At 61.3% G+C, this 228,678-nt stretch carries 207 protein-coding genes and 4 tRNA genes (1 of these 211 running past the window's edge); 132 read left to right on the top strand and 79 right to left on the bottom strand.

The features are described 5' to 3' along the window. Nucleotides 1-1,602, top strand: the 3' portion of a protein-coding gene (locus tag Q5Y75_RS00315) for a ribonuclease J (protein WP_306193356.1). Its footprint begins 66 nt before the window's first position; the window shows 1,602 of its 1,668 coding nt (coding positions 67-1,668); the start codon falls outside the window, past its left edge; its stop codon occupies nt 1,600-1,602. Between the two features lie 2 nt (nt 1,603-1,604). Here the strand turns inward: Q5Y75_RS00315 and Q5Y75_RS00320 are convergent, their stop codons facing one another. Both Q5Y75_RS00320 and Q5Y75_RS00325 read right to left on the bottom strand, forming a co-directional pair. After that, nucleotides 1,605-2,303: an NUDIX hydrolase gene (locus Q5Y75_RS00320; protein ID WP_306193357.1), complete on the bottom strand. Its 699-nt coding sequence runs from the start codon at nt 2,301-2,303 to the stop codon at nt 1,605-1,607. Between the two features lie 22 nt (nt 2,304-2,325). Next, complete coding sequence (locus tag Q5Y75_RS00325) at nt 2,326-2,727, bottom strand: DUF983 domain-containing protein (protein ID WP_306193358.1); 402 nt, start codon at nt 2,725-2,727, stop codon at nt 2,326-2,328. Between the two features lie 232 nt (nt 2,728-2,959). Between Q5Y75_RS00325 and Q5Y75_RS00330 the strand changes: the two genes are divergently transcribed. Genes Q5Y75_RS00330 through Q5Y75_RS00345 form a run of 4 tightly spaced genes read left to right on the top strand, consistent with a single transcriptional unit; the run spans nt 2,960 to nt 4,963 of the window. After that, nucleotides 2,960-3,517, top strand: a complete 558-nt coding sequence (locus tag Q5Y75_RS00330) for an EF-hand domain-containing protein (RefSeq protein WP_306193359.1) — start codon at nt 2,960-2,962, stop codon at nt 3,515-3,517. A gap of 14 nt (nt 3,518-3,531) precedes the next feature. Continuing rightward, nucleotides 3,532-4,137, top strand: coding sequence for an RNA polymerase sigma factor (locus Q5Y75_RS00335; protein WP_371933229.1), 606 nt, complete (start codon nt 3,532-3,534; stop codon nt 4,135-4,137). After that, on the top strand, nt 4,130-4,489 hold the full coding sequence (locus Q5Y75_RS00340) for a hypothetical protein (protein ID WP_306193360.1): 360 nt from the start codon (nt 4,130-4,132) through the stop codon (nt 4,487-4,489). The genes Q5Y75_RS00335 and Q5Y75_RS00340 overlap by 8 nt, the downstream gene beginning before the upstream one ends. Further along, nucleotides 4,490-4,963 (top strand): periplasmic heavy metal sensor, encoded by a 474-nt coding sequence (locus Q5Y75_RS00345; RefSeq protein ID WP_306193361.1) that lies wholly within the window; start codon nt 4,490-4,492, stop codon nt 4,961-4,963. A 2-nt stretch (nt 4,964-4,965) separates the two neighbouring features. Here Q5Y75_RS00345 and Q5Y75_RS00350 read toward each other — a convergent pair whose 3' ends face one another. Then, nucleotides 4,966-6,351 carry a diguanylate cyclase gene (locus tag Q5Y75_RS00350; RefSeq protein ID WP_306193362.1) on the bottom strand — a complete coding sequence of 462 codons (1,386 nt, stop codon included), beginning with the start codon at nt 6,349-6,351 and terminating at the stop codon, nt 4,966-4,968. Between the two features lie 96 nt (nt 6,352-6,447). Here Q5Y75_RS00350 and Q5Y75_RS00355 point away from each other — a divergent pair, with 96 nt between their 5' ends. The 16 genes from Q5Y75_RS00355 (at nt 6,448) to Q5Y75_RS00430 (ending at nt 27,842) form a co-directional block, all read left to right on the top strand. After that, nucleotides 6,448-6,732 (top strand): DUF3572 domain-containing protein, encoded by a 285-nt coding sequence (locus Q5Y75_RS00355; protein ID WP_306193363.1) that lies wholly within the window; start codon nt 6,448-6,450, stop codon nt 6,730-6,732. A 24-nt stretch (nt 6,733-6,756) separates the two neighbouring features. Continuing rightward, on the top strand, nt 6,757-7,446 hold the full coding sequence (locus Q5Y75_RS00360) for an HAD family hydrolase (protein ID WP_306193364.1): 690 nt from the start codon (nt 6,757-6,759) through the stop codon (nt 7,444-7,446). Between the two features lie 120 nt (nt 7,447-7,566). Further along, a complete protein-coding gene (locus tag Q5Y75_RS00365) occupies nt 7,567-9,126 on the top strand; it encodes a trimethylamine methyltransferase family protein (RefSeq protein ID WP_306193365.1) in 1,560 nt (519 codons plus the stop codon). A gap of 90 nt (nt 9,127-9,216) precedes the next feature. Further along, a complete protein-coding gene (locus Q5Y75_RS00370; protein ID WP_306193366.1) occupies nt 9,217-9,804 on the top strand; it encodes a heme NO-binding domain-containing protein in 588 nt (195 codons plus the stop codon). Beyond that, the gene (locus Q5Y75_RS00375; protein ID WP_306193367.1) at nt 9,801-10,820 is read left to right on the top strand and encodes a diguanylate cyclase domain-containing protein; all 1,020 of its coding nucleotides are present in this window, start codon (nt 9,801-9,803) and stop codon (nt 10,818-10,820) included. The genes Q5Y75_RS00370 and Q5Y75_RS00375 overlap by 4 nt, the downstream gene beginning before the upstream one ends. A 156-nt stretch (nt 10,821-10,976) precedes the next feature. Then, on the top strand, nt 10,977-11,684 hold the full coding sequence (locus Q5Y75_RS00380; protein WP_306193368.1) for a hypothetical protein: 708 nt from the start codon (nt 10,977-10,979) through the stop codon (nt 11,682-11,684). Between the two features lie 4 nt (nt 11,685-11,688). Continuing rightward, nucleotides 11,689-13,362, top strand: coding sequence for a trypsin-like peptidase domain-containing protein (locus Q5Y75_RS00385; RefSeq protein WP_306193369.1), 1,674 nt, complete (start codon nt 11,689-11,691; stop codon nt 13,360-13,362). A gap of 6 nt (nt 13,363-13,368) precedes the next feature. Then, nucleotides 13,369-14,289, top strand: a complete 921-nt coding sequence (locus Q5Y75_RS00390) for a hypothetical protein (RefSeq protein ID WP_306193370.1) — start codon at nt 13,369-13,371, stop codon at nt 14,287-14,289. A gap of 21 nt (nt 14,290-14,310) precedes the next feature. After that, the gene (locus Q5Y75_RS00395; RefSeq protein ID WP_306193371.1) at nt 14,311-17,385 is read left to right on the top strand and encodes a virulence factor SrfB; all 3,075 of its coding nucleotides are present in this window, start codon (nt 14,311-14,313) and stop codon (nt 17,383-17,385) included. 9 nt (nt 17,386-17,394) lie between these two features. Further along, nucleotides 17,395-19,998: a virulence factor SrfC family protein gene (locus tag Q5Y75_RS00400; protein WP_306193372.1), complete on the top strand. Its 2,604-nt coding sequence runs from the start codon at nt 17,395-17,397 to the stop codon at nt 19,996-19,998. Next, the gene (locus Q5Y75_RS00405) at nt 19,995-20,981 is read left to right on the top strand and encodes an SEL1-like repeat protein (protein WP_306193373.1); all 987 of its coding nucleotides are present in this window, start codon (nt 19,995-19,997) and stop codon (nt 20,979-20,981) included. Before Q5Y75_RS00400 ends, Q5Y75_RS00405 begins: the two co-directional genes overlap by 4 nt. Then, complete coding sequence (locus Q5Y75_RS00410; protein ID WP_306193374.1) at nt 20,965-22,878, top strand: vWA domain-containing protein; 1,914 nt, start codon at nt 20,965-20,967, stop codon at nt 22,876-22,878. Before Q5Y75_RS00405 ends, Q5Y75_RS00410 begins: the two co-directional genes overlap by 17 nt. After that, the gene (locus tag Q5Y75_RS00415; protein WP_306193375.1) at nt 22,875-23,594 is read left to right on the top strand and encodes an ABC transporter ATP-binding protein; all 720 of its coding nucleotides are present in this window, start codon (nt 22,875-22,877) and stop codon (nt 23,592-23,594) included. The genes Q5Y75_RS00410 and Q5Y75_RS00415 overlap by 4 nt, the downstream gene beginning before the upstream one ends. After that, nucleotides 23,588-24,784, top strand: coding sequence for an FtsX-like permease family protein (locus Q5Y75_RS00420; protein WP_306193376.1), 1,197 nt, complete (start codon nt 23,588-23,590; stop codon nt 24,782-24,784). The genes Q5Y75_RS00415 and Q5Y75_RS00420 overlap by 7 nt, the downstream gene beginning before the upstream one ends. After that, the gene (locus Q5Y75_RS00425) at nt 24,781-26,349 is read left to right on the top strand and encodes an SUMF1/EgtB/PvdO family nonheme iron enzyme (protein ID WP_306193377.1); all 1,569 of its coding nucleotides are present in this window, start codon (nt 24,781-24,783) and stop codon (nt 26,347-26,349) included. Before Q5Y75_RS00420 ends, Q5Y75_RS00425 begins: the two co-directional genes overlap by 4 nt. A 197-nt stretch (nt 26,350-26,546) precedes the next feature. Then, the gene (locus tag Q5Y75_RS00430) at nt 26,547-27,842 is read left to right on the top strand and encodes a peptidoglycan-binding domain-containing protein (protein ID WP_306193378.1); all 1,296 of its coding nucleotides are present in this window, start codon (nt 26,547-26,549) and stop codon (nt 27,840-27,842) included. 201 nt (nt 27,843-28,043) lie between these two features. Here the strand turns inward: Q5Y75_RS00430 and Q5Y75_RS00435 are convergent, their stop codons facing one another. The 8 genes from Q5Y75_RS00435 to Q5Y75_RS00470 form a co-directional block, all read right to left on the bottom strand. Next, nucleotides 28,044-28,745 (bottom strand): CbiX/SirB N-terminal domain-containing protein, encoded by a 702-nt coding sequence (locus Q5Y75_RS00435; protein WP_306193379.1) that lies wholly within the window; start codon nt 28,743-28,745, stop codon nt 28,044-28,046. A 67-nt stretch (nt 28,746-28,812) separates the two neighbouring features. Continuing rightward, complete coding sequence (locus Q5Y75_RS00440) at nt 28,813-29,745, bottom strand: AEC family transporter (protein ID WP_306193380.1); 933 nt, start codon at nt 29,743-29,745, stop codon at nt 28,813-28,815. A gap of 27 nt (nt 29,746-29,772) precedes the next feature. Beyond that, complete coding sequence (locus Q5Y75_RS00445; protein ID WP_306193381.1) at nt 29,773-30,573, bottom strand: MBL fold metallo-hydrolase; 801 nt, start codon at nt 30,571-30,573, stop codon at nt 29,773-29,775. Then, nucleotides 30,570-31,382, bottom strand: coding sequence for a TatD family hydrolase (locus Q5Y75_RS00450; protein ID WP_306193382.1), 813 nt, complete (start codon nt 31,380-31,382; stop codon nt 30,570-30,572). The genes Q5Y75_RS00445 and Q5Y75_RS00450 overlap by 4 nt, the downstream gene beginning before the upstream one ends. Then, nucleotides 31,379-32,500 (bottom strand): DNA polymerase III subunit delta', encoded by a 1,122-nt coding sequence (locus Q5Y75_RS00455; protein ID WP_306193383.1) that lies wholly within the window; start codon nt 32,498-32,500, stop codon nt 31,379-31,381. Before Q5Y75_RS00455 ends, Q5Y75_RS00450 begins: the two co-directional genes overlap by 4 nt. A 10-nt stretch (nt 32,501-32,510) precedes the next feature. Then, nucleotides 32,511-33,134 carry a dTMP kinase gene (gene tmk, locus Q5Y75_RS00460; RefSeq protein WP_306193384.1) on the bottom strand — a complete coding sequence of 208 codons (624 nt, stop codon included), beginning with the start codon at nt 33,132-33,134 and terminating at the stop codon, nt 32,511-32,513. Continuing rightward, the gene (locus Q5Y75_RS00465; RefSeq protein ID WP_306193385.1) at nt 33,131-34,297 is read right to left on the bottom strand and encodes a D-alanyl-D-alanine carboxypeptidase family protein; all 1,167 of its coding nucleotides are present in this window, start codon (nt 34,295-34,297) and stop codon (nt 33,131-33,133) included. Before Q5Y75_RS00465 ends, tmk begins: the two co-directional genes overlap by 4 nt. Before the next feature lie 14 nt (nt 34,298-34,311). Further along, nucleotides 34,312-35,160 (bottom strand): SPOR domain-containing protein, encoded by an 849-nt coding sequence (locus Q5Y75_RS00470; protein ID WP_306193386.1) that lies wholly within the window; start codon nt 35,158-35,160, stop codon nt 34,312-34,314. Between the two features lie 202 nt (nt 35,161-35,362). Here Q5Y75_RS00470 and Q5Y75_RS00475 point away from each other — a divergent pair. After that, a tRNA-Ser gene (locus Q5Y75_RS00475) sits at nt 35,363-35,452 on the top strand. Nucleotides 35,453-35,965: 513 nt separating this feature from the next. Here the strand turns inward: Q5Y75_RS00475 and Q5Y75_RS00480 are convergent. Together Q5Y75_RS00480 and Q5Y75_RS00485 are read right to left on the bottom strand one after the other, a co-directional pair. Then, nucleotides 35,966-36,706 (bottom strand): NAD(P)-binding domain-containing protein, encoded by a 741-nt coding sequence (locus Q5Y75_RS00480; protein WP_306193387.1) that lies wholly within the window; start codon nt 36,704-36,706, stop codon nt 35,966-35,968. A 38-nt stretch (nt 36,707-36,744) separates the two neighbouring features. Next, nucleotides 36,745-38,685 carry a CocE/NonD family hydrolase gene (locus tag Q5Y75_RS00485; RefSeq protein WP_306193388.1) on the bottom strand — a complete coding sequence of 647 codons (1,941 nt, stop codon included), beginning with the start codon at nt 38,683-38,685 and terminating at the stop codon, nt 36,745-36,747. 222 nt (nt 38,686-38,907) lie between these two features. Between Q5Y75_RS00485 and Q5Y75_RS00490 the strand changes: the two genes are divergently transcribed. From Q5Y75_RS00490 to Q5Y75_RS00555, 14 genes are all read left to right on the top strand, one after another. Then, nucleotides 38,908-39,576: a helix-turn-helix domain-containing protein gene (locus tag Q5Y75_RS00490; protein ID WP_306193389.1), complete on the top strand. Its 669-nt coding sequence runs from the start codon at nt 38,908-38,910 to the stop codon at nt 39,574-39,576. Then, complete coding sequence (locus Q5Y75_RS00495; RefSeq protein WP_306193390.1) at nt 39,573-41,612, top strand: NADH:flavin oxidoreductase; 2,040 nt, start codon at nt 39,573-39,575, stop codon at nt 41,610-41,612. Before Q5Y75_RS00490 ends, Q5Y75_RS00495 begins: the two co-directional genes overlap by 4 nt. A 112-nt stretch (nt 41,613-41,724) precedes the next feature. Beyond that, on the top strand, nt 41,725-42,432 hold the full coding sequence (locus Q5Y75_RS00500) for a helix-turn-helix domain-containing protein (protein WP_306193391.1): 708 nt from the start codon (nt 41,725-41,727) through the stop codon (nt 42,430-42,432). A 31-nt stretch (nt 42,433-42,463) separates the two neighbouring features. Continuing rightward, nucleotides 42,464-44,023 (top strand): ABC transporter substrate-binding protein, encoded by a 1,560-nt coding sequence (locus Q5Y75_RS00505; RefSeq protein ID WP_306193392.1) that lies wholly within the window; start codon nt 42,464-42,466, stop codon nt 44,021-44,023. Between the two features lie 56 nt (nt 44,024-44,079). After that, the gene (locus Q5Y75_RS00510; protein WP_306193393.1) at nt 44,080-45,024 is read left to right on the top strand and encodes an ABC transporter permease; all 945 of its coding nucleotides are present in this window, start codon (nt 44,080-44,082) and stop codon (nt 45,022-45,024) included. Further along, nucleotides 45,005-45,883: an ABC transporter permease gene (locus Q5Y75_RS00515; protein WP_306193394.1), complete on the top strand. Its 879-nt coding sequence runs from the start codon at nt 45,005-45,007 to the stop codon at nt 45,881-45,883. Before Q5Y75_RS00510 ends, Q5Y75_RS00515 begins: the two co-directional genes overlap by 20 nt. Further along, nucleotides 45,883-46,869, top strand: coding sequence for an ABC transporter ATP-binding protein (locus tag Q5Y75_RS00520; protein WP_306193395.1), 987 nt, complete (start codon nt 45,883-45,885; stop codon nt 46,867-46,869). Before Q5Y75_RS00515 ends, Q5Y75_RS00520 begins: the two co-directional genes overlap by 1 nt. After that, nucleotides 46,866-47,846, top strand: coding sequence for an ABC transporter ATP-binding protein (locus Q5Y75_RS00525; RefSeq protein ID WP_306193396.1), 981 nt, complete (start codon nt 46,866-46,868; stop codon nt 47,844-47,846). The genes Q5Y75_RS00520 and Q5Y75_RS00525 overlap by 4 nt, the downstream gene beginning before the upstream one ends. Continuing rightward, nucleotides 47,843-49,846 (top strand): CocE/NonD family hydrolase, encoded by a 2,004-nt coding sequence (locus tag Q5Y75_RS00530; protein WP_306193397.1) that lies wholly within the window; start codon nt 47,843-47,845, stop codon nt 49,844-49,846. The genes Q5Y75_RS00525 and Q5Y75_RS00530 overlap by 4 nt, the downstream gene beginning before the upstream one ends. After that, nucleotides 49,846-51,861 (top strand): CocE/NonD family hydrolase, encoded by a 2,016-nt coding sequence (locus tag Q5Y75_RS00535; RefSeq protein ID WP_306193398.1) that lies wholly within the window; start codon nt 49,846-49,848, stop codon nt 51,859-51,861. The genes Q5Y75_RS00530 and Q5Y75_RS00535 overlap by 1 nt, the downstream gene beginning before the upstream one ends. 11 nt (nt 51,862-51,872) lie before the next feature. Beyond that, complete coding sequence (locus Q5Y75_RS00540; RefSeq protein ID WP_306193399.1) at nt 51,873-52,730, top strand: alpha/beta fold hydrolase; 858 nt, start codon at nt 51,873-51,875, stop codon at nt 52,728-52,730. A 6-nt stretch (nt 52,731-52,736) separates the two neighbouring features. Then, nucleotides 52,737-54,215: a M81 family metallopeptidase gene (locus Q5Y75_RS00545; protein WP_306193400.1), complete on the top strand. Its 1,479-nt coding sequence runs from the start codon at nt 52,737-52,739 to the stop codon at nt 54,213-54,215. A gap of 454 nt (nt 54,216-54,669) precedes the next feature. Beyond that, nucleotides 54,670-57,195 carry a peptidoglycan-binding protein gene (locus tag Q5Y75_RS00550; RefSeq protein ID WP_306193401.1) on the top strand — a complete coding sequence of 842 codons (2,526 nt, stop codon included), beginning with the start codon at nt 54,670-54,672 and terminating at the stop codon, nt 57,193-57,195. Between the two features lie 9 nt (nt 57,196-57,204). Beyond that, complete coding sequence (locus Q5Y75_RS00555) at nt 57,205-58,851, top strand: S1 family peptidase (protein WP_306193402.1); 1,647 nt, start codon at nt 57,205-57,207, stop codon at nt 58,849-58,851. 15 nt (nt 58,852-58,866) lie between these two features. Here the strand turns inward: Q5Y75_RS00555 and Q5Y75_RS00560 are convergent, their stop codons facing one another. Both Q5Y75_RS00560 and Q5Y75_RS00565 read right to left on the bottom strand, forming a co-directional pair. Next, nucleotides 58,867-59,637, bottom strand: a complete 771-nt coding sequence (locus Q5Y75_RS00560) for a hypothetical protein (protein ID WP_306193403.1) — start codon at nt 59,635-59,637, stop codon at nt 58,867-58,869. 17 nt (nt 59,638-59,654) lie between these two features. Further along, the gene (locus tag Q5Y75_RS00565) at nt 59,655-62,441 is read right to left on the bottom strand and encodes a S8 family serine peptidase (RefSeq protein ID WP_306193405.1); all 2,787 of its coding nucleotides are present in this window, start codon (nt 62,439-62,441) and stop codon (nt 59,655-59,657) included. A 622-nt stretch (nt 62,442-63,063) separates the two neighbouring features. Between Q5Y75_RS00565 and Q5Y75_RS00570 the strand changes: the two genes are divergently transcribed. After that, on the top strand, nt 63,064-64,668 hold the full coding sequence (locus Q5Y75_RS00570) for a toll/interleukin-1 receptor domain-containing protein (RefSeq protein ID WP_306193406.1): 1,605 nt from the start codon (nt 63,064-63,066) through the stop codon (nt 64,666-64,668). Beyond that, the gene (locus tag Q5Y75_RS00575; RefSeq protein ID WP_306193407.1) at nt 64,661-67,873 is read left to right on the top strand and encodes an nSTAND1 domain-containing NTPase; all 3,213 of its coding nucleotides are present in this window, start codon (nt 64,661-64,663) and stop codon (nt 67,871-67,873) included. Before Q5Y75_RS00570 ends, Q5Y75_RS00575 begins: the two co-directional genes overlap by 8 nt. 110 nt (nt 67,874-67,983) lie before the next feature. Here the strand turns inward: Q5Y75_RS00575 and Q5Y75_RS00580 are convergent, their stop codons facing one another. Further along, a complete protein-coding gene (locus Q5Y75_RS00580) occupies nt 67,984-68,826 on the bottom strand; it encodes an amidohydrolase family protein (RefSeq protein WP_306193409.1) in 843 nt (280 codons plus the stop codon). After that, a complete protein-coding gene (locus Q5Y75_RS00585) occupies nt 68,823-69,851 on the bottom strand; it encodes an aldo/keto reductase (RefSeq protein WP_306193411.1) in 1,029 nt (342 codons plus the stop codon). Before Q5Y75_RS00585 ends, Q5Y75_RS00580 begins: the two co-directional genes overlap by 4 nt. Before the next feature lie 88 nt (nt 69,852-69,939). Here Q5Y75_RS00585 and Q5Y75_RS00590 point away from each other — a divergent pair, with 88 nt between their 5' ends. The 3 genes from Q5Y75_RS00590 to Q5Y75_RS00600 are packed head-to-tail and all read left to right on the top strand — an operon-like array spanning nt 69,940 to nt 73,324. Beyond that, a complete protein-coding gene (locus Q5Y75_RS00590; protein ID WP_306193413.1) occupies nt 69,940-70,740 on the top strand; it encodes a BtpA/SgcQ family protein in 801 nt (266 codons plus the stop codon). Then, nucleotides 70,737-71,831 (top strand): M42 family metallopeptidase, encoded by a 1,095-nt coding sequence (locus Q5Y75_RS00595; protein ID WP_306193414.1) that lies wholly within the window; start codon nt 70,737-70,739, stop codon nt 71,829-71,831. Before Q5Y75_RS00590 ends, Q5Y75_RS00595 begins: the two co-directional genes overlap by 4 nt. Beyond that, nucleotides 71,831-73,324, top strand: coding sequence for an FGGY-family carbohydrate kinase (locus Q5Y75_RS00600; protein ID WP_306193415.1), 1,494 nt, complete (start codon nt 71,831-71,833; stop codon nt 73,322-73,324). The genes Q5Y75_RS00595 and Q5Y75_RS00600 overlap by 1 nt, the downstream gene beginning before the upstream one ends. Nucleotides 73,325-73,340: 16 nt before the next feature. Here Q5Y75_RS00600 and Q5Y75_RS00605 read toward each other — a convergent pair whose 3' ends face one another. From Q5Y75_RS00605 to Q5Y75_RS00615, 3 genes are all read right to left on the bottom strand, one after another. After that, nucleotides 73,341-74,258 (bottom strand): carbohydrate ABC transporter permease, encoded by a 918-nt coding sequence (locus Q5Y75_RS00605; RefSeq protein ID WP_306193417.1) that lies wholly within the window; start codon nt 74,256-74,258, stop codon nt 73,341-73,343. Continuing rightward, complete coding sequence (locus Q5Y75_RS00610) at nt 74,255-75,358, bottom strand: carbohydrate ABC transporter permease (RefSeq protein WP_306193419.1); 1,104 nt, start codon at nt 75,356-75,358, stop codon at nt 74,255-74,257. Before Q5Y75_RS00610 ends, Q5Y75_RS00605 begins: the two co-directional genes overlap by 4 nt. 124 nt (nt 75,359-75,482) lie before the next feature. After that, a complete protein-coding gene (locus Q5Y75_RS00615) occupies nt 75,483-77,108 on the bottom strand; it encodes an extracellular solute-binding protein (protein WP_306193420.1) in 1,626 nt (541 codons plus the stop codon). 216 nt (nt 77,109-77,324) lie between these two features. On the opposite strand from Q5Y75_RS00615, the gene Q5Y75_RS00620 reads away from it, so the two are divergent. Genes Q5Y75_RS00620 through Q5Y75_RS00630 form a run of 3 tightly spaced genes read left to right on the top strand, consistent with a single transcriptional unit; the run spans nt 77,325 to nt 79,747 of the window. Beyond that, nucleotides 77,325-78,359: an ABC transporter ATP-binding protein gene (locus tag Q5Y75_RS00620; RefSeq protein WP_306193422.1), complete on the top strand. Its 1,035-nt coding sequence runs from the start codon at nt 77,325-77,327 to the stop codon at nt 78,357-78,359. 23 nt (nt 78,360-78,382) lie between these two features. After that, nucleotides 78,383-78,829 carry an RbsD/FucU family protein gene (locus tag Q5Y75_RS00625; RefSeq protein WP_306193423.1) on the top strand — a complete coding sequence of 149 codons (447 nt, stop codon included), beginning with the start codon at nt 78,383-78,385 and terminating at the stop codon, nt 78,827-78,829. Between the two features lie 3 nt (nt 78,830-78,832). Beyond that, a complete protein-coding gene (locus Q5Y75_RS00630; RefSeq protein WP_306193424.1) occupies nt 78,833-79,747 on the top strand; it encodes a ribokinase in 915 nt (304 codons plus the stop codon). A gap of 122 nt (nt 79,748-79,869) precedes the next feature. On the opposite strand, the gene Q5Y75_RS00635 is transcribed toward Q5Y75_RS00630, so the two are convergent. Together Q5Y75_RS00635 and Q5Y75_RS00640 are read right to left on the bottom strand one after the other, a co-directional pair. Next, nucleotides 79,870-83,022, bottom strand: a complete 3,153-nt coding sequence (locus Q5Y75_RS00635) for an efflux RND transporter permease subunit (RefSeq protein ID WP_306193425.1) — start codon at nt 83,020-83,022, stop codon at nt 79,870-79,872. A gap of 3 nt (nt 83,023-83,025) precedes the next feature. Next, a complete protein-coding gene (locus tag Q5Y75_RS00640; protein WP_306193426.1) occupies nt 83,026-84,204 on the bottom strand; it encodes an efflux RND transporter periplasmic adaptor subunit in 1,179 nt (392 codons plus the stop codon). Between the two features lie 198 nt (nt 84,205-84,402). Here Q5Y75_RS00640 and Q5Y75_RS00645 point away from each other — a divergent pair, with 198 nt between their 5' ends. The 3 genes from Q5Y75_RS00645 to Q5Y75_RS00655 all read left to right on the top strand — a co-directional run bounded on the left by Q5Y75_RS00645 (nt 84,403) and on the right by Q5Y75_RS00655 (nt 87,535). Further along, a complete protein-coding gene (locus tag Q5Y75_RS00645) occupies nt 84,403-85,377 on the top strand; it encodes a GlxA family transcriptional regulator (protein WP_306193427.1) in 975 nt (324 codons plus the stop codon). 80 nt (nt 85,378-85,457) lie between these two features. Further along, entirely contained in the window at nt 85,458-86,213 is a 756-nt protein-coding gene (locus Q5Y75_RS00650; protein WP_306193428.1) for a beta-keto acid cleavage family enzyme, read from the top strand. Then, complete coding sequence (locus Q5Y75_RS00655; RefSeq protein WP_306193430.1) at nt 86,210-87,535, top strand: aspartate aminotransferase family protein; 1,326 nt, start codon at nt 86,210-86,212, stop codon at nt 87,533-87,535. The genes Q5Y75_RS00650 and Q5Y75_RS00655 overlap by 4 nt, the downstream gene beginning before the upstream one ends. 99 nt (nt 87,536-87,634) lie before the next feature. Here the strand turns inward: Q5Y75_RS00655 and metG are convergent, their stop codons facing one another. Continuing rightward, on the bottom strand, nt 87,635-89,353 hold the full coding sequence (metG, locus tag Q5Y75_RS00660) for a methionine--tRNA ligase (protein WP_306193431.1): 1,719 nt from the start codon (nt 89,351-89,353) through the stop codon (nt 87,635-87,637). A gap of 256 nt (nt 89,354-89,609) precedes the next feature. Between metG and Q5Y75_RS00665 the strand changes: the two genes are divergently transcribed. After that, nucleotides 89,610-90,332: an OB-fold-containig protein gene (locus Q5Y75_RS00665; protein WP_306193433.1), complete on the top strand. Its 723-nt coding sequence runs from the start codon at nt 89,610-89,612 to the stop codon at nt 90,330-90,332. Nucleotides 90,333-90,364: 32 nt separating this feature from the next. Then, the gene (locus Q5Y75_RS00670) at nt 90,365-92,038 is read left to right on the top strand and encodes a flotillin family protein (protein ID WP_306193434.1); all 1,674 of its coding nucleotides are present in this window, start codon (nt 90,365-90,367) and stop codon (nt 92,036-92,038) included. Between the two features lie 45 nt (nt 92,039-92,083). Here the strand turns inward: Q5Y75_RS00670 and Q5Y75_RS00675 are convergent, their stop codons facing one another. The 6 genes from Q5Y75_RS00675 to Q5Y75_RS00700 form a co-directional block, all read right to left on the bottom strand. Then, on the bottom strand, nt 92,084-92,455 hold the full coding sequence (locus tag Q5Y75_RS00675; RefSeq protein ID WP_306193436.1) for a cupin domain-containing protein: 372 nt from the start codon (nt 92,453-92,455) through the stop codon (nt 92,084-92,086). 31 nt (nt 92,456-92,486) lie between these two features. Next, nucleotides 92,487-93,764, bottom strand: coding sequence for an MFS transporter (locus Q5Y75_RS00680; protein WP_306193438.1), 1,278 nt, complete (start codon nt 93,762-93,764; stop codon nt 92,487-92,489). Nucleotides 93,765-93,844: 80 nt separating this feature from the next. Beyond that, nucleotides 93,845-94,441: a YceI family protein gene (locus Q5Y75_RS00685; RefSeq protein WP_306193439.1), complete on the bottom strand. Its 597-nt coding sequence runs from the start codon at nt 94,439-94,441 to the stop codon at nt 93,845-93,847. A 100-nt stretch (nt 94,442-94,541) separates the two neighbouring features. After that, complete coding sequence (locus Q5Y75_RS00690; RefSeq protein WP_306193442.1) at nt 94,542-95,750, bottom strand: MFS transporter; 1,209 nt, start codon at nt 95,748-95,750, stop codon at nt 94,542-94,544. 90 nt (nt 95,751-95,840) lie between these two features. Continuing rightward, on the bottom strand, nt 95,841-96,302 hold the full coding sequence (locus tag Q5Y75_RS00695) for a GNAT family N-acetyltransferase (protein ID WP_306193443.1): 462 nt from the start codon (nt 96,300-96,302) through the stop codon (nt 95,841-95,843). A gap of 255 nt (nt 96,303-96,557) precedes the next feature. Then, a complete protein-coding gene (locus Q5Y75_RS00700; RefSeq protein WP_306193444.1) occupies nt 96,558-97,520 on the bottom strand; it encodes a DUF3179 domain-containing protein in 963 nt (320 codons plus the stop codon). A 194-nt stretch (nt 97,521-97,714) separates the two neighbouring features. On the opposite strand from Q5Y75_RS00700, the gene Q5Y75_RS00705 reads away from it, so the two are divergent. The 6 genes from Q5Y75_RS00705 (at nt 97,715) to Q5Y75_RS00730 (ending at nt 100,049) form a co-directional block, all read left to right on the top strand. Further along, nucleotides 97,715-98,056 (top strand): nitrile hydratase subunit alpha, encoded by a 342-nt coding sequence (locus Q5Y75_RS00705; RefSeq protein WP_306193446.1) that lies wholly within the window; start codon nt 97,715-97,717, stop codon nt 98,054-98,056. Between the two features lie 78 nt (nt 98,057-98,134). After that, complete coding sequence (locus Q5Y75_RS00710) at nt 98,135-98,476, top strand: nitrile hydratase subunit alpha (protein ID WP_306193448.1); 342 nt, start codon at nt 98,135-98,137, stop codon at nt 98,474-98,476. A 24-nt stretch (nt 98,477-98,500) separates the two neighbouring features. Beyond that, complete coding sequence (locus Q5Y75_RS00715; protein ID WP_306193450.1) at nt 98,501-98,824, top strand: nitrile hydratase subunit alpha; 324 nt, start codon at nt 98,501-98,503, stop codon at nt 98,822-98,824. Between the two features lie 17 nt (nt 98,825-98,841). Next, nucleotides 98,842-99,171, top strand: a complete 330-nt coding sequence (locus Q5Y75_RS00720) for a nitrile hydratase subunit alpha (protein WP_306193452.1) — start codon at nt 98,842-98,844, stop codon at nt 99,169-99,171. A 106-nt stretch (nt 99,172-99,277) separates the two neighbouring features. Next, nucleotides 99,278-99,613: a nitrile hydratase subunit alpha gene (locus Q5Y75_RS00725; RefSeq protein ID WP_306193454.1), complete on the top strand. Its 336-nt coding sequence runs from the start codon at nt 99,278-99,280 to the stop codon at nt 99,611-99,613. 106 nt (nt 99,614-99,719) lie between these two features. Further along, nucleotides 99,720-100,049, top strand: a complete 330-nt coding sequence (locus tag Q5Y75_RS00730) for a nitrile hydratase subunit alpha (protein ID WP_306193456.1) — start codon at nt 99,720-99,722, stop codon at nt 100,047-100,049. 130 nt (nt 100,050-100,179) lie between these two features. On the opposite strand, the gene Q5Y75_RS00735 is transcribed toward Q5Y75_RS00730, so the two are convergent. Both Q5Y75_RS00735 and Q5Y75_RS00740 read right to left on the bottom strand, forming a co-directional pair. Then, nucleotides 100,180-100,728 carry a peptidylprolyl isomerase gene (locus Q5Y75_RS00735; RefSeq protein WP_306193457.1) on the bottom strand — a complete coding sequence of 183 codons (549 nt, stop codon included), beginning with the start codon at nt 100,726-100,728 and terminating at the stop codon, nt 100,180-100,182. Next, nucleotides 100,721-101,227, bottom strand: coding sequence for a peptidylprolyl isomerase (locus Q5Y75_RS00740; RefSeq protein ID WP_306193459.1), 507 nt, complete (start codon nt 101,225-101,227; stop codon nt 100,721-100,723). Before Q5Y75_RS00740 ends, Q5Y75_RS00735 begins: the two co-directional genes overlap by 8 nt. Before the next feature lie 133 nt (nt 101,228-101,360). Between Q5Y75_RS00740 and Q5Y75_RS00745 the strand changes: the two genes are divergently transcribed. Continuing rightward, on the top strand, nt 101,361-102,554 hold the full coding sequence (locus Q5Y75_RS00745; RefSeq protein ID WP_306193461.1) for a phosphoglycerate kinase: 1,194 nt from the start codon (nt 101,361-101,363) through the stop codon (nt 102,552-102,554). Between the two features lie 132 nt (nt 102,555-102,686). Here Q5Y75_RS00745 and Q5Y75_RS00750 read toward each other — a convergent pair whose 3' ends face one another. Next, complete coding sequence (locus tag Q5Y75_RS00750) at nt 102,687-102,875, bottom strand: hypothetical protein (RefSeq protein WP_306193463.1); 189 nt, start codon at nt 102,873-102,875, stop codon at nt 102,687-102,689. 16 nt (nt 102,876-102,891) lie between these two features. Continuing rightward, nucleotides 102,892-103,137: a YdcH family protein gene (locus Q5Y75_RS00755; RefSeq protein WP_306193464.1), complete on the bottom strand. Its 246-nt coding sequence runs from the start codon at nt 103,135-103,137 to the stop codon at nt 102,892-102,894. 138 nt (nt 103,138-103,275) lie between these two features. Between Q5Y75_RS00755 and Q5Y75_RS00760 the strand changes: the two genes are divergently transcribed. The 3 genes from Q5Y75_RS00760 to Q5Y75_RS00770 all read left to right on the top strand — a co-directional run bounded on the left by Q5Y75_RS00760 (nt 103,276) and on the right by Q5Y75_RS00770 (nt 106,383). Beyond that, nucleotides 103,276-104,208 carry a hydrogen peroxide-inducible genes activator gene (locus Q5Y75_RS00760; protein WP_306193465.1) on the top strand — a complete coding sequence of 311 codons (933 nt, stop codon included), beginning with the start codon at nt 103,276-103,278 and terminating at the stop codon, nt 104,206-104,208. Between the two features lie 205 nt (nt 104,209-104,413). Further along, nucleotides 104,414-105,268, top strand: coding sequence for an EamA family transporter (locus tag Q5Y75_RS00765; RefSeq protein ID WP_306193467.1), 855 nt, complete (start codon nt 104,414-104,416; stop codon nt 105,266-105,268). A 68-nt stretch (nt 105,269-105,336) separates the two neighbouring features. Then, a complete protein-coding gene (locus tag Q5Y75_RS00770; RefSeq protein WP_306193469.1) occupies nt 105,337-106,383 on the top strand; it encodes an aldo/keto reductase in 1,047 nt (348 codons plus the stop codon). Between the two features lie 47 nt (nt 106,384-106,430). Here Q5Y75_RS00770 and Q5Y75_RS00775 read toward each other — a convergent pair whose 3' ends face one another. Next, nucleotides 106,431-107,411, bottom strand: a complete 981-nt coding sequence (locus Q5Y75_RS00775; protein ID WP_306193470.1) for a GlxA family transcriptional regulator — start codon at nt 107,409-107,411, stop codon at nt 106,431-106,433. Between the two features lie 135 nt (nt 107,412-107,546). On the opposite strand from Q5Y75_RS00775, the gene bcoG reads away from it, so the two are divergent. The 4 genes from bcoG (at nt 107,547) to Q5Y75_RS00795 (ending at nt 111,720) form a co-directional block, all read left to right on the top strand. Next, complete coding sequence (gene bcoG, locus Q5Y75_RS00780) at nt 107,547-108,458, top strand: 3-dehydrocarnitine:acetyl-CoA trimethylamine transferase BcoG (RefSeq protein WP_306193471.1); 912 nt, start codon at nt 107,547-107,549, stop codon at nt 108,456-108,458. Between the two features lie 81 nt (nt 108,459-108,539). Then, nucleotides 108,540-110,006, top strand: coding sequence for a carnitine 3-dehydrogenase (locus Q5Y75_RS00785; RefSeq protein WP_306193472.1), 1,467 nt, complete (start codon nt 108,540-108,542; stop codon nt 110,004-110,006). Further along, nucleotides 110,003-110,764 carry an SDR family oxidoreductase gene (locus Q5Y75_RS00790; protein WP_306193474.1) on the top strand — a complete coding sequence of 254 codons (762 nt, stop codon included), beginning with the start codon at nt 110,003-110,005 and terminating at the stop codon, nt 110,762-110,764. The genes Q5Y75_RS00785 and Q5Y75_RS00790 overlap by 4 nt, the downstream gene beginning before the upstream one ends. A gap of 203 nt (nt 110,765-110,967) precedes the next feature. Continuing rightward, nucleotides 110,968-111,720, top strand: a complete 753-nt coding sequence (locus tag Q5Y75_RS00795) for an SDR family NAD(P)-dependent oxidoreductase (protein ID WP_306193475.1) — start codon at nt 110,968-110,970, stop codon at nt 111,718-111,720. A gap of 76 nt (nt 111,721-111,796) precedes the next feature. On the opposite strand, the gene Q5Y75_RS00800 is transcribed toward Q5Y75_RS00795, so the two are convergent. After that, nucleotides 111,797-112,660 carry a helix-turn-helix domain-containing protein gene (locus Q5Y75_RS00800; protein ID WP_306193477.1) on the bottom strand — a complete coding sequence of 288 codons (864 nt, stop codon included), beginning with the start codon at nt 112,658-112,660 and terminating at the stop codon, nt 111,797-111,799. Nucleotides 112,661-112,774: 114 nt separating this feature from the next. On the opposite strand from Q5Y75_RS00800, the gene Q5Y75_RS00805 reads away from it, so the two are divergent. Genes Q5Y75_RS00805 through Q5Y75_RS00815 form a run of 3 tightly spaced genes read left to right on the top strand, consistent with a single transcriptional unit; the run spans nt 112,775 to nt 114,797 of the window. Next, complete coding sequence (locus tag Q5Y75_RS00805; RefSeq protein ID WP_306193478.1) at nt 112,775-112,978, top strand: DUF2061 domain-containing protein; 204 nt, start codon at nt 112,775-112,777, stop codon at nt 112,976-112,978. Then, on the top strand, nt 112,971-113,873 hold the full coding sequence (locus tag Q5Y75_RS00810) for a fatty acid desaturase (RefSeq protein WP_306193480.1): 903 nt from the start codon (nt 112,971-112,973) through the stop codon (nt 113,871-113,873). The genes Q5Y75_RS00805 and Q5Y75_RS00810 overlap by 8 nt, the downstream gene beginning before the upstream one ends. Before the next feature lie 21 nt (nt 113,874-113,894). After that, nucleotides 113,895-114,797, top strand: coding sequence for an EamA family transporter (locus tag Q5Y75_RS00815; RefSeq protein ID WP_306193481.1), 903 nt, complete (start codon nt 113,895-113,897; stop codon nt 114,795-114,797). Nucleotides 114,798-114,804: 7 nt separating this feature from the next. Here Q5Y75_RS00815 and Q5Y75_RS00820 read toward each other — a convergent pair whose 3' ends face one another. The 4 genes from Q5Y75_RS00820 to Q5Y75_RS00835 form a co-directional block, all read right to left on the bottom strand. Then, nucleotides 114,805-116,175, bottom strand: coding sequence for a DEAD/DEAH box helicase (locus Q5Y75_RS00820; RefSeq protein WP_306193482.1), 1,371 nt, complete (start codon nt 116,173-116,175; stop codon nt 114,805-114,807). A gap of 191 nt (nt 116,176-116,366) precedes the next feature. After that, nucleotides 116,367-117,311: a glycosyltransferase family 2 protein gene (locus tag Q5Y75_RS00825; protein ID WP_306193484.1), complete on the bottom strand. Its 945-nt coding sequence runs from the start codon at nt 117,309-117,311 to the stop codon at nt 116,367-116,369. A gap of 116 nt (nt 117,312-117,427) precedes the next feature. Continuing rightward, complete coding sequence (locus tag Q5Y75_RS00830) at nt 117,428-119,110, bottom strand: glycosyltransferase family 2 protein (protein WP_306193486.1); 1,683 nt, start codon at nt 119,108-119,110, stop codon at nt 117,428-117,430. A 27-nt stretch (nt 119,111-119,137) separates the two neighbouring features. Then, nucleotides 119,138-120,745 carry a peptide chain release factor 3 gene (locus Q5Y75_RS00835; protein ID WP_306193487.1) on the bottom strand — a complete coding sequence of 536 codons (1,608 nt, stop codon included), beginning with the start codon at nt 120,743-120,745 and terminating at the stop codon, nt 119,138-119,140. Nucleotides 120,746-120,895: 150 nt separating this feature from the next. Here Q5Y75_RS00835 and Q5Y75_RS00840 point away from each other — a divergent pair, with 150 nt between their 5' ends. Further along, nucleotides 120,896-121,258, top strand: coding sequence for a SnoaL-like domain-containing protein (locus Q5Y75_RS00840; protein ID WP_306193489.1), 363 nt, complete (start codon nt 120,896-120,898; stop codon nt 121,256-121,258). 35 nt (nt 121,259-121,293) lie between these two features. Here Q5Y75_RS00840 and Q5Y75_RS00845 read toward each other — a convergent pair whose 3' ends face one another. Next, on the bottom strand, nt 121,294-122,283 hold the full coding sequence (locus tag Q5Y75_RS00845; RefSeq protein ID WP_306193491.1) for a Hint domain-containing protein: 990 nt from the start codon (nt 122,281-122,283) through the stop codon (nt 121,294-121,296). Nucleotides 122,284-122,442: 159 nt separating this feature from the next. Between Q5Y75_RS00845 and Q5Y75_RS00850 the strand changes: the two genes are divergently transcribed. The 7 genes from Q5Y75_RS00850 to Q5Y75_RS00880 all read left to right on the top strand — a co-directional run bounded on the left by Q5Y75_RS00850 (nt 122,443) and on the right by Q5Y75_RS00880 (nt 130,626). Beyond that, nucleotides 122,443-123,222 carry an SDR family oxidoreductase gene (locus Q5Y75_RS00850; protein ID WP_306193493.1) on the top strand — a complete coding sequence of 260 codons (780 nt, stop codon included), beginning with the start codon at nt 122,443-122,445 and terminating at the stop codon, nt 123,220-123,222. A 3-nt stretch (nt 123,223-123,225) separates the two neighbouring features. Next, nucleotides 123,226-124,344, top strand: a complete 1,119-nt coding sequence (locus Q5Y75_RS00855; RefSeq protein ID WP_306193494.1) for a YhaZ family DNA alkylation repair protein — start codon at nt 123,226-123,228, stop codon at nt 124,342-124,344. A 1,011-nt stretch (nt 124,345-125,355) separates the two neighbouring features. Beyond that, entirely contained in the window at nt 125,356-126,459 is a 1,104-nt protein-coding gene (leuB, locus tag Q5Y75_RS00860; RefSeq protein ID WP_306193496.1) for a 3-isopropylmalate dehydrogenase, read from the top strand. A gap of 138 nt (nt 126,460-126,597) precedes the next feature. Beyond that, on the top strand, nt 126,598-127,572 hold the full coding sequence (locus tag Q5Y75_RS00865) for a DMT family transporter (RefSeq protein WP_306195653.1): 975 nt from the start codon (nt 126,598-126,600) through the stop codon (nt 127,570-127,572). 100 nt (nt 127,573-127,672) lie between these two features. Then, nucleotides 127,673-127,749: transfer RNA gene (locus tag Q5Y75_RS00870), tRNA-Pro, on the top strand. Nucleotides 127,750-128,076: 327 nt separating this feature from the next. Beyond that, the gene (locus Q5Y75_RS00875; RefSeq protein ID WP_306193497.1) at nt 128,077-129,465 is read left to right on the top strand and encodes an SLC5/6 family protein; all 1,389 of its coding nucleotides are present in this window, start codon (nt 128,077-128,079) and stop codon (nt 129,463-129,465) included. Nucleotides 129,466-129,582: 117 nt separating this feature from the next. Further along, a complete protein-coding gene (locus Q5Y75_RS00880; RefSeq protein ID WP_306195655.1) occupies nt 129,583-130,626 on the top strand; it encodes an ABC transporter ATP-binding protein in 1,044 nt (347 codons plus the stop codon). 33 nt (nt 130,627-130,659) lie between these two features. On the opposite strand, the gene Q5Y75_RS00885 is transcribed toward Q5Y75_RS00880, so the two are convergent. Then, nucleotides 130,660-131,745, bottom strand: a complete 1,086-nt coding sequence (locus Q5Y75_RS00885) for a phosphatase PAP2 family protein (protein WP_306193499.1) — start codon at nt 131,743-131,745, stop codon at nt 130,660-130,662. A gap of 210 nt (nt 131,746-131,955) precedes the next feature. On the opposite strand from Q5Y75_RS00885, the gene ribB reads away from it, so the two are divergent. Genes ribB through nusB form a run of 3 tightly spaced genes read left to right on the top strand, consistent with a single transcriptional unit; the run spans nt 131,956 to nt 134,109 of the window. Beyond that, nucleotides 131,956-133,077, top strand: coding sequence for a 3,4-dihydroxy-2-butanone-4-phosphate synthase (ribB, locus tag Q5Y75_RS00890; protein ID WP_306193501.1), 1,122 nt, complete (start codon nt 131,956-131,958; stop codon nt 133,075-133,077). Nucleotide 133,078: 1 nt separating this feature from the next. After that, on the top strand, nt 133,079-133,630 hold the full coding sequence (locus Q5Y75_RS00895; protein WP_306193502.1) for a 6,7-dimethyl-8-ribityllumazine synthase: 552 nt from the start codon (nt 133,079-133,081) through the stop codon (nt 133,628-133,630). Next, a complete protein-coding gene (gene nusB, locus Q5Y75_RS00900; RefSeq protein WP_306193503.1) occupies nt 133,627-134,109 on the top strand; it encodes a transcription antitermination factor NusB in 483 nt (160 codons plus the stop codon). The genes Q5Y75_RS00895 and nusB overlap by 4 nt, the downstream gene beginning before the upstream one ends. A 189-nt stretch (nt 134,110-134,298) precedes the next feature. On the opposite strand, the gene Q5Y75_RS00905 is transcribed toward nusB, so the two are convergent. After that, entirely contained in the window at nt 134,299-135,057 is a 759-nt protein-coding gene (locus tag Q5Y75_RS00905; RefSeq protein WP_306193504.1) for a helix-turn-helix transcriptional regulator, read from the bottom strand. 92 nt (nt 135,058-135,149) lie between these two features. Here Q5Y75_RS00905 and Q5Y75_RS00910 point away from each other — a divergent pair, with 92 nt between their 5' ends. Next, nucleotides 135,150-135,458 carry a hypothetical protein gene (locus Q5Y75_RS00910; RefSeq protein ID WP_306193506.1) on the top strand — a complete coding sequence of 103 codons (309 nt, stop codon included), beginning with the start codon at nt 135,150-135,152 and terminating at the stop codon, nt 135,456-135,458. Between the two features lie 238 nt (nt 135,459-135,696). Here Q5Y75_RS00910 and Q5Y75_RS00915 read toward each other — a convergent pair whose 3' ends face one another. Then, entirely contained in the window at nt 135,697-136,137 is a 441-nt protein-coding gene (locus Q5Y75_RS00915; RefSeq protein WP_306193508.1) for an SRPBCC family protein, read from the bottom strand. Beyond that, a complete protein-coding gene (locus Q5Y75_RS00920; protein ID WP_306193510.1) occupies nt 136,134-136,454 on the bottom strand; it encodes an ArsR/SmtB family transcription factor in 321 nt (106 codons plus the stop codon). Before Q5Y75_RS00920 ends, Q5Y75_RS00915 begins: the two co-directional genes overlap by 4 nt. Nucleotides 136,455-136,568: 114 nt before the next feature. Between Q5Y75_RS00920 and Q5Y75_RS00925 the strand changes: the two genes are divergently transcribed. After that, complete coding sequence (locus Q5Y75_RS00925) at nt 136,569-137,006, top strand: MmcB family DNA repair protein (RefSeq protein WP_306195657.1); 438 nt, start codon at nt 136,569-136,571, stop codon at nt 137,004-137,006. 3 nt (nt 137,007-137,009) lie between these two features. Here Q5Y75_RS00925 and Q5Y75_RS00930 read toward each other — a convergent pair whose 3' ends face one another. Next, a complete protein-coding gene (locus tag Q5Y75_RS00930) occupies nt 137,010-137,198 on the bottom strand; it encodes a DUF6324 family protein (RefSeq protein WP_306193511.1) in 189 nt (62 codons plus the stop codon). 77 nt (nt 137,199-137,275) lie between these two features. Between Q5Y75_RS00930 and Q5Y75_RS00935 the strand changes: the two genes are divergently transcribed. The 3 genes from Q5Y75_RS00935 (at nt 137,276) to Q5Y75_RS00945 (ending at nt 138,116) form a co-directional block, all read left to right on the top strand. Further along, nucleotides 137,276-137,758 carry a GNAT family N-acetyltransferase gene (locus Q5Y75_RS00935; protein ID WP_306193513.1) on the top strand — a complete coding sequence of 161 codons (483 nt, stop codon included), beginning with the start codon at nt 137,276-137,278 and terminating at the stop codon, nt 137,756-137,758. Between the two features lie 47 nt (nt 137,759-137,805). Continuing rightward, a tRNA-His gene (locus Q5Y75_RS00940) sits at nt 137,806-137,882 on the top strand. Between the two features lie 156 nt (nt 137,883-138,038). Then, nucleotides 138,039-138,116, top strand: a tRNA-Arg gene (locus tag Q5Y75_RS00945). Between the two features lie 212 nt (nt 138,117-138,328). Here Q5Y75_RS00945 and Q5Y75_RS00950 read toward each other — a convergent pair. The 3 genes from Q5Y75_RS00950 to Q5Y75_RS00960 all read right to left on the bottom strand — a co-directional run bounded on the left by Q5Y75_RS00950 (nt 138,329) and on the right by Q5Y75_RS00960 (nt 144,320). Next, a complete protein-coding gene (locus tag Q5Y75_RS00950) occupies nt 138,329-141,859 on the bottom strand; it encodes a hypothetical protein (RefSeq protein WP_306193514.1) in 3,531 nt (1,176 codons plus the stop codon). A gap of 99 nt (nt 141,860-141,958) precedes the next feature. Beyond that, nucleotides 141,959-143,890: a sensor histidine kinase gene (locus Q5Y75_RS00955; RefSeq protein WP_306193515.1), complete on the bottom strand. Its 1,932-nt coding sequence runs from the start codon at nt 143,888-143,890 to the stop codon at nt 141,959-141,961. Nucleotides 143,891-143,975: 85 nt separating this feature from the next. Then, the gene (locus Q5Y75_RS00960) at nt 143,976-144,320 is read right to left on the bottom strand and encodes an EF-hand domain-containing protein (protein WP_306193517.1); all 345 of its coding nucleotides are present in this window, start codon (nt 144,318-144,320) and stop codon (nt 143,976-143,978) included. 102 nt (nt 144,321-144,422) lie between these two features. Between Q5Y75_RS00960 and Q5Y75_RS00965 the strand changes: the two genes are divergently transcribed. Beyond that, complete coding sequence (locus tag Q5Y75_RS00965) at nt 144,423-145,070, top strand: LuxR C-terminal-related transcriptional regulator (RefSeq protein WP_306193519.1); 648 nt, start codon at nt 144,423-144,425, stop codon at nt 145,068-145,070. 90 nt (nt 145,071-145,160) lie between these two features. Here the strand turns inward: Q5Y75_RS00965 and Q5Y75_RS00970 are convergent, their stop codons facing one another. Beyond that, a complete protein-coding gene (locus Q5Y75_RS00970; RefSeq protein ID WP_306193520.1) occupies nt 145,161-145,463 on the bottom strand; it encodes a DUF6476 family protein in 303 nt (100 codons plus the stop codon). Here Q5Y75_RS00970 and Q5Y75_RS00975 point away from each other — a divergent pair. Both Q5Y75_RS00975 and rpoH read left to right on the top strand, forming a co-directional pair. Next, a complete protein-coding gene (locus tag Q5Y75_RS00975; RefSeq protein ID WP_306193522.1) occupies nt 145,462-146,496 on the top strand; it encodes an RluA family pseudouridine synthase in 1,035 nt (344 codons plus the stop codon). The genes Q5Y75_RS00970 and Q5Y75_RS00975 overlap by 2 nt on opposite strands. Before the next feature lie 145 nt (nt 146,497-146,641). Next, a complete protein-coding gene (gene rpoH, locus Q5Y75_RS00980) occupies nt 146,642-147,538 on the top strand; it encodes an RNA polymerase sigma factor RpoH (RefSeq protein WP_306193524.1) in 897 nt (298 codons plus the stop codon). 66 nt (nt 147,539-147,604) lie between these two features. Here rpoH and Q5Y75_RS00985 read toward each other — a convergent pair whose 3' ends face one another. Next, the gene (locus Q5Y75_RS00985; RefSeq protein ID WP_306193526.1) at nt 147,605-148,672 is read right to left on the bottom strand and encodes a fasciclin domain-containing protein; all 1,068 of its coding nucleotides are present in this window, start codon (nt 148,670-148,672) and stop codon (nt 147,605-147,607) included. Nucleotides 148,673-148,849: 177 nt separating this feature from the next. Next, entirely contained in the window at nt 148,850-149,965 is a 1,116-nt protein-coding gene (locus Q5Y75_RS00990; RefSeq protein WP_306193528.1) for a THUMP domain-containing class I SAM-dependent RNA methyltransferase, read from the bottom strand. A 97-nt stretch (nt 149,966-150,062) separates the two neighbouring features. Between Q5Y75_RS00990 and Q5Y75_RS00995 the strand changes: the two genes are divergently transcribed. Continuing rightward, complete coding sequence (locus Q5Y75_RS00995) at nt 150,063-150,332, top strand: DksA/TraR family C4-type zinc finger protein (protein ID WP_306193529.1); 270 nt, start codon at nt 150,063-150,065, stop codon at nt 150,330-150,332. Nucleotides 150,333-150,484: 152 nt separating this feature from the next. On the opposite strand, the gene Q5Y75_RS01000 is transcribed toward Q5Y75_RS00995, so the two are convergent. The 4 genes from Q5Y75_RS01000 to Q5Y75_RS01015 all read right to left on the bottom strand — a co-directional run bounded on the left by Q5Y75_RS01000 (nt 150,485) and on the right by Q5Y75_RS01015 (nt 154,669). After that, complete coding sequence (locus Q5Y75_RS01000) at nt 150,485-151,477, bottom strand: hypothetical protein (RefSeq protein ID WP_306193531.1); 993 nt, start codon at nt 151,475-151,477, stop codon at nt 150,485-150,487. 19 nt (nt 151,478-151,496) lie between these two features. After that, on the bottom strand, nt 151,497-153,317 hold the full coding sequence (locus Q5Y75_RS01005) for a M3 family oligoendopeptidase (RefSeq protein ID WP_306193532.1): 1,821 nt from the start codon (nt 153,315-153,317) through the stop codon (nt 151,497-151,499). Nucleotides 153,318-153,413: 96 nt separating this feature from the next. Beyond that, the gene (locus Q5Y75_RS01010; RefSeq protein WP_306193534.1) at nt 153,414-154,379 is read right to left on the bottom strand and encodes an alpha/beta hydrolase; all 966 of its coding nucleotides are present in this window, start codon (nt 154,377-154,379) and stop codon (nt 153,414-153,416) included. Beyond that, the gene (locus Q5Y75_RS01015; RefSeq protein WP_306193536.1) at nt 154,379-154,669 is read right to left on the bottom strand and encodes an SCP2 sterol-binding domain-containing protein; all 291 of its coding nucleotides are present in this window, start codon (nt 154,667-154,669) and stop codon (nt 154,379-154,381) included. Before Q5Y75_RS01015 ends, Q5Y75_RS01010 begins: the two co-directional genes overlap by 1 nt. Before the next feature lie 70 nt (nt 154,670-154,739). Here Q5Y75_RS01015 and Q5Y75_RS01020 point away from each other — a divergent pair, with 70 nt between their 5' ends. The 5 genes from Q5Y75_RS01020 (at nt 154,740) to Q5Y75_RS01040 (ending at nt 159,808) form a co-directional block, all read left to right on the top strand. Continuing rightward, entirely contained in the window at nt 154,740-155,309 is a 570-nt protein-coding gene (locus Q5Y75_RS01020) for a tetratricopeptide repeat protein (protein WP_306193537.1), read from the top strand. Between the two features lie 28 nt (nt 155,310-155,337). Next, on the top strand, nt 155,338-158,202 hold the full coding sequence (locus tag Q5Y75_RS01025; protein WP_306193538.1) for a helicase-related protein: 2,865 nt from the start codon (nt 155,338-155,340) through the stop codon (nt 158,200-158,202). Nucleotides 158,203-158,208: 6 nt separating this feature from the next. Beyond that, the gene (locus tag Q5Y75_RS01030; RefSeq protein WP_306193540.1) at nt 158,209-158,580 is read left to right on the top strand and encodes an Hsp15 family ribosome-associated heat shock protein; all 372 of its coding nucleotides are present in this window, start codon (nt 158,209-158,211) and stop codon (nt 158,578-158,580) included. Nucleotides 158,581-158,646: 66 nt separating this feature from the next. Next, nucleotides 158,647-158,985: a ferredoxin FdxA gene (fdxA, locus tag Q5Y75_RS01035; protein WP_249706270.1), complete on the top strand. Its 339-nt coding sequence runs from the start codon at nt 158,647-158,649 to the stop codon at nt 158,983-158,985. A gap of 307 nt (nt 158,986-159,292) precedes the next feature. Continuing rightward, entirely contained in the window at nt 159,293-159,808 is a 516-nt protein-coding gene (locus Q5Y75_RS01040; RefSeq protein ID WP_306193542.1) for a CarD family transcriptional regulator, read from the top strand. 80 nt (nt 159,809-159,888) lie between these two features. Here the strand turns inward: Q5Y75_RS01040 and cobS are convergent, their stop codons facing one another. Then, nucleotides 159,889-160,653: an adenosylcobinamide-GDP ribazoletransferase gene (gene cobS, locus Q5Y75_RS01045; protein ID WP_306193544.1), complete on the bottom strand. Its 765-nt coding sequence runs from the start codon at nt 160,651-160,653 to the stop codon at nt 159,889-159,891. A gap of 79 nt (nt 160,654-160,732) precedes the next feature. Between cobS and cobT the strand changes: the two genes are divergently transcribed. Then, the gene (gene cobT / locus Q5Y75_RS01050; RefSeq protein ID WP_306193545.1) at nt 160,733-161,746 is read left to right on the top strand and encodes a nicotinate-nucleotide--dimethylbenzimidazole phosphoribosyltransferase; all 1,014 of its coding nucleotides are present in this window, start codon (nt 160,733-160,735) and stop codon (nt 161,744-161,746) included. A 10-nt stretch (nt 161,747-161,756) separates the two neighbouring features. Here the strand turns inward: cobT and Q5Y75_RS01055 are convergent, their stop codons facing one another. After that, nucleotides 161,757-163,637, bottom strand: a complete 1,881-nt coding sequence (locus Q5Y75_RS01055; protein WP_306193546.1) for a monovalent cation:proton antiporter-2 (CPA2) family protein — start codon at nt 163,635-163,637, stop codon at nt 161,757-161,759. A 16-nt stretch (nt 163,638-163,653) separates the two neighbouring features. Next, entirely contained in the window at nt 163,654-164,109 is a 456-nt protein-coding gene (locus Q5Y75_RS01060) for an Lrp/AsnC family transcriptional regulator (protein ID WP_306193548.1), read from the bottom strand. Between the two features lie 148 nt (nt 164,110-164,257). Here Q5Y75_RS01060 and hppD point away from each other — a divergent pair, with 148 nt between their 5' ends. Further along, on the top strand, nt 164,258-165,352 hold the full coding sequence (gene hppD / locus Q5Y75_RS01065; protein ID WP_306193550.1) for a 4-hydroxyphenylpyruvate dioxygenase: 1,095 nt from the start codon (nt 164,258-164,260) through the stop codon (nt 165,350-165,352). A gap of 86 nt (nt 165,353-165,438) precedes the next feature. Here hppD and Q5Y75_RS01070 read toward each other — a convergent pair whose 3' ends face one another. Both Q5Y75_RS01070 and Q5Y75_RS01075 read right to left on the bottom strand, forming a co-directional pair. Further along, complete coding sequence (locus Q5Y75_RS01070; protein WP_306193552.1) at nt 165,439-165,756, bottom strand: hypothetical protein; 318 nt, start codon at nt 165,754-165,756, stop codon at nt 165,439-165,441. 279 nt (nt 165,757-166,035) lie between these two features. After that, nucleotides 166,036-168,195: a hypothetical protein gene (locus Q5Y75_RS01075; RefSeq protein WP_306193553.1), complete on the bottom strand. Its 2,160-nt coding sequence runs from the start codon at nt 168,193-168,195 to the stop codon at nt 166,036-166,038. A 164-nt stretch (nt 168,196-168,359) separates the two neighbouring features. Here Q5Y75_RS01075 and Q5Y75_RS01080 point away from each other — a divergent pair, with 164 nt between their 5' ends. Next, the gene (locus Q5Y75_RS01080) at nt 168,360-169,058 is read left to right on the top strand and encodes an SIMPL domain-containing protein (protein WP_306193554.1); all 699 of its coding nucleotides are present in this window, start codon (nt 168,360-168,362) and stop codon (nt 169,056-169,058) included. A 62-nt stretch (nt 169,059-169,120) separates the two neighbouring features. On the opposite strand, the gene Q5Y75_RS01085 is transcribed toward Q5Y75_RS01080, so the two are convergent. The 3 genes from Q5Y75_RS01085 to Q5Y75_RS01095 form a co-directional block, all read right to left on the bottom strand. Beyond that, complete coding sequence (locus tag Q5Y75_RS01085) at nt 169,121-170,413, bottom strand: O-acetylhomoserine aminocarboxypropyltransferase/cysteine synthase family protein (protein ID WP_306193556.1); 1,293 nt, start codon at nt 170,411-170,413, stop codon at nt 169,121-169,123. 96 nt (nt 170,414-170,509) lie between these two features. After that, the gene (locus tag Q5Y75_RS01090; RefSeq protein WP_306193557.1) at nt 170,510-171,517 is read right to left on the bottom strand and encodes a GT-B fold glycosyltransferase domain-containing protein; all 1,008 of its coding nucleotides are present in this window, start codon (nt 171,515-171,517) and stop codon (nt 170,510-170,512) included. A gap of 160 nt (nt 171,518-171,677) precedes the next feature. Next, on the bottom strand, nt 171,678-171,812 hold the full coding sequence (locus Q5Y75_RS01095; protein ID WP_306193559.1) for a hypothetical protein: 135 nt from the start codon (nt 171,810-171,812) through the stop codon (nt 171,678-171,680). On the opposite strand from Q5Y75_RS01095, the gene Q5Y75_RS01100 reads away from it, so the two are divergent. The 6 genes from Q5Y75_RS01100 to Q5Y75_RS01125 all read left to right on the top strand — a co-directional run bounded on the left by Q5Y75_RS01100 (nt 171,811) and on the right by Q5Y75_RS01125 (nt 177,028). Then, nucleotides 171,811-173,148, top strand: coding sequence for an NAD(P)-dependent oxidoreductase (locus tag Q5Y75_RS01100; RefSeq protein WP_306193560.1), 1,338 nt, complete (start codon nt 171,811-171,813; stop codon nt 173,146-173,148). The genes Q5Y75_RS01095 and Q5Y75_RS01100 overlap by 2 nt on opposite strands. A 62-nt stretch (nt 173,149-173,210) precedes the next feature. Next, entirely contained in the window at nt 173,211-174,047 is an 837-nt protein-coding gene (locus Q5Y75_RS01105; RefSeq protein WP_306193561.1) for a class I SAM-dependent methyltransferase, read from the top strand. Nucleotides 174,048-174,062: 15 nt separating this feature from the next. Further along, nucleotides 174,063-175,367, top strand: coding sequence for an NAD-dependent dihydropyrimidine dehydrogenase subunit PreA (gene preA / locus Q5Y75_RS01110; protein ID WP_306193563.1), 1,305 nt, complete (start codon nt 174,063-174,065; stop codon nt 175,365-175,367). Between the two features lie 119 nt (nt 175,368-175,486). Further along, nucleotides 175,487-175,978, top strand: coding sequence for an RrF2 family transcriptional regulator (locus tag Q5Y75_RS01115; protein ID WP_306193564.1), 492 nt, complete (start codon nt 175,487-175,489; stop codon nt 175,976-175,978). 31 nt (nt 175,979-176,009) lie between these two features. Then, a complete protein-coding gene (locus Q5Y75_RS01120) occupies nt 176,010-176,468 on the top strand; it encodes a carboxymuconolactone decarboxylase family protein (RefSeq protein WP_306193565.1) in 459 nt (152 codons plus the stop codon). A 179-nt stretch (nt 176,469-176,647) separates the two neighbouring features. Then, complete coding sequence (locus tag Q5Y75_RS01125) at nt 176,648-177,028, top strand: VOC family protein (protein ID WP_306193566.1); 381 nt, start codon at nt 176,648-176,650, stop codon at nt 177,026-177,028. A gap of 70 nt (nt 177,029-177,098) precedes the next feature. On the opposite strand, the gene Q5Y75_RS01130 is transcribed toward Q5Y75_RS01125, so the two are convergent. Next, on the bottom strand, nt 177,099-177,707 hold the full coding sequence (locus Q5Y75_RS01130; protein WP_306193567.1) for a TetR family transcriptional regulator C-terminal domain-containing protein: 609 nt from the start codon (nt 177,705-177,707) through the stop codon (nt 177,099-177,101). Nucleotides 177,708-177,870: 163 nt separating this feature from the next. Here Q5Y75_RS01130 and Q5Y75_RS01135 point away from each other — a divergent pair, with 163 nt between their 5' ends. The 12 genes from Q5Y75_RS01135 to Q5Y75_RS01190 all read left to right on the top strand — a co-directional run bounded on the left by Q5Y75_RS01135 (nt 177,871) and on the right by Q5Y75_RS01190 (nt 187,821). After that, nucleotides 177,871-179,121, top strand: coding sequence for a Zn-dependent hydrolase (locus Q5Y75_RS01135; protein WP_306193568.1), 1,251 nt, complete (start codon nt 177,871-177,873; stop codon nt 179,119-179,121). Beyond that, complete coding sequence (locus Q5Y75_RS01140; RefSeq protein WP_306193570.1) at nt 179,118-179,483, top strand: hypothetical protein; 366 nt, start codon at nt 179,118-179,120, stop codon at nt 179,481-179,483. Before Q5Y75_RS01135 ends, Q5Y75_RS01140 begins: the two co-directional genes overlap by 4 nt. Continuing rightward, the gene (gene hydA / locus Q5Y75_RS01145) at nt 179,480-180,934 is read left to right on the top strand and encodes a dihydropyrimidinase (protein ID WP_306193572.1); all 1,455 of its coding nucleotides are present in this window, start codon (nt 179,480-179,482) and stop codon (nt 180,932-180,934) included. Before Q5Y75_RS01140 ends, hydA begins: the two co-directional genes overlap by 4 nt. Before the next feature lie 14 nt (nt 180,935-180,948). Beyond that, nucleotides 180,949-181,743: an ABC transporter ATP-binding protein gene (locus tag Q5Y75_RS01150; RefSeq protein ID WP_306193573.1), complete on the top strand. Its 795-nt coding sequence runs from the start codon at nt 180,949-180,951 to the stop codon at nt 181,741-181,743. A 334-nt stretch (nt 181,744-182,077) separates the two neighbouring features. Continuing rightward, the gene (locus Q5Y75_RS01155; protein WP_306193575.1) at nt 182,078-182,992 is read left to right on the top strand and encodes an ABC transporter permease; all 915 of its coding nucleotides are present in this window, start codon (nt 182,078-182,080) and stop codon (nt 182,990-182,992) included. Next, complete coding sequence (locus Q5Y75_RS01160) at nt 182,989-183,834, top strand: ABC transporter permease (RefSeq protein WP_306193576.1); 846 nt, start codon at nt 182,989-182,991, stop codon at nt 183,832-183,834. The genes Q5Y75_RS01155 and Q5Y75_RS01160 overlap by 4 nt, the downstream gene beginning before the upstream one ends. Nucleotides 183,835-183,894: 60 nt before the next feature. After that, entirely contained in the window at nt 183,895-184,881 is a 987-nt protein-coding gene (locus tag Q5Y75_RS01165; RefSeq protein ID WP_306193577.1) for an ABC transporter substrate-binding protein, read from the top strand. Nucleotides 184,882-184,979: 98 nt separating this feature from the next. Continuing rightward, a complete protein-coding gene (locus tag Q5Y75_RS01170; protein WP_306193578.1) occupies nt 184,980-185,747 on the top strand; it encodes an inositol monophosphatase family protein in 768 nt (255 codons plus the stop codon). Between the two features lie 142 nt (nt 185,748-185,889). Continuing rightward, complete coding sequence (locus Q5Y75_RS01175; protein WP_306193579.1) at nt 185,890-186,087, top strand: DUF6494 family protein; 198 nt, start codon at nt 185,890-185,892, stop codon at nt 186,085-186,087. Beyond that, entirely contained in the window at nt 186,084-187,145 is a 1,062-nt protein-coding gene (locus Q5Y75_RS01180; protein ID WP_306193580.1) for an Mrp/NBP35 family ATP-binding protein, read from the top strand. The genes Q5Y75_RS01175 and Q5Y75_RS01180 overlap by 4 nt, the downstream gene beginning before the upstream one ends. A 112-nt stretch (nt 187,146-187,257) precedes the next feature. After that, on the top strand, nt 187,258-187,461 hold the full coding sequence (locus Q5Y75_RS01185; RefSeq protein ID WP_306193581.1) for a hypothetical protein: 204 nt from the start codon (nt 187,258-187,260) through the stop codon (nt 187,459-187,461). Between the two features lie 6 nt (nt 187,462-187,467). Continuing rightward, entirely contained in the window at nt 187,468-187,821 is a 354-nt protein-coding gene (locus Q5Y75_RS01190; RefSeq protein WP_306193582.1) for a hypothetical protein, read from the top strand. A gap of 132 nt (nt 187,822-187,953) precedes the next feature. On the opposite strand, the gene Q5Y75_RS01195 is transcribed toward Q5Y75_RS01190, so the two are convergent. The 7 genes from Q5Y75_RS01195 to acs all read right to left on the bottom strand — a co-directional run bounded on the left by Q5Y75_RS01195 (nt 187,954) and on the right by acs (nt 196,759). Beyond that, a complete protein-coding gene (locus Q5Y75_RS01195; protein WP_306193583.1) occupies nt 187,954-189,366 on the bottom strand; it encodes a 3'-5' exonuclease in 1,413 nt (470 codons plus the stop codon). Continuing rightward, nucleotides 189,366-189,887 (bottom strand): hypothetical protein, encoded by a 522-nt coding sequence (locus tag Q5Y75_RS01200; RefSeq protein WP_306193584.1) that lies wholly within the window; start codon nt 189,885-189,887, stop codon nt 189,366-189,368. Before Q5Y75_RS01200 ends, Q5Y75_RS01195 begins: the two co-directional genes overlap by 1 nt. 33 nt (nt 189,888-189,920) lie before the next feature. Further along, nucleotides 189,921-191,744 carry a DUF294 nucleotidyltransferase-like domain-containing protein gene (locus Q5Y75_RS01205; RefSeq protein WP_306193585.1) on the bottom strand — a complete coding sequence of 608 codons (1,824 nt, stop codon included), beginning with the start codon at nt 191,742-191,744 and terminating at the stop codon, nt 189,921-189,923. Between the two features lie 109 nt (nt 191,745-191,853). Further along, nucleotides 191,854-193,638, bottom strand: a complete 1,785-nt coding sequence (locus Q5Y75_RS01210; protein WP_306193587.1) for a sodium:solute symporter family protein — start codon at nt 193,636-193,638, stop codon at nt 191,854-191,856. Between the two features lie 14 nt (nt 193,639-193,652). Continuing rightward, on the bottom strand, nt 193,653-193,937 hold the full coding sequence (locus Q5Y75_RS01215; RefSeq protein ID WP_306193589.1) for a DUF4212 domain-containing protein: 285 nt from the start codon (nt 193,935-193,937) through the stop codon (nt 193,653-193,655). A 174-nt stretch (nt 193,938-194,111) separates the two neighbouring features. Beyond that, entirely contained in the window at nt 194,112-194,795 is a 684-nt protein-coding gene (locus tag Q5Y75_RS01220) for an adenylate kinase (protein ID WP_306193590.1), read from the bottom strand. Further along, entirely contained in the window at nt 194,795-196,759 is a 1,965-nt protein-coding gene (gene acs / locus Q5Y75_RS01225; protein ID WP_306193591.1) for an acetate--CoA ligase, read from the bottom strand. Before acs ends, Q5Y75_RS01220 begins: the two co-directional genes overlap by 1 nt. Nucleotides 196,760-197,226: 467 nt before the next feature. Between acs and dctP the strand changes: the two genes are divergently transcribed. Continuing rightward, a complete protein-coding gene (dctP, locus tag Q5Y75_RS01230) occupies nt 197,227-198,243 on the top strand; it encodes a TRAP transporter substrate-binding protein DctP (RefSeq protein ID WP_306193592.1) in 1,017 nt (338 codons plus the stop codon). An 18-nt stretch (nt 198,244-198,261) separates the two neighbouring features. Here the strand turns inward: dctP and Q5Y75_RS01235 are convergent, their stop codons facing one another. Together Q5Y75_RS01235 and Q5Y75_RS01240 are read right to left on the bottom strand one after the other, a co-directional pair. After that, complete coding sequence (locus Q5Y75_RS01235) at nt 198,262-198,846, bottom strand: exonuclease domain-containing protein (RefSeq protein ID WP_306193593.1); 585 nt, start codon at nt 198,844-198,846, stop codon at nt 198,262-198,264. Continuing rightward, complete coding sequence (locus Q5Y75_RS01240; protein WP_371933218.1) at nt 198,843-199,526, bottom strand: TetR/AcrR family transcriptional regulator; 684 nt, start codon at nt 199,524-199,526, stop codon at nt 198,843-198,845. The genes Q5Y75_RS01235 and Q5Y75_RS01240 overlap by 4 nt, the downstream gene beginning before the upstream one ends. Between Q5Y75_RS01240 and Q5Y75_RS01245 the strand changes: the two genes are divergently transcribed. The 8 genes from Q5Y75_RS01245 to Q5Y75_RS01280 all read left to right on the top strand — a co-directional run bounded on the left by Q5Y75_RS01245 (nt 199,525) and on the right by Q5Y75_RS01280 (nt 208,138). Continuing rightward, a complete protein-coding gene (locus Q5Y75_RS01245; RefSeq protein WP_306193597.1) occupies nt 199,525-200,403 on the top strand; it encodes a haloalkane dehalogenase in 879 nt (292 codons plus the stop codon). The genes Q5Y75_RS01240 and Q5Y75_RS01245 overlap by 2 nt on opposite strands. Before the next feature lie 173 nt (nt 200,404-200,576). Next, nucleotides 200,577-201,608 (top strand): LacI family DNA-binding transcriptional regulator, encoded by a 1,032-nt coding sequence (locus Q5Y75_RS01250; RefSeq protein ID WP_306193598.1) that lies wholly within the window; start codon nt 200,577-200,579, stop codon nt 201,606-201,608. A 95-nt stretch (nt 201,609-201,703) separates the two neighbouring features. Further along, a complete protein-coding gene (locus Q5Y75_RS01255) occupies nt 201,704-203,008 on the top strand; it encodes an ABC transporter substrate-binding protein (protein WP_306193599.1) in 1,305 nt (434 codons plus the stop codon). A 127-nt stretch (nt 203,009-203,135) separates the two neighbouring features. Continuing rightward, the gene (locus Q5Y75_RS01260; protein WP_306193601.1) at nt 203,136-204,014 is read left to right on the top strand and encodes a carbohydrate ABC transporter permease; all 879 of its coding nucleotides are present in this window, start codon (nt 203,136-203,138) and stop codon (nt 204,012-204,014) included. A 10-nt stretch (nt 204,015-204,024) separates the two neighbouring features. Then, entirely contained in the window at nt 204,025-204,855 is an 831-nt protein-coding gene (locus Q5Y75_RS01265; protein WP_306193602.1) for a carbohydrate ABC transporter permease, read from the top strand. Nucleotides 204,856-204,867: 12 nt separating this feature from the next. Further along, nucleotides 204,868-205,872, top strand: coding sequence for an ABC transporter ATP-binding protein (locus Q5Y75_RS01270; RefSeq protein WP_306193604.1), 1,005 nt, complete (start codon nt 204,868-204,870; stop codon nt 205,870-205,872). Continuing rightward, nucleotides 205,869-206,636: an L-iditol 2-dehydrogenase gene (locus Q5Y75_RS01275; protein ID WP_306193606.1), complete on the top strand. Its 768-nt coding sequence runs from the start codon at nt 205,869-205,871 to the stop codon at nt 206,634-206,636. The genes Q5Y75_RS01270 and Q5Y75_RS01275 overlap by 4 nt, the downstream gene beginning before the upstream one ends. Then, nucleotides 206,624-208,138 carry a mannitol dehydrogenase family protein gene (locus tag Q5Y75_RS01280; RefSeq protein WP_306193607.1) on the top strand — a complete coding sequence of 505 codons (1,515 nt, stop codon included), beginning with the start codon at nt 206,624-206,626 and terminating at the stop codon, nt 208,136-208,138. The genes Q5Y75_RS01275 and Q5Y75_RS01280 overlap by 13 nt, the downstream gene beginning before the upstream one ends. 9 nt (nt 208,139-208,147) lie before the next feature. Here Q5Y75_RS01280 and Q5Y75_RS01285 read toward each other — a convergent pair whose 3' ends face one another. After that, nucleotides 208,148-209,353: an MFS transporter gene (locus Q5Y75_RS01285; protein ID WP_306193608.1), complete on the bottom strand. Its 1,206-nt coding sequence runs from the start codon at nt 209,351-209,353 to the stop codon at nt 208,148-208,150. Between the two features lie 181 nt (nt 209,354-209,534). Between Q5Y75_RS01285 and Q5Y75_RS01290 the strand changes: the two genes are divergently transcribed. Further along, the gene (locus tag Q5Y75_RS01290; protein WP_306193609.1) at nt 209,535-209,873 is read left to right on the top strand and encodes a hypothetical protein; all 339 of its coding nucleotides are present in this window, start codon (nt 209,535-209,537) and stop codon (nt 209,871-209,873) included. 24 nt (nt 209,874-209,897) lie between these two features. Here Q5Y75_RS01290 and Q5Y75_RS01295 read toward each other — a convergent pair whose 3' ends face one another. Then, nucleotides 209,898-210,449 carry an LOG family protein gene (locus Q5Y75_RS01295; RefSeq protein WP_306193611.1) on the bottom strand — a complete coding sequence of 184 codons (552 nt, stop codon included), beginning with the start codon at nt 210,447-210,449 and terminating at the stop codon, nt 209,898-209,900. A gap of 131 nt (nt 210,450-210,580) precedes the next feature. Here Q5Y75_RS01295 and Q5Y75_RS01300 point away from each other — a divergent pair, with 131 nt between their 5' ends. From Q5Y75_RS01300 to Q5Y75_RS01315, 4 genes are all read left to right on the top strand, one after another. Then, nucleotides 210,581-212,050 carry a LysM peptidoglycan-binding domain-containing protein gene (locus Q5Y75_RS01300; RefSeq protein WP_306193613.1) on the top strand — a complete coding sequence of 490 codons (1,470 nt, stop codon included), beginning with the start codon at nt 210,581-210,583 and terminating at the stop codon, nt 212,048-212,050. A gap of 24 nt (nt 212,051-212,074) precedes the next feature. Beyond that, a complete protein-coding gene (locus Q5Y75_RS01305; protein WP_306193615.1) occupies nt 212,075-213,901 on the top strand; it encodes an ABCB family ABC transporter ATP-binding protein/permease in 1,827 nt (608 codons plus the stop codon). A gap of 141 nt (nt 213,902-214,042) precedes the next feature. Further along, on the top strand, nt 214,043-214,369 hold the full coding sequence (locus Q5Y75_RS01310) for a hypothetical protein (RefSeq protein ID WP_306193617.1): 327 nt from the start codon (nt 214,043-214,045) through the stop codon (nt 214,367-214,369). 143 nt (nt 214,370-214,512) lie between these two features. Further along, complete coding sequence (locus tag Q5Y75_RS01315; RefSeq protein ID WP_306193618.1) at nt 214,513-214,920, top strand: DUF2147 domain-containing protein; 408 nt, start codon at nt 214,513-214,515, stop codon at nt 214,918-214,920. 99 nt (nt 214,921-215,019) lie between these two features. Here Q5Y75_RS01315 and Q5Y75_RS01320 read toward each other — a convergent pair whose 3' ends face one another. Beyond that, nucleotides 215,020-215,415, bottom strand: a complete 396-nt coding sequence (locus tag Q5Y75_RS01320) for a RidA family protein (protein WP_306193620.1) — start codon at nt 215,413-215,415, stop codon at nt 215,020-215,022. Between the two features lie 88 nt (nt 215,416-215,503). Here Q5Y75_RS01320 and Q5Y75_RS01325 point away from each other — a divergent pair, with 88 nt between their 5' ends. Further along, the gene (locus tag Q5Y75_RS01325; protein WP_306193622.1) at nt 215,504-216,223 is read left to right on the top strand and encodes a helix-turn-helix transcriptional regulator; all 720 of its coding nucleotides are present in this window, start codon (nt 215,504-215,506) and stop codon (nt 216,221-216,223) included. A gap of 87 nt (nt 216,224-216,310) precedes the next feature. Here the strand turns inward: Q5Y75_RS01325 and Q5Y75_RS01330 are convergent, their stop codons facing one another. Continuing rightward, the gene (locus Q5Y75_RS01330; RefSeq protein ID WP_306193624.1) at nt 216,311-220,138 is read right to left on the bottom strand and encodes an efflux RND transporter permease subunit; all 3,828 of its coding nucleotides are present in this window, start codon (nt 220,136-220,138) and stop codon (nt 216,311-216,313) included. Continuing rightward, nucleotides 220,135-221,367 (bottom strand): efflux RND transporter periplasmic adaptor subunit, encoded by a 1,233-nt coding sequence (locus Q5Y75_RS01335; protein ID WP_306193626.1) that lies wholly within the window; start codon nt 221,365-221,367, stop codon nt 220,135-220,137. Before Q5Y75_RS01335 ends, Q5Y75_RS01330 begins: the two co-directional genes overlap by 4 nt. A 243-nt stretch (nt 221,368-221,610) precedes the next feature. Here Q5Y75_RS01335 and Q5Y75_RS01340 point away from each other — a divergent pair, with 243 nt between their 5' ends. The 5 genes from Q5Y75_RS01340 to Q5Y75_RS01360 all read left to right on the top strand — a co-directional run bounded on the left by Q5Y75_RS01340 (nt 221,611) and on the right by Q5Y75_RS01360 (nt 227,213). Next, on the top strand, nt 221,611-222,282 hold the full coding sequence (locus Q5Y75_RS01340) for a tetratricopeptide repeat protein (RefSeq protein ID WP_306193627.1): 672 nt from the start codon (nt 221,611-221,613) through the stop codon (nt 222,280-222,282). A 50-nt stretch (nt 222,283-222,332) separates the two neighbouring features. Next, nucleotides 222,333-223,649 (top strand): PQQ-like beta-propeller repeat protein, encoded by a 1,317-nt coding sequence (locus Q5Y75_RS01345; protein WP_306193628.1) that lies wholly within the window; start codon nt 222,333-222,335, stop codon nt 223,647-223,649. Nucleotides 223,650-223,697: 48 nt separating this feature from the next. Next, nucleotides 223,698-225,149 carry a ribosome biogenesis GTPase Der gene (der, locus tag Q5Y75_RS01350; protein ID WP_306193629.1) on the top strand — a complete coding sequence of 484 codons (1,452 nt, stop codon included), beginning with the start codon at nt 223,698-223,700 and terminating at the stop codon, nt 225,147-225,149. 161 nt (nt 225,150-225,310) lie between these two features. Continuing rightward, entirely contained in the window at nt 225,311-226,297 is a 987-nt protein-coding gene (locus tag Q5Y75_RS01355; protein WP_306193631.1) for a fatty acid desaturase, read from the top strand. A gap of 97 nt (nt 226,298-226,394) precedes the next feature. Then, on the top strand, nt 226,395-227,213 hold the full coding sequence (locus Q5Y75_RS01360; protein ID WP_306193633.1) for a helix-hairpin-helix domain-containing protein: 819 nt from the start codon (nt 226,395-226,397) through the stop codon (nt 227,211-227,213). 30 nt (nt 227,214-227,243) lie between these two features. Here Q5Y75_RS01360 and serS read toward each other — a convergent pair whose 3' ends face one another. Further along, the gene (serS, locus tag Q5Y75_RS01365; protein ID WP_306193634.1) at nt 227,244-228,536 is read right to left on the bottom strand and encodes a serine--tRNA ligase; all 1,293 of its coding nucleotides are present in this window, start codon (nt 228,534-228,536) and stop codon (nt 227,244-227,246) included. Nucleotides 228,537-228,678 lie beyond the last annotated feature (142 nt).

Below are 228,678 nucleotides of genomic sequence, written 5' to 3' on the forward strand. Positions count from 1 at the left end.
GTGTATGGCTACGGAAAACCTGGCGAGGAACGGCTGATCCTGGTCGATCTGGGCGTGGCCTTTCCCGATATGGATACGACGCCGGGCGTTGATCTGATCTTTGCCGATCTCACCTGGCTGAAGGAGCGCGCCGACCAGTTGGAGGCGATTTTCGTCACCCACGCGCATGAAGACCATGTGGGCGCGGTCTCGCTCAACTATGCATCGCTGAACGTGCCGGTCTATGCCCGTGCTTTCACGGCCAATATCGCCCGACGCAAGATGGAGGAGCGCGGCCACGCGCCGGAAGCCGTGCGCACCGCCTCTCCCTGGCCCGAACAGATCGAGGCTGGACCGTTCAAGGTGGGCTTCCTGCCGGTGTCGCACTCGATCCCGGAAAGTGCGGGGCTGGTGATCGACACGCCCGGCGGCCGGATCGTGCATTCGGGTGACTTCAAGCTGGACACCGATCCGGTGGTGGGTGAGGCGTTTGACGCTGATCTGTGGGCCGATGTGGCGAAACCCGGGGTCAAGGCGCTGGTTTGCGACAGCACCAATGTGTTTTCATCCCATCCGGGCCGCTCCGAATCCGAGGTCGGGCCAGAGATCACCAAGCTGGTGGCCGGGGCCGAGGGTATGGTGGTTGCCACCACCTTCGCCTCGAACGTGGCACGGGTGAAGACGCTGGCCGAGGCGGGCGCGCGGGCAGGGCGGTCGGTCGTTCTGCTGGGCCGTGCCATGCGGCGGATGATCGAGGCGGCGGTCGAGACCGGCGTGCTCAGCGATTTTCCCAAGGTGATCAGCCCCGAAGAGGCACAGGATGTGCCGCGCGGCAACCTGATGTTGATCGTGACCGGCAGCCAGGGCGAGCGCCGCGCCGCCAGCGCGCAGCTGGCCCGCGGCAAGTATCGCGGGCTGTCACTGGCCGAGGGCGATCTGTTCCTGTTCTCGTCCAAGACCATTCCGGGCAACGAAAAAGGCGTGATCCGCATTATCAACCAGCTCAGCGAAATGGGTGTGGATGTGGTGGATGACAGTTCAGGCCTCTATCACGTTTCGGGCCATGCCAATCGCCCTGATCTTGAGCGGGTGCATCAGATCGTCGATCCGCAGATGGTGATCCCGATGCATGGCGAACACCGCCACCTGCGCGAACATGCCAAACTGGCCGAGCTCGGTGGCCGCGCCGGGATTGTCGCGGTCAACGGCATGATGCTGGACCTCAGCGGCAATGCGCCCAAGGTCGCCGATTATATCGAGACGGGCCGCACCTATCTGGATGGCAGCGTCCAGATTGGGGCGCTGGACGGTGTGGTGCGCGACCGTATCCGCATGGCGCTGAACGGCCATGTGATCGTGACCGCCATTCTCGACGAAGAGGATGAGCCGCTGGGCGAACCCTGGTGTGATACCAAGGGCCTGCCGGAAACCGGAAGCTCTCGCGCGGCGCTGATCGAGGTGCTGGAAGAGGATTTGAACCAGTTCCTGATGCGCGCCGACAAGAAGACTTTGCGCGACGATGACAAGCTGGAAGAGTCGTTGCGACGGATCACGCGCCAGTCCGCCCTGAACGAGATCGGTCGCAAACCCGAAGTGACGGTAGTGGTCAGCAGGATGCGCTGACCTTAATCACCGGTCATGGGGTGGCCGCGCAGGCGCAGGAACAGGCTCTGCTCGTCATCATTGCGGAAAAACGGGACCGAGGCTGGCGGGTTCAGATCCTGCGCCCGCTCGGTGATCTCGGCCAGCACCACCTCGGTGATGAAAGGCAGGTCGAAGGTTCGCACCTCGCTCAGCGGAATCCATTGCAGATGCGACAGCTCGTCCGAGGCGCGCGAGAAATCGTCGGGGTCGCCCATGATATGGGCCGCATCGATCAGAAAGAAGCGCGCGTCGAAGCGGCGCGGACGGCCCGGTGGGGTAATGGCGCGAAAGACAAATTGAAGGTTCTGCGCCTCGGGCAGATGCCCGGTTGCGGCGTACCCCTGCCAATCCTCGGGCACCGGTCCGTTCCAAGTGCCGGGCTGGCCCAGGATCAGTCCGGTTTCCTCCCACAGTTCCCGGATCGCAGCGACGGCAAGCGCGCTGCTGATATCTTCGGAAACGTCTTCGGCGAGCCGGTCCCGACACAGCGCGGGCAGCGGCGCGGCCAGCGCGATCTCACGATCGGCGGCATCCACGGCACCCCCGGGAAAAACGAACTTGTTGGGCATGAAGGCCGCCTTGGCCCCGCGTTGTCCCATCAATACCGATGGCACCGTTTCACGATCCCGCAAAACGATGACCGTCGCGGCGTTCCGGATTGCTGTCTTGTCTTCGCTCATGCCCCAGCCTGTTTCGAGGGGCTCAATCCGCCCGCCCGAAACCGTGCATGCGCCGCGCCCATTGATAGGCGACAACCGCGCCCTTCAGTCTGGGCAGAAGGTAAAGCGAGAGCGCTAGGCAACCAACCGCAAAAATCAGAAACAGGGTCAGAGGCTCGGGCCGCCAGTGCACAAAGGCCACGTGCAGCGTCGGAGCCATCAGGTGGCCGACCAGAAGAATCGTCAGATAGGCAGGGCCATCATCGGCACGGTGATGAAAGAACTCCTGACCACATTCTCCGCACGCGTCATTCACCTTGAGATAGTTGAACAGCAGAGGCCCCTTGCCACAGCGCGGACATTTGCGCCGGAACCCCCTGGCCAGCGCAGGCCAGGTCGGGCGGTCTGAGATGGGTTGGGTCGCTTCAATGGCTTGATCGGTCATGGTGCCCTCAATGCAAATCACCCGCTCTTTTGCCCTGAATCGGCGCGGCAGAATAGGGCGCGCATTGCTCTTGCGTCCCCATGTCGCAAAAGGTGACAGGTGCAGGCATCTTAGCATGTTCGCATGGACTTTGAAAAAACTTTGCCCCTATCGCGACGGATTCCTGATTGGCCCGCGTTTGACCTGCATGATCGGCGGCAGGGGGCCGCCGCACAAGAAAAGGAAGACCAAGATGAAACATGCAGGCTTTATCGGCGGAGTTGTGGTTCTGGCGACGGCAATTGCAGCAGGCAGTGCGATGGCCAAGGGGCCGGGCAAGGGCGTCGCCTTCGAGGTGCTGGATGCTGACGGCGACGGTCAGGTCACTATCGAAGAAGTGCAGGCCTGGCAGGAGCAGCGTTTCACTTCCGTCGACACCGATGGCAGCGGCACGCTGAGCCTGGAAGAGCTGCAGGCGTCTGGTCAGGCGCGTGCCACCGAAAAGGCGAGCAGCCGGATCGAGAAATACGACGCCAATAGCGACGGCTCGATCAGCCTCGAAGAAATGCAGGCAGCCGGTCACGCCAAAGCCAATGAAAAAGCGGCAAAGATGCTTGAACGTCGCGACGCCAACGGTGATGGTCAGCTGAGCCAGGACGAAATGCCCAAACGGCGCGATCCGTCCAAGATGTTCGATCGGATGGACGCCAATGATGACGGTTCCATCTCGCAACAGGAATTTGCGGATGCGAGCCAGAAGATGGGCAAGAAACGCGGCAAGCACAAGCACGGTGACGCGCAACAGAACTGATCCGTGTGAAAGACCTGCCGGTGATATCTTCGGCCAGGCCCGGTGACAGTGCGAGTGTGACCGGGCTCAGCGACGATACCCTGCTTGTCATGTTCGCCCGGGGCGACAGGCAGGCTGCGGCCGAGCTGACCGACCGGCTCGGCCCCCGGACCTATGCGGTGGCTTTGCGGGTGCTGGGCAACCGGGCCGAGGCGGAGGATGTCGCGCAAGAGGCGATGATCCGTCTCTGGCGTTTGTCCCCGGACTGGCAGCGGGGGCAGGCCAAGGTTTCGACCTGGCTCTACCGGGTGACGCTGAACCTGTGCTTCGACATCAAACGGCGCAAGAAACCGCTGGATATCGACGCGGTGCCGGAACCCGAAGACAGCGCACCGGGCCCGGCGGAGCGGTTGCAGGATGCGGCGCGTCATGACGCCTTGCAGGGCGCGCTGATGCAACTGCCCGACCGCCAGCGCGAGGCGGTGGTGCTGCGCCACATTGAAGAACTGTCAAACCCCGAGATTGCGGGGATCTTGGACATCAGCGTCGAAGCGGTCGAAAGTCTGACCGCCCGGGGCAAAAGAGCACTAGCCAAGGCCTTGGCCGACCGGCGTGCGGAATTGGGATATGGCGATGACTGAGACTGACAAGGATCTGGAGGCACTGTTCGCCGCAGCGCGCGACACGCGGGATGACATGCCCGAGGGTCTGGCCGCGCGGATGATGGCGGATGCCGACCGCATTCAGCAGGACCAACTGACGCTGGTCGCACCGGTCCGGTCGCGCCCTGGTCTCTGGGATCAGTTGCAATCCCTGCTTGGCGGTTGGGCCGGGATGGGGGGGCTTGTTGCGGCAAGCGCGGCTGGGGTCTGGATCGGTCTGGCGCCGCCGGAGTTTCTGCCGGACCCTGCCGGGCTGGTGTTCCAGCAGGAAGAGGATCTGGAGCTGTTCCAGAGCTTCGCCTTCAATGATGTCACGCTGGAGGAAGGGTAAATGGCGGAAACCGTTTACAGAACCCGGACCTGGGTCAAACTGCTGCTGGGGGTCTCGCTGGCGCTGAACCTGGCGGTTGCGGGGCTGGCCGTGGGGGCGATGCTGCGCTTTGGTGGCGATGATCACAAACGGCCGATGCCGAAAACGGTGGGCTCCACGCTCTACCGCGCCTTGCCGGATGAGGACCGCAAGGCGCTGCGCACGCAGACCCGCGATATTCATAAGGCCCGGCGCGGCGCGAAAGAGGGTGATCTCAAGGCGGTGATCGCCGTGCTGGACGCAGAGCCCTTTGACCCCCAGGCGCTAAGGGATGTGATCGGCAAACAGGCCAAAGCCCGTAACGCGGTTTTCATGGAAATGCAGACCGCCTGGATCGAGCAGGTTCTGACAATGGATGACGTCGAGCGTCAGGCCTACGCCGACAGGCTGGAAGAGCTGGCACAGCGCAAACGCAACAAGGGCGGCAAGAAGTAACCTCAGGCCGCTTGCTGTAGCATGTAGCAGTTGCGGCCGGCATGTTTGGCGTCATAAAGCGCCTTGTCGGCCTGCGCGATCAGGTGTTCGATATCGCTCTGACCCGATGCCGCGTTTTCCGGCTCGCCGACCACAACACCGATGCTGGCCGTGACATGGATGGGGGTGGTCCCCGCACCCAGTTTAAAGGGCTGCCCGTTGATTTCCCGGCACAGGCGCGCTGCCACCCGGTCCGCATCTTCGCGCGGCGTATTGGGCAGGGCGACCATGAACTCTTCACCACCGATCCGGGCGATCAGGTCCTGCGCGCGCAGGTTGCCGCGCAGGCGGCGTGCGGTTTCGATCAGCACCGCATCCCCCGCCGCATGCCCATAGGTGTCGTTGATCGACTTGAAGTGATCGAGATCGACCATCATCACCGCAAATCCTGCATCCGGCGTCTTGGGCCCGCGCAGCAACCGGCCTAGAGCGGGCAGGGCATAGCGCCGGTTATACAGCCCGGTCATCGAATCGCGGGTTGCTGCCCTTAGCCCCGCTTGCACGCTGTCGCGGTAGCGGTCGGCTCGGGCCTTGCGCCGCAACAGGGTTTCAAGCCGCAGCGCAACCTCTCGGGCGCAGAACCCGCCCACCACCACGTCATCGGCCCCCAGATCGAGCGCCGTTGCCGCACGCTGGGTGCTGGGCAGTTTGGGTACCGCGATCACGGCGGCGTTGCGGGTCAACCCGCGGGCGCGCAGATCGGCCAGCAGTCGCAGGCCCGCCGCGCCTTCGGACAATTCCACGATCAGCGCATCCGGCGCGCCCTGATCGGGCAGGCCGTGCAGCCCATTGCAGGTGGCCAGATCCAGCCGGTGGCCCACCTGCTCGCGCAGTTGCGTGCGCCAGACCGCGCCGGTGCCGCAGCTCTGCGCGATCACAGCAACCGATGCGGTCCGCTCTGCCGGGGCAAAGGGGCTGGACGCCTCGTCAAACCCCACCGCTTGCGAGGCGGATTGACGCTGCAGCTCACCCAGATTGCCGTGGATGCGGATTAGGCTGCGGATACGCGCCAGCAGAATCACGTCATTGCAGGGCTGGCACAGCACGTCGTGAATGCCTGCCGCCAGCGCCCGCAGCTTTGCGCCGCGATCGTTTTGGCGCGCGATGGCGATCATCGGGATATTGGCCGTCGCGGTTTCGCCCTGCAGCATCCGGTGTAGCCCTAGCGCGTCGCCATCGGGCAGATCCATCGCCGAGATGATCAGATCGGGGCGGGTGCGGTGGATCAGCGCCATCACCCCCTCAAGGGTTGCTGCTTGCACCACATGATACCAAGCGGCCGACAGCTGAACCTTCAGCATGATCCTGTTGGTGGACACGCCATCCAGTATCAAAATCGTTCCCTGCATCGAAGCATCCTATCGACTAGTGCTTTTCATTCCTCCCGATATGTTTAAGAAACTGGTTAAGAATCCCTTTCCGCCGCTGCAAAGACCCGAGGTTTCATGTCCTTTTCCTCCGCTACCGCTGAAACGCTGGCCCTGCGCGCGTTGGCCTGGCTGGTCGGAAATGATGAATTGCTGCCGGTCTTTCTGGGCTCGACCGGCGCGGATGAGGCGCAACTGCGCGCACATGCTGGCGACCCGGAGTTTCTGCTCTCGGTGCTGGATTTCCTGATGATGGATGACGCCTGGATCGTCGCCTTCTGTGATGCCTGCGCCGTGCCTTATGACCAGCCTATGCAGGCCCGCGCCGCCCTTGCGGGCGAGGCCGGAATGCACTGGACCTGACTGCCAAACCAAACGGAGTTCTTCATGCAGATCGATGCCATCCTGTTTGACAAGGACGGAACCCTGTTCGACTTCGCTGCCACCTGGGAGGCATTCGCCCGCGCTCTCATGATGAAACTGGCAGAGGGGGACATCACGCGCGCAGCGCAGCTGGGCGAGGTGATCGGGTTCGATTTGCATGCTGGTCGCTATCACCCCGACAGTATCGTGATCGCCGGAACGCCCGCCGAGATTGTCGAGGTTCTCGCGCCCTGGGTGCCCGGCATGACCAAGCCAGCCCTGATCGACATGCTGAACCACGAGGCATCGCAGGCCCCACAGGCCGAGGCGGTGCCGTTGGGCCCATTTCTGGATCATCTGCGTGGCCATGGCTTGAAGCTGGGTGTCGCCACCAACGACGCCGAGGCCCCCGCGCGCGTGCATCTGGGCGGAGCCGGGGTGCAGGACAGGTTTGATTTCATTGCCGGGTCCGACAGCGGCCACGGGGCCAAGCCCGGCCCCGGTCAGTTGCTGGCCTTTGCCGCCCATGTTGGGGTCGCGCCCGAACATGTCGCCATGGTGGGCGACAGCACCCATGACCTGTTGGCTGGCCGTGCCGCCGGGATGCGAACCGTGGCTGTGCTGACCGGCATGGCCCCTGCAGATGAGCTCGCCCCCCATGCCGATGTGGTTCTGGCGCATATTGGCGAGATTCCGGCTTGGCTGGGGCTATAGCCCATTCAAACTCACGAAACCGCCTGTCGAGGATTGAAAAGCGACGTTTCAGGTCGCGGATAGAGCGGCGGCGCGCGGCGCATCTGAGGCTTCCTCGAAGGAAGCGAAGGGAGATGTGCCATGAACCAGAGCGCCACACGCAGGAAAAGAGGCGGCGGGCGCGCCGGAGCCGCCGCACGGCGGGGATCGGCGGTCATCGATCAGATGCCCTGGCGCATCCCCGTCAATATCGACCGCCCCATCGAACCGCTGAGCCCCGAGGGCGTGCAGGCTATTCACGAAGGCGCGATGCGCATCCTCGAAGAGATCGGCATCGTGTTCCTCAACGAAGAGGCGCTGGGCATTCTGCGCGAGGCCGGATGCTCGGTCGAGGGCGAGGTGGTGCGGATGGGGCGCGATTTCGTCATGGAGATGATCGGCAAAGCCCCCAGTCAGTTCACCCTCACGCCGCGTAACCCCGACCATCAATTGACGGTGGGAGGCAACAATATCCTGTTCGGCAATGTGTCATCGCCGCCGAATTACTGGGATATGGAGATCGGCAAGAAGGTCTCGGGCAATCGCGAACAATGCCGGAACCTGCTGAAACTGACGCAATATTTCAATTGTATCCATTTTGCGGGCGGCTATCCGGTGGAACCGGTCGATATCCACGCCTCAGTGCGGCATCTGGATGTGCTCTATGACAAGCTGACGCTCAGCGACAAGGTGATGCACGCCTATTCCCTGGGCAAGGAGCGCGTCGAGGACGTGATGGAGTTGGTACGTATCGCGGGCGGGTTGAGCCACGAGGAATTCGAAGCCACGCCGCGGATGTACACCAATATCAACTCCACCTCGCCGCTCAAGCACGACCACCCGATGATCGACGGCTGCCTGCGGCTGGCGCGCAGGGGCCAGGTGATTGTGGTGACACCCTTCACGCTGGCCGGGGCGATGGCACCGGTGACCATGGCGGGCGCGGTGGCGCAATCGCTGGCCGAGGCGCTTTGTGCGATCGCGCTCTTCCAATATGTGAAGCCGGGAATTCCCTGTGTTATCGGGACCTTCACGTCCAATGTTGACATGAAGTCGGGAGCGCCCGCCTTTGGCACGCCGGAATATATGCGCTCGACCCAGATGACCGGGCAGATGGCGCGTTTCTATGGCTTGCCGATGCGCTCCTCGGGCGTGTGCGCGGCGAATGTGCCCGATGGTCAGGCGATGTGGGAAACCTCGAATTCGCTCTGGGCGGCGGTGCAGTCGGGGACCAACATGGTCTACCACGCGGCCGGATGGCTGGAAGGCGGGTTGATCGCCAGCCCCGAGAAATTCATCATGGACTGCGAGATTTTGCAGCATATTCAGCGGTATATGGAGCCTTCTGTTACTGCAACAACGCCCCAGGATATCGCGCTGGATGCGATCAGCGAGGTTGGCAATGACGGCCACTTCTTTGGCATCCAGCACACGCAAGACCGCTATACGACAGCCTTTTACCAGCCTTATCTGAGCGACTGGCGCAATTTCGAAGCTTGGGAAGAGGCGGGCGGCATCTGGACGGCGGAACGAGCCCATCACATGTTCAAAGAAATCATCGGCGCGTTCGAGGCCCCGCCGATGGATGCGGGCATCCGCGACGAATTGGCGGATTTTGTTGCGCGCCGAAAGGCCGAAGGTGGTGCGCCCACGGACTTCTGATCCGGATATTTTTCCTCCGCACCCTGTCGCGTTGGCACTTTCTTAATCCTTTCGGCGCGACACTGTGTTGACGCAGATTAGGGTGAGGTCATGCATGGGCTGATAAATAGGGCGATCCAGTCTTTCGTTTGCCACAATTACGGTCGTGAATGCTGGCTCCGGGTGACCGAAGCCGCCGAGCTTGGGTTCGTCGAATTCGAACCGATGCTGGTTTATGAAAACGAGACCACCGACAGGGTGCTGGTCGAAATTGTGCGCGATCTTGGCCGCAACCGGCGCGATCTGCTGGAGGATCTGGGGACCTATCTGGTCTCGAACCCCAATACCGAATCCCTGCGGCGGCTGTTGCGATTCGGAGGGGTGACCTATGTGGAATTCCTGCACTCGCTGGATGATCTGCCCGATCGGGCCCGCATGGCGGTGTCCGACCTGACCTTGCCCGCGCTGGAATTGCGGGAATATGCCCATGGCCATTACACGCTGACCTGCCAGCCGGGCTTGCCGGGCTATGCCGATGTGATGACCGGTGTGTTGCGGGCCATGGCGGATGATTACGGCGCGCTGGCGATTCTCGACCACAAGGGCGCCACCGGCAGTGCCGAAATCATCGAGATCACCCTGATCGAAAGCTCCTTCGCCGAAGGGCGCAGTTTCGAATTGGGGGCGCGCGCGGGATGACCGGGGAAGAGCTTGCAGACATGCTGGACCGGCTATGCCCCATGCATTTGATGCTGAACGCCACGGGCCATGTGGTCGAGGCTGGCGGCACAATCCGCAAGCTGCGCCCGGATCGCGGCGTGGTAGGTGCGCGCTTTCTGGACCTGTTCGAGGTTTTGCGCCCACGCCGCATCATGTCGATGGAGGAGTTGCTAGAGGCGCCTGACGGGCGGCTGCACCTGCGCTTTCGCGACAGCCCGCAAACCTCGTTCAAGGCAAGCCTCGCGCCCCTGGGGGACGGGGCGGTGGTGAACATGTCCTTTGGTATTTCGCTGTTGGATGCGGTGGGACAATACGGGCTCAGCGCCGCCGATTTCGCGCATACGGACCTGGCGATCGAACTACTCTATCTGATTGAGGCCAAATCCGCCGCGATGAAGGCATCACGCAATCTCAATGTCCGGCTTCAGGGGGCCAAGATCGCAGCCGAGGAACAGGCGTTCACCGATACGCTCACCGGGTTGAAGAATCGCCGCGCGCTGGACCTGATCCTGCAGCGCTATCTGGCCGCGTCCGTGCCCTTTGCGCTGATGCATGTGGATCTGGATCATTTCAAGGCCGTGAACGATACGCTGGGCCATGCAGCGGGCGACCACGTATTGCAAGAAGTTGCGCGCATCATGGTAGATGTGACCCGCAGCGACGATACGGTGGCGCGGGTCGGGGGGGATGAGTTCGTGATCGTCTTTCCCAAGCTGCGCGACCGCAAACAACTGGACGCGATTGCCAAGCGGTTGATTGAACGTCTGGAAACCCCGATCGGCTATAACGGCGAGGAATGCCGCATCTCTGGTAGCATGGGCACCGTGCTGTCCGATCAGCAGGCGGGGGGTGAGGCGGGCGAGCTGCTGCATGCGGCCGATCTTGCGCTTTATGCCGCCAAACATGGGGGCCGTGCGGGGCATCGCTTCTTTGATCCCTCCATGACTGCACCGCCTGCCATCACCAGCGCCGATCCGAGGGGCCGGATGAACTGAGCCTGCATGAAGCCGCCGCCGGACCGGCGGAAACCCACAACCCCACGGAGACGTGCAAAGACTGGGGCTTGCGGCCCGCAAAGCCTGCGTCATAAACTCGCCCAAAGTGGTTAGGAGGCGGAGCCGATCAGACAAGGGACGGACGCCTGGGTGATTATGCGGTTTCTCGTTGCGGCTTTCGCAGTAGTGCTTGTCGCCCTGATCGGTGCCTCTGCCGCGTTGCTTTTGCAATCCTGTGGCGTGCGCCTGCCGTTCACGGATCGCGTCCTTTCATTCTGCGAAGACCCCAAGGCCGAGCGGCTGCGGGCCGATCTGGCCCAGAGCGATGTCACCAATGCCGATCTGGTGGCGCGGATGAATCAGCTGGAAAGCGAGCTGGCGCTTTATCACTGCAAGGCTGATCCGCCGCCGCCCCCTCCGCCACCACCACCCCCTCCGCCACCGCCGCCGCCGAAACCTCAGACCCCCAGCGGGCTGGACCCGGATGCGTTCGACGATGATGATATCTCGGTGATGGAAGGCTGCTGGGAACTGTCCTCGGATTATGCCGTGCGTGAAATCAACACCGGCAAGATCGAGCGATTCCGCTACTGGCGCATCTGTTTCGATCGCAATGGCAATGGCACGCAGGTGATGCGCTCGACCGGGGGCATTCGCTGCGAGGGGCGCCTGTCGGGGCAGTTGCCGGGCAATGGCCGCCTGACCATGCGCGAACCGGGCAACCTGCAATGTGACAATGGCTCGTCCATTTTCCGCCGCGATATCAATTGCAGTATCGACAATCGCGGCAACGCCAATTGCGACACGTATCAACCGGAAACCAACGGCCGCAGTTCCGCGACACTGCGGCGGGCGCGGAGGTAACCTCATGGCCAATCAGTTCCTGTCCAAGATCCGCGTGGCCCCGGATGATTTCGTGCACGCCGCTGATGCACCGGTGCTGGAGCGTCATGCCGAGTTGCAGGCTTTGCTGTCAGAACGGGCCGGGCCCGAAGTGGCCGCGCTGTTTGCCGAGCCGCTGATCAGTCGCGGCAATGATGAAGCCGCCCCAACCGTGGCCTGGTATGCCGATGCGGTCGGTGAGGCGCAGCCGCTCAGCCGGTTGAGCCCTGCCGAGCAGGACCGGATCTCGGCCTATCTGTCCGATCATTTGCGCCCCTTGCGGACCCTCGCCGAAGATTCGGCGCAGAGCGATCTGGCCTGGGGCGCGCTGACCACGTATGGGGCGGACGATGTGATGGTGGCGGATGGCCGTCCCTTCATCGTGAACTGGGGCCTGATGCCGGACGGGCGCGGGGCCAGCGCGGCGGCGCGGCCTGCACATTTCGAGGCCACGCTGGGCCGCTTCATGCGCCAGCCCACCGCCGCCGCGACGCCCTCGGTCGCACCTGCGGTTGCGGCAACGCCGGTGACGACCCCACCTCCGGCTGAAGAACCCGCCCCTCGCGCGCGCCTGTCGCCGCTGGCCTGGGTGCCGCTGCTGGTGTTGCTGCTGATCGCGGCGGCGGTGCTGTTCTGGCTCTTGCAGCCGGGCACGCGGCTTTTGCCGAAACAGCCGCCGCGCATCACCGAGGCCGGGACGCTCGATGCGCAAAACGCGCTCAACGCCAGCCTGCGTGAGCGCATCGCTTCTCTGGAAACCGCGCTGGACGGGGCGGTCTGTCGCGCTGACGGCGTGTTGATCCTGCCCGACGGCACGACGCCAGAAGGGTTGCTGCCGCCCGCAGAGGGCACCGCGTTCCCCGAACAGGCCGCCGCCGCGCCTGACGCGCTGCTGCCCAACAAGGCGGATCGCGTTCTGGTGCCGAATCCGGATGCGCCAGATCAGCCAGAGGACCTGGTCAGCCATCTCGACAACCGCACGGTTCTGGTGTTGGCCGAAGGACCCTCCGGCGTTGCGGCAGGGTCGGGCTTTTCCATCGGCAATGGCCATATCCTGACCAACCAGCATGTCATTGACCTCGGCGCGGACACCCGTGTCGTGGTAATCGGCAAGGCCTTGCCCGAGCCTCTGGCGGCCAATGTTCTCAAGGCCTCCGGCCCACTGGCTGAGACCGGCGATGATTTCGCGCTATTGCAGATCGAGGCGGGTGATCTGCCCGGATTCACCCTGCATCAACCGCCTGCCTCGCTGCGTCTGACCAATGTGATCGCAGCGGGCTTTCCCGGAGATGTTTTGGAGCTGGACCTTGACTTCGCCGGGCTGATGCGTGGCGATGCTGGCGCTGTACCCGCACTGACGGTGACCGATGGCATCGTGAACACCGAACAGCAACTGGCGCCGGATACCAATGTGCTGATGCATTCCGCACCGCTCAGCACCGGCAATTCTGGCGGTCCGCTGGTAGATATGTGCGGTCGGGTCGTAGGGATCAACAGCTTCGTGCGCAAGGGGCCGTTGCAGAACCGCAGTTATGCTCTTGCGATGCCGGATGTACTAGAATTCCTGCAGGGTACGCCCGCAAGCCCGGCGCTAACCGAAGAGGTCTGCGCGCCGCAGGTCCGTCCGCAAGTCGCCCAATCGGTCCCAGCTGAGGAGTGATGTCGGGTGTTTGAGGCGCTGCTCACAACCACCACCTCGGAAGGGCTGCAACCGCTGGGCACGGCGGCGCAGCGGTCTTATGAGCTGGTGACCGGGGCGTTGCGACAAAGGCTTGGGGCTGACTGTGCCAATCTTCTGGCCGAACCGGTCAGCACACCCCATGGTGACCGCATCGACTGGCACGCGCCGATGGCCGGGCGACCCATGCGCCTGTCCGATCTCGCGCCCGAGGAACAGGACGCGGTGAAGGCGCGGCTGGGCGAGAAGATCGCGGCGATTCTGGCCGAGGCGGACGTGCTGGATGCGGGGCCGGGATCGGACGATCACCGTTTGGGCGAGGCGCTGCGCAACGCGGTCGAGATCCCGTCCGAAGACATGATCCACGTGATCCGCAGCGCTGATGGCGATCACCCGGTGCTGGTGCATTGGGCCTGGGTCAGTGGCGAACGCATGGCGGTGCGCGGCGTGCTGACCAAGATGGTGCCACGCGCGCAGCCGCTGAGTGCGGTGCAATCCGGCCCGGTGGCCAGCGTTTGGACCAGCCCGGTCTGGTGGTGGCTGATCCTGCTCGGTTGGCTGCTGCTGGCGGCGCTGCTGGGGTTGATCCTCTATCTGATGATCCATCCCTGCGGGCTGAGCCCGTTTGGGCCTGATCATTGCCATGAAGATACGGCGGAGCTGTCGGCGGCTTATTCCGAATATCAGGTGCTGAATGACCGCGTCGCGCGCCTGCAGCATGAGATCGCGCTGACCGATCGCGCCTGTAGACCGGTGGTGCCGATTGCGCCCGCCGAAGCAGCGCCCGCAGAACCGCCAGCGCCGCAGCCTGAGAAAGAAGGCGGGCTGTTGCCGAATCTCATCCAGAAAATCAAGCGCTTGGCAGGGCTGGAGGATGCGTCCTACACTGTGCCCCAAGCGCCGAACTGAGGCCCGAATTGAGAGACGTGAATGCAAAGCAGTGAACATCTTGCCCGGTTGGCCGATTGGCGCGACGAGGTGACGCTTGTGCCCTATTCGGGCGTGCAGATACTCGATTTCGGGTTCCGTCTGGATCAGATCGAGGTCAAGAACGCCCGGTTCATCGAACGGCAGGTTGGTGGCGATGACGCCAATGAAGAATGGGCGCTGATGCCGCTCACCGGCGATGCCGAGACCGATGAGGCGATCGAGGATGCCGCGCGTGATGATGACGATCCCTATTCGGTGCGTCCCGTCGCCGCGCTGGAGCCGTTCCTGTCGAAATGGGTGCCCGTGCCGGTGCTGCGCATCAAGACGGATCGCGGTCCGGGGGGCGAGGAACGGTTTGATCCCGGCCCCTCGACCTGGGCGCGGATGCGGGTGGTGGAACTGGACAGCCCCGAGGATGAAGACGGCAATACCCATCGCGTGCAAATGGCGATCGACACCGCGCTGATCGAGGCCGCGCAGGCGGACCGCTATCTGGCACCTGAGCGCGCGGATGCAGAAAAGTCCCGCGAATTCCGTTTCGTATCTGATCCCGCGCATATGGACTGGTTCCTGCGCCGGTTGGACAGCGATGGGGACGGGCAGGCACTCGATCTGCAGAAATGGGTGTCGGACTGGCTGGAGGAGGCTTTCATCGCCTTCAAGCGTGCCGAACGGCCCGGCAGGCGGATCACGTCTGAAACGCTGCCGCACAAGTTCGAGCATTGGGCGCGTTACCTGGCCTATCTGCGGCTGGTCAATCACGCGGTTTCTGTGCCGCGGCTGCGGCTGGCCAATACGGATTCCCAGCGCGACGGGCTGACGCCGGTGGATGTGGAACTGGTGCTGGATGTGGGCAATTCGCGCACCTGTGGTATTTTGATCGAGCGGTTCCCTGGCGAAACGCGGCTGGATCTGGCGCGGTCTTATCCGCTGGAAATCCGCGATCTGTCTCAGCCCGAGCGAACCTATTCGGGCCTGTTCGAAAGCCGGGTGGAATTTTCCGAGTTCCGCATGGGTGACGAACGTTTCGCCAGCCGCTCGGGTCGGCGCAACGCCTTCATCTGGCCCAGCTTCGTGCGCACTGGCCCCGAGGCGCTGCGGCTTGTCGCGGGCGAAGAGGGGACCGAGACCGCCTCGGGGCTGTCCAGCCCCAAGCGCTATCTCTGGGATGATACGCCCTTGCAGCAGGACTGGCGGTTTCATCACCATTCCGATCCCAACAACCTGCCGAAATCGCTGCGCGCGGGGATGCGGTTCCTCAATGAAAACGGCGATGTGCTGGAACAGATTGCGGCGGATGAAAAGGCCCGCCTGCGCCCGCGTGGCAAATCCCGGACCAACCCGGCGATCCGGCCCCGCTTTGCGCGCGCCTCTCTCTTTGGGTTCATGCTGGCCGAGATCATCGCCCATGCGCTGATCCAGGTGAACGCGCCCGCCAGCCGGGCCCGGCGGGCGCAATCGGAACTGCCGCGCCGCCTTGACCGGATCATCCTGACCCTGCCCACCGCGACTACCGCGCAAGAGCAGGCGATCATCCGCTCCAAGGCCAAGGGCGCGCTGGCACTGGTCTGGTCGCTGATGGGGCTGAGCACGGGCGAAAGCGCGATCTCGCAGCCGCCCGAGTTGATCGTGGAATGGGACGAGGCCAGTTGCACCCAGCTTGTCTATCTTTATTCGGAACTGACCCAGAAATTCGATGGTCGCATCGACCGGTTTCTGGACCTCAAGGGTCGCCCGCGTGCACGTTCCGAGGGTGCCGATCCCACGCCATCGCTGCGTCTGGCCTCTATCGACATTGGTGGCGGCACCACCGATCTGATGGTCACCACCTATTGGGGCGAGGCGGGCCGCGTGCTGCACCCGCGCCAGACCTTCCGCGAAGGGTTCCGCGTGGCCGGTGACGAGCTGTTGCAGCGCGTCATCGCCTCGATCATCCTGCCGGGTCTGCAATCGGCGATTGAGGCCGGTGGTGGGCGCTATGCCGCCGAGAAGATTCGCGAGCTTTTTGCAGGCGATACCGGGGGCCTTGATCAGCAGAGCATCCAGAAACGGCGGCAATTTGCGTTGCGCGTGCTGATGCCGCTGGCGGTGGCCATTCTGGAGGCCTGCGAGACCGCCGATGAGTTTGCCCCGCTCGATCTGACAATTGCCGATATCCTGCCGCTATCGGATAGCGGTGATGCCAGCCTGCCGGATGTGCTGACCGACTATATCGAACAGCCCGCCCGCACGCTGGGTGCCGAAGAATTCCATCTGCGCGATGTGGTCCTGTCCTTCAGCCGCGACGAAGTGGATGCTATCGCCCGCGAGGTGCTGCAAAAGGCGCTGGGCAATATGGGCGAGGTGATCGCGCATCTGGGCGTTGACGTGGTACTGATCACCGGGCGCCCCTCGCGCCTGCCTGCAGTGCGCGCGATCCTGCAAGAGATGATGGTGGTGCCGCCGCACCGGCTGATCCCGATGCACAGCTATAAGACCGGGCGCTGGTATCCGTTCCGCGATCCGGTGACCCAGCGCATCGGCGATCCCAAATCGACCGTTGCGGTGGGCGGTATGCTGATCGCATTGAGCGAGGCGCGCATCCCTAACTTCAAAGTGATGACCGGTGCGTTCCGCATGCAGTCTACAGCACGCTATATCGGCGAGATGGATACTTCGGGCCAAATCCTGACGGACCGCATTCTGTTTTCTGATGTCGACCTGGACGACCGAAAGTCGGCCAGCGATCTGGAAGCCAGCGTGAAGATGTATACGCCGATCCATCTGGGTGCGCGGCAATTGCCGTTGGAACGCTGGACCACCACGCCACTCTATCGGCTGGATTTCGCGACCCAGTCGGCGCAGGGCCGGGCGCCCTTGAATGTCACGTTTGAGCGCACAGAGTTTGACGGGGACCCGGACGTGGAAACCTCTGACACCGTGTTGCGCCGCGAAGCCATGCGCGAGGCGTTTTCAGTCACTGAGGTCGAGGATGCCGAGGGCGACAGCATGAAACCGGCCGAGGTGCAGCTGCGCCTGCATACGCTTGGCTTCGAGGATGAATATTGGATCGATACCGGACTTTTCCGGCTGTAGGTTGAGGCGATGAGTATAGAGGCACAGGAACAGCTTGCACAGGAATGCGCCCGCATCGCCTCGGTCTGCGGCGAGGCGCTGACCTGGGTGCAGGACCCCGGCAATGGCGATCTGCTGGGCGCAGAGGCCCGGTCGCTGGTCCGCCTGATGCGGCAATCGGCGCGGCGTTCGCTTCGGCTCAGCCGCTCGGCGCGGACTCGCATGTCGGTCAGCGTGTTCGGTCCCAGCCAGGCGGGTAAGTCCTTTCTGGTCTCGGTGCTGGCGCGGCCCGAGAACGGGCGTTTGGTGGCGGATTTCGACGGGCCGGACGGGCAGCTGGATTACATCCGGCAGATCAACCCCGAGGGCGAGGGGGAAAGCACCGGTCTGGTGACGCGCTTTACCATGGAGCGTGCGCCGAGCCCGGCAGGCTTTCCGATCCGGCTGAACCTGCTGTCAGAGGCGGATATCGCCCGCACCTTGATCAACTCTTTCTTCATGGATGGTGATCGGTCCGAGCCGGTGCCGGAACCGGGCGATATCGCCGCGCATCTCGACCAGTTCAAACCGCGCGCCGGGATGGCGCAGCCGGGGCTGGACGAGGACGATGTGCATGAGATCGCCGAATATGTCGATAGCCATTTCGGGCGCGAGGCCTATGCCGCCGCCCTGCGCCCGCTCTGGGAAGAGGCCGCGCAGATCCTGCCGGGACTGTCGCGCGGGGATCGCGCCGCGTTCCTGTCGCTGCTTTGGGGCGGGCACGTGCCGTTTTGCGACCTCTATCTGACACTCGCCGATGCGCTGGCGCAGCTCGATCATGCGGCACAGGTCTATGCGGGGCTCGATGCGCTGGTGCCGCGCGAAAGCTCGATCATTGATGTCAAAACGCTGAGCGGCGCGGCGGATGGCACGCCGCTGACCGTGACCACCGAACAGGGACGGCAGGCGACGCTGCCGCGCTCTGTCATCTGCGGGCTGGCGGCTGAACTGGTGCTACCGATGTGCGATCTGCCCGCGCAGATGTTTGCCGAGACCGACCTGCTGGACTTTCCCGGCGCACGCAACCGGTTTGAGCAGGACCTGTCGAAAGCCTTTGAAAGCCCGGACAAATTGCTGCCGGAACTGCTGTTGCGCGGCAAGGTGGCCTATCTCTTTGATCGTTACGTCGAGGATCAGGAAATCACCTCGATGCTGCTCTGCATCCCGGACAGCAATATGGAAACGGTGGACCTGCCAGGTCTTGTGCAGAACTGGATCGCCAAGACCCATGGCCCGACGCCCGAGGCGCGGCGTGCCGCTGATTGCGTGTTGTTCATGGTGCTGACCAAGTTCGACAAGCACCTGTCAGACAGTGCCGCCGAAGGCGGGGATGAGACCCGATTCGACCGGCGCATGCAGGCGTCTCTGCTAGAGAAATTCGGCAAGGGCAGCGATCCCTGGGTCACTGAATGGCAGCCGGGCCAGAGCTTTGACAACTGCTTCTGGCTGCGTAACCCGAACTATTATGTCGACGGGCTGATCGACTATGACGAAGACCGCCGCGAATTGCGCCTGCGCCCCGAGAAAGAGGCGCGGCTGGCCGAGTTACGCGCGGGCTGCGTACAGGCCCCGGCGGTGCGGCGGCATTTCGCGTCCCCCGAGGCGGCATGGGACGCGGCGCTGGCGCTCAATGACGGCGGGGTGAGCTACCTCGCACAACATATTGAAAAAGTGTGTAAACCCGATAGCAAGCTGATGCAGATCGGGGCGCAGTTGCAGCAGGTCAAAGACGAACTTGCGCGCGCGATGGCGCCGTTCCATGTCTCGGATGATGTGGAAAAGCGCATTGCCGAGAAACAGGAATCAGCCGCGCGGGTCATCGACGATCTGGAGCAGGTTCTGGCCCGGCACCGTTTTGGGGCGCTGGTCTCGGCCCTGATGGTCGATCAGGAAGAGATCGAAGGCCGGATCAGCCGGGTGCCCAGCTCGATCCGTATCACCAATGCGGTGAATGCGGCCGAAGGGGGCAGCGCAGGTCTGAAACGTCCCGGCCGCCCGGCGCAGCGGGCCGAAAATGCCGAGGATGGCATCCGCACCATGACGCTGGAACAGTTTCAGGCCGAAACCGCGATGGAGGCCTGGATCGAGGGTATGAAAACCCTGCGCAGCGATGCGATGCTGCTGCGCGCCTATGGGATAGGTGAGGGCACATCGGGCGATCTGGTTGCTGAGTTGATCCAGGCGGCGCGGCGCACCGATCTGAGCGACCGCACGGCAGCGTTGCTGCGTGAGGTGAATTTTGGCCTCACGGTCGAAAAACAGGCGCAACCAGCCTCGATTCTGGGGGCCGAGGTGATCAATGGCTTTGTCTCGACCCTGGGCATGCAGGATGTGACCGAAGCCGACCGGCCCAAGGTGCAGGGTGGTGATGGGAGCGAGCGCGCGATCTTTGTGACGCCGACACCATCAGACAGCGCCGACGATCTGCCCCAACAGCCGCGCCCGACGGCGCAAAGTTTTTGGACCGATTGGGTCTTTGGGCTGGATGCGATGTTTGTGGCCAATGCCAAGGACGGTCTGGGCGGGCAGGTCGATGTGGATCAGAACCTGGCGCTGGGCCGTATTCTTGGTGCGTTGAACGGGCAGGGCGGATGAGGATCAAAGTCCATCCGGACCCCCAACACCCCTCGGGCGGGTATGCCTTTCTGGAACTGCCCGGCGACTCGATGCCGGATCGCGTGGCCATGGCCGTGCAGGATTCCTATTCCGGGCGCTGGCTGCATCCGGATGCACGCGCCGGGGATGAGCCGAACTGGCAAGCCCAGATGCAGAAGCTGGGTCCGTTTGACATCTTCCGCCATGAGGGGGCCGACTGGCTGCGGCTGGGACCCGAGGTGGTGAACCGGCTGGAAGAATATACCGCGCTGCACTTCCAGATCGACGGCAAGTCCTATGAGGCGATCTGGCCCGACACGATTGCGCCGCGCGTGGAAAAGGCGGTGCCGGGCGCGTTGCGGGTCACCGCGCGCGCGCAACCGATCGTGGAACCGGTTGAGGTGAAGTTGCCGCCGGAACCTGTTGAACAGGAAGTGGAAATTGTTGAACCTGAACCGGAGCGGGCACCGCCAAAACGACGTGGCCATGCGCTCTGGCTGGCTGCGGTGTTGCTGCTTTGCGCGGCGGGCGCAGCGGCGTGGTACATGCTGTCTGATGAGACTGCCTCAACCGGTCCGGAAAGCCTGACGCCGGTTGCCGAGACCAGCGGCTCGCCCTGTGCCTTGCCCGCGCTTCAGGCGTTGGGTGGGTTCGATGCACAGATCGCTGCTGTGCGTGACTGCGGTTCGGACGTGTCGCCGGATGCGGCGCTGACCCTGATCGAGGCCGCCGCCAAACAGGGAAACCCGCAAGCGCTGACGCTGTTCGGAACGCTTTATGACGGCGACGAACTGGCCCCGCGAATCGAGAACCTGACTGGGCTCACCTTTGCCGACGACCCGGCGCAGGCGGCGGAATACTACGCCGGTGCGGTTGCGGCGGGCTCGGATGAGGCTCAGGCGCGGCTTGATGCGACTTGTGCGCGGCTCGACGGGTCGTCGCTGACGTTGGAAAAGGGGGCATTTGATGATTTCTGCCGTTAAATCCGCCGCAATTGTCCTTGGCCTTGCGATGATGCTGACGACCCCGTCCAGTGCACTAGCCGCAGACAGACCCTTGCTGGCCGAGGGGCGAAAGACAGTCTATCAGCGGGTTCTGACCCGTCCGGGCGCGCTGGAGTTCTCGGAACCGGATGGCGGCGTCCTCCGCCAATATCCGGCCTTTCAGCCGCTTTATGTCTATGCAACCCAACCCGGATGGTATCAGGTTGGATCATCCATCTCGAAAGGCCCCGAAGGCTGGCTGCGCGCCGATCAGGCGGTGGAATGGAAGCAGAATATCGTCGCCGCCTTCACCAATGCCGCCGGTCGGCAACGCCAGGTGATGTTTGACAGCGAAGAGGCGCTGCGCGGGCTGATGGAAAGCGAGGCGCTGCAGGCCGAACAGGCAGAGATTCTGGATGAGGTTGCCAAGGACACCCTTGCCCCCGAACGTGGTGTGGTGGCGGCGGAGCCCGAGGAATATATCAACATCGTCGAACGGCTCTACCTGATGCCGATCCTCGATTTCACCCAGGACCTGCACCCGCTGAATTACGAGGATAACCTGCTGATGCAGGTGGCCTCGGTGCCGCTGCGCGAAGATGGCGCGCAGGCGGGCATGATTGCCGACAATTTTGACGCAGGCATCGTGTTTGTCCTTGATACCACCAGTTCGATGGACCCTTACATCCAGCGCACGCAGGCGGCGGTGGAAAAGATCATCGGTGACATTCAGGGCACCGAGGTCGGCTCGCGCGTGCATTTCGGTGTCGTAGCCTTCCGCGACAATGAGGCGGCGGCGCCGGGCCTTGAATACCGCACCAGGACGCTGCTGCCGTTGGAACGGCGCGAGGATCAGGGGCAGGTGGTCTCGACCATCCGCGCGGCGGCCAATGTGGCGCTCGCCAACTCACCCGGGTTCAACGAGGACAGTCTCGCCGGGGTCGAGGATGCGCTGGAGGGCACCGACTGGTCTGGCGGTGACGGCGATCCGTTCGATGCGCGGATCGTGGTGCTGATCACCGATGCCGGGCCCAAGGACGCCCGCGACCCCGATGCCCGTTCCGAGATCGGGCCTGCCGAGTTGCAGCGGGTGGCGCAGGACAAGGGGGTTGCGGTGATGACGCTGCATCTGCAGACGCCCGCCGGGGGAGCGGCGCAACATGCCTATGCCGAAAACCAGTATCGGCAACTGTCGCGGTTCAATGACGAGACCTTCTACTACGGAATCGCCGACGGGTCCGAGGCCGCGTTCGAGCAGGAGGTAACGCAGCTTGTCACCGCCCTGACCGATGTGATCCGCGTGGCGCGGGATGAAAAACCGCTGCTCAGCCCCGACGAGGCGGGCAAAGTTGCCAATCTGGGGCTGGCGATGCAACTGGCCTATCTGGGGCGGCTGACTGACCGGCAGGCCCCGGATGTGATCGAAGGCTGGGTCTCGGAAAAAGCGGTCGAGGACCCGACGCGGCTGGCCATCGAGCCCCGGCTGCTGGTCACCAAGAACGAGATGGCGACCATGGCCGACCTGCTGGAACAGCTTCTTGAACTGGGCGAGCAGAGCCGCAATGCCGAGGATGCTGATACCTTCTTTGCGCAGGTGCGCGATGTGGTGGCGCGCATGGCGCGCAACCCGGACCGGCTGGTGAACCCCGACGCGGAAACCCTTGGCGGGGCTTTGGAATTCCTCGAAGACCTGCCGTATGAAAGCCAGCTGATGCTGACCACGCCGGCGCGCTGGCAGCAAAGCGCGATGATCCGGCGGCAGATTCTGGACGGGATGCGGCAAAAGCTGACGCAATACCGCAAATGGCTGCTGGACCCGGCGGTCTGGACCGCGCTTTCCGATGATGCCCCGGATGGCGAGCATGTCTTTGCCATGCCGTTTGATGTTCTGCCATGACAGCGCAGGGCGGGCTGACCGTTCGCAATGGTGTCATCGAGGTTGCGGATGTCGACCGCGTGTTCCGGGTCGAGATCGACGCGCTTGATCTGCCATCCGGCGGGTTGATCGCTCTGTCCGGGGCCAGCGGGTCCGGCAAGACGCTGATCCTTGAGGTTCTGGGCCTGCTGCGCCCGCCTGCACGCGGTACGCTCTATGCGGCGGCGGGCAATGATCTGGCCGCGCTCTGGTCGCACGGGGCGGCTGGGGATGAGTTGGCGCATATGCGGGCGACGCTGTTTGGCTTCGTACCGCAGACCGGTGGCTTGCTGCCGTTTCTGGATGTGGCTGACAATATTGCCCTGCCGCAGCGGATATGTGACCGGACCGATGCCGCCTGGTGTGCGGAGCTGATGGAGCGGTTGGGCCTCGCCGAGTTGCGCGCGCTTCTGCCGGATGCGCTGTCCATCGGTCAACGCCAGCGGGTCGCGATCGCGCGCGCGCTGGCCCATCGCCCGGCCTTCGTGATCGCGGATGAGCCCACCGCCGCACTGGATGCCCAAAGCGCCGATCAGGTGATGGCGCTGTTGCTGGAGGTCGCCCGCGACACCGGCGCGGGGCTGCTTCTGTCCTCGCATGATACCGAGCGGGTCGCACGCTTCGGGATCGAGATGCGGCGGCTTGCCCCGCTCGACGACAAGCCCTTCGCCACACGGTTGGAGGCCGCCCCATGCTGATCACCTGGCTGGCCCTCAAGGATCTCTGGCGCGAGCGGTTCTACCTGTTCTGCAATTGCGCCCTGCTGGTGGGTATTCTGGTGCCGCTTCTGGTGCTGTTTGGGGTCAAGAACGGCGTCTACTCCGCCCTGATCGGCGAGATGATGGAAAACCCGGCCTATCTGCAGATCGATACGGCGGGTAATGTGACGCTTAGCGAAGACGATCTTGCACCGCTGCGCGGCTGGACCGAGATCGCCTTTATGACGCCCAAGGTGCGCACCCAGTTCGACTATATGAATGTCCGTCAGAGCAGTGGTCGGCGCATCCGGCAGGCGGTCATCGTGCCCTCGGGCACGGGCGACCCGACGCTGCCAGATGGGGCGCGGCTCGACAACAGCAACGTCGCGGTCAGCGCTCTGCTGGCGCGGCAGTTGGAGCTTGCGCCCGGTGCCTCCGTTCAACTGATCAGTCAGGCCGAGGGGCGGCCGCGGCAATTGGTGCTGGATATGCGGGTTGGTCTGGTGCTGGAGGACCGGGCGCTGGGTGGTCGTGCGGTCTTGGTTCCGTTCGAGACGCTGGACCTGATCGAGGCTTTCTATGACGCTTATGCCTTGCCCGATCACGGGATCGACGCAGGCAAGGACATCGCGGGGCGGGTTCCGGCCTATTCCGGCGCGCGCATCTATGCCCGCGACCTTGAGGGTCTGCCGGGGCTGCAGACCCGGATCGAGGATCAGCTTGGCGTGACCACCCATGCCCGCACCGCCGATGTCACCTCGCTATTGGAACTGGGGCGAAACCTGACCCTCGCGCTGAGCCTGACGGCGGCGATTGCGACGCTGGGGCTTGCTGCCGCGCTGACGCTCAGCTTCTGGTCCGAAGTGGCGCGCAAGCGACGGGTGCTGGCCAGACTTGCGATGCTGGGGCTGACGCGCCGCCAACTGGCGCTGTTTCCAGTGGTGCAGGCGCTGGTAGCCGCAGCGCTTGGCCTGCTGCTGTCCTTCCTGCTATATGGGATCGCTGGCCGTATGGCGCAGCATTGGTTTGGGCAGGGGCTGCCGGGCGGTCGCAGCCTGTCGGTAATCTCGATGGGGCAGGCCGTGATGATCTCGCTTGCGGTAATTATCGTCGTGGCGCTGGCCGCCGCAATCGCGGCCTGGCGCGCGCAGCGCTCTGACCCGGCGCTGGTTCTGCGGGAGGTGTCATGATCAGGCGCATTCTGGCAGTGACCCTGTTCGCCGCAACACCGGCCCAGGCGCAGACCACGCCACATACCACACCCGAGACAGAGGCTTGGCAGGTCGATCTCTATGACCCCGGCGCGGAAGAGGCCCCGGCTGACCTGCTATTGCCAATGCCCTGCGGCGGGTCGAAGGCCTTTCAGAAAGTGGTGGTGCCGCTGGATGCCGCTGATCCGCTGGCGGACCGGCGGGTGCGGCTGGGGCAATCCTCTGACCGGGCCGGCTATTCCGATTATCTGCGCACGGCGTTCCTGCGCGGCCCCTTCAGCGATGACCCGTCCAGCACGCATTACTACATCTCGCGCTATGAGCTGACACAGGGCCAGTTTCGCGCGCTGCAGGGCGATTGCGGCGAGCGGACGCGCGCCGACCGGATCGCGCGCGGCGGGTTCAGCTGGTTCGACGCGGTGACGCTGGCGCAGAACTATACCGCGTGGCTCTACCGGAACGCCCCTGACGCGTTGCCCCGAAGCGGCGATGCGCCCGGCTTTCTGCGCCTGCCGACCGAGGCCGAATGGGAATATGCCACGCGGGGTGGTGCCAAAGCGGACCCCAGCGCCTTTTCCCATCCGCGCTACTTCTCCGACGAGGATCCGCGCGAACATGCCTTCTATCAGGGCGGTGGCGCGCGCGGGCGGCTGGGGCCGGTGGGATTGCGACAACCAAACCCGCTGGGGCTTTACGATGTCTATGGTAATGCCGAGGAGCTGATGCTGGAGCCCTACCGGATGAATGCCGCCGGTCGCGCCCATGGTCAGGTGGGCGGTGTTGTGACGCGCGGCGGCTCGGTGCTGTCCTCTGAGGGCGATCTTTATTCGGCGCAGCGGACCGAGTATCCGCCTCATGACACCCGCACCGGGCGTCCCTTGCGGGGCGAGACCTTTGGCCTGCGGCTGGTGATCGGCGCGCATGTCTCGACATCTCAGGCCCGGCTGGGCGAGATCGAGGACAGCTGGCGTGCGCTGGCTGCAGAGGGCGGGGATGCGCAGGGTGATCCCGACCGCACCCTGTCGGACCTGATCCGGGCGGAGCCGGATACGAGGCGTCAGCAGGAACTGGATGCACTGCAGCTTGAGCTGCGCCAGAACCGCGACCGGATTCAGACCGCTCTGGACCAGTCGGCACGCGCCGCGCTGCTCTCGGGAGCGGTGTTTGTCGAAGCTCTGCGCGACAGCGCCGCCCAGATCGATGCCAAGGCGGCGAGTATCCGGATGTTGGTCGAGCTGCAGCGCACCGGCGGTGGCAGCGGCTTGATGGAACGGCAATTGCGCGGTCATGTGGACGAGATCGAGCAGATGCGGCGACAGCGTCAGTTCTATCTGCTGTCCTATCAGACCGCGCTGGACACATTGGCGACGGATTATGCGCCGGAAGAAACAGAGCGGCTGCGCATGGTGCTGAAGCAGGATCTGACACAGGCCGGACAGACCCGTCTGGCGGCTTCACTGGACAGATTCTCTCAAGATCTGGGCATCTACGCACAAACACCCGATATGAGCGGGCAGGCCCTGATGAACCTCGCGCTGCAATGAAACAATCCGCCCTGTCTGTCACGATCCGTAACCGAAGTTCACTTTTAGGGGCATATGAGCAGCGAAAAGGCGCTGAAACTTGACAAGTGAGTGCTGGTTTGGTGGGCTGTCGGGGTCTGTTCATTTAGTCTCGACAAGAAATCTGTCGATCCGGGTTCTGTTTGTTATGGACCCGCAGCTTCAACGAGGTTGTTGAAATGTATACCAAACATATCTGCATGGCGGTGCTGGCCTCCAGTGTCGCACTGATTCCCGCAAAAGAGGCCCCCGCGGACGAGGCGGCGGCCCTGATCGGTGGTGCGCTTCTGGGGGGCATCATCGTCAACGAGGTTCACAAGAATAAGCAGCGCCAAAGGGCAGCCACCCAGCGCCAGCGCTCCAGCGCGCCCCGGTATTCGGGCATCTCTTCTGCGCAGCGTCAGCAAAACCGCGATGTGCAAGCCGCCCTGAACTATTTCGGCTATAATGTCGGGGCCGTTGATGGCTCGCTTGGTCGTAACAGCCGCGCCGGTATTTCGCGCTATCAGGCCGATATGGGCTATCCGATTGACGGCTACCTCAATGATTACGAGCGCAGTTTCCTGCTGAACTCGCAACAGCGCGCGCTGGCAAGCTCGCATGTAGCGCCTTATAACCAGATCCTTGCGACGCAGGGACGTGGCGGGCTGCTGCGTACCTATCGCAACGAGCAACTGGGTATTCAGACCCCGCAGGTACAGCCTGCAACGGTTCCGGCTCCTGTGGCACCCGCCCCAACGCCGGCCCCAACCCCTGCGCCCGCTCCGGCGCCGACACCGGTCAAGACCGAAGACGCGGCATTGCCGGACTTCACTTTTGGTCAGACCGCACGCTCGCCCAATGAGCATTGCAACGAGGTCAATGTGCTAACCGCGGCCAATGGCGGTCTGACGCAATCCGGTCAGGTGACCGATGCGGAATTTGCGCTGAACGAACAGTTCTGCGTGGCCCGGACTCAGGCGATGGCGCAAAGCTCGCGTCTTGAGGCGACCATTCCCAACATGACCAGCGCCCAGATTCAGGCGCAGTGTGATGGTCTGGCACAGGCGGTTGCGCCGCAGATCAAAGGTCTGGACAGCGAACCGCCCGCGCGGGTGATCGCCAAGACCAAGACCTTCCTGGAAAGCTCGGGCCGCTCGATGGATCAGCTGCAATCAGCGGGTGAGGTCTGCCTTGGCATCGGCTATCGCACGGATGAGCCCAAGCTGGCGCTGGCCTCTGCCGTGTTGCTGACTGCAACGGGCGAGCTTGGCTATGGTGAGCTGGTCAGCCACCAGTTGCGCGAAGGCTTCGGCGTTGCCAAACCCACCGGCCCGCAAGCGGCTGAATGGATGAAGCTGGCGGTGAGCGCGGCGCAGAACGGCAATGCGGTTCTGGGGCAGAATCCGGATCGGCTGGCGATTCTGAGTGCTGCGAGCAATGGCGCGGGAACTGGAACGGCAGCATTGCCGATCTTCCCGACCACCGAAAACTGATCGCCGCAAGGCAACTAGACAAAAAGAAAACGCCCGTCCGTTCTACGCGGATGGGCGTTCCTTTTGTCCCTCGGTCAGACCTTGCGATCCGGATATCAAACCCGGCCTGTCCTATTTATGACCCCTTAGTTCGGCTATTCAGCGCGCCCGGTCAATCCGCGACGGCGGTCAGGCTTTTGGGTGTGGCGGGAAAGCCTCAGATCAGTTCGCGTTGGCCAGTTGCGCTGTCAGCTGTTCGGCGATGCGGGCCTTGATGGGCGGCAACTCACCAAGAACCGGCAGCAGCAGGCCCTGAAACCCGACCGCCTCCAGCGCTTGTGGCACGTCTTCATTTGCGTGGCCGCCCTGACAAGCGAAGAAGGGCAGGCAGATTGACTGCGCATCCACCCCGCGTGCGGCGTCTTCGATCGAGGGCGGCTCTTCGACAAAACCGGTGCGAATCTCAGGCCCGCCGATCCGGCTCTGCAACGCCTCGGCAAAGGCGGTGGCAACGGCAGCGGGATTGCGGCTGCGCCCGGAACCATGCGCGGCCAGTACGATCGTGGTGTCCTGCGCCGCCCATCCGCGGTTCGCCATGGCCTCTGTCAGGGCTTGGGCGGCGAGGCCGGGCAGTTCGGGGTCAACGCCCAGCGGGTCGAGAATACTCAACTGCTGCGAGCCCAGCCTGCGGGGCAAAACATCGGTCACGAACCACCCCCGCGCCATGAAGAGCGGATAGACCGGGGCATGATCCGGTAACGTTTGCAGGGCTGCGTCCAACTCTCCGGGCGCGGCCAGCGTGGCGCTCGCCAACGACAGGCCCGGCGCGTGGCTTTCCACATCGCGCGCGAAAGCGGCCAGCGCTGCCGAGGCCGGTTCTGGGTCGGAGGGTTGTCCGTGGGCGACGATCAGGGCATCGGGCATGGCGTATCCTATTGCGGCTAAGACCATAAATGTCGCGGCAACGGGCGAAGTCAATCCAACCCGCAGGTCAGCCCAGTAATGTCAGCCACATCCAGATGCTGAGCACCGACGCCCCGGTTGCCAGCAACACCGACGAGGCCGCCACCCGTTTGGCGCGCCCATAGAGATCGGCGAAGATATAGGCGTTGATGCCCGGCGCCATGGCCGCGGTCAGCACGCCAGAGCGGAACAGGTCCTGCGGCAAAGACAGGGCGGTGCCGAAACTCCAGACGAGAGCCGGATGCAATAGCAGCGAGATGGCGCAGACAAGGGCGATGGTGCGCATGTCGCCTTCGGGCCGGTATTGGACCAGCACGCCGCCCATCGCAAACAGCGCCACCGGAAGGGCGGCGCGGATGATCAGTTGCAGCGCGTCCTCGGCCACATCGGGCATGCTGATCCCGGTGAAGTTGAACGCAAAGCCAAGCCCAATGGCGATGATCAGCGCGTTGCGGAACATCGCGCGCAGAACCGCCGTCACGGTTTTTCGCCCGCCATTGCCGCGATTTCGGATGACCTCCATCACCGTGATACCGAGCCCATAGCAGAAAGGCGCATGGATCGAGACGATGGCATAGTTGCCCGCCAGACCTTCGGGTCCATAGGCGCGCTCGGTGATCGGGATACCCAGCATCAGCGAGTTCGAGAAGAGGCAGCAGAACCCGATGGCGACGCAATCCTCCCATGGTCTTTGAAAGAGAATACGGGCCCCCAGAAAGCCGGCTGTGAAACACAACGCGGCCGCCATGTAGAAGCTGACCATCAGATTGGGGTTGAAACTGCTTTGCAGATCCAGCGTGGCGATAGCGTGAAACAGCAGGCAGGGGATTGCAAATCCGGTTGCAAAGCGCATCAGCGCATCGTTATGGGCTTGCTTGATATAGCCCACGCCGGTGGCGACATATCCCGCGCCGATAACCAGAAAAACCGGCAGGATAACGGTGCCCAATGTGTTCAGCATGACGGGTCTGCCGACATGCAGGCCATGTCAGAGCGCCATTTCGATCACCATCCCGTCATAGGCGGGGGTGATATGATCAGGGGTTTCAGCATCGACGGTGTCATAGTCCAGGTCGATATGCATGTTGGTCAGGATGGCGCGTTTGGGCTCAGCCCGCGCGATCCATTCCAGCGAGCGTTCCAGATGGGCATGGGTCGGGTGCGGGTTACGGCGCAGGGCGTCCAGCACCCAGATATCCAGATCACGCACCGCGTCCCAGGCCTCCTCCGTCATCTCCGAGACATCGGGCAGGTAGGCGAGCCCATTGATGCGGAACCCCAGCGCGTCGATACTGCCATGGCCAACCTGAAAGGGCTGGAAAGGGATCGGGCCGCCGGGGCCGTTAATCTCGAACGCGCCATCGATGGTCTTGAGGTCAAGGATCGGCGGATAGGGGGAGCCTTCGGGCTGCACGAACGCATAGCCAAAGCGGCCGAGCAGGGCGTTCTGTGTATCGCCATCCGCCCAGACTGGCACCCGCACGCGCATGTTGAACACGATCATGCGCAGATCGTCGATCCCGTGCACATGATCGGCATGGGAATGGGTATAGACCACCGCGTCCAGTCGACCGGTGCCGCTGGTCAGCAATTGGTTACGCATATCCGGGGCAGTGTCGATCAGGACGGTCGTGGTGCCCTCGGCCCCGACACGCTCCACCAGCATCGAACAGCGTTGCCGCCTGTTGCGCGGGTTTTCCGGGTCGCAATCCCCCCAGAGGCCGCCCAGCCGCGGCACACCTCCCGACGAACCGCAGCCGAGGATCGTGAAACGCAGCGTGTCACTCATGCAGCGGCCTTGAATTGCGCGGCTTTGGAGAACAAGCGGTCGAAATTTTGCTGCGTCTGCGCGGCGAACGTGGCATAGTCCAGCCCGAACAGTTCAGCCCCGACCCGGGCGGTATGGGCCGTAAAGGCGGGCTCATTGCGTTTGCCGCGATGGGGCGGCGGGGCAAGATAGGGCGCGTCGGTTTCGACAAGGATACGCTCGACCGGGGCGGCGGCGAAAATGTCGCGCAACTCCTGACTTTTGGGAAAGGCGGCGATGCCCGACATCGACAGATAGAAGCCCAGATCCAGCGCTGCGCGTGCCAGTTCTGCAGTAGAGGAAAAGCAATGCATCACGCAGGTATAGGGCGCGTTACGATCTTCTTCGGCCAGAATGCGGGCCATATCGTCATCGGCGGCGCGGGCATGGATGATCAGCGGCAGGCCGGTGCGCTGCGCGGCCTCGATATGGAGGCGCAGCGACTGTTTCTGAAGCTCTGCCGAGTCTGAGGTATAGTGATAATCCAGCCCGGTCTCGCCAATGCCCACGAATTTCGGATGCCCCGAGAGCGCAACCAGTTGGTCAACCGTGACCATCGGTTCCTCGGCGACGCTCATCGGATGGGTGCCTGCGGCGTAGAAAACCGGCGCATGGGCCTCGGCAATGGCGCGCGCATTGGGCTCGTTGCGCAGCTTGGTGCAGATCGTCACCATACGCGTCACGCCCGCCTCGGCGGCGCGGGCGACAAATTCGGGCAGCTTGCCCTCGAAATCGGGAAAATCGAGGTGGCAATGGCTGTCGGTAATCTGAGGGATTGTGCTGTCGTTCATCCGGTCTGGCCAACGGTTTCCTGCATCTTGAAAACCGTATCTAGGACAAGCGCGGCGGGGTCAAGGTTGACCGCCTGACCATGTCGTGCGCGGGCGGAAACCGTTGCCGCCGTTTGGGCCCAGGCGCGCCCAGCGTGCGGCGAGGCGGCAAGCCGGGCCAGCACCTGTGCCTCGCCAGTGGCGGCCTCGGGCGCGGGCGGCTGACCGCTGGCGCCGGTGCGGGCCAGACGGTTGAGCGCGATATCGATCAGGTTCAGCAGCAGCTCGAACCGCTCTGCCGCGCCGCGCTGCGCGCTGGCCTCGGCCAGTGCAAGGGCGCGCTGACGGTCGAGACGGGGCAGGGTGCCCAGAATGGCGATCAACTCCTCGTAAATGCGCAGCCCATCGAGATTGATCAGTCTCAGCGCCGCACCGACCGAGCCTGCCGCCAGCGCTGCAAGGTGGCCGGCGTCAGAGGGCGCGTCGGCCCCGGCCTGCGTCAATGCGGCCTGCATGTCTTCGGGCGAAAGCGGGTGCAGCCGCAGGGTCCGGCAACGCGAACGGATCGTCGGCAACAGCCGCGAGGGCTGGTGCGAGATAAGCAGCAATGTGGTGCGCGCGGGGGGTTCCTCAAGCATTTTCAGCAGCGCATTGGCGGCGCTGGTGTTCATCTCGTCAGCGCTGTCGACCAACACCACGCGATGCCCGCCATCGGCCGAGGAAAGGCCAAAGAACTTGCCCAGCCTGCGGATGTCATCCACCACGATCTCGCCCCGCAGGCGTTTGTTGTCATTGACCGACCGGTTCACCGAGGCCAGACCAGGTTCCGCCCCGGCCAGAATGCGCCGCGCTACCGGGTGTTCGGGATCAACGGCCAGCGAGGTGGGCGGGAGCGGTGCGCCGAACAGCCCGTCCTCTTCGGCGGGCGGCGTGGCCAAAAGGAACCGCGCGATCTGCCAGGCGAGCGTGGCCTTGCCGACGCCATTTGGTCCGGTCATCAGCCAGGCGTGGTGCAGGCGGGCTGAGTTGAACGCCTCCAGAAACGCCTGCTCGGCCTGCGCATGACCAAAAAGCACCTGCGTCTCGCGCGGATGTGGCGCGCCGGGGGCCTGATCAGGGGAGGGGAGATCGTCGCTCATGGGATGATCTTTACAGGGCTTTCAGCACGATGTCCGCCACATCCTGTGCCACCGCATCCAGATCGCGATTGCCATCGACCACCCGGAAGCGGTCGATATATTCCTGCGACAAATCGAGAAAGCCCTGCCGCATGCGTTTTTGCAGCTCGGGACCGAAATCCTCGAACCGCTCTTCGCTGCCCTGCCGCCCCTTGGCGCGGGCCAGTCCGGTTTCGGGGTCCATGTCGATCAGCAAGGTCAGGTCCGGTTCGCGCCCGATCATCAGGTCATGCAATTGATCCACCAGCGCCCGCAAATCGCCGCGCGAGAGGCCCTGATACATGCGGGTGCTGTCGGCAAAGCGGTCGCAGATCACGATCTGGCCCGCTTCCAGCGCGGGCAGGATGGTGCGTTCCATATGGTCGCGCCGCGCAGCGGTGAACAGCAGGATTTCGGTCTCGGCTGACCATCGGTCGGGATCGCCTTCCAGCACCAGACGGCGGATTTCCTCGGCCCCGGCTGACCCGCCCGGTTCGCGCGTCAGCACCACCTCGCGGCCCTGCACCCGCAGCACATCGGCCAGCCGCCGCGCCTGCGTCGATTTTCCGGAACCGTCGATGCCTTCGAAGGTCAGGAACAGGCCCCGCGCCGTCACGAAGACCCCGCGGGTGCGTTGACAAACTGATCAAACAGCATCAGCCCGGCCGTTTTCAGGCGGACAACGAACCCGCCCAAAGGCACGTCCTGCGCGGCCACGAGCGGGCGGCGAATCTCGGGCAGTTCCTCGGGTTTGATGATCAGTTCCGCCAATTGCTGGCCTTTCTTGATCGGCGCGTTGATTGGCCCGTCATAGACCACCTCGGCGGTGATTTCCTTGTCGCCCAGCACCGGGATCAGCAGGCTCAGATCCTCGCCGGGCACCAGATCTACGGATCCCTGAGCGCCCATCCAGACTTGTGCTTGGGCAACGGCTTCGTCGCCTTCGGCGAGGGTTTTTTCAACGAAGTGGCGAAACGACCAGTTAACGATGGCCTCGGCCTCCTCTGCGCGCTTGGCGGTCGAATCGAGGCCGGTGATGACAAAGATCACCCGGCGATCGCCCTGTTTGGCCGACCCGACCAGACCATAGCCCGCCTCTTGTGTGTGACCCGTTTTCAATCCATCCGCACCGATCCCGAGCTTGAGCAGCGGGTTGCGGTTGTTCTTGTTCGAGGGCGCGCGCCCGTCGAATTCGAACTCCTCCTCAGCAAAGAGCGGGTAATATTCCGGGAAGTCTGTGATCAGCCGGTTTGCCAGCACCGCCAGATCATGTACCGACATCCGGTGCCCGGCGGCGGGCCAGCCGTTGGAATTGGCGAAGTTGGAATTGTCCATGCCGATCTGTTCAGCCCGCCTGTTCATGTAACGGGCAAACCCGGCCTCGGTCCCGTCGGGGCTGAGCGCCTCCGCGATCACCACGCAGGCATCATTGCCCGACAGCACGATGATGCCGCGCAGCAGATCCTCGACCCGGACCCGGTCCTGAGTGTTGAGGAACATGGTCGAGCCGCCATAGCTCATCGCATGTTCGGAGACGGGCAGTCTTTCGTCCAGCGTCAGCCGCCCGTCGCGCAGCGCCTCGAATGCCACATAAAGCGTCATCAGCTTCGACATCGAGGCGGGCGGCAGCGGCTCATCCGCGTTTTTGGACAACAGTACCGTACCGGTGCCCTGATCCAGCACGTAAGCCGCATTGGCAGAGGTGTCGAACGCGCTTGCGGGCAGACCGGCAAGCGCGAGAGTCAGGGCGATGGCAGTGGATCGAAGATGGGCCAGCACGGGTCTGATCTCCTTTATCTTGTCACGATATAGGCGTCTGAAAAGCCGGTCTTCTTGACCTTGTTCAAGAGCGCCGTGCGTTCTGATTTGGTGTCAGCAGGTCCTACGACAACCCGCCAGAATGTCTTGTCGCTTGCGTTTTCTTCAAGAACCGAAGGGGTCATGCCAGCGCTGCGCATCTGGTTGGCGGCGCGGTTGGCATTGGCCTCGACGCTGAAGATCCCGATTTGCACATAAGACGCCCCGGGATTTGCGGCAGGTGCGGCTGCGGCAGCTGTTTCCGGGGCCGCATCGATTGCAGCGGCGGCGCCTGCGATCGGGTCCAGCTCGGTTGCGGTGATCTCTTCGGTGACCTCGACGGTCTCGGCCTCGGTGATGTCTTCTTCGACCACAGGCTCAGGCTCGACCACTTCCTTGCGCAACGCGATCACACTCAGCTCGACCGGAGCGCCAGCCAGCATGCCCAGCGTTTCGGCTGCATCCGAGGAGACCTGCAGGCGCGGGCCGGGAATGTCGCGTTCGCGCCGGAACAGCGCCCCGACAACGGATTTGCCATTGGCGGTGTTGGTGATGACTACCCGTTCCGGGTCGGTTGCATCCGGATGCGCAACCCAGACCCCGCCCAGCGACGGCCGCCCGTCCCAGAGCCCGGCCTCTGAGGCCTCAAATACCTCGGGCGCCTCGACGTCGCGTTCGATGGCTTCGGAACTGCCTCTGGAGGTGGTGGCGCCTGTTTCGGTCTTGTCCTTGGGTTGCAGGAAAGCGGGGCCTTGGCCCTCTTCGCACCCGGCCAGAGCGGCCAGCGACAGCACAAGCAGAGCCGGACCAAAAAGAGGTCTGCGTTTCACGATGGCTCGAACCATGGTCATATTCCTTGCCTGAGTCCGGCCGCCTGAGCGGCCCGGTGCCGGTTATCCGGTCATTCTATGGTCAGGGCACAATCCCCGTTGCGGCGGATCATAGCCTGCGGGTTTGCCCAATGAAAGACCGCAGACCCGACCTCGGCAAGTTTTCCCGCTTTTTGCTTGCGCGTTCTGTCGCGACAATCTAGATCACCAGCCCAGCGGGGAGGTGGCAGAGTGGTCGAATGCGGCGGTCTTGAAAACCGTTGGGCGTGAGAGCGTCCCCAGGGTTCGAATCCCTGTCTCCCCGCCACGATATCAAGCGCTTACGTGTATCTTTCTGATATCCTGCCACCCCATCGAAATTGCGATTTCCGACAATGCTTCCCAGAGTCATGTTCTGATCCCGGAGATTCTGGGCTTGCTTGGCAAGGCGTTCTTGGCTGGCAGCCTTCGAATACTTTTGAACCATTGTTAGGCTTTTGTGACCGGTGATGGCTGCGATTTTCTGGTCCGTGCATCCGGCCTCGGCCAGTTCGCTTGCTGCGCTTCTGGGATACCATTGGATCGTCCAAACGGTGTTGCCCTTGAGGGGCCACTGACGCTCTTCATCTGACACCCACTGAATGTGGTCGTCATCTCGACCGCCGCCATAAAAACCCACTCGTCATGCCAAGCTTGGGCAGTACATAGCCTCCGGACATAAGCTGACATATATGCTCAAACCGCCGAAGTCGGCTTTGTGCGCATTGCGCTCATGGCAAATAGCACCGAGGGCATTGGGCCGAGCTTCGAATAGACCTCCGAACTCTGTAACAAAAGCTCCCTAGTCCTCCAGGTCCGTTAGGACCGTCCGCAAAATCTCAGGAAAATCGCTGTCGCGCAGGTGGTCAACCATGACCATGTTCAACGTTCCGGGTGTGGCGAGGCTGTCGCGGAGCCGTGCAAATCTCTCTTTTTCTTCTGCGTGAATGTCCAGCATACCGGTTACCACACGCCCCACAAATAGCTGCGCCGCCTCCGGGCCGATCCGCTGGCCAAGCCATTCCGTTCCGACGTCGAGGGTTTCGGAAATGGCCGAAACAAGTGTTGTGGCGGCAAAGCAGGCCGAGAGGTCACCCTCGTTGTTGGCTGCAATGATCGTGTTTTCTGGTTCAAAAAGCGCCTTGATATTGCCGTCCTTGGGCCAGACGACAATCGGGCATCCGCCACGTTCGATCAGCTCCATTGGCAACATCAGGGTAATCTGCTCGGATGGTGCACACCAACTGGCCAACTTGTCTCTCGAAATGCCAGCCATGACCGAGATGATCCGATTGTCTTTGCGAAAAGGAAGGCCTTGCACTGCCTCCTTTGCAACGCTCGGCCTAAGGCAAAGAAAAACAGTGTCGGACGCGGCAACCACCTGATCGGCGTCACAGATATGAACATGAGAAAACTCGGATGCCAGTTGTTGCGCAACTTTCTCGTTTCGGAGCGTGACGCTGATCTCGTGGCCCTTGGGGGCAAGATGCCGGACCATAGTGCGGGTCATGTGTCCTGTTCCGATAAAGCCAAGTTTGGCCATGCTGCAATCTCCTGCATGAACGTGATGGTTGGACCTTTTTAGCCGAATTGCCGAGAGATCGTCGCTGTCCAGGTCTTTTCCCCGATCTTTTCGTCTTGCCAGTCTGCGGTGAATGTCCCGGTCAGAACGAAGGAATCTCGATCGCAGTTCACCGACAGGGCCGACGTTATTTCAGCGACGCCATCGGGGCGGGTGTAGCGCGCGCGGTGGAAATACGAGGACTTTGCCGACAGAGGATCGCCGGGCGTGATGCTGTGTTCCGCGCGCGTTTCATAACCGAAGGCAGTTTGCGTTTCGCTACAAAATGTCTCTGCAAAAGGTTGCTCCCAGCTGTTGATCAGGCGACCGTCCTTTGTTGTTTGCTGAGATCGTCGGAGTGGCGGGTCCGAAACGGCGTAATGTGTCTTGACCGCTGGCAGACCAAGAGCGGGGGGCAACTCCTTGGCCAGAGGTTGAGGCTGCCCTTGATAAACAGGCATAATCAGCTTACCGCTGATCAGGATCACATCGTTATCGCTCGCAGCGGGCCAGATCATCGGCCAATAGCATGCAGCAATTGACAGCCGTATCCGGTGCCCCCTTCGAAACGTATATGCCTTGGTGTGAAACGGGATGTTCAAAACTCTTTCGGTCTCTTGCTCGCATGCCTCTGGCGCGTCGAGTTGATCGTTCAACGCCAAGTTTCTGACGCACAGACCGACGCGTGCAGATGTGCCGTCCGGGGCGACATCGTTGACACGCAAAGACACCTGTCCTTGCTTCGAGACTGTTTCGACCAGCAGTTGGGTTGACATTGCGCCGTAGAGCACGAGGTCTGTTTCCAGTGGAGCGGTCTCGAATGTGAGGGACAGCGTGTCATCCTCGTTTTGATCGAGAGGCAGTCCACCATGTCGGCCAAAATACCCCGTATCGCCGGATGCGCGTCCAATGCGCAGGTCCGCCGGTATCGGCAATGCTAGAGAGTTGGGCCCTTCAGTTCGCGCCAAGAGACCATCTGTCAGATACAACATCAGCGGTTGTGTCACCGTGTCCGGTGGGCCTGACTCGATCCACCCTCCACTCCGATAGTCGATGGCGTTGGCGGGCGGATCGTATTCGCGCAACCAGACGCGTAAGCGGGGCCAATCGGGCACGGCTTGGCCAGGTTTCAGCCAGTGATCCCACCACTCCAGCGCAACCTGCTGGAACCCCATAGCCGGACCGGGTTGACCGTGATCCGGGTAGTGATGCCCCCAGGGCCCGACCAATCCCCAGACCAGATCTGGTCGGGCCGAGACAAGCGACATGACTGAATTTGAATACCGATCTGACCAACCGCCTACAGCTAGGATCGGGCGGGACAGATGATCTGCCTGATGGATGACCGACCCGTGCCGCCAGTATCGGCCCCGCGCCTCTTCGCGCACCCAGTGCTCTACCGAGAAACTTAGGTTATCCAGCCTGTCCTGCCATCGTTCTCTCCAATCCTCACCGACATGTGGGGTGGGAGGCGCCCCAAGGATTGCCGGCAGGGTCGCGCCCCATTCAACGGTATCCGTTAACAGGCACCCGCCCTTGTGATGGATGTCGTCTTCGTATCGGTCGTGGGTTGCGCAAACCGCGATAATGGCCTTGAGAGCAGAAGGGGCGTCGATATTGGCTTGCAACGACGCCGTACCGCCCCAGGAGGTGCCAAACATTCCGACATTGCCGTTGCACCATGGCTGAACGGCAATCCACTCGATTACATGTCTCGCGTCGGTAAGCTCGTGCTCCGAGTACATATCAGGCATGTGGCCCTCGCTGTCGCCGGACCCACGCATATCCACCCGCAGGCAGGCATAGCCATGGGATGCGAAATAGGGGTGGTTCCGCTCGTCGCGCGCGCGGACCATGTCGGCCTTGCGATAGGGGATGTATTCGAAGATCGCGGGCACTGCTGCGCCATCGGCCCCCTCCGGCAACCAAAGCCGCGCCGCCAAACGAACATCGTCAGGCATGTCGATCCACAAATGCTCGATTGCGGCGACCGCACATGGTCCTGCTGTTCTGGCATTCTGCAACACATCACCTCGGGCATTTGTGGGTGTGACTGTCTGACGGGCATTCGAACAAATGCCAGGCGGAAAACTCACAATATTTCGATAAAAAAAGAATTTGACTTAAAAATTCTCATAAGGAAAGACTAGAGGCGATCTTTTCTCTCATCTGTGGTGCGTAATATGGCCAACTCAGATACAGTTGTTGCGTTGGACTACAGCCTGTCGTCCCTCGGTGCTGAACTACGCGAGTTGCGCAAGGCACGAGATCTGACGCTGAAGCAACTCAGTCAGATGGCAGGGATGTCGCTTAGCCATCTGTCCGCGATTGAACGTGGCGCTGCAAAGCCTTCGATCGACGTCCTCGATGCCTTGTCCAAGGCCCTTGATGTGACACCCAGCTGGTTCTTTGCCCGCCGCAACGGACGGGGGCCGCTGGAGAAAGCCTATGTGGTGCGTCGCCAGAACCGGCGCGATTTGAACGCGCTCTATGATGAGGAAACAGCGCAGCTGGGCTATCAGGACAGTCTTTTGTCCAGCTCTATCGGAGGCGCGTTCTATATGGGGTTGGCCGTCTATCCGCCGAATTCCGAGACACCAAGCGACCGGATGCAGACCCATGCAGGCGAGACTCACGGGTTTGTTCTGGAAGGGGAGCTTGAGATGCGCCTTGGCGATGAAACAGTGTATCTCAAGACCGGCGACAGCTATAGTTTCGATGCGCGCATTCCGCACCACGCGAGAAACCCTTCTGATCAGGTCTGCAAACTGGTCTGGGCGGTGTCGCCCGTGGTTATCCCCAAAATAGCTGCGACGCGCATCTCCGCGCAAGCGGAGCGGAACGAGAGATGAGCGGCGATCCGCTTCTACAGCCGTATCGGCTGAAGCACCTGACCTTGAAAAATCGGGTCATGACCACGGCGCATGAACCGGCCTATCCCGAAGACGGGATGCCCAAGGATCGCTACCGCATTTATCACGAAACGCGGGCCAAGGCGGGCGTGGCACTGACCATGACCGCCGGATCCGCGACGGTCAGCCGGGACAGCCCGCCGGTCTTCAACAACATCCTTGCCTACAAAGACGAGGTTGTGCCTTGGATGGCGCAATTGGCCGAAGCCTGTCATGCGCATAATTGCGCGGTGATGATCCAGCTCACCCATCTGGGGCGTCGCACCGGCTGGAACAAGGGCGACTGGCTGCCGTCCGTCGCGCCGTCACATAGGCGGGAGCCGGCCCACCGGGCCTTTCCAAAGCAGCTTGAAGATTTCGATATCGCGCGGATCATGGAGGACTATGCCGATGCGGCCGAAAGGATGCAGGCCGCTGGTCTCGACGGGATCGAGCTACAGGCCTACGGTCATCTGATTGACCAGTTCTGGTCTCCGTTCACAAACACGATGGCGCCACCCTATGGCGGCAATCTCGACAACCGTCTGCGCTTCGGCTTCGAGGTCATTGAGGCGATCCGTAAACGGGTCGGCCCGGATTTCATCATGGGAGTGCGCTATACAGCAGACGAAGTGGAACAGGGCGGGATCACAGAGGCCGAAGGGCTGGAGATTGCCCAACGCCTGAAGGCCAGCGGTCAGGTCGATTTTCTCAACGTGATCCGGGGGCGCATTCACACGGATCCGGCGATGACGGATGTGATCCCGGTCCAAGGCATGAAAAGTGCACCTCATCTGGACTTTGCCGGGAAGATTAGGGCGGAAAGCGGCCTTCCGACCTTTCATGCGGCGCGCATTCCCGACGTGGCCACGGCGCGCCATGCCATTTCCGCCGGCCTGCTCGACATGGTCGGGATGACTCGAGCTCATATGGCGGACCCGATGATTGTGAAGAAGATCATCGAAGGTCGCGAGGACGATATCCGCCCCTGCGTCGGCGCGACATACTGTCTGGATCGGATCTATCAGGCGGGCGAAGCGCTCTGCATTCATAACCCCGCCACGGGGCGCGAATTGTCCTTGCCGCATGAGATCCCGAAGGCCGATACATCGGCGCGCGTCGTCGTCGTGGGTGCTGGCCCCGCCGGGTTGGAAGCTGCACGCGTGGCTGCCGAGCGGGGGCATCAGGTGACCGTTTTCGAGGCCGCCTCCGATCCCGGTGGTCAGGTGCGACTGACGGCACAGTCTAAGCGCCGCGCCGAAATGATCGGCATCATCGACTGGCGCATAGCGCAATGTGCCGCGCGGGGCGTCGAGTTCCGCTTCAATGTATTCGCCGAGGTCGATGACGTCGCCTCACTGTCACCCGACGTTGTTATCATCGCGACGGGCGGCCTGCCCGAAGCGACGATCCTTGACCATGGAAACGATCTGGTCATTTCCGCCTGGGACCTGATCTCGGGCGATGTGAAGCCCGCTGCGCGGGTTCTGATCTATGACGATGCAGGCGACCATCCGGCCCTGATGGCGGCAGAGGTGGTGGCGCAGGCGGGCAATCATGTGGAGGTGATGACACGGGACCGCAGTTTTGCGCCCGAGGTTATGGGGATGAACCTGGTGCCCTACATGCGCGCGCTGCAACACAAGGATGTCGTGTTTACGGTCGCCCGGACGCTGCAGCGCGTGACACGGAACGGCAATCGGCTGATGGCGGTGATCGGCACGGATTATTCTGCACATGAGGACAGCCGCGAGTTTGACCAGATCGTCGTCAATCAAGGCACATTACCGCTGGACGATCTCTATTTTGCGCTCAAGCCTCTGTCCTCCAACGGCGGGGATATCGACCAAGCCGCGCTGCTGTCTGGGTCTGGCAAATTGTTTCCAGACAGAAACCCCGATGGTGCGTTCCGTCTTTATCGCATCGGTGACGCCGTCTCGTCACGCAACATTCACGCAGCTATTCACGACGCGCTCCGGCTTGGGCTGCGCTGGTAATGGGTGAGAAAACAGAGGAAAATTTTCTGTTTATAGGAATTTTTCTGATTTTTTCTTTTATTGACTCGATTTGCCGGTAAACTTCCGCAACCCCACATCGAAAGAGGGATTCGTGGAACAGCCAGAGGATCAGGCCCTGCCAAGGGTTTCGCCTGAGGAAAGCATGGAGAGCTTCGGCGCCGAAGTGCGCGAATTGCGCCGTGCCCGGCAAATGACACTTGCGGATCTGGCGCGGGCCAGCGGAGTGTCGGTCAGCCATCTCAGCGCCATAGAGCGCGGCAGCGCGAGCCCCACGTTGAAAAAGATCTCAAAGATCGCTGTTGGCCTTGGCGTACCCGAAGAGTGGTTCTTCAGTCGCAGGCAAGGCAAAGGCCCACTGGAGCGGACTTACGTCGTAAGGCGGGAAAACCGTCGAAACCTCAATTTGCTTTACGGCGAACCTGCGGCCGTTTCAGGCTACTCCGATGCGCTGCTGTCGTCCTCGCTGGGCGGAGCCTTCCACATGGGTGTTTCCGAATACCCTCCGCACAGCGAGAATGTCGCGGATGAGATTTACAGCCGCGACGGCGAACAGCACGGACTTGTTCTTGAGGGCGAACTTGTTCTGACCCTCGAAGACGAGGTGATCACCGTGCGCGCGGGCGACAGCTTTAGTTTTCCGGGCGAGATTTTACATGCGACGCGCAACATGAGCGACAAGCCCGCCCGACTGATCTGGGTGAACTCGCCCGTGATCATTCCGAAATACGCGGTCCACGAAAACAAAGAAGCCCAGCCGGTCAAGGCGCGGACCGCGAACAAAGACCGCACCGGCACATGACATGGCTTCAATCGACATCAGGGAGTTCAAAGTGACATCACCAACCAAAAACGGCCTAAATCGCCGAAGCTTCCTTGCTGCGACCGGTGCCTTTGGCGCGGCGAGCATGGCGTTCCCGCATATGGCCATCAGCCAGGACGGGCGTGTGTTGACCGTGCGGTCCTATTCCGATCTGCAATTGCTGGACCCGGCCTTCCGCCTGTCGCTCCCCGAGGACGACATCATCCGCGAGATCTATGCGCCGCTCATCGAACCGGTGGCAGGAGATGAGTGGGATTGGCGTCCGGTCGCGGTGTCCTCGATCGAGCAGATCGACGATACAACTATCAATTTCACCTTGCTGGAAGGCATGCAGTTCTCGGACGACTATGGAGAAGTCACGGCAGAGGACGTGAAATTCTCTATCGAGCGGATCGCTGACCCGGCCAATGAAAGCCCCTATGCGGGCGATTGGGCCGCGCTCGATTCTGTCGAAGTCACTGGCACCCATACCGGCACGATCAAGCTTAAGAACGCCTTTGTGCCGCTTTGGTCTACGACCTTGCCCACCCCTGCATCCTGCATCGTGTCGAAAAAGGCCGTTGAAGGGGCGGGCGGCAAGCTCGGCACAGAGCCGGTGGCGCAATTTGGCCGCTATATGCTGACCGAATGGGTGCCAAAACAGCGCACGGTTCTGAAACGCAATCCCGACTGGCCAGGCGAACCCGGGCAATTCGATGAGATTCACATCATCCCGATTGAAGATCCAGCCACGGCGGAACGGGGGTTTGAAGCCGGTGATCTGGACTATACGTGGACATCGGTTTCGTCCCTGCCCAGACTTAAGGAAAACCCACCCGTTGGCTCCGTCGTCCTCGAAAAGCCGTCTCTCGCCTATGTCTGGCTTGGTATCAATCAGGACAACGAGGCGCTGCAGGATCCGCGCATCCGGCGTGCGATCCAGCATGCGATCGATCGCGAGATTGTGGTGGACGCCGCCTATTTTGGCGCCGCGTCGGTGGGCAATGGTATTGTGGCCCCCGGCCTTCCCGGGTCACGGGATAGTGTGACCTACGACTACGACCCCGATAAGGCGCGGGCCCTTCTGGCAGAGGCTGGCGCCGAGGGTTTGAGCGTGACGCTCGACATCTTGAACCAGACCGAGCGTCTTACGGCGGCACAGGTCATCCAGGCCAATCTGGCCGATGTCGGTATTACCTGCGAAATCAAACAAAATGACAGCGGCACCTTCTGGTCGCTCGGGTCCAAGGAAGGTGATTATTTCATGGACCTGCAGCTGGTGCTCAGCCGTTTCTCAATGCAGCCCGACCCGTCCTGGGCCACCGTCTGGTTCACGCCGGAACAGGTGGGCGTCTGGAACTGGGAACGCTTTAACAGCGCCGAATACAAGGCCTTGCATGACGAAGGCCTTGTGACCTCGGACCCGGCTGAACGCGACCGCATTTACAAAGAGATGCAGCGCCTAATGGATGAGAGCGGATCTTACGTCTTCCTGACCCATGAAGTGATCGGCGCGATCCACAAGGACGATGTCGAGCCAGGATTGAAACCCAACGGCGAGTCTCTTTTCGCGCAGTTCAAACCGGCCTGATCGGTCGACCGGCGGGCCCATTCGGGCCCGCCTTTTCACGTGCAAGGGTCAGCAACATGCTGAATTACGCCGTCAAACGACTAGGATTGTCCATCGCGATCGTGTCGCTCGCGATGTTCCTGCTTTTCTGCATGATCTATCTCGTCCCGGGTGATCCGGCCTCGGTCGCGCTGGGGCCGCGCGCCACCGATGCGATGAAAGAGGCGCTTCGGGTCAAAATGGGGCTCGACCAGCCCATCTGGGTACAGTTCTGGAATTTCTTCTCGGGCGCCTGGACCGGCGATCTGGGCGAAGAGGTCCTCTCGGGCCGTCCCGTACTCGATGTGGTTTTTGAACAGTTGCCATATACGCTGATCCTGATTGCAGGCGGCATCACTTGGTCGGTGGCTCTGGGCATCCCACTAGGGTGCTGGGCGGCAATCAACCGCGGTAGCTTCGCCGACCGGCTCGTCGGCATCCTGTCGGTGGCAGTGATTGCCGTGCCGTCCTTCGTGGTCGCGATTTATGCGCTTTTGATCTTTGCGGTGACCCTGCAGTGGCTCCCGGCCATCGGCGCGGGCGAACCGGGGGATATCGGTGACCAACTCGTCCACCTGATCTTGCCATCGCTCGCCGTGGGGCTTGGCTGGGTGGGTTATATCGCAAGGATGGTGCGGGCCTCTATGCTCGAAGTGCTGGAAGCAAGCCATATTCGCACTGCACGCGCCTTTGGGTTGCCGGACCGGACAATCACTTACCGTTATGCGCTGACCATTGCCATCCTACCCACCATCACGCTTTTGGGCGTGGGCATTGGGCAGATGCTCTCCTCGGCAGTCTTTGCCGAGATCGTCTTTGCCCGACCGGGTGTGGGCAAGCTTGTCTACGACGCCATCCTGACGCGCAACTTCCCGGTGGTTACGGGGGCCGTGCTGGTCACAACCGTCATCTTCGTTCTGCTCAACCTCGTGGCAGACCTCATCGTAGGAGCATTGGACCCTCGTGTCAGAAGCAGCTTCTAACGCCCCCGTCCCGCAAAGCTCCGAGTGGATGCGCTCGCTCAAGCGGCTTTTGCGCGAACCGCTTGGTGTCTTTGGACTCGCGCTCGTTCTCTTGGTGATCTTTGGTGCGGTATTCGCAGACTTCCTAACTCAATGGGACCCAACCCGGATCAATCCGCGCGTGCGTTTCGAAGGCCCGTCTGGTGAGCATTTGCTGGGCACCGATCAATTGGGCCGCGACCTCTTAGCCCGTGTGCTGCATGGTGGGCGGATCGCGTTATACGTAGCCCTCGTTTCCACCGCAATCTCATTGGCCGTTGGTATCGTGTTGGGGCTTATCGCCGGTTACGGGCCGCGTTGGCTCGACAACCTGATGATCCTCGTTTTCGATGCCATGAAGAGCTTTCCGACCGTGATGCTGGCACTGGCGCTTGTCACGATCACCGGGCCATCGCTGACGGCGGTGATATTGGTCGTGATCCTTGTCAACGTGCCGGGATATGCCCGCATCGTGCGGACACAAACCATTGCAATCAAGACATCTGAATTCGTTACTGCGGCGCAAAGCGCGGGTGCCTCGACCGCGCGCATCTTGCGGGTTCACATTATGCCGAACGTGATTGGGCCGCTGGTTATCCTCGCCTCAATGGATATCCCCGTGGTGATCGCCATTGAGGCGGGCATGAGTTTTCTGGGCCTTGGGGTCCGGCCGCCCACGCCTAGCTGGGGATCGATCCTTAATGACGGGTTTGCGCAAATCCGCGAAACACCCTGGATCGCTATTGCAGGCGGTATCCCGATCATCGTCACCACCCTTGGCTTCACTTTCCTTGGCGAAACACTGCGCGATGTCTTTGACCCACGGCTGAAAGGACGCTGATGAGCACGCTCTCCATTTCTGGCCTGAATGTCTTTTTCTCGACCGAAGACGGCCCCCTGCACGCGTTGAAGGACGTCGCCTTTGAGGTTCCGGAGCGTAAGATCGTCGGGATAGTGGGCGAGAGCGGTTGCGGCAAGTCTACGTTGATCAACGCGATCCTTGGGCTTCTGGCCGACAATGGCGAGGTGCGCAGCGGGCAGATCCTGTTCGAAGGCTCACACGAGCTGACGCAACTCTCCAAGGTCGAGATGCAAAACCTCCGCGGCCCGCGCATTTCGACGGTGTTCCAAGACCCGATGGGGGCACTCAACCCGGTGCTTTCGGTGGGGCAGCAGATGGTGAACATCCAGTACCGCGACGACGCGTCCAAGGCCCAGAAAGCCGCGCGGGCGGTAGAGATGCTGCAACTTGTACGCATCCCGGATGCCGAAAGCGCGCTGGGACGTTACCCGCACCAGTTCTCGGGTGGCATGAAACAACGCATCGCCATTGCCATGGCACTGATGATGGAGCCTGCGCTGCTCATTGCGGACGAGCCGACCACGGCGCTTGACGCTACGCTTGAGGTGACCACCATCGAACTGCTCAAGGATTTGCAAAAAAAGATCGGCTGCTCGGTCATGTTCATCTCGCACCACCTCGGCGTGATCGCCGAACTGTGCGACGACGTGGTGGTGATGTATGCAGGCGAAGTTGTCGAACGCGGCACCGTCCGTGACGTTTTCCATGCGCCCGGGCACCCTTATACGCGCCGTCTTCTGGAATGCGATCCGGCGCGACAGACGGAACGGACCCGCATCCTGCCGACGATACCGGGTGAAATCCCGGATCTGCGCGCGCGGCCCCAAGGGTGCGTCTTCGCAGCCCGCTGTTTGCAACAACACCTGGGCTGTGATCAGCCTCAGGTGGAGCAAAACCTGGGCCACGATCACGCCGCGCGGTGCAACCTTGCCGACGAGGTTTCGAACCAGGAGGTCAGCGCATGACCGATGCCCCGATCCTTTCGGTCGATGACGTGCAGGTCGCCTTTCCGGTCGGGGGGCTTATGAAACGCAGCGCCATTCTGGGCGTGGCCGGTGTCAGCTTTTCCGTGCGTCCGGGCGAGACCTTTGCCCTTGTCGGCGAAAGCGGGTCGGGCAAAACCACGCTGGCGCGGGCGATCAACGGGCTGCAGGCCATCTCCAGAGGGACAATTACATTTGACGGTGACCGCATAGACAATCTCAACAAGGCCCAGATGAAAGCTGTACGCAAGCGGATGTCGATGATGTTTCAGGATCCTGTTGGCTCCCTCTCGCCCCGCATGACCGTTGGCGACTTGGTGACGGAGCCCTTCCGGATCCACGGCGCGGAGGGTCGAGATTTGCGCGCCGAGGCCGCCAGGTTGTTGACCCTTGTGGGTCTGCCGGCAGATTTTGCAACGCGATATCCGCATCAGCTTTCAGGGGGCCAGGCACGCCGGGTCGGTGTTGCACGGGCCATTGCGCTTGACCCTGCGTTGATCATTGCAGATGAGCCAACGGCGGGGCTTGATGTGTCGGTGCAGGGTGAGGTTCTCAACCTTTTGAACGACCTGCGCGAGCGCTTGGGGCTGGCGATGGTGATCATTACTCACAACCTTCATGTGGTGCATCACGTCGCGGACCGGACGGCGGTGATGTATCTTGGCCGCTTTGTCGAGATCGGTGAGACGGAAGAGATGTTCGCCAACCCGCACCATCCCTATACCGCAGCCCTCCTTTCGGCCAATCCCGAACCAGACCCGGACAAGGTGCATGATCGTATCACGCTGCCCGCCGAAGTGCCGTCGCTGCTGGCGCGCCCTGAGGGCTGCGAGTTTCACACGCGCTGCCCCTGGGGAAAGGAGAAATGCCGCGTCGAGGCGCCACCGCCGGGCGATGTTGCCTGCCATTTCCCGCTGGAACCCGGAGCCGATCCGCCGATCACGGAACCTGCCCTATGACCGAGATTATCGAAACCATCTGGATACCGATGCCGGACGGAACAAAGCTTGCCGCCCGACTCTGGCTGCCCGACGGCGCGCGGGGCACGCCTGTGCCGTGCATCCTCGAATACATCCCATATCGCCGCCGCGACCGGACGCGCATGCGCGACGAAAGCATGCACCCGCTCTTTGCCGATGCGGGCTACGCCTCGATCCGCGTCGACATCCGCGGCTATGGCGACAGCGATGGCCTGGCCGAGGACGAGTATTCGCATCAGGAGATGCAGGACGGCGTTGACGTCATCGCCTGGATTGCCGAGCAGGTTTGGTGCGATGGCAATGTGGGGATGTTCGGCAAGAGCTGGGGTGCGTATAATTCTTTTCAGGTGGCATCGCTGCGCCCGCCCGCCTTGAAAGCGATCATCCCTGTCATGGGCTGCGATGACCGCTGGCGCGAAGACATCCATTTCTACGGCGGTTGCCTGGCCAATGATAATTTCTGGTGGGGCTCGATCATGCAGCTCTACAACGCCATGCCCCCCGATCCCCAGATCGTAGGAGAGGACCGCTGGCTGGAGATGTGGAAAGAACGACTGGAAGGCGCGCAATTCTGGCCCGCCATGTGGCTCGAACACCAGACCCATGACGAGATGTGGCGTCGCGGCTCGATTTGCGAAAACTATGACGACGTGCAGGTGCCAGTCTATTTCTTTGGCGGCTGGGCGGATCTGTTCCGGGACACGCCATTCCGCATCGCAGAGCACCTCAACGGCCCCGTCAAGATCATGATGGGCCCTTGGGCGCATCTTTATCCGCATGAGGGCATCCCCGGCCCTCGCGCCGATTTCGTGGGCGAGGCAATCCGGTTCTGGGATCACTGGCTGAAAGGCATCGATACGGGGCTGATGGATGAGCCCCCGTTGCGGTTTTTCATGCAAGAAAGCGTGCGGCCCTCGGGCAGCCATTCGCAACGCGAAGGACGGTGGATCGAGGAGGCCGGCTGGCCCTCGTCGAATGTGAACCTTCAGAGGCTGTGGCTGAACGAGGGGGTTCTGGGCCACGAACCGCTTGAAGGCGCTGAGATGTCGGTGTGTTCGCCGCAGACATTCGGAGCGGCCGGAGGCGACATGTGTTCTTTCGCGATCCCCGGTGACATGCCTGTGGACTGCCGCATAGATGCAGGCGGCGCGCTTTCGTTCCGTGGACCCGCGCTAGATGTACCTCTCGACATTCTGGGCCAGCCCAGCATCTCTTTGCAGATCAGCGCGGATCAGAAACAGGGTTTTGTGGCGGTGCTGCTGGTGGACGAGGCCCCGGATGGGGCGCAGACACTGATCACCCGAGGGTTCGCCAATCTGACCCACCGCATCGGCGACACAACCCCCGAACCGGTCATCCCCGGCGAGATCATGGAGGTGACCGTCCCGCTGCACGGTATCGGATACCGGGTGCTAAAAGGCCACCGGCTGGTCGTACAGGTGGGCTCCACCTATTGGCCTATCCTGTGGCCCGCACCCGCACCAGTAAGATTGACACTTCGCGCCGGCACCTCCGCGCTGCATCTGCCGCTGCGAGAAAACACTGCTGAGGCACCCGCCCCCCACGCGCCGCCGATCCGCGAGATCAAGCGCCCCGTCACTCGCGTCCGCGACGGGTCGATGGAACGCTCCGTCCATACTGACCTGACGACCGGAGAGGTGATGCATCGATTTTACCTTGATGGTGGTGTCTTTGGACCTATCGGCGACATGCGGCTCGATGATATTGGCACGGTGCTGAGCGACGTCTCTGATCGTCGCTATTCCATCCATGCCGATGACCCGCTGTCGGCGCGCGCCACGATGGAACAGACAGCGAGCTTTTCACGAGAGGACTGGCATGCGAAAATCCACTGCTTTGCGGAACAGACCGCGACGGAGACAGAGTTCCACCTGCTCTCGCGTATCTCTTGTTGGTCGGGCGATGCGCTGATCTTTGAGCGTGAAGAGACCCACGCAATTCCTAGAAACGGCATGTGATGGAACCCATCGCGGTTAAGACAGACTTTCCACGCAAAGTGCGCGAGATCGAGAACACCTGGATTCCGATGCCCGAGGGAACGCGCCTTGCTGCCCGCATCTGGTTGCCGGAGGATGCCGAAGACGATCCGGTGCCCGCGATCCTCGAATACCTGCCGTATCGCAAACGCGACGGGACGGTCGAGCGCGATCATCTGACCCATCCTTATTTTGCCGGTCACGGTTATGCCGGAGTGCGCGTCGATATGCGCGGCACGGGTGATAGCGAAGGGATTTGTCTGGGCGAGTATCTGCGTCAAGAGCAGGACGATGCGCTGGCGGTGATCGACTGGTTGGCGGCCCAGCCCTGGTGTTCGGGCAAGGTCGGCATGATCGGCATTAGTTGGGGCGGGTTCAACGGGCTGCAGGTGGCCGCCCGCCAACCGAAGGCGCTCGGTGCAGTGATCTCGCTGTGTTCCACAGATGACCGCTATGCCGATGACATTCACTTCATGGGCGGCGCGATGCTAACCGACAAGCTTGCTTGGGGCGCCACAGCTTTTTCCATCTGTAACACGCCCCCTGATCCAGCGCTTGTTGGCGATCGCTGGCGTGATCTGTGGCTGGAGCGGCTGAACAATAACGGGCTGTGGTTCCTTGACTGGATGCGCCACCAGCGCCGCGACGCGCTCTACACGCATGGGTCGATCTGCGAAGACTACGCCGCGGTGCAGGTGCCGGTCTATGCCGTTGGTGGCTATGCAGACGGATACACCAACCCGATCTTTCGCATGATGCAGAACCTGTCATGCCCGCGTAAGGCGCTTGTGGGTCCTTGGGCGCACAAGTACCCGCATTTCGCCACACCGGGGCCCCGCATCGGCTTCCTTCAGGAATGCCTGCGCTGGTGGGATCAGCACCTGAAAGGCATCGAGACGGGCATAATGGACGAACCGATGATCCGCGCCTGGATGCAGGAGCCGGTGCCGCCCAACCCTGCCTCGACAGAACGACCGGGGCGCTGGATTTCCGCGCCCGGTTGGCCATCGCCCGTGTCGCGGGAGTATGTGCTGCATGTCTCGCCCGATGGGCTCGGCGGTACGCCTTCCGACGATCCAATCACAATCGCCTGCGACGAAACCGCCGGCCGCGCGGCGCCCAGCTGGTGCATGTATGGCACCGATCCCGATGGCCCGCTGGATCAGAACCGCGAAGCAGGGCACATGGTCTTTTTCGAGACCGAGCCGTTGCGCGAAGATCTGGAGATCTTTGGCTTCCCCATGATGCATGTCCGCGCAGCCAGCGACGTGCCGCAGGCGAACCTTGCGTCGGTTCTTTCGCTGGTGGCGCCGGACGGGCCTGCGACGCTGATCAGTTTCGGCGTGCTGAACCTTACACATCGGGACAGCCACGCACATCCGGAGGCCTTGCCGATCGGGGAGCCCATAGACGCCACCGTGCAACTCAATGTCATCGGTCAGCGCATTCCGGCGGGGTATCGCCTCCGGCTTGCCTTGTCGCAGGCTTACTGGCCGATGATTTTCCCCTCTCAAAACAAGGCGCGGCTCGTCCTGACAAAGGCGAGCCTGGTGTTGCCAACGCATGATCCGACGCAAGATGGCCCGACCCTGGCCGATTTTGGCCCGCCGGAAGGTGCCACCCCGTTGCAAACGGAAGTTCTGAGCGACGGCGAAAGCTACCGTTTGAGCAAGCTCGATTATGCAAGCGGTATTGAAACCTATATGCGTGGCGGTGACACCGGCGTGCTTAGGCATCTGCATACGGGCATTCAGGTGCAGTCCCGGAATGAAGACAGGTTCGACATTCATCCCGACGATCCAAATACAGCGAAAGCCAATGGCAATTGGCACGTGAGCTATCATCGCGGTGACTGGCACGCCGAGGTTGAAAGTTACGTCTCGGTCGAAGCGCTTTGCGATGTCTGGCGCATCACTGCGCAATTGATCGCGAAAGATGCAACTGGCGAGGTCGTGACCCGCGAGTGGCAAGAAGACATCCCTCGCGACCACGTTTAAGGAGTTAAAACATGGCCATATTTCCGGGATTTAGCGACAAGGCGGAATTCAGGACACTGACAACCGCTGACGGCGTCACGATGCGTGTTGTTATCGAGGGCACAGGGCCGAACGTCGTTTTTGTTCCCGGCGGGGACCAGGTGGCCGACGCCTATTCCCAGCAATTCGCGCATCTTTCGGATCGCTTCCGCTGCATCTCCTACGATCCGCGCGGGGCAGGTGCAACAACAGCGCCTTCTCCGCCCTGGTCGATGGAGGACTATGCCCGCGATTGCGCGGCCGTCATTGATGCGTTCTGCGAGGGGCGTGCCGTGGTCACGGGTTTGTCGCTTGGTGGGTTGGTCACGCAGGCGACAGCCATCGACTTCCCGGAAAAGGTACAATTGGCCATCCCCATGGGCACCGCTGCTTATATCGACGGGTTCACCCGGGATTGGATGCAGGCCGAGATTGACCTGCGCAAACAGGGGATTGTCCTGCCGGACTACTTCCTTGCGCCACATTACGCCGCCTATGCCTTCCCCGGTAAGGCCCTCCACGACCCCGAGCTTTGGGCACAGATCAAGGAAAGCTACACCGAGCGCTTTCGCGAACGGGACCCGCAGGACACGATTGATCAGTGGCAGGCTTGCCTTGATTTCGATTGCCGCGACGCGCTCAAGACCTGTCCCGTTCCTTTCCATGTTATCGCATTCTCCGAGGACGTGCAGACCGCGCCGTCGATGTGCAAAGTGGTGTCGGATCTGGCGCCCAACGGCACGTTCCACGAAATCCCCGGCCTCGGGCATGTCTCTCTTGTGCGGCACAAACCCGCGGTAGTGGCGAGCAAGCTGCGCGATATCCTCATTCAGGCACTATCGACGGCCTGACATCTTATGCCACGAATTGCCACTGCCGGGTTTCAGCATGAAACCAACAGTTTCGGTACCGGACGTGCCGGGCTTGCCGAATTCGAGACGGCCGATAGCTGGCCCGCTCTTCTGACGGGATCAGAGGTTACATCAGGCACACGAGGCATGAACCTGCCTATCGCCGGATTCACTGCGGTGGCAGAGGCAGCAGGGGCGGAATTGTTCCCGATCCTGTGGTGTGCCGCAGAACCCTCCGGTCTTGTGACGGATGAGGCTTTCGATACTATCGCGCGGTGCATCATCTCGGGGCTGCGCCGTGCAGAACCCCTCGACGGGATATACCTCGACCTGCACGGTGCAATGATCACAGACAGCCACGACGACGGCGAGGGCGCGCTGCTGACCCGGATTCGCGAGGAAATCGGTCCGTCACTACCCATCGCTGTCAGCCTTGATATGCACGCGAATATTTCGGCGAAGATGGTCGAGTTGTCGGACGAGATCTGCATTTTCAAGACCTATCCGCATCTTGATATGGCTGAGGCGGGCGCGCGCTGCTGGGCCCGCCTGCAGCCCATGCTGCGGGGCGTGCGGCCCGCCAAATCCTTCCGACGCGGCCTGGAGCGGATACCGTTGCACGCCCAGGTCACCAGCGCCGAACCCGCACGCAGCCTGTACGACGCCTTGCCTGATCGCGCCGACACACATGTCGAAATGGCACTCGGGTTCACCGCCGCAGATACGTCAGATGCGGCGTCCTCGGTCATTGCCTATGCGCAAACGCAAGCGGAGTCAGACGCATTGGCCGACGCTGCGCTCGCCCGACTGTTTGCTGCGAAAGAGGTATTCGACACGAGATTGACAACGGCTGAGGAGGCAGTCGCCTGCGCGGTCGCCACGTCAACAGGCAAGCCCGTCGTACTCGCTGATGTACAGGACAACCCGGGCGCTGGGGCATCCTCGGACACCACCGGATTGCTGCGCGCCCTCATTGACGGCAAGGTGCAAACGGCGCTTTTGGGCTTGATGCATGACCCATATCTCGCGAAGCAGGCTCATGCGGCCGGGATCGGAGCGGTGATCGAGGGCGCGCTTGGGGGGCGATCGGGCATCCCAGAAGACCGGCCCTTTAACGGGCGCTTCCGGGTCACAGCACTGAGCGAAGGGTACGTTCCCTATACCGGGGCCATGTATGGAGGCGGCATCGCGACCCTCGGTGCGACCTGCGCGCTGCATGTCGAAGATGTGGCTGCCGATGTCACGGTTGTTGTCACCAGTATCCGGAACCAATGCCTCGACCTTGCCCAGTTCAAGCACCTGAATCTGAGCCCAGAACAGGCCCGAGTAATTGTGATCAAAAGCACCGCGCATTTTCGGGCCGACTTCGAGCCCATTGCCTCAAAGGTCATCAGCGTCTCATCGCCTGGCTTGTTCCCCTGCGAGCCTCCATTCAGTTTGACGAAACGAGGCTTCGGTGACGCAATCATCTGTGCGCCAGGGTAGGATGCTATTCTGCTTCGCAGCGACACAAACAGATCGAGCCAAATTGCGGCTGATGGCGGGGTGTAACGCAAAACCACCTGGGCCCAAGGCGGCTTAACAGGTTACTGCTCTCGAACTCTTTAGGTTTCAGACCGGTCTTGTCATAAGAACTTAAGTTGAGGAGGGCAGGGGGTTTTGTAACCTCCAGTAATGTCCAAACCTGCCCCCTTCAAAGACTTCAAGACCAGCCCGGAGATCAACGGCGGGTTAGATCTTTTGATGCGCATCGCCTGACGACATTCCCAAGTCAACTGTCAGAACAGTTGAAAAGATGTGCTTTTCTGGGTAACTTTTAGAAGCGAAAGCACGGGAAAGTGTTGGCTCAAAAATTTTGAAATGCCAAGTTCCCAGCATACTCAAAGCAGAATTTTGAAGTGCTTTTTTGTATTATTTTTTAAAGTGTTGGAGGGCAAAGATGATAGGCGAAACCGGCTCTGTATACCTTTCTGAAGACCCTGGCCCAAGTGGTGAATTGACGGGCGACGACACAAGCGTCGAGGACGTCAGCTCCGACCCGACGAGCCTTCCTGAACACGATGACAGCCCCGAAGCTTTGCAGGAACTTTTGGATGCCGAAGCCGAAGTAGATGTTTCGGTCGAGGTGGACTTGCCGAAGGTCAAATGGGGTGCTGATCCCTCGCAGCCCGATTTCGCGCATTCCCACACCTCGGCTTCAGCACGTCTCAACCCCGCATCTCAATTCGAATTCAGTTGGCGCGTTTTCGATCTCCTCGTCAAAGCCAATCTCTTTCGTCCGCGCGGAAAGAACGGGTTGATTGCGTTTGGATTGCGCGGAGGGAAACTTGTCGGTTCGGATATTCAGGAAAACGTCGATAGGGTGCAGATCGAAGATACGCGACCGGATCACAAGGGCTTTAATTGTACGCTCGGGATATTCGATTCCAACACGAAAAAGATGCGTGCCTATGCCGGATCGACCGTTCCAAACAAGAAGTGGATGCAGAATTACTACAAGCTCAAGAACGGGATAAGGCCGCATAAGAGCACACGAAGCAACCTGCTGCCCACGGGATGCTATATTTACCGCGTCAACGCCCATGGAGGCGGTCGGATCAAGCCTGCTTTGAGGATGACGGACCCCGACAATCTTACGGCGGACGCCATTTGCACTGTCCTCAGGACACATCACGATCTGACCTATTCACATGACGACTTCTGGGATCGGTCACAGCCCTATGACAACATCCATTGTGCCTATTCGAATTCCAGTTTTTCGTCGGCGGGCTGCCAGACCATCAAGGGACCGGACGGCAAGGGCGCATGGGGCGCGTTTCAGAAGGTGATCGGCGGTCTCGGATGGAATGCGCGCATCGACTATGTGTTACTGACCGGGCGCGAGGCGGCGATTGCGGCGGCCATCGTGGCGGTAGGCAAGGACAACGACCCGGCGCTGGTGCAGGCCGCACTTGGGCGGTTGCGCGTCGGGTCGGAGGGCGAGATTGTCACCGCCCTGCAAAAGAAACTGGGCTTCAACGGCAGTGCATATTTCGGCCCGTCCACCAAGAAGCGACTGGTCGAGGCCGAAGCGGCGCGGGAGCTTTCGACGGACGGCATCTATTCCCCCGCGGACGATCTGGCCACAGGCTGGGGCGTGTTTGCGGACGAGGCGGCACCCGCAGTTGATTTGGGAGGCGCAACCGGAGGCGGTGCCCCGTCGGCGGCCGCCTCAAACATTCAGCTGTCTGCAACGCCCGGTGGGACGGCTCAGTTGAAGGAAAACGCACAGACAAATGCGATCACTTTTGTCTCGGCCTCAGAGTCCGATGGCATGCAGATAGTCGCGAACGCCTCGCTGAGCCTTGGCGGTGCCGATGTGCCCCTGAAAATCACAGCCGAGATCGAAGGCATACCGGCGGGCTCGGTCGGTCTTGAGGTGACTGTTGCTGCCGTACCGTTGCCAGCGGCACCGAATACAGCCGGCACACCAGCGACACCGACTACTGCTGACACCCCCAAACTGACGGCGGATACATTTGACGCTTTCGCGCCGCGCGCGCGAGATGACTATCGCGACGCAATCCTGCAACAAGGCCATGCTATCCTTGGCGTTCATGGCATTGATGCGAATGCACGCCGCCTTGCGCATTTTCTGGCGCAGGTCAGCCACGAGTCTGGCGGCTTCTTCCACCGCATCGAGTCGCTGAACTACACCTCTGCGGCGCGCATCCATGCGATGTGGCCGCGCCGGTTTCCCAGCGTTCAGTCTGCCGAGCCTTTCGTCAGGAACGAACCTGGCCTTGCCGAGAAAGTCTATGGTGGGCGGATGGGCAACACCCAGCCGGGTGATGGTTTCAAATACCGTGGACGCGGGATGATCCAGCTGACGGGGCGTAAGAACTATCAGAACTACGCCGACCGGCTTGGTGTCGATCTTGTTGGCCAGCCCGATCTGGCCTTCGCTCCGGAAACCGCGCTGCGGATTGCTGCTGAGTATTGGGCACAGCGCAAGCTCAGGGGCGAGCGATCGATGAATGCGCTGGCCGACGATGACAAGCTGCGTGCCTTGACCTATCGGATCAACGGGGGTTTCACGAATTTTGAGCATCGCGAGGAGGAACTCGCCAAGGCCAAGTCGATCTGGGGTGACTCGGCAATGGTCGTGACCGATATCGTGGATCGAGGCGACTTCAGCGATGCGGTGCGTCATCTTCAGTTGTCGCTCGTCTCGCTTGGCCTGTTGCGCGGCACCGTGGATGGAAAGTTCGGGTTCAACACCTATAAGGCGCTTTTCAAGTTCAAATCCGAAGCCGGGCTGGATGGTGAGGGCTATGCTGACAAGGCGACGTTCCATGCGCTGAATAACCCGGACTTCACCGAGTCCATGTCGACCGAGGCTGCCGGGGACGCGCCGCTGATCGGCGATGATCCCGAACCGATCCGCAATGGTATCAGCCTTGGCGAAGAAGACATGATGGGGTGAGTAGGGCAAATGTTGGAACATACATATGACACGCTGGTGGCCGAGGTCCGCGAGGATCTGAACGGGATGGATTTTCCCGCAGAAGAGGTGGCGTTGGACCGGCTGGAAAAGCTCAGGGATTATCGCGAGCATGAACTGTTGGCGGAATTGGCCGAAAAATACCTCACCAACTGGCCGGCGGGCAACACGATGATCAAGTATTATGCCCAAGCGATGATCGAAAATGGTCACGCAATGGCAGCGAGCGGGTATATCCGATCGGTTCTGGATTCCGCCGAGCCGAATGAGGATGAAAGGATTGAACTGCTGGCCCTGTTGGGGCGGGCCGAGAAAGAGATGTTTCAAAAGGCGCTGTCGCGCGGCGCTACTGAATTAGCCCAAAAACATGCGCAGGCCTCGTTCGATTCCTATTGCGCGGCCCATGAAGTCCGGCCTGACACGGCCTTTTATCCGCTGATCAATGCCGCAGCATTGGCCGACATAACTCGCGCGACCAGTGTTCGGCTGGAAGGCGATCCCGATCCGATTGCGATTGCCCGACGGGTTTGTGATATCCTTGAGAGTGCGGACAACGAAGATGCCTGGGCTCATGCCACGCGGGCCGAGGCGAATATCGTCCTTGGGAATTGGGATGCGGTCGAAGAAAGCTTGAACACGTACCTTGGCGCAGGGCTGACCCCGTTTCAGCACAACGGCACGCTGCGGCAGTTCCGTGATCTGTGGCGGATCGAGACTCGCGGGCCGCGTGGGCAGGCGGTTCTGGCTATGCTTATGGCCAAGGGTTTGTGGGACAGCCGAAAAAGCACCTCGGAGGCGTCGACGACCATCGTCGTCACCGGCGGTGAATTGCCCGATTTGTCTGACGTCGAACCCGAAAAGGTTCTGGGTGAGGACGGTTTGCAGACTTACTGCTGGCTTCTGGACGGCGTAAAGCGGGCTGAAAGCGTGGCGGCTGTGCTGACCCGCGCGCAGCGGCGCGTAGGCACGGCTTTTGTCGTTGATGCTTACAAGCTGGGCCTTGCTGGTAAAGCTACTGGCCACGCCTGCCTGATGACCAACTATCACGTCCTGAACAGGGACGGTGAACACCGTGCCTTGACGCCGCGTTCGGGCGGCCAGGTGCGTTTTGAGGGTGCGCGCGACGAAGAAGACAAGCTGAAGCTTTACCTGATCAAGGAAATTCTGTTCCAGTCACCTTTGAAGGGTGGTCTCGATTGCTCGATTTTCACGATTGACGCAGATGCTGATCTGTTCGAACCGATCCCGATCGTAGATCATCCTGACGATTTTCCGGACCTGGATGAAGAGCCGAAGCCGCGTGTCTATATCATCGGCTATCCATCCGGTGGCGAGATGCAGTTTTCGCTTCAGGACAACCGTCTGCTTGATCACGAATGCCGCGTGAACGCGACGCCGACTGATCCGCAATGTCGCCGCGTTCACTATTTCGCACCCACCGAGCCCGGCAATTCAGGCAGTCCGGTTTTCGACGACATCTGGAATTGCATCGCGCTGCATCACGGCGGTCGAAAATACGACCCCGAAACAGGTGAGAAAGGCATGCAGAAGCTGAACAATCAGGATGGGCGTTATTCCGCAAATCAGGGGATCTGGATGGGCTCGATCGCAGAGGCCACGCGGGGCTCTACGTCGTAGCGCTCCGCACACCTGTCAGATGTCGATATCCATCACGAACTGACGGATACGATCCTGCAGACGATCGGCAATGATGGGGGCGACCTCGGAAAAGATCGGCTCGTTCACCGATATCTCGTTTTCCGTGTGGCGCAATTCGGCCCTGTTCGTATCCAGCTTGAAAAACAGCACCTGCTTGACCGACCGTTCTGCGGCCAGTTCGAAATTCACCAGGTTGATGCGGGGCGCACCATCGACCTTGTCGATATGGCTCATCTGGAATTGGTTTGCCTGGGCTCGCTGAGAGGCGCTGTCGAAGATCGTGAACCAGCGTGAATCGGCATCCATCTGGCTGAGCCCTTCCAGAACCTTGACGACAAGGGCAGATGTCGCAGCCGCCGGTCCAAGGGCGGCCGAAAGGATAGGGATGATCTCTTTGTGCACTTGCACCGAGGTGCCCTTGATGATCCGGTCGAGCCTGGCATCTTCTTCGGTCATCCAGCCAATTTGGGTCAGGACGTGCACATAGGTTTTGTACCAGGCAAAGGATGATGCTTCGGTCGCGCCGTCGATTTGCTTGTTCGCGGCTTGCTGGGCAAAAAGGAAACCATTGGCGATCTTTTCCCGCAGTTCGGGTTCGACGTTGTCGGCGAATGACGCAATCTGCGAGCCGACCGTGACCGCCAGTTCCGGCTTGTCGAAATTGGGCGGATCGCCGGCATCTTCGATATCGAGACCAAAATCCTCGATCTCTGGAAGGGCGGCGGATTTGGCGAATTCAATCGAGGTTTCTATATCCAGATGCATTTTGTGTTCCTCACCAATCAAGTCATTTTTGAAAGCAGTTTTTCGGTATCCAGGATGCCATTGCCGAAACCGGGATTGTGAATGGGCGAAAAGTTCTGTGTCGTGTGCTTGAGCTGCTGCTGAAGCTGCACAGCATTGGAGTGCCGTACGCCTGCCTGCGTCTGCGCCGAGAATACAAGCGCCAATGCGCCGGTGACATGCGGGGCGGCCATGCTGGTGCCGCTTTTTGAAACGGCGGCGTCGGTGCTATCGGCGGCCCTTGCCGCCACGATCATCTCACCGGGCGCGCAGAGTTCCGGCTTAGGGCGACCGTCCCGGGTCAGACCAAGCGACGACATCTCCAGAAGTTTCATCGGAAATTCGGAGTTGCAGGCACCAACCGTCACGACCGAGTTTGCCGTGCCCGGCACGCTCAGGGTCATTTTCCGGTCCGGGTGCAGGAACCGGATCGACCGCTGCCGGACCCGCTCGGCCCAGATTTGGACCATGCCGTTGCGGCTGAACATTTGTCGTCCAACCATCTCCAGCCGCCAGACGCCCGGCAGAATGCTCTGAGCCCGTTTTTCGATCGTGATGGCCAACCGGTTGTGCCCGTTGTCGCTATGACCTTCGGACAGAGAAAGGCGGAAGTGATTGCCGTTGTGTTCAAGGCTGCTGTCGGGGTGGCTAAAATCGACCGGTCCGATTTCATCGTTCAACGGGCTTATGAGCTTGAAGCTGATGTCGTCACCGGGCTCGAACCAGGCTTCCAGATAGTCACGGCGGCGCGCGTTGTCATCGGTTTGCCACTCGATATCAACGGCGGCGCCCAGGGCCGCCTGGGCCGATGCGTGGCCTGCGTGATTGCGCTCGTTTCCGGCGGATTTCACGATGACGATACCCGGATCACGCCCACCGCCGGTGACGCCGTCAAAGGCCGCTTCAAGCGTGGTTTGCCCGTCATGCGCACCGGCATTCATGCCGAGACTGACATTGATCGCGATTGGATGGGCGGCTTGGCTCACCGCTGTGCCGCCAAGTGAGGCACGTTTGAGAAAGGCAAGTGCGTCGACATGGCTGGCAGAGTAGCCGATGCTGTTCGGTTCGCTTGGGTTGTCGGGATCACTGGAATTATGGGCGGACACGACGAGGATTTTCGCTTCGGGCGCCATGCCGTCGCCAACATCAGCGAATTTGCGGCCCGCTGCGATGCTGGCAACATGGGTGCCGTGGCCGCTGAGTTCGTCGCGCAACCCGCGGGGCGGGGCGGTGCCGTGATCCTTGTGTTGTTGGCGGAAACCCTCAATGTCACCGGCCAGATAAAGCGTGCCGTAGTCCTGCGTGAAGGCTGCTGGATCAACGTCTTTTGGCGTGGGGCCGGTGTCATCGCGTTGCAGCCAGACACCAAGGATGCGCGAGTTTCCGTCGCTGTCGTTGAACGCCTCGTGCAGGATGTCGATGCCCGTATCGATCACGCCGACGATGGCTTCGCTCCCCTTTTCCGGCAAATCCGGTCGCGTGTGAATCGCCGTGCCCTTTACATGCGGCACCGAAACGCTCACGTCTTCGACGCCAGCCTCGCGACTGGCATCGACCGACAAGACCATCGGGTCGCTGGACATATTCTCAACGCCCCTGTGGGTGGCTGAGACCGAACCGATATTTCCCACGATCGAGCGAAGCGTCACACCATCAGGCGGCGACCACATCTGAGAGGCCAGACGCACAAGATAGGTGGCTTCGACCTCCTGGAAGGATTCGACTCCAAAATCCTCCACGGCGAAGTTCTCGTCCTCTGGATCGATGGGTTCCTCTGCAATCGTGGCTTCCAATGAGAATTGCGCGGAGCGGCGGGCAAGGAACGTCTCGTGCACGCCCTGAAGCGATATCTCCGTCGCCGCCCGCGCGTTCACCTCAGCAAGATAGGCATCGATCTTGTGTGCGCTGACTCCGGCAACAATCCCCTCGACGCTGGTTTCCAGAAGTTCTTCCTGGTCTATGGGGGCACTTTCGATCCCGAAATCATCTTCCTCCAGCGTTTGAGCTTCAATTTGTTCGCGCACAGCATTTATCTGATCTTGCATCTCGTGGAATTTGGTTTCGCTGAGTTGCGTGGTGTCCTCGTCTTCTCCGGCATCAACTGACTCGGCCATCAGGTCGAATTCTTCTGCCAAGGGATCATCAAGAGCGCTGTCCATACCTGTGAAATGCCTGCGAATGCCTGCATGCCGGTAGCCGGGCGGCACCCGTGTGACGATGTCGTTGCGGTTCACGAACCGCTGGAAATTTCGGCCAAATTGGGCGTTCACCAACTTGGCGGGACGGCGACCCAAAAGTCGCGGCTGGCCAAAAGTCATGAGGCCCGCAATCTCCCGATCCCGGTGCGTCAGGGCGGCGATCAGAGCCAGCGCACCTCCGAGGCTGTGACCGGTGAACCACAAGGCGCGACCCTGCGAGCTTTCGACCGCATTCGCAATGATCGGCGCAACCGCGTCGTAAGCGTCAAGAAATCCCGCGTGCAGCGACCCGTTGAAAGCATCGACCTGTCTTGGCAAAATTTGCAGGTTGCCCAGCCAATCGGCCGTGCTGTCAGTGCCTCGAAAGGCGATGACTGTCACTTGATCGTTGTTGAGGATGAGCCCTTGCGAGTCTTCCACGTCGAAAGGCTCCGCCGACATCGACCATTCGCCATTGGCAAGGTTCGCGGCATGATCGCCCGGCAGGTACGCGGCCTTGCAGGCCGAAACGAGGGCAAGGGCGGAACGCCATGAGAATTCAGAGTTGTCCAGAAGCCATTCTGGGCGGAAACGAAAACTAATCGGCATGTGATATCTCGCAAATTGTTATTTGAACAAAACCACTTGGGCATCATAAAAAGGTCGCACCGAATTTGCGCAGATACCCCGTGCGCGATATTTCGACCCCAAAACTGAAGAAACAAAAAACTGGTCGCTGAATGCCTGTAGCCTAGCAAACTTTGCCCTGCGAATGAAGTCTGTTGCGCATCGCGTGCCGATGGCCCCATGTAGAGCTTGGGAAGTTCGCAGTTCCAAGTGTATCCTAAAGCACTTTGATAACGTTGCGATTTGAAGGGGGTTCCCCGGCAAATTTGGCTGCGCATGCGGGCTTCGACCGGGAGCTGGTGACGCCGGACACGGACATCGCGTTCTTTGAATTGCGCGATAGCCTGGAGGATGGCGAAGATGTTTTCGCGCATCACTCTGCAATGGCGGGCCCGTTGCAACGCTTCGGTTTCACGCAAAAAATTAGACGCCGGTTGCCACCATACGCCGACGGGCAAAGCTAAGGTATCAGTGACAGGATTGGCGCGCATACCGCCCGGCTATCATGCTGGATTCACGCGGTGAATCCTGCGCGTGATTTGCGCAACAAGGGCACGGCTGCCGAAGCTGACAGCCACATCCCTTCGCTCACCACAAAAAAATCTTGATTGATAACATTATCTTGGCCAACATGTTCAGACATTATTTGACGCATTCCAAACTATGCCCGGCTCAAGTCGCTTTCTATTGGAAAGGTGCCGATGTGACATTTAGTAACCATGTTTTCATAAGCTATGCGCACAGCGACAACGATCCCAAGATCGGGTCCTGGGTGAGTTCTTTTCACGAACTTCTGGAAGCATATCTGGAATCCACACTCAAACGCACAAAGCCGGTTATCTGGCGCGACAAGAGATTGTCGGACAACGAAGTTTTTGACAAATCGATTACTGAAAACTTGGCTCAGAGCGCCGTGATGGTTGCGATTGTCACGGATAACTACGTTGAGTCGCCTTGGTGTCAGCGCGAAGCTCAAGAGTTTTGTGAGCATGCGGAAAAGACGATCGGTCTCGCGCCAAAAAACCTGCTTCGAGTGTTCAAAGTTATCAAACGTCCAACCGAGTCCGAAGCAACGCTGCCCAAGCCGATGCGGAACATCACTGGCACGCAGTTCTTCATCCGGATGAGCAACGAAGAGCGCGAGAGCGACGACGAGAATGATCGGGCCTTTGAACTGAACCCTGAATTCGGGGAACCGTTTGCTCAAAAACTCAAACTGAAGGTGAGCCGGCTTGCTCAGGATATCTCCATTGTTCTGAAAGAGCTTGAGCCTGCGAACGAAGCAGGCGCGCCAACGAGCCGCCCGGATGACGACAAACCGACGGTATACCTGGCGCAAACCGGCGAAGACCGCCTCGAAGATTATGCCACGCTCCGCAGCGAGCTATTGCAACGCGGCTACAGGGTTGTTCCCAATGGGGTGCTGCCTTCGACCGAAGCGGAATGCAGAGCAAAAGTCGAAGAGTTGATGGCCACGGCCAGTCTGTCCGTGCAGTTGATGGGAACCCGATCGGGCGCCCTGCCGGGAGGGGAAGGCGCGGATTCCATTTCGGTCATCCAGAATGAGTTTGCAGTGCAACGTGGCCGGGCCCTGCGCCGCGTCGTTTCGCTGCCCCGATGGATGGCAGATGCCGCCGTTGGTGAGCAGCACAAGGAATTCCTGACCGGCATGCTTTCGAACGCTGAGCTTCAAGGCGACTGCGATCTGATTGGCGCTGACCTTGAGGTTGTTAAAACCGCGATGCTTTCGGCCTTGTCTGATATCGAACGGGGCGTGCTGAAACCGGCTAAGGTGAGCGCGGTCAAATCGATATATGTCATATTCGATCGCGCTGATCTGGCAGCCAGCAAACCGCTGAGAACGGCGTTGGAAGAACACGTGACTGTCTTAAAATCGGCGTTCTCGGGAGAGCCAGATGCGGTCCGCGAAGCCAACATCCAAAATCTTGCGGCCTGTGACGGCGTGGTGATCTTTTACGGAAGCGGCAGTGACGGATGGAAGGCGGCTGTTGATGGGGACTTGCTGCGAGCCTTGGCGTTTCGCGAAGGGCGACCGTTCAAGATACAGGCGACATGGCTTGATGGCGAATTAACCGAAGACAAAGAGGACCTTCTGGGGGGGCCTAATGTGATTGAGTCCGGGAGTGAATTCGACCCCCGCATGATTATGCCAATCATAGAAGCCCTGAACGAGCCGGATGATGGCTAGGCTACAGAACCGTCGAAATCGCAATCCGTTTCCGGGATTGCGACCGTTTCGCCCGGACGAAGAACACCTGTTCTTTGGACGGGAGCGGCAGGTTGACCGGATGGTGGCCAAATTATCGGTACACCGGTTTCTGGCCGTTGTCGGCGGATCGGGCAGCGGCAAGTCATCGCTGGTGAATTGTGGATTACAGCCCGCACTGCATCGGGGCTACATGGCCAATGCGGGGGCCAAATGGCGCATGGCGACGTTCCGCCCGGGCAGCGACCCAATAGGTGCCTTGGCAAGGTCCCTAGCCAAGCCGGGGGTTCTTTTTGATCGCCCCAGGAAGGGCATGCTGACGACACGGGATCTGATCGAAACAACATTGCGATTGGGCAGCCTCGGTCTTGTGCAAATGGTGGAGCGGGCGGACCTTCCCGAGGGAACGCAACTGCTTATCATAGCCGATCAGTTTGAAGAGCTTTTTCGCTACAACGCAGATCAGGATCGTGCTGGCGATCCCGAAAACGATCTGGATCACCTTTCTTTTGTGCGGCTCCTGCTGGAAGCGGCCGCTCAGACCGCTGTGCCAATCTACGTTGTGCTTACGATGCGTTCCGATTTTCTGGGAGATTGTGTTCAGTTTTCCGGCCTCCCAGAAGCGATCAATGAAGGGCAATATCTGGTTCCGAGATTGTCGCGAGATCAGATTCGCGCAGCGATCACAGGACCGGCGCATGTCGGGGGTGGGGTGATTGACCCTGTTCTCGTCACGCGGCTGCTTAACGATGTCGGGGACAATCCGGACCAGCTGTCAATTCTTCAGCATGCCATGAACCGTACCTGGGCTCATTGGAAAAACGAGCGTCACGCCGAGGGCAAGCTGATGCTCGAAGACTATCTGGCGATTGGTACGATGAAACGCGCGCTGAATGAGCACGCTGAAAAAGCCTATCACGAGTTGGATCGTCCTGCGCAAAAACTCTGCGAAAAGGTTTTTAAGACTCTGACGGATGTCGGTACGGATGCGCGCGGTATTCGGCGCATGACACGATTAGATCGCTTGTCCGCCGTTACCGGGGCGTCGATCGAACAGTTGGGCGAAGTGTTTGCGGTCTTTCGAAAGCCAAGCCGATCCTTTTTGATGCCGCCTGAAGGAGAGACACTTGCTCCGGACTCCGACATCGATATATCGCACGAGAGCCTGATGCGATTGTGGAAGCGGCTTCGAAACTGGGCGCAGGAAGAGGCGCACTCGGCCAAGACCTTTCAGGATCTTCGCGAGCGGTCAGAACAATTTGCAGCCGAGGAAGCGGGCCATTTGCGTGAACCTGAACTCGGGTTCGCGTTGCGATGGCGCGATCGCGTTGAACCAACGCCTGCATGGGCCGATCTGTATGGCGGTGGTTTTGCCGCCGCGATGGATTATCTCGATGACAGTTACGCCGTGGAATGTCACCAACTGGCGAAGCGAAAGGGGCGAAAGAGGCGCAACCGGCTGTTGATCATCGGAGCCCTGATCGCTTCGCTTCCCGCCGCCGCCGTCGGGATTGTGACCCAATTTGTTGCTGCCCAAGAGCAATATCAGGCCTCCACGGCCTTGCAGGAAGATCTGCACTATCTGACCGAATACTGCTCCGGCCAGTCGAGCTACTTGCCTGCCCGAGTGGAGAGGGACACTTATCTAAGCGACAAGCCGGGCTCGAACCCGATGAAGGCCATTCGGGAACAATGCGATGGCGATCCAGAGACGCAACCTTTTGCACCGTTTCTGAAGTTTGTGCAGGACGGCGCGATATCCGAGGCGAGCCACTTGTTGAAAGTGATGAGTGCGGAACAAGCCATTCCTGCGCGCCAGGTTCTGGAACTGTTGGCTGACATGCAGTTTTCGGGGATTGAAGCGGAGCGGGTTTGCCTGAATGTCCTTTTCGAAAGCCTCCTTGACCGCAACAAGGCCGAAGCTGAGACATCGGACAAAAAGAATCGACAGGACTGGGAACGCTGCGACTACGCGCCGCGAGACTATGTGCACCCTGTTCACCGGTCCATTCACGCGCATTTTGCAGAAGTTGAACTGGCATTGGTGACGGGCGGCGAATGGTATTATCTGAAAGGATTTTCGAGCTCTATTCCCACCAAGCGCAGGGTGGAAACGCATACGCCTCATTTGCCGGAATGGTTCTGGGACAGAGAACGGGATCATTCGCGGATCTCGGATGAGGACGACGACACCGTATGGTTTTATCGCAGGATGGAGGTGGCCTCGCGGAAAGTGTCATTGTTCCAAAAGTTGCGCGAGCCGGTTGAACCCTACATCGGTGTGGTCCTGATGCTATTTGCCTGGCCCATTTGGTGGTTTTGGCGACGCAGACAGGACAGGCAGGATATCCCTTCGAGCGTGCAGGTGAGTACGATCCGGCGCTCTCTGGCCACCATATTTGACATCGGCATCGCGGGGGCGGTCGGACTGGTGGTCGGAGGTACGGTTTTTGCGACCCCCACGCTTTTTGGCGGCGAGTTGGTACTGGCCAACACGGCATTCCCGGTCTTTGTCGGGAGTATAGCTGCATATCTGTATTTTGTGTTCTGTGATGCCATTCTGGTTCGCTACCGCCGATCTCTCGGGAAAGCGGCATTTGATTTGCGCCCGGTTTACATGGTCGGGAAAAACCGCGGTGATATCGGGCTATTGGCATCTGCGCGGCGCAATACCGTCAAGCTGGTTGCGCTGTGTGTGAGCGCGGTGCTCTTCGTAACTCTGGTTGGAATTTTGAACGTTGACTTCAACGTCGGCATGGGACCGAGCCTAATGGTCTTTATCTATTTTGCCTGCCTGATCGGTGTTGTGAGGATGTCAGTCGGACTTCACCGATGGCGTAACAACATGGAAGAGGACGAACTCCTGCAAACGATCCCGAGGCGACGGGTCATCGGCAAGCGACTTATCTGGATTTCGCCTGCGGTCATTTTGGTTCTTTCGCTGCTAAGCGGGCTGATAACCCCTGTCCTTATTCTGATATTATTGGTACTGCTTTTTGTCGCTTGGCTAATCATAACTTGGCCCTTCATACTGACTTTGGTGAGAGGCCGGGACATGCTGCCGACAACGGTAATCGATGCCGACAGCCAAGAATCGCTCTTGATTGACGCCCCGGAGAGATACCGGGAATCACACATGCCGAAGGCGCGTGTCGATAGAGGATCAGTGGCGGCTGTCTCTGTCTGAGCAAAGCGAATGGCGCAGCACTGCTTTTTGTCTAGAGCGCGAATGCTTTTGAGCTTGATGCCTGCTGCCCGAATACTGGACTAACCGACAATCGCAACCACCCCGGCGCATCAGGTCAGGCGATAGAACCTCGCGGCTGTCCCGCCAAAGATATTTGCACGATCCGCGTCACTCAGATGGCGGGTCAGTGCCTGCGCCGTGTCATGCCAGCTTTTGTAGTCAGATGTCAGCTTGCATACCGGCCAATCGCTACCGAACATGACGCGATCTGCGCCAAAGGTATCGAGCACGTGCGATGCGAAGGGACGCAGCTTCTCGATCGTCCAATCCGCATCCGCCTCGGTCACCAGACCCGAGAGCTTGCAGAACCCGGATGTTTGCTCGGCAAGGCGAGACATGCCCTCCGCCCAGCCCGCAAAGGCGTCTTGTCCTGCGCGGTGGTCGCGAATTTGTGGTTTCATGCAGTGATCATAGACGACGCGCAGACCGGGGTAGCGCGTCATGAGTGTCAGGAAATTCAGCAGATGTCTGGGAAAGCCCAGGGCATCAAATGTCAGGTCCAGATCCATCAGGACGCGAAACGCCCATTGAATGTCGTCGCGCAGCATCCAGTTTACGTCGGCAATGTCCTGAATCATCGGCCGCACACCAAGAAACTTCGGATGTGCGGCCAAACGGCTCAAATGCTGGTAATGATCTTGGTTCTCAAAATCCACCCAGCCGACAACGCCCTTCACGAATGGCGTCGCATCGGCGAGGCCCAGCATGTATTCGGTCTCTTCCAGGCTGGCGGCCGCCTGCACCAGCACCGTCCCTTCGATGCCATGCGCGTTAAGGTGCGGGGCCAGGTCAGACGGCGCATACGCGCGGTTCAGCGTCAGATTGTCCTTGGGCATCCAGTCATAGTCGCCACGCAGGGGTTGCCAGAAATGTTGATGCGCATCGAGCTTCACGTCGGTGCATCCTCTCGCATCAGGCCCTTTGTCTTCAGATCTGCCCAGAATGCGTCTGGTATCTCGGCCTGTGCGGCTTGCAGATTGTCGGCCGTTTCGCTGGCGCGTTGTCCGCCGGGGATGACCGCCACATGCGCCGGATGGAGCAGCGGAAACTGGAACGCCGCATCGACCAGCCGGACGCCATGATCGCGGCATACGTCTTCGATCGCGGACACACGATCCAGAATCTCCTTCGGGGCCGCATCATAGTTGTAGTAAGCGCCGGGCTTGGCACCGGTCGCCAATATGCCAGAGTTATAAGGCCCGCCCGTCACGATCCCGATGCCGCGCGCTTCGCAGAGCGGCAGGAAACTGTCCAGCGCATCCTGTTCCAGCAACGTATATCGACCGGCCAGCAGAAACAGGTCGAAATCGCCGCGCTCTGCCAGTGTCTGGCAGACCTCCCATTCATTGACGCCGCCGCCGATTGCCTTGATCAGCCCCTGATCCCGCAGCGATATCATGGCGTCATATCCGCGCGCGCCAAAGAACTCCTCGATCCGGGTATCGGAGGCCTCTTTGGAGCCATGCGAAAAGATACACAGATCGTGCACATAGAGGATGTCGATCTGATCGACGCCAAGCCGCGCGAATGAATGCTCGAATGAGCGCATGACGCCGTCATAGCTATAGTCGTAATGCTCGCGTCGCAGCGGGACGTCGAACCATTTGCCAATACCGGCGCGGTGTTCTGGCGCGCAGTGCTGGATCAGCCGACCCACCTTGGAAGAGAGCACATAGTCCGACCGGGGTTTGCCGCGCAGAAATGGGTTCAGCCGGGTTTCCGCAAGTCCCAGACCATAAAGCGGCGCGGTATCGTAATAACGCACCCCTCCGTCCCAGGCCGCGTCCAGGGTGGCACGGGCTTCCTCCTCCGAGATCGCCTTATAGAGATTTCCCAGCGGTGCCGTGCCAAAGCCCAATTCCGTGAACGTCAGACCACCATTGCCCAGCCGGTCCCAGTGCCGTGTCTTCAAAGCCATCGAGCTCTCCTTCTCCGATGTCGCAAACTAACCCAATTTCTCTTTACGTAAACAGACCCATGGACTTAGTCTTGCGAGGGAGGGCGGCATGACACCAAATTTTGAACGCGTATTCGGCAAGACCAAACCAGTGATCGGTATGGTCCATATCGGGGCTTTGCCGGGAACGCCGCTCTTTGATCCGTCCTTTGATCTGCTTGCGGCGGCGCGCGCCGATCTTGTTGCGCTGCAGCAGGCCGGGTTTGACGCGGTGATGTTTGGCAATGAAAATGACCGGCCCTACGAGTTTCAGGTGGATACCGCCTCGACCGCGACGATGGCCGCCATCATCGGTCAGCTCAAACCCGAAATCCGAGTCCCGTTCGGTGTGAACGTTCTTTGGGACCCGATGTCGAGCGTGGCTCTGGGGGCGGCCACCGGGGCCGCGTTTGTGCGCGAGATTTTCACCGGAACCTATGCGTCAGATATGGGGTCATGGACGCCGGATGCCGGTAGGGCGATGCGCTATCGTGACAGGCTGAACCGGCCCGATATGGCGATGCTCTACAATATCTCGGCTGAATTCGCACATTCCCTTGATCAGCGGTCTTTGCCGGATCGGGCGCGCAGTGCGGTGTTCTCCTCCATCCCAGACGCGGTTCTGGTCTCTGGCCAGATCACCGGAGAGGCCGCCGCAATGTCCGACCTTGAGGCGGTCAAGGCGGTGCTGCCGGATATCGCCGTGATGGCCAATACCGGGGTCAAACACGAGACGGTTGCAGAAGTGCTTGCCGTTGCGGATGGCTGTATCGTGGGGTCTTCGCTGAAGGTGGATGGCAACACCTGGAACCCGGTCGATCCTGATCGAGCCAGCGATTTCATGGCGCGTGCGCGAAAGGCCCGCGCATGAAAGACCGGATCAAGCGCGATCTTCTGGATCTGATGGTGATACCGGGCCTGTCGGGGCACGAAGATCGCGTGCGGCGGGCGATCCGACGGCGTCTGGATGAGATCGGCGTTGCGAGCACCTCGGATCGGCTTGGCAATCTGGTTGCGCATTTTCCGGGCGAGGGTCCCGGCGTGATGCTGTTTACGCATATGGATCAGCTGGGCTTTGTCGTGCGCCGGATCGAGGCGGATGGGAGCATCAGGCTCGAACGGCTCGGCGGCGTTCCCGAGCGCGCGCTGGCGGCGCAGGAGGTTTTGCTTTGCGTCGGAGAGGGGCGCGATGTTGCGGGCATCATCGCCAACAAAAGCCACCATGCGACGGCGCCGGATGAGAAATACAAGGTTCTGCCCTACGCTGAGCTCTATGTTGACGCCGGGTTCGGGTCCTCCACCGAGGTGGTTGCCGCAGGCATCGATATCGGCACGCCCGTTGTCTACGCGCCGCATGCGCTGTCGCTGGCCAATGACCGGATCGCGGGCACCAGTATCGACGACCGCGCGGGCTGCGCCGTTCTGCTGGAAATCGCGCGGCGTCTGGCGGCGCGCAAGAGCGGGCCGCCCGTGCATTTGACCTTCACGGTGCAGGAGGAATTCAATCTGCGCGGCGCGCAGCCGCTGGCGCAGCAATTGCAGCCCGACATTGCCATACAGATCGACCTGATGCTTGCAACCGACACGCCCGACATGGCCGCGCGCGGGGACATGGCGCTTGGTCAGGGGCCGGGGATGAGCCTCTATTCCTTTCACGGGCGGGGGACGTTGAACGGGGTTATTCCGCATCCGGCGCTGACCGATCTGTTCGAACGAATGGCGCAGGCAAACGGCATTCCGCTGCAACGCAGCGCTCAGACCGGCATCTTGACCGACCTGTCTTATGTGCAACTGGTTGGCGCTGGCGTGGCCGCGATCGATCTGGGCTTTCCCATGCGCTACTCGCATTCCGCCAGAGAGGTTTGTGATCTGGGTGATCTGGTTGCCCTGGCCGATCTGTTGGAGGCTGGCCTCGCCGGCATCGGGCCTAATTTCTCGCTTGATCGGGATGCCTATACCTGATGGCGTACACGCTGGGCATTGATATCGGCACCTATGAAACCAAGGGCGTTCTTGTCGACACTGATGGTGTGATCCACGCCCAGGCCGCCCGCGCGCATAAAATGCTGGTGCCCGAACCCGGCTGGGCAGAACACCGGCCAGAGGAAGACTGGTGGGGTGATTTCATCCATGTCAGCCAGACGCTCCTGCGCGAAAGCGGTATCGACGCGCGCGAGATCAAGGCAGTGGCCTGCAGCGCAATCGGGCCCTGCATGTTGCCGGTCGATGATTCAGGCGCGCCTCTGATGAACGGGGTTCTTTATGGAGTGGACACGCGCGCAGAAGCCGAAGTGCGCGAGTTGACCGAACGGATCGGAGAAGACAGGATCATCGCCCGCTGCGGCAACGCCCTGACCTCGCAATCGGTTGGCCCCAAGATCCTCTGGCTCAGGCGGCAGCGACCGGAGATTTTCGCACGGACCGCCCATATCCTGACCTCGACCAGCTTTCTGGTGCAGCGCCTGACGGGCGAGGTGGTGATCGATCACTATACCGCCGCGAATTTTTCACCGCTTTATGATGTGGCACAACAGGATTGGGTTGACGATCTGGCGGATGACATCATTGGGCTCGACAGATTGCCGCGTCTGATGTGGTCAAACGAGATTGCGGGCCACATCACCAGATCTGCTGCCGAGCAGACAGGGCTGGCAGAGGGCACGCCGGTAACGGTAGGCACGATCGACGCGGCCGCAGAGGCGTTTTCCGTTGGCGTCGATCAGCCGGGCGACATGATGATGATGTATGGCTCGACCATCTTCATCATTCTGCGCGCCGCCAGACAGGTCTCGGACCCGCGAATCTGGTATGCGCCCTGGCTGTTTGCGGGTGAGCATGCCTCAATGGCGGGACTTGCCACATCGGGCACGCTGACCCATTGGTTCCGCGATCAGTTCGCACGCGACTTGGCCGTGGACGAGGCGTTTTCCAACCTGGCCCAAGAAGCGGCCACCTCACCTCCGGGGGCGGAAGGATTGCTGATCTTGCCTTATTTCTCGGGTGAGCGCACGCCTATCCATGACGTGCACGCCAAGGGCACGGTGTTTGGGTTGAACCTGACCCATACCCGTGGCGATATCTACCGCGCGCTGATCGAAGGCATCGCGCATGGCACGCGGCATGTCACCGACACATTCGCCGAGCTTGGTCAGTCGCCCAAACGTCTGCTTGCTGTTGGCGGCGGGACAAAAAACGCGCTCTGGCTGCAGGCGACCTCGGACATTACCGGCATAGATCAGGTGGTTTGCGAAAAATCGACCGGCGCCAGCTATGGCGACGCGTTTCTGGCCGCTCTTGCGGTAGGCTTGGTCAAGCGCGGTGATATCGCTGTCTGGAACCCGCCGGTGAAAGAAATCAAGGCACAGCCCAATGTAGCCTACGACAAGGCCTATGGCTTGTTCCGCAGGCTCTATGAGCAGACCAAGGATATAGCGGCAGAGCTTGACGCGCCCTGAGGGCCGGACGAGGGGTCTACTTCACCGCACCGGCGGCCATGCCTTTGACGATGTATTTCTCCAGAAAGATCGCCACGATGATCAACGGCAGGATCGCGGCTGAGGACAGGGCGGCCATCGACCACCAGTTGATCCCTTGTGATCCGGTTTGCGAGGCGACCATGACGGGCAAGGTCGTCGCATTGGTTGCGGTCAGAAGCGCGGCAAAGAAATACTCGTTCCAGCACAGGACCAGCGATAGGATAAAGGCCGCCACCATGCCGGGCAGCGCGATGGGCAGCACGATCTGCAGAAACGCGCCCCAGATCCCCAGCCCGTCGACCAGCGCGGCCTCTTCCAGCTCAACCGGAATGCCCTGAAACTGGTCGCGCATGATCCAGATGACAATCGGCAGAACCATCAGCGTATAGAGCAGAATAAGCCCGATCCTGCTGTCGAGCAGAGCAAGCGATTTGTAGAGCACCAGAAAGGGCAGGGCGAGGACAACCGGCGGCAGGATCATCTGGCTGAGAAAGAAGAACGAGATGTCTGAGTTTCTCATGAAGCCGAAGCGATAGTTGAACCGCGACAGCCCGTATGCGGCAAGCGAGCCCAGCACCACGGCCAGAGTCGAGGCCGAGATCGCGACGACAGCGCTGTTCCAGAACCGTTTCAGGAACTCCTCGCGCACGGTGGACACCTCGCCGATCAATCGAGGTGAAATGCCAATGGATTCCCAGCCTTTCCACCTTGGTGTGAAATCCCACCAGGGAACGATATTGCCCTTCATCACATCAGGCGCGAGCTTGAACGAGGTTGTGATCGTCCAGTAGATCGGAAACAGGCAGATCACGGTCCAGACCAGCAAGGCGCCATAGATCGCCACGCGGCTGGCCCACCATTTGGCTTTCACCCGCCGATCCGCGTCGTGATCCTTGAAAATCGCGTCGCTCATGCGGGCCGCTCCATCCATCGGCTGACAAGTTTCAGCAGCGCGGTGACGAAAATCACGATCAGGACTAGATAGATGATCGCCAGCAGCGTGCCGTAGCCGACATTGGAGCGGTCGCGGTATTCGCGGAATATGAAGCTTGTCACGCTGTCCGTGGCCCCGCCCGGACCGCCGGAGGTGACATTGATGATGATGTCGGCCAGTTTCAGCTTGAAGATGATGCGGATCACAATTGCGGTCACCGAGACCGGCAGCATCAGGGGAAAGATGACCTCCTTGAAGCTTTGCCAGCCGGTCGCGCCATCAACCTTGGACGCTTCGATGACCTCTTTGGGCAGGGCCTGCAGCCCGGCGAGCAGCATGATCATCATGAAGGGAATGAAGGTCCAGGCATCCATCGCCATGATCATGAAACGCGCAATCTCGGGATTGCTGAAAAAGCTGGGCTCGCCGCCCAGTTCTCGGATGATCCGCGAGATCGGGCCAAAGCGCACCTCCAGCATGGATTTGCCGATCATCCAGGACACGGCCACGGGGCTGAGCATCAGGGGCAGCAGGAAGACGACGCGAAAGAACTTGCGCGCACGGATCTGGGCGTTCAACAGCAAGGCAAGGCCAAAGGCGATGACATATTCAACGCTGACCGCGAGCACGTAATAGACCATGTTCTTCAGCGCGTTCCAGTAGAACCCGTCATTCCACATCTGAGCCATGTTGTCCCAGCCATTTGGCTGAGGACCGGTGGGCGAGGCCAGATTCCAATCCGTGAAAGAAATATAGAGCGCAAAGAGCAGCGGGAAGACGACAAGGCTGATCACAAACAGCGCGGCTGGCAGCACAAACAAGGTGCGTTTGCCTTTCTCGCCGTTGACGATGACTTGTGCCACGCAGAGCGACGTGGCCCAGAGCATGTAGGCATAAAGAACCGGTCGCCAGGTCTCAAACCCTGCGGAGACGCGCCCGGCTTCGTGCAGGGCCTGCAAGAGCGCCAGCATCAGGAACAGCGCGGCGGTGCCCCAGACCAGAAGTTTACCCAGACGCTTCCGGCTGTCCGAGATATTTTCGGCCGTAACGGTATGAAGAAGGTCGCCGTCTGACGTCATGCGAAAACTCTGGCATCGTCATCTGGATAGGCAAAGTAGGGTGACAATTCTGGCCTCGCAGCGGTGATTGAGGGAAGAGCGGGCAGCAATCCCTGCGGCCCGCTCTGAACTTGTCCGGCCCGAGTTACAGGCCCAAAGAGGCCTTGTAGACGGCGATCTGGTTGTCGCGGCCAATCTGGTCGGTGATCTTCTCCCAGGCAGCGGCTATCGCATCCGCGGTTTCTTGGGCAGAACCGTACTGACCGGCGTAGCCCTTGGCCAACTCGTCTTCGGCCACCGAATAGTACTGGAAGATGCCGGGAATGCGCGGCTCGATCGCGGCGTTCTTGTGATTGTAGCTATCCGCGTTCGATCCCAGATAATCCTCAACATAGTCGCGGTCATAGCCCGCCTCTTCCCATTCCTCGAAGCGGAAATGCGAGTTGCGGTAGGGCTGGAAACCAGACGGATAGGCCGAGGCCCAGAGCGACAGGTCCTTGCCACCCAGATGCGCCGCAGCCGACCAGGCGGCTTTCTTTTTCTTCTCGTCGCCCTCAACCGTGGCCATGACGTAGATGCCCCAGCCGATATAGGCCATGTTGGGCGCCTCGTTATAGGTCTCTTCCCATGCGCTGGCCTTGGCGTTGTAGACCTTGTCAGCGCCCGGATTGATGCCAAAGCCGACCACATCACCGACCACGGATGTATCCGATGTCCGCGCGCTGGAGCCCACATCGCCCCACCACATCAGCATCGAACCTGTTCCGGCCAGGAACTGCTGGAACGCCGTGGTGCCGGGGTCTGCGTTGATCTGGTCGGTCGGATAGGCTCCGGCCTCGATCAGGTCCATCACGTCCTGAATGGCCTGCACCCAGGCTGGGTTGTTGACCATCGGCGTCATTGTTTCGGGATCAAACAGCCAGGCCGGGTTGTCGGGATGTTTGGCATAGGCCGCGGCCCGGTTTTCGAGGAAGTAGAAGCCAAACCCACCCCAGCCTTTGAGCGGGTCAAGATACCCGTGAGCCGGAAGGCCGGTCAGCGGGTCCTCCTTGCCGATCAGCTCCTTGGTGATATCATTCACATCTTTCCAGGTCTTCGGCACCTCGCGCCCGGTGATTGAATCGGGGCCGAAATAGTCCTTGCGATATGCAAATGTGTGGCAGTCACCATCAATCGACACGCGATAGGTTTTGCCGTCCCAAGTCCCTACGGGCGCCTTGAGGTAGTCGACGTAATCGTCCATGTCGATCTGCTCTTTCACCCAGTCCGGCATCTCGGAGGCAAGGCCCTTGCCCAGAACATCGCCCTCGAACGGGGCCCCCATTTCGATGATGTCGAAATCCACGGTGCCGGTCGCGATGGATTGTTGCAAGCGCGCGTTGTAATCCGCCTGCGCCAGGTCGATCCAGTTGATCTTGGCGCCGGTATAGGCCTCCCACGGTTTCAGGAAGCCTCGGAACAGGAAGTTGTGCAGGTTCTGGTTATTGAGGCCCATGAAGGTCAGCTCAACACCGTCAAACTCGCCCTCGGCGACATTGGATTTTGTCGCGCCCAGGCACATCTCACCGACTTTTTGCCAATCGCCATCGGTCGGAGAGCCCGCCCCAACGCCGGGTATTTTCAGAATCTCGGCGCGGATATTCTCGCTGTCCTGCGCCATCGCCGACTTTGGCATCATCGCCACTGCGCCAAGCGCGGCGGAGCCTTTGAGCATCTGGCGCCGGTTCATTTTTTGCGCGGCCTTGATGTAGTTGTAGAGTTCAACTTTCACGACAATCCTCCCAAGAAAACGTGTGGTTGTTCTTATCCGCAGGGATGCAGTCGCAGAAAATTACGCCGATAAAAGAACAGGCTGTGCTGACATGAGCCCCCCGCATCGCGCCAGTATGGTCCAGATTGACGTTGAGTCAACAAAACCTGCCGACCGGCGTGGACAGCTTTATTTCCTTTGTCTAACCTCCGGGTTCTGAGGGGGATGTGGGCAGGTATGGCAGACGTCAGAATTCTTGAAGTGCGCAAATCTTATGGCGCGACAGAGGTCATTCACGGGTTGAATGTCGATATCGCGGATGGGGAATTTGTGGCTTTGGTCGGCCCGTCTGGCTGTGGCAAGTCCACGCTCTTGCGCATGATCGCCGGGCTGGAACCGATCGATAGCGGGACGATTGCCATCGGCGACCGGGTGGTGAACAACCTGCCACCGTCCGAGCGTGACATTGCCATGGTGTTTCAGACCTATGCGCTTTACCCGCACAAATCCGTGGCCGAGAATATGGGTTTTGCGCTGAAGGTGGCCAAGGTCGACCGGGCCGAGATCGACCGGCGCGTCAAGGAAGCGGCAGAGATACTGAGCCTGACCGAGTATCTGGACCGCAAGCCGCGCCATCTGTCCGGCGGCCAGCGGCAGCGGGTCGCCATGGGGCGCGCCATCGTGCGCGATCCGCAGGTCTTCCTATTTGACGAGCCGCTGTCAAATCTCGATGCCAAATTGCGCATCCAGATGCGCACCGAAATCAAGGAACTGCATCAGCGTCTCAAGACGACCACGGTGTTTGTGACCCACGATCAGATCGAAGCCATGACCCTGGCGGACCGGATCGTTGTGATGCAGGACGGCGTCATCGAACAGATCGGCACCCCGCTGGACCTCTATGACAATCCAAGCAACGAGTTTGTGGCGGCTTTTATCGGAGCGCCGTCAATGAACCTGCTGTCCGGCGATTTGGCAGGCGGCAAGGTGAGCGTCGGCGGGTTTCTGTTCAGTGGGCCGGGCGGGACAGGGCGCGTCAAGCTCGGAGTCAGGCCCGAACACCTGATCCTGGCCGATGATGGCCTGCCCATGCAGGTCAAGGTGGTTGAACCAACCGGCGCGGAAACGATGGTTTTCGCCCGGTTCCAGGATCAGGACGTCACCGCCATTTTCCGCGAGCGTCATGACTTCGAACCGGGCCAGACCATTCATCTGAAACCCGATCCCGATCACCTGCATGTCTTTGATGCCGAAAGCGGCGCGAGATTGTGAAACCCAACTGTTGAGAGGCCAAAATGCTCAAAGGTATTGACCCGATTCTGAATGCCGACGTGCTCTATGCGCTGCGTGCCATGGGACATGGGGATGATCTGATCATCGCTGATACCAATTTCCCCTCTGACAGTGTCGCGCGCGAAACCGTGCTGGGCGAGGTGCTGCGCATTGACCGCCCCGCCGCCGAGGTCGCAAAAGCGGTCCTGTCCGTCTATCCGCTCGACACGTTTGTGGACGATGCGGCGGCGCGGATGGAGGTGGTCGGCGAACCCGACACGATCCTGCCGGTGATGGAAGAGATGCAGGCGCAGGTCAGCGCGGTGGGGGGACCGGAAATGATCGGCATCGAACGCTATGCGTTTTATGAGCGCGCGAAACAGGCCTATGCCGTCATCCAGACCGGCGAGCGCAGGTTCTATGGCTGTTTCGCCTTTCGCAAAGGCGTCGTGCCGCCGGAAGAGGAGTAAGCCATGGGCAAGGTTGTCATTCTGGGCGTCTTTGTCGCCGACACCGCCTATCGGGCCGACCGTATGCCGAAGATGGGCGAGACCATCATGGGCAACTCCTTTGCGCTGGGGCCCGGTGGCAAGGGCTCGAACCAGTCGGTTGCCTGCGCGCGCATGGGGGCCGACACGCATTTTATCTCCAAACTCGGGCAGGACGATTTTGCAAAGCTCGCCCTTGAGACATGGGCGGGGGCAGGGGTAACGCCCCATGTTGACCAGATCGGCGACAGCTACACGGGGGCCGCGCATATCTTCATCGAGGAACAGACCGGCGACAATGCCATTATCATTGCGCCCGGCGCCGCCGCTCTGATTGACGTGGAAACGGTCGAGGCGCATGCGGACCTGATTGCCAGCGCAGATGTTTTTGTGACCCAGCTTGAGCAACCGATGGATGCAGCCCTGCGCGCGCTGGAGATTGCCCGCAATGCCGGTGTCACCACGATTCTGAACCCGGCCCCCGCCGCCGCGCTGCCTGAGGGGATGCTTGGCCTATGTGACTACGTCACGCCGAATGAAACGGAATGCGAGGCGCTGACCGGCCTCGCGGTCGAAACTCAAGAAGATGCCGCCAAAGCCTGCGAGGCGTTGCGTGCCCTCGGTGTCAAAACACCGATCATCACGCTCGGAGAGCAAGGGGCGTATCTGGATGGCCACGGGCTGGTTCCCGCGGTGAATGCAGGCCCGGTTGTTGAAACCACCGGTGCGGGCGATGCCTTCAACGGTGGCTTTGCCGCCGCGCTGTCGGAGGGGAACGCGCCAGAGGAAGCGGCGAGATACGGCTGTGCGACCGCTGGTCTGTCGGTCACCAAAGCCGGAACGGCCCCCTCCATGCCCGCGCGGGACACCGTCGAAAACCTGCTCCGGACCCTTGGCTGAAACGGGTCTGATACGCTGCGCTGCACGCGCGCGGATGCAGCGGTAAGTACAACCGGAATCGCCTCTACCGCAGAGAACCGGACCCGCAACGAATACGCCCCGCCAATGGCGGGGCGCTCGTGTTATCCAGTGGTGGCTTCGGCGTCTTCGGGGGGATCGGGGTCCTTGCCTTTGGAGCCCTTGAGCCACTCGCGCATGCCCTGCATCACCGCGTAGAGGACCGGCACCAGGATCACGCCGACCAGCGTCGCCGCCAGCATGCCGCCAAAGACCGCGATACCGATCGCCTGTTGGCTCGCCGCGCCCGCGCCGCTTGCAGCGAGCAGCGGCACCACACCCAGCAGGAAGGACAGCGCCGTCATCATCACGGCACGGAACCGCTGGCTGGCCGCTTCGGCAGCCGCTTCGCGGATGCTGAGGCCGTTGGCGCGCTGCTCCATGGCAAACTCGACGATCAGAATGCCGTTTTTCGAGGCAAGCCCCACCAGCATGATGATCCCGATCTGGGTATAGAGGTTGATGTCACTGCCCACCACGGCGACCGCCGCCACCGCTCCGAACAGGGCTACGATCACCGAAAGCAGGATCGAAACCGGCATCGACCAGCTTTCATATTGGCCAACCAGGAACAGGTAGGCGAACATGATTGCCAGCACCAGGATCACCTGCACCAGCCCGCCTGTGGCCAGCTGTTGCTGGGCGGTGCCGGTCCATTCAAAGGCATAACCGGGGGGCAGGGCGGTGGCCGAGGTTTCGGTCATCACCCGGATCGCGTCGCCGCTGGACAGGCCGGGCGCGGGCACTGCCGTGACCGTCGCAGACCGGAACAGGTTGTGCCGTTTCAACAGAACTGGACCCAGCACATTCTCGACATCGATCAGCGTGCCAAGCGGCACCATCTCGCCCAGGCTGGAGCGGACATAGAGGTTGCTAATATCCTCGACCTTGTCACGATATTCGCCCTCGGCCTGGATCATCACGCGATAGACCCGCCCGAACAGGTTGAAGTCGTTCACATAGTAGGACCCCAGATAGGCCTGCATGGTCTGGAAGACCTCGGAAATCGGCACTTCCAATGTCTTGGCCTTTTCGCGGTCCAGGTCGACGAAAAGTTGCGGCACGTTTGCGCGGAACGTGGTGTAGGATTGCGCAATCTCCGGGCTCTGATTGGCCGCATAGACAAAGGAGCCGACCGCCGAGGCCAGATCCTGTGGTGTGCCGCCGCCGGTTTGCTGAACCTCCATCTCGACACCTGCTGACATGCCGAGGCCCTGAATGGGTGGCGGGTTGAAGGCGATTATCGAGGCAGCCGATTCCTGATAGGCCAACGCCAGAACCTGCGCCAGAATGCCATCAGCGCTCAACTCGTCGGTCTGGCGCTCGTCCCAGCCGGTCAGGTTCACAAAGATCGCGGCCCCGTTCGGCGTCACCCCGTTCAACAGTGAGAAGCCATTCACCAAAACGGTGTTGGCGACGCCGGGTATGTTGCGCACCTTTTCATCGAACCGCTCGGTGACCTGCTCGGTTCGGTAGAGCGTGGCGGCATCCGGCAGTTGGATATCGACAAAGAGATAGCCATTATCTTCGAGAGGGATGAACCCTTTGGAGGTGTTGGTGAAGATCGTCCCGGCCCCAGCTCCGATTGCGGCGATGATGACCAGCGAGATGATCGGCAGGCGCAGCATGCGGCGCACGATGCCGACATAGCCGGTGCGCGCGCCACCGATGAAGCCTTCAAACACGGCAAGCAGGCCCTTGGGTGGTCCCGAACGCGGTCGCAGCACCAGACCGCAAAGCGCCGGTGACAGGGTGAGCGCGTTGATCGATGAGATCACCACTGCAGTCGAGATCGTGATCGCGAACTGCGAATAGAGCCGCCCGGTGATGCCCGGCATAAAGGTGACCGGCACAAACACCGCCAGCAGCACCAGCGTGGTGGCGATGACCGGTCCGGTGATCTGCCCCATCGCCTTGCGCGTGGCCTCGGGCGGGCTCAGGCCCTCCTCAGCGATGATGCGTTCGACGTTTTCGACAACAACGATGGCGTCATCCACCACGATGCCGATGGCCAGCACCAGCGCAAAGAGCGAGATGGTGTTGAGCGACATGCCAAAGGCCAGCAGGAAGGCAAATGTACCGATCAGTGAGACCGGGATCGCCACTGCCGGGATGATCGTCGCACGCCAACTGCCGAGGAAGATGAACACGACCGAGATCACCAGAACGAAGGTGAGCATCAGTGTTGTGACCACGTCATTCAGCGACTGTTCAACGAATTTCGTGGAGTCAAACGGCACCCGGTAATCGACATCATCGGGGAAGGCCCGCGAGAGCCGTTCCATCTCGGCCTCGACCCGCTCGGCGACGGCCAGCGCATTAGCGCCTGGGGCCTGGTAGATCGCCAAAACCGTCGCAGGGGTGCCCTCATAATAACCGGATGCGGTGTAGGAGGCCGCCCCCAACTCGACACGGGCGATGTCGCGGACGCGTACAATCGCCCCGGCATCGCCGGTGCGCACCACGATCTCTCCAAATTCCTTGGCAGAGGTCAGGCGGCCCTTGGTCTTGATCGTGTATTGAAAGGTCTGCCCGTCTGGGGCGGGTGGCGCTCCAATCGAGCCTGCGGACACCTCGATATTCTGTTCGCGAATGGCGTTGATCAGATCGCCTGGCGTGATCGACAGTCCCGCCATCTTGTCCGGGTCCATCCACATCCGCATGGCATATTCGAAATTGGTCAGGACATCGGCCCTGCCGACGCCCTGTATCCGCGCCAGAGCGTCCTTGATGTTGATCGAGGCGTAGTTGGACAGAAAGACGCTGTCATAGGTTCCCTCTGGCGAGGTCAGCGTGACCAGTAGCAGCATGTTGGTTGAGGATTTCTGTGTCACGACGCCCGTCGAGGTCACCTCGGTCGGCAGCGAGGCCATCGCCTGCGCCACCCGGTTCTGCACATTGACCGAGGCGATATCGGGATCGGTGCCCACCTCAAACGTCACGTTCAGCGAATAGGACCCGTTATCGGCCGAAGTGGAGGTCATGTAGATCATGTCATCCACGCCGTTCACCTGCGCCTCGATCGGGGCGGCGACGGTGTTTTCAACGGTTTCCGCATTGGCGCCGGTATAGTCGGCGGTCACACTGACCACCGGCGGCGTGATGTCGGGGAACTGGGCGACCGGCAACACCAGATAGCCGATGCCCCCCATGATCGTCAGCACCAGCGAAATGACGAGCGCCAGCTTGGGCCGGCTGATGAACAGGGCTGAGAACATGTGTTATTCCCCCGGCGTGTCAGAGGCGACGATGGCATCCACCGCCACGCCGGGCCGGACCCGTTGCAGCCCCTCGACAATCACGCTCTCGCCTTCGACAAGGCCGTCGGTCACGATGATCGCCGTATCCACCACATCTCCGGTCTCGATATAGCGCTGCTCCACCATCTGCTTGTCATTGACCACAAGCACAAATTCGCCGCGCTGGTCGCGCTGCAGCGCGGCCTGCGGGATCAACAACTGCTGGGTCGGCTCCAACGCCTGGATGCTGACATGCACAAAGGCGCCGTCCACCAGCAGACGGCTGGCATTTTCAAACTCTGCGCGAATGGTGATTGCGCCGGTCAACGGGTCGATCCGGTTGTCGATAAAAACGATCTCACCGGTTTCGTCCAGCTTGCTGCCGTTGGGCAGTTCCACGAATACATCCGGTTTCTGATCCGAGCTGGCAAGCGAGGCGGCGGTTTCACCGAACTCCTCCAGCACATTGAGCAGCAGCTTTTCATTGACCGCGAAACTCACGTAAATCGGAGCCTCGCGGACCAGAGTGACCAGGGGCGGGTTGGAGGGGCCAACAATATCACCGACGCTGGTGGTCACCCGGCCCAGACGGCCGGGAAAGGGGGCGTCGATCTTGGTATAGCTGAGATCAAGCTCTGCCTGCTGGATCGCGGCCTTGGCGGCTTTGATCTGGGCTTCGGCCTCAAGCTCGTTGGCGCGCGCCACGTCGCGTTCCGAGACGGGCACTGCGTCACGGCGCAGCAATTCTTCCTTCCGCGCCAGTTCCAGCTTGGCCAGTTCCAGATTGGCCTCAGCCTTGTCCAGATCGGCTTTGCGGGCCTCCAGCGTTGCCTCATAGAGGTCCGGCTCGATCTCGAACAGCAGCTCGCCTTCTTCGACAATTGCGCCATCCTCGACCTTCGTTGCCTCAAGGAAGCCACTGACGCGCGCGACGATATCGACCTGGTCGATCGCTTCGCCCCGCCCGATGAACACGGCCTCATCGGTGATTTCCTGCGTGTAGGCTGCCGCGATTGACACTTTCGGCGGGGCGGCTTCGGTCTCCTGCGCATGGGCTGGCGCGGTCCAGAGGGCACCGGCAATGGCGATCCCGCTCAGGACATGCCGCAGCGAAAGCGGCGCGCGCGCGTTGGAAAAGATGCAGGAGGAAAGGGTCGGCATGCAATGAGCCTCGCTTGATTTAGACAATCAGGACCAATGACACGCTGCCGAGGGCGGCAGCCCGAGTCACTGGCAATCCTCCGCAGGATGGCCGCATTTCGGGAATATCTCAAGCGTCAGATTGCCAAGTTAAATATTGGCACTGCTGTGTTTTTTAGCTTTCTCGCCGGATCGCGGCGCGTTTAACCTGAGCCGGTGATGGATGAGACGACAAAGATGGGCGCGGCCCCAGAGCGGCTTTTTGTGTTCGTTCTTGACGCAGGTTTTACGATGCAGGCGTTTTCCTCGGCGGTCGAGGTTCTGCGCCTTCTGCACCGCGTCCGGTCCGATGCCGGGCTGCGATACAAGGCCTGCAGCCTGAGCGATGCCCCGGTTCACGCCTCAAACGGGTTTGCGCTGATCCCCGACCTCAAGCTTTGCGATATCCCGCCACGTGCGACCTTGGTGGTGGTGGCGGGCGCCGACGCCAGCATGGCGCCCGAACCTGACCTGACAGCGCGCCTGCGCAGGTGGGTGCGGCGCGGGCACCCGGTTTGGGGTGTCTCCTCGGGCGTGGTGCGGCTGGCGCAGGCAGGGCTGCTGAATGGCCGCTCGGTCAGCGCCCATTGGGAGGATTTCCCTTATCTGCGGCAGGAATTCCCCGAGATCGATCTGACCGCCGCGCTCTTCACCCATGACACGCAGATCGCGACCTGTGCGGGCGGCGGCGCGGCCAGCGATCTGATGTTGCATCTGGTGCGGGACGAGTACGGGGGCGAGACCGCCGACGAGATCGCCGCGCGGCTGGTGATCGACACGGTGCGCGATGGGCGCGCGCCGCAGCGCCGCAGTTCCGAGATGCGGTTCGAAACCGCCAACCATCTGGTCTTTGCGGCGCTGCGCCGGATGCGGGCCAACCTCTTTGCGCCGCTTTCCATCGCGCAGATAGCGGTGGAGCTGGGCATTTCCCAACGCCAGCTGGAACGGCTTTTCGAGCAGGAATTCGACCAGCCGCCGGGGCGGGTCTATTCCCAGCTCCGCCTTGAGGATGCGCGGCTCGACGTGTTGTCAGGCCGCCGCGAACTGACCGAGATTGCTTTGGATTATGGCTTTAAGCCTGTGACATTCTCGCGCGTTTACAAGCGGTTGTTTGGCGTTCTTCCATCTGATGACCGGAAGCGGGCGATGTCGTAACTCTGCCGGGGACATGTCGGTTTCGCTCAGGTGTGGCGGCACGTCATATCTTAGCTCTCTGATGAAAGAGAGAACGCAACATGACACGACCCCGCATCATGGTTGCGCCCAACGGGGCGCGCCGCAGCAAGTCCGATCACTTGGCCTTGCCCCTGACGCCAGATGAGCTTCTGCATACCGCCCGGACCTGTCGCGCCGCAGGGGCGGACGCGCTGCACCTGCATGTGCGCGATGCCTCGGGCGGGCATTCGCTGGATGCAGGTCTCTACCGCGAGGCGCTGGCCGCGTTGCGCGAGGTGGACGGGTTGGAGCTACAGATCACCACCGAAGCGGCCGGGCGCTATGCGCCCAAGGCGCAATTTGCCTGCCTTGAGGCGCTGGCGCCCTCCTGGGCCAGCGTCTCGCTGCGCGAGATCAATCGCGCACCCGAGATCGCCGCGCCGCTCTACGCGCTCTGCACCACGCAGAACACCCGCGTGCAGCATATCGTCTATGGTGCGGATGACCTTGCGCTGCTGCGCGATTGGCGCAGCATGGGCGTTGTCAAGCCCGAGCAGGATGAGGTGATCTGCGTACTGGGTGCCTATGCGCCCGCGCGAGCTGGGCAGCGCAAAGAGCTTGCGGCGCTTTTGCCGAAACTGGCTGGCTTGCGGTTCAGCCTCTGCGCCTTTGGCGGCCAGGAACAGGAATGTCTGATCGCCGCAGCGCGATCCGGGGCGGAGTATCTGCGGGTCGGGTTCGAAAACAACCTGCACGCGCCGGATGGAAGTGAATGGCCCGACAATGCAGCCGCGGTGGCTGCGCTGCGGGCCGAGTTGGAAAGGGAGTTTCCATGAGCCATGTCTTTCCGCGCCATTGCCGCGCGGACCTGCCCACTGCCGTCGCGGGCGAGGGCTGTTATCTGATCGACGGGCAGGGCAAGCGCTATTTTGATGCCTCGGGCGGTGCCGCCGTGTCCTGCCTGGGGCATTCCAACGCGCGGGTGCGGCAGGCGGTCAAGGACCAGGTGGACCAACTGGCCTTTGCTCACACCGGGTTCTTCACCTCCGAGCCTGCCGAGCGACTGGCCGATCTGTTGATCGCGCAGGCTCCGGAAGGCATTGACCGGGTCTATTTCGTTTCTGGTGGGTCAGAGGCGGTGGAATCCGCGATCAAACTGGCCCGGCAATACTTCCTTGAGATCGGCCAGCCCGAACGGCGCAATCTGATTGCACGGCGGCAGAGCTATCATGGCAACACTCTGGGCGCATTGGCGGCGGGTGGCAATGCGTGGCGGCGCCAACAGTTCGACCCGCTGCTGATCGGTGTCAGCCATATCGCGCCGTGCTACGAATATGCCGAACGCCATGAGAGTGAGTCACCAATCGAATACGGACGCCGCGTCGCGGACGAGCTGGGGGCGGAAATCCTGCGCCTCGGCCCCGAAACCGTCATGGCGTTTATCGCCGAACCGGTAGTTGGCGCAACGCTGGGCGCGGTGCCTGCGGTCGAGGGGTACTTTGCGCGTATCCGTGAGATATGTGATACTTACGGCGTGCTCTTGATCCTTGATGAGGTGATGTGTGGCATGGGCCGGACCGGGCATCTCTTTGCCTGCAAGGGTGAAGATGTGCGGCCGGACATCCTGACCATCGCCAAGGGTCTCGGGGCCGGATACCAGCCTATCGGCGCGATGTTATGCTCGGCGGATATCTATCAGGCGATTGCGGATGGATCGGGCTTCTTTCAGCATGGCCACACCTATATCGGCCATCCGGTTGCCACCGCCGCCGGGCATGCCGTGCTGTCTGAGATGCTGGAGCGGGACCTGATGCCACAGGTGCAGGAGCGTGGAGCCCAGTTGGACGCCGCCCTGCACGACCGGCTGGTCCAGCATCCGCATGTGGGCGACATTCGCGGGCGCGGCTTGTTCCGGGGCGTGGAACTGGTGCAGGACCGCGCCAGCAAGGCCCCGTTCGACCCGGCACTGGGGCTGGCGGGCAAGCTGAAGGCGGCGGCGATGGGCCAGGGGTTGATCTGCTACCCGATGCCGGGCACCCGCGACGGCAGGCAGGGGGATCACGTGTTGCTGGCACCGCCTTTTGTGATGGCAGAGAGTGATGCAGACCTGAGTGCCGACCGGCTGACAGCGGCGATCAATCAGGTTCTGGACATTTAGCTCAGTCACCGGATCAAACCCGTTCGAACGGGTTTGATCACGCGATTTAGAAATCGTGCAGCGCGTGCCGTGCCGCGGGTGCGCAACTGAACGCGGGTTTTAGTCGCGCGTGCCGGCGAAGCGTGTTTCCCAATCCTCGCGCTGCTCATCGGTGATCTTGGCAAAGAGCACCTCGGGCACGGCAAAGCTGTGACCCGGCGCCAGCATCGACAGGCTGGCCGCCACATCCTCGGGCCATGTCGTGTCACTGACGCCCATCGCCTCAAGCATCCGGGCCGAGGCGAAGGGGATGAAGGGCGCGCTGAGCACCGCGTAAAGCCGGATCAGGTTCAGACCCAAACGCACCTGTGCTGCGGCCTTCTCAGGGTCGGTCTTGAACGTTGCCCAAGGCGCGGCGCTTTGCAGATATTCATTTCCCGCAACCCAGATCGCCCGCAGCTCCTGCGCAGATTTGCGGACCTCCATCGCTTCCATATGGCGCTCATAGGCGCGCACCCGCGTAGTCAGGTCGGCGATCAGCGCCTCTTCCTGTTCACCATAGGCGCCGCCCTCGGGCACCTCTTCGCCAAATTTCGAGCGGCAGAACTTGGTGATCCGGCTGACGAAGTTACCCAGCACATCGGCCAGATCCTTGTTCACCGATTGCTGGAAATTCTCCCAGGTGAACTCGCTATCGCTGCTTTCGGGCGCATGGCTCAGCAGCCACCAGCGCCAGTAATCCGCAGGCAGAATCTCCAGCGCCTGATCCATGAAGACGCCGCGCCCCTGCGAGGTCGAGAATTGGCCGCCATCGTAGTTCAAATAGTTGAAGCTCTTCAGGTGATCGACCATCTTCCATGGCTCACCCGAGCCCAGAATGGTCGCCGGGAAGCTCAGCGTGTGGAAGGGCACGTTATCCTTGCCCATGAACTGCACATAGCGCACGTCATCGGCGCCCTTGTCGGTGCGCCACCAGCGCTGCCAGTCAGCGTCCGACTTGCCATTGGCCTCGGCCCATTCTGCCGCGCAGGCGATGTATTCGATCGGCGCGTCGAACCAGACGTAGAAGACCTTGCCCTCCATCCCGGGCCAATCCTCATCACCTTTCCTGACCGGAATGCCCCAGTCCAGATCACGGGTAATACCCCGGTCCTGCAGCCCGTCGCCGTCATGCAGCCATTTCTTGGCGATGGAGGTGGTCAGCACCGGCCAGTCAGTCTTGCTGTCGATCCACTTGTCCAACTGATCGCTCATCGCAGACTGGCGCAGGTAGAGGTGTTTGGTCTCGCGCACCTCAAGGTCAGTCGACCCGCTGATCGCGCTGCGCGGCTCGATCAGATCGGTCGGGTCCAGTTGCTTGGTGCAGTTCTCGCATTGATCGCCGCGCGCGCGCTCATAGCCGCAATTGGGGCAGGTGCCCTCGATGTAACGATCGGGTAGGAACCGGCGATCGGCGTTGGAGTAGACTTGCTTTTCGGTCACTTCGCGGATCAGTCCGGCATCGGCCAGCCGCCCGGCGAAATGCTGCGTCAGGTGATGGTTCTGGGTGCTGGAGGAACGACCGAAATGATCAAAACTCAAACCGAACCGCTGGGCGATATCGGACTGCACCTCGTACATCCGGGCGCAATACTCGGCCACCGGCTGACCGGCCTTGGCGGCGGCCAGTTCGGCGGGCGTACCATGTTCGTCGGTGGCGCAGAGGAACATGACCTCATTGCCCCGGCCACGCAGATAGCGTGCATAGAGATCGGCGGGCAATTGCGAGCCAATCAGGTTGCCGAGGTGCTTGATCCCGTTGATATAGGGGATCGCCGAGGTGATGAGGATTCGTGCCATGTACCCAGTCCGCGTATCTGTCTGCGCGCCCGTCTACCCCATGTGACGCGCCAGCAAAAGGGCAGCTTTGTGAGAGGTGCAGTTTGGAAGTGACGCAACGCATCATGCAGGATTTGCGAAAGCTTAGCGCTGGTGCCTCATTTTGGCCTCTGATTAACCTCAGGTTGAGCCGCAGAATCACAAACTCTTGAAATGTTGAAATGAGTCCCCATCTATTTCGTATACCACCGCATACAAAAATGAGGGACATCCGGTGATGTTTGACTTCCTGCTTGAGGGGGCCTTTGCGCCCTTTACGATGGCGCTTGCCTTGCTGTTGGGCCTGCTGGTTCTTGAACTGGTGGCCCTGATGGTGGGCGGCAGCCTGATGGCGGGCGAGGGAGAGGTCGATCTGGATGTTGCTGAGGTGCCGGATCTGGACGGATTCGATCTGGATATTGACGCTGATCTGGATGTCGATATCGATCTGGACCCGGTCGATCTAGCTGAGGCTGATCTGGAGGCCCCAGCAACCGATGCGGTTGGCCCGGCAAGCTGGCTGGGTCTGGGCAAGATGCCCACGATGATTTGGCTTGCCACCCTACTGATGGGCTTCGGCCTGAGCGGCTTGGGTCTGCAACTCGCCTTGCGCGATCTCATCGGGCTCAACCTGCCCGGATGGCTGGCCGCGATCCCGGCGGCTGCCTTTGGCATCTGGTTCGCGCGCGGCTTTGGCGCGGTCTTTGCCCGGCTCTTGCCGCGGACCGAGACCGAATCCACGTCCGAGCGCCGCCTGTCCCGCCGCCGTGGCGTGATCACGCAAGGCACGGCCAGCAAGGGTCGCCCGGCCGAGGTGCGTGTCATGGATCGTTTCGGCAATGCGCATTACCTGCGCGCCGAACCCATGCGCGAGGGCGAGAACCTGTCGCAAGGCACCGAGGTTCTGGTGCTGCGCGACCGGCGCAGCGGTGGTTTCGTTCTGATCGGCATGTCCGAATAACCCAATTAAAAACTCTAAAAGGAGACGTTTTGATGGAATTGCAATTCCTGTTGATTTCTGTGCTCACCGTTCTGGTGTTCCTGTTGTTCATCGGTCTGGTCCTTGGCCGATTGTACCGCCGCGCCACCCGCGAGGTGAGCCTGGTCAAGACCGGTGCGGGCGGCAAGAAAGTGATCATGGATGGCGGTACCATCGTTGTCCCGCTGTTGCATGAGGTCAGCCCGGTCAACATGAAGACCCTGCGCCTTGAAGTGCAGCGCAACGGCGAGGCCGCTTTGATTACGCAGGACCGGATGCGGGTCGATGTGGGCGTGGAATTCTATGTCTCGGTCATGGCCACTGATGAAGGCATTGCGCGTGCCGCGCAAACGCTGGGCAGCCGTACCTTCGATGTGGAATTGCTGCGCGAGATGATCGAAGGCAAGCTGATCGACGGTTTGCGCGCCGTGGCCGCCCAAATGACCATGGATGGGCTGCATGAAAACCGCGCCGACTTTGTGCAGGAGGTGCAGAATGCGGTCTCCGAGGATCTGCTGAAGAACGGTCTGTCGCTGGAATCGGTCTCGCTGACTGCGCTGGATCAGACGCCGTTCGAAGCGCTGGATGAAAACAACGCATTTAACGCCGTCGGTATGCGCAAGCTGGCTGAGGTTATCGCGGCGTCAAAGAAAGAGCGCGCGCAGATTGATGCGGATGCAGAGGTCGAGGTGCGCCGCGCCGCGATGGAAGCAGAACGGCAGAAATTGCTCATCGAGCAGGACGAGGCGCAGGCACGGATCGAACAGGCCGAAAAGGTCGAGACCATGCGCGTCGCACAAGAGGCCGAGATTGCCGCTCGGACCGAGGACTCGGTGCGTGAAACCGAGCGCGCCCGGATTGCCCGCGAGGAAGCCATCCGGTCGGCTGAGATCGAGCGCGAGCGCAAGATCCGCGACGCCGAGATCGCCAAAGAGCGTGAGCTGGAAGTGGCCGAGCAGGAGCGCCAGATCATTATCGCGCAGAAATCCGAAGAGGAAAGCCGCGCCCGTGCCTCCGCCGATCTGGCCCGTGCCGAGGCGACCAAAGCGACCGAAGCCGTGGCAACCGCCCGTCAGGTGGCCGAAGCCGAGCGTGAAAAGCAGATCGTTCTGATCGAAGCCACCCGCGAGGCCGAGCGTCAGGCCACCGCGATCCGTCTGGCCGCGCAGGCCGAGAAGGACGCCGCCGCCGACCGCGCCGAAGCCCGCCGCGAAGAAGCACAGGCCGAGGCCGACGCGCTCAACATCCGGGCCGAGGCCAAGAAGAACGACATGCTGGCCGAGGCCGAAGGTAAGCGCGCCATTGTCGAGGCAGAAAACGCGCTGTCGCCGGAACTGATCCGGATGAAAGTCGATATGGCCCGGATCGACACCATGCCCGAGATCATCACCCAGATGGTCAAGCCTGCCGAAAAGATCGACTCGATCAAGATCCATCAGGTCAGCGGCATCGGTGCGGCAGGGACGCCCGGCAGCGCCACCAATAGCGAAAAGCCGGTGGTCAATCAGGCGCTCGATTCCATCATGGGCATGGCGGTGCAGATGCCCGCGCTTAAGAAGCTGGGCGAAGAGCTGGGCCTGTCGATGGAAAACGGTGTCGGCGGTCTGGCCAACGGGGCGCTCGCTGCACCGGAAGAGGTGCAAGCGGCAGAGGCCGAAATGGAAACCGACGACCGCGTCGAGCATTAAACCGCAGATTGAAACAGGAAAGGGGCCGGTTTTTCGGCCCCTTTTTCAATACCCGTCGGATTTCTGACCAAAGAACACTTTCGTCACATCCTCAATCACATCCCATGTCACCCGGCTGCCATCGCGGATGAACAGGCTGTCACCCACCGACAGCTCGACGGTTTCACCGCTGCCATGATCGCTGATCCGGCATCTGCCCGAAAGCACCGTCATCAACTCGTCGCCCTGTTCGGTACAGTCAAAAGCACCTGTTGTGCAGCGCCAGATGCCGAAGCGGCTGGTGTGGCCCGGCCCTCCCTGATCTATTCGCCCCGAGGCGCTGGGCGCGCCGCGCCGGATCACGTATGCGCTGGCCGGGTTGTCGAAAGGCCAATGCTCCAACACGCCCACATCATCGCCCGGTCTGTATCTGCGCATGTGCCTGTCCTTTGCTGCCACTCGGTCGAGCTTAGCTGTTCTGGTCCTGCTTTGTCTGCTCCGGCATTGTTGCCTCGTCGGTGCGCAACGCCTGATCACGTTGCCTGCGGGTCAGACGCCCGATGGTGAATGAGGTGCGCGGGGCATAGACATAGCGGGTGCGATCCTCGGGCGCTGGACGGCTGCGCATCCGCAAGAGGCCAAACAGGATCAGGAACAAGTGGCCAACCGCCACGAAGGCAAACAGCGCGCCGGGGCCATAGGCACCGATCAGGTTGGACGAGATATAGGGGCTGGCGATGGCTCCCAATGCATAGAAGAACATCAGCGCCGCAGACAGTTCGACCCGCTGTTCGGATGTTGCGAAGTCATTGGCATGGGCCGCCGAGATCGAAAAAATCGGGAAGGTGGTGAAGCCAAAAAACGCCGCGCTCAGCATGATGCCAACGGTGCCGGCGCCGCTGGCGATCATGGTGATCGCGCAGCTCAGGATGGCAACACCGGACAGCCAGATCAGCACCCAGCGGCGGTCATATTTGTCCGCCAGCCAGCCTATGGGATATTGCGCCAGCGCACCGCCCAGCACGAAGGTCGCCAGGAAAAAGGCGATCTGGTTGATGTCCAGCCCCACCTCCTGGCCATAAACCGGCCCGATCATGCGGAACGAGGCGGAGCTGAGCGCGGCCACGATCACGCCTGCCACAGCCAGCGGCGAGCATTGCCAGGCCAGTTTCGGGCGCAGGCGCGGCGCATCCGGCGTTTGTGGCTGGCTCGCCCGTGTCAGCATCAGCGGCAGGATCGAGGCGCAGCACAGGATCGCGAGCAGGTTGTAGGATACATATGAGGCGGGTGGGAGGATGGCGATGATCAGCTGCGCGCCCAGCGAGGCGCTCAGATCGGCAATCCGATAGGTGCCGGTGGCGCGGCCCCGGTTCTCATTGGTGACCTTGGCGTTTAGCCAGGCCTCGATCACGGTATAGCAGCCCGCCACGCAGGTGCCCGACGCGATTCGCAGCGCCGCCCAGATGCGTGGATCCTCTGTCAGCGTGTGCCCGATCAGTCCCATTGCGCCCAATGCGGTGCAGACCGCGAAGGCGCGCGAATGGCCGACGCTGCCCATCAGCCGAGGGGCCCACCAGCAGCCCACGAAGAACCCGATGAAATGCGCTGACCCCAGCATACCGATTTCGGCCGTGGTAAAGCCCAGCGTCAGGCCCGAGATCGCATCCAGCGGCCCGACCCCTCCGGTTGAAAGCTGCAGCAGGATGACGGACAGAAACAGGGCGGTAAATGAAATGATCAGGCGCATAATGACTCAAGATGCCGCTTCGTGTCGCCGCTGCACGCGGTTTCTCGACTTTCAGAGGTCGGTTTTGAGGTTTTTTTGGATCAGGGCGCGCGTCGGATCAGCGCGAAAATGTCCAGCACGATCGGATCGGGCACCAGATCGGGATATCCCGTCGCGCCAAAGGCCGACCGGCTGATTTGTCCGTGCAATTGGATGCTCAACTCGCTCAGATCCTTGGCTGCGCTGCCGGGTTTGCGATAGAGCGATGCTTCGAATTCGACCGGTTTCGTCACCCCGCGCAGGGTCAGGTCGCCCTGCAGCTTTGCACCATCAGAGAGCCGCCCGCCGGTGCCCAGTTCGACCTCTTTCGAGACGAAGCGAATGGTTGGATGGGCTGCCACATCCAGGACCTCGGCGCTCTTCATGGCCTGGGTGGCGAAGAACAGGTTGGTGCGCGCGCCTGCGGCATCCACGCGGACATCAACGCTGCTTGCGGCCAGATCGGCGGCATCGACCTGGATGTCAGCGGATGTTACCGGCATGGTTCCACGCTGGGCGTTCCCGGCCAGGGTAAAGATGAATCCGACCTTCGAGGCTGCTTTGTCCAGCAGATAGGGCTGTGGCTCGGCCCCCAGGGCGGGCGCGGCGAGCGAGGCGGCGCTTGTGGCAAGGAATGTGCGGCGGGATAGCGGTGTCATTTCGCCTCCTGAGGACCCCGGATGATCAGAGCCTAGCACCGTTTCCCGCAAGTTCAGGTCATGGTCACCGCAATGTCAGCGCATGTGTGGCGTCAAAGACTCAGGCCGCAAGCGGGCGCGGGCGGCTGCGATGCAGCAGCGCCAGCAGGATCACCAGGTTCATACCGTTCCAGACGATGCCGTTCACGAAGGCCGCCGTGTAACTGCCGCTGATGTCATAGATCCATCCCGACATCCAGCCACCCAGCGCCATGCCAAAGATGGTCATCATCATCACAAAGCCCACCCGCGCACCGGCTTCGCGCGGGGGCATGTATTCGCGCACCACCAGCGCATAGCTGGGCACGATACCCCCTTGTGACAGCCCAAACAGCGCGCTGACCACATAAAGCGGCACCAGCCCGTCATAGGGCAGGAACAGGAACAGCGCGGTGCCCTGCAGGGCCGAGCCGATCAGAAGGGTCCTGAGACCGCCCAGCCTGTCTGCCACCATCCCCGAGATCACTCGGCTGACAACGCCGCCCAGCAGCATCAGCGACAACATCTCGGCACCCACTGCAGGCCCGTATCCCAGCCCCACGCAATAGGCCACGATGTGAACCTGCGGCATCGACATCGCCACGCAGCACCCGATGCCCGCCAGCCCCAGCACGAATTGCAGCACACGGGGCGACATCCCGGCAGTTTGGGCGTTGATCTTCGCCTCGGAGGCGGCTGAGGCCAGATCTTCTTCGGGGACTTGCCGCCGCAAGAGCAGCGACAGCGGGATGACGATGATCAACGTTACCAGCGCCAGCGCCAGATAAACCTGCTGCCAGCCGCTGTCGCGCAGCATGTCTGAGAGCAGCGTGGGCCAGATCGCGCCGGACAGGTAGTTGCTGCTGGCCACCAGCGCCACCGCGATCCCGCGCCGCTTAACGAACCAGTGCGAGATATCGGCGATGAGCGGGCCAAATCCAACCGCCGTGCCGAACCCCAACCCCAGATGAACCAACGACAGGATAGCAATCGAGGGCGCGAGGCTGGCCAGCCCGTAACAGGCCGCACTCAAACACGCCGCGCCTATCAGCGCCAGGGTGACACCCAGCCGGTCCACCATCCGGCCCAGTACCAGGTTGCCAAGCGCAAAGCCGATCATGGTCAGGGTAAAAGGCAGCGAGGCATCCGCCCGGCTTGCGCCAAACTCCGCCTCGACCGCCGGCATGATGACGATCACCGCCCAGATGCCGACATTGGCCACCGTGCCGATCAGCATGGTGATCAGCAGACGGAACCAGGAATAGCGGCTGTCACGAATGGAGGCGGTCATGCGCGCACGCTAGTGCGCCGTACCGCGCTTGGCCAGCGCATAAGAAGCGTGCGACCTTCTCCGGGACAGGGCCACACGCAAGTGTTATCCTCAGTGCAGGGCTTTGCGGAATGTCACCTTGTCGTCGCCCGGGGCCCAGAAATCTCTGATCCGCGCTTCCTCCTCATAGCCCTGCCGGGCATAAAATGCCCGTGTTCCGGCAAAGCTCTCAGTTCCCGACGTGTCCGCGATCAGAATGCGCTGGCCGCGAGCGCGCAGGACCTCCTCCAGATGAGTGACGATGGCACCCCCGCACCCCTTGCCTTGGGCTGCAGGCAGCACGGCCAGCGCCAGCATGTTCCAGGTGCCTTCGGCCAAGGCTTCGGGTGCTGCGTAACAAAAGCCCACGGGTCTTTCACTGTCCAAACAGGTGAGCCAGATGTCAGAGGGCTCAGCATCCGAGAAGAACCCGCTCAACATCTCGGGCATCATCTCCGGTGGGAACAATTCGGTTTCTTGCAGAACACGTTGCAGGGCGGGGATATCGTCGCGTTGTGTCAGTCTGATTTTCATTGATCGTATGTCTTTCCTGATGGCACCGCCGATCGGGTCTCGCCGATATCGGGGGTGCAAGGCTGTCGCCTTGGTCGCAATCATTTGGGTAAGCAGATACAACTCAAAAGCCTGCCGTTAGGTGCGGCAGTCTGGTTGGCCCGGTTGTCCTGCTGGTCAGGACTTAGCGGTTTCCCGCAATCGTAGACATAAAAGCTCCATCATCCGGTCGGGTAACGACCGTGGGCTAGCCCTATCAGCCCCGCCATCTACCGGTCAACGGGCAAGCCTCCAGGTGCCATCGGGCCAGAAGGCGTGAAAGGCGAAGGCGAACATCACGTCATGGGCCAGGTCCCGCCCGGAGGCATCCCGCACCCGCACCGTGCCCACGTCGCGGCCCTTTGCGATCCGGGTCTTGTCCAGCGCCGAGGCCTGCCCGGCGCGCCAGATCAATGTCACGCCGTTTTCGGCGATCTCGCGCTCGGCGCGCAACCGCTCCAGCGGCCAGGCGCTGTTACCCACACGGATGACGCGGGCCAGCGGGTGGATGCCATGGGGCGGGTTCTCGCCGGAATAGAGAAAGGGGCGAGCCGAGCTGTCATAGCCGCGATAGGGGTTGCGGCCATAATCGCGCCTGTGAGCGGGTTCATTCATCACCAGACCGTCGGGATTACGGGTCCGGAACTCCTCCCAGCTTTCCATCCAGGCGGGCAGGGCGGTGAGGGTGGTGCCGGTCAGGTCTCCGACAATTGCCTCGCCGATGGCCTGTTGCCACCAGCTTTGAGTTTCGCGGTCATACATGACCATATCGGAATGGCGCAGCTTGCCCGAGACACCAAAGCTGAGCGTGCCCGCCGCCGTGCGCCGATCAAAGGTCATCCCGGAATTGCACAAGGGGCAATAGGTGACCGCAATCGGGATGCCGCCAATGCTGTCATTCACGATCTCATGCCAGATCAGATAGCGGATCGGATAGGTGCGCGGCTCGGCCCCGTCGATCTCTACCGTTATCACCGGCTCGCGTCGCCCCAGCCGGGTCTCGTCGAAGGCGCGCAGGAAGCTGGGGTTGCTGAGGGCGGGGATGCCGTCCTTGGGCGGCCCGCCCGATTGTATCTCGGCCCAGTTCGCCACGCTTGAGCGGCTGAAATCGGTATCCGGCCATTCAGAGCGCCAGCGCTCTGGGTTGGCCAGCGCGGCGCCTGCGGCAAAGAGCAGAAGGATCAGGATAAAGCTGCGCATCTAAAGAGCCCTTCGGATGCCACATGATGATCCTGAGAAGGCGCAGCGCAAAGCCCCGGCACGGGGATGTGAACAGAGTTCAACCAAAACGGTCGCGCTCTTTGCCGCCCGGTTAAAGCCAGCTTAATGCACGCTACAGCACAGGCTCAGATTGGTCGCCCACCTTTTATTGCACAGGTGAGGAGGACCAGAGGATGAATCTGCATGTCTCTGACAAGAGCGATGAACAGGCGCAAAAGGATACGCTTTTCCAGCGGGTCTGGCGGGATGAGGCGTTTGCGCGCGCGTTAGACGCTGATCCCAGAACCGCGCTGGCCGAATATGGCTACGCGCTCCCCAAGGATTTGGATATCCGCGTCGTTCGGGATACCGCAGCGCTGAAACATCTGCATATCCCGGTCGCGCCCGTTGAAGCGGAAGTGACAGAGGCGGAGTTGATGGGCGTGCAGGGCGGTACATCGCCCGTCTGCGTCACGGCGGTTGCCACACTGACCATCATGATCGGTTCCATGACCTACAGCATCGCCAAGGACTGAAGAGGCGCGACGCATGCGCGTCCGAAGCAAAGACAGGGCACGCTGACCCAAGCGAGAACTCAGAGAAAGGAGCCAATCATGGCACCGACAAACAAGGAAATTCAAAAAGCCCGCTTTCTGGACAAAGTCTGGAGCGATGACGCCTATCGCGCGCGCTTGCAGGCCGACCCCAGGGCCGCTCTCACTGAGATAGGTGGCACTGTTCCGGACAACGTGAATGTCAGGTGTGTGATGGACACCGACAAGGTGAAATATCTGCACATTCCGGAAGCACCGCCCGAAGGAGAGATTTCCGACGAGGATCTGGTGCAGGCGCAGGGCGGGACAACGATACTCTGCGGTGTCACGGCGATCACGGTCACGATGACCGTTGTCAACTCCGCGATTGTCACGCTGACGGTCTACACGACAGACGAATGAACGCAGTCGGAAAGGAGACAGATTATGCTGCTCAAAACCAAAGAAGCACACACAGCCCGCTTTCTGGACAAAGTCTGGAGTGATGACGCTTATCGCGCCCGCCTGCAGGACGATGCCAGGTCAGCGCTTGCAGAGATCGGGGGCGATGTTCCCGAAGGTATAGAGGTCAGATGCGTGATGGACACGGACAGGGTCAGGTATCTGCACATCCCCGCCGCTCCGGAGGCAGGTGAAATCTCTGATCGCGATCTGACGGAGGCTCAGGGCGGAACCACTCTGGCCTGCTTGTCAGGGTTCGTGGTGTCAGTGGTCTCCGGCGTGACCTTCAGCGCGACCATCGACGGCTGACAGGGAGGAAACTAAAAATGCTACAGCAGTCCGAGAACGCCACCAAAGCCCGTTTTCTGCAGAAGGTCTGGCGCGATGACGCCTATCGGAGGCGCTTGAAGGAGGATCCAAAGTCGGCGCTGGCTGAGCTTGGGGTCAATGTTGAGGACGGCGTCACCATCCGATGCGTGATGGATAGTGACACCGTCAAGTATCTGCACATTCCCGCCGCTCCGGAGGCAGGCGAAATCTCCGACCGCGATCTATTGGAGGCGCAGGGCGGCACAACGCCGGTCTGCGTGGTCACCGTCGTTATCGTCACACTTGGATCGGCCTATGAGACGATCGCGGCAACAAAGGGCAGCTAGCGCAACCGCCGAAACCAAGAACGGGTCACTCGACTGTAACAGGACAGAGTTCGCTCAAAAAAGATCCTGACAACCCAACAAGACACCGACCGAGAGGAGCCAAACAATGGCACATAACATCAGCGAAAAGTACAAAGCCGCCTTTCTGGACAAGGTCTTGAGCGACGATGCCTATTGCGCGCGCCTGCAGAAAGATCCCAAAGCCGCACTGACGGAAATCGGTGGGCATGTTCCTGACGACGTGAACATCCGATGCGTGAGGGACACCGGCAAGGTGAAGTATCTGCACATTCCTGCCGCGCCAGCAGAAGGTGAAGTCTTTGAGCGGGACCTGATGGATGCTCAGGGCGGCACAACCGTGAGCTGCCTGTCCGCCATCACCGCCATTATAGGCGCGCTCGGTGTCGGCGTCGTCACGATCTCGGCGACACAGGGCAATTGAAACACCACCGAATCTCAGAACGCGTCACTTGAGGGCAGCAGGAAAGATTGCCCTCACGAAGACCCTGAAAACCCAACAGAACCTACTGACAGAGAGGAGCCGATAAATGGCACATAACATCAAAGCAAAGCACAAAGCCGACTTTCTCGAAAAGGTATGGGGCGACGATGCTTATCGCGCCCGCCTGCGGGAGGACCCGAAGGCCGTCCTGGCCGAGCTGGGCAGCCCAGTTCCGGATCATGTCGACATCAAATGCGTGATGGACACCGATACGGTCAAATACCTGCATATCCCCGCCGCGCCGGCGACGCAGAAAATCTCGGACCGCGATCTTGTGGAGGCGGTCGGTGGCACATCGCCGGTCTGTATCCTGTCGCTTGCAGGGCCTTATATCGCTTCGATGGTCACGCTTTCCATTGCGACCGAAAAAGACTGACGAAGGGCCGGTAGTAAGACAACCTGCTTCTTCAGCAGAGGTCGCCGCAGCTCAGCAATGGCACCCGGCACAAAAAATCCGCGCAAGGGAGAGGCCCTTGCGCGGATTGAAGCTGTTCTGAACAGGCCGATTACTCGGTCACGGTAACCTTTTTCATCACGTCGGGCTGGCCGATCACGGCGCCATTTGGACCTTCGCCGCGCTTGATCGCGTCGACCACATCCATGCCGTCCGTCACCTTGCCCACAACCGTGTATTGCCCGTTCAGGAACGGGCCCGGCTCGAACATGATGAAGAATTGCGAATTGGCGCTGTTGGGGTCCTGGGCGCGCGCCATGCCGACCACGCCGCGCTCATAAGGCAGGTCCGAGAACTCGGCCGGCAGATCATCGCGGGTCGACCCACCGGTGCCTGCCCGGCGCATGTCGCCACCCGACTTGCCGAACTGTACGTCGCCGGTTTGCGCCATGAACCCGTCGATCACCCGGTGAAACACCACGCCGTCATACTGGCCGTCCTTGGCCAGCGCGGCGATCTGTTCCACATGTTTGGGGGCCACATCATCCAGCAGGTCGATGGTGATGGTGCCATTGGCGCCTTCGCCATCGACCTCGATTTCCAGACCTGTGGCGAGCGCGGGGCTGGCCATCAGGGCAAATACGGCGGCCAGCTTACGCATCTGCGGCCACCTTGACGCTGATCATGCGGTCGGGGCTTGCGGGCGGCTCGCCGCGCACGATGGCATCCACATGCTCCATCCCGTCGATCACGCGGCCATAGACCGTGTACTGACCGTTGAGGAAATGGTTGTCCTTGAAGTTGATGAAGAACTGCGAGTTGGCCGAATCCGGGTTCTGCGACCGCGCCGCGCCCAGCGTGCCGCGATCATGGGGCAGCTTGGAAAACTCTGCCGGAACATTGGGCAGCGAAGATCCGCCGGTGCCCGCACGGCCCAGGTTGAACCCGTCTTCCATGTCGCCATGTTCCACATCGCCGGTCTGGGCCATGAAACCGTCGATGACCCGGTGGAAGGCCACGTTGTCATATTCGCCACCGCGGGCCAGTTCTTTCATCCGCGCGCTATGCTGGGGCGCCACATCAGGCAGCAATTCGATGATCACATTGCCGTCCTTCAGCTCGATGATGATCGTGTTTTCCGGGTCCTTGATCTCGGCCATCTGGCCCTCCTGTACTTGGATATGGACGCATACCTAAGCGTGAGCTGCGCGAAAGCCAAGTCGTGCATTGACCTGACGGCGGTTTCCGGGAAAACAAGCCCTGACCATTGGCCAATTATCGCGGAGACCGGGAATGACTTGGAAAACACTGGACGACATGGACCTGTCGGGCAAACGCGTACTTGTTCGTGTCGACATCAACGTTCCGGTCGAAGACGGGCAGGTCACCGACGATACCCGCATCCGCCGGATCGCGCCCACGGTTGGCGACATTCTGAAGGCGGGCGGCATACCGATTCTGCTGGCCCATTTCGGACGGCCCAAAGGCCAGGTGGTGCCCGCGATGTCGCTGCAACCGCTGGTGCCCGCGCTGGAGGCCGCCTTTGATGCGCCGGTCACCTTCTGTGCCGATTGTCGTGGCCCGGCGGCGCAGGCGGCGGTGGATGCTTTGGCCGCTGGCTCGGTCTTGCTGCTGGAAAACACCCGTTTCCATCCCGGCGAGGAAAAGAACGATCCTGAACTGGCCGCCGGAATGGCTGCGCTGGGCGATATCTATTGCAACGACGCGTTTTCAGCCGCCCATCGCGCCCATGCCTCGACCGAGGCGCTGGCGCGGCTGTTGCCCGCCTGTGCCGGGCGCTTGATGCAGGCCGAACTTGAGGCGCTGGAAAGCGCGCTGGGCAAGCCGCAGCGCCCGGTCGTCGCCGTTGTCGGTGGGGCCAAGGTGTCGACCAAGCTTGAACTGCTTGGCAATCTGGTGACCAAGGTCGATCATCTGGTCATCGGTGGCGGCATGGCGAACACCTTCCTTGCCGCACAGGGGATTTCCGTGGGCAAGTCGCTTTGCGAGCATGACATGACCGGCACCGCCTCCGAAATCCTGACCAAAGCCTCGGAGGCAGGTTGCGCGATCCTGCTGCCCAGCGATGTGGTGGTGGCGCGCGAATTCAAGGCAGGTGCCGAAAACGAAACGGTTGCCGCCGATGCCTGTCCCGATGATGCGATGATCCTGGATGCCGGACCCGAAACTGTTACCCGCGTGTCGGACGTTCTGGCGGGCGCGAAGACGCTGATCTGGAACGGCCCGATGGGCGCCTTCGAGATCGAGCCGTTTGATGCCGCGACAAATGCAGCGGCCCGCAAGGCAGCCGAGCTGACCCGCGCTGGATCGCTGATTTCGGTTGCAGGGGGCGGGGACACGGTCGCTGCCCTGAACAAGGCGGGCGCCGCGGCGGATTTCACCTATATCTCGACCGCTGGCGGGGCCTTTCTGGAGTGGATGGAAGGTAAAGCACTGCCCGGCGTTGCCGTCCTGTCTGGGGGGTAACGCCGGGCTGCACGCTCAGAGCCCTCGGGACCGGATAACCGGGAAGTGACACCCGAAGGCATCGAGCGGCGATGGGCGAAGGCTGGGTGGTCCGTGAGTGTACCTCCGCCCGGAGTGCTGCCTCCCATCTAGTCACGCGAAGAGCGGCATAGCAATATGTTGCTTACTCTTTCCCTGTTGTTCTTCGGTGCCGTCATCCGCGCAAGGGCTGCCTCCGTCGGGTCCGTCTTCGTCATCTGTCAGGATCGCCTCGCGCATGTCGGCAAGATCGCTGCTGTGCAAAATACGGACGCTTTTGTTCACATCAAAAAATCCGAACATGTCCTCTCCTATTGATTCAGGCGGGTTTGCCGAGTTTGCCTGGCATCGGCATGGAGTCGAGCATGCGCAGCAGACCTTCGTGACGTGCGAGTTCGTCTTTAATCATCAAGCGACGGCGTTTCAGTTTCCGGAGTTGAACGCTGCAGGGCAGGGGGCGTTTGAGTTCTGTGGCAATACGCGCCTTCAGGTCGTGATGTCGGCTCTTAAGTTCGGCCATGCGGACTCTGAGAGAAGGGGCTTTGACGCGCGGGGATTTATTCATGTGGGTCCTCCTGTTTGCAAACGGGCCGGTGGCTCTCCCCGGCCTTCTCGTTCGATATGGGGTGGGCGAACCTCGAAAGAAGGCAATGGTATGACTAAGTAGAATAGGAAAAACCAATATCATGGAGCAGAGCCGCTCATGCCCAACGACGTCACCTTGCGCCAGATCCGTTATTTCTCCGCGCTTGCCACAGCCGGTCAGTATCGTCGCGCGGCCAGGCAACTGGGCATCAGCCAGCCCTCGCTGAGTCTGCAGATCGGCGCATTGGAAGAGACGCTTGGCGTGCGATTGCTTGAGCGTCGGCGCAGCGGGCTGATCCTGACGCCCGAGGGGCGCGATATCGCCGAAATGGCAAGCCGCGTGCTGCGCGAGGTGGCGCAGATCGAGGATTATGCCAGCCCGTTGCAGACGAGCCTCAGCGGCACGTTGCGGCTCGGCTCGACGCCCACGATCGGGCCCTATCTGTTACCGCGCGTTTTGCGGCGTTTGCACGCGGCCTATCCGGAGCTGAAGCTGGTCATCCGCGATGGCGCGCTGCGTGATCTGACCGAGGATCTGGTCGCGGGGCGGCATGATATCATCCTGACGCAATTGCCAGTGCATAGTGACGAGGTGCAGATGCAGCCGCTGTTTCGCGAGCCCTTGCTGATGGCGGTGGGTCACTCCCATCCGCTGGCGGGCCGCCACAAGCTCAGGCGGGCGGACATGGCCGGGCAGGCCATGCTCAGCCTCAGCCCGGCCTACGCGCTGCATCGCCAGATCGCGGATCTGTGCGAGACCACCGGCGCCACCTTGATGGAGGATTTCGAAGGCACCAGCCTGGATGCGCTGCGCCAGATGGTCTCGCTGGATATGGGCGTGACCCTGTTGCCCTCGCTTTATGTTGAATCCGAAGTGCGGCAGCGCGACGGTGACGTCTCGGTCCTGCGCATGCAGCCCGACCTGCACCGCACTGTCGGTCTGGCCTGGCGCAAGAACAGCGGCAATCCACGCGCCTTTCATTTGTTCCGCGATGTGATCCAGCAGGTCGTTGCCGAGGATTATCCGCACGCGGTCACAGCGGTGAGCTAGATCCGGTCGGAATTGATTTCCGGGGTGGTCCTGTTTAAGGTCAGGATGCCTAACCATGTGCGGCTAGGGTTCCGCTGCTTCGCAGGTCTGGACCGAGCGCCGTAATGAGCCCGTGTACGGGCGGACACCCAAAAGACGAAAAAGCCAGGGGGGATAGACGGGCGTGCTTTTGCACGTCTTGTCGAAACCGTCTTTGAGGTGATCCATGTCCATCCTTGGCTTTGCGCTGGTCCTGTCAGCCGCTGTTTGTCACGCCACCTGGAATTTCTTTGTAAAACGTCTGAATGCGGGGGCGGAACTGGTCTGGCTGTTCTCGGTTGCGGCCGCTGTGATCTATTTCCCCCTGACGCTTTATGTCCTGTCCGGCATCGACGCGTTCGATCGCACGCAGATCCTGTTCCTGGTGGGCAGCGCATTGATTCACCTGGGGTATTTTCTGCTACTGCAAACCGGGTACCGGCATGGCGCTCTGTCGCTGGTCTATCCCACGGCGCGATCCACCGGGCCGTTGCTGGCCAGTTGTTTTGCCGTTTTGTTTCTGGGGGAAGTGGTGACAGTGCAGACCGTGCTGGGTGGGGTCACCATCATCTTCGGTGTTCTGATGCTGACCGGCGGATTCGGGCGTGGCGGGGACAAAGCGCTTGTCTCTGTCGGCTTTGGTGTCGGGGCTGGTCTGCTGATCGGCAGCTACACCGCTTGGGATGCCTATGCGGTCTCGGTATTGCTGGTCCCGCCCTTGCTGCTGGATTACGCCTCAAGCATTGCCAGAATTGTCCTGCTGGCGCCGGTGGCCCTGCGGCGCAGACAGGTGGTGGCGCGGCTCTGGTCCGCGCATCGGATTGAGGTTCTGGCGATCGCGGTGTTCAGCCCGCTGGCCTATATCCTTGTGCTGGTCGCGCTGACCTTCACACCGGTGATCTATGTCGCACCCCTGCGCGAGGTCAGCGTATTGCTGACGGTTCTGATGGGCAGCCTGCTGCTGGGGGAGGGGCATCTGAGAACGCGGCTGTTCTGGTCCTGTATCATTCTTTGCGGTGTTGTGGCGCTGGCGCTCGGTTGAGATGGGGCTTGCCGTGCCGGTCTGGACAGTTAGGTTCTGCCGGAGCTTTTTGGAATTGGGGACAGGTTATGAAACAGAATCCGCTAGGCCGGACAGGCATTCAGGTCTCGGAACTTTGTCTGGGAACGATGACATTCGGCACCCAGACCTCTGAGGCCGAAGGTCACGCGCAGATGGATGTTGCGCTGGGCGCGGGCATCAACTTTGTCGACACCGCCGAGATGTATCCGGTGAACCCGGTCTCGAAAGAGACCATCGGGCGGACCGAAGAAATCCTCGGCAACTGGAACGCGGCCAATCCGGCGCGGCGCGGCGATTATGTTCTGGCCAGCAAACATTCCGGCGAGGGGCTACGCCATGTGCGCGAGGGCGCGCCGATCTCGTCGCAGACCATCGCCGGGGCCATTGAGGGGTCGCTGCGGCGATTGCAGACCGATTATATCGACCTCTACCAGTTCCATTGGCCCAATCGGGGCAGCTACATGTTCCGGCAGAATTGGCATTATGACCCGTCAGGCAATGTCCATCCCGAGGTGATTGCCGATATGGAGGATTGCCTCGACGCGCTCCAACGCGAGGTGGACAGGGGCACGATCCGTGCCTTTGGCCTGAGCAACGAAAGCGCCTGGGGCACCTCGCAATGGCTGCGGCTCTCCGAACAGGGGCTGGGGCCGCGCGTGGCCTCGATCCAGAACGAATATTCGCTGGTCTGCCGTCTGTATGATACCGATCTGGCGGAGTTGAGCTTGCTAGAGGATGTCGGTCTGATGGCCTTTTCGCCGCTGGGCACCGGGTTGCTGACCGGCAAATACCAGAACGGGGCGGTGCCCGAAGGTTCGCGCCGGTCGATATCACCGGGGCTCGGCGGTCGGCATTCCGAGCGGGTCTATGACGCGGTGGATGCCTATCTGGCGATTGCTGCGGAACATGGGCTGGACCCGGTGCATATGGCGCTGGCCTGGTGTAAGACACGGCCTTTCATGATGTCGGCGATCTTCGGCGCGACCACCATGGCACAGCTTGAACATGTGCTGGCTGGGGCCGATCTGGAGCTGTCGGACGAGGTCGTGCGGGCGTTGAACGAAGCGCATCGGTCTCACCCTATGCCGTATTGAGGTCAGGACGGCGCCGACATGTTTCTGGCCAGATGACGCAGGCGGGTCTATTCGGCAGCCGTGGCGCGGCTTTGGCGCAGGTCGCGGGCAGACAGCCCGTGCGCGGTGCGGAAGGCGCGCGCGAAACTGGATTGTGACGAGAAGCCGGTGGCCAGCGCCACTTCCAGCAGCGGCAGGTCGGTATCGGTGACCAGCCGCCGCGCCTCGGCCAGGCGCAGATGCAGGTAGTGATCCTGCGGCGTGGTGTCCAGACGCAGGCGGAATTGCTGCTGCAGACTGCGCGGCGAGGTGCCGAGCTGTCTGGCGATCTCGGCCAGGGGCAACGGGTCATCCAGCGCCGCCTCCATCAGCGCATGCGCCTTCGCAGTCAGGGCGTTGTGCTTGTCGGTGCCGATGCGCGTCTGCGGGCGGCTTTGCGATTGCGGCCCGTCATGCAGGAAGAGGCCCGCCACGCGTGAGGCAAAGCCCGCGCCGTGGCGGGCGGCGATGATATGCAACATCATCTCGATCGCGGGCATCGCGCCGCCGCTGGTCAGGCGCTGGCCGGAGATCACGAAACGGTCGGGGCGGACATCGACCTCGGGGAAGCGGCTGGCGAAATTCTCCAGATCCTCCCAATGGGTGGTGGCGGTATGCCCATTCAGCAACCCGGCCTCGGCCAGCAGCCAGGGCCCGCCATCGATCCCGGCCAGCGTGGCGCCGCCATGTGCGATCCGGCGCAGACCGGCCAGCAGGCTGGGCGTGGCATGGCGGGCCAGATGGAACCCGGCCACCACGATCAGCAATTCGCACCCTTCAAACCGCGCCAGCGGAATTCCGGGCACCCGCAAGGCGCTGGTCAGTTCCGCAGGCTCCGGCGTGGCGGTCACGTAATCCCAGTCGAAGGCCGGGCGGTCGGCCAGCCGGTTGGCGGCGCGCATCGGATCGACCGCAGCGGCAAAGCTGAGCGTGTTGCAGTCGTCCAGCACCAGCACACCCGTTTTCAGGGCGCGATGTTCGGGTTGGAGGATGTTTTTTGCGGGTTTCATCAAGTTCGATTCGCATGGTGACAAGTGGCTTGGAACAGGCTGCGCCAGAGTTGGACATGAAATCAAATCGGAATCCGGGGAGAAGTCTGGGGATATGACCCGGGCCAACCCGGTAAAACCTGTGGAAAACGCAAAATGCCTCTGACCATGAACCGAGACGTCTTTATCACCTGTGCCGTGACCGGCTCGGGCGGCACCCAGGATCGCAGCCCGCATGTGCCACGCTCGCCGCAGGAGATCGCCGAGAGCGCGATTGCCGCCGCCAAGGCGGGTGCGGCGGTGGTGCATTGCCATGTGCGCGACCCCGAAAGCGGCGTGCCGTCACGCGATCTGGCGCTGTATCGCGAGGTGACCGACCGCATTCGCGATGCCGAGGTCGACGTGGTGCTGAACCTCACCGCCGGGATGGGGGGCGACATGGTCTTTGGCGGGGTCGAGAGCCCGCTGCCCACAATTGCCGGTACGGATATGGTGGGGGCCAGCGAGCGGGTGGCGCATGTGGCTGAGTGCCTGCCCGAGATCTGCACGCTGGATTGCGGCACGATGAACTTTGCCGAGGCCGATTATGTCATGACCAACACGCCCGGCATGCTGACCGCGATGGGGCGTATGATGACCGAACTGGGCGTGAAGCCCGAGATCGAGGCGTTCGACACCGGTCATCTGTGGTATGCCAAGCAACTGGTCAAGGATGGGGTGCTGGAGCCCAATGCGCTGGTGCAGCTTTGCATGGGTGTGCCCTGGGGCGCGCCCGATGATCTGAATACCTTCATGGCGATGGTGAACAACGTGCCCGAAGATTGGACCTTCAGCGCCTTTGCGCTGGGCCGCAACCAGATGGCCTATGTGGCGGCCTCGGTGCTGGCGGGCGGCAACGTGCGGGTCGGGCTGGAGGATAACCTGTGGCTCGGCAAGGGCGAGTTGGCGCAGAACTGGCAATTGGTCGAGCGGGCAGGAACCATCATCGAAAACATGGGCGCGCGGGTGATCACTCCTGCGGAGGTGCGCGAGAAGCTGGGTCTGGTGAAGCGGGCACCTCACTCCTGATTTTATGACTTTGAGGGGGTGGGCGGGCCCGCCCACCCACCCCTTTTTCGCCGCTGCGCGGCGTGTTTTGGAGAAACGTGAATGGCAGTAGCTTCCATTATTGGCGGTGGCGTGATCGGCGGCGGATGGGCGGCGCGGTTCCTGCTCAATGGTTGGGATGTCCGGGTGTTCGACCCGGACCCCGAGGCCGAGCGCAAGATCGGTGAGGTGCTGGACAATGCCCGGCGCTCGCTGCCGGGTCTGAGCGATGTGCCGCTGCCGCCCGAAGGGCAGTTGAGCTTCCATGATGATCTGGGTAACGCCGTGCAGGGAGCCGTCTGGATCCAGGAAAGCGTGCCCGAGCGACTTGAACTGAAACTGCGTGTTTACAGACAGTTGCAGGAGGTTTGTGATCCTTCTGCCATCATCGGCTCTTCGACCAGCGGATTCAAACCCTCGGAGCTGCAAGAGGGCGCGCTTCGCCCCGAACAGATCGTCGTCACGCATCCGTTCAACCCGGTCTATCTGCTGCCGCTGATCGAATTGGTGACCTCTCCGGCCAATGATCCGGCGCATATCGAACGGGCCAGCGATATCCTCACCGGGCTCGGCCTCTACCCGCTGCATGTGAAAAAAGAGATCGACGCGCATATTGCCGACCGTTTCCTCGAAGCGGTCTGGCGCGAGGCGCTCTGGCTGGTCAAGGACGGTATCGCCACCACCCATGAGATCGACGAGGCCATCCGCATGGGCTTTGGCATCCGCTGGGCGCAGATGGGCCTGTTCGAGACCTATCGCGTGGCCGGGGGCGAGGCGGGGATGCGGCATTTCATGGCGCAGTTTGGCCCGGCGCTGGAATGGCCCTGGACCAAGCTGATGGATGTGCCGGAATTCACCGATGAGTTGGTCGACCTGATCGCCGCGCAGTCTGACGCCCAGTCGGGCCATCACGAAATCCGTCACCTGGAGCGCATCCGCGACAACAATCTGGTGGGGATGATGCGTGCGCTCAAACACCAGAACTGGGGCGCGGGCGAGGTGCTGAACCGCCATGACCAGCGGATCAAAGCGGCGATGCCCGGTCATGTGGACGAGGTGAAAGACTTGTCGCAGCCAATCCTGACCCTGTCGCGCGCCGTGCCGCTGGACTGGACCGACTATAACGGGCACATGACCGAGTCGCGATATCTTGATGCCTTTGCCAATGCCACCGACCGGTTCATGGAACTGATCGGCTGTGATGCCGACTATATCGCTTCGGGCGGCAGCTACTTTACCGCCGAGACCCATATCCGGCATCTGGACGAGACCCATGCGGGCGCAAGGATCGAGATCCGCACGCAGATGCTGCTGGGGCAGGGTAAGAAGCTACACCTGTTCCATCGGATGTATGAGGGCGACACCCTGCTGGCCACGGGCGAAAGCTTCCTGCTGCATGTCGATCTTGAGACACGGCGGCCCTGCGCGCCATCCGCCGCGATTGAGGCGGCGATGGCCAAGGTCGCGCAGGCGCAGGCGGGCCTGCCCTATCCCGATGGGGCAGGCAGCGCGATCCGGCGACCGGAATGAGCCAGCGGGTTCTGATCACCGCTGGCGCCTCGGGCGTCGGGCGCGCTGTGGCCGAGGCTTTTGCCGCGACGGGCGCGCGGGTCTGGGTTGCGGATCTGGATAGTAAGGCGCTGGGAGAGTGTCCCTCGGACTGGCAGACAACCCGGCTTGATGTGTCGGATGAAGCTGCAATTGTCGCGATGTTCGATGACATTGCCGCGCATTGGGGTGGTCTGGACGTGCTCTGTGCCAATGCCGGGATTGCCGGGCCAACCGCCCTGGTCGAGGATGTGGCGCTTGAGGAGTGGCGCGCCTGTCTTTCGGTCAATCTGGACGGGGTCTTCCTCTGCTCCAAACACGCCGCCCCGCTGATGAAGGCGCAAGGGTCGGGTGTCATGCTGCTGACCGCGTCAACCGCGGGGCAATATGGTTACCCAAGGCGGGCGCCTTATGCGGCGTCGAAATGGGCGGTTGTGGGGCTGGGTAAAACACTGGCGATGGAGCTTGGCCCCCACGGCATCCGTGCCAACGTGATCTGTCCCGGCGCGGTGGAAGGCCCGCGTATGGAGCAGGTCCTTGCCCGCGAAGCGCAGGCCAAGGGCATGAGCCGTGATCAGGTTTATCAAGGCTACGCCTCGGGCACCTCGATGGGCCGGTTCATTGAGGGGCGCGACATCGCGGACCTGGCTGTCTTTCTGGCCTCGGATGCGGCACGCATGGTCTCCGGTCAGGTGATCGCTGTAGATGGGCATACGGTGAACCCCGACCCACAGGTCTAGGCGATCCTCATTTCGAAAAACAGTCGGTCTCAGGCCGAACAGGTCGTTGCTAAAATACCTTTTGCCTGATCAAATTTGATTGACGAGAGGTTTGAAACCATTGCCCGGGATCGAGAGCCGACCTAGTACTTAACAAGAACACTTCCCGGTCGCCTGATTTCCAAGTGGTCGAAACCTCCCTTGATTTTATAGTCAGGATACCCATGCCAGAATTTGCAATTTACCCCAGTCTGAAGAACAAAACGGTCATTGTTTCTGGCGGTGCCCAAGGCATCGGCGCCGAAATCGTCATGGCTTTTGCTGCTCAGGGTGCTCGGGTCGGTTTCCTTGATCTCGACGAAGCCACAAGCGCCGCATTGGCGGAGCACGCCGAGGGTGTCGCGTACGAAATCTGTGACCTTCGCGATATCGCTGCCATGCAATCGGCCCTTGAGAAACTGACCGAACGCCTCGGTTCTGCGCATGTGCTGGTCAACAATGCCGCCCGCGACGACCGCCATAGCTGGCAGGATGTGACACCAGAATATTGGGACGAACGCCAGGCCACCAACATCCGCCACATGTTCTTTGCCATCCAGTCCATCGCACCCGGAATGATCGCAAATGGAGGCGGTTCGATCATCAATTTGGGGTCGAATTCATGGTGGGAGGCGGGGGGCGGCTTTCCGGCCTACACAACGGCCAAGGCCGCCGTCCATGGGCTGACCCGGACGATGGCACGGGATCTGGGCGACCACCGCATTCGCGTGAACACGGTGGTCCCGGGTTGGATCATGACCGAACGCCAGAAAGAGCTGTGGGCAACACCCGAAGGGCTTGAAGCGCATCGCAAACGCCAGTGCCTTCCCGATTTGATCGATCCTGTCTATGTCGCGCGGATGGTGCTGTTCCTTGCTTCAGACGATGCGGCGATGTGCACGGCGAACAATTACATGGTCGAAGCTGGCTCTATTTGAGGCAGTGCGACTGATACTTGCAGGGTGGAGTTATCTGCATTGAGAGCTTTGAGAGTGAGCATTAATGACTTGATATTCAGGGATTTATATTCTCTTTCAGCATCCGTAGGTGATCCGGAAACTGACGGGCGGTGAGTTCGGCTTCGCGGATCAAGGTGTCGAAATGGGTGGTGAAGGTCTCGATCCGGTCGCGGTCACGGAAGGCGAGGTAATGGCCGCCCGCGTAAAACACGCAGAGCAGCGGGCCGAATATGGTGATCGGGGCTGAATAGAGCCGCTTGGCGTCGAACAGGTACAGACGCAGGCGCGGGTAGAGCTGTTCGCACAGCTCCAGAAATCGGTCGATCTGTTGGTGTCGGATGTCTGCGGGAAGGCCTTCGTAATAGCCGGTGGCGCTGGCGAAGCTCTCCAACTCATAGAGCGGCAGCGCGATCTCATAATCCGACTGGGCGCTGCGCATGAAACTCAACCGGTCTTCAGAGGCCCCTATGGCCTGATCGGCGGTTCGGCCCAGATGCGGGGCGTATTCCCATTCCAGCAGCGCGCGGGTTTTCAGCATGTCGGGCAGGGCGGCGGGCACATGACGGATCTTGTAGCCCGCAGCCTCCTGATGCCATTGGAAGATACGCTCATCCACCAGCGCGCGCGGCGCTTCGGTCAGGCTGAGCGCACCGGCCAGCAACTCGGCCGCGCTTTCGGGCCGGTCCGAGAGGCTCAGCAGCCAGTCTGACGACACCCCGAGCGCGGTGGCACAGGCCCCCACCACATGGGCATTGGGCAGGCGCGCGCCCTCATCGGTGAGCAGTTGTGAGATTGTCGAGCGATCAACCCCGATCCACCGTGACAGCGCGCTTTGGCTGATATGGCGCTCCTCCATCGCCCGCGCCAGTCGCCGCCTGAACTGAGCAGCACGGTCGCGTTTGTCGATTTTATCACTCATATGGTGATAAATATCACATCCGCAGATAAATGTTAATCATATTCAGAATTCTCCGCGACCGGCCCGCCCTGTACCCTTTCTGCACAAAACAAAAACATGGGTACGGAGAAGGGAATGGAAACGCGACAGCGATCTGTTGTGAAGGCCTTGGTGTGGAACCTGATGGGGCTGGCCATGATGACCTTGGTCGGCTTGGTCGCCACTGGGTCGGCAGCTGTGGGCGGCACCCTGGCGCTTGTGAACACAGCGATCGGTCTGACCATGTACATCCTCTATGAGCGTGTCTGGGCTGGAATCCGTTGGGGTCGCAATGCCTGACCCGCGCGCCGCCACAAAGCCTGAATGGGGCACGTTTGGTCTGATCGTGATCTGTTATCTGCTTTGGGGGGCGGTTATTTTCTGGCTCTCGGCCCTGTCTATGCTGCTGGCTGTCCTCGTGGCGGGCGTTCTGGTGGCGTTTCACGCCTCGCTGACCCACGAGGTGCTGCACGGCCATCCGTTCCGCAGGCAGGGACTCAACGAGGCGCTGATGGCGCTGCCGCTGAACCTGTGCATCCCCTATAACCGCTTTCGCGATCTGCATCTGGCCCATCACCGCGACGCCAATCTGACCGATCCCTATGACGACCCGGAATCGAACTATCTGGACCCGGCCACCTGGGTCACATTGCCTGCATGGCTGAAGGTTCTTTACGGGCTCAACAACACGCTGCTGGGGCGGATGCTAGTTGGTCCTGCTCTTGGGCAGGCCACGTTTCTTGGTGATGAATGGCGCGCGGTGCTGCGAGGTGATCGGGCGGTCTGGCGCGCGTGGGCGCAGCACCTGCCGGGGGTCGCAATCGTTCTGTGGCTGGTGGCGCTGTCGCTGATGCCGGTCTGGGCCTATCTGATCTCGGCCTATATGGGGCTGTCGCTGCTCAAGATCCGCACCTTTCTGGAACACCGCGCCCATGAAAAGGCGCGCGCTCGTACCGTGATCATCGAGGATCGCGGCCCGCTCGCGCTGCTGTTTCTCAACAACAACCTGCATGTGGTGCATCACATGAACCCCAAGGCGGCGTGGTATCAATTGCCCGCGCTCTACCGCGAGGCGCGCGGACGGTATCAGGCCAGCAACGAGGCCTATATCTATCGCTCTTATGGCGACATCTTTCGGCGCTATTTCCTGCGCGCCAAGGACCCGGTGCCGCATCCGCTCTGGCCGAGGGGCTGATTTCGCGCCATACGGGTCGGCATGAGCCTTTGGATTCCCGTCACAATCGCGGCCGCGCTGTTTCAGACCGTCCGCTTCATGCTGCAGAAAACCCTGAGCACCGTGCGGCTGACGCCTGCTGGGGCCACGTTTGCGCGCTTTGCCTATTCCGCGCCGCTGGTTGTTCTGGGCCTTGTGGCCTATCTGGCGATCACCGGCACGCCGCTGCCCGCGCTTTCCGCGCGCTTCTGGATGTTTGCCGCCATCGGCGGTACGGCGCAAATCCTGGCCACGATCTGTGTTGTGGCGCTGTTTAAGCAGCGCAACTTCGCGGTTGGCATCACCTTCAAGAAGACCGAAGTGATCCAGACCGCGCTGGTCGGGCTGATCATCCTGGGCGATAGCGTCTCCGCAGGCGGGTTCGCGGCCATTCTGTTGGGGCTCGCGGCGGTGTTCCTGTTGTCAAAAACACCCGGCGGCGAGGGCCCCTGGTGGCGGTATCTGAGCAACCGCGCCTCGGTGCTGGGGTTGGGTTCGGGCATCCTGTTCGCTTTTTCGGCGGTCAGCTATCGCGGCGCCTCGCTGGATCTGGGCGATCTCGATCCGGCCTTTCGTGCAGGCATCACCCTGGCGGCTGTCACCAGCCTGCAGATGGTCGGCATGGCGCTGTGGCTGGCCTGGCGGGACCGGGCCGAGCTGCGGGCGGTCTGGGACACGCGCCGGACTGGTATCTTTGTCGGGCTGACCAGCATGGCCGGGTCGTTTTGCTGGTTTCTGGCCTTCACCCTGCAGAACGCGGCTTATGTAAAGGCGCTAGGCCAGGTCGAGCTGGCTTTCAGCATCCTTGCCTCGACTCTGTTCTTTCGCGAACGCATCAGCCGCCGCGAGATCGCCGGGATCGGCATTCTCGCGCTGTCGATACTTGTTCTGGTGCTGGCGATTTAAGTGGCGCTCAGGCCACCGATTGGTCGCGCCGTTCGGCAAAGCTCAATGCGATGAAGCTGGGCATGTGGTCGCCCATGCCCACAACCTTGTCGCGCCCCTTGTGATCGCGGCTGCGGTTGCGGCCCTTGCCCTCGCCGGATTTCTTGCCCTTGGCGTCTGAGCTGCGCGCTTCGCTCGCGGCGCTCGTTTCGGGTTCGGGCTTTGTTTCCTGAGCCTTGGGGGCCTCGGTTTTCAGAGGGCTTTCGATGCGCGGAATGTCCTTCTGGACCAGCTTTTCGATGGCGCCGAGGTTCTTTTCGTCGCGCGGGATGCAGATCATCATCGCCTTGCCGTCGCGGCCCGCACGGCCCGTGCGACCGATCCGGTGCACGTAATCCTCGGGGTGGCCGGGCACGTCGAAATTGAACACATGGCTGACACTGGGCACATCCAGCCCGCGGGCGGCCACGTCAGAGGCCACCAGGATTCGCAAGGACCCGTCACGGAAGCCGTCCAGTGTTTTGGTCCGCTGGCTCTGATCCAGATCGCCATGGATCGGCGCCGCATCATAGCCGTATTTTCTGAGCGATTTCGCGACGATATCCACATCCGTCTTGCGGTTGCAGAAGATGATCGCGTTGGTGCATTTCTCGCCCTCGGCATCGATCAGCGCGCGCAGCAGTTTGCGTTTTTCGCTGGCCTCGCGGTCGCGGCGCGAGCCTTTGAACATCACCACGCCCTGTTCGATATTTTCCGAGGCGGTGGCCTGACGGGCAACCTCGATCCGTGCGGGCGCGCTGAGGAAGGTGTTGGTGATCCGCTCGATCTCGGGCGCCATGGTGGCCGAGAAGAACAGGGTCTGGCGGGTGAAGGGTGTCAGCGAGAAGATGCGCTCGATATCGGGAATGAACCCCATGTCAAGCATCCGGTCGGCCTCGTCCACCACCATGATTTGAACACCGGTCAGCAGCAGCTTGCCGCGCTCGAAATGGTCCAGCAGGCGGCCCGGCGTGGCGATCAGCACATCGACGCCCCGGTCGATCAGCGCATCCTGCTCCTTGAACGAGACACCGCCGATCAGCAGCGCCTTGGTCAGTTTGACATGCTTTGCATAGGTGTCGAAGTTCTCGGCCACCTGTGCGGCCAGTTCCCGCGTGGGGCAGAGCACCAGGGACCGCGGCATCCGCGCCCGTGCACGTCCGCGCGCCAGCAGCGTGATCATCGGCAGGGTGAAACTGGCGGTCTTGCCAGTGCCGGTCTGGGCAATGCCCAGCACATCACGCCCTTCAAGCGCCGCAGGTATCGCGCCTTCCTGGATCGGGGTGGGGGTTTCATAGCCGGCCTCGGCAATAGCCTTGAGGACCTTCGGGTTCAGGTTCAGATCGTTAAACTTCGTCATGTGTGTCCGATATATGCGGACACTAAACCTGGCCCGCGCGTCTTACGTTGGGTGCCGGGTCCGGATGACCAGCGCTATTCGCGCGCTACGGCTTGCGCGGGGGATAACAAAAAGGCGAGCAAGCGTCAAACAAACAAGCTGGGGCGCATGAGAGGGGCGGGATTGTCCCCTCTGGCGCAGCAATACCTCTTTCAACCGGGGAAATGTTTCCGTCGTTTCCACTCCAGCCCCAGATCGCGGGTCTTGAGCATCCCTTCGGCGGCCAGCGCGTTGCGCAAGCGGTCCGTGTCGCCGCACACCTCATCGTAGAACCGTCTGAGGCCTGCCTCACCCTCTTCTTCTTCCAGCGCGTTCAGCAACTCATGCAATGTGGCGCCGCCCTTTTCCCGCGACGTCGCAGGCGAAAGTTCAGAGCGGTACGATCCCTTTTCCAGCCTGTAGCGATAGTGCCCAAGCCAGTCGTCCCATCCCGTCGCGTGGCGATGGCACAGCACGGTATTCTTAAGCTCGATCATTTCCGGATTGCGTTTGTCGCCCATGACATAGCTGTGCAGGCCAATCCGGATGTTGTCGAGCCCCGTGCGCACAAACACCTTTCCCACCACATGGCTGAGGAAGCCGCCCTTCAGGTAGGACCCGAATTCGGGATAGAGGCGCTGGACCAATGGGCCGCGCTCGGGCCCGGACGGGATATAGCTTTTGAACTGGGTGCCGTCGCCGTCAATCAGTTCATTCGGCCGCACAAGAGCCCCCTTGACGGAACGCGGAAGCGCGCCGAGGGTCTCGCCCAGCGGCGCCTCGGGCCAGAGGAACTCATCCACATCGATATGGATCAGCCAGTCCACCCGAGCTGGGCTGCCATAGACACGGGTCGCGTTGAGTGACTGGCGGAACTGATGGGTGGCCGGACGCTTGCTTTTGCCGATCCGTTTTCGCCAGTAGTTTTCAGAGCAGACCGTCACCCGTGTCCTGGGATGCGCGCGTAGCAGGTCCATGACCTCGGGGCAGGGCGTGTCGAGATGGATATAGATGACCTTTGCACCAAGCTCGATATGATAGGCGGCGAAGTTCAGGATGTCCTTTGCCGGTGCCCTGATTGTGGTGACGACGCCCCAGCTATCCTTGCCTTCAGACATGGTGTAAGAGCCCCCGCTTTTCACAACCGGCCCGCAGGCGCATCTGGCGCAGGTTAGGGCATGACAGTTGTAGGGTCATCATCTCTTTGGTCTCGCGCAAGCCGGTAAATGACACGTTAGAAATCGTCGGGGGTTTGTTCCCGATTGGGGAAATGTGTCTGTACTGCGTGATCCAGGTTCAGATCGCGATGCCGGACCAGGCCCAGGGCCCGCAGCCGGTCACGGGTTGCCGGGTCTGTGGCGAAGACTTCGTCGTAAAACCCCTCCAATCCGGCCCTGCCGTATTCGGCCTCAAGGTTTCTGAGCTGTTCATGCACGGATTTTCGGGCTGCTTGTTCTGACATGTTGCGCCGGCGTGGCGCCTGTCTCAGACGCTCGCTGATCTTGTTCACCCATGCATCGCGCTGCGCCGAGGCCAGATTGCAGATGTCCATGCCATCAAGTTCGACAGAGGCCAGCGGCCGCTCATCCGCGTCATAGAATCGGTGTATCCTGAAATTTATGTTCTTCAACCCGGTGCGCGCAAACAGCTTGCCCGTCGGATCGCTTACCAAACCGCCATGGGTCATCCAGCCATGATCGGGATAGGCGCGGGTGGTTCGTTCAGCGTGTTCGGGGCCATGCGGCACTGGAGCCTTGAATGTCGACCCGTCCCCGGCCAACGCCTCAAGCGGGCGGATGCGGGCGCAGTGCATATCGCCGCTCAGGGCGCGCAGTCTGTCGCAGATTGAGGTCTCGGACCACAGGAACTCATCCACTTCTAGGTGGCAAAGCCAGTGGGCATCGCAGGCATAGTAGGCTAGGTCGTTATTGGCGCTCTGGCGGATCAGCGGGCGCGAGGGGCGCCCTTGCCCGAATGCGCTCCAATGATCCTCGTCGCATTTGACCACGGTGACCTGCGGGTGCGGGTCGAGATGATCGAAAGCCGGGGAGTCGGGATCGTCGAGATAGACCTGAACCCGCTTCGCGCCCAGGTCCAGATGATGGGCGACGAAGCGCAGGATGTCCGGCACGGGCGCGTCAGTGGTCGTGCAGACGGCCCAACTGTCGGTCGGGGCCTCGACCCGTGGTTTCGCACCCCGATAGTGGCGCACGCGCGCAAAGACCGTGTTCGGGTCAGAGACAACACGCCCGAGCAGATGCAGCCCCAACGGGCGCAGCGCGTCATCGGCCTCGGCCAGTCGCCAGAGCCGGGCAAGCATGTTGCGGTCCAGATCGCCGCTGACGAGGGAATACCCCTCCATCCCGAAGGCAAGCTCGTGGCGCAGCCCGCCGTCGCGGCGCGGAAAGGCCATGTCGTTGCGCCAGCCTGAAACGCGGCGCTCGCTGTCATGCAGCTTGATCATGTCAAACAGCACCGAAAGGCCCATGCCGCCCGCCCGTTGCTCGGGGGTTTCGCCCTGATCGGCAAAGGTGGTTGCGGCAGACATCATCCAGCGTATCGGCAGCTCCTGCACAAGCTGGTCGCCTTTCTCGCGCCAGATCCGCAGGAACAGGCGGCGCACCGCGTCGGGCGGGTCGTGGCGGCGCAGAACCGCGATGCACATCGCATGCACCGCCCAGAGCGTGCTGCTTCCGTCGAACTCCTGCAGAATAATCTGGTATTTGCGCGCCGCTTCATGGCGATGATCGAACGAAGATGGGAGCACCGGAGCTTGCACGCTGTCGCGGTGAAGCTGGTCGAGGTCGACATCCGGATCGGGCAAAACGGCCTCGCCCCCCTGATAAGGCACAAGCTTGCGCTCAAAGGTTTGCAGCAGGCTTACAAAGCCGTCGGGATATATCGCCTCATCGTCCATATTCCGAGAGCTACCGGGCTTTGCCGCCTAGGTCATCATCTCTTTCGTCGCGGTCAGGCGCACATCCGGGTGATCGCGTTCAATGCGGTCGATATCCCATTGCAGACGGGTCAAATAGACCACATCGCCATCATGATCATAAGCGATATGCTGTTTATTGGCGTTGATGAACTTGTCCAATGCCTGCTTGTCGCCACTGGCCCAGCGGGCCGAGGTGAATTGCGAGACCTCAAACCGGACGGGCAGCCCGTATTCCATCTCGATCCGGCTGGCCAGAACCTCGAATTGCAGCGCGCCGACAACGCCCACGATAAAGCCCGAGCCGATGGAGGGTTTGAACACTTTAGCCGCACCTTCCTCGGCAAATTGCATCAAGGCCTTTTCCAGATGTTTGGACTTCATCGGATCGCCTGCGCGCACCCCTTGCAGCAGTTCCGGCGCGAAAGAGGGGATGCCCGAGACACGAAGCGCCTCGCCCTCGGTCAGTGTGTCGCCGATACGCAGCTGGCCGTGGTTCGGGATACCGATGATGTCACCGGCCCAGGCCTCTTCGGCCAGTTCGCGGTCAGAGGCGAGGAACAGCACCGGGTTTGAGATTGCCATCGGCTTTTTCGACCGCACATGGGTCAGCTTCATGCCGCGTTTGAAATGGCCCGATGCCATCCGGACAAAGGCCACCCGGTCGCGGTGTTTGGGGTCCATGTTCGCCTGAACCTTGAAGACAAATCCGGAAACCTTTGTTTCTTCGGGTGAAATCTGCCGTGGCTCTGCGGTTTGAATCTGCGGTTGCGGACCGTATGCGCCGATGCCTTCCATCAGCTCCTTGACCCCGAAAGAGTTGATGGCCGAGCCGAACCAGATCGGGGTCATATGCCCCTCCAAAACGGCTTGCGGGTCCAGCGCGGGCAGCAATTCGCGCGCCATCTCGACCTCTTCCAGCAGCTTGTCCAGCAGATGCGCGGGCACATGTTCAGCCAGTTTCGGATCGTCGAGCCCATTGATCTCGATGCTTTCGGCGACCTTGTTGCGGTCGGCGCGGTCCATCAGTTCAAGACGATCACGCAGCATATCGTAACAGCCGATGAAATCGCGGCCGACGCCAATGGGCCAGGCGGCGGGGGTGACATCGATGGCCAGCATCTCCTGAATCTCGTCGATAATCTCGAACGTATCGCGGCTTTCGCGGTCCATCTTGTTACAGAAGGTCAGGATCGGCAGATCGCGCAACCGGCAGACCTCAAACAATTTCTGCGTCTGGCTTTCGACGCCCTTGGCACCGTCAATCACCATCACCGCCGCATCCACCGCCGTGAGGGTGCGATAGGTGTCTTCGGAAAAATCGCTGTGACCGGGCGTGTCCACCAGATTGAACCGGAAGGTGCCATAGTCGAATGACATCGCCGAGGCCGAGACCGAGATGCCCCTGTCCTTCTCCATCTGCATAAAGTCGGAACGCGTGCGCCGCGCCTCGCCCTTGGCACGTACCTGACCGGCCATTTGAATGGCACCGCCATAGAGCAGGAATTTCTCGGTCAGCGTGGTCTTGCCCGCATCCGGATGCGAGATGATCGCGAATGTGCGGCGGCGCGCGATCTCGGGCGGCAGAGCGGGGCGGTTTGTGGCGGTGTCCAACATGAGCGGGCGTATAGGTGAGGCTCTGACCGGGTGCAAGAAAAAGGCTCCGCGCGCATCTTTTTGCGGCCGATTTCACGATCCACCGCTTTACCGACTCGAGCAGATCGGATATGAGAACATTAAGTGAACATCAGCGGCGGAGAGAGTGACATGACATTGCAGGAAATCGCCGAAGAACTGGTCTCGGGCTGCCGTCGGAATAGCTGCGAAAGCAACCTGGAAACGCTTTATGCACCGGGGGCGGTGTCGGTCGATGCCGCCGATGCCTGGGGGTTTGGCCGCACGCTGCGCGGTCTTGATGCGATCCGCAGCAAACATGAATGGCGCGCGCGTGCGACCGAGGTTGCAGCAGGCAGTGTCATGGGGCCGTTCCTGCACGGCGACGACCGGTTTGCGGTGGTTTACGAAGCTCGGGGCAAGCGCAAGGATACCGGCGAATCCTTCGACCGGCGTGAGGTTGCGATCTATCACGTGGCCGAGGGCAAGATCGTGCGGGAAGAGTTCTTTTGTTAGCTGCTGATAGCGCCGGACGCTGGAGCGGTGTCAGATCAGCCGAGAGCGGCCCGGCGCAAAAGGTCCATGGCATCGGGCCGGTGCAACAGCGCCGGTGTCATATCCTGCCCGCGTTTGTTGCGGGCGTGCACCAACTGGCTGACATTGTCCGGCAGGTCATGTGGCAGGGCGGGTTTGACGCGCGGATCGAGTGGCAGCAGATCAGCGGCGATCCCTTCGGCATAGACCTGATGCGGGCGCGCAAAGAGGATCTGATAGTATTCGACACGGCCCCCTTCGATCGCAAAGACAGCCTCGCCATCGATCAGATCGCGGGCACTGACCAGCGCTTCGGGTGTCTCCGCGCGCTGCGGGGCGGCGAGCCGATGGTTCGGGCTGACGATCAGATCGTTTTCATTGTTCAACGCACCGCTGCGGATCATCACCAGCGAGGTATCTCCGGCAGCTTCCACCGTGGTGCGGCCCGCCCAAAGCACCTCCTGAGGGCCCCGGTCACGGGTCAGGACGCGGTCTCCGGCTCTGAGTGTTTCGATCCGCGCCTGCGCGCCGGTTGCCAGCGTGATATGGGTGCCGCGGGTGAACGCGGTCGATGGCACCCGCGCCAGCGTCTCGCGCGCCGCGCGGCGATTCACGCCCACAAGCGTGTAGGTGCTCTGTGTGCGCAGCGGGGTCAGGGGGAGCAGATAGATTTCAGCGATCAGCCCGGTTGCATCAACCTCGACCAGCAGCACAGCATCAACGCTTATCCCTTCGGACGAGACAAGGCTCAGCGCGCTGTCCAGATGTACTGTTCCGCCGGGTTGGCCCAGCCTGGTATCCAGCGCGACAGTGAAGCCGCCATCCTGATCGAGATGCATCGCAAGCCGGTCTTGCAGGCCTTCCGGGTGCAACCGATAGATGTCATCCAGCACCAGATCATCTGCGGAGGACAGCGCGTCCCCCTGATTGACGCCTTCGACCACCGTGAAGGCGTCTGCAGGGTAGACAAGAAGAGATTGAACAGGGCTGTTGATGGTCAGATGCATAACGGGTCTTCTACTCGAACTAGGATTCGTACTGGTAACGGTCACACTACATCTTGGCTAGTGCGAGAATGTGGCACAGATTGGTCGGGTTGCGGGCATTTTTATCAACGATCATCAAGGTGACGTGAGGTCCGGACAATCTGGCAGAAGGAGAGAATGATGGATCTTGGAATTGCGGGCAATCGCGCACTCGTCTGCGCCAGCAGCAAGGGGCTGGGCCGCGCCTGTGCCGAGGCACTGGCTGCGGCGGGCGTCGATCTGGTCTTGAACGCGCGTGGCGCGGAGGCGCTGGAAGAGACAGCGCAGATGATCCGCACCACCCATGGCGTGTCGGTGGACACCGTCGCCTGTGATGTGACCAGCGCCGAAGGTCAGGCACAGGTGATCGCGGCAGCTGAGGGTGTGGATATCCTCGTCAACAATGCGGGCGGCCCGCCGCCGGGGCTCTGGTCGGACTGGGGACGTGAGGATTTCCTCAAGGCACTGGACGCAAATATGCTGACGCCGATCGCAATGATGACGGCGCTGCTGCCGGGCATGATCGACAAGGGCTGGGGCAGGGTGGTCAATATCACCTCTCAATCGGTCAAGGCACCGGTTGCCATTCTGGGCTTGTCCAATTCGGCCCGCACCGGGCTGACCGGTTATGTCGCCGGGACCTCGCGGCAGGTGGCGCCCCATGGGGTGAATATCAACAACCTGCTGCCTGGCAGCCACGCCACCGACCGGATCGATGCGCTGGATCAATCCACCGCCGCGCGGGAAGGGATATCCTTTGATCAGGCCCGCGCGGCCCGCCAGTCCACGATCCCCGCCGGGCGGGACGGCCAGCCCGAAGAGTTCGGGGCCGCTTGCGCCTTCCTGTGTTCGCAACATGCGGGCTTCATCGTCGGGCAGAACATCCTGCTCGATGGCGGCAACGTCAACGCGACGTTCTGAGCCATGGCACAGGGATTTTCGTTGAAGGACCAGTTGTTCAATGCCGAGAAGGTCGCCTACCTCGCGGGTCTATTTGAGGGCGCATCCACAAGTTTCGACAGAGACGCGTTCGAGGCCCGCGTCATGGCGCGGCTGCCCGAGCTGGAGTTGAAAGAGCGTATCGACTGGATCGCGGAGTGTCTGGCCGAGGCGCTGCCGGGGGATTTGCCGACGGTTGCGCCGGTGATCCTGAAGGCGCTGCCGGACCCGCTTGACCCGACGCTGAGCGATGATGATTTCGGCGATTTCATCTTTGCCCCACTGGGGGAATTGGTGGTCAAGGTCGGGGCTGATGACCCCGATCTGGCGCTGGATGTGATCGAGCAACTGACCCAGCGGTTTTCGATGGAATGGGCGATCCGGCCCTTTCTGAACGGCGATCCCGATCATGTGCTGACCCGCATGGAACGCTGGTGCGCGCATGACAGTTATCATGTCCGGCGGCTGGTCAGCGAGGGGACGCGGCCGCGCCTGCCCTGGGGCCAGGGGATCACGCTGGCCGTTTCTGATCCGTTACCGCTGCTTGATCGGCTGCATGCGGACCCGACGCGATATGTGACCCGCTCGGTTGCCAATCACCTCAACGACATCGCCAAGAAGGATGCCGATCTGGTGCTCGGGCGTGTCTCTGACTGGCGCGCGCGTGGATCTCAGGATGCGGAGGAGTTGCGCTGGATGACAGGTCACGCCCTGCGCGGTCTGGTCAAGCAGGGGCATCCCGGCGCGATGAAAGAGCTGGGATATGATCCGGATGCGGAACTGAACGCCGTGCTGCTTGTGCCGGACAAGGCCCGTATCGGAGAGGCGCTTGCCTTCACCGTCGATCTGACCGCCCCGCGCCCGACTCCGGTTCTGGTGGATTATATCATTCATTTCCAGCGCCCCGGCGGCAAGGTCTCGCCCAAGGTTCACAAACTCAAGCAGACCCGTATAGAGACAGGCGGGCTGAGCCTGCCGAAAACGCACAAGCTCAAGGGCAACGCCACGACCTTCAAACTGGTACCGGGCAGCCACCTGATCGAGGTTCAGGTCAACGGGCGCACCCGCGCCAGTGCCACGTTCGAGCTGATGCAGGAAACGTAACGCAAGACAGACCTTCAGATAGTTTCGGCCTCCACATCACATATCCTGCCCGTTTGGACATTATGGGAAATGCATCCGCTCGAGCGCTAAACTGAGAGAATGTGGAGGACGTCAGACGACTTTGATCTTTACATTAAAAACTGACTCTACCGGCTCCGGTTGAACTCTCCAGTTTCCGCCACCGAGCGCCAGATCGCCTTTGACGAACCCGCGTTGCGGACATTGCTACCGTTCTGCGTGAATAGAGACCGGCTTGTTTGCTAAACCAATATGTGGATTGTCGTGGAGAGTTGTTCGGCTGAGGGTTGATTGCATGACAACTCGCATCAAGGGTTATGGATCAGGACTGTGACAAAACACTTTGAGCTGTTAAGGCCTCCGACGCGTGATGAACTGCCCCGATTTCGGAAAGGGCTGGGTGCCAAAGTAGCAGTAATATCAATAGTTCTGCTGTTGATTCATCTCGATGCTGGACCACGACCGCTGCTATGGTATCCGGCTGCACTTGGGCTCATTTATATCGTCCTAATGCTTGGCGTGATCGAACTTCGCGTCGAAGCAAGAAAAGATGAATGAACTTTTGCGGTTTCGCGATTGGGCTATTCGATCCCAATATCAATACTTGAGCGGTAAGGGCTCTCAGACTGATTTTGCCGCATTGATAGCCAAGGTCTGCTTAAATTCAACTGTTATCCTTGGGTTGGCATAGCTAGACGTTCGGGTCAGAAATGAGGGGCACAGCCCGTGCTTTTCCTGTCGTTCCGGTTGCTGCAAGAGTCGAAGACGCGCGACGTGCCACAGAATATCACGTGAGCCAAACTCACCGAATACTGCCTGTTGCGTGAGTGCCTGTTCCTGTTTGGATCAAGACTCCGGTATCAAGGTCTTCCCGATCAATCCTGTATGCGTAGGCTGCCCGCGCATTGATGATCTGCACAATCCCCTGCACCGCATTGACCCTGCTCGCCCTGCGCGATAGGGCCATGTCGACAAATCGCAAGGAGAGCCCAGATGTCCAACCCCTCGCTTCTCATTCTGCCCGGAGACGGGATTGGCCCCGAAGTCATGACCGAAGTGCGCAAGATCATTGGCTGGTTTGGTGACAATCGCGACTTGGTTTTTGATGTCAGCGAGGATCTGGTGGGCGGTGCGGCCTATGATGCCCATGGTACGCCGCTGCATGATGACACCATGGCCAAGGCGCAGGAGGTGGATGCGGTTCTGCTGGGCGCCGTGGGTGGCCCGAAATATGACGATCTGGATTTCAGCGTGAAGCCCGAGCGCGGGTTGCTGCGCCTGCGCAAAGAAATGGATCTGTTCGCCAACCTGCGCCCGGCGCAATGTTTCGATGCGCTGGCGGATTTCTCGTCGCTGAAGAAAGACATCGTTGCGGGCCTCGATATCATGATCGTGCGCGAGCTGACTTCGGGCGTCTATTTCGGCGAGCCGCGCGGCATCATCGAAGAAGGCAATGAGCGGGTGGGCATCAACACCCAGCGCTACACCGAATCCGAAATCGAACGTGCCGCGCGCGCGGCCTTCGAACTGGCGATGCGCCGCAACAAAAAGCTGTGCTCGATGGAAAAGGCCAATGTGATGGAGTCGGGCATCCTCTGGCGCGAGGTGGTAACCCGCGTTGCCGCTGACTACCCCGAGGTCGAGGTGAGCCATATGTATGCCGATAATGGCGCCATGCAGCTGGTGCGCGCGCCCAAGCAATTCGATGTAATCGTGACCGACAACCTGTTCGGCGATATTCTGTCCGATTGCGCCGCGATGCTGACCGGCTCGCTGGGTATGCTGCCCTCGGCCAGCCTCGGCGCTCCGATGACCAATGGTCGCCCCAAGGCGATGTACGAGCCGGTCCACGGTTCGGCGCCCGATATCACCGGCCAGGGCAAGGCGAACCCAATTGCCTGTATCCTCAGCTTTGCCATGGCGCTGCGCTACAGCTTCGATCACGGGGGTGAGGCCGACCGTCTGGAAGCAGCCGTGGAAAAAGTGCTGGCCGATGGTGTGCGAACGGCCGACCTGCTGGGCGAAGAGGGGGTGCAGCCTGTCTCGACATCTGAGATGGGCGACAAGATCGTCGAGGCGCTGAATGCCAGCCTCTGATGGCGCGACAATGTGACAGGGACAAACGCGGGCATTTGCCCGCGCTCTTTGATTGGGCAGGCCTTTACGCGGATGGCACTTTGCCCGATGATAGCGCCAACATCCCTCTCTTAGAAAAGCCGACTTACCATGCCGCAGCTGGGTAGAAATCTTCAGGGCAGCCTGTTCGGGCTGCTGGCCTTCGGGATCTTTTCGACCCATGACGTGTTCGTCAAATTCCTTGGCGGCAGCTATTCACCGGTCCAGTTGCTGTTCTTTTCCGGCCTGCTCGGGTTTCCGCTGGTGGTGCTGATGATGATGGGAGATGCCTCCGAAGGTCATCTGCGCCCGGTGCACCCCTGGTGGATCGCCGGTCGCTGCGCGTCAATGCTGTGCAGTGCGCTTGGGGCGTTTTATGCCTTCACAATCCTGCCGCTTGCACAGGTCTATTCGATCCTCTTCGCCGCGCCATTGATCATCACGGTGCTGGCGATTCCTGTGCTGGGCGAAAAGGTTGGCCTGCATCGCTGGGCGGCGGTGACGGTCGGCCTGATCGGCGTGATCATCGTTTTGCGCCCCGGCGACGCGCACCTGTCATTGGGCCATCTGGCGGCTCTTGTCTCCGCCATAGGCGGTGCGACAAATTCGGTCATCGTGCGCAAGATCGGGCGCGAAGAACGCAGCGTTGTGCTGTTGATCTACCCGATGATGACAAGCTTTCTGGTGCTGGGCTGCACGTTGTTCTTTGTCTATGAGCCGATGCCCGCAGCCGATTTCGGTCGGATGGCCCTGATCGCTGCGCTGGCCTTTCTGGCGATGCTGGGTCTGATCCGGGCCTATCGCCTCGGAGAGGCCGCTATCGTGGCTCCGATGCAATATTCGCAAATCCTCTGGGCCACCGCCTTTGGCTACCTGATCTTCGGCGAAACCATCGACCGGACCACGGCCCTGGGCGCCTCGATCATCATTGCCAGCGGTCTCTACATCATCTTCCGCGAAAGCCGCGGACCAACCTCGACCACAACACCCGTCCTGCGCACCCGGACCCGTGGAGGCACCGGAAACTCGCTGCGCGCAAGCGCCATCCTGCGCCGCATGCAGAGCCGCGACGAAGAAGAAAGCTCGGGCAAGTAGCGGATCTGGCTTCGCGCAAAGTCTTTTCTGGAAATCCGCGTTTTCGAGCGAGACAGTCTTGCCAATCCCATCACTTGGCTATATTGCCCAGCGTCACGGTCGGAGTGTAGCTCAGCCTGGTAGAGCACTGTCTTCGGGAGGCAGGGGTCGTGAGTTCGAATCTCGCCACTCCGACCAACAAAATCAGCCACTTGTGAAATTGCGTGCACTTTTTCCCTGGGACCGTTACTTCGTCCTCGGTTAGCGGCCGCGCTTCTTGAGACATGCTATATACTTCCCGAAAAAATGCTCTTCCGCATGCATAAGCGCCTTGAGTTTGACAGTTACTTCATCTGGCCCTCCCGCAATGGCTCCGCCAGCGTAAAGCGCTGTTTAGTCATTCTCGGCGTTGTTTGGGTCTTCTGAGACCCCACGCGACGTTCCACACGCAACCTCACGCTCAATTGAATCGTCGTTGTCGCACCTGAATGCTAGCTGCGCCACAAGACAACAGCAGGAGAGTCCATGCAAGTTTCAGCGATCATTGCCTTATTCGGTGCCGTCATTCTGGCAAGCCTATGGATCTCACCGCGACGCGCCTCGGTTTCGGGGTTCTTTGGTGGAACCACCACCGAGGGGGCCGCGCCGGGCTTGTGGACGTTGGTGCTGAGCCAGGTCACCACGTGGATTTTTGCCCGCTCGCTGATGAACTCTGCCATTCTGGGTTATTTCTACGGTATTGCCGGGGTGCTGGCCTATGCCGCTTATTACGGCTCTTTCCTGACCGGCGGCTTTGTGGTGCAACGGCTGCGCGCGCGTGGTGCGCGGTCGGTTCAGGACTGGCTGCGCGACAGTTTCGGGGCCACGGGAACGGGCTGCTATAACCTCGTGATCGCCCTCAGGCTCCTGTCCGAGGTCTTTGCCAATCTGATCGTGGTTGGCCTGATCTTTAGCGCGGTATCACCTGACCGCGCGAATATCGGCACGTATTCGATCCTTGTGGTGGGGCTGTTGGCATTGGCCTATTCGGCCTGGGGTGGGCTGAGCGCGGCGTTGCGGACGGATGTTCTGCAGATGGCGGTCTTTCTCGTGGTCTTTGCGGTGGCTTTCGTCGCGCTGGTGCTCAGCCCCGGCTTTGATCTGGGCGCGGTTCTGACGGCCAAGGGCACTTCGGGGCCGCATAATGGCTGGGTGTTGCTGGTCGTGGCCTTTCTGCAGGTGTTTTCTTATCCCGTGCATGACCCGGTCATGATGGATCGCGGGTTTCTTGCCGATCGCGACACGACTCGAAAAAGCTTCCTGCACGCGTTCTGGATTTCCTCGCTTTGCATCGTGGCCTTTGGCTTCTTCGGCATTCACGCGGCGCTGGATGGCGCGACCTATGAGGGCGAGTTGATCGGCACCTGGGCGCAATCCCTGCCGGGCTGGGTCTTTGTAGCGCTGTTGGTTTCGCTGTTGGTGTCGGCGCTTTCGACGCTGGATTCCGCGCTGTCTTCGGCGGCGCGGCTGGTGGTCGAAGAATTGCGCCTGGCTCCGCGCAGCCTGACCGGCGGACGCATTGCCATGACCGTGTTCGCGGTCGCAGGTGCAGCGCTGACGCTCTGGGGGAACCAGACGCTGTTTGACGCGGTTGCGGTCTCGGGCACCGCCTCGATGTTTCTGACACCGATCCTGCTGGCCGGGCTTGTTGGCGGACGGCAGGTGGCGCTCTGGGCGTATCTGGTCAGCTTTGCCGCCGCGATGCTGGGCGCGATGGCCTATCTGTTCCGCGGGCAGACCTTTGTGACGCAAATGCTCTATGACGGGCACAAATATGAGCAGCTTTTGCAGATCTGTGTCTGCGTGCTGGTCGTGGGGTGCACCTCCGTCTGGATCGGGTCGCAGCGCGCGGCGGGCAGGGTTGCGGGCGAATAGGGGGGCTGCTAAGTCTCGCCGAATTCCGATTGTTTTGATCGGGCTTGGCAAGAGGCAGCATCCGTGAATGCACAGGACGACCTGAAACCCGCCCCCCGGCTAGAGGTGCGCAACTTCATGCGTCGCTTCGAGGGGCGCGCGGTGGTCGATGATGTCTCGCTCAGGATCGAAGCGGGGCAGGTGACCTGCCTGCTGGGGCCATCGGGCTGCGGCAAGTCGACGACACTGCGGATGATCGCCGGGGTCGAGATGCAGGATTCCGGTGAGATCTATGTGGATGGCAAGCTGATTTGCGACACCGTGTTCCGCGTCCCGCCGGAACGTCGGCAAATCGGGCTGATGTTTCAGGATTTCGCGCTGTTCCCGCATCTGAGCGTCGCTGACAATGTTGCCTTTGGCCTGAAAGGCGCGCGCGATGTCAAACGCGCCCGGGTCGAGGAATTGCTGAACAAGGTCCACCTCAAGCGGTTCATCGATGGCTATCCGCATGAATTGTCAGGCGGGGAACAGCAACGGGTCGCCCTGGCGCGCGCGCTTGCCCCGCGCCCTCGGATCATGCTGATGGACGAGCCGTTCTCGGGTCTCGACAATCGGTTGCGCGATGGCATCCGCGACGACACGCTGAGCCTGCTCAAGGAAGAGGACGCGGCCGTTCTTCTGGTCACGCATGAGCCGGAAGAGGCGATGCGCATGGCCGATGAGATCGCACTGATGCGCCGGGGCCGTATCGTGCAGCAAGGCGCGCCATATAATGTCTACACCCGTCCCGCCGACAAGGCGGCGGTGGCGTTTTTCAGTGATGTGAATGTGTTGCCCGCACAGGTAAACGGCGCCCTGGCCGAAACGCCCTTTGGTCAGTTTCTGGCTCCCGGCGTGCCGGACGGCACCGATGTCGAGATCGTCTTCCGCCCGCAGCATGTGAAGCTGGATTTCGATCGCAAGGGCGCTGGGCCTCTGCCAACGGCGACAACCGGCGTCCCGGCGCGCGGCGTGGTGCAACGCGCCCGTTTCCTGGGCAATGAGAGCCTGGTCGAGTTTCGCATGGATTTTGATGGCTCGGTGCTGAAAGCCACGGTTCCCAATGTTTTCATGCCGGAAACGGGTCGCGTCATGTGGCTGACCGTGCGCCGCGACCGCTGTTTTGTGTTTCCGGTTGACTAGCGGCATCGGAGCATTCGCAAACGCTGGGGCTCGCTAACAGGCTTTCGCAAACGGGTTTGTCTGATCCGAGGTCGGGCCAAAACGTCGAACCAACGCTTTGGACAGGAACCAGATGGCCACCGTGAGCGGGATCGACACATATCCGTCAACGGCATAATGCCAACCCAGATGAACCGACCCGATCAGGATGAGCCCGGTGAAGGCCACCATGATCAAGCCGAGCCAGCGGGCATAGCTGAACGCGAACATGGTCAGAACCACGCTTGTTGCCACATGCATACTGGGCATGGCCGAAATGCCCCGGATCGTGCCGGGGCTGTTGTAATTGTCCAGCAACATCTGCTGCGCATCCAGCGCCCAGAGCGGTGCGACCTGATCCAGCATGTTCAGCCTCTGCATTTGTTCGCCGAACTGCGACCCGAACCCGAAGGCTTCGAAATATACCGGCCCAGCTGATGAGAACAGTGTGGCCAGAACATTGCCCCCAATGATCCAGGTCAGCGTGAATGCGACCAGAAACACCATGCCGCGAGCAGGGTTTCCTGTGCCGAAAATCGCCGCAAAAAGGCCGACATAGAGCAGGATGAACCAGACACCATAGGAGATGTCCAAAAACCGGGTAATTTCCGGTGTTCCCAATGCGGGCCACAACCACTGCCAGGGGTCGGTCCCGAAATGTAGAATGCGATCCAACCCGGCAAACGCGACATCCCAGGAGTAAGGGTTCAGCGCGGGGATCACGTCTTTCAGAAAGGTGAACGACGTGGACATGACTGCGATCGCTGCAATGCGGATTACCCAGTCCAGAAGCTTGTCCAGATCCAAAAGGAAAGAGCGCAGGTCGGACAGATACCACTGGATGGGTTTTTTGGGTTTGACATAGATTAGGCCATAGGCCAGCCGCCAGAAGATCACACCTGCCGCCGATACTATCAGGATGCGTTTCAGGATATCCATCAGAACCACAGCAGAGCCGGTCCAGAAGGCGGTTCCGGACAGATTGCTGATCCAGAGAGCGGCCAGCAAATGCACAAGAACGATCCCCAGCAATAGCCGGTTACGCCAGATCGCGGCGGCAACAACCGATTGCTCGGTCGAGACGTCTGCTCGCATGCTCATGATTGCCCCGCCAAATCCTCTGAGTCCGCAACATATCTGGGACAACCTGCCTGCCAACTTTGGCCAGCCGGCGGCCCGAATCTGGCTTTTTTGAGAAAGCTGGCCCGCAACCCCTTTGGACGTAGCGGCGGGGGCGCTCCGCAGGTCTGGTCATTAAGCGCCGAGTGGTCTATCTGCGGGCGGGACGATGCCCATGTGAAAGGCTGCCCCATGAGCTTTGAAAATCCCGGTCCGGTCGAGACCAAGCTGCGCGACGCGATCAGCCCGATCGAAGAGATCATCGACGAGGCGCGCAAGGGCCGGATGTATATCCTGGTCGATCACGAGGATCGCGAGAATGAGGGCGATCTTTGTATCGCGGCCGAGTTCGCCGATGCCGCCGCGATCAATTTCATGGCCACCCATGGGCGCGGGCTGATCTGCCTGCCGATGACCGCCGAGCGGATCGACGGGCTGGGACTGCCGATGATGGCGGTGAACAACTCGTCGCGGCATGAGACGGCGTTCACCGTCTCGATTGAGGCGCGCGAAGGTGTCAGCACCGGGATTTCCGCCGGAGACCGTGCGCTGACCGTGGCCACCGCGATCAACGAACAAAACACGATGGCCCATATTGCGACCCCCGGCCATGTCTTTCCCCTGCGCGCCAAGCGGGGCGGGGTGCTGGTACGGGCCGGTCATACCGAGGCGGTGGTCGATATCTCAAGGCTGGCCGGGCTGAACCCTTCGGGCGTGATCTGCGAGATTATGAAACCCGACGGCACCATGGCGCGGCTGCCCGATCTGGTGGCGTTTGCTGCCCAACATGGCCTCAAGGTCGGCACGATCAGCGATCTGATCGCCTACCGCTCGCGCAACGACAATCTGGTGGTCGAAACCGGGCGCGAGACCGTCACATCAGAATATGGCGGCGACTGGGAACAGCGCATTTTCACCGATCAGACCCATGGCATCGAACATGTGGTGATGATCAAGGGCGATATCTTTGACGGCGCGCCGGTACTGACCCGCACCCATGCGCTGCATGAGGCTTCGGACGTGCTCGGCCTCGGCCCGAAATCGCCGCGCGAACTGCCCCGCGCGATGGAGTTGATCGCCGCTGAGGGGCGCGGTGTGGTCTGTCTGTTCCGCCAGCCGCGCAACTCGCTGCATGCCAGCGATGATGACGGTGTGCGCACCATCAAACAGACCGGTCTGGGGGCGCAGATTCTGTCCAAGATGGGGCTGCATGAGCTGATCCTGCTCACCGACAGCCCACAAACCAAATATCTCGGCCTCGATGCTTTCGGTCTGACCATCGTCGATACCCGACCCATTCTAAAGGACGCCTGACATGGCCAAACCCGATAGCGCAGAGGGGCTGGCACGGCCCACATTCGACAAACCTGTGAAACTGCTGATCGTTGTCGCGCCGTTTTACCGAGACATCGCCGACAATCTGGTGGATGGCGCGAAGGCAGAGATCGAGGCGGCGGGTGGCACCTGCGAGGTAGTCGAAGTGCCTGGCGCGCTGGAGGTGCCCACCGCCATCGCCATGGCCGACCGGCAGTGCAATTTCGACGGCTACGTGGCGCTGGGTTGTGTGATCCGGGGCGAGACCACGCATTACGAAACCGTCTGCAATGACAGCAGCCGCGCAATCCAATTGATGGGACTGCAGGGGCTGTGCATCGGTAACGGTATCCTGACCGTCGAAAACCGCGCACAGGCCGAAGTGCGCGCCGATCCGGCTGAGATGAACAAGGGCGGTGGCGCGGCCGCTGCGGCCTTGCATCTGATCGCGCTCAGCCGTAAATGGGGCGCTTCGACCAAAGGTGTCGGCTTCAAACCGCCTTCCGAGGACATTCTTCTGGCTGGCGACAGCAACGGACCCAAGACTACATGACCACGCAACCCAAGATGCGCCCGATCGACCAGAAACGTCAGATGAAATCGGCTGCCCGCCTTTACGCGGTTCAGGCGCTGTTTCAGATGGAACAGTCCAACCAGACTGTCGAGGCGGTGGTGGCAGAGTTTCTCGATCACCGGTTCGGCGCGGTCTACGAGGGCGACGAGATGGCGGAGGGCAATGCCGATCTGTTCCGCAAACTGGTCGAGGACGCAGTGAATTATCAGGCTCCGGTCGACCAGATGACCGATCGGGCGCTGGTTGCCAAATGGCCCATCGCGCGCATTGATCCGACCCTGCGCGCGCTGTTCCGCGCCGGTGGGGCCGAGTTGCAGCAAAGCGAGACGCCGCCCAAGGTGGTGATCAGCGAATTCGTCGACATCGCGCGGGCCTTCTTTCCCGAAGGGCGCGAGGCCAATTTCGTGAATGCGGTGCTTGACCACATGGCGCGCGAGGCCAAGCCAGAGGCGTTCTGAAACCGGGTCGCAGGTTTTCTGTCTTACGGCAAACGGAATAAGACGCGGACACGACAGGCGTGTTCCGCGTCTGAAAGACTGAAAAGCGTTTTCAAAAACGCCCTAGCGACCACCACTCACAGTAACCTCTGGGACTCATCCAGCTTATTCCACCAGACCGATCTCGTCAGCTATCGATTCCGATGATGGCTACCTGATCAGCCCCAGTTGAACCGCACGCACGAGGGCGGCCTCGCGGGTTGGGGCTTCCAGCTTTTCGCGCGCACCGCGAATATGGGTGCGAATAGTGACTTCCGACAAGCCAAGCAGTTCGGCAATCCGGTCGTTGCGGTGCCCTGCGGCCAGCAGGCTCAGCACCTCGATTTCGCGTTCGCTCAATTGCGGACCAAGTGCAACCAGATCGGCGATATCGTAGACGCGGCCAAACTCGCTTGGCATTTCCGCACCGAGATTGGTCGCCAGAACGGTAGCGAGTATCCGCATCTCTTCCTGGTCTGTGGTCATCCAATCGTGTGCCTCCGGCCGGTCGGATGACAGGACCACCAGTTTCGCCTCGTTATTTGGGCAGGGCACGACCAGAGAGTAAAGGTGCAGATAGCCTGCGGTTTTCAGGCCGTGATTCAAGGCCAGCGCCTTGTCAGAATGCCCATCCTCAGCCGCCAGCGATGCCGCCTGGACATAGAGGCTCTCGGTGCCGTTCTGAACCTGCGCCAGCATCGGATCATCCACAAAGAAGCCGTTCTTTTCGTATGTGTCCAACCAGCCCTTCGACATCGAACTTCGGACCCAGTGAACGGCACCGCTATTGGGGGAAAAGCACAGCATGTTCAGCGCGTTGAAGCCAAGTTCGGACAATCTCGTCAGCACCAGTTCCCAGCGCTCGTCATCGGCGTGCAGGCGCGACAGGGACTCAAGCAGGTTGATGGAAAATTGAATGAGGTTGCTCACCCGTGCTCCGAAATGATTTTCCGGCCGATTGGCCGCAGTTTATTCCGCTCAACCATGCGGTATGCTCGCAGTGAAAAGCAAGGGAAGTGATCATGCCGAAGTTGATTCGTCTTTACATCACGCAGGTCCTGATCGGGTTTGGTATCTCGGGTCTGTTTGTCGCGTTGCTGCTCTGGCTCGACGTGGCCAATCTCTGGACACTGATCCGCGGCTCTGACGTCACGTTGCTGGCGATCGCAATGTTGTGGTTCATGAACGGGATCGTCTTTGCCGGTGTTCAATTTGCCTGGGCGGTCATGAACATGGCCGAGAAAGACGAGGGGCCAAAGGGCGGATCGCTTGTCGCCCATGGGTTCGTCCCGGTGCGGGTTGTCGCGAAATCCGTCAAGAAAGCGCGCTAAGGCGCTCTTACTGTTAGGGAAAAGTGTGGCGGGACCACCAGGGTTCAACCGTGAGGCTTTGATTCCCGAGGACCTGTATATACAGGTGGGCGCCAGGTAAACGGGCCAGGACCCGAACAGAGCCAGCTCCCTCGGATTTGCTTAAGGCCACCGGAATGCTGCCTGTCACGAGAGGGGCAGAACCCGCCACACGCCTAAGTAGGATGCGCGGCGGGTCATGGCAAGGGGGCTGTGCCGATCAGGCGGGCACAACTTCGTTGATGGCCGCGCGCATCTCGCCGAAATGCTCGTCCCAACCCTTGTCGAGCGATAGGACAAGGCCAAAGGCGTCGGCATTTTGCGGCAGGCCCTCATGTTCGAGGCTCAGCTTGGTGCCGCCCTCGACAGATTGCAGGGTCCATTTCACAAGGCTCACGGCATCACCCATCGGTTTGACCGTAAAAGAATATTCCAGATATTCCGGCCTGCGCGCGGTTTTCACCTCGCCCCAGATCAGCAGATCGCCACTTTCGCGTCCAAACATCTCAAGCTTGGCGCCTTCCTGCAGCGGGCGTTCGGGTTTGTGAAACCATTCCGCCAGTCGGTCCGGTTCGGTCAGGTAGGCCCAGACGGTCTCGCGATCGGCGCGCAGAAAGATGGATTTGTGCAGAACGGTGGGGGTTGAAACAGCGATATTCATTCGAATTTCCCTTCGATGGCGGTTTTGAGGGTGGCAAGGCGGTCGTCCCAGAACCGGTCGAAATAGGCGATCCAGTCGCGGACCGGGGACATGCCTTGCGGATTCAGGCGGTTGATGCGTTCACGCCCGCGCGGCTCGACGGTAATCAGCCCGCCATCGCTGAGCACGGTCAGGTGCTTCTTGACGGCGGCGCGGGTCATGTCGAAGCGATCCGAGACCTCGGCGATGGTCATGTCCTGTTCGGACAGCATCACCAGAATCTCACGCCGGGTCGGGTCGGACAGGGCACGAAAGGCAGGTTGCGGTGTGGTGGTCATCGGCATTCCATTTGTGAAACCAAAAGGTATCATATAAATAAGATACCAAAAGGTATCACGTCAAGCCTGATTGTGGCCTTGATTTTTGTTCACGAATTGTTCACCATTTCCCGCATGATGCTTGATCTGCAACCCGGACAGAAACTCGCCCGTGGCGTCGCCCGACACCTGACTAGCCACGGCTTTGTTTCCATTGAGGAATTCGTACCAACGCGCGGGCTGCGCGTGGATGTGATGGGGCTGGGCCCGAAGGGCGAGATCTGGGTGATCGAGTGCAAATCCAGCCGCGAGGATTTTCAGACCGACAGCAAGTGGCAGGGCTATCTGGATTGGTGCGACCGGTATTTCTGGGCCGTTGATACCGAGTTTCCCACCGATCTTTTGCCGGAGGAAACCGGGTTGATCATAGCTGACGCCTATGGGGCCGAGATCATCCGAATGGCGCCCGAGGACAAGCTGGCCGCCGCGCGGCGCAAGGTTCTGATCCAGAAGTTCGCCGTCAATGCCGCGCGCCGGTTGCAGGCGCTGCGCGATCCGGGGCCGGGGCGTTAGCGGCTATCGCTTCTGGGCACGCGCTGCCTGGGCGGCGGCGCGGACTTCTTCGGCGATGTCGTCGGCCTCTTCGGGATCGAAATCCATCGGAATCTCAACACCATCGGCTTCGATGAAAAGCCGCACCATGCCCGCATCGGTCGGGCCGATCTGCAGGTTGGCCACAATGTCGCGCTCGGTATTGATACCCATGATCACCTCCGTGAATGAACGCCTCTGCTAGCCTGCAAAGGCTTGAGAATCAAGCGCGCTTCGGTCTGAGATGCCCCATGGGCGATATCATCCTGCGCAGATTCGACGCCGCGGATGCGGAGTGGCTGGTCGAACAGCACCGGCATCTCTATGCACGCGACGAAGGGTTCGATGAAAGCTTTGCTGCGCTGGTGGCCGAAATCCTTGAGGCCTTTATCGATGACCACGACCCCGCATGCGAAAAGGGCTGGATCGCGGAAGGGAACGGTCAGCGTCTGGGCAGCATTTTCTGCGTCAGGCTGGACGAGACAACCGCCAAGCTGCGCCTCTTCCTGTTGGTGCCAGAGGCGAGGGGCAGGGGGCTGGGCAAGCGCCTGCTCTTTGAGTGCATGGGGTTTGCCCGGGCGCGGGGATATAGCGAGATGCAGCTCTGGACCCATGAAAGCCACCGTGCCGCCTGCGCGCTTTATGCGGCCAACGGGTGGCAGTTGCTGGGCAGCAAACCGGTGCGCTCCTTCGGGGTTGATCTGGTCGAGCAAAGCTGGAAAATTGCGCTCTGACCCTCTTGCAATCTCAAGTCGGCTTGGGTACATCGCCCTTCACGAGTGCCGCCTTAGCTCAGTTGGTTAGAGCGCTGGATTGTGGATCCAGAGGTCCCCTGTTCAAGCCAGGGAGGCGGTACCATTTCTCTCCATCATGGCCCGGAACCACAGAGCCGCAGGATTGCCATTGAGGCTGGTCATTCGCCGTGAGCCGTGTTCCCAGTTACCCGGCCTTGATCTGGCGGAACCGTGTTGACTTGCTTTCACGGAGTGAACTAAACCTCACCCTGGTAAGTGCGGGCCCTTAGCTCAGCTGGATTAGAGCAGGGAACTTCTAATTCTCAGGTCGGGGGTTCGAGTCCTCCAGGGCTCGCCAGCATTTTCACGACCAAAGCTAGCCGGACCTCGCTGTGTTTCGGTAGGTGTTGCCGCCCAATTTCGGCACCACTTTCCTTTGATAAAAGGTCACAAGACGTGTGCCAACGCAGTTCTGGCAATGTCCGTTGTTCCGTAAACCTGAACAAATTCAGTGTCTTGAAATGGCAAGGCCGCGATCCCTGATCGCGGCCTTGCTGATTGTGTCTTGCTTCAGACGAGGTCGAAAACATCGATGGGCAGGGCCACTTCCATGTCGAGGAAACCATCCACTGCTTCAACCGTGCTGGAGACACCGTGACCGATGACGGGGATGTTCTGCGTGACATCTGACAATGTGGCCATCCATCCATCAAAGGCGGCGGCGAATTGCTGGTCGACGGCGCTGTTTGACACCATGCCCGCTGCGTATTCGCTCAGGTCGACCGCGCCGGTATTGAATGCCCCGAACTCGGATCTGGCGGTAAACGCGCCGTCGGTGAAGGCATCGGAGAGGTCGAAGCTTTGGCCAAGCTCGCCGTTCCAGATCGTCAGGGTTTCGACGGCTTTCTCGCTGTCCGACATGTTCTTGATCCGCAGGCTGGCCCCGTCATTGACGATCACCAGATCCTTGCCGCCATCGACCCAGAAGCGCAGGTCCCCCGCGTCGAGCCCCCCAGCATCGCGCAATTCGATCGTGTCTGCACCACCGGCACCGCCGGTCAAAGCATCGATCCCGTCTTCGGCCAGATCGACCAACCGACCGGCATCCTTCAGGGCGTCAAGGCCCGCCTCGTCGATAGTGCCGTCCTCGTCGAAGTTGAAGATGTAGGTGTCTGCCCCCAGACCGCCGATCATGTCACCTGTCGATGACAGGATGTCATCGCCCGCGCCGCCGAACATTTGCGTGCCGGAATAGTCCAGAAGCGAGCGGATATCGGCGGTGGCGTCGGCCACCTCGTCGGTCACCTCTTGGATGGCGTCCCCTGCCGCATCGATCAGATCGCCGAGCGGGTTGAGATCGGCAATCGTGTCTTTCACGTCATGCGCGAACCCGATCATCTCGTTTATGGGCGCAAAGACATCCACGCCGAGCAGGTTGGAGACATCGAAAGAGGGCAGGTCGGGCAGCACCGCAGACATGAACAGATCGCCAAACGTGTCGGTGTCGATCATCCAATCCGCCCCTTCTTGCCCGAACGAGAAGTTGAGCGTGTCGCCCGAGGTGAGCATCAGATCGCTGTCATCGCCCCCCAGAGACAGGTTGAAGCTGCCGCCGCCGAGGAAGATGTCATTGCCCTCCTGACCCAGTTGGAAGCCCAGATCGCCCCCAACATGGAAGAGGTCGTCGCCTTCGCCCGCGAACTGGATGTTGAAGGCGGTGGGCAGTTCATCCTTGATCATGTCCTTGACGGTGTCGGCCAGTTCTTCATCCTGATTGTCCTGCACGCTTTGTGCATCCGCGCCCACGGGGGCAGTGTCAGGATTGGTCTTGTCCTCGACCACGTCACTTACGATTTCCTTGAGGGTGCTCCAGGTGCTGGAGGCCCAGTCCACCGGGTCGCCCTCGCTCGCCATGAGGTCATTGCCGCTGCCGCCGTGCTGCACCTGCAGGCCGACCTTGCCGCCAACTTTCATCGCCAGCATTACATCGCCATCATCGCCGCCGGATTGAACGCCGATCTGGCCCAATCCGATGATCGCGTCATTGCCTGCGCCGCCGGTCTGGACATTTGCCTGCCCGCCGCCGAGCAGGACGTCATCGCCTGCGCCGCCAACTTGCAGATTGCCGCGACCACCACCGATCATGACATCCGCGTCCGAGCCACCCACTTGCAGGTTGCCGTACCCACCGGCCAGCATCTTGTTCATGCCATCCTCTGCGGCGGAGACGTCGAGATATTCTTCGATCGCGTCGCGCGCGGCGTCGATATCAAGCGAGCCAAGCTCGAAATCCTCGGGAATGGCGGACCAGATATGGGCACCGAACTGAATGTTGGACGCGCCCGCACCAACCATCCAGTCATCGCCTTCTGCGCCGATCTGGATATTGGAACTGCCCGCACCGACCAGAACGTCGCCGTCCTTGCCGCCGTGCTGGATGTTTTGCAGGCCCACACCGACCAGCAGGTCCGCGTCATCGCCGCCAAATTGCAGGTTCTGCTGACCCAGGGCAAAGAGCTTGTCATCGCCGTCCTGACCAAATTGCACATTGGTGTTGCCGCCCGCGCCAAGCACGTCGTCTCCGCTGCCACCCCATTGCAGGTTGGCGGCTCCGACGCCCAGGATCGTGTCCGCTCCGGCACCGCCCCATTGGCTGTTGCCGGCAGAGATGGCGATCATGGTATCGTCGCCTTCTTCGCCCGATTGCGCGGTGATCGTCAGCGATGCGGCCGTCATCTTGTCGTTGCCAGCCCCGCCGAACATGGTGTTGGCGCCACCTGCGGCCTCCATCACGTCATCGCCGTTGCCGCCGAAGAAGGTGTTGACCCCGCCGAGGCCCTGGATCACGTCGTCGCCATCGCCCCCCGATGCGGTGTTGATGCCACCGATTGCCTCCAGCAGATCGTCGCCATCCTTACCAAAGATCGTGTTCACCCCACCCTTGGCCGTGATGTGGTCATCGCCCTCATCGCCCGATGCGGTGTTAACGCTGCCTTTTAGCTCGATCCGGTCATCACCGTCGCCGCCAAAGAAGGTGTTGATGGTTTTCCCGGCAGCCAGGATGTTGTCGCTGCCCTCGGCGAGCATCGTATCCTCGCCCGCCCCGCCAAACGCCGTATTGACGCCGCCGACCGCTTCGATACGGTCATTGCCTTCCTCGCCAGACAGCGTGTTGACGCCACCTTCGGCAACCATCGTGTCGTCGCCGCTGCCGCCTTTGGCCGTGTTGACGCCACCGCTGAGATCCATGCTGTCATCACCTGCTTCGCCGAAGAAGGTGTTAACCCCACCTTCGGCGCTCATGCTGTCATTGCCGGTACCACCCTTGGCCGTGTTTATGCCACCGGTCGCGACGATGACATCATCGCCGCTGTCGCCATAGAGGTTGTTGGTGCCGCCGATCCCCTTGATCGTGTCATTGCCACTGTCACCATGGGCGACATTGGTGACACCGCGCGCCTCGATCACGTCATTGCCGGTCCCGCCATGCATGACATTCACGGCCCCTTTGCCGATCATCTTGTCATTGTGATCGCCGCCATACATCCGGTTCGATGCACCGGTGCCCACCATGTAGTCATGCCCGGATTTCCCGTGCATCTCATTATCGACACCATAGCCATAGACCGAGTCATTGCCCGAGCCCGCATCAAGGTGGTTGCTGGCACCATAGCCATAGAGCTTGTCTTGGTCGCTGCCGCCATAGAGCACGTTGCGCGCGCCATATCCTTTGAGCACGTCATTATGGTCACCACCGCTCAGCCGGTTATAGGCGCCATAGCCATAAAGGGCGTCATGGCCGCTTTCGCCATAGAGCTTGTTGGTCGCGCCATAGCCATAAAGCTTGTCAGATCCGGTTCCGCCAACGAGGTAGTTATAGACACCCTTGCCCTTGATCGTGTCGCTGCCGCTGCCGCCGTAGAGGTAGTTCCGCGACCCCCAGCCTTCGACATAATCATTGCCGGACCCGCCATAGAGCGTGTTCTTGTCAACGCTGTAACCGTAGATTTTATCATTGCCGGAGCCGCCATCCGCCTTGCTGCTCCAGCCGTATTTCTTGATCGTCTCGTGAATGCTTTTTTTCTTGAAGAGGCCCATCATCCAAATCCTTCTTTTGCTTGAACCCACCGACGGGTGCCGGTGTCTATGACCTCAAGCTAAGAAGGAGTGTGCTGCGGTGTTATGGGGTCGATCCCCCAATTAGACCGTGGGCAGGCGCAAATAGAAACAGGTTCCCCGACCGGGAACCGAGTCTGCTCTTAAGGTGATGCCAAGCTCTTCGGCCAGTTGGGCGCAGACGGCAAGCCCGAACCCATGCCCCTCAGAGGCGTCGGTTTTTGCGCCATGGGCCTTGTATTGCTCGAATTCCTCCGGGGTGAAGCCGGGACCCGTATCGGCCACGCAGAGCCAGATACCGCCCGCACGGCGCCGCACTCCCAGCACCACGCCGCCGCGCTGCGAATGCTTGATCGCATTGACCACGAGGTTGCAGACAATACGCATCAGCGGTGCGGCGGGCAGGGTCGTGCGATGCGCGGTGTCAACGATGCGCAACTCGAGGCCCTTCCTCCCGGCTTCCGGGGCAAACATGCGGTGCACGGAAGCAAAGATCATTGAGACATCATAGGTCTCTTCGGCAGGTGGCTCGTCGCCGTCGTCGTCAAGGCTGCCGCCCTCCATGTAGTTCGAGGTCAGCGAGTCGATGTAATCCAGCGCCTCGCGCAGGCGCTTTTCGGTGTCCTGCGTGACGGTGCCGGTCAGGCTGTCGAGCCTCAGGCGCAGGGATTGAACCGGTTGGCGAATGTCATGCGCGGCGGTTGCAAGCGTCCTTTGTCGCTGCGCTGCAAGCGCCTGTGCTCTGGCATAATTCTGTTCCGACCCGGCGAGCTCCCGGCTCAGCTTTGCTTCCCGCTTGAGCGCCGCAATTTCGGCCTGCTGCGCCTCGTCCTGCGCCTGTCGAACAGCAAGAATCTGGACGGTGAGGTTGGTCAGTCCGCCAAGGATGAGCACCAGATAAAGCAGCTTGGTCGTTCCCAGCAGCCCGAAAGGGGCCGGGATTGCGGGGACGACAAGCGGTGCAAGCAGAACCAGCACGCCGCCCATGACGGCCAGACTCAGGCCGCGGGCCAGACGACGGCTGAAGGTGGTCTTTCCCGGCGGAAGGCGCGTCCCAAAGGCAACGGCGACGCACATCCCGATCAGCAGCAAATTGGCGAGAAAGGCCGCAATCGGCCCCGGCGCTAGCAGTGAAAAGACAAAGAGCGCCGCGCTTGCACCAGCCAGAGCCCAGCATAACCGGGCGGCGGTAAACGCAGCGCTGTGTCGAAACCCGATGCCCGCCAGAGCGTAGCCGAACCCCGATATGGCCAGAAACAGGAGGAAGCCGAGCGCCGACTGAATCTGGGGCGTGTCGGGATAGAGAAACCGAAAAAGCAATCCGTCCATATAGGCCAGAAAGGCGAGGCCCGTCAGGAAGAGCAGCGCATAGAGCAGGCTCATACCGTCGCGCAGCGCGGCAAAAAAGGCCAGGAACACGCAGATCGCGGCCAGGGAAAACGCATAAAACGCCGCGCTATAGGCTGTGTCCTTGATAACGCTCTGGGTCAGATGGGACTCGCTTTCAAGCGTCAGGCTCAGCCTCTGAACCGGGCCGAACTTGAAATGGACAAGCAAGAGCTGCGTTGCCCCGGCAGGCAGATCGAGGATCTGTGATTGCAGCCGTGCGCCTGCATGCTGGTTGGCCTGAAAGGGCCGGAAAATCGAGTAGCTCAGGATGTGATCCGCCGGGCCTGCGTCATAGGCGTAAATGTCCACTTCGCTGATCATCGGCACCCCGACAAGGACCCGGCGCGAAAGATCTGTCGTCGCAGCGACCTCAACGGCTCCCCAAAGCTCTGCGGCATGATCCCCTTCGAAGCGATTCAGCGCCACGTCGCGGGCGAACTGCCCGGCGCGATAGACCTCGCGCATGGCGTCGGGCGCTGCGGCGGTGCCATGGGCAAAGACCATATGCGGCACAAGATCGACCACCGCGTCGCGTTCCCCGATCTCGATCGCGGCGGCCAGCGTGGCCCAGCATGACAGCACGAGCGCGATCAGGCCGGTCGCAAATTTCGGGCTGGGGCGCATCATAGGAAACTCCGGGCATGGATCGTCCCATCAGACGGATTTTCCTGAGCCGTGACAAGGCGGTGACCATCAAAATGGGGGATCGACCTCAGTTGTGACCGGCCCCTTCGCCGCGCCGATGGGCCTCATCTGCGGCGCGCAATTCGTCGGGGCTGACGCGTTGGTCATTGTTCTTGTCGGTGATCCCGAAGGCAAACCGATAGGCGGCAAACATGCGGATCTGTCTTGCCGTGGGTTGCCCGGCCTCCGCCATGAGGCGGATGAAGGTCCTGAACTCGGAGAGTTGCAGCACCGCGTCCTGGTTCACATCCGCTGCCAGGAACGCATCAACTTCCGTCGGTGTCGGGTTGAGGTCAGAGGATTGCGCCGCTGCACTGAGCGGCACCAGCGCCATAGCGCTGGGCAAAAGATACCCGATCCAAACTGATCTCATCCTGGCCATATTGGGCAATTTACGGGACCACAGGTTCAGTTGACAACAACCGCCTGTCTCCGCCAGTTTTCCGCGAGCAGGCTGAAAACTGGGCAACACCTTTTGAGAACCTTTACCGCGATCATCGCTGACGATCATGCCATCGTGCGCTCTGGACTGCGCGCGGCGCTCGAAACGCCGGGTCTGATCGAGCCCGGCGGCCTCAGTGTGGTTGCCGAGGCGGCAAACGGGATCGAGTCCATCGCGGCGGTGCGTGTGCACAGGCCGCATCTTTTGCTGCTGGATGTGCAGATGCCGCTGGCGGGAGGGACCGAGGTGGTCCTGGAAACGCGCCGCTGGTCGCCGGATACCAGGATCGTCGTGCTGACCGGTATTTCCGCGATCGGGAAAATATCCGAGCTGCTGGACACAGGCGTGGACGGGCTGTTTTCCAAGGCCACCGAGAATGCGGAACTCTACCGTGCCTTGCCCCTTATCCTGCGCGGCGGACGTCACGTGTCGGAATACATGCTGGACCTGCTGGAAGCCGCGCCTGACCGCGTTTCGCTGACGGACAGGGAGCGCCAGACGCTCAACCTCATCGTTGCGGGGCGCAGCAACAAGGAAATGGCCGAACTGCTGGGCATCAGTCCGAAAACCGTCGATCGCCACCGCACCAATCTGATGCAGAAGCTGCAGGTTCATTCCGTTGCGCAACTGATCGCCTTCGCCCTGCAGGAAGGCCTGATCGATCCGAGCGCCGAGTTGTGACCAGCCAAGGTACAAGTATTGAGCTGAGTCGGCGTATCTCGATGGGTGAGGCGGCGCCTTGAGGCCATCGATGATCCTGTAGGGTGATGGTCACTCCACCTCGACCGTCTGGCGCAGCTTGCCGGTAGTTTTGTCGAAGATCAGGATGCGGTTGTCGTCGGTGACGACACCATACCAGTTGGGGCCGATCGTGACTGCCTGCGCGCGGGCACCATCAGGCAATTCGACCTCTTCGGGCAAAGTGGGGGTGCGGTCACTCAAGCGGATGACAATCAGGGCGAATGTCAGTAGAACCCCGCCGATCATCACTGCCGTCAACGCCATGACCATCCGTCTGAGCAGCCTGAGCTGCGGTGTTTCCTGCGGTATCTCGGGTTCGGAAGGAACAGACATGGGCACCCGCCAGATTGACTTCGTGATCGCGGCAGCACCACCGCCCCGCCTTGATAAGGCGCTTTCGCGGGATGTGCCAGACGAGGCGGCCCTGTCGCGCACACGGCTGGCGCGATTGATCACCGAAGGGGCCGTGACCGTGAACGGGGCCGTCACCACTGACGCCAAGGCGCGGGTGGAAGAGGGGGCCGCAATCTCGATCACGGTCGAGGCCGCCGAGGACAGCCATATCGGGCCCGAAGCAATCGCGCTCGATGTGATCTGGGAAGATGACGATCTGATCGTGGTGAACAAACCGGCGGGCATGGTGGTGCATCCGGCACCGGGATCGCCCAGCGGTACATTGGTCAACGCGCTGCTGTATCATTGCGGCGACGCTCTGTCAGGTGTGGGCGGGGTCAAGCGACCGGGCATCGTGCACCGGATCGACAAGGACACCAGCGGGCTGCTGGTGGTTGCCAAATCCGACGCCGCCCATCAGGGGCTGGCAGCGCAGTTCGAGGCACATAGCGTCGAGCGCTATTATCAGGCGCTGTGTTACGGCGTGCCCGAGGCCAGCGATCCGCGTCTGCGCGGCGTCAAAGGCGCCAGTTTCGAGGCGGGAAACATCCTGCGCATGACCACGCAACTGGCCCGTCACAAGACCGATCGCCAGAAACAAGCGGTCACCTTTCATGGCGGGCGGCATGCGGTGACCCGTGCCCGTGTAATCGAGCGGTTCGGGCAGCCCCCGGTGGCCGCGCTGGTGGAATGCTGGCTGGAAACCGGGCGCACCCATCAGATCAGGGTCCATATGGCTCATGCGGGCCATGGCCTGATCGGTGATCCGGTCTATGGTGGGCGGCGGAAACTTGCCGCCAAGGCGCTGCCGGACCAGGCCCAGCAGACGGTTCGGGACTTCCCCAGACAGGCCCTGCATGCGGCGGTTTTGGGGTTTATACACCCTGTGAGCGGCGAAAACCTGCGGTTTGAGGCGCAAATGCCCGAGGATATGGCACATCTGGCCGAGGCCTTGCGCGCGCCGCTGACATAATACGCAAAACAGCGTGAAAAAGATGATCTCACCTTTCCTTAACAGTGAGTTAATCGGAAACTGATAGCACCCTCTTGTAAGGGCAGCATAGGTGACCCATATGCTATGTTAAGAGGCTAAACATTACTCCGGAGGGACAACGGATATGTCGAATTACGCAAATCTACCCGCACCCAGCCCAGAAGGCGGTCTGAACCGCTATATGCAGGAGATTCGCAAGTTTCCCCTGCTGGAACCGGAAGAGGAATATATGCTCGCCAAGCGGTGGGTCGAAGAGCAGGATACCGAATCCGCCCACAAGATGGTGACCTCGCATCTGCGTCTGGCGGCCAAGATTGCGATGGGATATCGCGGCTATGGTCTGCCCCAGGCCGAGGTGATTTCCGAGGCCAATGTGGGTCTGATGCAGGCGGTCAAGAAGTTCGACCCCGAAAAGGGTTTCCGCCTTGCGACCTATGCCATGTGGTGGATTCGCGCCTCGATCCAGGAATACGTCCTGCGCTCGTGGTCGATGGTCAAGCTGGGGACCACCTCGGCGCAGAAAAAGCTGTTCTTCAACCTGCGCAAGGCCAAGGCCCGCATCGGCGCGCTGGAAGAGGGGGATCTACGGCCTGAAAACGTGGCACAGATCGCCAGCGACCTGGGCGTGACCGAAGAAGAAGTGGTCAGCATGAACCGGCGCATGTCCGGTGGCGATGCCTCGCTGAACGCCACGGTGGGTACCGAGGGCGAAGGCTCGATGCAATGGCAGGACTGGCTTGAGGATGAAGATGCCGATCAGGCCGGGGATTACGAAGCGCGTGATGAGCTTGAAGCGCGGCGCGAATTGCTGGCCGAGGCGCTGGAGGTGCTCAATGACAGGGAAAAGGACATTCTGACCCAGCGCCGCCTGATGGATCAGCCGGTCACTCTGGAAGAGTTGAGCAGCCAGTACAATGTCAGCCGCGAGCGCATTCGTCAGATCGAGGTGCGCGCCTTTGAGAAACTGCAGAAGAAGATGCGCGAACTGGCCCGCAACAAGGGCATGCTCGCCACCGCCTGACGCATTGCGCCGGAACAAAAGACAGCCCGCCGAACCCGGCGGGCTGTTGCGTTTCAGATCACAGGATCAGGCAAACAGGAAATCGTCTGCGTCCAGTTGATGAGCGCGTACGCCGAAAAGGCTGATCTGGTCGCCATCATCCAACTCGATCACTGTCCGGAAGAACCGGGCGCTGATGTCGTCCTCGATGTCGTGGAAATCGTGAATCCCCTCATAGCCGGTCAGGTCGATCTTGTCGCTGCCGACGCGGAAATCCAGGATCGTGTCGCGGCCATCGCCGTTTTCAAAGACGAAGCTGTCCTTGCCCCAGCCGCCGAAGATGTAGTCATTGCCTTCCCCGCCATCGACCACATCCTTGCCGCCGCCGCCGAAGATCTTGTCGTGGCCCTCATCGCCGCGCAGGATGTCCTTGCCGCGCCCGCCGCCGATCACATCGTTGCCGGTGCCACCAAGCACGATGTCGTTGCCACTGCCGGCCCAGATGATGTCACGCCCGCCATTGCCGTCGATGAAATCGTTCCCCCGACCGGTGAAGTTGAACGAATTGCCGTCATCATCCAGAATGAAATCGGTATCGGGTTGCGACAGGATGCCTGTCACCGAAACCGGCAGCAATACGCCATCCAGCACGTGAATGATGCCGTTGGTGGCCTTGATATCGAAGGCGATCAGACCCGGATCCGCAATCCCGTCATCGGCATCCCCCAGACTGGGCGGCATGCTTTCCAGGTTCAGCGTGACCGCGCCGCCCTGAAGTGTTCCGATCTCGGCGCCGTTGCCCAGCCCGGCCACTGCCTCAAGATCAAAGGCGCCATTGACCACGTGATAGGTCAGCACATCGGTCAGCAGCGGGATCGGGTCGCCGCCGCCCAGCAACGTCAGGGCTTCGACGATATGGGTCAGCGCGCCAGCCTCGTCATCGCCGTCAAAACCCAGCGCACTGGCCAGACCGATAAAAGCCGCATCCGTCGGCGCGAAGACGGTCAGCGATGCGGCGTCATCGTTCAGGGCATCCGCCAGCCCGGCGGTGATCACGGCCTCTCGCAGCAGATCGAAATCGCCATTGTTATTGTCGAACGTGCCGGGCGCACCGCTGTTGAGTACAATACCGGTCAATGTTTGTGTCGCGTCCATGTCTGGGAACCTCCAACCCTGTTTTTCTTCTTCCCTCGCTGCGAAGCGCGCGTGTGAGTGGCGTCTCTGTGCCCGGAGAAGATGGCAGTGTTACGGCGCGCAAGGCGGGTTGGATCAGCGATGCACAGTACACGAAAGCGTGATCGGCCATCCGGCGCCGATCACGGGCGCGCGAGTCTAGGGCAGGGGGGCGGTCTGGTAGAGTTTGACCTTCAACCCGCCATGCGCCACCGGCGGGCCGGGGGGCAGAAAGGGCAGGGCAGTGGCGCGGGCAAGCCCGCCATCACTGGTGATCACGCCTACACGCCAGCCCTGGAAACGGTCTTTCAGCACCTGTCCAAACGCACCGTAGAGCCCGAAAAGGACTTTCTTGTTGCCAATCCGCGCCCCGTAGGGCGGGTTGACGATGACGAGGCCGGGCGGCCCCTCGGGCGGTGCGATATCGCTGATGGCGGCCCGGTGAAAGCGGGTGATTGCGCCGACACCGGCAGCCTCTGAATTGCGTATGCTGTTCGCAATCGCCCCATCATTGCGATCTGATCCGAAAAACCGCGCGTCTGGCGTGCGGGTCGATGCGGTGTTTCGCATCCTGTCCCATGCCTCGGCATCAAAGCTCGCCAGATGCTGAAAGGCGAAACCGCGGGAACGTCCCGCTGCTAGCCCGGTGGCAATCTCTGCGGCCTCCAGCACAAACGTGCCCGAGCCACACATCGGGTCATAGACCGTCTCGTGGCCGTCAAAGCCGCATTGGCAGAGAAACATCGCCGCCATGGTCTCGCGCATCGGGGCTTTTCCGACCGCAGGTTTGTGGCCCCGTTTGTGCAAACTTTCGCCGGACGTATCGAGGCTAATGGCGCAAAGATCATCCTCGATCCGGACCTTCACGACCAGATCGGCTTTGGGATCGATCGTTGCGCCCAGCACCTCTGACAACGCCCGTTCGATCCGCTGTGCGGCGGCCTTGGCATGGTAGATTTTCGACTTGCGGCAAGTCACCTCGACCCGCAGCGGCACATCAGCGCGCAGGGTGTCGGCCCAGGGAAACTTGCGCGCCCGCTTGTCGAGCTGTGCCAGATGGAAGGCGCGGAAGGCACCGATGCGCACCAAGACGCGGGTGGCCCCGCGCAGCCACAGATTGGCACGCCAGATATCGGTCCAATGCCCCTGCATGGTCACGCCACCGGGCGAGACGACCGGGGCGTCGAACCCCAGCGCACGGGCTTCTTCGGCCAGCGGCTGTTCCAGCCCCGGCGTGACCACCAGAAAAATTTCGAAAGGCTCACTCTTGTCCATCCGCCCTGCTTAAAGCGATTGCCAGGCGGGTACGACCGCTTTCTGGCTCTCTACGGGGATTGCGGCTATGATGCCTAACCTGCAACGGAGGTTTGATATGGCGGGCGGATGGGCGCGCGACGGCGCGGTGAGCGAACAGATCGAGGCCTCGATTTCGGACGAACTGGCACGGATGAAAGCGGCCAAGCGCCCCGTTGGCGACAGCCTGACCCATTGCGCCGATTGCGAAGAGCCCATTCCCGAAGCCCGGCGGCAGGCAATACCGGGTGTCAAGCTCTGTATCGAGTGCCAGCAGGACCGGGATGTGGCCTTCAAACCGCGTGCGGGGATCAACAGGCGCGGCTCGAAGGACAGCCAGTTGAAATAGATCTTTCCGGTCGCCCGGAAGCGCGGGTGGCCCCCCGAAGTTGTTAGTCATGGCAAGCAGAACCCCCCTGGTCGCGACGCCGTAAGCCTGTGATTTCGACGGACCTGCGCAGGCGTTTGCGCTTCCTGCGATGGATGGCGGGATTTGCTTGCCTATCGCCCCTGCCGGGCGAGAACCTCTCGCGCCAGGGTGACGGCGTGTTCAGCTGGCGAGGCTGGTGTCTTGCCGAAATCGAGATTGTCCGGCGAAATAGCGTGGATAAGCTCGGTAAAGCCCGAGGCCGCGGGAGACGGCGCAATTTCCAATGCATCCGCGCGCCCTTCGTAGAAACTCGCCAGCCGCGTGTTGTAGCGATAGAGATTCACAAGAATCTGCACGAGGAATATTATCAGCAGCATGGCACCTACCCGTGTGCTCAGGGTCGAGACCAGCAGCGTCGTTTGAACCTGATCTGACTGGTTCGCCGCGTTTTCCAGAACGTCACCGAAGGTGGCAGCGATCTGGGCGCGCATATCTTCGTTCAGCGTTTTCAGCAGTGTCACGGTCTCGTTCATCACGAGTGTGCTTGTGCGGGTGAGGTCGGCCAAACTTGCGGCAGTAAGCTGTGAATCCTCGAGCACGAATGTGAGTCTTTTGCCAACCTCAGCAATTTCTGTGCGAAGGGCTTCTGCGGTCGCCTTGACCTCTCCCTCGGCTTCGCTCGCGAATGGTCCGTTGATCGAGATAATGACCCCATCTGCGACAAGTTCCTCAACCGCAGTAAGGGTGCCGGTAAAGTCATTGAAAACAAGCCGCATTTCCGATGACATCTGACCAAAGGCTCCTAGTGTTTGTATCAACTCCGGTTGCAGTTCTTGCATCGTCGACGAAATCGTCTCGGTGCCGCGCGACAGCCGGTCCAGCGTGATATTGGCCTCGCGGGAGGCGATTTCGCCCGCAAAGACGAACAGATACATACCGCCGCTGATGGCCACCAGGATCAGCATAAGCGAGATGGTCGCAGAGATTCGCAACCTGCGGGCACGTTTCCGAAAACGCTCGATCACCTCACTGGTTTCGATTTGCGCTGTTGCTGCACCTTCCATACCCGAATCTCCATAAGCAAGATCACGGGTTAACACTAACTCCCGGCGAGGATTGCGCAATCGACGGCAGAGGCGTGCCCTAGCTCTCCATCGTCTCCAGCTCGTCGATCATCTCCGAGATCATGCTCAGCCCCTTGTCCCAGAACTTGGGGTCGCTGGCATCGAGCCCGAATGGGGCCAGAAGTTCCTTGTGATGCTTGGAGCCACCGGCTTTCAGCATGTCGAAATACTTTTCCTCGAAGCCTTCAGCACCATCGGCATAGACCGAGTAAAGCGCGTTCACCAACCCGTCGCCAAACGCATAGGCATAGACGTAGAAGGGCGAGTGGACGAAATGGGGGATATAGGCCCAGAAGGTCTCATAGCCTTCCATGAACTCGAACGCAGGCCCAAGCGATTCCGCCTGCACTGACATCCACAGCGCGTTGATGTCATCGGGCGTCAGTTCTCCTTCGCGCCGCGCGGCGTGCAGCTTGCATTCGAAATCATAGAACGCGATCTGGCGGATCACCGTGTTGATCATGTCCTCGACCTTGCCCGCCAGCAGGATCTTGCGCTGCTCGGCGCTTTCCGCTGCATCCAGCATCTTGCGGAAGGTCAGCATCTCGCCAAAGACGCTTGCGGTTTCGGCCAGCGTCAGCGGGGTCGAAGACAGCATCTCGCCCTGATCTGCAGCCAGCACCTGATGCACGCCATGGCCAAGCTCATGGGCAAGCGTCATCACGTCACGCGGTTTGCCCAGATAGTTGAGCATCACATAGGGGTGCACCCCTGTCACCGTGGGATGGGCAAACGCGCCGGGCGCCTTGCCGGGCTTCACGGCGGCGTCGATCCAGCCCCTGGAAAAGAAGGGAGCAGCCAGCTCGCCCATGCGGGGGTCGAAGGCCTCATAGGCATCCATGACCGTTTTCTCGGCCTGCGCCCAGTTGACGATGCGTGTATCTTCCATCGGCAGCGGTGCGTTGCGGTCCCAGACCTGCATCACATCAAGCCCCAGCCATTTCCGCTTGAGCTCATAATAGCGGTGGCTGAGCTTGGGGTAGGCGGCCACAACCGCCTCGCGCAGCGCCTCGACCACTTCGGGTTCCACATCATTCGACAGGTGCCGCCCGGTCTGCGCAGTCGGCATCCCACGCCAGCGATCAACGATTTCCTTTTCCTTGGACTGGGTGTTGTGCACACGGGCGAAGGTCTTGATGTTCTCGCCAAAGACCCGCGCCAACTCGCGGCTGGCGGCCTCGCGCTTGGACCGATCCTGTTCGGTCAGCAGGTTGAGCGTGCCTTCGATGTTCAGCTCTTCCCCATCAACGGTGAAGCTGAGCCCGGCGATGGTCTCATCGAAAAGCCGCTCCCAGGCGTCACCGACAACGCCGAGATCATGCAGAAATTTCTCAAGCTCGTCGCTCAACTGATAAGGCTTCATCGCGCGGATGCGGCGGAAGACGGGCGCGTAACGGGCCAGATCGGCGTTCTGCTCCAATAGCTCCTTCAGGTGGTCATCCTCCAGCCGGTTCAGTTCCAGCGTGAAAAAGACCAGCGGGGTTGTGAATATGGTGATTTTCTCCTGGCAATCGGACATGAACTTGGCCCGGTCGGCATCGGTGGTCAGCTGGTAATAGCGCAGGCCCGCAAAGGACATGATGCGGCCCGCAATGGCGCTGATCTTTTCGTTGCGCTGAACGCAGGTCAGCAGGCCTGCCGCATCCAGATCGCCGAGCTTGCCCTCATAATCGGCGGCAAATGACGCGCATTCCCCTTCCAGCCAGTCCAGGTCGCGGGCCAGTTCCGGGGCGTCCTCACCGGTGTAAAGATCGCTCAGGTCCCATTCCGGCAGATTGCCGAGATTGTCGGTGCCTCCGGTGGCATTGGCGTCATGAACGGGAAAGGGAAGGTTGAGCATATCTGGGCCTCACATGGTGCTTTCCCAGACATCTAGTTGCCGGGTCCGGCGATCACAAGGCGGATCGCCGCAACCATGTCCAATGTGAAGAAGTGTTCAGGCGCTGAGCGCGGACTGGGTGGAATTGGCCGCAAAGAAATTGGCGAGGCGTTCGTAGACCGGGCCGCGAACCTCGGGCGCTTCCATCAGAACTTCGTGCTCGCCATCAGGGATTTCGATCAGCTCGCCCTTGGGCCAGCCCGCCATGCGCGCCCTTATCGCCTTACGGTCGACGATCTGTTCATGGCTGCCAAGTACGGTGATGCAGGGCATATCGGGTGCGGGGCGTTCGGACAGGTCCTGGCACTCATTCAGCGCCTCGCGCAGCCAGATGGTCGAGGGCGCGCCCAGCGACAATTCGGGATGCGCGCGCAACTGATCCTTCATCATCTCGAACATGGCCGGATCGCGGGTCAGCACGTTGCCCTCGAAAGGTTGCGAGATGACATAGCTGTCCAGCGTTGTGGTTGGCGGGATCTTGTGGCCCAGACCCACTTTCGGCCCCCAATAGGCGGTCACCCAACTGAGCGGCTTCATCACCGGCGTAAAAAAGATGCCCCACATCGGCCCGGTAAAGGCGCAGCTGGCAATATCCGTGCCCTCATAGATGGCCCGCAGCCCGATCGCACCGCCCATGGAGTGGCCGATGATATGATAAGGGCGCGGCAAATCCAGCGCGGCGGCGGCGTCAAAGACCGCCCGGACATCGTGCTGGTAATCCATGAACTGCTCTACATGGCCGACACGGCGATCATCAAGCGGCCTGTCGGCCAGCCCCTGTCCACGCCAGTCAAGGGCCAGAAAGGCGAACCCGCGTGAGGTGAACTCGCGCGCGCCATCCCCGTATTTTTCGACATATTCCGTGCGACCGGGAAACATCAGGACAGTGCCTTGCGCCTCACCCTCGGGTTTCCAATACCCGATGCGAATGCGGACATCGTCGCTGGTGGTCAGCCAATGCGCAAGGCCTCCGGTCGGACCGCCAGCCACATCTTCAAAAAGGGGGGCCGGCGACATCTCCATCAGGCCAGCACCGAGGCAAGCTGCATGGCAAGGCTCATGTCACCATCAACGGTCAGACGGCCGGACATGAATGCGCCCGTTGGGTCGAGCTCGCCACCAATGATCTGCTGGAACGTCTCGGCATCCGCGCTCAGGGTCACATCGGCATCGTCATCGCCAACACGGGCGCCGCTGCTGTCCAGCATGATCGCGCCCAGATCTGCAACGTCGAATTTCGCGGTCGCGGAAAACGCCCCCCCGGAAAGTTTTTCATTCAGGGCGCTGACGGCCTGGTCAAGTAGTTCGCTCATGGTCTTCCTCTATCTTGCGCCGGTCTGGTGATTGGACATTGTGACGGGCGACGCTACAGTGACCCGTGTTATGACCATTGCATACCCCATTCTCAAAGATATCGTGGCGGCAACCTTCGTCATAGTGATGTTTTCCGGGTCTGGACATTCCCAGCAGGCCGATATCAACGACGAATCGCAGCTTTTGGCCGCTCTGGCGCTGGCCGACGAGTCGCAGGCCCGCCGCCTGAACCGGCAATTGCAGTCGCTGTGGTCGAAATCCGGCTCCCCCTCGGCCGACCTGCTGCTTCAGCGCGGGCGCGATGCGCTGGAGGCCGATGACATCGAGGCGGCAATCGAACATCTGACCGCACTGACCGATCATGCGCCGGATTTCGCCGAAGCCTGGCACGCACGCGCCTCGGCCTATTTCGCCGCGGATCTGCTCGGACCGGCAGTGGCCGATCTGGAGCGGGCGCTGGCGCTGAACCCCAACCAATATGACGCGATCTTCGGGCTGGGGCTGATCTTTGAGGCGCTGAACCGCCCGGAACAGGCCTATCAGGCCTATGAGCGCGCGCTGGCTATACATCCCCATCACGAGCAAGTAACCAATGCCATGAATCGGCTGCAATCCCGCGTTGAGGGGCAGTCACTCTGAAGCCCGGTGAACCGGGCAGGGGGCGAAGGTGAACGGGTCATCCCGGATTGTGGCCGTTCTTGGCCCGACCAACACAGGCAAAACGCATTACGCGATTGAGCGGATGCTGGGGCATCGCACCGGTGTCATCGGGCTGCCGCTGCGCCTTTTGGCGCGCGAGGTCTATGACCGGATCGTCGCTGCGCGTGGCCCGTCCGTTGTGGCGCTGGTCACCGGCGAAGAGCGTATCGTGCCGCCGCGCGCGCAATATTGGGTCTGTACCGTCGAGGCGATGCCCGAAGGCATGGGCGCCGATTTTGTGGCCATCGACGAGATTCAGCTCTGCGCCGATCCCGAGCGGGGGCATGTGTTCACCGACCGCCTGATGCGCGCGCGCGGCACCCATGAGACACTGTTTCTGGGTGCTGATACAATGCGCGGTCCGATCCGGGCGCTGGTGCCAGAGGCGGAATTCGTGCGGCGCGAGCGGATGTCGCAGCTGGTCTATTCGGGCTCGAAGAAAATCAGCCGGATGCCGCCGCGCAGCGCCATCGTCGGGTTCTCGGTTGACAACGTCTATGCCATCGCCGAGTTGATCCGCCGTCAGAAAGGCGGCGCGGCGGTGGTGATGGGCGCGCTCAGCCCGCGCACGCGCAACGCGCAGGTGGCGCTCTATCAGAATGGCGAGGTGGACTATCTGGTGGCCACGGACGCCATCGGCATGGGGCTGAACCTCGATATCGACCATGTGGCCTTTTCTGCGCTCAGCAAGTTCGACGGGCGGCGTATGCGACCGCTCGCCCCCAATGAACTGGCCCAGATTGCGGGCCGCGCTGGGCGTGGCATGTCGGATGGCACTTTCGGCGTCACAGGTGAAGCGCCAAAGCTGGCCGATGGCATGGCGCAGGCGATCATGGATAGCCGCTTCACCCCGCTGAAAAAGCTCAACTGGCGCAATCCCGATCTGCGTTTCGGGTCTGTTGATGTGCTGACCAACGCGCTGGAACAGTCGCCCAGTGATGACTCCCTGCTCAAGGCGCGCTCCGCCGATGACCTGCTGGCGCTCAAATCGCTGTCGCAACAGACCGAGATCATGGCCCGCGCCAGCGATGCCGCCTCTGTCCGGCTGCTCTGGGATGTGTGCCGGGTGCCCGATTTCCGCGGCATCAGCCACGCCGAACATGCCAGCCTGCTTGAGGTCATCTATGGCCATCTGCATGAACGCGGCAGCATCCCGAATGACTTCATGGCGCGCCAGATCCGGCGCATCGACCGCACCGATGGCGATATCGACGCGCTCTCCAAACGATTGGCATATATCCGCACGTGGACCTATGTCGCACAACGGAATGGCTGGGTGGCCGACGAATCCCATTGGCGTGACGAAACGCGCGCTGTAGAAGACAGGGTGTCGGACGCTCTGCATGACCGTCTGACCCAGAGATTTGTGGATCGGCGCACGTCAGTGCTGTTGCGCCGGCTCAAACAGAAGGAGGCCCTTTTGGCCGAAGTGAACGACAAAGGTGAAGTGACCGTCGAAGGCGAATTCGTCGGCCGTTTGGAAGGGTTCCGGTTCAGCCCGGACAAAAGCGCGCAAGGCGCTGAGGCGAAGGCGTTGAAAACCGCATCGCTGCAGGCGCTCGCGCCGCAATTCCATCTGCGGGCTGACCGGTTCTACAACGCACCCGATACCGAGATCGATTTCACCGATCAAGGCGGGTTGATGTGGGGCGAATACGCGGTCGGCAAGCTGGTAGCAGGCGATGAGCCGATGAAGCCGCAGGTCGAGGTGTTTGTCGATGAGGCCGCCGGCCCGGATGTGGAACAGAAAGTGCAGCGCCGGTTGCAGCATTTCATCGATCGCAAGGTTGCGGCCCTGTTCGAGCCGCTGTTGAACCTGTCCCGCGACGAGGAACTGACCGGGCTGGCGCGGGGCTTTGCCTTCCGCATGGTCGAAGGCTTAGGCATCCTGCCGCGTGCGCAGGTGGCGCAAGAGGTCAAGGATCTGGATCAGGAGGCCCGTGGCGCGCTGCGCAAGCACGGTATTCGCTTTGGCCAGTTTACCATCTTCATGCCGCTCTTGCTGAAACCGGCGCCGACGCGGCTGCGTCTGGTTCTGTGGTCGCTCAGCCAGGGTCTGCAAATGTTCCCCGACGCCCCGCCGCCGGGTCTGGTGACGGTGCCCGCGGATGCGTCTGCGCCCAAGGGCTATGACACCATGTGCGGCTACCGCACCGCTGGCGAACGCGCGATCCGCATCGACATGCTGGAACGTCTGGCCGACATGCTGCGCAGCGAGGACAGCCGCGGCGGGTTCGAAGCCAAGCCCGACATGCTCTCGATCACCGGGATGACGCTGGAACAGTTTGCCGATCTGATGCAGGGGCTGGGCTACAACGCCGAGCGCGGCGAGCGCGAGAAGGTGAAAGCGCAGCCTGCCACAGATGCGAAGCATACCGAGGCCGACGCCCCGGCAGAGGCGCCCGCCGAGGCCACAGCCAAAGACAGCCCGGCAGAACCGCCTGCTGCGGACGCCAAAGACCCTGCCGAGTCCGTTGCAACCGAGGCCAAAGCCGAAGAGGTCGCGACCGAAGAGACTCCGGTTGAGGCCACCTCAGATGTCGACGCCCCTGACGCTGCTGCTCCGGCTGAGCCCGAGGTTGAGGTGTTTTTTACCTTCACCTGGGGTCGCAACCGGCAGGCAGGCCGCGGTCCGCGCCGCGATCAGAAACAGGGCCGGGGCGCACCGCGCGGCGGCATACCGCAGGGCAAACCGCGCAAGCAGGGTGGCAAAAAAGGCGGGCCACCCAACAAAGGGGCCAAGACCTTCTCTTCGCGCCCGCCCAAATCGGAAAAGCCCATCGACCCGGACAATCCGTTCGCGGCGCTGATGGCGCTGAAAGAGGGCAAGTAGAGCCCGATGTCCGAGGCGCCCATCCGGCAGCGCCTGGACAAGTGGCTGTGGCATGCCCGCTTCTTCAAGACCCGCAGCCTCGCCGCCAAACAGGTGGCGGGGGGCAAGGTGCGGGTGAATGGGACGCGTACCGAAAAGCCCGCGCAATCCGTTGGCCCCGGTGATGTCCTGACCTTTGCCCAGGCGCGCGAGGTGCGGGTGATCCGGATCGAAGCGATTGGGGAACGGCGCGGTCCAGCGCCCGAGGCGCAACAGCTGTACCAGGATCTGAGCGAACCAAAGGACAAGGTGGCGAAAAACCCCGGCTATGAGGGAAAAGGTCGTCCGACCAAGAAAGAAAGACGATCACTTGATCTTTCTCGCAGGCAGGACCCCTGATCGCGGCTTGAACTGTTGCCGGGTCTGAATTAGCTAACCGGTCAAAGAGCCAGTAGGAAACGGACCATGACCTATATCGTCACCGACAATTGCATTGCCTGCAAATACACCGACTGCGTCGAGGTATGCCCGGTGGACTGTTTCTACGAGGGCGAGAATATGCTGGTCATTCATCCCGATGAATGCATCGATTGCGGTGTCTGCGAACCCGAATGCCCCGCCGACGCGATCCGCCCGGATACCGAGCCGGATATGGAAAAATGGGTCGAGTTCAACCGCAAATATTCCGAAGCCTGGCCGGTGATCGTGACCAAGAAGGATCAACTGCCCGAGGCAGAGGAACGCGACGGCGAAGAGGGCAAACTGGACAAGTATTTCTCGGAAGCGCCCGGCGAGGGCGGGTGATCAAAACGGGTAAGTGATTCGGTCCTATTTGTACCGAACATCTAGGCTTTGAGTTGAACAGAGTCCGATAACGCATTGAAATATATGGTGTGTTATCTTTCTTAATCTGCTGCCGCTTCCGATTCCCCCGAAATTATGGTAAGTTAACAGCTCAACAGAAGTTATGACCGGGATATCCTCCGTTGGACCTCACACCTCGGAGCTAGAAAAAAGCGTCACAATCTCCACCAACCGGGAACCTAATAGGGGTCCCCCGTGTGGTGTTTTGACGTCGAAACATCCCGACGCAAGCAAAGGAAAGATCTGTATGTCGAAGTCGAAGAAGCTCGAGTTCCGCCCCAATGACTATGTTGTCTACCCGGCGCATGGTGTGGGCCAGATCATTTCGATCGAAGAACAGGAAGTGGCGGGATACGCGCTCGAGCTGTTTGTGATCTCGTTCGAAAAAGACAAGATGACTCTGCGGGTGCCCACCAACAAGGCCACCGAATCCGGCCTGCGCTCGCTCAGCTCGCCGGATGTGATCAGCCAGGCGATGCGCACGCTCAAGGGCAAGGCCAAGGTCAAGCGCGCCATGTGGTCGCGTCGGGCGCAGGAATATGAGCAGAAGATCAATTCGGGCGATCTGATCGCAATTGCCGAAGTGGTCCGCGACCTGCACCGCACCGACGACCAGCGCGAGCAGAGCTATTCCGAGCGTCAGCTCTATGAGGCCGCGCTGGAACGTCTGATCCGTGAAGTGGCTGCCGTATCCGGTGGCGACGAGATCGTGGCCGCCAAACAGGTGGATGAGGTTCTGACCTCGCGCGCCGCGGCCGCCTGATCCTGAATGATCTGAAATGATCCGGGCCGCCCTTTGTGGGGCGGCCTTTTTCGCGCTCCGCAGGGGAGTGGCGGCGCAGTCTAGGCCGCAGCGCAGAGCGTCAACAAGAACGCGATTTCACCAATCTGCTGGGTTGCGCCCAGAACATCACCGGTCTGCCCGCCGATCTTGGCCAAGGCAAGCCGGGCCAGGCCCAATGCCGCAAGGCCAGAGATTAGCGCCGGGACCACGGCAGCGCTTCCCGCAACCAGCAGCCCCAGCGACAATGCCAGAATCAGCCCCGCAATGGCGGCCTTGCCGGAGGGTGAGCCGACCCTATGGCTCAAACCCGCGCCGCGCGCATTGGGCATGGTGGCCATCAGCATTGGCATCAGCGCCCGCGACCAGATCGCCGCCGCCAGCAGCAGCCAGAGCGCGCCTGCGCCGATCAGGGTAACAATCGCCCCCCAGCGCAGGAGCAGCGACAGGATCAGCGCCAGCACGCCATAAGTGCCGATATGGCTATCCTTCATGATCTCCAGCCGGCGTTCGGGGGTGAATCCGCCCCAGAACCCGTCCACGGTGTCGGCCAGACCGTCTTCGTGCATGGCTCCGGTGACGCCCACCAGCACGATCAGCACCAGCGCGGCGCTCAGCATCGCGGGCAGGTTGACGGCCAATGCGATGGCGCCTGTCAGGCAGGCCAGCACGCCCACAACCAGACCAGCAAGAGGAAAGGCCCAGACCGCCTGTGCCTGCCGCTCAAAGACGCGTTCGGGCAGGCGGGGCAGGGGCAGGCGCGTCAGCAGCACAAGGGTCAGGGCAATATCCCAGCCCGAAACCGGGCGCATGTCGCTTTTTGTCATTCACGGGCCTTTGTTGGTCTTGTCGCATCACGCGCATTGGTTAAACACGCAGGAACGACCTGATGCAACGAGGCTCTTGATGCTCCCTGACCTGACCGACCTGTCCGATTTTCGTACCGTCCTGGCGCAGGCGCCGGGTCCTGATGCGGAGGCGCTGAGCGCGGCACAAGAGCGCAATGGGCAATTGACCAAACCACCGGGCGCGCTGGGGCGGCTGGAAGAGCTGGCGATCTGGTATGCGGGCTGGCGGGGCGATGCGCGACCCGTGATCGGCGCGCCACAACTGGTTGTGTTTGCAGGCAATCACGGGGTCACCGCGCAGGGCGTGTCAGCCTTTCCAGCCGAAGTGACCGCGCAGATGGTGCTGAACTTCCAGCATGGCGGCGCGGCGATTAACCAACTCGCCCGGGCCGCAGGTGCCCGCATGGATGTCCGCGCCCTGGAGCTGGACCGGCCCACAGAGGATTTCACCAAGGACCCCGCGATGAGCGAGGCGGATCTGTTGGAGGCGCTGCGGGTCGGTTGGATGGCGGTGGACCCATCCGCTGATCTGCTGGTGGTCGGAGAGATGGGGATCGGCAACACCACCCCCGCCGCCGCCCTGGCCTGCGCGCTTTATGGCGGCGATGCCGCCGACTGGACCGGGCGCGGAACCGGCGTGGACGATGCGGGGCTGACCAACAAGGCGCGTGTGGTTGGCGAAGGCGTCGCGCTGCACGGCAAGACCGATGACGGTCTGGAACTTTTGCGCTGCCTCGGCGGTCGCGAAATCGCGGCGATGGCCGGTGCCATTGCGGCGGCGCGGGTGCTGCGCATCCCGGTCATTCTGGACGGCTTCATTTGTACCGCTGCCGCGGCCTGTCTTGTGCGGGTGTCCGAGACAGCTTTGGATCACGCCGTAGCGGGCCACCAGAGCGCCGAAAGCGCCCATGCGCGTCTGCTGGGGAAGCTGGGCAAAGAACCGCTGCTGTCGCTGGGCCTGCGCCTGGGCGAAGGATCGGGCGGGGCGCTGGCGATCAACATCCTGAAATCGGCTGTGGCCTGCCATTCCGGCATGGCCACCTTTGCCGAGGCGGGCGTGGCGGACGGCTGAGCTGCCCGGCTCAGGCCGACTTCTTGGCGTGTTCTTCGGCCAGTTCCAACAGCGCGGTTTCCAGACTGCGCCGAAGCTCGGTCGAGCGCGCAATGTATTCCGGGTTCTCGCTGGCCGACACGCCGGGTTTCCACAACGGGGCCAGTTCGCGCAGCGATCCGCGGTCGTGGTGATAGAAGGTCTGCTCCGCCCCCGCAGCCTCGAACTCGGACAGGCCCACATTTTCCAGAACATAGCGCCCGGCACGCAGCGAGCTGTCAAACATCTCGCGCACGATGTCGCTGGCCCCGGCTTGATAGAGCTCATAAACATGGTTGCGGTCATAAGCCCGCGCAACAATATGCAGATCGGGCCGTTGGCGGCGGGCATAAGCGACCAGCTTGGTGACCTCGCCGGGGTCGTCCATCGCCGCCACCAGCACCTTGGCCTTGGCCAGCCCGGCAGCTTTCAGCAATTCCGGTCGGGTCGGATCTCCCAGAAACCCCTTATAGCCGAACCGTCGCATCAATTGGATGGTCTCCATATCGGTATCCAGCACGACCGTCTTGAAGCCGCTGGCCTGCACCAGCCGGTTCACGATCTGCCCGAACCGCCCGATCCCGGCAATGATGATGGGGCCTTCCTCGTCGATCTCGTCGGGCTCGTGTTTGGGGGTGCTGTCGCGCATGTTCTTCGACAGCAGGTCATAGATGATGAACAGCAACGGCGTGATCAGCATGGTCAGCGCGATGATCATCAGCAGCTTCTGCTGCAGCCCCGGCGGGATCACATTGTGCTGCGCCGAAAAGGCCAGCAGCACAAAGCCAAATTCGCCCGCCTGCGCCAACCCAAGCGTAAACAGCCACCTGTCGCGCCCGCGCAATTTAAAGGCTCGGCCCACCACATATAGGATGATGCCCTTGGCCAGAATGACCAGCAGGGCAAGCCCGATCAGGTCCAGCGGGTCGCGGAAGAACAGGCTGAAATTGATGCCCGCCCCAACGGTGATGAAGAAAAGCCCCAGAAACAGCCCCTTGAAGGGCTCCAGATCGCTTTCCATCTCATGGCGGAACTCGGAGTTGGCCAGAACAACGCCGGCCAGGAACGAGCCCAGAGCGGGTGAGAGCCCGACCAGCGACATCAGGAACGAAATGCCGACAACGATCACCAACGCCAGCGCCGTATACATCTCGCGCAGGTGAGTGGCGTGGATATAGCGAAAAACCGGGCGGGTCAGGTAAATTCCGGCCAGCACCACCGAGGCCACCGCTCCGATCGTCACCAGCGTCACCGCCCAGCCGGGCAATCCGGCCACCAGCGATAGCCCGGCGCCATGATGATCGCCGTGATCCGGGTCGCCGATGATGATTGAACCATCGCTGCTCAGATGCGGCATCGCCTCCATCGCCAGGAGCGGCAGGAAGGCCAGGATCGGGATCACCGCGATATCCTGGGTCAACAGCACCGAAAATGTGGCTCGCCCGCCATTGGTCTGCATCAGCCCCTTCTCGGACAGGGTCTGCAACACGATGGCGGTTGAAGACAGCGAAAGGGTCAGTCCGATCGCCAACGCAATGGTCCAGGGCTGGCCAGCAAACATCGCCACCGCCATGACCGCCACGGTCGAGATACCAATTTGCAATCCGCCCAGCCCGATCAGCCTGTCGCGCATGTCCCAGAGCGCCTTTGGCTCAAGCTCAAGCCCGATCAGGAACAGCATCATCACCACGCCAAATTCGGCGACGTGCTGCAGTTCTTCGGTTTCCGCACCGACCAAGCCCAGCACCGGACCAATTACGATGCCGGCCGCCAGATAGCCCAGAACCGATCCCAGCCCCAGCCGCGCTGAAAGCGGCACGGCGATCACGGCCGCCGCCAGATAGATCGTGGCCTGGTAAAGGAAGTTTTCCATGTCGGTCCTTTCGCGGTCAGGTCGGCAGCGGCGCGTCGCGCTTGAGCTGATCCATGACGATCTGGCTTTGCACGCGCGCTACCGCAGGATGGGGCAGGATGACCTCATGAAGCAAGCTGTTCAGCGCAGGCAGATCCGCGCAATAGACCTGAAGGAGGTAATCCGCCTCTCCGGTCATCGTCCATGCGCTGATTATCTCCGGTCTGGTATCGACCATGCGGGCGAAACCCGCCGATTGGTCCGGGCCATGGGTGCCCAGATGGACCTGAACGAAGCCCTGCACATGCAGACCCATCCGCTCGGGGTCAAGCCGCGCCGCGTATCCGGTGATATAGCCTTCGCTTTCCAGCCGCTGCCGCCGCCGCCCGGCCTGGCTGGGCGAGAGGTTCAGTAACTCTCCCAACTGGTGCGCGGTCAGATGGGCGTCCTTTTGCAGGGCGGAAAGCAGGCGGCTGTCAGTGTCATCCAGCATGTGCGTCATCTTTTCAATTTTTATCAGATTAGCGCGTAGACTCCGCATGAAAAGGGGGAATCGCGTGCGAATTTGCGCAGAAACCGTGCGGAACCTGGCGTATATTTGCCTTAGCGAACGGAAATTCAGCAAAAATCGGAGACGTGCCATGGGTCCTTTCCCGCATAATGCCCCGAAATCGATCATCAGCGATGAGAATCCCGCTGGCACGGACGGGTTCGAATTTGTGGAATTTGCCCATCCCGAGCCGCAGGAATTGCGCGATCTCTTCGCCCGCATGGGCTATGCGCTGACCGGCCGTCACAAAAGCAAGGATATCGAGCTTTGGCAGCAGGGCGATGTGACCTACATTCTGAATGCCGAACCGGGCAGCTTTGCCGCGCGCTTCGTCGAGGATCACGGGCCGTGTGCCCCGGCGATGGGCTGGCGCGTGGTGGATGCGCAGGCGGCCTATGAACATGCGGTGTCGCAAGGGGCCGAACCTTATGATGCTGATGACAAGACAATGGATGTGCCCGCGATCAAGGGCATCGGTGGGTCGCTGATCTATTTCATCGACCAGTATTACGACACCTCGCCCTATAATCAGGAATTCGAGTGGCTGACCCAGTCCAAGCCGCGCGGCGACGGGTTCTTCTATCTCGATCATCTGACCCACAATGTCTTCAAGGGCAATATGGACAGATGGTTCCGGTTTTATGAAAGCCTGTTCAACTTCCGCGAGATCCGGTTCTTTGACATTCAGGGCAAATTCACCGGGCTCTACAGCCGTGCGCTGACCTCGCCCTGCGGTCGCATCCGAATCCCGATCAACGAGGATCGCGGCGAGACCGGGCAGATCGTGTCCTACCTAAAGAAGTACAAAGGCGAAGGTATCCAGCATATCGCGGTGGGGTCTGACGATATCTATGCCTCCACCGATGCGATCGCCGAAAAGGGCCTGAAATTCATGCCCGGTCCAAACGAGACCTATTATGACATGTCTTATGACCGGGTGACCGACCACGATGAACCCAAGGACAAGATGATGAAACACGGCATCCTGATCGATGGCGAAGGGGTCGTGGATGGCGGCGAGACGCGGATCCTGTTGCAGATCTTCTCGAAAACCGTGATCGGCCCGATCTTTTTCGAGTTCATCCAGCGCAAGGGCGATGACGGGTTCGGCGAGGGCAACTTTCAGGCGCTGTTCGAATCCATCGAACGCGAACAGATCGCATCCGGAGAAATCGCCGCAGAATAATGGGAGAGAGGGCAGGCGGGCCGCTAAAGCGGCCCGCCGTCGCTTTCCGATGCATGGTTTAGGGCTGCATTGAGCTCAAACCTGCGTCAGAAGAGCCCGATACTGGTAAGAACGACGAGCAGCCAAATCGCAAAAACAGTTAGCGCTGCATAACAGACTTTCTTCGAGCCAACATAATACTCAGCTGACAACACAATCAGTGCGCATACCCCCCAGGTAACTACTAAAGCCATTGGAAAGGTAGTGTCGGTCAGCCAGCCCGAAAGGCTCGCAATTGAGACGAAAGCTCCGCAAAACGCGACCAGTCTGACTGAATTGCGCCAGATTGGATGCCTTGGTTTGTCATCTGTTCCATAGATTGCAATGCTCATTGCTGCTATGAACAGTTCAGCGATTTCATCCATAAGATTAGCTCATAACGGTTTTAATCCTATAGCCAACTAACCCAAAAAAGGATGGCCGTAATTCAGCGCTTTTGTCCGAGCACCGACAGCGTCGTCCGTGTTCCGACGACTGCGCTTTTTCGTGTGCTCATCAAAACGGTGCAAGAGCAGCGGCGGTGCCCCCCAACGGGATGCTCTCGACAGCCATGCTGCAATTTGCCAAACGGCGCTTATCGTAGGCGCCAATAAAACGCTTGTGCCTGTGGGTCCGAGCTATCGAGCTGGGCGCTGTGGGTGAGATCATCCTTTGGGCATTTTCAATGTCTGGTTGCGTCCGCTCTTTTGATAGCGCAACTCACTGTCGCCGATTGCCACCACGCGACCACCATCTATGCGGTCGCCTACCTTGACTTTCTTGTAGCGCCCGTTTGGCATCCGAACCAGCGCGCGGCGGTTTGAGGGGGTGCCAAAAACCCCGATCAGGCTGACCTTGCGCAGGCTGATTGCGTTCTTGACCGTGGCCTGCCGCGCCACCGAGTTGGGCGAGGGACGGCTGGGTTTCACCACTTTGGGCGCAACCGTCCGGATCTGGGTCTGCTGGTCGAGATTGGCCAGCGAGCCGAGGTTGCCGCTTTGCTGAGCGCGCGCGGCAAGGGCCTGCGGGCGCGGGCGGGGACGCGGGATCGGATCGACCAGCGCGACCGTGGCGACGATCTCTTCGACCTGTTCCTGTATCTGCGGCGCAGCCGGGCGTTCCTTGGGGCGGATGCCGGACAATTCCGCAAGTGACCGACCACCCAGCCGGGCGCGCTCGTTCAACTCCTGCAGGTTTTCCGGGCGCGGGCGCGGGCGTTTCTGGGCCAGAACCTCGCGCGTTTCATCGACTTCGGGCTCGTTTTCGAAGCGCAGCGGAGTTTCCGGCGGCAGCCTTGGTGGCTTGCCCAGATAGACCAGGATGCCATCGGGGCTGCGTGCTCCTTCCGGCGTTGGTACGACCAGACCGCGATCGTCCAGATCAAACCCGGCATCGGCGATGGCGGGGGCGGTTTGCACCACAACCCTGAGATCGGTGTCGATCTGCGCCGCCGGTGGCAGCGCGACGGGGTCCTGTGACAGATCGGTCCGGTCGATGGAGGCGACATAGAGATCGTCGAGCGTCACCGCTGCGGGCAGGTCCAATTCGCCGGGTGAGACCGACCAGAGACCGGTTTCGGCATAAAGCGTTTCGGGGTCTAGCAATTCCGGCTCGGGCAGGGGCTCGCTGTCCAGCAGCGGGTCATCGGTCAGCACGTCCGGCGCGGTCTCCACGTCCGTCTGGTCGGGGATTTCGACGGGCGCGGGCAGGGTGTCGATAAGATCAGCGATGGCCTCTTCGGCCTCGTTGGGGGCCGCGGGATCGTTGGCAGGTGGCTGGTTCTCGTCGGTTAGCGCGTCCAGAACGGCGGCGTCGGTATCGCTCAGGACCGGGGCGTTATCCGGCGCTGGTAGAGCGTCGATAAGGTCGGCAATGGCCTCTTCGGTCTCGCTTGGGCTTTCGGGCTCGACTGGCTCTGCATCCGTTACCACCACCGGGTCTGGCGCGGAGCGAAACAATCGGCTGACCGGCGTGTCCAGAAACACAGACGCCCAGAGGCCGACCAGAAACAGAGCGACAAGCAGGATCAGCGTCAGGACCAGACCCATGCGCCGCGGCTTTTGCGGAGCAATGTCGGGTTCGGTCTCGGGTTCCCGCATGTCGGTTGGGGCGGGGTCAGCTTCCTCCATCGCAGACGGGTCTGCCGGTTCAGGCGCGACTGGCTCCACTTCCAACTCTGGTTCCGGCTCCTCCGGCGGAGGCGCGGGGCTGTCCGGGGCGGGTATCTCGCGCGGGGGAGGCGCGTCGGCCTCATCGGGGACGGGTTGCGGTTCTGGCAACGTCTCGGGGCCGATATCGACCACCACGCTCGCGTCGGGCTCGACGGCCTCGCTGCCGGTCCAGTGCTGGGCGGTTTGCGACAGGCCGAAAAAGGGCTCTCCGGGGAAATCGCCTGCGCCGGGGCTGGCCACGAAGCTGACCGGCACGAACCCGTGTTCGGCGGCAAAGCTCTCGGCCTCGCCAAGCGTTTCCTGCGCGACGGCGGCGACATGGGTGATCTCGCCCTCGGGCGCGATGTCATAGACCAGTTCGTCAATGTCATAGGGGGTCGCGCTGTCCACCGCGCCCTCGATGATATGCAGCAGCGCTTCGCCCTCGAAACCGTGGGTCTCGACGCTGAGATATTTGATCTGATCATCCGGCAGGATCAGCTTGCACTGAACCTCGGGCTCAAGCCGCAGCGCCTTTTCGCGCAGCTCGGCAAGCTGGCCCCCCAGATCGGGGACGTCCAGCGCCACCTCGCCGACCACGCGCCAGCCACCGGCGGCCCGGTGCAGGAGGGAGATGCCCTCGAAGGACAAAGACAGCGCAAAGGCGGGTTTCATGTTTCGGCGATACCGTCCAGCTCGATTCTGCCGCCGAAGAGGTGGCCTGCGCGACGAGTTTAAAGCAGGTTCATGCCGAGGGAAAGAAAAAGCCCCCCTTGCCCTCTTGCCAAGCGGGGCCTCGCGTACCCATCTAAGAGGCCGCATCAAGAGGAGGAAGAGCCTTGAGAACACTGGTTTTTTTGGTCGCCGCATTGGTGGCCGTGACCGCCGGAATGGCGCAGGCGGAAGCCCGTCGCATTTCCGTGACCGGCACCGGAACAATTGCCGCAGCCCCCGATATGGCCACCGTGACGCTTGGCGTCAGCCATCAGGCCGACACCGCACAGGAGGCGATGGACCAGACCTCGCAGGCGATGGCGACGGTGCTGGAGCGGTTGTCCGGGCTGGGTATCGACAAGAGCGATATCCAGACCCAGAACCTTTCGCTGAACCCGATCTGGAACACGATTATCAATCGCGAGACGCAGCAGCAGGAACGCGAACTGACCGGATTTGCGGCCTCCAACCTTGTGCTGGTCCGGGTGCGTGATCTGGACAGTCTGGGTCAGACGCTCAGCGCTGTGGTGGCCGATGGCGGCAATGAGATGCGCGGGTTGAGTTTCTCGGTCAGCGATCCCAAGCCGTTACTGGAACGCGCCCGCACCGCTGCGGTGGCGGATGCGATGGACAAGGCCCACCAGCTTGCCGAGGCGGCGGGTGTCACGCTGGGTGAGGTGGTTTCGATCAACGAACATGGCGGCAATGGCCGTCCGATGATGGCCCGCGCTGAATTCGCGGCTGATGCAGGCAGTGTTCCGATTGAGGCGGGCGAGGTCAGTTTCAACAACTCGGTCTCGATGGTGTTTGCCATCGGCGAGTGAGTCGCGAGATGGGGTTCTGCGGGCTTTGCTCAGAAAGCCCGCAGATCGTTTTTGAATTCAGGTCAGGCCGTGGCTTTTGACAGCGCCTGATCCAGATCGGCGATCAGATCATCCGCATCCTCGATCCCGATTGAGATACGCACCACATTGGCACCAGCCCCGGCGGCCTCCTGCTGTTCAGGCGTAAGCTGCCGGTGCGTGGTCGAGGCGGAATGGATGATCAGCGAGCGTGCGTCGCCCAGGTTGGCCACATGGCTGAAAATCTCAAGCGCATTGACCAGTTTGACGCAGGCATCATAGCCCCCCTTCACAGCAAAGGTGAACAGCGCCCCGGCACCCTTGGGATATTGCGCCTTGACCCGCTCGGCATAAGGCGATGAGGGCAGCCCGGCGTAAGTGACGTAATCGACCCGGTCATCCGCTTCGAGCCAGCCCGCGACCCTCTCTGCGTTTTCGACATGGCGCTGCATCCGCAGGCTCAGCGTTTCGATCCCCATCAGCGTGTAATGCGCGCCTTGCGGGTTCATGGTCATGCCCAGATCGCGCAGGCCGATGGCGATGCCGTGGAAGGTGAAGGCCAGCGGTCCGAAGGTCTCGTGGAACTTCAGCCCGTGATAGGCCGGTTCCGGCTGACTGAGCGAAGGGAACTTGTCGCTGGCCGACCAGTCGAACGTGCCGGAATCCACGACGCAGCCGCCGGTCACGGTGCCGTTGCCGGTCAGGTATTTGGTGGTCGAATGCACCACCAGCGTCGCGCCATGTTCGATCGGGCGGCATAGATAGGGCGTCGCCGAGGTGTTGTCGACGATCAGCGGCAGGCCCGCCGCATCCGCGATATCGGCCAGCGCGCGGATATCGGTGACATAGCCGCCGGGGTTGGCAATCGACTCGCAGAACACCGCGCGGGTGTTCTCGTCAATAGCGGCCTTGACCGCGTCCAGATCGTCGGTATCGACAAATGTCGCCGACCAGCCGAAGCGCTTGATGGTCTGGCTGAGCTGGGTGACCGAACCGCCATACAGCCTTGTCGAGGCCACCACATTGCAGCCCGGGCCCATCAGCGGGAACAGCGCCATGATCTGCGCCGCGTGGCCCGAGGAACAGCAAACCGCCCCGGCGCCGCCTTCCAGCGTGGCGATGCGTTCCTGCAGCACCGCAACGGTCGGGTTGGTCAGCCGGGAATAGATATAGCCCACTTCCTGCAGGTTGAAGAGCGCGGCGGCATGATCGGCATCGCGGAACACATAAGCCGTGGTCTGATAGATCGGCGTCTGTCGCGAACCAGTGGCCGGATCGGGGCGCGCGCCCGCATGAATCTGCAACGTGTCAAAGCCGTAGGTGGGGCCGTCGGACATGGAATGAACTCCCTCTTGGTAATTGCTTGATGCAATCTGTAGGCCATGATGTGATTTCACACAACGCAGGCCTTGGCCCCGGGCCGGAGGCAGTGACTAGCGCAGCCATAATCCGGCTTCCCTGATCCGCTTGCGCATCGCCTGTTCGCGGCGCGGCAGGTTCTGCTGATCAAAGAGTGCGCGCACCTTCGCGCCTTTGCGCTGAAACACCAGCTTGCGGATCGGCTCATATTGCTTGAGCACCTTCTTGATCTTGTTGGGGGCGGCCACCTGTTCCAGCACCTCGATCACGCGATCATCCTCGCGCGCATAGAGCAGCGGGAAGAGGCGGTAGTGGCAGCTGACATCGCCGTCCAGATAGCCTGCGGGCAGCGCATCGCGCCCGCCGCCGAGCGCATGAATGACCAGAGGCAAAGCCACCTGATCGAGCCAGGGATCAAGGCTCTGGCAGATCAGTGCATCCGGCGGGTCGTCGCGGATCGATTTGGCATAATCCAGAAACCGCTCTCCGAAGGCGCGGGGGCATTTGTAATAGAAATAGCCCGCGTTGAAATACAGGTGACGCCGCCAGTATTCGTCGGGCTGGCTGAGGTCCAGCGAACTGTCGAAATCCAGCCCGAACCGGTCATAGAGCGATTTCCAGATACCGGCATAGCCCGGCCCGTAAAGCGTCGGTTCGGGCCAGCTGCCCTCGCATCTGAGCGAGGCAGAGGGGCGGTCGAAATCAAAGGGCACCGAGGCGAGATCGCCGGTAATCAGCGTGTCGCTGTCGAAGAACACGAACGGCTCGCCCTCGGGCAGCGCCATCAGCGCCTCGATCTTGTTGCCATGGGGGTAGGATTCTCCAAAGACCCTATTCTCGAAAGGCAGGAGTTCGGCACCAAGCCGCTCCAGCGCGTCCCGCGTGGCCTGATTGCGCAGGCTAGGGTCGCCGGACCAGCGCGGTCCGGGCTGCGGGGTGGCCACAAACAGCCGTCCCTGGAAGTCTGGTGAACTGTGGCGCAGGGAGGCGGCAAAAAGTAGCGCTTCGTATTGCAGGCGGTTGTTCTGGCCAATGATCACAACGTTGAATGTCTGGGATGTTGCCAACGGAGTGCCTGCCATTCCTGTTCCTTGCCGCGCGTGTTTTCCAGCCGTCGCGGGTGCTGCTGCGTGAGCGCACTATAGGCAAGCAACCGGGCGCTCAAAAGTCCCGATTTGTATCCTGCATCCCGGAAACGCGCGGTGCCGGTGCCGCAGCCCGAGCGTCAGCACCGCCGCATTTTCAGGCAATCCTGCCGAATGCCGGGCTGGTTCTCGCAAAAACGGCAATTTTTCCCGCTTTCAAAATTTTACCAATTGATAAAATTTTCAGATGTGGCAGTCTGAGTCCAAGAACCACAATCAGGGAGAGCGTCATGGCGCATGGCCAGACAGCACCCGGCATTCTCGCCGGGCGGCTATCCAGCGAAGAGATCGAGACGAATTTCAGCGACCTGCACCCGCCTTATGCGCCGCATGAGGCCGCTGTGGCGGCGGATCGTTGCTATTTCTGCCATGATGCGCCCTGCGTGACCGCCTGTCCGACGGATATCGATATCCCGCTCTTCATTCGCCAGATTCAGGCGGGCAACCCGGAAGGGGCGGCGGAAACGATCCTCAGCCAGAACATTCTGGGCGGTATGTGCGCGCGGGTCTGCCCGACCGAAACGCTCTGCGAAGAGGTTTGCGTGCGCGAGGTGGCTGAGGGCAAACCGGTCGAGATCGGGCGGCTGCAGCGCTTTGCCACCGATGTGCTGATGGAGGCCGGTACGCACCCGTTCGTGCGCGCGGCGGAAACCGGCAAGCGGATCGCAGTGGTGGGGGCGGGGCCTGCGGGTCTGGCCTGTGCCCATCGACTGGCGATGCTGGGCCATCAGGTGACGATCTATGATGCCAATCCCAAGCCCGGCGGGCTGAACGAATATGGCATCGCGGCTTATAAGGCGACAAATGATTTCGCGCAGGCCGAGGTAGACTGGCTGCTCAAAATTGGTGGCATCTCTGTCGAATGCGACGTGGCACTGGGTGATGGCGGCCTGACACTGGAAGGCTTGCGTGGCGAATTCGACGCGGTGTTTCTGGCCATCGGGCTGGCGGGCGTGAATGCGCTGCGCGCACAGGGCGAGGACAAGCCCGGTGTTCACCATGCGGTCGATTTCATCGCGGATGTGCGACAGGCCGATGATCTGCTCAAACACCCGGTCGGGCGTCATGTGGTGGTGATCGGCGGTGGCATGACCGCAATCGACGCGGCAGTGAAATCCAAGCTGCTGGGCGCTGAACATGTCACGGTCGCCTATCGCCGGGGTGCCAGCGCCATGGGGGCCAGCAAGTTCGAACAGGATTTGGCGACCTCAAAAGGGGTCAAGCTGATGTTCAATGTGCAACCCAAACAGGTACATGGCGAGGACGTCGCGACCGAGATCGAACTGGAATATACCGCCACTGTCGATGGCGCGCTGCAAGGCACGGGCGAGACCGTGCGCCTGCCCGCCGATCAGGTGCTCAAGGCCATTGGCCAGAGGCTGGAGGGCGTGCCTGACGCGCTGCATCTGAACGGTAACAAGATCGCCGTGATCGGTGCGGGCCGGACCTCGGTCGAAGGTGTCTGGGCCGGGGGCGACTGTGCTGCGGGCGGCGAGGACCTGACCGTGACCGCCGTCGCCGAGGGGCGTGATGCCGCGATGGATATCGACGCGACACTTCGCGCCTGACCATCCGCCCGCCTAGGGGAAAACCTGCTACAATGATTTCGTTGCAGCTGCAGGAGGCCAAGATGACGATCGAAAAAGACGTCGCCGCGCATTACACAACCGAGGATCTGCTGGGGCGGATTCGCGAGGCGTTGCGCACGGCCGGGGCTGACCCGGACGCCCCCGCGCCCGAGGACCTCAAGGGCATCGACGAGTTTCACACCGGTGGGGTGCAAGCGACCGATGACCTGCTGGATCAGCTAGCCATATCCCAACACACACGGGTGCTGGATATCGGCTGCGGACTTGGTGGAACGTCGCGGCACATCGCGTTGAAATCAAATGCTTTTGTGACCGGGGTTGACCTCACCCCCAGTTTTGTCGAGACCGGCGAAGCGCTCAATCGCATGGTGGGCATGCAAGACCGCGTCAAGCTGCTGCGCGGCAGCGTGCTGGACCTGCCCCTGGTCGAGGACACGATTGATCTGGTGACCATGTTCCATGTGGGCATGAATGTTGCCGACAAGGCCAAGCTGTTTTCCGAAGTGAACCGCGTGCTTGTCCCCGGCGGGACCTTCGCGCTGTTTGACGTGATGCGGATGGACGCTGATGGTGGCCTGACTTTCCCCTTCCCCTGGGCCGAGGAACCTGCCTTTTCCTTCGTCGAGCCCGCCGCCGCTTATATGGAGGCGGCTGAGGTGGCAGGGCTGGTCTTCAAGTCGATCCGCAACCGCAAGGATTTCGCGCTCGACTTTTTCAAGACGGTCTTTGCTCGCATTGAAGAGGCGGGCGGCCCGCCACCGGTCGGCATTCACCTGCTGATGCGTGACACCGCCGGAGAGAAAATCCAGAACTATGTGAACTGTGTTCAGGCGGGGCTGATCGCGCCGTTCGAACTGATCTTCCGCAAGCCAGTCTGAAAAGGAGCCCGCTACATGGCCGATCTGACGACAGATTTCCTAGGAATAACATCTCCGAACCCGTTCTGGCTGGCCTCGGCCCCGCCGACCGACAAGGAATACAATGTCCGCCGCGCTTTCGAGGCCGGGTGGGGTGGCGTGGTCTGGAAAACGCTTGGAGCGGAAGGGCCGCCCGTGGTGAATGTGAACGGGCCACGCTACGGCGCGATCTATGGCGCGGACCGGCGGCTGCTGGGGCTGAACAATATCGAGTTGATCACCGACCGGCCTCTGGAGGTTAATCTGGAGGAGATGGCGCGGGTCAAGTCCGATTACCCCGACCGCGCCCTGATCGCCTCGATCATGGTGCCCTGCGAGGAGGGCGCATGGAAAGAGATCCTGCCCCGCGTCGCCGAGACCGGCGCGGATGGGATCGAGCTGAATTTCGGCTGTCCGCATGGCATGAGCGAGCGCGGCATGGGCAGCGCGGTGGGTCAGGTGCCGGAATATATCGAAATGGTCACCCGCTGGTGCAAGACCTACTACGACAAGCCGGTGATCGTGAAGCTGACGCCCAACATCACCGATATCCGCAAGCCCGCTGCGGCGGCCAAGAATGGCGGTGCGGATGCAGTGTCGCTGATCAACACGATCAACTCCATCACCAGCGTCAATCTCGACACGATGAGCCCCGAACCCTCCATCGACGGCAAGGGCAGCCATGGCGGCTATTGCGGCCCGGCGGTCAAACCCATCGCCATGTCGATGGTGTCCGAGATCGCGCGCAATCCCGAAACCCACGGCCTGCCGATCTCTGGCATTGGCGGGATCACCACGTGGCGCGACGCGGCGGAATTCATCTCGCTGGGCTGCGGCAATGTACAGGTCTGCACGGCGGCGATGACCTATGGCTTCAAGATCGTCGAAGAGATGGCAACCGGCCTGAGCAAGTGGATGGACGAAAAAGGCTATACCAATGTGCGCGACTTTGTCGGGCAGGCGGTGCCGAATGTCACCGACTGGCAGTATCTGAACCTCAACTACATCGCCAAGGCCAAGATCGATCAGGATCAATGCATCAAATGCGGGCGTTGCTATGCGGCCTGCGAGGATACCTCGCATCAGGCGATCTCGATGAGCGCGGACCGGGTGTTCGAGGTAATCGATGAGGAATGCGTGGCCTGCAACCTCTGCGTTGATGTCTGCCCGGTCGAAGGCTGCATCACCATGGAGCAGATGCAGCCGGGCACAGTCGACCCGCGCACCGGCAAACGGGTCGAAGAAGAGTATGCCAACTGGACCATGCATCCCAACAATCCGATGGCGAACGCGGCGGAGTAAGACCCGAAATCTGATTGAAGCGATTTGAGCGGCGCCGAAATCCGGTGCCGCTTTTCTGTATACTTATTGTGTCTACAAAATATCCATGATAAAAATTATCCTCGAATCAGGAGATGCAAATGAAGCTGGGCGATGGGGTCGAGGCGGCCATTCACTGCACAACGATGCTGGCTGGATTGCAGAGCGGGGCGGTCATGCCTGCAAGCGCTCTGGCCGAGTACCACGGCGTCTCACCCAGCTATCTCGTCAAGCACCTCAAGCAGCTTGTCGCCGCAGGTATTTTCCAGTCGGTTCCAGGGCCCACAGGTGGCTATCGGCTGGGCCGTGCGCCCGAAGACATCACCCTGCGCGACATCGTTCTGGCGGTCGAAGGTGATGCGCCCGCCTTTCGCTGCCGCGAGATCCGGCGGCGGGGGCCTGAGGTGCCCGATGCCTCTGCCTTTCCCAATCCCTGCGGGATCAAGCTGGCCATGTTGCGCGCCGAAGACGCCTATCGCGCTGCACTTGCCGAAACCCGGATCAGCAGTCTGATCCACGACTACGCCGAAACCGGCGACCCCCGCGACATCGCCCGCGGTTGCCGCTTTGTCGAGGCAAACCGGCGACCCTGACCTCATGAGAATCTGTTGAAGGAGACCAAAGATGGAACCGCGTCTGAAATACTGGGCCGAAGCGCCCGAGCTGATAAAAGCCTTCGTGGCGCTCAACGACACGATCGAGGGCAGCGGGCTGGACAAAACCCTGATGCACCTGGTCAAACTGCGCGCCTCGCAGATCAATGGTTGCGCCTTCTGCATCGACATGCATACGCGCGAGGCGCGCGCGGATGGCGAGACCGAGCAGCGGCTCTATCTGGTGTCGGCCTGGCATGACAGCTTTCTTTATTCCGACCGCGAACGGGCGGCGCTGCAATGGACCGAAGCGCTGACAAGGCTGGCGGATCACGCGCCGGATGATGCGCTTTTTGCTGCCACGCAAGCGCAGTTCCCCGGCGAAGAAATCGTCAAGCTGACCGCCATCATCACCATGATCAACACCTGGAACCGCCTATCCGTCGCCTTCCGCGCAGTCCACGCCGCGCCAAGGCCCGAGGCGGCTTGATCCACGTTCAAAACTAAAAAAAGCAACACCGCTTCGTCACGGGAGTTACCCGCTGTCAGGAGCGGTGTCGCTTTTCGTATGTTCGAATGTCGGCAAGTGGCGCTATACCGCGCTTCCTGACGAGGACTGGGCACGGCTTTGCTGTTTGCGGCTAAAGCGAACAAAGCTATGCTTTGAGCATGAACATTTATGGTTTCGACCACATCGTCCTGTGTGTCCGCGACGTCAACGCAACGCTTGAGTTCTATCAACACGTGCTGGGCATGACGGCGCGCGAGGAACGCCCGGGCAAGTGGTCTCTTCACTTTGGATCAAGCAAAATCAGTCTTCAGGATGCGCGCACCGCGCCGAGACTGGCAGAAAAGACCGTGCCCGGAAGCGGCAATTTTTGTCTCGTCACCGATACGCCCATTGAAGATGTCGCCGAGAGGCTCCGCGCGCATGACGTCGCCATCGTCGAAGGGCCTGCCGAAAAACTGGGCGCTGTCGGCAAGCTGATGTCAGTTTACTTTCGCGATCCGGACGAGAATCTTGTCGAGGTCAGCAACAGGCTGATCTGACAACGAGGTATCATCGCCGGTTGGATATCTGCCTTTCCGCAGGATTTGCAGGGCTCCGAGGGCCGACATGTCAGGGCGTTAGCAACCGTCGGTACAGTGTTTCCATGAAACCCGGCGCGGTGGCGAACGGGTCTTCTTCGCCCAACACCGCGCGGACCTGCACGTCGAAATCGGCGTAGTGCTGGGTCAGCGACCAGATCGAGAAGATCAGGTGGTAAGGGTGGACCGGGGCGATGCGGCCCTGATCCATCCAGTCTTGCAGAACCGACACTTTTTCATCAACCAGCGCCTTCAGTTCATTGGACAGAGCGGCATGAATGCGCGGCGCGCCCTGCACGATCTCATTGGCAAAAAGCCGGCTTTCGCGGGGATAGTCGCGACTCATCTGCAATTTACGCTGCACATAGCCCAACAGTTCTTCCAACGGCTCGCCGTCGGCGTCCAACTCGCGCAACGGGTCGAGCCACGTGTCCAGCAGCCGCTCAAGCAAAGCGTTGTGCATCGCCTCTTTGGAGGGGAAATAATAGAGCAGGTTGGGTTTGCTCAGGCCCGCTTCGCTTGCAATCTGGTCAACGGTCGCGCCGCGAAAGCCCTGTGCGGAAAACACATTCAGCGCCGCTTCAAGGATCGCCGCGCGGTTCTTTTTCTGGATTCGTGTGGGGGGACGGTCCGCAGGCATGGGGTGTCTGTTTTTTCCTCAAAACTGCCGGATTTTCATCTGGACCGGGGTGAAGGTGATGCAATTTCTTGACTGGTGCGGCCCCCGTGATAGCGTGACTTTGACCAGTTGGTCAAATCAGGAACCGACAAGCGAGCCAAATCGCGAGCAACAGGGGAAAGACATGGCAGCTCCGGCGCAGAATCTCAGGATCAATGGGGACCGGCTGTGGGACAGTCTGATGGAGATGGCCAAGATCGGGCCCGGTGTTGCCGGCGGCAATAACCGCCAGACCGTGACCGATGAAGATGCTGAGGCGCGCGCGCTGTTTCAGCGCTGGTGCGTGGCCGCCGGATGCACGATGGGGCTGGATCAGATGGGCAACATGTTCGCCCGGCGCGAGGGCACAGACCCCGACGCGCTGCCGGTCTATGTGGGCTCGCATCTGGATACGCAGCCGACGGGCGGGAAATATGACGGCGTGCTGGGTGTGCTGGGCGGGCTGGAGATCATCCGCACGCTCAACGATCTGGGCATCAAGACCAGACATCCCATCGTGGCGACCAACTGGACCAATGAAGAAGGCACACGGTTTGCGCCCGCCATGCTGTCTTCGGGCGTCTTCGCAGGCATGCACACGCAGGATTGGGCCTATGACCGCAAGGATGCGGAAGGGCTGAAATTCGGCGATGAGCTGCAGCGCATCGGCTGGCGCGGCGAGGAAGAGGTTGGCGCGCGCAAGATGCACTCCTTTTTCGAACTGCATATCGAACAGGGGCCGATTCTGGAGGCCGAGGGCAAGGATATCGGCGTGGTCACCCATGGCCAGGGGCTGAGCTGGACGCAGGTCACCGTCACCGGCAAGGACGCCCATACCGGATCGACGCCGATGCCGATGCGCAAGAATGCGGGCCTCGCCATGGCGCGGATACTGGAGAAGGTGGATGAGATCGCCCTGTCTCACGCCCCCCATGCGGTGGGCGCGGCGGGGCATATCGATGTCTACCCCAATTCACGCAATGTGATCCCGGGCAAAGTCGTGTTCACGGTTGATTTCCGATCCCCCGACCTGTCGGTGATCACCGATATGGAAAACCGCCTGCACGTCGCCGCCGAGGATATCGTGAACGAGATGGGGCTGAGTGTGGAATTCGAGAAGGTCGGCGGATTTGACCCTGTGGAGTTCGATGCGGGCTGCGTCGCCGCCGTGCGAGATGCCGCCGAGCGGCTGGGCTATTCTCATACCGACATCATCTCGGGCGCGGGCCATGATGCCTGCTGGATCAACCGCGTCGCGCCAACCGCCATGGTGATGTGCCCCTGCGTGGACGGGCTGAGCCACAACGAGGCCGAGGAGATTTCCAAAGACTGGGCGGCGGCAGGAGCGGATGTGCTGTTTCATGCGGTCGTCGAGACGGCGGAGATTGTGGTGTGAGACACTTGGGGTGCCTTGCGGCGACCGTTTTCTTGGTTAGCGCAAGTGTGATTGCCGCTAAGCCGTATGCCGGAATTGGTGGTATGGGTTGTGACCAATTTCTCGAGGCTCGCGGTTTCGAGGGGGATACTCTTAAGCAGGCGGAGATAACTCAATGGGTCAGCGGTCTTGCCACGGGAATCAATCTTGGACGGCAATTGTCAGGGGAAGAGCCAATCAGCTTAGAGCCAGGACAAGAAATTGATTTGATTGAGACGATGCTCGAGAACTGCCGTGTTAACAACGCCGGTACAATCTCGGGGGCGGCAATCATGATAATGATGCCGATCTTCGAAGATATCGCAAAGGAGAGATCAAAATGAGCACGGTCATCAAGAACGGAACCATCGTCACCGCCGATCTGACCTATAAGGCGGATGTAAAGGTTGAAGGTGGCGTCATCGCCGAGATCGGGCCAGACCTGCGTGGCGACAAGGAACTGGACGCGACCGGCTGTTATGTGATGCCGGGCGGGATTGACCCGCATACGCATCTGGAGATGCCCTTCATGGGCACCTATTCCAGCGATGATTTTGAAAGCGGGACGCGGGCGGCGCTGGCGGGGGGCACCACCATGGTGGTGGATTTCGCACTGCCCAATCCGGGCGAGAGCCTGCTGGATGCACTGAAACGCTGGGACAACAAATCGACGCGGGCGAATTGTGATTACTCCTTCCACATGGCGGTGACATGGTGGGGAGAGCAGGTGTTTGACGACATCAAGACGGTGATCGAAACCCGCGGCATCAACACCTTCAAGCATTTCATGGCCTACAAAGGCGCGCTGATGGTCAATGATGACGAGCTTTACGCCTCGTTCCAGCGCTTGGCCGAGCTGGGCGGCATCGCCATGGTCCATGCCGAGAACGGCGATGTGGTCGCAGAACTCAGTGCCAAACTGCTGGCCGAGGGCAATACCGGCCCCGAGGCGCATGCCTATTCCCGCCCGCCTCAGGTCGAGGGTGAGGCCACCAACCGTGCCATCATGATCGCCGATATGGCGGGCGTGCCGCTCTATGTGGTGCATACTTCCTGCGAGGATGCGCATGAGGCGATCCGGCGGGCGCGGATGCAGGGCAAGCGGGTCTGGGGTGAACCTCTGATCCAGCATCTGACGCTGGATGAGAGCGAGTATTTCCACCACGACTGGGACCATGCCGCGCGCCGGGTGATGAGCCCGCCTTTCCGCAACAAGCAGCATCAGGACAGCCTGTGGAACGGGCTGCATTCCGGCTCGCTCAGCGTGGTGGCGACCGACCATTGCGCCTTTACCACCGATCAGAAACGGTTCGGCGTTGGCGATTTCACCAAGATTCCCAACGGCACCGGCGGGCTAGAGGACCGGATGCCGATGCTCTGGACCCATGGGGTGAATACCGGGCGGCTGACGATGAATGAGTTCGTGGCGGTGACCTCAACAAATATCGCCAAGATATTGAATTGTTATCCGAAAAAAGGATCGGTTCTGGTGGGTGGTGACGCCGATCTGGTGGTCTGGGACCCGGACAAGGCCAAGGTGATCACCGCCGATACGCAGCAATCCTCGATCGACTATAACGTGTTCGAGGGCAAGGAGGTGCGCGGTTTGCCGCGCTTTACACTGACACGGGGGCAAGTGGCGGTGCATGACGGCGAGATCCGCACGCAGGAAGGGCATGGCGCATTCGTGGCGCGTGAGGCAAACACCCATGTGAACAAGGCGCTCTCTACCTGGAAAGAACTGACCGCGCCGCGCCCGGTGGAGCGGACAGGGATACCGGCGACGGGCGTATGAGCAAGGCAAAGTGAATGACTGAATACCCCGGCACCGACGCCGTCATCGAAGCAAACAACCTCGACCTGACATTCGAAACCAATGATGGCCCGGTGCATGCGCTCAAGGATGTGAGCCTGACCATCAACAAGGGCGATTTCGTCAGCTTCATCGGGCCTTCGGGCTGCGGCAAGACGACCTTTCTGCGCTGCATTGCTGCGTTGGAGACGCCCACGGGCGGCAGTCTGAGCGTCAATGGCATGACCCCGGATGAGGCGCGTCGGAACCGGGCCTATGGGTATGTGTTTCAGGCGGCGGGGCTTTATCCCTGGCGGACGATTGCCAAGAACATCAAGCTGCCACTGGAGATCATGGGATACTCGAAATCCGAGCAGGAGGAGAGGGTCAAGAACGTCCTGCAACTGGTTGATCTGGAGGGGTTTGGCGGCAAATATCCCTGGCAGCTTTCGGGCGGTATGCAGCAGCGGGCCAGCATCGCGCGGGCGCTGGCCTTTGATGCGGATATCCTGCTGATGGATGAACCCTTTGGGGCACTCGATGAGATCGTGCGCGACCATCTGAACGAGCAGCTTCTGGCGCTTTGGGCGCGGACCGAGAAGACCATCGGGTTCGTGACGCACTCGATCCCCGAGGCGGTCTATCTGTCCACCAAGATCGTGGTGATGAGCCCGCGTCCAGGGCGGATCACGGATGTGATCGACAGCCCGCTGCCCAAGGAGCGCCCGCTGGATATCCGAGACACGTCGGAGTTCATCGAGGTCGCTCACCGGGTGCGCGAAGGGCTGCGGGCAGGGCATTCCGATGGGTGAGTCCAGAGAGCGAATCTGGGTACAATTGCTGTGCCGAGTTCTGATGCTATTTTCACTATGGAGTATCGTCGCATGGGGGGGCTCGCGGGGATGGTTCGATGATCACCCAAGAGAAGGCACGATAAAGCTAGTTGCGAAGTATGGGATTTTCGTGATCCCCATTTTGGCAGTTCTAGATTGGCGTTGGCTCAAGCGCAATGGACATAGGCTATCCTGCATCGGACTCGTTCGCTTTGGTAAACGGAAACGGGGCGACGCATGACAAGTATTTCTCCTATGGTGCTCTGCATCGACAGACTTATCGAGTTGATCAGGATTAAAGGATGGTAGTCTCATGAAATCCATTCTCGCCGTCTTGACAGTGGTGTTCGCCATCATCGCTATCTGGTACGCCGCCAGCGTGCCGATGAATATAAGGGGCGTGCTGGTCGAGGCGGAGCGGGCAGGTGAGGTCGTTGACCCGCCCAAGGCAGCAGACCGGCGTCAGATCGATGAATTGGAGCTGATCCTCGACAACCCCTTTGCCATCGATGACACGTGGGAGCAGGAGCGGCCGCGACTGCCGGCACCGCATCAAGTGGCCGAGGAACTCTGGGACACCACTGTCGAGAAGAAGATCACATCGAAACGCTCGCTGGTCTATCACGCCTGGGTTACGCTGAGCGCGACACTGCTGGGTTTTGCCATCGGGACGGGCCTTGGCATTCTGCTGGCGGTCGGCATTGTGCACAGCCGTGTCATGGATATGTCGGTGATGCCCTGGGCGATTGTCAGCCAGACCATTCCGATCATCGCTCTGGCACCGATGATCATCGTTGTGCTCTATTCGGTCGGCGTGCAGGGGATCATCCCCAAGGCGGTGATCTCGGCTTATTTGAGCTTCTTTCCGGTGGTTGTTGGCATGGTCAAAGGCTTGCGTAGCCCCGATGCGATGCAGCTTGATCTGCTCAGGACCTATAGCGCCAGCAAGGCGCAGGGGTTCTGGAAATTGCGGCTGCCAGCCTCGATGCCCTATCTTTTTGCCTCGCTCAAGATCGGCATCGCGGCCTCGCTGGTTGGGGCCATCGTGGGCGAGTTGCCGACGGGTGCTGTGGCCGGGCTGGGCGCGCGGCTGCTCGCGGGCAGCTATTATGGGCAGACCGTGCAGATCTGGTCGGCGCTGTTTGCGGCGGCGATCCTGGCGGCCTGTCTGGTCGGGTTGCTGGGCTTGATAGAACGCGTCGTGTTGAAACGGATGGGGATGGCATGATGTTGATCCTTGCCGCCATGCTGCTCTGGGCCTTTGGCTGGTGGTTGAACCTGCGACTGGCAGAGGGGCCATATGCGCATACGCGGGCCATTCAGGTGACCGTGCCGCTGATCTTCGGGCTGACCATCTTGATCGTGTGGGAGTTGCTGGTGCGCGGCTTGCAGGTACCGCTGGTCATCCTGCCGCCGCCGACGATGATTGCGGGGCGGTTTGCCAGCAGTACCGACATCCTCTGGGCGGATTTTGTGCAGACTTTCGTCAAGGGCGCGCTCAGCGGCTATATCATCGGCTGTTGCGCCGCCTTTGTGATGGCGATTGCGGTTGATCGGTCGCATTTCCTGCGGATGGGTCTGCTGCCGGTGGGCAATTTCGTGGCCGCGCTTCCCATCGTGGGTACAGCGCCCATTCTGGTGATGTGGTTCGGTTTCGACTGGCAGTCGAAAGCCGCCGTGGTGGTGGTCATGGTGTTTTTCCCCATGCTGGTGAACACCGTGGCGGGGTTGCGCGAAACCACCGCCATGCAGCGCGATTTGATGGAGACCTATGCGGCCAGCTATTGGCAGAGCTTCTTCAAGCTGCGCCTGCCTGCGGCGATGCCGTTCATCTTCAACGGCTTGAAGATCTCGACCACGCTGGCGCTGATCGGGGCGATCGTGGCAGAGTTCTTTGGCTCGCCGACCCTGGGCATGGGGTTCCGTATCTCGACCAGCGTGGGGCAGTTGGCGCTGGACATGGTCTGGGCTGAGATTGTGGTGGCCGCCTTGGCGGGGACATTGTTTTATGGGGCGGTGGCGATGATCGAGAAGGCGGTGACCTTCTGGCATCCGTCGCAGCGTGGGTAGTCTGAAAAAATGAAAAGGACCTCGGAAACGAGGCGAAATAACCAACAAGGAGAGAAGAGAATGAAAAAGCTACTGAGTGGGGCCGCGCTGGCATTGTCACTGGCCGCCAGCCCGGCACTGGCCGCCGATGAGGTGAAGCTGCAATTGCAATGGGTCACGCAGGCGCAATTTGCTGGCTATTACGTGGCGCTGGATAAGGGCTTTTACGAGGAAGAAGGGCTGGATGTGACAATCCTGCCCGGTGGTCCCGATATTGCGCCGCCGCAGGTTCTGGCCGGTGGGGGCGCGGATGCGATGCTGAACTGGATGCCCTCGGCGCTGGCGGCGCGGGAAAAGGGCCTGCCGGTGGTGAATATCGCGCAGCCTTTCAAAACGTCGGGCCTCATGCTGACCTGCTGGAAGGATACCGGCATTACCGGGCCGCAGGATTTCAAGGGCAAGACCATTGGCGTTTGGTTCTTCGGCAATGAATACCCGTTCCTGAGCTGGATGAGCCAGGAAGGCATCCCGACCGAGGGCGGCGATGACGGGGTCACCGTGCTCAAACAGGGCTTCAACGTCGATCCGCTGCTGCAGCGGCAGGCCGACTGCATCTCGACCATGACCTATAATGAATACGGTCAGGTTCTGGATGCGGGCGTGTCCGAGGATGAGCTGGTGACCTTCAAATACGAAGACATGGGCGTCGCCACGCTGGAGGACGGCATCTATGTGCTTGAAGAAAACCTCGCCGATCCCGCCTTTGCCGACAAGATGGCGCGGTTCGTCAAGGCCTCGATGAAGGGCTGGAAATATGCCGAGGAAAACCCGGAGGAAGCGGCGGGCATCGTTCTGGACAATGACGAGACCGGCGCCCAGACCGAAGCGCATCAGGTGCGCATGATGGGCGAGATCGCCAAGCTCACCGCAGGTTCGAACGGAAAGCTGGACCCGGCGGATTTCGACCGCACGGTGAACACGCTGTTGGCCGGTGGATCGGACCCGGTGATCACCAAGAAGCCCGAAGGGGCCTGGACCCACGACATCACCGACAAGGCGCTGAACTAAAGCTGCCTCGAAACTTCTCGAAGCGGGGCCTCCCGGGCCCCGTTTTCTATTGCGGGAACCGCTGGCTATCGCGCATATCGGCTTGGGAAGGAACACACATGTCCGATACAAGGCTTGAATTTGCAGAGGCTCTCGCGCGCCGGGCGGGGCAGTTGGCGGTTGATCTGCGCCAGCATCCCGACGGGCTGACCATCGACACCAAGGGCCCGCAGGATTTTGTCACCGCTGCAGATCTGGCCGTCGAAACGCTGATCCGCGAGGCGATTGCCGACGCCTATCCCGATGACGCGGTGCTGGGAGAAGAGGGCGGTCTGACCGGAGACGCCGCCGCCTGCTGGATCATCGACCCGATTGATGGCACGGCGAACTACATGCGCGACCTGCCCGATTGGGCGGTGTCGGTCGGCTATTTCGATGGCAATGAGCTGACCCATGGCGTGATCTTTGCGCCTGATCACAGGGCGCTGGCCAGCGCCCGAACCGGCCAGCCCGCGCGGCTGAATGGCGCGCAGATCAGCGTCTCGGATCGCGTTGATTTCGATCGGAACATGGTTGTCCTGGGCTATTCCCAGCGCGTTGGCCTGAGCGATCATCTGGACCGGATTGGCCGCCTGCTTGAATCCGGATGCGAGTATCGCAGGCAGGGGGCAGCGACCATCGGCTTGCTATCGGTCGCCGCGGGGCGGGTCGAGGCCTATTACGAACCCTCTCTGAATGTCTGGGACGCGGCCGCCGGGCTTGTGATTATCCGCGCGGCGGGCGGCGCTGTCGCCGCCCCGGCCTTTCCCGGTTTCCTGCAAACCCCCGGCGAGGTGATGGCGGCCAATGGCAACATGGACAGACTTGCCGCGCTCTGCCGGAATTAAGACCTAAACCTGCCCTTTCTGCCCTTTGGCGCAGAGAAGGGGTGGTGAAGCGCCTGAGGCTCAGGCACATATGGGCGCGACCCAGGCCTCGGCCCGGCGGGCAGGGGGTCTTGCTTCGCACAGGATCAAGGAGAGCACAGCCATGAGCGGCGATTACAACATGTCGATGCGCAAATTCCTCAAGCAGGTTGGCGTGACCAGCCAGCAGGCGATCGAAGAGGGCCTGCGCAAGGCGGGCACGCCATCGGGCGGCGCATATGAGGTCAAGATGGTGCTGACCATCGACGGGCTTGAGGTGGAACATATCGTCACCGGTACCATCAAGGATGGCGACGCATGAGCATTCGCGACGCGGTTCTGGCCAACCTCAAGAAGATCACCGACCCGGTCTCGGGGCAGGATATCGTCAGCGCGGGCATCGTGCGAGCGCTGAATGTCGAGGGCGACACCGTACGCTTCGTGATGGAGATCGACCCGAAGCTGGCCGAGCAGATGGAGGCGGTACGCGCGGTGGCTGAACGCGCTGCACGGGCGGTTGAAGGGGTCGAGAATGTCTCGGCCATGCTGACAGCCCATTCCGAGAAAGCACCGCCGGAGTTGAAGCCGAAACCAAAGCCCTCGCAGACCGGCCCGCAACCGGTGCCGGGCGTGGACCGGATCGTCGCCATTGCCAGCGGCAAGGGCGGTGTGGGCAAATCCACCGTCTCGGCCAATCTGGCCTGTGCTCTGGCTGCCGAAGGGCGGCGCGTGGGTCTGCTGGATGCCGATGTCTACGGGCCGTCGCAACCGCGTATGCTGGGGGTCTCGGGCCGTCCGGCCAGCCCGGATGGCAAGACGATCCTGCCGCTGCGCAATCATGGCGTGACCATGATGTCGATGGGCTTGATGACCAACGAGGATCAGGCCGTGGTCTGGCGCGGCCCGATGCTGATGGGCGCCCTGCAGCAGATGATGGGGCAGGTGCAGTGGGGGGCGCTTGATGTGCTGATCGTCGATCTGCCGCCGGGCACCGGTGATGTGCAACTGACGCTCAGCCAGAAATTCGCGGTGGACGGGGCCATTGTGGTTTCGACCCCGCAGGATGTGGCCCTGATCGATGCCCGCAAGGGGATCGACATGTTCCGCCAACTCAAGACGCCGATCCATGGCATGATCGAAAACATGTCCACGCATATCTGCTCGAAATGCGGCCATGAGGAACATGTGTTCGGCCATGGCGGCGTGGCGAAAGAGGCCGAAGCGCTGAATGTGCCGCTCTTGGGAGAAATCCCGCTGCATCTCGATATCCGGATTGCCGCCGATGACGGTGCGCCGATTGTGGTCAGCAAACCCGACAGCAAGCAGGCCGAGGCGTTCCGCAAGATTGCCCGCGACCTGATCGCCAAAGGACAGGCCTGAGCAATACAAGCAATGCCGCGCCTATGGCCGCGCGGTTCATGCTTGGGTCGACGGGCTGATCGGCGGTGCGGAAACGGCCACCGACGCGCTGGAATTCACCCGCGATGTCGGCATGATGTGTGGAACGATTGCGGCGGTCACCATCACCGCGCCGGCCAGCATTCCGGCGGCGATCCTTGTCGGGGCCATCGGAAAATACGGCATGAACTTTCTGGCGCGGCAGGTCGGGTCGAGCCGCTTCATTACCGCTCATGCCAACCGTCTGGCGGGCACGCAGTTTTCGCGCGGCATCGGTCGGTTTTTCACCGGGGCGTAGCGAAAGGTGATCGAGGCCGAGCTGCAGATCGGCGCCAAGGCCGGAACCAAGCTGTTGGCCGATGTCTCGCGCCGGGCCACGATCAAGGTTCTGACACGGGTCGGTGTCGGCGGGGTGATGAAACTGCTGACCTCGGGCGCGCTGAAAAAGCTGTGGGACGGGCATACCAGAAATTTCGTGGCCCAGGGCGGGAAGAAACTGCAGGGCAAATCCGCCGAAGAGGTCGCGCATCGCGCTGCGGATGAGGCGATGAAATCCGGTCTGGCCGATGACATTTTCCGTGAGATGCTCAGGGCTTACGAAAAACAAATCACGGCGGAGATCGTCAAAGAATTGCGGGCGCATAACAAGAAGAAGTGATGGGCATCGACGGAAAGGTTCGCCGCATCTCCGCCGCCCCTACCGCAGCGGCTGACATCACAGAGCTCGTGAGAGTCCGTATCTTGAACATCCCGGTATTCATCGCATCACGGCATGGGGGCATGTTCTGCCTCAGTTGAGGTCCTCCAGCAGCCTGCCGTGTTTGCGTGTCTGGGCGATCACCTCGCCAAAAGTTTTGAACCCGCGCGCCGACAGCATTGGCAGCATTGCCACCAGTACCTCCGCCGTGGCCTGCGCATCGCCCAGAGCCGTATGTCGCAGATTCTCGGGGATGGTCACGCCAAGCCGGTCGCAGAGCGCGTCGAGCGTGTGAGTTTCGCTGGCCCCGAACAGCACCGCGGAAAGCAGCACGGTATCCAGAATGGGATGATCCCAGGTCACTCCCATCAGCTTGGCGTCACGACGCAGAAACGCCATGTCGAAAGGCGCGTTATGGGCCACGATCACGGCGTCGCGGGCGAAATGGTGAAATTGTCGCCCGGCCTCGGCAATATCCGGCGCGCCCTGAACCATCGCATCCGTGACCCGATGGACCCGGGTCGAGGCGGGCGGGATGGGCTTGCCGGGATCGACCAGCGTGTCAAACACCTCGCCCTTGACCAGCCGACCACGTAGCACGCGCACCGCACCGATCTGCACCACCGCATCCTTGTGCGGCAGCAAGCCGGTGGTCTCGGTGTCGAAGACAGCAAAGCAGAGCTCGTCCAGGCTGCGCGCCTCGATCGCCTTATCGCCCGGCGTTTCGAGCAGATCAAAATCATACACCAGCGGGCGGGCTTCTTCCGGGGCGATCTGCGCGACGCTTTCGTCAAAGATCAGCAGGTATCCGGCACCAGCACCCAGCGGCCTCAGGCGCGCGGCGTAGCTTTGCCTGCCGTCTATACTGGTGATCTGGGCGCTGACATCCTGTCCGGTCTTGTTCAGGCGGGCATGGGCGGCCCGAAGGTCTTCCCGGTTGAGATAGTCAAAGAGCGAGGCGTTGAGGCGCGGCGGCGCGACCTGCGCCAAAACCCCTGCGGCCTGTCCGTCATAGAGCGCGATCTGATGGGTCGGGCTGACCAAGACCATTGCGACCGGAATATCGGTCAGCAGCGCGGTCAGCCGGTCCTTTTCGGCTTTCAGCCGTGCCGTTTCCGCCGCCACAGCCTGCGCGGTCGCCAGCGTCTGATCCGAGACGCGCCCCGCAAGCCCGGCAGCGGCGGGGGCCAGATCACCCAGATAGCGCGCGGCATCGGTATCGATCTCAAGATCCAGCGCTGCTGCCTCGCGGGCCCGCAGTGACGCCGCGAGGCGCTCGATCGGCTTGGCGACGTTTTCGTCAAACAGCAGCCAGATCCCGGCGATCAGTGCCAGCAGGCCAAAGCCGATGATCAGCCCCGAGAAGACAAAGGCCTGCGGCACGCCTGAGACAGGCGCGCGCGCCGATCCCAGATAAAGCGCAACGCCGGTCAGGACCAGCCCACCCACTGCCAGCAGGCAAAAGAAGAGAAACACGCGCAGACGCAGACTGAGGCCGCTTAGCATCATGCATCTCCGCAGAGCGCCCGGATCACCGCATCGCTGTCATCGGCGGCAACCCAGTCGGCATCAAGTATCGCACCGTCATCACCGAACTCTGCACCATCGATCAGATTTGCGCGCCGCGATCCGGCGCAATCCACGAGGACCGGCAGTTTTGATACCGCAGCCCAGCGGCCAAAGAAATAGAGATCGGCCAGCCGTTGATCGGGCAGGGTCGGGTTGGTCTGGACCGAGGCGCGGTCCAGCGCGGCAAACCGGTCCACGTAAGGCGCGACATAGGTCCAGGGACGATAGATCGCGCGGCTGTCCACGGTCTCGATCACCTCGACATCCTCGGGCAGGGCGGCGGCAGTACGCCCATACCAGCTATACTCGCTGGAGATGGTGACCGCGATCATCGCCACACCGGCCCCGACCGGGGCCAGCCATTTGGGCAGCCGCCCGCCCAGCACCCGGTTCAACAGCATCACCACACCCGCCATGGCGATCCCGGCAAATACCGTTGCGATCAGTTCCAGAAACATCTCTTTCCTCCCATGCAAGCCCGCTATGGCGTCTTAGCCCAGCATGCCCTTACCGTGCCCGATGGCCGATTGCATGGTCTTTACCACGACAAAGGCATCGCGCAGATGGCTTCTTTCAAAATCCGACAGGCTGCCCGGCGCCATGAAATTGTCCGGTGCGAGGCCTGCCTTGACCTGAGCGGCCTGATGTTCCAGCCGGGCGTCTGCGATCAGATCGTAAGCGTCGCGCAGGTCGCGCGCGCCGGACGGGCTGAGCGCGCCGCTGCGTTCGGCACCATCCAGTCGGGCGCGGGTGTTGACCGGCGTAAGTTGCGCCCGCAGCGCGTAAAGGCGGCCCAGATCAACCACCGGCACGACGCCATTATGTTTCATGTCCACCGTATCGCGATGCTCGCCCGAGCGGATGGTGGCCAGACCGCGAAACAGGCCCAGCGGCACGCTGTGCTTGAGCGCGTTCGAAATCATATGCGCCACAAAGATCGAGTTGGCGCTGGCGGCGCTCAACGTGTTGGCCTGAATATCCTTGAAGAGTTCGAAGTCCCCTCCGATGGGGCGCAGGTCGAACATGACGCTGGCCAGCATCTGCGCCTCGGGGTTGGGTTTGGCGATCCAGCCCGCGAAATAGTCGCGCCAGACCCGCACCGGTTGGCACCAGCGCGGATTGGTCGCCATCATCTCACCGGGGCAATAGACGTAGCCGCAGGTGTTGAGGCCATCGCAGACGAATTTTGCGAGCGCTGCGAAATAGGCCATATCCGCTTCGGTTGCGCTGTCATCCAGCATCAGGCAATTGTCCTGATCGCTGACCCCGGTCTGCTCCTGCCGTCCTTGCGAGCCGCAGGCCAGCCACAGGTACGGCACTGGCGGCGGGCCAAGCTTGGCTTCGGCCAGCGCCAGCAAGCGCCGCGTTGCGGTGTCGGCGATATCGGTGATCAGGCGGGTCACCACGTCATGGCGGTTGCCGCCTGCCACAAGTTGCACCAGCAGGCGCGGGATCTCGGCGGTGACAGCGGCCATCTCTTCGGCTGTGTCGGCGCGGGCAAGGGCGGCCACCATCTCTGCCGAGCTGACCGCCTGAAAGCGGGTCAGGTCGGTCTGGGTGACGATGCCCTGCAGCCGCCCGGATTCGGTAATCGGCACATGGCCGATGCGGTGTTCCATCATCATGTGCAACACGTCCGACCCGATGGCCGATGGCGGCAGGGTCATCGGCGCGGCGGTCATTACATCGCCCACCGGGGTGGTGCTGGGCAGCGCCTGAGCCACTACTTTGCCGGACAGATCGCGAATGGTGACGATCCCGCGCAGCAACCCGTCCTGCACCACGCAAAGCGACGAGATGCGGCGATCGCGCATGACCTGCGCCGCCTGTTGCACCGGTAGATCAGGCGCACAGATCGCCGGATCACGGGCCATCAGCGTCTCGACCGGGCTGGTGGCCAGATCGTTTTGCGGTGTGCGGGCCTGGCGTTCTCGGTGGAAGAACCGCGCGACGATGGGGTGGTCGCGCCGCAGGGTTGCGATCAGCTCTGCCGGGAGCATCAGCAAGGTCGTTTCGTCGCTTGCTGTCGCGCTTGTCGCGGCCTTGCCGTCGCGCAGCAAACCGCGCTCGCCGAAGCTGTTGCGCAGACCCAGATTCGAGACCACTTCGCCATTCTCATCGATCACCTCGACCGATCCGTCATGGATCACGAAGAGGCCAGGCAGGACCTCGCCGAACCGGTAGATCGCCTGCTGCGCCGCGTAAATGCGTATCTCGGTCTGCGCGGCGATATCGCTCAGCACCTCAGGCTGTAGCGCATCATAGGGATGCACCGATCTGAGGAAGCGAATGATCTGATCCTGGGTCAGGGACATGATACAACGCCTTGGAGTCTTGTAAGAAAGTCCCGCCGGGCCAGGGCCAGGCGGGAATAGTAGATCAAAAAACGCGGCACATGGAAATCACCCATGTGCCGCATCATGCTCATTTGTTCTGAGCTGCGCCTGCGCCGCGGGGGATGCGAACGCTTTCGACCAATTCAACGATCTCCGGCGGAGTCTCCTTGGTCATGCCGGCTACGACGTAGGCGACGCCGAAGTTGATCATTGCACCGATGGCACCGAACGAAGTCGACTTGATCGGACCCAGCAGCGGGTCAGCATCGGTGAACGAGTTGGTGCCCGGAATGAACAGCCAGCCTTTGTGCAGGAAGATGTAGACCAGGGTCACGATCAGACCTGCCAGCATACCGCAGACCGCGCCGGTGTTGTTGATGCGGGTCGAGAAGATCCCCATCATCAGCGCCGGGAAGATCGAGGCAGCCGCCAGACCGAAGGCCAAGGCCACAGTTTGCGCTGCAAAACCCGGTGGGTTCAGACCCAGATAGGTTGCAACAACGATGGCCACGGCCATTGCGATCCGCGCCGCCAGAAGCTCGCCTTTTTCCGAGATCTGCGGGTTGATCGCGCCTTTGACAAGGTCGTGGGATACAGCCGACGAAATCGCCAGCAACAGACCCGCAGCGGTCGACAGAGCAGCCGCAAGACCACCGGCCGCGACCAGACCGATCACCCAACCCGGCAGGTTGGCAATCTCGGGATTGGCCAGAACCAGAATGTCGCGGTTGAACTTGGTCAGTTCGTTGCCGACCCAGCCCTTTTCAGCAGCCAGTTCCTGCATGTTTTCCGACTGATCGTTATAGTACTGGATCTTGCCGTCGCCGTTCTTGTCTTCCCAGTCCAGCAGACCGGTCTTCTGCCACGTGGCCATCCAGTCATAGCGCTGATCGTTGTCGATCTGTTCGACCGAAACCGCGCCACCGTCGATACCACCATTGGGCCACATCATATCGGTGATGTTCAGCCGCGCCATTGCGCCAACCGCAGGGGCGGTCAGATAGAGCAGAGCGATGAAGACCAGCGTCCAGCCAGCCGACCAACGGGCATCAGCCACACGCGGCACGGTGAAGAAACGCATGATCACGTGCGGCAGACCGGCAGTACCGATCATCAGCGACAGGGTGAACAGCACCATGTTCAGTGTGTTCGAGTGATGCGCCGTATAGTCGGCAAAGCCCAGCTCGGTCACGATTGCGTCCAGCTTGGTCAGCAGGGGTTCGCCGCCTGCAGTGTCACCAAATAGACCCAGGGCCGGGATCGGGTTGCCGGTCAGTTGCAACGAGATGAAGATTGCCGGGATGGTGTAGGCGGTGATCAGCACGCAGTATTGTGCAACCTGCGTATAGGTCACGCCTTTCATCCCACCGAACACTGCATAGGCAAACACCACACAGGCGCCGATCAACAGACCGGAGGTGTTGGACACCTCGAGGAAGCGGCCAAAGGCCACGCCTACGCCGGTCATCTGACCAATCACATAGGTCACCGATGCGACGATCAGGCAGATCACGGCCACGATCCGCGCGGTCTGGCTGTAGAACCGGTCGCCGATGAACTCGGACACGGTGTATTTGCCGAACTTACGCAGGTAAGGCGCTAGCAGCAACGCCAGCAGCACGTAACCGCCAGTCCAACCCATAAGGAAGGTCGAGTTGTCATAACCGGTAAAGGCAATCAGTCCCGCCATCGAGATGAACGAGGCCGCAGACATCCAGTCCGCCGCCGTGGCCATACCGTTAGTGACCGGGTGAACGCCGCGCCCAGCAGCATAGAATTCCGATGTGGACCCCGCTCGGGCCCAGATCGCGATGCCGATGTATAGCGCGAAGGATGCGCCAACAAACAGCAGGTTGATGGTAAATTGATCCATTTTCCCGCTCTCCCTTATTCTTCATCCACGCCGTATTCGGCGTCTAGCTTGTTCATGCGCCAGGCGTAGTTGAAGATCAGCACGAGAAAGACCAGAATCGATCCCTGCTGAGCGAACCAAAAGCCCAGATCGGTACCGCCGACGGGGATTCCCGAAAGCAGCGGACGCAGCAGAATGCCGAATCCAAACGACACCAGCGCCCAAATCGCGAGGCTGATGTAAATGAGGCGCAGGTTGGCCTGCCAATAGCCTTTATCGGCTTCTGCAGCCTGCGCGGAGTTTGATGATTGATCCGCCATCGCGGGTTCCTCCTTGCTTCCCTTGTTTGTTTGCCCGGCGTTCGGGCAAATCTCCTCCATTTGCCTGCGCCGTCTTACGGGCATCAGGCATGACTTCTCCGGTCCGCCAAAGCGGTCAGTCCGGGTCTTTCATCAGGGGGTGGGGCGGAGTGACCCGGCCCCGGTCTTTCCTGCCTAGCGCATCGCCCCCTTGACGATGGTGGCAAGGCCCCGGGCGATCTCGTCGATCTCGCCCATGGCATTGATTCTCTCCAGAACGTCCTGACTGTCGTAATAGGCGATCAGCGGGGCGGTCTGGGCGTGATAGGCGCGCAACCGGCTGGCAACGGTTTCCGCATTGTCATCGGCGCGGCGCTTGAACTCGGTACCGCCGCAATTGTCGCAGATGCCGTCACTTTGCGGCGTCTTGAACGTGTCGTGATAGCCTTCGCCACAATTGGCGCAGGTGTAGCGGCCCGAAATGCGGGTCACCATCGCGTCATCATTGACCTCAAGACTGATGGCGGCGCTGACCTTTTGGTCGTTTTCCGCCAGCAAAGTATCGAGCGCCCTGGCCTGCGCGTCCGTGCGCGGAAACCCATCAAGTATGACGCCCTTTGCACAGTCTGGTTCGGCCAGCCGGTCGCGCAGGATGGCGATGACGATCTCGTCGCTGACCAGATCGCCCGCTTCCATAACGGCCTTGGCCTGCTTGCCGGCCTCGGTTCCGGCGGCAACCGCAGCGCGAAGCAGATCACCGGTCGAGAGTTGCACCAGACCAAACTGCTCTTCCAGCTTGCGGGCCTGGGTGCCTTTGCCCGCGCCCGGAGGCCCGAGCAAGATCAGCACGGCGGGGGTGGTGAGAACGCCCGTGTCCATCATTTCACCGCCCGGTTTTCGATCAGATCCTCGACCACCGACGGATCGGCCAGCGTCGAGGTATCCCCGAGTGAGCCAAAGTCATTCTCGGCGATCTTGCGCAGGATGCGGCGCATGATCTTGCCCGAGCGGGTCTTGGGCAGGCCGGGGGCCCATTGAATGACGTCCGGGCTGGCGATCGGTCCGATCTCGGTCCGCACCCAGGTGCGCAGCTCTTTGCGGAGGTCTTCGCTGGGCTCGCGGTCATTCATCAGAGTGACGTAGCAATAGATGCCCTGACCCTTGATATCATGCGGGTAACCAACCACGGCGGCCTCGGCTACGGCCGCGTGGGCGACCAGCGCGCTTTCCACCTCGGCTGTGCCCATCCGGTGACCCGAGACGTTGATCACGTCATCGACGCGGCCGGTGATCCAGTAATCGCCATCCTCGTCACGACGGCAGCCATCGCCGGTGAAATAGTAGCCTTTGTAATCCGAGAAATAGGTCTTCTCGAACCGCTCATGATCGCCCCAGACGGTTCGCATCTGGCCGGGCCAGCTGTCTTTGATACACAGCACGCCCTCGACCCCGTTGCCGGTAATCTCAACTCCCGATTGGGGGTCCAGAACAACAGGCTCGACGCCAAAGAAGGGCTTCATGGCCGAGCCCGGCTTGGTGGCATGCGCGCCGGGCAGGGGGGTCATCATGTGACCGCCGGTCTCGGTCTGCCACCAGGTATCGACGATGGGGCATTTGCCCTTGCCGACCACGTCATTGTACCAGTTCCAGGCTTCGGGGTTGATCGGTTCGCCCACGGTGCCCAGCACTTTGAGGTCGCTGAGGTCGCATTTCTCGACAAACTCGTTGCCCTGGCCCATCAGCGCGCGAATGGCGGTGGGGGCGGTGTAGAACTGGTTGACCTTGTGTTTCTCGCAGACCTGCCAGAAGCGGCTGGCGTCGGGATAGGTCGGCACACCTTCGAACATCAGCGTGGTCGCGCCGTTGGCCAGCGGGCCATAGACGATATAGCTGTGCCCGGTGACCCAGCCCACATCCGCCGTACACCAGTAGATGTCACCATCATGGTAGTCGAAGGTGATCTCGTGGGTGAGGGCCGCATAGACCAGATAGCCGCCGGTGCTGTGCACAACGCCCTTGGGCTGGCCGGTCGAACCGGAGGTATAGAGGATGAACAGCGGGTCCTCGGCATTCATCTCGGCGGGCGCGCAGGTGTCGCTCGCCTCCAGCGCCATCTCGTTATAGTCGAAATCGCGGCCATCAACCCAGGTGGTCTGACCGCCGGTACGCTTGACGACAAGGCATTTCACGCTGTCCTTGCAATGCAGCAGGGCCGCATCGGCATTGGATTTCAGTGGTGTCTTGCGCCCGCCGCGCGGGGCTTCGTCTGCGGTGATCACCACCTTCGCGTCCGAGCCGTTGATCCGGGCCGACAGCGCGTCGGGCGAAAAGCCTGCGAAGACGATGGAATGGATCGCCCCGATCCGGGCGCAGGCCAGCATGGCATAAGCGGCCTCGGGGATCATCGGCAGATAGATGACGACGCGATCGCCTTTGCGCACGCCCAGGCCGCTCAACACATTGGCCATCTTGCAGACGCTGCTGTGCAACTGCTTGTAGGTAATGTGCTGGGCTGGTTCATTGGGATCGTCGGGTTCCCAGATGATCGCCGTCTGATCGCCGCGCGTCGCCAGATGCCGATCAACGCAATTGGCCGAGACGTTCAGCGTGCCATCCGCGAACCAGTTGATGCTTACATTGCCGAATTCGTAGCTGACATCCTTCACCTGCGTGAACGGCTTGATCCAGTCGATCCGCTTGCCATGTTCGCCCCAGAACGCGTCTGGATCGGAGATCGAGGCCGCATACATCTGGTCGTATTTGGCCGCATCCACATGGGCATGAGAAACGGTTTCTGCCGATGGCGAATAGGCCTTCGTTCCGGTCAGCGTGTCGGTCGTCATCTGAGGCTCCTCCCAATGACTGTTTTCGTTGATCGCATTTTTCACCCAATATGCAGGGGATTGTCGATCATCTTCCGGGCTTGCTGAAAGTATAGGCAAATTTGAAAATATTAGAATAAACTCATGAAATTGAAGGATTTGTTTGTAAAATGATTTTTCTATTGCGTGGATATTTGTAAATGACTTGCATTTTGTTAGCGCAAGCTGCCTGAATTTATAAGAAAATTGCTGTCAAAATCCACGCTGCACAAACAGGGGGCGTTAAATGCACAGCGACCTGATTCTTGCGCGATCCGGTGGAACAGGGGCGGTTTGCGCCAGAATCGCAGGTGCCGATGCCAGCGCCTCGACACCTCTAGCGCAGGTCCGAGTCGTGTTTTTCCGGGCCTTGGCAGCTCCGCCGCGCGACCCTAATCTGGATCGCGAAAGCTGTCCGCATCTGCTGCGGACCGACCGGGAGGAAAATCATGAAGACCTGTCTGACCGCTGCGGCCTGCGCGGCGCTGAGCGTTGCCCTTGTCAGTGAAGCCGCCGCAACCGAATGGAATGCCTCGGTCTGGGGCAAGCGGCGCGCCTTTACCGAACATGTGGAAAAACTGGCCGAACTGGTCAGCGAAAAGACTGGCGGCGATTTCACCATCAATGTCAGCTATGGCGGTTTATCGAAACCGCGCGAAAACCTCGACGGGATCGAGATCGGCGCGTTTGAGATGGCGCAGTTCTGCGCGGGCTACCACCGCGACAAGAACCGCGCCATCACGGTGCTGGAGCTGCCTTTTCTTGGAGTGAACACGCTGGATGAAGAAGTGGCGGTCAGCCACGCGGTCTATGACCACCCGGCGGTCAAGGATGAGATGGCGCAGTGGAACGCGCGGATAATCATGACCTCGCCCATGCCGCAATATAACCTGGTTGGCACCGGGACCCCGCCTGATGCGCTGGCGGACTTCGACGGGATGCGCGTGCGCGCGACTGGCGGGTTGGGTCAAGCCTTTGAGGCGGTGGGGGGTGTGCCGACCTCGGTCGCCGCGACCGAGGCCTATGGCGCAATGCAGTCGGGCGTGGTGGATACGGTCGCCTTTGCCCAGCATGCGCATCTGAGCTTTGGCACTATCAACGAGGCTGACTGGTGGACCGCCAATCTGAACCCCGGCACGGTGAACTGCCCGGTTGTTGTCAATATCGACGCCTATGAGTCGCTGTCGCACGAGCATCGCGATGCGCTGAACAGCTCAATCAACGAGGCGATCGCGCATTATCTCGACAACTACGGTCAGCTGCTGCAGCAATGGGACAGTGTTCTGGAAGAAAAGGGCGTGACCAAAGCGACGATCCCGGATGAGGTCATCGCCGAGTTTCAGGCCAAGGCCGCTGATCCGATCCGCGCGCAGTGGATTTCCGATATGACAGAGCAGGGGCTTCCCGCGCAGGATCTTTATGATCTCGTACAATTTACGCTCAAGTCGCAGCGTGGCGGCAACTGATCGCGGGCGCCCTTCTGGTCAGAGCGGCAGGGAGAGCTGAAAGGGCGCCAGCACCGGTGCGATTTCAGCGGCGGAGGCGCCAAGATGTTGCTCTGCCCGCAAAACCACCTGAGCCGCGGCGCGCGCATCCTCTTCGGCGTCATGGTGCCTGAAGTCGAGGTTCAGAACGGTCTTTAGGTTGCCCAGCCCATGCCCGCCTTTGCCCCTTAGTTCGGGCCAGGCCGCGCGGGCGATGGTCACGCTGTTGTTCCAGGCCAGCTTTGAGCGGGGCAGGCCATGCGCCCGGCAGGCGGCGTTTATCGCGTGCTCGTCAAAGCGGCTGTGCTGCACAAGCGGGCGGCGCGCGAGCAGGGGCAGCAGATCGGGCCAGATGCCCGCGAAGTTCGGCGCATGGCGCACGGTGTGCGGGCCGATGCCGTGCAAGTCGATATTGAAGGGCGCAAAAGGCATCTGCGGATCGACCAGCGTCGACCATGTCTCGATGCTGTGATCCGCCCGCACGCAGGCCAGCCCGATCTGGCAGATGCTGGCACTGTCACCGCAGGCGGTTTCCACATCCAACGCGATGAACCTGAAATCGCCAATGGGTAGCGGGGTGATCAAGACGCCGCCCCGCGCAGGCGCGTTTCGATCGAGGCGATCAATGTCTCCGCATAGCGGCGCAGAATGGCGGCATCATCGGTCAGCCGGGAATATGACCAGAGCCCCTGCGCGGAAATCATCGTGAAATGTGCCAGATCGTCTAGTTCAGCGGCGCTCAAGGGGCCGTCTGGTCCATTCTCACGCGCCAGTACCTTGCGAAAGCCATTGAACAGGCGCGTGCAATGCGCCTGCAACTTCTCTTGCGTGACTTCCTCTGACGGGTCGATCTGGGTCAGCGTGTTGCCAACAAGGCAACCGATGCCAAACCCTTCCATCGCCTCGAACCCGCTCAGCAGATTATCAAAGTAACAACGGATCGAGTCGATGCCGGCATCCTCCGCTTCGACTTGCGCAAAAACGGGGGTCACGACAGCCTCCTGATAGTGATCAAGGCAGGCGTGAAACAGCTCCTGCTTGCCCGAGAAATCGCTATAGATCCCGCCGCGGCTGACACCGGTTTCGCGCACGAGATCGCCCATGGAAACCGCCTGATAGCCGATCCTCCAAAAAGCTGTCATGGCGTTGTCGACAAGGGCTGAACGGGAATGTGACCGGGGTCTGGGCATGTTTCCTCTTGTTTTGGAATGTTCGTTCCAATAAGTTTCCACCGACTCAAACGCAAGAGCCGAGGGGAGCATCATGACTACGAGCTTTCGCGACAAAAAGAAATTCTCGACCGTGCACGGCAAGCAGATGGCCTATATCGATGAGGGCGAGGGTGATCCGATCGTGTTTTTGCATGGCAACCCGACCTCGTCTTACCTGTGGCGCAACATCATGCCCCATCTGGCGGGCAAGGGCCGCCTGATCGCGCCGGACCTGATCGGGATGGGTGATTCCGACAAGCTCGATGACAGCGGCCCTGATCGTTACACCTATGTGGAACACCGCACATATCTGTTCGCGCTGCTTGAGCAGCTTGGCGTGCGGGATAACGTGACCCTTGTGTTGCATGACTGGGGGTCCGGGCTGGGCTTTCACTGGGCCCATACCCATGCGGATGCGCTCAAGGGCATTGCCTTCATGGAGGCGATCGTTGCGCCGGTGCCGGGTTGGGACAGCTTCCCCGAAGCCGCGCGCGAGATGTTCCAGGCCCTGCGCTCACCCGCCGGGGACGAGATGGTGCTGGAAAAGAACCTGTTTGTTGAGGCGATCCTGCCCGGCTCGATCCTGCGCGATCTGAATGAAGACGAGATGAATGAATACCGCCGCCCCTTTGCCACTCCGGGCGAGGACCGTCGCCCGACGCTGACCTGGCCGCGCCAGATCCCGATCGCGGGCGAGCCTGCGGATGTGGTCCAGATCGTTTCGGACTATTCCGCCTGGCTGGCGCAGAGTCCGATTCCGAAACTCTTCGTCAATGCCGAGCCCGGCGCGCTGATCGCGGGGCCGGTTCGCGACTATGTGCGCGCCTGGCCGAGCCTGTCCGAGGTGACCGTGGCGGGCAGCCATTTCATTCAGGAAGATTCCCCCGATGAGATTGGTCAAGCCATCCGCGACTGGCACGCGACGCTCTGATCCAGCGGCCCGCTTGCATGGGTCGGGGGATCGCTGATTTCAAATAACAATTTCGGGAAAGGACCTCCTGCACTCACCGCAAAACTTTTCTCGCGAGAATTTTTCGATATAGTCCTTCTGCGAAACGGGGCGATTGGCTCCGGAAGGATGACTTGGATTGGACGCGCGGACGGATGAGCGAAAACAAGATCCGGAACATGGAAGAGTTTGCTGCGCTGAGCGGCATCTCGCGTCCAACGGTTTCAAAATACTTCAATAATCCCGACAGTGTTCGCGCCTCCACGCGCGCGCGGATCGAGGCCGCGCTGGAGGAGCACGATTATCGCCCCAACATCTATGCGGTGAACCAGAACCGCCGCCTGACCAAGAATATCGGTATCGTGGTGCCTTATCTGGCCGATCCGTTCTTTGCCGAGATCGCCCGCAAGATCGAACTACGCTGCATCGAGGCGGGCCTGTCCCCGATCCTGTTCAGCTCTCATGGCGAAAAGGATCTGGAGGTCGATATTCTGGACAGCCTGCGCTCGATGAAACCCGCCGGGGTTCTTCTCGCGCCGCTCGGGCGGATCTCCGATCGGGGCGTGATCGAGAAATTCTGCCGGGACGTGCCCACGATTCTGTTTGACAGTAATCTGGATGGTATCGGCGAAGCCTTTGTCGGATCAGACAATTTCAGCTTTGTGTCGCAAAGCGTGGAATATCTGACCCGCAGCGGAAACCCTCCGGTTCTGTTCGAGATGTTGCGTCCGGCCAACCCGAACGCAAACAAGCGCCGAAAGGCCTATATGTCGATGATGGAGCGGTTGGGTTTTGAGCCGCGGATCTTTCAGGCCGAGGGGGATGGCTGGGGGTTCGAGGAAATCGGGTTCAAGGAAGGCCTGCGCTTTCTGGATCAAAAACCCGCGCAGACCGATACCGTGTTGTGCAGCAACGACCGGCTTGCGATCGGGTTTCTGTCGGCCTGTTTTGAACGCGGCATTCAGGTTGGGCGCGGCGAGAGCTGCACGATGCGGGTGGCCGCACATGACGATCACCCGTTTTCGCGATTCACCTGTCCATCGCTGACAACCGTGGCCCATGACTATGATCAGGTCTCAAACAAGGTCATCGAAATGCTGTTCCAACTGATCGAGAGCGGGGGGCATTTCGAAAGCCGGTCAGAGCATCTTTATCCGGCGAAACTCGTGCTGCGGTCTTCGGCCTGATCGAACAAAAACTTTACGCGCGTAAAGTTTTTGTTGACTTACATCCTGAACAGGACGTAGGGTTAGTCCCAACATCCAACACAGGGAGGAACAGGATGTATCTCAAGGCATCATTGGGTGCGGCGACTGCCATGGCGCTTGTCATGGGCTCGGGAGCTATTGCCGACACCATCACCATCGCGACCGTTAATAACGGCGACATGATCCGCATGCAGGGCTACACGGACGACTTCACGGCCAAGACCGGCCATGAGGTTGAGTGGGTCACGCTGGAAGAGAACGTGCTGCGCCAGCGCGTGACAACCGATATCAGCACCAAGGGCGGTGCCTTCGACATTATGACCATCGGCATGTATGAGACGCCGATCTGGGGCGCCAATGGCTGGCTGGTCCCGCTTGACGGTCTGTCCGAGGAATATGACGTCGATGACATCCTGCCCGCGATGCGCGCCGGGCTGAGCCATGACGGCACGCTTTACGCTGCACCGTTCTACGGTGAAAGCTCCATGGTCATGTATCGCAAGGACCTGATGGAAAAGGCCGGGCTGGAAATGCCCGATGCCCCGACCTGGGAGTTCATCCGCGAGGCGGCCGCCGCGATGACCGATCGCGACAATGAAATCAACGGCATCTGCCTGCGTGGCAAGGCTGGCTGGGGTGAGGGCGGTGCCTTTATCACCGTCACCGGCAACTCGTTTGGTGCGCGCTGGTTCGATGAGGACTGGAATGCCCAGTTTGACCAGCCTGAATGGGCCGATGCGTTGAACTTCTTTGTTGGAATGATGGAGGAATCCGGACCTCCGGGCTATGCGACCAACGGGTTCAACGAAAACCTGTCGCTGTTCCAGCAAGGCAAATGCGGCATGTGGATCGACGCGACCGTTGCGGCGTCCTTCGTGACCAATCCTGAAGACTCAACTGTGGCCGATCAGGTAGGCTTTGCGTTGGCACCGAACACCGGCCTTGGCAAAAACGCCAACTGGCTCTGGGCCTGGGCGCTGGCCATCCCCGCCGGATCGCAGAAAGTGGATGCGGCGCAAGAGTTCCTCGAATGGGCGACCTCGAAAGACTATATTGAGCTGGTCGCCGCAAACGAAGGCTGGGCCAATGTGCCTCCGGGCGCGCGGACCTCGCTTTATGCGAACCCTGAGTATCAGGCCGTGCCGTTCGCTCAGATGACGCTGGACTCGATCAACGCGGCCGACCCGCAGAATCCGACCGTCAAGCCGGTGCCCTATGTCGGTGTCCAGTTCGTGGCTATCCCCGAGTTCGCCGGGATCGCCACCGAAGTCAGCCAGGAATTCTCGGCTGTCTATGCTGGCCAGCAGACCGTGGAAGAAGCGCTTGAAAAGGCTCAGGCACTGACCAACGACGCGATGGAAGCGGCCGGGTACCGCTAAGGCGACCGGTCAAGCCACATAAACACGCAGAGGGCGCCAAGCCCGCCCTCTGTCCCCCCATCCCTTCAATTTCACTGTAAGATTCGCCCGAGGCGGTCCCCTGACCGTCAACAGAGGAGGTGTTTCCATGGCTACGCAGCATTCCAGATCAGCCGCCCGCCTAATGATGGCCCCTGCGGTCGTTCTGCTTCTCGGCTGGATGTTGATCCCGCTTTCAATGACACTGTTCTTTTCCTTCAAGAAATACCTTCCGCTGCGCGGCGACTCGATGGCCAATGGCCTCGAATGGGTCGGCTTCGCAAACTACGCGCGGTTCGTCGGCTCCAGCGCATTCTGGCCAAGTGTCCAGGCCACGCTGGTCATCGTTGGCGGCGTTCTGGTCATCACGGTGGTTCTTGGCGTCCTGCTTGCCCTTCTGCTCAATCAGCCGATGTGGGGGCAGGGCGTTGTCCGTATTCTGGTGATCGCCCCGTTCTTTGTCATGCCCACCGTATCGGCGTTGGTCTGGAAGAACATGTTCATGGACCCGACAAACGGGCTGCTGGCCTATCTCTGGAAGTTTTTCGGTGCCGAGCCGATCGCATGGCTCAGCCAGGCGTCCCTGCCGTCGCTGATCATGATCGTGTCCTGGCAATGGCTGCCCTTCGCGACGCTGATTCTGCTGACCGCGATCCAATCACTGGATGGCGAGCAGCTTGAAGCGGCCGAAATGGATGGCGCGCCTTCGATCAAGCGCTTCTGGTTCATTGTGCTACCGCATCTGAGCCGCGCGATCACAATTGTGATCCTGATCCAGACCATCTTTCTGCTGGCGATCTTCGCCGAGATCTTTGTCACCACCGGTGGCGCGTTCGGAACCAAGACCCTGTCTTACCTGATTTTCCAGCGGGTGCTGGAAAGCCAGAATGTCGGGCTCGGATCGGCTGGCGGTGTTTACGCAATCATTCTCGCCAATATCGTTGCCATCTTCCTGATGCGCATCGTCGGCAAGAACCTGGACGCGTGAGGAGGACCCCATGGCACGCTCTGTTACGCAAAACCGCAAGATCATCAACACCTCTGCCGCCTGGGCCGTCGGATTGCTGATCTTCTTCCCGATCCTCTGGACCATCCTCACCAGCTTCAAGACCGAAGCACAGGCCATTTCCGACCCGCCCGTGTTTCTGGCCTTTGACTGGACGCTGGAAAATTATGGCGCGGTCATGGAGCGGTCGAACTATGCCCGCTTCCTGTGGAACTCGATCGTGATCGCAGGCGGCTCGACTATCCTCGGGATCATCATCGCGGTCCCTGCCGCCTGGTCGATGGCCTTCGTGCCCTCGAAACGTACCAAGGACATCCTGCTCTGGATGCTGTCGACCAAGATGCTGCCGGCGGTTGGTGTGCTCTATCCGATCTACCTGCTGTTCATCAAACTGGGGCTTCTGGATACCAAGTTCGGTCTGACCATCGTGCTGATGCTGATCAACCTGCCGATCATTGTCTGGATGCTTTACACCTATTTCAAGGAAATCCCCGGTGAAATCCTTGAGGCAGCACGGATGGACGGGGCCAGCCTGAAAGAAGAAGTGCTCTATGTGCTGACGCCCATGGCCATTCCAGGCATCGCCTCGACGCTCTTGTTGAACGTGATCCTGGCCTGGAACGAAGCCTTCTGGACGTTGAACCTGACTGCGGCCAAAGCGGCCCCGCTCACGGCCTTCATCGCCAGCTATTCCAGCCCCGAAGGCTTGTTCTATGCCAAGCTCAGCGCGGCCTCGACCATGGCGATTGCACCGATCCTCATCCTTGGCTGGTTCAGCCAGAAACAACTTGTCAGCGGCCTGACCTTCGGCGCCGTCAAATAAGGAAACTGACCAATGGGACAAATTCAACTGAACCAAGTGACCAAAAGCTTCGGCGACGTTCAGGTCATTCCGCCACTGGATCTGACCATCGAAGATGGAGAGTTCACGGTCTTCGTCGGCCCCTCGGGCTGCGGTAAATCCACCCTCCTGCGGCTGATCGCGGGGCTGGAGGACATCACGTCGGGACATATCGCCATCGATGGAACAGACGCCACCGATGTACCCCCGGCCAAGCGTGGTCTGGCCATGGTGTTCCAATCCTACGCGCTCTACCCGCATATGTCGGTGCGCAAGAACATCGCCTTTCCCATGCGGATGGCCGGGATTGATCAGGCCGAACAGGACCGGCGGATCGAAGCCGCAGCCAAGGCGCTGAACCTGACGGATTATCTGGACCGGCGTCCGGGGCAACTCTCGGGTGGTCAGCGCCAGCGGGTTGCCATTGGCCGAGCCATTGTGCGCGAACCGGCGGCCTTCCTCTTTGATGAGCCGCTGTCAAACCTGGACGCGGCACTGCGGGTCGGCATGCGGCTGGAAATCAGCGAAATGCATGAACGGCTCAAGACCACGATGATCTACGTGACCCATGATCAGGTCGAGGCAATGACCATGGCCGACAAGATCGTCGTGCTGCGCGCCGGTATTGTCGAGCAGGTCGGCAGCCCGCTGGAACTTTACCAGCGCCCCGGCAACACCTTTGTCGCCGGATTCATCGGCTCGCCCAAGATGAACCTGATCAACGGTCCGGAAGCGGCCAAGTATAATGCCGCGACCATCGGCATCCGGCCCGAGCATATCGACATCTCGGAAACCGAAGGCATGTGGCAAGGCACCGTGGGTGTGTCCGAACATCTGGGCTCCGACACGTTCTTTCACATCCAGAGCGGGCTGAGCCCGGAGCCGCTGACGGTGCGGGCCAGCGGCGAACGCAAGCTGAAATACGGCACCGAAGTCTACCTGACCCCGCAGGCCGATCACTTGCACCGCTTCGATCAGAACGGGCTCAGGATCGAATGACCCGGCTAGAGGGCAAAGCGGCCCTTATCACTGGCGCCGCCCGAGGCATCGGGCGCGCCTTTGCCGAGGCCTATCTCGCCGAGGGTGCCAGGGTGGCGATTGCCGATATCGACATCGCCCGCGCCCGCGAGACCGCCGGCGAGATCGGCGCGGTTGCGATCCATATGGATGTAACCGATCAGGCCAGCATCGAGGCGGGCGTGGCCGAGGTCGTCGCGCAATTGGGCCAGATCGACATTCTGATCAACAACGCGGCGATATTCACTGCCGCGCCGATCACCGAGATCACGCGCGATGATTTCGCGCGCACCTTTGACATAAATGTCGCGGGCACGCTTTTCACACTGCAAGCGGTAGCCAGCCACATGATCGCGCGCGGGCAGGGTGGCAAGATCATCAACATGGCTTCGCAGGCGGGGCGCCGGGGCGAGCCCCTGGTGGCGGTCTACTGCGCTACCAAGGCTGCCGTGATCAGCCTGACGCAATCGGCGGGGCTCAACCTCATCGAACATGGGATCAATGTGAACGCCATCGCGCCTGGTGTGGTCGATGGCGAGCATTGGGATGGGGTGGATGCGTTTTTTGCCAAACATGAGTGCAAGGCGCCGGGGCAGAAGAAACGCGAGGTCGGGCAGGCCGTGCCCTTTGGCCGCATGGGCGTGGCCGAAGATCTGACCGGTATGGCGGTGTTTCTGGCCAGTTCGGAGGCTGACTATATCGTCAGCCAGTGTTTTAACGTGGATGGCGGACAATGGATGAGCTGATGAAAGATATGGCGTCCTCTCCGACCGGGTTGAGCTTGGCAACTCTTGCCGCGATGCCCGGCCATATAGACAGACCGCGCTATGACAGGCGTGACCTCAGGCCGGGCATTGTCCATATCGGGCTGGGCAATTTTCACCGCGCCCATCAGGCCTGGTATCTGCACCGCCTGATGCAGCAGGGCGAGGCGCTGGATTGGGCGATCATCGGTGCCGGTGTGCGGCCCTATGATGCGGCGATGCGCGAGAAGCTGATCGCGCAGGACTGCCTGACAACGCTTCTCGAACTGGCCCCGGACAGCCGCGCCGCCGAAATCATCGGCCCGATGATCGACTATCTGCCCATCGAAGTGGGGCATGGCGCCCTGATCCGGGCCATGGCCCATCCCTCAATCCGGATCGTTTCACTTACAGTGACCGAGGGCGGCTATTTCATCGACGGCGCCACCGGTGGTTTCGACGTCACGCATCCGGACATTCAGCACGATGCGGCCAATCCGGACACGCCGAAAACCGCCTTTGGCGCGATGATCGCGGCGCTTCGGATGCGCCGCGCTGCAAATCTCCGGCCCTTCACAGCGATGAGCTGTGACAATCTGCAAGGCAATGGCCGCATCCTGCGCAATCTGATCGTCGGGCTTGCCCGGCTGAGCGATCCTGATCTGGCCCGCTGGATCGATACCGAAGGCGCGTTTCCCAACTCGATGGTCGATTGCATCGTACCGGCCACCGGTCCCGGCGAGCTGACGCTAGTGCGCGACATGGGGGTCGAAGATGCAGCGCCGGTCCCTCATGAGAACTTTCGCCAATGGGTGATCGAAGACAGCTTTGCGATGGGCCGCCCCAACTGGGACAAGGTGGGGGCCACCTTTTCAGAAGATGTGCATGCCTATGAAATGATGAAGATCCGGGTTCTGAATGCCGGGCATCAGGTGGTGGCAAATGCGGGTGTGCTGTTGGGGGTCGAAACCATCGCGGGCTGCCTGTCCCACCCGCTTATCAAGGCGCTGTTCCGCAAGGTGCAACGCAATGAGATCGCACCCTATATCGCCCCGGTTCCCAGCATGGAGCCCGAGACCTATATCGACCTGATTGAACAGCGTTTCGCCAATGACGCGATCCGTGACACGACCAGGCGCGTGGCATTTGATGGCTCTTCCCGGCATCCCGGTTTTGTGCTGCCGATCCTGCGCGATGCGCTTGCTGCGGGCGGTCCCATTGACGGGCTGGTGCTGGTCGAGGCGCTCTGGGCGCGCATGTGTGCGGGCTCCTGTGAGGATGGAACGCTGATTGAGCCGAACGATCCGGCCTGGGATCAGCTGGTGCCCGTTGCCAAACGCTCCAAGGACAGGCCGCAGGCCTGGCTGGAGGAGACCGGGCTTTATGGCGCACTTGCAACAGATGCCCGGGTCGTGCGGGCCTTTGAACACTGGCTGCCGCTGATTTGGCAGGATGGCGTGGCTGCGGCGCTTGAAACCTATACCCGCTCGCCCGAGGGGGCCTGAGCCTGCGCGTCAGTCTTTCGCGGCGTTTGGGGGCCAGAGCCGCCGTGCCGCCAGCAGGCTGAGCGCGCAGATCACGCCAAGCGCGAGGAAACTCGGGGCCGGGCCAAACCGGGCCAGCAACCAGCCGGTCAGCGGATAGGCCAGCAGCCAGCAGGCATGGGACAGGGTGAACTGGGCCGCAAACAGCGCTGGGCGATCCTCGGGCGGGGCAGAGCGGCGCAGCAGGCGGCCCACCGGTGTCATCACGCCCGAATAGCCGATCCCGATTAGGCACCATCCGCTCAGCAGGATCATCGGCGTCAGACCGGTCAGCGCCGCAATGCTTCCCAGCCCAAGACAGGTTACGACCGCAAGCAAGGTGCAACCCATCATGACCGCGCGGTCAGAGCGGCGCTCCAGCAGCCGAGGCAGCACCAGCGCGGCGGCCATCGACCCTGCGCCAAAACTGCCCAGGGTCAACGGGACCATGGTCTCACCCAGACCCAGCGTGCTGCGGATCAGGACCACGGTGTTGACCAGAACCATGCCGCTCACCATCGCCGCCGACAGGCTCAGCGCCAGCAGCCCGCGCAGGCGCGGCAGGCTCAGGTAAAGCCGGATGCCGCGCGTGGTGCGCTCCCAGATTCCGCGGCGTAGGCTCGGTTTGGGCGAGGGCAGCGTCAGCGCCCCGATCAGCAGCGCCGAGGCGAGAAAACCGATCGTGGTGCCCCAGAACAGCGTGTCGAAACTCACCACAACCAGCAGAGCGGCAGCCAGGGTCGGGCTAGCGAGGTTTTCCAGATCATAGGCCAGCCGTGACAGCGACAGCGCGTTGGTATAGTCACGCTCCTCGGGCAGAACATCCGGGATCGTGGCCTGAAAGGCGGGTGTAAACCCCGCCGAGGCGGCCTGAAGCACGAATATCAGCGCATAAATCTGCCAGATCGCATCAACAAAGGGCAGGCAGAGCGCCGCCCCCGCTCGCACAAGATCCAGCACGATCAGCATCTTGCGCCGGTCCAGTTGTGTGGCAAAGGCCGCCGCAACCGGGGCCAGCCCCACATAGGCCAGCATCTTGATGGTCAGCGCCGTGCCCAGCACCACCCCCGCCTGCTCCCCGGCCAGATCGAAGGCCAGAAGGCTCAGCGCCACCGTGGCAAGACCGGTGCCCAGCAGTGCAACCACCTGCGCCGCAAAGAGATTTCGGTAGGTCCGATGACGCAGAACGCTCAGCATCTCAGGGTGCCGACTGGCGAATGTTGGACTGGTCGCGTGGGGTCATGGCGCAGCCTTATCCGACCGAATGCGTATGTCAAACGCGGGATCATTGGGCGCGTGGCGGTCGTTGGCTCAAATCCCGCACACAATGGCGCGATCCGGTATTTTCGAACCGGCGCGGGTTGTCTATGTCACCGGAATGGAACCGGAATTCAAAATCGAATGGGACGGGCCACGCTCGCGCTATCACGAAACTCGCGTGCGCGCGCACGTCTCGCGGCGGGCGCAATTTCTTGACGATCCTTCCTTTCCGCGTGGATGCAGCTATTTGCGTGTTCCGCTCGTGTCGCAGGACTATGAGGGGCCGGGCATCGATTGCCACTGGGACGACGATCGCCATGTGCTGGTCTGTTATATGGATATCGAAGACGGCCCGCTGCCGGAAGAACTCGAAGCCGTTTTCAGCCCAAATGGCGACAGGCCCGAGGATTTTTTGGTCACTGCCTTTAGCGTCGACCGGCCAAGACGCCTGAATTGAGGCCGAGGCTCCGGCCTTGCAAATTCAATCAAACGCCTGCCGCAAGACCCCCATCGCCTCATCCGGGTCAGTGACCCAGTTCAGGAACGCGCCAAGCGACGCATCGGCAAAACCCTGATCGATCGTGCGTTCGACAAGACTGCGCAGCGGGTCCCAATACCCCTCGATATTCATGACCAGAATGGGTTTGTCATGCAGGCCTAGCTGCCGCCATGTCAGTGCCTCGAACAGCTCATCCAGCGAGCCCGGCCCACCCGGCAGTACCACGACCGCATCGGCGTTCATGATCATCACCTTCTTGCGCTCATGCATGGTTTCGGTGACCACATAGCGGATCAGGTCTGACTTGCCGACCTCGCGCCGCACCAGATGTTCGGGAATGACGCCGAACGTGTCGCCCCCCGCGCTTTGCGCGGCGCGCGCGACCTCGCCCATAAGCCCCACATCACCGGCCCCATAGACCAGCCGCCAACCCTCCTGCGCCAGCAATGTGCCGAAGCTGCGAGCGGCCTTGGTATAGGCAGGCATTGCTCCGGGGCGTGATCCGCAATACACACAGACGGATTTATTGTTCATGGGCGGGCCTTTCGCTGGCACAATAGGGGGAGTACCCCCTGATAACGAGGCGCAAGGGCAGGCTCAATATCAGGTCCGGATTTCTTGCCTCTCATGATGGCAACCGGGCAATGGGGCGCGAAGGGAGCACAATGGCGGAGCACGCTGGTGGCGTAGGAGGCGGCAAAACGACCTGGGCAATTGTCGCAGGCGGGGCCGCTGTGGCGGTCGCGCTGGTCTATTTCCTGTCGTCGCAGGAGCAGCCTGAACCCGAGGCAGATAGCTCCGCAACGCCGGAAGCGAGCGTAGCCGAGACAGGCGAAGCCGACGCGGTCGAAACCGACGCGGTCGAAACGGATGCGGGCGAAGCAGAGGTGGGCGAGACAACCGATCCCGACGAGCCTTCGACAGCGTCGGAGCCCGCATCGGATGACACCGCTGCCGAGGTAACAGATCGAACACCCGCCGAGGCCAATCCACCCGCGCCGACTGACACTGCAGAAGCCGAAGACACGGAGCAGCGTGTCGAGGCGCCAGACACGGAGGTCGTTGCCCCTGAGCTTGACCTGATCCGGGTGGAACCGGACGGGTCGACCACGCTTGCGGGGCGGGCCGCGCCGGGCAGTCAGGTGCAGGTGTTGGTGGACGGGGACGAGGTGCATTCCTTTGAGGTCGACCAGAGCGGGCAGTTCGCCGCGCTGTTTCCCATCACGCCCGAGGACGCACCCCGAACCCTCACCCTGCGCGCTGCGCAGGGGGACCAGGCCGCCCTGTCGGATGATTTCGTGATCGCGGCGGCACCAAAGCGCGCGCGCGACCAACCGGCGGCCTCCGATCAACTGGCTGCGAATGAGACCCCTGCGGAAACACGCCCTTCACGAGAGAGCGCGGCCGACACCAAAACCGGGGAGGAGGAGAAGGCGGCGGATACCGAAGAGACCGTTGATATCGCTACAAACGATACACCCGCCTCGTCAGACGACACTGCCGATGCGCAGCTGGCGCCGTCGGACAGCACCGACGAGACCGAATTGGCCGAGGCAACTCCCGACGCCGCGCAAGAGACCACCGACGATGCGCCGACCATCCTGCGCTCGGATGAAGAGGGCGTGGAACTGGTGCAATCGCCTCAGCCACAAAGCCCGGCGGCGGGGCAGGCACTGCAACTCGACACGATTGGTTACACCGACACAGGCGAAGTCGAGTTGACCGGGCGCGCAGCAGGCGGGTCCACTGTGCGGGTCTACCTCGACAACCGGGCCGCGCGAGACCTGAGCGCGGCAGAAGATGGCCGCTGGCGGGGTGAGATCGACGGGATCGCCCCCGGCACCTATACGCTGCGCCTTGATGCGCTGGGCGCGGATGGCAAGGTGATCGACCGGCTGGAAACCCCGTTCCGCCGCGAAGCGCCGGAACAACTGCTGGCGTCAGACGCAGATATCGAGACGCAAACCGCCACCATTCGCGCCATCACCGTGCAGCAGGGGGATACGCTCTGGGCGATATCGCGCGATCGCTATGGCGATGGGGTGTTCTATGTGAAAGTGTTCGACGCGAACCGGGACAGCATCCGGAACCCCGATCTGATTTATCCGGGGCAAATCTTCAACCTGCCGGAGTGATCTCTGGTCCCAGCAGAGCCAGCCATGAAGCCAGCAAGCGCGACCCAAAGCAAACAGGACATCTCGGACACCGAACGCCGCTCGGGCTGGCGCACGATCCGCAAGGTGACGCCTTATCTCTGGCCCGAGGATGAGCCTTGGGTCAAACGCCGCGTTATCTGGGCCATGGCGGCGCTGGTTTTTGCAAAGCTGATCGCGGTTTACACGCCGATCCTCTACCGCAACGCGGTGGACTCGCTGGCCGGTGACGCGCAATCGCAACTGCTGCTGGGCGCGGTGGGGCTGACCGTGGCCTATGGCGTGGCGCGAATGATGACCGTGGGGTTCCAGCAACTGCGCGACGCGCTCTTTGCACCGGTGGGCCAGCGCGCGCTGAGGGCCTTGGCGCTTGAAACCTTCCAGCATATCCATCGCCTTTCGATGCGCTATCACATCACCCGCAAGACCGGCGGGCTCAGCCGGATCATCGAGCGCGGGGTAAAGGGCGTCGACTTCCTGCTGCGCTTTTTGCTGTTTTCCATCGGCCCGCTGATCCTGGAATTGGTGCTGGTCGCCATCGTGCTGATGTGGCTCTTCGATGTCTGGTATCTGGTCGTCGTTGCCGTCACCATCGGGCTTTACATCTGGTTCACCTTCGCCGTGACCGAGTGGCGGGTGAAGCTGCGCCGCGAGATGAACGAGCAGGATACCGAGGCCAATCAGCGCGCCATCGACAGTCTGCTGAATTTCGAAACCGTCAAGTATTTCAGCGCCGAGGAACGCGAGGCGCTGCGCTATGACCAGTCGATGGGGGCTTATGCGCAGGCCGCGCTCAAGACTGCCTATTCACTGGCCTTCCTGAATTTCGGCCAGTCCTTCCTGATCACCTGCGGCCTTGTCGGCGTGATGGTGATGGCCGCGCTAGGCGTGCAGAGCGGGCAGTTGACCGTGGGCGATTTCGTCATGGTCAACGCCTACATGATCCAGATCACAGTGCCGCTCAATTTCCTCGGTACCGTCTATCGCGAGATCCGCCAGTCACTGGTGGATATGGGCGAGATGTTCGACCTACTGGAACAGCCCGCCGAGGTCAGCGACAAGCCGGGTGCCCCCGCGCTCAAGGTCAATGGCGGAGCGATCACGCTGGAGGATGTGTATTTCGGCTATGAACCCGACCGCGAAATCCTCAAAGGTGTCTCGCTTGCGGTGCGCGCCGGGCAGACCGTCGCCATCGTGGGGGCCACCGGCTCGGGCAAATCGACCATCGGGCGGCTGTTGTTTCGCTTCTATGACGTGACGGCGGGGGCGTTGAAGATCGACGGGCAGGATGTGCGCGACGTGACGCAGCAAAGCCTGCACGAGAATATCGGCGTGGTGCCGCAGGACACGGTGCTGTTCAACGACACGATCCGCTACAACATCGCCTATGGCCGTGCCGATGCAACGCAGGACGAGGTGGAGGACGCCGCGCGTGCCGCCCAAATCCACGACTTCATCGCGCAGTTGCCCGAAGGCTACGACACCAAGGTGGGCGAGCGCGGGCTGAAACTGTCGGGCGGCGAGAAACAGCGTGTGGGCATTGCGCGGACCTTGCTGAAAAACCCGCCCATCCTGCTGCTGGACGAGGCCACCAGCGCGCTTGACACCGAAACCGAGCAGGAGATCAAGGATGCGCTGGCCCGCGCCGGGGAAGGGCGCACGGTGATCACCATCGCCCACCGTCTCAGCACCATTGCCGAGGCCGACCGGATCGTGGTTCTGGATGCGGGCCAGATCGCCGAACAGGGCACTCATGAGGAATTGCTGGGCCATGACGGTCGGTACGCGCAGCTCTGGTCGCGCCAGCAAAGGGACAGCGACGAGGCTGCCTGATCCCGAGCATTTGCGTGACATCGCGCTGGTCTCTGTCGGGGTGGGGCAACCGGTATCTCGCGCGCATAGAGGTTGTGCTTGCGGAAATTCGCTGCCTATATGCGTGTGACTTTGACATGTCTGAACAACAGGATCTCACCCATGAAAAAGCTGTCCGCCCTGGGCGCAATCGCAATGCTGATTGCATCTCAGACTCCTGCCGCTGCTCAAGATCTGGAATTCATGCTGGCCAATGAAAGCAGCGCCGATCTTGTGGAGTTCAACATCTCCAGCGCGTCGTCGGATGACTGGGAAGAGAACCTGCTTGAGGGCGGATACCTCGCGCCGGGTTATGAAAGCGGCGTGCTGATCGCGGATGGGCTCAGCACCTGCATCTATGATCTGCGCGGTGTCTTCGCGGATGGTTCCGAAGTGGAAGATTTCGGCCTCGATCTCTGCGATCTGGGTGGCTACACCTTCACCGACTGATCCCGTCTCATCGGTCTTGCCTAAGGGCTCGCCGCGCGTGTGGCGGGTTCGACCTCTCTGTCTCATATCACAATCGCGCGTGGCTGTTTTGCCGGGCGGCGCGGGCGTGGTAGGCTGACGTTGCTTCAGTTCGAGGTGACGACATGTATCGCAATTTGAGAAACGGCCTGTTGCAGGCCGCCTTTGCAGTTGGTCTTTGCGTCGCGGCGGCGCAGGCCGGGGCTGACCCAATCGTGGGGCTCTGGAAGACAGAACCGGACCGCAAAGACCTGATCTCGCATATCAAGATCAGCGCCTGCGGGGACAAGTTCTGCGGCGTGATCGAAAGCGCCTATGACAAATCCGGCAAAGAAGTGCAGACCAAGAATATCGGCAAACGGTTGTTCTGGGACGTCGCCAGCGAAGGCAGCGGCAAATATGGCGGTGGTGAATTCTGGGTACCGTTGGTCAATGTCGATGCGGTCCCCACCATGACGCTCAGCGGCGACAGCCTGAAGGTCAAAGGCTGCAGCCACCATATCTGCGGCCACCAGACCTGGACACGGCTCTGATCGCTCGACCGACAGAAACAGATCGACAGCTTGGATGCGATCTCTGGTCGGACCGGCTGCTGGACCGCATAGCGCCAGCGACCGATTCGCATGTTTCGTCTAGGCCATTGCTGTTGCCTCAATTTCGAACAACAACTCGGGCATGGCCAAGCGGGTAACACCCAACAGCGTCATTGGGGGCGCGACCTGATGAGGTCCAAAGCGCTGTCCCAGAAGATCGAAATTCTTCAACGCCTCATCAACGTCGGTGGCATATACGCCCAGTTTCGTGACATTGCTCAGGGTCATGTCAGCCTCTTTCAGCACGGCCTCCAGACTATCCAAAGCCAGGCTGATCTGCGCCCGCATGTCACCGGCATGCTGTGGCTTGCCTTCCCCGTCCATGGCAGTTTGGCCCGCACAGATCATCTGACGCGTCGCGCCCTCAATGATCTCAGCCTGATTGTAACCCAGCTTGAGTGACCAGTCCCAGGGGTTCACGGCAGTCCGTTGCATCACATCGACCTCCTTGTTTTGCGTTGCTGAAGCCGGTCTAGGTCTAAATAGTGCCAAAATTTGTCACTATTTGTGATAGACCAGCCGCATGAGCATTCGACTCAGACATGACACCATCGTGCGCAGCCTTCGCCGAAACGGAACGGCCACGGTGGACGCGCTCGCGACAGAGGTTGGCGTCTCACGCCGGACAATTCTGCGCGACATCAGCGCATTGCGCGACGATGGCTTTGTCATACATTCCGATGTCGGGCGTGGCGGCGGGCTGCAGCTTGATCCGCAATCCATGCAAACCACTACCCGGCTTTCGGTCCCCGAGGTGTTTGCCCTTCTGATCAGCGTCGCGGCCATGCGGGCGGCGGGCAATCTGCCCTTTTCGGACCTCGCCGATTCAGGTCTGGCCAAGATCGAAAAAGCGTTGCCATCCGACAAAGTCCGCGATCTGCGTGCTTTTCTCGACTGCCTGCATATCGGCACGCTGTCGCCGCTTCAGGACCTGTCTGACATGGGGAAGATGGACGCTGACCTGTTGCCGGTCTTTGAAACCGCCTTCCTTGGACGCAGGCTCATCCGCTTTGAGTATCGCGATGCCAAAGGTCGAAAAACAAAACGCCGGGTCGAGCCGCAGGCCATGCTCATCCTGCCACCGCTGTGGTATCTGGTTGCCTGGGACCCGATGCGCGAGGATTTCCGGCATTTTCGGATGGATCGGATCAGCGCGCCCGAGGCGCTCGCCGATACCAGCTTCCGCCGCCGCCATGTTCCGTTTGAAGAGGACGTCTGCCCGTATAGTGAACTTGCCGACTGAGAACCGGAGACCCCATCCAAAGACTGGTCTCAGCCGGTTTTGCTCCGGACGCCTGCCGCTACACAGACAGGCGTCCGGGAGTGAGCCTCACTCCGCCGCTTTGATAGGCGATGTGCCGGGGGGGGCCGGTGTTTCGGGAGGCTCGGGGGGTTTGAATTCCGAGACGTCGGCGGTGGACTTGCCGGGTTCGCCCCAGATGATCTCGGTTGCGCTCAGGTCCTTGGCCGAGCGGAACAGGCGCATGTCGCGCGCGATCCGGCTGGAGCGGCCTGCGGTCAGGCGGGCCAGCAACCGGCCAAGCCAGATCGCGTAGGTTTCAACCCACACCCGCAGTGCCAGGAACGAGGGTGTCACGATCAGCGTCAGCACCGTTGCGATGCCCAGGCCGAACACCACCGCCGTCGCCAACTGTTTCCACCAGAGCGCCGTGGGGCTGTCGATGGAATAGCCGCCATTGATGAAGTCGAGGCTCAGCCCGAACATCATCGGCGTCAGGCCCGCCATGGTGGTGATCGTGGTCAGCAGCACCGGGCGGATACGCGCCTCGGCGGTGCGGATGATCGCCTCGATCCGGGGCATGTAGCGGCTGTATTCCTGATAGGTGTCGATCAGCACGATGTTGTTGTTCACTACGATCCCCGCCAGCGCCACGATGCCGGTCCCGGTCATGATGATCGAGAAGGGTTGCTCCATCACGACCATCCCGATCAGCACGCCGGTGGTCGACAGCACCACCGCCAGCAGTACCAGCAGCGAGTTGTAGAAGCTGTTGAACTGGGCCAGCAAGATGATGAACATCAGCCCCAGAGCGCCCATGAAGGCCTTCATCAGGAAGGCGCCAGATTCCTCCTGCTCCTCCTGATCACCGGTCCAGAACCATTCGACCGGGCCGGGGAGGGGGTCGGTTTCCAGCCACTTGGTCAGTTCCGCGATCCGCTCGTTGGGATTGACCGGTGCCGTTTGGGCGCTGCCGTCATCAAATGCGGTTTGAAGCGCGGCGTTGTTCTCGGCCTGAACCAGATCGAACACCGCATAACGAGCGCCGCTTGGTGCGGTTACCGAAGGTCCGCTGGCTGCGGTCCCTTCCGGGACTTCCTTGACAAGTGCCAGAGTTTGTACGGCCCCGTCCGCATCGGTGCGCGTGACCTTGATCAGCCCCGGTTCCACATCCGCTTTGATGTCGAAATAGCGCTTTTGATCAACCCGGTCGATCGAGGCCAGTTTCGGTACCGGTTTGCGGGTCACGAAGTTGCTGAGCGGGACCAGACCGTCAGGCGTGCGCACCTTGATTGTGTCGAGTGTGGAGAGCACGCGCTCTTCCTCGGGCAGGCGCACGCGGATTTCGATCTCCTCGTCGCTGCCTTCGGGGCGCATCTCACCCAGCAGGACACCGCGTGTCACAAGCTGCACCATGGCGCCCACGGTGGCCACATCGGCACCGAAGCGACCGGCATTTGCCACATCCACGTCGATCTGCCAGTCGATGCCGGGCAGGGGCAGGCTGTCCTCGATCTTGATCAGACCCGGTGTTGCCTCGAACTGTTGCCGCGCGGTTTCCGCCGCGAGCGTCAGTTCTTCCCAGTCGTCACCTCTGAGCCGCAGATGCACCGGCTTGCCCTGTCCGGGTCCCTGTTCCAGGGCCGAGACCTCGGCAATGATGCCGGGCAGTTTGACCAGTTCGGCGTTCAACTGGTCGAGGACGAAATTGCCGTCAAAGTTGGGGTCGATGATCTCTTTCTCAAAGCCCAGCCAGCGGCTCATCAGCCCGCCGATAAAGCCAGTCAAAGGTTCCTTGGCGTGGGGTCGATCCTCCCACGGGATAATCTCGAACTGGACCTGACCGATTGTATCGGCAGGGGATTGTCCACCACCGGGGCCGCCAGTGTTCAGTCCGCCCTCACCGGCGAAGGAAAACACGTTGATCACCGCCGGATGCGCCTTGATGATCTCTTCGACCTCGCGCACCATTTCGTCTTTTTCATGCAGCGAGATGTTGCCGCGGGCACGGACATAGGTGGTGGCCTGTTCCGGCTCGCTGTCCACAAAGAACTCGACGCCGCGCGAATTGGCCGGGAACCAGACCGTTGCGATAAATATGACGGCGGAAAAGACAACCGCAATCGAGACGATCGGCATGATCGGGTTGCCGGCGATGAACTTGATGACGTTGCCAAAGGCCGTGTGTTTGGAGCTGCGCTCGACATGATGGCTCTCATGGATGCGCTGAACCGCGCCCATCGTGACGGAGGCTGAAAACGCGCCAATCACGAATACGAGCCCCCCCGAGATCAGACCCGCGATACCCGTATCACCGCTGCGCAGCATCATCATGACGCCTGTGAAGACGAGGTAGAGCGCAACCGGGACAAGGGCGGCCCGCAGCCAGAACGGGGCGCGCGCGCGCAGCCAATCCGAGATGCGGCCAAGCACGCGGCTCATGCGGCCGGAGACGCCGCCCATCACCGGCAGATAGATCAGTGCCACGACCAGTGAGGCCGAGAGCACGAAGATCAGCGTGACCGGCAGCATGCCCATGAACTCACCCGGAACACCGGGCCAGAACAGCATCGGCAGGAAGGCACAGAGCGTTGTGGCTGTGGAAGAGACGATGGGCCAGAACATCCGCTGCGCCGCCTCGACATAGGCGTGCATCGGGCCGATCCCGTCCTTGATACGCTTGTCGGCATATTCCACCACCACGATGGCGCCATCGACCAGCATCCCCACCGCGAGGATCAGACCGAACATCACGATGTTGGAAACGTTGATCCCCATGATCGCCAACAACACGAAGCACAGCAGGAACGAGGTTGGAATGGCAAAGCCCACCAGCAGCGCGGCGCGGCTGCCAAGGGCGGCCAGTACCACGATCATAACCAGCGCAATCGCGGTCAGGACCGAACCTTCCAGCTGTCGCACCATCGAATTGACGACGCGGCTCTGGTCGTTCGAGGTGCCGACCTCGACCGCGGCCTGCAGTTCCTTGGGCCAGCTTACCTGCGATTCAGCGACGGTGGCTTTGACCAGATCGACCGTGTCGATCAGGTTGAACCCCTTGCGCTTGACCACCTGCAGGGCGACGGTGCTTTGCCCGTCAAACCGCGCGGTGCCTTCGCGGTCCTCGAACGTGTAGTTGATCTGCGCCAACTCGCCCAGTGTCACAACGCGGTCGCCATTCACCTTGACCGGCAGGCCATAGACATCCTGCGCCGTGGTGAAGGAGGAGGGGATCTTGACCGAGAATGCACCCTGCGCGCTGTCAATCTCACCCGCCGCAATGAGCTGGTTGTTGTTCTGCACAACCGTGATCAGTTCCGAGGCGGTGACGTTATAGGCCTCCAGCCGCAGAGGGTCGATGATGACCTCTAGCAACTCGTCGCGATTGCCCGCGATCCCGGCTTCCAGAACCGCATCGAGCGATTCAAGGTCGTCCTGCAAATCCTTGGCAATGCGCGCCATTGTCCGCTCGGGGACAGCGCCGGTCAGGCTGACGATGACAATCGGAAATTCCGAGAAGTTGATTTCGGTCAGCGTATATTGCTCGGCCCCAGTCGGAAACTCGGCCTGCGCCGTGTTCATCGCATCGCGCACATCAGCGGTGATCGCGGTCTTGTCCCAGCCGAAATCAAACTCCAGCGCCACACCGGCATAACCTTCGGCAGCGGTTGCGGTCATTTCCTTGAGCCCGTCCAGATCGGCCAGCTCGGTTTCCATCGGCTTGACCAGCAGGTTCTCGCTGTCTTCTGCCGAAATGCCCGGGAAAGAGACCGAGACAAACAGCGCCGGGATCTCGATATCCGGCTCGCCTTCCTTGGGCAGGTTGACATAGGCGAAGCCGCCAATGATCAGCGACAGCGCGATAAAGGCCAGAACCATCCGGGCGCGCGAGGCGGCCCAGTCGACGATGCCCGTCATTGCGCGGCCTCCCGATAGGTGGGCGCGACCTCAACACCTGCGGTGACGAAATCCTGGCCCACCACGATCACATTCGCCTGTTCCGGCAAGCCTGCCAGCCAAACGCCGTTGGCATCGTCACGCAGCAGTTCAACCGGCACAAATTCCACCAGATTGCCATCGCCAACGACCCGCACGCCAAGCTCGCCGTGATTGTCGAGCGTCAGCGAGGATTGCGGCAGCAGATGCGCCTTGGCCCCTTCTGCGGCGATCTGGATGGTGGCGGTCTGCCCGTCGCGGATTTTCAGGTCCGGGTTGGGGACCGAGACTTCGACCTCGAAGGTGCGGGTCGTCTCATCTGCCGAGCGGCTGAGGAAGGTCACTTGCCCCGCCACCTGCAGGCCGGTCGCCAGTTGCGCACCTGCCTGCGCGCCCAGTTGCACCCGGTTGACCTCGGCCTCGGGCACGAAACCCACCAGCTTGATCGGGTCAAGCTGGATCACCGTCGCGCAGAGCGATCCGGGCTGCATCAGGCTGCCCAGTTCTGCCGCGTCGCTTTCCAGCAACCCGTCGAACGGCGCCGTAATGGTGATGCGATCCAGCTCGCGCTCTCTTGCCGCCACTGCGGCGCTTGCGGCTTCGATCCCGGCGCGGGTGGCTTCCAGACCGGATTCGGCGGTCTTGATCCCGGCCTCGGCGCTGCGCACGCCCGCTTCGGTCGCGACGCGGCGCGTTTCCGAGGCATAGCCGCCCTCGGACAGACGTTGGGCGGCGTTGTTATTGATCAGCGCCTCTTCCAGAAGCGCCTTGGCCTCGTCCAGCCGTGCCTGCGACTCCGGTACCCGGCTTTGCGCTTCGCTCTGACGGGCCCGCGCCTCCAGCAGATCGGCCTCGCGGGTGCCGACATCCAGCTGGCACAGCAGGTCGCCCGCCTTGACAAACGCTCCCTTGCGCAACGGTTCGGAGACCACGGTCGAGGTTGTCTCGGCCAGCACCTCAACCTCGCGGATCGCCTTGGTTTGGCCGCGCAGCAGCACCGCGCTGTCAATCTCGCGCGCAACCGAGCGCATAGCAACAACGCCGATCAGGTTTGGTGCGTCTTCCACCGCTTCGGCAGTTTCCCTTTGCGTTTCGACCGGCTCTGCGGCGGCATCGCCTTTGGCGAAGGCCAGGAACGCGTCACGCTCAAATACCAAGAGATAAAGCGCAATTGTCACCAGAATCGCGGTGATTATGGGAATCAGACGCATCTTTTGCCTCTCTCAAATTCTTCACGGCGCAGAGGGGGTAGTCCAATCAGACCTGCACTGCGACTTGTCACATGGTGTCTTGTTTCCATGTTGTCTACGCTAAACTGACCAGTTCAGATTATTTTTTTTCGCCGCGCTGTGCAAGCACTGGCTGTTCCAGCGCCCCAGAGCCCTTGGCTTGCCCGTTGAGCCACGCTATGACAGCCGCCAGAAAACCGCATTGAGGCAGGACCGAGGGCCGGGATGAGCGACACCGACAGTTTCATTGACGAAGTCACCGAAGAGGTGCGTCGAGACCGCATGTTCCTGCTGCTCAAGCGCTGGGGCTGGGTCGGTGCGCTGGCCGTGGTCGCGATTGTGGGCGGCGCGGCCTATAACGAATATTCCAAGGCGCAGGTCCGGTCGCAGGCCGAGCAGCTTGGCGACAGCATCATTGCCGCGCTGAACGAGAATGAAACCGCTGTGCAGGCCGAAAAGCTCTCGCAGGTCGATGCCTCATCCAGTGGCGGCGACGCGATTCTCAAGATGCTCACCGCGTCGGCTCAGGCCGGATCGGATCAGACCGACGCAGCGGTGCAAAGCCTCGACGCGGTGGCGGCAAATGGGGAACTGCCGCAAATCTATCGTGACATCGCCAGCTTCAAATCGCTGACATTGCAGACCGAGACGCTGGCGGTCGAAGACCTGCGGCAACGGTTCGAGGCGCTGGCCCAACCCGGCGCGCCGCTGCGCCTGCTGGCCGAGGAGCAACTGGCCCTGATCGACATCGCCCATGGCGAGGCCGAGGCGGCGATGACGCGGCTGCAGGCCCTCATTCAGGACGCCGAGGCCAGCACAGACTTGCAACAACGCGCCGCACAGTTGATTGTCGCGCTGGGCGGGACGCCGGAACAGGCCCCCGGTCAACGGGGATGATCCGGGCCCGCAGGGTACCGGCAGTGGGTAACGAATAGGCAGGATCGGGCATGGCACACTTCTCATTCTCGCGTAGCGGATTGGCCGCGATGGGCGCAATGCTGCTGCTCGGTGCTTGTCAGGAACCTGATCCGGTCCTTCCGGGCAAGCGCGAAACACTGCGCGGCGCAGAGGTCGGGCAGGGCGAAATTCTCGCCTCGAAACCGATCCGTCTGCCCGCGCAGAAGACCAACGCCGCCTGGCCGCAAAGTTTCGGCACCCAAGCCTACCGCACCGATAACCCCGCCCTGCGGGCAACGCCACAGCGCATCTGGTCCACCCCGATCGGCGCGGGCGACAGCCGTCGCCAGCGCATCACGGCTGATCCGGTTGTGGGTGGTGGCCTGATCTATACGCTGGACGCCGCTGCGCAGGTGACTGCGGTCTCCCCCAATGGCGGCATCGTCTGGAGCCGTAGTCTGGTTCCCGCCGGCGAGGGCGACGGGCAGGCCACCGGCGGTGGCATGGCCTACGACAACGGCACGCTCTATGTCTCCTCGGGTTTTGGCCGCCTCAGCGCGCTGGATGCCAACTCGGGTGCCGTGCGCTGGCAGCAGCGGCTGAACGCCACCGGCAGTGGCACGCCGACCATTCGCGACGGATTGCTCTACCTGGTTGCCGGGGATGAGACCGGCTGGGCCATCAACACCAAGGATGGGCGCATCGCCTGGCAGGTTCAGGCCACGCCCAGCATCGGCAACGTTCTGGGCGCACCTGCGCCTGCGCTGACCTCGGATCTGGTGATCTTTGCCTTTGCCTCGGGCGATATCATCGCCAGCTTCCGCAAAGGCGGGTTGCGGCGGTGGAGCGCGTCGGTCGCCGGTCAGCGCAAGGGCCGCGCGGTCGCGCGCATTGCCGATATTACCGGCGGGCCGGTTGTGGTCGGAAGCCGTGTCTATATCGGCAACCATTCTGGCCGCACCGTGTCGCTGGAAACCCAGTTGGGCGAGCGGCAATGGACGGCGGATGAGGGCGCGATCTCGCCGGTCTGGCCTGCGGGCGACAGCATCTTCCAGATCAGTGATCGCGGTCAGCTCATGCGGCTGAGCACGAGCGATGGCTCGGTCATTTGGGCGCGCGACCTGCCGGGCTTTCTGCGCGACAAGCCGCGCCGCCGGGGCGAAGTGGTCGCCAATTATGGCCCGATCCTGGCCGGTGGTCGCCTCGTGGTCGCCTCCAATGACGGCTTCCTGCGCTTCTTCCGCCCCGAGGATGGCACGCTCCTGAACCAGGTCGAGGTGCCCGGCGGGGCCACCACCGGGCCTGTGGTGGCGGGCGGCACGCTCTATGTCGTCAGCGCCAAAGGTGATCTACACGCTTTCCGTTGACGCAAACATGCGCTAAAGGGCGCGTCTGAGTCTTGAAAGTGAAGCCCGATGTCTTTGACCCTCGCCATTGTGGGGCGCCCAAATGTGGGCAAATCCACGCTATTCAATCGCCTTGTCGGCAAACGGCTGGCGCTGGTTGATGACCAGCCCGGCGTGACCCGCGACCTGCGCGAGGGTGAGGGGCGGCTGGGCGATTTGCGCTTTACGGTTGTTGATACTGCCGGTCTGGAAGAGGCCACCGATGACAGCCTGCAGGGCCGGATGCGCCGCCTGACCGAGCGTGCGGTGGATATGGCCGATGTGTGCCTGTTCATGATAGATGCGCGCGCGGGTGTGACGCCGACGGATGAGGTCTTTGCCGATATCTTGCGCAAGAAATCCGCGCATGTGATCCTTGCGGCCAACAAGGCCGAAGGGGCGTCCGCCGATGCAGGCGTGATCGAGGCTTACGCACTGGGTCTGGGCGAGCCGGTGCGGTTGAGCGCTGAACATGGCGAGGGGCTAAACGACCTCTATTCACAGCTGATGCCGGTGGCCGATCGCATGGCAGAAGAGGCCGAGCGGATCGCGCCAGAGACCGATGTCGAACTGAGCGAGGATGAGGATGAGGGCGAAGCGCCCGCCATCACCGCCGCAAAACCGTTGCAGGTTGCCGTTGTCGGCCGCCCCAATGCGGGAAAATCCACGCTGATCAACAAGATACTGGGCGAAGATCGCCTGCTCACCGGTCCCGAAGCCGGGATCACCCGTGACGCGATTTCCCTGCGCATCGACTGGAAAGGCACGCCGATGCGGGTCTTTGACACCGCCGGGATGCGCAAGAAAGCCAAGGTGCAGGAGAAGCTCGAAAAGCTGTCGGTCAGCGACGGCTTGCGCGCGGTCAAGTTTGCCGAGGTGGTGGTTGTTCTGCTGGATGCGGCCATTCCCTTTGAACAACAGGACCTGCGCATCGCCGATCTGGCTGAACGTGAGGGGCGGGCTGTGGTGGTGGCCGTCAACAAATGGGATGTCGAGGAGCACAAGCAGGAAAAGCTGCGCGATCTGAAGGAGGCCTTCAACCGGCTGCTTCCGCAATTGAAGGGCGCGCCGCTGATCACGGTCTCGGCCAAGACGGGCCGGGGGCTCGACCGGCTGCACGACGCGATCCTGCGGGCCCATGACGTCTGGAATCGCCGGGTGACCACGGCGGCGCTGAACCGCTGGCTGACCGCGATGCTGGAACAGCATCCACCGCCAGCGCCCGGCGGGCGACGCATCAAGCTGCGCTACATGACTCAGGCCAAGACCCGCCCGCCGGGCTTCGTCGTCATGTGCAGCCATCCCGACAAGATGCCCGACAGCTATACGCGCTATCTCGTGAATGGCCTGCGCGAGGATTTCGACATGCCCGGCACACCGATCCGGTTGACCATGCGCGGGCAGGGCGACAAAAACCCGTATAAGGGGAAAAAGAAGGCTGGGCCCTCGAAACTGCGTAAACATCTCAAAGGGCGCGCGTAACCGCGCCAATTTGCTGCATTTTTCATCTCGGGGCGTGACAAGCCCTGCGAATGGGCGCTATTCAGGGCGCAAGAGTATCGTTTTGATTGCATCCTGCCATCCGGCAATGTGACATCCGCAATTGCAAGGAAAGCCAGACCAAACCCAAGGAGACGGGCGGAATGGATCTAAGGGCTTATACACGCCAATATGCCGTGCAGGACAACCTGCTGGCATCGCTCAGCTATTTCGGCACGTTTGCGGTGTATTTCGCATCGCTCTTTCTGGCGATCCGCTATGTGGACAACTGGCTGATCATGCTGCCCGCCGGCGTGGTCTTTGCCTTTGCGGCGGTGCGTCTCTATGTGCTGCAACATGATTGCGGTCACCATTCCCTGTTCGAGACGCGACAGCAGAATGAATGGGCGGGCCACGGCCTGTCGCCCTTTACCTTCGCGCCCTTCGAAGTGATGAAGCAGAACCATAACCTGCATCATTCAGGAATCGGCAATCTGGAACACCGCGAAACCGGCGAGATCAACACGATGACGGTCCGTGAATGGAACGCGGCGGACTGGAAAACGAGGGCCTTCTACCGGCTCTATCGCAACCCGTTCCTATTGGTGCCAGTCGGCGCGGCCTTCACCTATTTCATCCGCTATCGCTGGCCCAAGAACACACTGCGCTTCGGCTGGAAAGGCGTTGTGCTGCACAACCTGTCGATCGTGCTGATGCTGGGGCTGCTTTATGCCGTGGCGGGGATGACCGGTATCTGGGTCTGGCTGGTCTTTTCGTTCCTCGGCGGCATGCTGGGCGTGTTCCTTGTCTATCTGCAGCATAATTTCGAGGATACCTATTGGGACCGCCGCCCCGATCTCGACCCGCAAATTGCGGCGCTGCAAGGCTCGTCGGCGCTGGATTTCGGCTGGTGGTTCGACATGGCGGTCGCTTGCATTACGTTGCACGACATCCACCATTTCAACGCACGCATCCCCTCCTACCGGCTGCGTGCCTGCCACTATAACCTGCCGCCCGAATACGCCCCGCGCCGGATCAAGTTCCCCGAGGCGGTGGCGGCGCTGAACCTGAAGCTTTGGGATGAGGACCGCAAACGGTTGGTTCCCTTCCCGAAACCTGCGCATCACCCGGATGTGCCCCAAGCCAGCTAAGTACATTAGCTGATGCGGTGAGCAGTCCGAGTATCGACCGCAGCCACCCGCCCTCGGGAGGAGGGCGCGGGGCTCCAATGAATAGAAGGACATTTGAATGAACAAACTTTCTGATCTAAGCGGCATCGGCGTCGCGCTGGAAAAGGCGCTGACCGCCATGGGCATCAAGACGATTGCCGATCTGGCCAAGGCGACGCCGGAACAACTGATCGCGCTGCCCCGCGTGGGCAAGGTGCGGGCGCAGGCCATGATCGCATCGGCCAAGGCCGCCGCATCTGCCCCGGCAGCGACCCGGACCAAACGTGCCGCGACCGCCAGACCAAGGGCGCGGACGGCTGCGAGAAAGACGGCAGCACGGCGACCTGCAGCGTCCAAACCTGCGGCGGCAAAGCCCGCTGCGGCGAAGCCGACAGCGACCAGACCGGCCAGGGCAAAAGCCGCGACCGCAACGCCAACTGTTGCCAAGGCAGCGGCCCCTAAGGCGGTGGCGGCAAAACCTGCCGCGAAAAAGCCTGCCGCAGCGTCGACCCCGTCGAAATCTGCTGAGGCGAAGGCCAGGGAAAAAGCCAAGGCCGAGGCTGAGGCCGCCAAGAAAGCCAAAGCCGAAGCGGAGGCTGCGAAAAAGGCCAAAGCCGAAGCGGAGGCTGCGAAAAAAGCCAAAGCCGAAGCGGAGGCTGCGAAAAAAGCCAAGGCCGAAGCGGCCAAGAAGGCCAAAAAGGCCAAGGCGAAGGCCAAGGCCGAAAAGGCCGCCAAGAAGGCCAAGGCGCTGGAGGTCGAGTTCAAGAAGGCCAAGGAAAAGGCCAAGGCAAAGGCCAAGAAAGAAAAGGCCAAAGACGCCAAGGCAAAGGCCAAAGCAAAAGAAAAAGCTAAGGACGGCAAGAAAAAAGCCAAGGACAAAAAAAAGGCGAAGAAGTAAGCCTTCTTCGCCTGTCCGGGCTGCGCGCCCTTAGCTCAGCGTGCCATCCAGCCCCAGCGTGGTCTTGCCGCCCAGATAGGGCGCAAGCACATCGGGCAGGGTGACCGTGCCATCCGCGTTCTGGCCGTTTTCCAGTACCGCGATCAGGCAGCGACCCACTGCTAGGCCCGAGCCGTTCAGCGTGTGCACAAAGGCGGGTTTGCCGCCACCTTCGGGCCGGAACCGCGCATTCATGCGCCGGGCCTGAAAGTCGCCGGTGGTCGACACGCTGGAGATCTCGCGATAGGCATCCTGCCCCGGCAGCCAGGCCTCGATGTCGAAGGTGCGGCGCGCGCCAAAGCCCATGTCGCCGGTGCACAACACCACAGTGCGATAGGGGATACCCAGCGCCTCCAGCAGCCCTTCGGCGCAGCGCAGCATGCGCTTTTGTTCATCGTCGCTGGCATCCGGGTGGGTGACCGAGACCATTTCGACCTTTTCGAACTGGTGCTGGCGCAACATGCCCGCCGTGTCCTTGCCCGCGCTGCCCGCTTCCGAGCGGAAACAGACCGTATGCGCGGTCATCCGAATCGGCAGATTGCCCTCATCCAGAATGTCACCGGCCACCGAATAGGTCAGCGTCACTTCGGAGGTCGGGATCAGCCACCAGCCATTGGTGGTCTGATAGCTGTCCTCGCCGAATTTTGGCAATTTATCAGTGCCATACATCGCCTCATCGCGCACCAGAACCGGTGTCTGCATCTCGGTCAGGCCGTTCTCGTCCACATGGGTGTCGATCATGAACTGAGCCAAAGCCCGGTGGATACGCGCTACGCCTTTCGACAGGTTCACAAACCGGCTTCCAGAGGTCTTGGCGGCCGTCTCGAAATCCATCGCCGCCGCAACGGATGCGATTTCGTAATGCTCCTTGGGCGCAAAGTCGAACGTCCGGGGAGTCCCCCAGCGGGTCACCTCGACATTGTCGTTCTCATCCGCGCCCTCCGGCACATCCTCGGCAGGCATGTTGGCGATCCGGGCCAGCATGTCGGTCAGCCTGGCGTCCAGTTCCTTGGCCTCGCCCTGCATCGCCGCCACTTCGGCCTTCTTGTCGGCGACCAATGCGCGCAGGCGCTGGAATTCATCCTCATCGCCCCGGCCCTTGGCCGCGCCAACTTCTTTGGAGGCCTTGTTCTGCTCCGCCTGCGCCGTCTCGGCGGCCAAAATCTTGGCCCGGCGCGCCTCATCAACCGCGAGCAGTTCCGACGACATCGGCGCATCCCCCCGCCGCGCCAGAGCGGCGTCGAAAGCGGCTGGATTCTCGCGAATAGCGCGGATGTCATGCATGGGTCATCGTCCTTCTGTTTGGCTCCATGTAATTAGCGCCCTTAGACCCAATTCTTTGATGGCTGACAACACCCCGTTTTTCCTGGAGGCTCCGATCCGGCCCGAGCGACCGGACAGAGGGGGGCTGAGCGCGCGCCTCGGG

This window comes from Ruegeria discodermiae, assembly GCF_030758345.1.
Lineage (GTDB): Bacteria > Pseudomonadota > Alphaproteobacteria > Rhodobacterales > Rhodobacteraceae > Ruegeria_C.

Bases quoted from the DNA above. Each gene is read 5' to 3' on its own strand.
- Q5Y75_RS00320 (WP_306193357.1), bottom strand. From the start codon at position 2,303: ATGAGCGAAGACAAGACAGCAATCCGGAACGCCGCGACGGTCATCGTT.
- Q5Y75_RS00325 (WP_306193358.1), bottom strand. From the start codon at position 2,727: ATGACCGATCAAGCCATTGAAGCGACCCAACCCATCTCAGACCGCCCG.
- Q5Y75_RS00330 (WP_306193359.1), top strand. From the start codon at position 2,960: ATGAAACATGCAGGCTTTATCGGCGGAGTTGTGGTTCTGGCGACGGCA.
- Q5Y75_RS00340 (WP_306193360.1), top strand. From the start codon at position 4,130: ATGACTGAGACTGACAAGGATCTGGAGGCACTGTTCGCCGCAGCGCGC.
- Q5Y75_RS00345 (WP_306193361.1), top strand. From the start codon at position 4,490: ATGGCGGAAACCGTTTACAGAACCCGGACCTGGGTCAAACTGCTGCTG.
- Q5Y75_RS00350 (WP_306193362.1), bottom strand. From the start codon at position 6,351: ATGCAGGGAACGATTTTGATACTGGATGGCGTGTCCACCAACAGGATC.
- Q5Y75_RS00355 (WP_306193363.1), top strand. From the start codon at position 6,448: ATGTCCTTTTCCTCCGCTACCGCTGAAACGCTGGCCCTGCGCGCGTTG.
- Q5Y75_RS00360 (WP_306193364.1), top strand. From the start codon at position 6,757: ATGCAGATCGATGCCATCCTGTTTGACAAGGACGGAACCCTGTTCGAC.
- Q5Y75_RS00365 (WP_306193365.1), top strand. From the start codon at position 7,567: ATGAACCAGAGCGCCACACGCAGGAAAAGAGGCGGCGGGCGCGCCGGA.
- Q5Y75_RS00370 (WP_306193366.1), top strand. From the start codon at position 9,217: ATGCATGGGCTGATAAATAGGGCGATCCAGTCTTTCGTTTGCCACAAT.
- Q5Y75_RS00375 (WP_306193367.1), top strand. From the start codon at position 9,801: ATGACCGGGGAAGAGCTTGCAGACATGCTGGACCGGCTATGCCCCATG.
- Q5Y75_RS00380 (WP_306193368.1), top strand. From the start codon at position 10,977: ATGCGGTTTCTCGTTGCGGCTTTCGCAGTAGTGCTTGTCGCCCTGATC.
- Q5Y75_RS00385 (WP_306193369.1), top strand. From the start codon at position 11,689: ATGGCCAATCAGTTCCTGTCCAAGATCCGCGTGGCCCCGGATGATTTC.
- Q5Y75_RS00395 (WP_306193371.1), top strand. From the start codon at position 14,311: ATGCAAAGCAGTGAACATCTTGCCCGGTTGGCCGATTGGCGCGACGAG.
- Q5Y75_RS00400 (WP_306193372.1), top strand. From the start codon at position 17,395: ATGAGTATAGAGGCACAGGAACAGCTTGCACAGGAATGCGCCCGCATC.
- Q5Y75_RS00405 (WP_306193373.1), top strand. From the start codon at position 19,995: ATGAGGATCAAAGTCCATCCGGACCCCCAACACCCCTCGGGCGGGTAT.
- Q5Y75_RS00410 (WP_306193374.1), top strand. From the start codon at position 20,965: ATGATTTCTGCCGTTAAATCCGCCGCAATTGTCCTTGGCCTTGCGATG.
- Q5Y75_RS00415 (WP_306193375.1), top strand. From the start codon at position 22,875: ATGACAGCGCAGGGCGGGCTGACCGTTCGCAATGGTGTCATCGAGGTT.
- Q5Y75_RS00420 (WP_306193376.1), top strand. From the start codon at position 23,588: ATGCTGATCACCTGGCTGGCCCTCAAGGATCTCTGGCGCGAGCGGTTC.
- Q5Y75_RS00425 (WP_306193377.1), top strand. From the start codon at position 24,781: ATGATCAGGCGCATTCTGGCAGTGACCCTGTTCGCCGCAACACCGGCC.
- Q5Y75_RS00430 (WP_306193378.1), top strand. From the start codon at position 26,547: ATGTATACCAAACATATCTGCATGGCGGTGCTGGCCTCCAGTGTCGCA.
- Q5Y75_RS00435 (WP_306193379.1), bottom strand. From the start codon at position 28,745: ATGCCCGATGCCCTGATCGTCGCCCACGGACAACCCTCCGACCCAGAA.
- Q5Y75_RS00440 (WP_306193380.1), bottom strand. From the start codon at position 29,745: ATGCTGAACACATTGGGCACCGTTATCCTGCCGGTTTTTCTGGTTATC.
- Q5Y75_RS00445 (WP_306193381.1), bottom strand. From the start codon at position 30,573: ATGAGTGACACGCTGCGTTTCACGATCCTCGGCTGCGGTTCGTCGGGA.
- Q5Y75_RS00450 (WP_306193382.1), bottom strand. From the start codon at position 31,382: ATGAACGACAGCACAATCCCTCAGATTACCGACAGCCATTGCCACCTC.
- Q5Y75_RS00455 (WP_306193383.1), bottom strand. From the start codon at position 32,500: ATGAGCGACGATCTCCCCTCCCCTGATCAGGCCCCCGGCGCGCCACAT.
- Q5Y75_RS00470 (WP_306193386.1), bottom strand. From the start codon at position 35,160: ATGGTTCGAGCCATCGTGAAACGCAGACCTCTTTTTGGTCCGGCTCTG.
- Q5Y75_RS00480 (WP_306193387.1), bottom strand. From the start codon at position 36,706: ATGGCCAAACTTGGCTTTATCGGAACAGGACACATGACCCGCACTATG.
- Q5Y75_RS00485 (WP_306193388.1), bottom strand. From the start codon at position 38,685: ATGCCTGACGATGTTCGTTTGGCGGCGCGGCTTTGGTTGCCGGAGGGG.
- Q5Y75_RS00490 (WP_306193389.1), top strand. From the start codon at position 38,908: ATGGCCAACTCAGATACAGTTGTTGCGTTGGACTACAGCCTGTCGTCC.
- Q5Y75_RS00495 (WP_306193390.1), top strand. From the start codon at position 39,573: ATGAGCGGCGATCCGCTTCTACAGCCGTATCGGCTGAAGCACCTGACC.
- Q5Y75_RS00510 (WP_306193393.1), top strand. From the start codon at position 44,080: ATGCTGAATTACGCCGTCAAACGACTAGGATTGTCCATCGCGATCGTG.
- Q5Y75_RS00520 (WP_306193395.1), top strand. From the start codon at position 45,883: ATGAGCACGCTCTCCATTTCTGGCCTGAATGTCTTTTTCTCGACCGAA.
- Q5Y75_RS00525 (WP_306193396.1), top strand. From the start codon at position 46,866: ATGACCGATGCCCCGATCCTTTCGGTCGATGACGTGCAGGTCGCCTTT.
- Q5Y75_RS00530 (WP_306193397.1), top strand. From the start codon at position 47,843: ATGACCGAGATTATCGAAACCATCTGGATACCGATGCCGGACGGAACA.
- Q5Y75_RS00535 (WP_306193398.1), top strand. From the start codon at position 49,846: ATGGAACCCATCGCGGTTAAGACAGACTTTCCACGCAAAGTGCGCGAG.
- Q5Y75_RS00540 (WP_306193399.1), top strand. From the start codon at position 51,873: ATGGCCATATTTCCGGGATTTAGCGACAAGGCGGAATTCAGGACACTG.
- Q5Y75_RS00545 (WP_306193400.1), top strand. From the start codon at position 52,737: ATGCCACGAATTGCCACTGCCGGGTTTCAGCATGAAACCAACAGTTTC.
- Q5Y75_RS00550 (WP_306193401.1), top strand. From the start codon at position 54,670: ATGATAGGCGAAACCGGCTCTGTATACCTTTCTGAAGACCCTGGCCCA.
- Q5Y75_RS00555 (WP_306193402.1), top strand. From the start codon at position 57,205: ATGTTGGAACATACATATGACACGCTGGTGGCCGAGGTCCGCGAGGAT.
- Q5Y75_RS00560 (WP_306193403.1), bottom strand. From the start codon at position 59,637: ATGCATCTGGATATAGAAACCTCGATTGAATTCGCCAAATCCGCCGCC.
- Q5Y75_RS00565 (WP_306193405.1), bottom strand. From the start codon at position 62,441: ATGCCGATTAGTTTTCGTTTCCGCCCAGAATGGCTTCTGGACAACTCT.
- Q5Y75_RS00575 (WP_306193407.1), top strand. From the start codon at position 64,661: ATGGCTAGGCTACAGAACCGTCGAAATCGCAATCCGTTTCCGGGATTG.
- Q5Y75_RS00585 (WP_306193411.1), bottom strand. From the start codon at position 69,851: ATGGCTTTGAAGACACGGCACTGGGACCGGCTGGGCAATGGTGGTCTG.
- Q5Y75_RS00590 (WP_306193413.1), top strand. From the start codon at position 69,940: ATGACACCAAATTTTGAACGCGTATTCGGCAAGACCAAACCAGTGATC.
- Q5Y75_RS00595 (WP_306193414.1), top strand. From the start codon at position 70,737: ATGAAAGACCGGATCAAGCGCGATCTTCTGGATCTGATGGTGATACCG.
- Q5Y75_RS00600 (WP_306193415.1), top strand. From the start codon at position 71,831: ATGGCGTACACGCTGGGCATTGATATCGGCACCTATGAAACCAAGGGC.
- Q5Y75_RS00605 (WP_306193417.1), bottom strand. From the start codon at position 74,258: ATGAGCGACGCGATTTTCAAGGATCACGACGCGGATCGGCGGGTGAAA.
- Q5Y75_RS00610 (WP_306193419.1), bottom strand. From the start codon at position 75,358: ATGACGTCAGACGGCGACCTTCTTCATACCGTTACGGCCGAAAATATC.
- Q5Y75_RS00620 (WP_306193422.1), top strand. From the start codon at position 77,325: ATGGCAGACGTCAGAATTCTTGAAGTGCGCAAATCTTATGGCGCGACA.
- Q5Y75_RS00625 (WP_306193423.1), top strand. From the start codon at position 78,383: ATGCTCAAAGGTATTGACCCGATTCTGAATGCCGACGTGCTCTATGCG.
- Q5Y75_RS00630 (WP_306193424.1), top strand. From the start codon at position 78,833: ATGGGCAAGGTTGTCATTCTGGGCGTCTTTGTCGCCGACACCGCCTAT.
- Q5Y75_RS00635 (WP_306193425.1), bottom strand. From the start codon at position 83,022: ATGTTCTCAGCCCTGTTCATCAGCCGGCCCAAGCTGGCGCTCGTCATT.
- Q5Y75_RS00640 (WP_306193426.1), bottom strand. From the start codon at position 84,204: ATGCCGACCCTTTCCTCCTGCATCTTTTCCAACGCGCGCGCGCCGCTT.
- Q5Y75_RS00645 (WP_306193427.1), top strand. From the start codon at position 84,403: ATGGATGAGACGACAAAGATGGGCGCGGCCCCAGAGCGGCTTTTTGTG.
- Q5Y75_RS00650 (WP_306193428.1), top strand. From the start codon at position 85,458: ATGACACGACCCCGCATCATGGTTGCGCCCAACGGGGCGCGCCGCAGC.
- Q5Y75_RS00655 (WP_306193430.1), top strand. From the start codon at position 86,210: ATGAGCCATGTCTTTCCGCGCCATTGCCGCGCGGACCTGCCCACTGCC.
- metG (WP_306193431.1), bottom strand. From the start codon at position 89,353: ATGGCACGAATCCTCATCACCTCGGCGATCCCCTATATCAACGGGATC.
- Q5Y75_RS00665 (WP_306193433.1), top strand. From the start codon at position 89,610: ATGTTTGACTTCCTGCTTGAGGGGGCCTTTGCGCCCTTTACGATGGCG.
- Q5Y75_RS00670 (WP_306193434.1), top strand. From the start codon at position 90,365: ATGGAATTGCAATTCCTGTTGATTTCTGTGCTCACCGTTCTGGTGTTC.
- Q5Y75_RS00675 (WP_306193436.1), bottom strand. From the start codon at position 92,455: ATGCGCAGATACAGACCGGGCGATGATGTGGGCGTGTTGGAGCATTGG.
- Q5Y75_RS00680 (WP_306193438.1), bottom strand. From the start codon at position 93,764: ATGCGCCTGATCATTTCATTTACCGCCCTGTTTCTGTCCGTCATCCTG.
- Q5Y75_RS00685 (WP_306193439.1), bottom strand. From the start codon at position 94,441: ATGACACCGCTATCCCGCCGCACATTCCTTGCCACAAGCGCCGCCTCG.
- Q5Y75_RS00690 (WP_306193442.1), bottom strand. From the start codon at position 95,750: ATGACCGCCTCCATTCGTGACAGCCGCTATTCCTGGTTCCGTCTGCTG.
- Q5Y75_RS00695 (WP_306193443.1), bottom strand. From the start codon at position 96,302: ATGAAAATCAGACTGACACAACGCGACGATATCCCCGCCCTGCAACGT.
- Q5Y75_RS00700 (WP_306193444.1), bottom strand. From the start codon at position 97,520: ATGCGCAGCTTTATCCTGATCCTTCTGCTCTTTGCCGCAGGCGCCGCG.
- Q5Y75_RS00705 (WP_306193446.1), top strand. From the start codon at position 97,715: ATGAATCTGCATGTCTCTGACAAGAGCGATGAACAGGCGCAAAAGGAT.
- Q5Y75_RS00710 (WP_306193448.1), top strand. From the start codon at position 98,135: ATGGCACCGACAAACAAGGAAATTCAAAAAGCCCGCTTTCTGGACAAA.
- Q5Y75_RS00715 (WP_306193450.1), top strand. From the start codon at position 98,501: ATGCTGCTCAAAACCAAAGAAGCACACACAGCCCGCTTTCTGGACAAA.
- Q5Y75_RS00720 (WP_306193452.1), top strand. From the start codon at position 98,842: ATGCTACAGCAGTCCGAGAACGCCACCAAAGCCCGTTTTCTGCAGAAG.
- Q5Y75_RS00725 (WP_306193454.1), top strand. From the start codon at position 99,278: ATGGCACATAACATCAGCGAAAAGTACAAAGCCGCCTTTCTGGACAAG.
- Q5Y75_RS00730 (WP_306193456.1), top strand. From the start codon at position 99,720: ATGGCACATAACATCAAAGCAAAGCACAAAGCCGACTTTCTCGAAAAG.
- Q5Y75_RS00735 (WP_306193457.1), bottom strand. From the start codon at position 100,728: ATGCGTAAGCTGGCCGCCGTATTTGCCCTGATGGCCAGCCCCGCGCTC.
- Q5Y75_RS00740 (WP_306193459.1), bottom strand. From the start codon at position 101,227: ATGGCCGAGATCAAGGACCCGGAAAACACGATCATCATCGAGCTGAAG.
- Q5Y75_RS00745 (WP_306193461.1), top strand. From the start codon at position 101,361: ATGACTTGGAAAACACTGGACGACATGGACCTGTCGGGCAAACGCGTA.
- Q5Y75_RS00750 (WP_306193463.1), bottom strand. From the start codon at position 102,875: ATGTTCGGATTTTTTGATGTGAACAAAAGCGTCCGTATTTTGCACAGC.
- Q5Y75_RS00755 (WP_306193464.1), bottom strand. From the start codon at position 103,137: ATGAATAAATCCCCGCGCGTCAAAGCCCCTTCTCTCAGAGTCCGCATG.
- Q5Y75_RS00760 (WP_306193465.1), top strand. From the start codon at position 103,276: ATGCCCAACGACGTCACCTTGCGCCAGATCCGTTATTTCTCCGCGCTT.
- Q5Y75_RS00765 (WP_306193467.1), top strand. From the start codon at position 104,414: ATGTCCATCCTTGGCTTTGCGCTGGTCCTGTCAGCCGCTGTTTGTCAC.
- Q5Y75_RS00770 (WP_306193469.1), top strand. From the start codon at position 105,337: ATGAAACAGAATCCGCTAGGCCGGACAGGCATTCAGGTCTCGGAACTT.
- Q5Y75_RS00775 (WP_306193470.1), bottom strand. From the start codon at position 107,411: ATGAAACCCGCAAAAAACATCCTCCAACCCGAACATCGCGCCCTGAAA.
- bcoG (WP_306193471.1), top strand. From the start codon at position 107,547: ATGCCTCTGACCATGAACCGAGACGTCTTTATCACCTGTGCCGTGACC.
- Q5Y75_RS00785 (WP_306193472.1), top strand. From the start codon at position 108,540: ATGGCAGTAGCTTCCATTATTGGCGGTGGCGTGATCGGCGGCGGATGG.
- Q5Y75_RS00790 (WP_306193474.1), top strand. From the start codon at position 110,003: ATGAGCCAGCGGGTTCTGATCACCGCTGGCGCCTCGGGCGTCGGGCGC.
- Q5Y75_RS00795 (WP_306193475.1), top strand. From the start codon at position 110,968: ATGCCAGAATTTGCAATTTACCCCAGTCTGAAGAACAAAACGGTCATT.
- Q5Y75_RS00800 (WP_306193477.1), bottom strand. From the start codon at position 112,660: ATGAGTGATAAAATCGACAAACGCGACCGTGCTGCTCAGTTCAGGCGG.
- Q5Y75_RS00805 (WP_306193478.1), top strand. From the start codon at position 112,775: ATGGAAACGCGACAGCGATCTGTTGTGAAGGCCTTGGTGTGGAACCTG.
- Q5Y75_RS00810 (WP_306193480.1), top strand. From the start codon at position 112,971: ATGCCTGACCCGCGCGCCGCCACAAAGCCTGAATGGGGCACGTTTGGT.
- Q5Y75_RS00815 (WP_306193481.1), top strand. From the start codon at position 113,895: ATGAGCCTTTGGATTCCCGTCACAATCGCGGCCGCGCTGTTTCAGACC.
- Q5Y75_RS00820 (WP_306193482.1), bottom strand. From the start codon at position 116,175: ATGACGAAGTTTAACGATCTGAACCTGAACCCGAAGGTCCTCAAGGCT.
- Q5Y75_RS00825 (WP_306193484.1), bottom strand. From the start codon at position 117,311: ATGTCTGAAGGCAAGGATAGCTGGGGCGTCGTCACCACAATCAGGGCA.
- Q5Y75_RS00830 (WP_306193486.1), bottom strand. From the start codon at position 119,110: ATGGACGATGAGGCGATATATCCCGACGGCTTTGTAAGCCTGCTGCAA.
- Q5Y75_RS00835 (WP_306193487.1), bottom strand. From the start codon at position 120,745: ATGTTGGACACCGCCACAAACCGCCCCGCTCTGCCGCCCGAGATCGCG.
- Q5Y75_RS00840 (WP_306193489.1), top strand. From the start codon at position 120,896: ATGACATTGCAGGAAATCGCCGAAGAACTGGTCTCGGGCTGCCGTCGG.
- Q5Y75_RS00845 (WP_306193491.1), bottom strand. From the start codon at position 122,283: ATGCATCTGACCATCAACAGCCCTGTTCAATCTCTTCTTGTCTACCCT.
- Q5Y75_RS00850 (WP_306193493.1), top strand. From the start codon at position 122,443: ATGGATCTTGGAATTGCGGGCAATCGCGCACTCGTCTGCGCCAGCAGC.
- Q5Y75_RS00855 (WP_306193494.1), top strand. From the start codon at position 123,226: ATGGCACAGGGATTTTCGTTGAAGGACCAGTTGTTCAATGCCGAGAAG.
- leuB (WP_306193496.1), top strand. From the start codon at position 125,356: ATGTCCAACCCCTCGCTTCTCATTCTGCCCGGAGACGGGATTGGCCCC.
- Q5Y75_RS00875 (WP_306193497.1), top strand. From the start codon at position 128,077: ATGCAAGTTTCAGCGATCATTGCCTTATTCGGTGCCGTCATTCTGGCA.
- Q5Y75_RS00880 (WP_306195655.1), top strand. From the start codon at position 129,583: ATGCGTCGCTTCGAGGGGCGCGCGGTGGTCGATGATGTCTCGCTCAGG.
- Q5Y75_RS00885 (WP_306193499.1), bottom strand. From the start codon at position 131,745: ATGAGCATGCGAGCAGACGTCTCGACCGAGCAATCGGTTGTTGCCGCC.
- ribB (WP_306193501.1), top strand. From the start codon at position 131,956: ATGAGCTTTGAAAATCCCGGTCCGGTCGAGACCAAGCTGCGCGACGCG.
- Q5Y75_RS00895 (WP_306193502.1), top strand. From the start codon at position 133,079: ATGGCCAAACCCGATAGCGCAGAGGGGCTGGCACGGCCCACATTCGAC.
- nusB (WP_306193503.1), top strand. From the start codon at position 133,627: ATGACCACGCAACCCAAGATGCGCCCGATCGACCAGAAACGTCAGATG.
- Q5Y75_RS00910 (WP_306193506.1), top strand. From the start codon at position 135,150: ATGCCGAAGTTGATTCGTCTTTACATCACGCAGGTCCTGATCGGGTTT.
- Q5Y75_RS00915 (WP_306193508.1), bottom strand. From the start codon at position 136,137: ATGAATATCGCTGTTTCAACCCCCACCGTTCTGCACAAATCCATCTTT.
- Q5Y75_RS00920 (WP_306193510.1), bottom strand. From the start codon at position 136,454: ATGACCACCACACCGCAACCTGCCTTTCGTGCCCTGTCCGACCCGACC.
- Q5Y75_RS00925 (WP_306195657.1), top strand. From the start codon at position 136,569: ATGATGCTTGATCTGCAACCCGGACAGAAACTCGCCCGTGGCGTCGCC.
- Q5Y75_RS00930 (WP_306193511.1), bottom strand. From the start codon at position 137,198: ATGGGTATCAATACCGAGCGCGACATTGTGGCCAACCTGCAGATCGGC.
- Q5Y75_RS00935 (WP_306193513.1), top strand. From the start codon at position 137,276: ATGGGCGATATCATCCTGCGCAGATTCGACGCCGCGGATGCGGAGTGG.
- Q5Y75_RS00950 (WP_306193514.1), bottom strand. From the start codon at position 141,859: ATGATGGGCCTCTTCAAGAAAAAAAGCATTCACGAGACGATCAAGAAA.
- Q5Y75_RS00955 (WP_306193515.1), bottom strand. From the start codon at position 143,890: ATGATGCGCCCCAGCCCGAAATTTGCGACCGGCCTGATCGCGCTCGTG.
- Q5Y75_RS00960 (WP_306193517.1), bottom strand. From the start codon at position 144,320: ATGAGATCAGTTTGGATCGGGTATCTTTTGCCCAGCGCTATGGCGCTG.
- Q5Y75_RS00975 (WP_306193522.1), top strand. From the start codon at position 145,462: ATGGGCACCCGCCAGATTGACTTCGTGATCGCGGCAGCACCACCGCCC.
- Q5Y75_RS00970 (WP_306193520.1), bottom strand. From the start codon at position 145,463: ATGTCTGTTCCTTCCGAACCCGAGATACCGCAGGAAACACCGCAGCTC.
- rpoH (WP_306193524.1), top strand. From the start codon at position 146,642: ATGTCGAATTACGCAAATCTACCCGCACCCAGCCCAGAAGGCGGTCTG.
- Q5Y75_RS00985 (WP_306193526.1), bottom strand. From the start codon at position 148,672: ATGGACGCGACACAAACATTGACCGGTATTGTACTCAACAGCGGTGCG.
- Q5Y75_RS00990 (WP_306193528.1), bottom strand. From the start codon at position 149,965: ATGGACAAGAGTGAGCCTTTCGAAATTTTTCTGGTGGTCACGCCGGGG.
- Q5Y75_RS00995 (WP_306193529.1), top strand. From the start codon at position 150,063: ATGGCGGGCGGATGGGCGCGCGACGGCGCGGTGAGCGAACAGATCGAG.
- Q5Y75_RS01005 (WP_306193532.1), bottom strand. From the start codon at position 153,317: ATGCTCAACCTTCCCTTTCCCGTTCATGACGCCAATGCCACCGGAGGC.
- Q5Y75_RS01010 (WP_306193534.1), bottom strand. From the start codon at position 154,379: ATGGAGATGTCGCCGGCCCCCCTTTTTGAAGATGTGGCTGGCGGTCCG.
- Q5Y75_RS01015 (WP_306193536.1), bottom strand. From the start codon at position 154,669: ATGAGCGAACTACTTGACCAGGCCGTCAGCGCCCTGAATGAAAAACTT.
- Q5Y75_RS01020 (WP_306193537.1), top strand. From the start codon at position 154,740: ATGACCATTGCATACCCCATTCTCAAAGATATCGTGGCGGCAACCTTC.
- Q5Y75_RS01030 (WP_306193540.1), top strand. From the start codon at position 158,209: ATGTCCGAGGCGCCCATCCGGCAGCGCCTGGACAAGTGGCTGTGGCAT.
- fdxA (WP_249706270.1), top strand. From the start codon at position 158,647: ATGACCTATATCGTCACCGACAATTGCATTGCCTGCAAATACACCGAC.
- Q5Y75_RS01040 (WP_306193542.1), top strand. From the start codon at position 159,293: ATGTCGAAGTCGAAGAAGCTCGAGTTCCGCCCCAATGACTATGTTGTC.
- cobS (WP_306193544.1), bottom strand. From the start codon at position 160,653: ATGACAAAAAGCGACATGCGCCCGGTTTCGGGCTGGGATATTGCCCTG.
- cobT (WP_306193545.1), top strand. From the start codon at position 160,733: ATGCTCCCTGACCTGACCGACCTGTCCGATTTTCGTACCGTCCTGGCG.
- Q5Y75_RS01055 (WP_306193546.1), bottom strand. From the start codon at position 163,637: ATGGAAAACTTCCTTTACCAGGCCACGATCTATCTGGCGGCGGCCGTG.
- Q5Y75_RS01060 (WP_306193548.1), bottom strand. From the start codon at position 164,109: ATGCTGGATGACACTGACAGCCGCCTGCTTTCCGCCCTGCAAAAGGAC.
- hppD (WP_306193550.1), top strand. From the start codon at position 164,258: ATGGGTCCTTTCCCGCATAATGCCCCGAAATCGATCATCAGCGATGAG.
- Q5Y75_RS01070 (WP_306193552.1), bottom strand. From the start codon at position 165,756: ATGGATGAAATCGCTGAACTGTTCATAGCAGCAATGAGCATTGCAATC.
- Q5Y75_RS01075 (WP_306193553.1), bottom strand. From the start codon at position 168,195: ATGAAACCCGCCTTTGCGCTGTCTTTGTCCTTCGAGGGCATCTCCCTC.
- Q5Y75_RS01085 (WP_306193556.1), bottom strand. From the start codon at position 170,413: ATGTCCGACGGCCCCACCTACGGCTTTGACACGTTGCAGATTCATGCG.
- Q5Y75_RS01090 (WP_306193557.1), bottom strand. From the start codon at position 171,517: ATGGCAGGCACTCCGTTGGCAACATCCCAGACATTCAACGTTGTGATC.
- Q5Y75_RS01100 (WP_306193560.1), top strand. From the start codon at position 171,811: ATGGCGCATGGCCAGACAGCACCCGGCATTCTCGCCGGGCGGCTATCC.
- Q5Y75_RS01095 (WP_306193559.1), bottom strand. From the start codon at position 171,812: ATGACGCTCTCCCTGATTGTGGTTCTTGGACTCAGACTGCCACATCTG.
- Q5Y75_RS01105 (WP_306193561.1), top strand. From the start codon at position 173,211: ATGACGATCGAAAAAGACGTCGCCGCGCATTACACAACCGAGGATCTG.
- preA (WP_306193563.1), top strand. From the start codon at position 174,063: ATGGCCGATCTGACGACAGATTTCCTAGGAATAACATCTCCGAACCCG.
- Q5Y75_RS01115 (WP_306193564.1), top strand. From the start codon at position 175,487: ATGAAGCTGGGCGATGGGGTCGAGGCGGCCATTCACTGCACAACGATG.
- Q5Y75_RS01120 (WP_306193565.1), top strand. From the start codon at position 176,010: ATGGAACCGCGTCTGAAATACTGGGCCGAAGCGCCCGAGCTGATAAAA.
- Q5Y75_RS01125 (WP_306193566.1), top strand. From the start codon at position 176,648: ATGAACATTTATGGTTTCGACCACATCGTCCTGTGTGTCCGCGACGTC.
- Q5Y75_RS01130 (WP_306193567.1), bottom strand. From the start codon at position 177,707: ATGCCTGCGGACCGTCCCCCCACACGAATCCAGAAAAAGAACCGCGCG.
- Q5Y75_RS01135 (WP_306193568.1), top strand. From the start codon at position 177,871: ATGGCAGCTCCGGCGCAGAATCTCAGGATCAATGGGGACCGGCTGTGG.
- hydA (WP_306193572.1), top strand. From the start codon at position 179,480: ATGAGCACGGTCATCAAGAACGGAACCATCGTCACCGCCGATCTGACC.
- Q5Y75_RS01150 (WP_306193573.1), top strand. From the start codon at position 180,949: ATGACTGAATACCCCGGCACCGACGCCGTCATCGAAGCAAACAACCTC.
- Q5Y75_RS01155 (WP_306193575.1), top strand. From the start codon at position 182,078: ATGAAATCCATTCTCGCCGTCTTGACAGTGGTGTTCGCCATCATCGCT.
- Q5Y75_RS01160 (WP_306193576.1), top strand. From the start codon at position 182,989: ATGATGTTGATCCTTGCCGCCATGCTGCTCTGGGCCTTTGGCTGGTGG.
- Q5Y75_RS01165 (WP_306193577.1), top strand. From the start codon at position 183,895: ATGAAAAAGCTACTGAGTGGGGCCGCGCTGGCATTGTCACTGGCCGCC.
- Q5Y75_RS01170 (WP_306193578.1), top strand. From the start codon at position 184,980: ATGTCCGATACAAGGCTTGAATTTGCAGAGGCTCTCGCGCGCCGGGCG.
- Q5Y75_RS01175 (WP_306193579.1), top strand. From the start codon at position 185,890: ATGAGCGGCGATTACAACATGTCGATGCGCAAATTCCTCAAGCAGGTT.
- Q5Y75_RS01180 (WP_306193580.1), top strand. From the start codon at position 186,084: ATGAGCATTCGCGACGCGGTTCTGGCCAACCTCAAGAAGATCACCGAC.
- Q5Y75_RS01185 (WP_306193581.1), top strand. From the start codon at position 187,258: ATGATGTGTGGAACGATTGCGGCGGTCACCATCACCGCGCCGGCCAGC.
- Q5Y75_RS01195 (WP_306193583.1), bottom strand. From the start codon at position 189,366: ATGCTAAGCGGCCTCAGTCTGCGTCTGCGCGTGTTTCTCTTCTTTTGC.
- Q5Y75_RS01200 (WP_306193584.1), bottom strand. From the start codon at position 189,887: ATGTTTCTGGAACTGATCGCAACGGTATTTGCCGGGATCGCCATGGCG.
- Q5Y75_RS01205 (WP_306193585.1), bottom strand. From the start codon at position 191,744: ATGTCCCTGACCCAGGATCAGATCATTCGCTTCCTCAGATCGGTGCAT.
- Q5Y75_RS01210 (WP_306193587.1), bottom strand. From the start codon at position 193,638: ATGGATCAATTTACCATCAACCTGCTGTTTGTTGGCGCATCCTTCGCG.
- Q5Y75_RS01215 (WP_306193589.1), bottom strand. From the start codon at position 193,937: ATGGCGGATCAATCATCAAACTCCGCGCAGGCTGCAGAAGCCGATAAA.
- Q5Y75_RS01220 (WP_306193590.1), bottom strand. From the start codon at position 194,795: ATGGACACGGGCGTTCTCACCACCCCCGCCGTGCTGATCTTGCTCGGG.
- acs (WP_306193591.1), bottom strand. From the start codon at position 196,759: ATGACGACCGACACGCTGACCGGAACGAAGGCCTATTCGCCATCGGCA.
- dctP (WP_306193592.1), top strand. From the start codon at position 197,227: ATGAAGACCTGTCTGACCGCTGCGGCCTGCGCGGCGCTGAGCGTTGCC.
- Q5Y75_RS01245 (WP_306193597.1), top strand. From the start codon at position 199,525: ATGACTACGAGCTTTCGCGACAAAAAGAAATTCTCGACCGTGCACGGC.
- Q5Y75_RS01240 (WP_371933218.1), bottom strand. From the start codon at position 199,526: ATGATGCTCCCCTCGGCTCTTGCGTTTGAGTCGGTGGAAACTTATTGG.
- Q5Y75_RS01250 (WP_306193598.1), top strand. From the start codon at position 200,577: ATGAGCGAAAACAAGATCCGGAACATGGAAGAGTTTGCTGCGCTGAGC.
- Q5Y75_RS01255 (WP_306193599.1), top strand. From the start codon at position 201,704: ATGTATCTCAAGGCATCATTGGGTGCGGCGACTGCCATGGCGCTTGTC.
- Q5Y75_RS01260 (WP_306193601.1), top strand. From the start codon at position 203,136: ATGGCTACGCAGCATTCCAGATCAGCCGCCCGCCTAATGATGGCCCCT.
- Q5Y75_RS01265 (WP_306193602.1), top strand. From the start codon at position 204,025: ATGGCACGCTCTGTTACGCAAAACCGCAAGATCATCAACACCTCTGCC.
- Q5Y75_RS01270 (WP_306193604.1), top strand. From the start codon at position 204,868: ATGGGACAAATTCAACTGAACCAAGTGACCAAAAGCTTCGGCGACGTT.
- Q5Y75_RS01275 (WP_306193606.1), top strand. From the start codon at position 205,869: ATGACCCGGCTAGAGGGCAAAGCGGCCCTTATCACTGGCGCCGCCCGA.
- Q5Y75_RS01280 (WP_306193607.1), top strand. From the start codon at position 206,624: ATGGATGAGCTGATGAAAGATATGGCGTCCTCTCCGACCGGGTTGAGC.
- Q5Y75_RS01285 (WP_306193608.1), bottom strand. From the start codon at position 209,353: ATGCTGAGCGTTCTGCGTCATCGGACCTACCGAAATCTCTTTGCGGCG.
- Q5Y75_RS01290 (WP_306193609.1), top strand. From the start codon at position 209,535: ATGGAACCGGAATTCAAAATCGAATGGGACGGGCCACGCTCGCGCTAT.
- Q5Y75_RS01295 (WP_306193611.1), bottom strand. From the start codon at position 210,449: ATGAACAATAAATCCGTCTGTGTGTATTGCGGATCACGCCCCGGAGCA.
- Q5Y75_RS01300 (WP_306193613.1), top strand. From the start codon at position 210,581: ATGGCGGAGCACGCTGGTGGCGTAGGAGGCGGCAAAACGACCTGGGCA.
- Q5Y75_RS01305 (WP_306193615.1), top strand. From the start codon at position 212,075: ATGAAGCCAGCAAGCGCGACCCAAAGCAAACAGGACATCTCGGACACC.
- Q5Y75_RS01310 (WP_306193617.1), top strand. From the start codon at position 214,043: ATGAAAAAGCTGTCCGCCCTGGGCGCAATCGCAATGCTGATTGCATCT.
- Q5Y75_RS01315 (WP_306193618.1), top strand. From the start codon at position 214,513: ATGTATCGCAATTTGAGAAACGGCCTGTTGCAGGCCGCCTTTGCAGTT.
- Q5Y75_RS01320 (WP_306193620.1), bottom strand. From the start codon at position 215,415: ATGCAACGGACTGCCGTGAACCCCTGGGACTGGTCACTCAAGCTGGGT.
- Q5Y75_RS01325 (WP_306193622.1), top strand. From the start codon at position 215,504: ATGAGCATTCGACTCAGACATGACACCATCGTGCGCAGCCTTCGCCGA.
- Q5Y75_RS01330 (WP_306193624.1), bottom strand. From the start codon at position 220,138: ATGACGGGCATCGTCGACTGGGCCGCCTCGCGCGCCCGGATGGTTCTG.
- Q5Y75_RS01335 (WP_306193626.1), bottom strand. From the start codon at position 221,367: ATGCGTCTGATTCCCATAATCACCGCGATTCTGGTGACAATTGCGCTT.
- Q5Y75_RS01340 (WP_306193627.1), top strand. From the start codon at position 221,611: ATGAGCGACACCGACAGTTTCATTGACGAAGTCACCGAAGAGGTGCGT.
- Q5Y75_RS01345 (WP_306193628.1), top strand. From the start codon at position 222,333: ATGGCACACTTCTCATTCTCGCGTAGCGGATTGGCCGCGATGGGCGCA.
- der (WP_306193629.1), top strand. From the start codon at position 223,698: ATGTCTTTGACCCTCGCCATTGTGGGGCGCCCAAATGTGGGCAAATCC.
- Q5Y75_RS01355 (WP_306193631.1), top strand. From the start codon at position 225,311: ATGGATCTAAGGGCTTATACACGCCAATATGCCGTGCAGGACAACCTG.
- Q5Y75_RS01360 (WP_306193633.1), top strand. From the start codon at position 226,395: ATGAACAAACTTTCTGATCTAAGCGGCATCGGCGTCGCGCTGGAAAAG.
- serS (WP_306193634.1), bottom strand. From the start codon at position 228,536: ATGCATGACATCCGCGCTATTCGCGAGAATCCAGCCGCTTTCGACGCC.